Source organism: Streptomyces sp. NRRL S-118 (assembly GCF_000716335.1).
Taxonomy (GTDB): domain Bacteria; phylum Actinomycetota; class Actinomycetes; order Streptomycetales; family Streptomycetaceae; genus Streptomyces.
Window position 1 is genome coordinate 133,388 of the sequence record NZ_KL591010.1, and the last position, 163,717, is coordinate 297,104.

Genomic DNA, 163,717 nt, shown 5'->3' on the forward strand with positions numbered 1-163,717 from the left:
CGTCCAGAAGTGGATCTTCCCGAGACGTTCGTCCAGCATCCGCCCCGTCATCTTGGGCCACCAGAAGTGGAACCCGGAGAACATCGCGAAGACGATCGTGCCGAAGAGCACGTAGTGGAAGTGGCCGACGACGAAGTAGCTGTCGGTGACGTGGAAGTCCATCGGCGGCGAGGCGAGGACCACCCCGGTCAGCCCGCCGAACAGGAAGGTGACGAGGAAGCCGGTGGCCCACAGCATCGGGGTCTCGAAGCTGAGGGAACCCTTCCAGGTGGTGCCGATCCAGTTGAAGAACTTCACCCCCGTCGGCACGGCGATGAGGAAGCTCAGCAGGGAGAAGAAGGGCAGGAGGACCGCCCCGGTGGCGAACATGTGGTGTGCCCACACCACCACCGACAGTCCGGTGATGGCGATGGTGGCGCCGACCAGCCCGATGTAGCCGAAGAGCGGTTTGCGGGAGAAGACCGGCAGCACTTCGGTGACGACCCCGAAGAAGGGCAGCGCCAGGATGTAGACCTCGGGGTGGCCGAAGAACCAGAACAGGTGCTGCCACAGCAGCGCTCCCCCGTTCTCGGGGGCGAAGATGTGCGAGCCGAAGGTCCGGTCCGACTCCAGGCACAGCAGGGCGGCGGCGAGCACCGGGAAGGCCAGCAGCACCAGGACGGAGGTCAGCAGCACGTTCCAGGTGAAGACCGGCATCCGGAACATCGTCATGCCGGGGGCGCGCATCCCGACGATGGTGGTGACGAAGTTGACCGCGCCGAGGATGGTCCCGAAGCCGGACAGCGCCAGCCCCATGATCCACAGGTCCGCGCCGGTCTGCGTGGTGTGCTCCTGCCGGTTCAGCGGCGCGTACGCGGTCCAGCCGAAGTCGGCGGCGCCGTCGCTGGTGAACAGCGAGCCGACGACCATCAGGCCGCCGAAGAGGAACAGCCAGTACGACAGCATGTTGAGCCGCGGGAACGCGACGTCGGGCGAACCGATCTGCAGCGGCATGACGGCGTTGGCGAAGCCGGCGAAGGTGGGGGTGGCGAAGAGCAGCAGCATCACGGTCCCGTGGAGCGTGAACGCCTGGTTGTACTGCTCGTTCGAGATCAGCTGCAGGCCCGGCCGGGCGAGTTCGGCGCGCAGCAGCAGGGCCAGCGCACCGGCGAAGAGGAAGAAGCCGAACGAGGTGACCAGGTAGAGGTGCCCGATCCTCTTGTGGTCCGTCGTGGTCAGCCAGCCCACGAGGGCACGGCCCCGCCGGCGCCAGGAGACCGGTGCCGGGGCGACGGGCTCGGTCGATGTCACCATGGGCCGCAACGCTACGCAGTGGACGGCGGCGCGACCGGGTTTGCGCCCGCCCGGGCGCGTGGATCACTCGTATTGGGCAGCGTCGGGCGGCGTGAGGCGGTGGCGCAGCCGGCGCAGCCCCCGCCGGGCATGGCTCTTGACCGTGCCCAGGGGCAGACCGGTGCGGCGGGCGATCTGGGACTGGCTGAGGTCGTCGTAGAACGCCATGCGCAGGACCACGCGCTGGACCTCCGGGAGAAGGGCCATCTCACGCCCCACGCACACCCGGTCCAGCACGGCCTCCGGCCGCGGCGCGGCGGGCGGCGCCATGGGGCGTTCGCGCTCCATGCGGGCGGCCAGCTCGGCCCGGCGGGTGCGGGCGGCGAGCGCGTCGGCGACCTTGCGGCGGGTGATGCCGACGAGCCAGGCGGAGAGCGGGCCGCGCTCCGGCCGGTAGCCCGCACGGCCGCGCCACGCCGCGAGGAACACCTGCTGGGTGACGTCCTCCGCCTCGGCGACGTCTCCGAGGGCCCGCAGGGCGAGGCCGTGGACGAGGGCACCCCAGCGCGCGTACGCGGCGGTCATGGCGTGCTCGTCGCCGCGGACGAGCCGCGCGGCGAGGTCCTCGTCCGCCGGCGCGCACCCGCGCGCGGGAGTGGCAACGGCTGCTCGATCCGTCATGGTGGCTGCTCCTTGCACCGGTACGGCGGCCGGGCGGCCCGGGTGCGCCGTGGTGGGACCACCGTGCGGACAGGAAGATCACCAGGGCAACTCGCAACGCTTGTGCATCGGATAATCGACATGTGAGCGATTCCGTGGAGCCCGGTATGACGACCGGAGCCGTGGCGCGCCTGCTCGGCGTGTCGCCGGTCACCCTGCGGTCGTGGGACCGGAGGTACGGCATAGGCCCGGCGGAGCGCCGGACCGGCGGGCACCGCCGGTGGCGGCCGGCCGACATCGCGGTGCTGCGGGAGATGTGCCGGCTGACGGCGGCGGGGCTCGCCCCCGCGGAGTCGGCCCGCGCGGCGCGCGCCCGGTTCGGGCCCTCGACCCGTCTGCCGCCGGAAGCCGACGGCGCCCGGTTCGGATCCGCCACCCCTCCCCCGCCCGAAACCGACGGCGCCCGGTTCGGGCTGTCCACCCCTCCCCCGCCCGGAACCGACGGCGCCCGGTTCCGATCCACCGCCCCTCCCCCGCCCGAAGCCGACGGGGTGCCGCCCGCCGCCGGTCCGGTCCGCGCGGCCGCCATCCCCGCGCAGGCGGGCGCCGGGCACACGGCGGCCCGGGCGGGCGGGCGGCAGGGCGGTCCCGGGGGCGGCCTGGCGCTCGGCGAGGTGCGGCGGGAGTGCCGGGGGCTCGCGCGGGCCGCGGTGCGGCTGGACGCGCCGGCGGTGGACGAGCTGCTCGGCACGCTGGTGGCGCGGCACGGCCCGGTCGTCGCCTGGGAGGAGGTGATGGTGCCGGTGCTGCACGCGGTGGGCCGTACGTGGGAGACGTCCGGCGACCGGTACGTGGAGGTGGAGCACCTGCTGTCGTGGCACGTGTCGACGGCCCTGCGCCGGACGGCGGCGTCCGCGGCGCCGTCCGCGGCCGGGGACGTGGCACCGGTGCCCGTGCTGCTCGCCTGCGTACCGGACGAGCAGCACTGCCTCGCCCTGGAGGCGCTCGCCGCGGGGCTGGGCGCGCTGGGGGTGCCGTACCGGATGTTCGGGGCCGCGGTGCCGGTGGAGGCGCTGGGTGCGGCGGTGCGCAGGACGGGGCCTGCCGCAGTGGTGCTGTGGTCGCAGTCGCGTTCGACGGCCAACGCGCCGCTGGCGCGGGACATCGCCGCCACCGGCTGGGGCGTACGCGGGGCCCGCACCGCTCCGGTGGTGCTCACGGCGGGCCCCGGGTGGGCGGGTCCGCGGCCCGCGGGGACGATACGGCCGCTGTCGCTGCGGGAGGCGCTGACGGTGCTGGCCGGTGTCTGCGGGGTCAGTCCAGGGCCCGGGCCCGTCTGAACCGGGCGAGGGCGTCGGCGAGGTCCACGACGGGGCCGGGGTAGTCGATGCGGGCGCGTTCCGCGGCCGGCAGTTTCCACGGCTCGTGCACGGCCGCGCCCGGCACTCCGGCGAGTTCGGGCACCCAGCGGCGTACGTAGGTGCCGTCGGGGTCGTGGCGCCGGCCCTGGGCGACCGGGTTGAGGACCCGGTTGGGGCGCGTGTCCGTGCCCGTGCCGGCCACCCACTGCCAGTTGAGCTGGTTGTTGGGGATGTCGCCGTCGACCAGGAGCTCCAGGAAGTGGCGGGCGCCGATGCGCCAGTCGACGTACAGCGTCTTGGCGAGGAAGCTCGCGGTCACGAGCCGGCCCCGGTTGTGCATCCAGCCCTCGTGGGCCAGTTGCCGCATGGCGGCGTCCACGAGCGGGTAGCCGGTCCGGCCCTGCCGCCATGCCTCGATGTCGGCCGCCGCGGTTCGCTCGGTGCGCCAGTGGTCGTGGCGGGTGCGGTAGTCGAGCACGGCGGCGGCCGGACGGGCGGCGAGCACCTGCCGGTGGAAGTCGCGCCAGCACAGCTGCCGGACGAACGCCTCGGCGCCCGGCCCGCCCGCTGCGCGGGCCCGGTGCACCGCCTCGGTCGCCGAGACGGTGCCGAAGTGCAGGTGCGGCGAGAGCCGGGAGGTGGCGTCGCCGGCGAGGTCGTCCTGGCGTTCGCCGTAGGCGGCGGCGCCGTCGCGCAGCCAGGCCGTGAGCCGCTTGCGCCCCTCCGCCTCGCCACCCGCCGCCAGGCCGGGTGAGGTGCCGCTCACCGCGGCCCGGGCGGGCACCGGCCCGGACGGCACGGTGTCCGGCACCGGCACCCGGCGCGGGGCGGCGAACGGTTCGCGCAGCCGCTCGCCCGTCCAGCGACGGTGGTACGGGGTGAACACCGCGAAGTGGCCGGAGACGGCGGGGGTGAGCCGGCCCGGCGGCACGGCCGTGACCACGCCCTCGTGGACGTACAGCCGCCGGCCGTCCGCCTCCAGCGCCGCGCGGAGGCGGTCCTCCCTGCGGTGGGCGTAACGGGTGTACTCGGCGGCCGTGTGGACCTCGTCGGCACCGGCCTGCGCGGCGACCGCGCAGGTCTGCTCCACCACGTCCCCGGAGCGCACGACCAGCCGCCCGCCCCGCCGGCGCAGGTTCGCGTCGAGATCGCGCAGGCAGTCGGCGAGGAAGGCACGCCGGTTGGGGACGGCGAAGCCCGCCGCCTCGATGGCGGTGTCGAGGACGAACAACGGGACCACCTCCCGGCCGCCGCCGAGGGCGGCCCGCAGCGGCGGGTGGTCGTGGACCCGCAGGTCGGAGGTGAAGAGCACGACGGACACGCTCATGACGCCACTCCCGTGCGGCGCCGGCCCCTGCGGCGCCGGGCGGCGCGCCCGCGGCCGTGCTGCTCGCCCTCGGCGACGCGGGTGATGTTGCGGGCCATGCCGCCGAAGACGGCGGCGTGGAACGGCGACACGCTCCACCAGTAGGCGTGGCCCACCAGGCCGTGCGGATGGAACAGGGCGCGCTGGCGGTAGCGGCTGCGGCCCTCGCCGTCCGTCTCGGCGCGCATCTCCAGCCAGGCGAGGCCCGGCAATCTCATCTCGGCCCGCAGCCGCAGCAGCCGGCCCGGTTCGATCTCCTCGACGCGCCAGAAGTCGAGGGAGTCGCCCACCCTGAGCCGCGCCGCGTCGCGGCGGCCGCGGCGCAGTCCGACGCCCCCGGCGAGCCGGTCGAGCCAGCCGCGGACCGCCCAGGCGAGCGGGAAGGAGTACCAGCCGTTCTCGCCGCCGATGCCCTCGATGACCCGCCACAGGGCCTCCGGCGAGGCGTCGACGGGCCGCTCGCGGAGGTCGGTGTAGAGGCTGCCGCCCGCCCAGTCGGGGTCGGTCGGCAGGGGGTCGCTGGGGGCGCCCGGCACGGAGGCGGAGGACCAGCGGGTGGTCACCTGGGCTTCGCGGACCCGGCGCAGGGCGAGGATGAGTGCCTGGTCGCAGCCCATGGGGTGGCCGGGCGGGTCGGGGACGTACGCGGCGATGTCGTGCTCCCGGCAGACGACCTCGTGGCGCAGCGACTCGGCGAGGGGCCGGGCGATGGCGGGCGGTACGGGGGTGACCAGGCCGACCCAGTGGCTGGAGAGGCTGGGCGTGAGGACGGGCACCGGCAGGATCAGCCGCCGGGGCAGCCCGGCGACGACCGCGTACCGGCGCATCAGGTCGCGGTAGGTGAGCACGTCGGGGCCGCCGATGTCGAAGGTGCGGTGTACGTCGGCGGGCAGGCCGGCGCTGCCGGTGAGGTAGCGCAGGACGTCGCGCACGGCGACGGGCTGGATCCGGGTGCGCACCCAGCTGGGCGTGACCATCACGGGGAGCCGCTCGGTGAGGTAGCGCAGCATCTCGAAGGAGGCGGAGCCCGAGCCGAGCACGACGGCGGCGCGCAGCACCGCGGTGGGCACGCCGGAGCCGAGCAGGATCCGGCCGACCTCGGCGCGGGAGCGCAGGTGCGGGGAGAGCCGGTCCTCGGGTACGCCGGCGGGGGTGAGGCCGCCGAGGTAGACGATGCGCCGGACGCCGGCGTCGTGTGCCGAGCGGCCGAAGATGCGGGCGGCCCGCCGGTCGGTCTCCTCGAAGCCGCGTCCGGCGCCCAGGGCGTGCACCAGGTAGTACGCGACGTTCACACCGCGCATGGCGGCGCGCACCGACTCCTCTTCGGTGACGTCCCCGCGGACCACCTCCACCCGGTCGGCCCAGGGGTGGTCGCGGAGCTTGTCAGGCGAGCGGGCCAGGCAGCGGACGCGGTACCCGGCCGCCAGCAGCTCCGGCACCAGACGGCCGCCGATGTAGCCGGTCGCGCCGGTGACGAGGCACAGCGCGGTGCCGTCGTTCGGTGCGTTCATGGGACTCCCTGCCGGATGGTCGTGCGGTTTCCACGGTCCCCCTTTCCCGTTCCTTCCGCCCGGCGGGCCCGGCCGGATGCGGGAGCGGTCCGGCGGTCGGGGTGCATCCGCCGGCCGGGACGCGGCACAAGTACCCGTACGAGAGACCGTCCCCCGCGAAGGAGTCCGATGCCTGTCACCGGCAAACACCTCAGGTGGCTGCTGCCCGTCGTCCTGATCCTGGTGTGGCTGGCCGTGGGCGGCGGCCTCGGACCGTACGCGGGGAAGCTCGCCGAGGTCTCCACCAACGATCAGGCGGCGTTCCTGCCGCGCAGCGCCGAGTCCACCCGTGTCCTCGACGCCGGGCGCGCCTTCGCGGCGCAGGACTCGGTGCCGGTCGTCGTCGTGTGGACGGTGGCGGGGGGCGGGGCCGCGGCGCGGCAGGGTGCGGCGAGCGAGGCGCTGGCGTCGCTCGCGGGCGCACCCGGCGTGGTGGGCACGCCGTCGCCGGCGCTCCCCTCGCGCGACGGGCAGGCCCTGCAGGGGGTGGTGCAGCTGCGGTCCGGCCTGGGCGACGCGCTGCCCGGGACGCTGGACCGGGTGCGGGGTGCGGCGCAGGAGGTGCCGGGGACGCGGGTGCACCTGGCGGGCCCGGCCGCGACGCAGGCGGACCTGTCCGACGCCTTCGCGGGCATCGACGGCGTGCTGCTCGGCGTGGCGCTGGTCGCGGTGCTGCTGATCCTGCTGCTGGTCTACCGCAGCGTGCTGCTGCCGCTGGTGATCATCGTCGGGGCGGTGTTCGCCCTGGGGCTGGCCTGCGGGGTGGTGTACGCGCTGGCGGAGCGGGACGTCGTCCGGGTGGACGGGCAGGTGCAGGGCATCCTCTTCATCCTGGTGATCGGCGCGGCGACGGACTACGCGCTGCTGCTGACGGCGCGCTTCCGCGAGGAGCTCGCCGAGGGGCGCGACCGGTTCACGGCGGTGCGGGCGGCGGTGCGCCGGTCGGCGGGGCCGGTCACGGCCAGCGCGGCCACGGTGGCGCTGGGGCTGCTGGCGCTGCTGCTGAGCGATCTGACGAACAACCGGGCGCTGGGGCCGGTCGGTGCGATCGGCATCGTGTGCGCGCTGCTGAGCGCGCTGACGTTCCTGCCCGCCGTGCTGGTGCTGCTGGGGCGCGCCGCCTACTGGCCGGCCAAGCCGGGCCGTACCGGGCATCCCGTGTGGTCCCGGCTGGCGGCGCTGGTCGACCGGGCGCCGCGGCGGGTGTGGGCGGTGACGCTGGCGGCGCTGCTGGCGTGCGCGGCGTTCGCGCCGACGCTCACCGCGCGGGGCGTGCCGCTCGACGAGGTGTTCGTCGACGACGCCCCCTCGGTCACGGCGCAGGCCACGCTGGCCGAGCACTTCCCCGGCGGGTCGGGCAACCCGGCCGTCGTCATCGCCCGCGCCGACCGCGCGGAGCGCGTGGTGCGGGCCGCGGAGGACACCGACGGCGTCGCGTCGGCCGCGCCGGTGACGGCGTCGGGGCGTCCGGGCGGCGGGCCGCCGCGGGTCGTGGACGGGCGGGTGCGGATCGACGTGACGCTGGAGGACACCGCCGACAGCACCGCCGCCGAGGAGACCGTCGCCCGGCTGCGCGGGGCGGTGCACGCCGTACCCGGCGCCGACGCCCTGGTGGGCGGCTACACGGCGCAGCGGTACGACACGCAGCGGACCGCCGAGCGGGACCGCACGCTGATCATCCCCGTCGTCCTGGCGATCATCCTGCTGATCCTGGTGGCGCTGCTGCGCTCGCTGCTCGTGCCGGTGCTGCTCATCGTGACGGTGGCGCTCAACTTCCTGGCCACGCTGGGCGTCTCGGCCCTGGTGTTCGAGCGGGCCCTCGGGTTCGGCGGCACGGACGCGTCCGTGCCGCTCTACGGGTTCGTGTTCCTGGTGGCGCTCGGGGTGGACTACAACATCTTCCTGATGTCGCGGGTGCGGGAGGAGGCGCTGCTCCACGGGACCCGGGAGGGCGTGCTGCGCGGGCTGACCGCCACCGGCGGGGTCATCACCTCGGCCGGTGTGGTGCTCGCCGCCACGTTCGCCGCCCTGGCCGTGATCCCGCTGGCCTTCCTGCTCCAGATCGCGTTCATCGTCGCGTTCGGCGTGCTCCTGGACACGCTCGTGGTCCGTTCGCTGCTCGTCCCGGCCCTGGTGCGGGACATCGGGCCCGCCGCGTGGTGGCCCGGGGCCCTCGCCCGGCGCCCTGAGCCGCGGCCGTGACGGATGCCCCGGACGGCAGCGCCCGGGCGGCGCGCCGCCCCGCCCGGTGATCGACTGCGGGGTACGGCTGCCGCGGGGCCGCGTCGCGCGGCAGCCGTGCCGCCCCGCCGGACGGGCCACGGGTGCATCCGCGGGGCACGCCGGCGCGGAAGGGCGAAGGACCGTGCCGTCGATGTGTGAGGGGTTGCCGGATGAGGACCGTACCGGGGCGTACGGATCATGTGGTGGTCGTCGGAGCGGGGCTGGCCGGGCTGTCGGCGGCCCTGCACCTGCTGGGCGCGGGGCGCCACGTCACGGTGGTGGAGCGGCATGCGGTGCCGGGCGGGCGGGCCGGGCTGGAGATCCGCGGCGGCTACCGCATGGACACCGGCCCGACCGTGCTCACCATGCCCGACCTGGTCGAGGAGGCGTTCGCGGCCGTGGGCGCCTCGCTGCGCGACCGGCTGGAGCTGGTGCCCCTGCACCCGGCGTACCGGGCGCGGTTCGCCGACGGCGCGACGCTGGACGTGCACACGGGCGCCGAGGCGATGGCCGCCGAGGTGGAGCGGTTCGCGGGGCCGCGGGAGGCGCTCGGCTACCGGCGGCTGCGCAGCTGGCTGGAGCAGCTGTACCGGGCGCAGATGCGCCGGTTCATCGACGTGAACTTCGACTCGCCGCTGCAGCTGCTCGGGGCGGACCTGGCGCGGCTGGCGGCGCTGGGCGGCTTCGGACGGCTGGAGGGGCGGGTGGGGCGCTTCCTGTCGGACGAGCGGCTGCGGCGGGTGTTCTCCTTCCAGGCCCTGTACGCCGGGGTGCCGCCGGCCCGCGCGCTGGCCGCGTACGCCGTGATCGCGTACATGGACACGGTCGCCGGGGTGTACTTCCCGCGGGGCGGTATGCACGCGCTGCCGCGGGCGATGGCGGAGGCGGCCGCGGGCGCGGGCGCGGAGCTGCGGTACGGGGAGGCCGTGACGCGGCTCGAGCGGGCCGGGGACCGGGTCACCGCCGTCGTCACCGGCCGCGGCCGGGTGCCGTGCGACGCGGTGGTCCTCACGCCCGACCTGCCGGAGGCCTACCGGCTGCTGGGCCGCCGTCCGCGCCGGCCCCTGCGGCTGCGCCACTCGCCCTCGGCGGTCGTCCTCCACCTGGGCACCGACCGCACGTGGCCGGGACTGGGCCACCACACCCTGTCGTTCGGGTCGGCGTGGGCGGGGACGTTCCGGGAGGTCACCCGGACGGGCCGGCTGATGTCGGACCCCTCCCTGCTCATCACGCGGCCCACCGCCACCGATCCGTCGCTGGCGCCGCCCGGCCGGCACCTGCACTACGTCCTCGCGCCCTGCCCCAACACCGACATCGGGCCCGGGCCGCGGGAGTGGCGCACGCTGGGGCCGCGCTACCGCGCCGCGCTCCTGGCCGAGCTGGAGCGGCGCGGCATGCCCGGCCTGGACGGCGCCGTGGAGGAGGAACTGCTGGTCACACCGGCCGACTGGACGGCGTGGGGGCACGCGGCCGGTACGCCGTTCTCGGCGGCCCACACCTTCGCGCAGACCGGCCCGTTCCGGCCGCGGAACCTGGTCCGGGGCAGCGACAACGCGGTGCTCGCCGGATGCGGCACCACGCCGGGCGTGGGCGTGCCGACCGTGCTGCTGTCCGGGAAGCTCGCGGCGGCCCGGATCACCGGCGTGCGGCCGCGGCGGAGGTCGTATGACGGAGCGTGAACTGGACGCGGCGGGGATCACCGACCCCGGGCTGCGCCTCGCCTACACCCGGTCCCGCCGGCTCAACGCGCGGCACGGCAGGACGTACTTCCTGGCCACCCGGCTGCTGCCGCCCGGGCGGCGCCCGGCGGTGCACGCGCTGTACGGATTCGCCCGGCGCGCCGACGACATCGTCGACGACCTGGGCGACACGGCGACCCCCGGTGAACGGGCCGCCGCCCTGCGGACCCTGGAGACGCGGCTGGACGCGGCGCTGGCCGGCGCACCGGTCCGCGAGCCGGTGGTGCGGGCGCTCGCGCACACGGCGTCGGCGTACGGCATCGCGCCGGCGCTGTTCAAGGACTTCCTGGCGTCCATGCGGGCGGACCTGGAGGTCACCGAGTACGCGACCTACGACGAGCTGCGCGCCTACATGCACGGCTCGGCCGCCGTCATCGGGTTGCAGATGCTCCCGGTGCTCGGCACCGTCGTGCCCCGTGAGCAGGCCGCGCCGCACGCCGCCGCGCTCGGCGTGGCGTTCCAGCTGACCAACTTCGTGCGGGACGTCGGCGAGGACCTGGACCGGGGCCGGGTGTACCTCCCGGCCGACCTGCTGGCGGCGCACGGCGCGCACCGGGAGCTGCTGCTGTGGAGCCGCCGCACCGGGCGGCGCGACCGCAGGATCGTCGCGGCGCTGGCGGCCGCCGCCGCGCTGACCCGTGAGGTGTACCGGGAGGCGGCGCCGGGGCTGGTGATGCTGGACCCGGTGTCCCGGCCGTGCATCCGGGCGGCGTTCGTGCTGTACGGGGAGATCCTGGACGCGGTCCGCCGCGACGGCTGGTCCTCGGTGCACCGGCGGGCGGCGGTGTCCCGGCGGCGGCGGGCTGTGGTGGCCACCGGAGGGGTGGCGCGGGTCATGGCCGCCCGGCTCGCGGCGGCCGCGCGGAAGGAGGAGGCGGTATGAGCACGAGGCGGCCCCGTGGGGGCCGGTTCCCGCTGGCGCTGCGCCGGGCGGCCGTCGCCTGGGAGCGGCAGCGTCCGACCTGGCGGGAGGCGCGCCCGGCGCTGATCGCCGGGGCGCTGAAGCGGGCGCAGGCCCGGCCGTCCGGCAACTGGTACGTGCTGGGCGCCGCGCGTGACCTGGCGCCGGACCGGCCGCTGGGGGCGACGGTGGCCGGGGTGGAGGTCGTCGCCTGGCGCGGCGCGGACGGCGGGGTGCGGGCGGGTCCGGGGGCCTGCCCGCACCTGGGTGCCCCGCTGGGGAAGGCCCGGGTGCGGTGCGGCACGCTCGTCTGCCACTGGCACGGGCTGGCCCTGGACGGCGGCCCGTTCGCCGGCTGGGAGCCCTTCCCGGCGTACGACGACGGGGTGCTGGTGTGGGTCCGGCTGGACCGGTGCGGTGGCGAGGAGCCGACGGAGCGGCCGTCGGTGCCGGTGCGCCCGGACCCCGCCCGGTCGGTCGCGGCGGTCTGGTCGGGCGTGGGGCGGTGCGAACCGGAGGACGTCGTCGCCAACCGCCTCGACCCGTGGCACGGCGGGTGGTTCCACCCGTACTCCTTCGTCGATCTGACGGTGCTGGACACGGGCGGGGAGGAGGAGGACCACTTCCTCGTCGACGTGTCCTTCCGGCTCGCCGGAAGGGTGGTGGTGCCGGTCCGGGCGCGGTTCACCGCGCCGGGGCCGAGGACCGTCGTCATGGAGATCGAGGACGGGGAGGGGCGTGGCTCGGTCGTCGAGACGCATGCCACGCCGCTCGGCACCGACGGGGCGGGGCGCCCGCGCACCGCCGTGGTGGAGGCGGTGGTCGCCACCTCGGGCCGGCCGGGCTTCGCGGTGGCGCGGACAGGCGCTCCGCTGGTGCGGCCGCTGATGAGGGCGGCCGCGGGGCGCTTGTGGCGCGATGATCTGGCGTACGCGGAGAGGCGGTGGGAGCTGCGCTCGGCGGGCCGGTTCCCGGGCTGAGCCCGGGCTCGGTCGGGCGGGGCGTCCCGGGGGCGCGTCAGCCGGCCGCCAGGCGGGCGAGGGCCCGCAGGGGCGCCGACCTGCCGCGGTCCGGGACCGTCCACAGGACCTGTCCGCGCACACCCCACCGCTCCAGCAGGGCGTTGGCGGCGAGGAATCCGGTGGTGGCGGCCCGTTCCATCAGCGCCACCGGCAGGTCGGTGCGGACCAGGTCGCCCGCCACCATGACGGCCGGGTCGGGGGTGCGCACGGTGGGGCGGTCCTCGTAGCCGCCCACGGGGAAGTGGGGGCAGTCGGCGCGCCACTCGTGGTGCTCGTCGACGACGAGGACGTCGCGGAGTTCCGGGTACAGGGACCGCAGCCGGGTCAGCAACAGCTCCTGGAAGGAGGGCCGGTGCAGGCCGGCGGCGGTGGCGTAGGCGTGCAGTTCCACGACGCTGCCGCCGGTGCGGGCGGCCCACCGGGCGGCCTCGCCCTCCCACCGGTCGAGCACGCTGACGTTGTCCAGGCCGCCGTAGCCGCTGGTGGCGAGGAAGCCGGGGCGGGTGCGGTCGACGGGGCGGTCGAGCCAGTAGCGGGAGACGAGGAACGGCGGGGCGGTGCGCAGCCGGCGGATCCGGGTGCGCCAGTCGCGGTCGCCCAGCCGGGGCGAGGCGGCGACGAGGCGCCGCAGCCCGGCGGTGTCGAGCGCCAGGACCACGGCGTCGTACCGGTCCGCCGCGCCGCCCGCCGTGACGGTGCAGCCCCCTTCCGGAGCGGGTTCCACGGAGTCGACCGCGCGGCCTTCGAGGAGGGTGGCGCCGTGCCCGGCGAGGTAGTCGCCGAGGGGCTCCCACAGCGCCTGGGGGAACGGCTCGTCCGGCACGTCGAAGAGCAGTCCCTCGCCGGAGCCGAGGAAGTAGATGTGGAACATCAGCGCCAGCTCGGCCGCGGAGAGGGTCCGCGGGTGGACGAAGAAGCTGCGCGAGAACACCTCGAAGGCGAGGTGGCGGGCCGCCTCGGGGAACCGGATCCGGTCCAGCAGTTCGGCGGCGCTCAGCCCGTCGAGCCGCCGGTACACCTCGGGTACGCGGACGTCGAAGAGGGGCAGCGCCGCCCGGGGGTTCATGGCGGCCAGGTCGGCCGCCCGGAAGCAGGGGCTGCGGGCGGCGAACGCGAGGGCGTTCCACGGCGGGGTGCGCGGGATGCGGGCGAAGCCGTCGCGCAGGCCGGAGCTGTGCCACAGGGGGTAGTCGGGCAGCGCGCGGAGCCGGTCCAGCCCGGGGTCGGCGCGGCGCAGCAGGCCGCGCAGGTTGTAGTACTGGCGGAAGAACGCGTGGAAGCCGCGGCTCATGGTCGCCGCGGAGCCGTCGGAGAGGGTCACCGGCCGGCCGGCGAGCCGCCCGCCGAGCTGCTGCTCGCGTTCGTACAGGGTGACGCGTACGCCGCGTTCGGCCAGCGCGGTCGCGGCGGCGAGGCCGGCGATGCCGCCGCCGACGACCGCCGCGCGGGGCGGCTCGCCCGTGACGCGCGGCCGGCCGTCCCGCGGCAGGAGGATCCGGGCGCGGCGGTCCCGGCCCCGCCGGGGTGCGGGCGCCGGGCGGGGCCGGCGTGCGGCGGCCGCCCCGTCGCCCTGGGCGGAGGCCGGCGCGTCGCCGTACGGGCGGGCCGGCGCGTCGTCGTACGGCACGGTCATGGGCGGTTCCCTTCTCGACGGGGGGCGCGGACGGGGCGCCGGGGCAGGGCGGGGAGTTCGGCGGCCGTGCGGAGCATCGGCAGCACCGGGGTGCGCAGCCCGATGCCGAGGTCCTCCAGGAGGCGGGTGTCACCGTCCAGGAAGCGCAGCAGGCGCTCGGTGGGCACGGTGCGGAACAGACCGGTGAAGAAGGACGGACCGTCGACCCGGCCGGTGTCGAGGGCACGGAGCACCACGGCGTCCATCGCGCGGGCCCGGGCCGGGTGCGCCGCGGGAGGCACGGGGACGCGGCCCTCGCGCAGGGCGGCAGCGACGGCCCGGGTCTGGCGCTGCACGCCGGCGAACGTGTATCCGGTGGAGGGCCGGGTCGCGCCGCCGGCCGCTCCGATGCGGAACACCGAGCGCCCGGTGCGGCGCCGGTGGCGCCCGTCGGTCATGGGGATCACCCCCTGTTCGGTACCGGTCACGCCGAACCGCCCCAGGCCGAGCACGTGGTCCGTGTACTGCCGCAGCAGACGGTCGTAGCCGGTGCGGTGGAGGGGCGCCGGGGAGAACTCGGTGTACTCGACCAGCGCGCGGTCCGCGGCGAGCGGCAGGACGTAGCCGAAGGCGAGGCCGCGGCGGGGCTGCGGCACCCGGAAGTCCATGAGCTCCGCGGTCGAGGGGTCGAACACCGGGCCCTCGGTGTGGACGAACCAGCCGCGGAAGTGCTGGAGGAGCGCCGTGCGGGCCGGCGGCGGACGCAGCGGCAGGCGGGAGTCGAAGACCCACCGTGCCCGTACCCGCAGGCGCCGGCCGTCGGGCGTGACGCCGAGCACCTCGGCGCCCGCGGGCCGGTCACGGACGGCGCGCACGGTCGCCTCGACGCAGGTGGCCGCGGGGCCGAGGCGGGCGCGGACGGCCCGTTCGAAGGTGTCCGAGCGCAGCATCTTGTAGTGCAGGGGGCCCGGGCTGACGGTGACGCACCCGCCGTCCGGGGCGCGGACCCGGAGCCGGTCCCAGGAGCGGACCAGCAGGTCGTCCCAGTCGCCGCCGGGTTCCTCCCAGAAGCACCAGGTGCGCTCCGGGGGCCGGAGGGGTCCGGCGGGGGCTTCGATGAGGACGACTCCCCCGCCGGGCGGGCGGCCGCCGGGCCCCGGGGCGCAGAGACGGTGGGCGAGACTGAGCCCCGCCGCGCCCGCTCCGACGACGGCCACCTCGGTGTCGAGCACCAGCCGGCCGTCTCCTCGGGCGTGTGTCCCGGCCACGCGCGCCTCCTCCCGTTCCGGCTCTCCTTCCCCGCCATTCGGCGCCGATACGGCGGTCGGATGCGCGCGGGTGCCGCGCACCACCCGCACCGGTGAAGCGGCGCCCGTGCCCCGTGGTGTCCCGCGGGGCGGCATACCGTGGTGTTCGCATGGCGAAGTAAGCTTCACCGCTGGTCGACGGGACGCCCGACCCGGCGCCCTCGACGTCCTGCCCCGGTTCCACACGCCGCGCCGGAGAGCCGATGCCATCCGCCCCTCACGCCCCTGTCCCGCCAGAGGCCGTGGCGCCCCTCGTGCGGGGCATCGCCGTCCTGCGCCGGCTCACCGAAGCCGACGGCGCGGCCTTGAGCGCCGGGGAACTGGAGCGCGCCACCGGCCTGGCCCGTGCCACCGTCGACCGGGTCACGGCCACGCTCGCCCGCATGGGGTACGTACGACTGGACGGCCGCGACGCCGCCCTGGCCCCGCGCCTGATGGAGCTCGGCAACGCCTACCTCTCCGCGATCCGGCTGCCCGACCTGCTCGGCGCGCACGCGGACGCCCTCGCCGACGCCCTCGACGAGTCGGTGTCGCTCGCGGTGGGCGACCGGGACGGGGTCCGGTTCGTCCACCAGGCCACCCGCCGCCGCGCCATGTCGCTGCGCTTCCGCATCGGCGACCTGCTGCCCGCCGAGCGCACCGCCCCCGGCCCGCTGTTCGCCGCGGGCTGGACGGAGCGGGACTGGGCGCGGTGGCGGGAGCGGCGTGCCGCCGACCCCGAGGGGCGCGGCTTCGCGGCGGTACCGCCACGCGCGGACGACACCGTCTTCGAGGAGCGGGTGGAGGAGGCGCGTACGCGGGGCTGGTCCCTGGACGACCAGTTGATCGAGCCGGGCCTGGTCGCGCTGGCCGTACCGGTGCGCGGCCCGGACGGAGCGGTGGCGTGCGCGCTCGGTGTGGTGAGCCACACCAGCCGGCACGGCGCCTCCTCGCTGCGCGACGCCGCCCTCCCCCGGATGCGGGAGGCGGCGGCGGCCATGGAGCGGGAGCTGCGCGGGGCGCCGGCGCCGCAGGCCGGGCCGCCGCCGGCCGCGCTCGCCGAGTGGACCGGCGCGTCCAAGCAGCAGCTGGGCCGGGGCTTCGTCGAGTCGCTCGCCCGCGGCCTGACCGTGCTCACCGCCTTCGGGGAGGGTCGTGACGCGCTCACGCTCAGCGCCGTGGCCGAGGCGACGGGCCTGGCCCGGGCCACCGCCCGGCGGGCGCTGATCACCCTGGAGCACCTGGGGTACGTGACCTCCCGGGAGCGCCTGTTCCGCCTCACCCCGCGCGTCCTGGACCTCGGCTACCCACCCCTGTCCCGCACGACGCTGTCGGCGATCGCCGCACCGCACCTGGCCGCGCTCGCCACCCGCGTGCACGACTCGGCGTCGCTGGCCGTCCTCGACGGCGACGACATCCGGTACACGGCCCGCGTCGCCACCAGCCGCATCATGAACGTCGACATCACCGTCGGCACCCGCTTCCCGGCGTACGCGACGTCCATGGGACGCGTGATGCTCGCGGGGCTCGAACCCGCGCAGCGGGCCGGGCGGCTGCCCCGTACCGGGCTGCGCGCGCTGACCCCGTACACCGTCACCGAGCCCTCCCGGCTGGCCGCGGTCCTGGAGGAGGTGGCGGAGCGCGGGTACGCGCTCGTCGACGAGGAACTGGAGGAAGGTCTGCGCTCCGTCGCCGTCCCGGTCCGCGACCGCGCCGGGGCGGTGGTCGCGGCGGTGAACGTGGCCATGCACAGCGTGCGGCGCACCGCCGGCGAGTGCGTCGCGGAGGTCCTGCCCGAGCTGCGCGCGACGGCGGACCGCATCGAGGCGGAGCTGCGGGTGGCGGGGCGGTTCGCCCGCGTCCCCGCCGTCTGACGGGTCAGAACACCGACAGTCCGGTCAGGGTGGTGAAGCGGTCCAGGGCCGCCACGCCCGCGACCGAGTTCCCCCGCCGGTCCAGGCCCGGGCTCCACACGCACAGGGTGCACCGGCCGGGCACGACCGCGATGATCCCGCCGCCGACGCCGCTCTTCCCGGGCAGTCCGACGCGGTAGGCGAAGTCCCCGGCCGCGTCGTAGGTGCCGCAGGTCAGCATGACCGCGTTGACGCGCTTGGCCTCGCTGCGGCTGAGGAACGTCGAGCCGTCGGCCCGTGTGCCGTGCCGGGCGAGGAACCCGGCGGCGAGCGCGAGGTCGGCGCAGGACGCCTCGACCGAGCACTGGCGGACGTACTGGTCGAGCAGGCGGGGGACGGGGTTGGTGATGTTGCCGTACGAGGCCATGAAGTGTGCGAGGGCGGCGTTGCGGTCGCCGTGCGCGGTCTCGGACGCGGCGACCCGCTCGTCGAAGGTGAGGTCCGGGTTGCCGCTCTCGGCGCGCAGGAAGTCCAGCAGGCTGCCGGAGGCGTCACCGGTGAGGGCCTGGAGGCGGTCGGTCACGACGAGCGCGCCCGCGTTGATGAACGGATTGCGCGGGATGCCGTTCTCGTACTCCAGCTGTACCAGCGAGTTGAACGGGTTGCCGGACGGCTCCCGGCCGACCCGCTCCCACAGCGCCTCGCCGTCCATGGACAGCACCAGGGCGAGGGTGAAGACCTTGGTGATCGACTGCGCCGAGAAGGGGTGCCGCCAGTCCCCGGCCCCGTACACCGTGCCGTCGGGCTCGGCGACGGCGATGCCGAAGCGGTGCGGGTCGGCCTCGGCGAGGGCGGGGATGTAGTCGGCGGGACGGCCGCGGCCGGGCGTGGCGGCGATCTCGGCGGCGATGCGGTCCAGGACGGACTGGAAGGAGCGTGACACGGCGCCCCACCTTACGGGGCCGCCGTGGGGGCCGTCGTGGGGGCCGGGGCCCTCGCGGCGAGGCGATCCGCGAGGGCCCCGGCGCCGGTCCCCGGTGGTCAGCAGTGCTTCGTCACCGAAGGCGCGGGGGCGATCTTGGTCGATCCGTTGACGGTGAGGTGGACCGAGTTCGCGTAGGTGATGTTGCAGGGAACGGTCACCGTCGGGCCGAAGCAGCCGCGCTGGAAGCCGGGGTTCAGGACGGAGTCCGCGCAGGTGACGTTGGAGCCGAACTGCGAAGAGGTCCACCCGCCGATGTTGACCGCCTTGGGGCCCTGGTTGTTGACCACGAGGACCACCTGCGCGTCACCGAACTGGTTGGCCACGACACAGCCCTGGAACTTCACACCGGGGTACGTGGCGTGCGGGATGGTGTCCTCGCAGCGCCAGTTGGCGTTCGGGCTGATCGCCTGCCAGTTGACGGTCGCGGCGTTCGCCGGCGCGGCGGCTGCCGCCAGGGCGATCATCGCCGCGAGTCCGGCCCCTGCACCTCGAATGATCCGACGCACGTTCATTTCCCCTCCGGAGTGTCGGCACCGCGGCGCGTGCGCCGCGGCATCGAAGGAACGGTCCTGCCGTCCCTGTGGTCGCGTTGCGCTGGTGAATCTAGGCCCGTGGGGAGGACGCGGCTGTGCGTGGCGTGCACGGTTCCTGTGCACCGCGTGCCAGGGCCGCCGCGCGGTGTTCGGTGGGTGCCATGCCGTAGGTCTCGCGGAACGCCCGGCTGAACGCGGTGGCGCTGGAGAAGCCCCAGCGCGCCGCGACCACCTGGACGGGCAGGGCGCTCGACTCCCGGCACGCCAGCTCGGCGTGGGCCCGCTCCAGGCGCCCGCGGCGGATGCGGGCCGCCACGCTCATCGGCTGGTCGCGGAAGAGAGAGTGCAGACCGCGCAGGGAGATGCCGTGCCGGTCGGCGACGACCCCGGGGGTCAGGTCCGGGTCACCGAGGTTGTTGTCGATGAAGCAGGTGATCCGCCGCCGCATCTCCCGCGCGCGGGCCTCGGCCGGCGCCTCGCCCGGGTCGCCGAGCTGCTGCGCCAGGCAGGTGGCGGCCAGGTCGAGGGCGACGGAGCCCATCGCGCGCAGCTCCTCCGGGCGGCAGTGCCGGGCCTGGCCGAGGAGTGTCCTCACGAAGCCGGCGAAGACCGCGGCCGAGCCCCGGTCCGCCCGTATGCCCCGGGCGAGGAGGCGGTCCAGCCGGTCCGGCCGCAGCGGCAGGGCCGGCCGGGGGATCTGCAGCACGACCGCCTCGACCGGGCCGCCGTCCGCGGCCGTCGTCTCGTTCTCCATGGGGCGGGAGGAGTCCGTCAGGACCAGGCCGCCGCCCGAGACCTCCGATTCGCGGCTCCGCTGGGAGACCCTGAACACCCCCCGGGTGATCAGGGCCAGCTGGAACTGCTCGGGATCGCCCCGCCGGACGTGGGCCGGGGTGCGTCGCGACACCACCGGCGAGAAGGCGAAGGCGGACAGGCGCGGGCCGCCGAGGTCCAGGTCCGTGATCCCCGCGCGGAAGTCGGCCGTGTGGCGGGTGCTGAGGGCGACCGGCATCAGACTGCTGGACACCGTCTCGCAGAACCACGCGAACCTCTCCCGGGGCGGCACCCCGGCACCCGGTGCCATCACTCCGTACCCCTCCCCTCCCGCTGTCGGCACGTCAGGGGCTTTCCTCGTCATGGCACTCGCTTCCGTACGCGTGCTCCTCGTCGTGCGTCACCCCGGCGGCAAACGGCACCGCGCCGGGACGACGGCGACCTGACGGCCCGCCGGCGCGGCGGGTGACGGCGCGTGACTCAGCAGCTGTGGGTGTACGAGCGGGACGTCACCGAGGAGCCCCATCCGTCGACACTCCATGTGCTGTGGGCGGTGATGGTGAAGGGCTTGCAGCCCACGTACACGCTCGGGCCCAGGCAGCCCCGCTGGAAACCGGGGTTGAGGGTGCTGGGCCGGCAGTGGTGGGCGTTCTCGTAGTAGATCTGGTTCGACTGGATGAACGAACCGAAGTCGATCGCCCGTCCCGAGTTGTTGGAGATGACCGAGACGGCCTGCGCGTAGCCGCTGGAGCTGGCGATGATGCAGGTCTGGCCGACGACGCCCGCGGGAGCCTTGTGCAGCGGGGTGGTGGTGCCGCAGTGCCAGTTGGCGTTGGGCTTTATCTCCTGCCAGTAGTCGGAGGCGTGGGCGGGCTGGGAACCCATGAGCATCATGGCCGCCAATGCGGCGGTCACCGCTCCCAGGCGGCGGGCACCGCGCCGGGCGGAACGAGCCGTGACAGCGCTTTGCGGGAATGTCCGCATCAAGACCTCCAAGGTCTCACAGAGGGTCGAGGTGCCGGAGAAGCCGGCTTGGGGAAGCCGCCCGTGGGTCGGCGGGCGTCGCCGCGGACGAGGTGACCGGATTCGGTCGGTCGCGATGGATCGCTGAGGGAAGCGGCTCAGCCGTGCCACGAGTCGACGCTGAGGTTGGCCTCTTCGTCACCGTTCATGTACAGCTGGGAGGTTGCCGCGATGTCGCGGGTCCCGGAGAAGGTCTGGTTGAAGCAGCCACGGGTGAAGCCCGGGTTGAGCGTCGAATGCGTGCAGGTGGCGCGCCAGGAACCTTCGTAGATGCCCCCGGTGTTCTCCGTCTGGAGGACACCGCGGATGTCGGCGGCCTTGGTGCCGCTGTTCTGTACGACGAGGACGGCCTGTGCGTCGTTGTTCGCGTTGCGCACGATGCAGATCTTGAACTTGATGTTGAAGGACAGCCGGTGCGACTTGTACGGCGAACAGCTCCAGTTGGAGTTGGTGTCCACCGGCTGCCAGTACGGAGGGGCTGCCGCGGCGGGCCCGGCATTGACCAGGCCGGCACCGATCATGGTCGCGCTCGCTGCGAGCAGGCCCAGCGTCTTCTTCATGTTCTTCTTCTTTCGCGGGTGTGGGTGGGACTCCGGGGAAAGGCGCACAGGCCGGCGGCCGATGCCGAAGGACGCGCATCGAGGGACCGGGGTGCGGCGGGGCGGCACCGCTGGGAGGACGAACCGCGCCGGTGGGCGCGGGATCATCCCGCCACAGGGCACGGTTGCTGATCTGCTCCGTCGTCAGTGCAGGTCAGCGCCGTCTCGCGGCGCCGGGCCGGGACCCACCTTCCTCTACGCCGACGGGCTGAACAACACCGATTCCCGCATGGCACTCATGAGCGGGAATGATCAATCGGGGGGCGCGGTGGAGCTGCGGGACATCGAGATCTCCCGGACCCTCGCGGAGGAGCTGCGCTTCGGCCGGGCAGCGAGGCGGCTGCACCTGTCCGGGCACGTGTCAGCCAGTCGGCCCGCCGGCAGGAGCGCCGCGCCGGGGCGGTGCGCTGTTCGACCGCGGCACCCGCACCGCGCGTCCAGGCCCTCGTCGGCACCGCCCGCGACCTCGGCGCCCGCCGGCTCGCCGACCACGCCTCCAGGAGTGTCCCCTTCGGCGCACTCGGGGACGCTCCCCGGTGAGCCTGCCCCGGGGAGCGTCCCGGGAGAGCGAGCGTGTCCGGTCGAGGACCTCCGCCCGGCCGTCCCTCGATCGCAACGGAACGTTCGCCCTACGACAACTGGGGCAGCACCCGGTCGGGCGTCAGCGGCAGTTCGCGGAAGCGGACGCCCGTGGCGTGGTGGACGGCGTTGCCGATGGCGGCGGCCGTGCCCACGATGCCGATCTCGCCGATGCCCTTGCTGCCCATGGGGTTGAGGTGGGTGTCCTCCTCCTCGATCCAGTGGGCCTCGACGTCCGGGACGTCGGCGTGGGCCGGCACGTGGTAGGAGGCCAGGTCGCGCTCGGCGAAGTCGCCGAAGGCCGGGTCCACGGCGGAGTGCTCGGTCAGCGCCATGCCGAGCCCCATGGTCATGCCGCCGATGAACTGCGACCGGGCGGTGCGCGGGTTGAGGATCCGGCCGGCGGCGTACACCCCGAGCAGGCGCAGCACCCGCACCTCGCCGGTGGCCGTGTCGACCCGCACCTCGGCGAAGTGGGCGCCGAAGGCGTGCCGGGCGAACGCCGGGGTGCTCCCGGCCTCCTCGGTGGTGTCGGCGGAGGCGGACAGTCCGTCGGCGGGCAGCGGGCCCTGGTGGTCCGTCATCCGCCGCGCCAGGCGCGTGCACGCCTCGTGGACGGCCCAGCCCCAGGACGCGGTGCCCGAGGAGCCGCCGGCGAGCGGGGCGCGCGGCCGCCGGGTGGAGCCGATGCCGATGCGTACGGAGCCGAGGGGGACGCCGAGCGCGTCGGCGGCGATCTGGGCGAGCACCGTGCGGGCGCCGGTGCCGATGTCGGTGGCGTTGACGGCGACGGCGCAGCTCCCGTCGGGCAGGGCGGTGGCCGTGGCGGTGGACGGCGAGATCAGCACCGGGTACGTGGCGGCCGCGACCCCGGTACCGGTGAGGACCTGCTCCTTGGGGCCGGGGCGGCGGGCGGCGGGGCGCGGGTCCCGGTCGTGCCAGCCGAAGCGCCGGGCGCCCTCGCGCAGGCACTCGACGAGGTGGCGGCTGGAGAAGGGCAGGCCGCTGTCCGGCTCGGTGGCGGGCTCGTTGCGTATGCGCAGCTCGACCGGGTCCATGCCGAGTGCGCCGGCCAGCTCGTCCATGGCCGACTCCAGCGCGTACATGCCGGACGCCTCGCCGGGTGCGCGCATCCAGGAGGGGCTCGGCACGTCGAGGCGGACGACCCGGTGGTCGGAGAGGGCGTGCGGCGAGGCGTACATGACGCGGCTGGGGATCCCGGCCTGTTCGACGAACTCCTTGATCCGGGACGTCTGGGTGGTGACCTCGTGGGCGACGGCGGTGAGGGTGCCGTCGCGTTCGGCGGCCAGCCGGACGCGCTGGATGGTGGGGGCGCGGTGGCCGACGACGGTCGCCAGGTCCTTGCGGGGCAGTGCCAGCTTCACCGGCCGGCCGGTGTGGCGGGCGGCCATGGCGGCGAGGACGACGTGGGGCCGGGGCGTGCCCTTGGCGCCGAAGCCGCCGCCGACGTGCTCGGAGACCACGGTGACCCGGTCCTCGGGGAGCCGGAACATGTGGGCGAGGACGGAGCGGACCGGGCCGGCGCCCTGGCTGGAGTCGTAGACGGTGAGGTGGTCGGCGCTCCCGGTGCCGTCCCAGCGGGCGTAGGCGGCGTGCGGCTCCATGGGGTGGTTGTGCAGCGGCGGGATCCGGTAGGTGACGTCGACCCCGACCGGGGCGGCGGCGAAGGCCTCGTCGACGTCGCCGCGCGCCCGGCGGGCGGGGAACCCGCCGTTGGCCTCGTCCGGCGTGTAGGCCGCCGGGTGGTCCTCGGTGAGCGTCACGTCGTGCGGTTCGGTCGCGTAGCCGACGCGGACGGCGGCCGCGGTGGCCCGGGCGGCCTCCAGGGTGTCGGCGACGGCGAGGGCGACGTACCAGCCGCGGTGCGGTACGGCGTCGTCCTGGAGGACGGCGAGGACGGGGTCGTCGGGTGCGGCGAGCCGCGGTGCCGTCCAGGGGGTGAGGACGGCGAGGGCGCCGGGGGTGGCGAGGGCGTCCCCGGTGTCGACGGCGGTGACCCGGCCGCGGGCGACAGTGGCGGGGACGGGCCAGGCGTAGGCGCAGTCGGGCGGGGTGTGGGCGAGTTCGGTGGCGTACCGGGCGGTACCGGTGACCTTGTCGCGGCCTTCGAGGCGCTCGGCGGGGGCGCCGAGCGCGGGCGCGGCGGCGGTCGCGGTGGGGCGCATCACGGCTCCAGGTCGGGTCGGCGGTCGGCGGGCGGGGCGGGTGCGGCCCGCCCGGCGAGTTCGGCGAGGACGCGGCGGGCGAGGTTGCGGGCGAGCGGCACCTTGAAGGCGTTGTCCCGCAGGGGCTGTGCCTGGCCGAGCTCCGCGTCGACCGCGCGGGCGATGTTCGCGGGGTTCGGCGGGTGGCCGAGCAGTGCGGTCTCGGCGAGGCGCGCGCGCCAGGGGCGGTGGGCGAGGCCGCCGAAGGCGAGCCCGGCGTGGCGTACCGCCCCGTGGTCGTCCAGGTCGAGGACGGCGGCCACGGAGGCGAGGGCGAAGGCGTACGAGGCGCGGTCGCGGGCCTTCAGGTACGCGGAGGGCAGGCCGGCCGTCGATCCCGGGAGGACGACGGCGGTGATGAGCTCGCCGGGCCGCAGGACGGTGTCCTGCTCGGGGTGGTCGCCCGGCAGCCGGTGGAAGGAGGCGGCCGGGACGGTCCGGTCGCCGTCGGGGCCGTGCAGCTCGACGCCGGCGTCGAGGGCGGCGAGGGCGACGGCCATGTCGGAGGGGTGGGTGGCGATGCAGTGCGCCGAGTGGCCGAGGACGGCGTGGTCGCGGTGGTGGCCCTCGCGGGCGCCGCAACCGGTGCCGGGTTCGCGCTTGTTGCAGGGCTTGGAGGTGTCCTGGAAGTACGGGCACCGGGTGCGCTGGAGCAGGTTGCCGCCGGTGGTGGCGATGTTGCGCAGCTGCCCGGAGGCGCCGGCGAGCAGCGCCTGCGACAGGGCGGGGTGGCGGGCCCGTACCAGCGGGTGGGCGGCCAGGTCGCTGTTGCGCACGGTGGCCCCGATGCGCAGCCCGCCGTCGGAAAGCTCCTCGACGGTGTCGAGCGGGAGCCGGCTGACGTCCACGAGGGTGTCGGGCGCCTCGACCCCGTGTTTCATCAGGTCGACGAGGTTGGTCCCGCCGGCGAGATAGCGGGCGCCGGGGCGGCCGGCGTGGGCGGCGGTCGCCTCGTCGATGCTGGCGGCACGTACGTACGCGTAGGGCTTCACCGGATCACGTCCTCGTCTCACGTCCTGCCTCACTGCGTGCGCGACACGTCCTCGACGGCGGCGACGATGTTCGGGTACGCGCCGCAGCGGCACAGGTTGCCGCTCAGCCGTTCGCGTATCTCGGCCGCCGTGAGCCGCACAGGGCCCTGCGCGGGCGGTGCGGCGGGATCGGTCGCGTACGAGGGGTGCCCGGCCGCGGCCTCGTCGAGGACGCCGACGGCCGAGCAGAGCTGGCCGGGGGTGCAGTAGCCGCACTGGAAGGCGTCCCGGTCCAGGAAGGCGCGCTGGAGCGGGTGCAGCGCGTCGCCGTCATCGGCGTCGCCGGCCAGCCCCTCGACGGTGGTGACGGCGGCGCCGTCCTGGGCGACGGCGAGCAGCAGGCAGCCGTTGGCGCGCCGCCCGTCGACGAGGACGGTGCACGAACCGCACTGGCCGTGGTCGCAGCCCTTCTTGGCGCCGGTCAGGCCGAGGCGCTCGCGCAGGACGTCCAGGAGGGTGGCGCGGTGGTCGACGGCGAGGGTGTGCGGGGTGCCGTTGACCGTGAGCGTGATGCGCGAGTGGGTGGGCGCGGGGGGATGCCCGTGCGCCGCCGCCGGCTGCTCGGCGCCCATCAGAGGGCCTCGTCGCCCTCGTCGGGGACGGTGTGCATGGCGGCCTCCTCGGCGGAGGCCGCGGCGCCTGCGATGCCGACGTCGAAGGCGACGGCGTCCTTCTCGCTGTCCTCGTGGGCGCCTTCGTCGGGCGCGACGAGGCGCCCGGAGCGGTCGCGGCCGACCTGGTCGTCGAAAGGCTCGCCGTCCCCGCCGGGCAGGTCGCCGATGCCGTTGGGGAGGTTGTCGGGATCCTCGGTCTCCAGGGCGGGGTCCGGCATCTCCTCGTCGAGCCGCTGATCGAGGCTCTCGCGCTCGTTCTGCTCGCGGGCCGTGGTGCCGGTGTGGTCGACGGCCAGCGGACGCTCGGGCGGGGACCAGCCCTCGTCGTACGGATCGGCCTCGCGGTCCGACAGGGTGTCCTCGGGGTCGAGGATGCCCGTGTCCTCCCGGTCCTCGGCGACGGGCTGGTAGACCTCGTCACCCATCGAGTTCTCGGTTCCCATGGCGTGGCTCCCGTGTGCGTCTCGTCCGGCCGGTGTGCCGTGCTGTACGCCTGATCGCGTATCCAGCCTGGATCAAGTCACACATCCCGGCATTCCGGACGCCGCTCCCTCGGGCCGGCCCGGGATGTCAGGAGACCTCCGGGTCCCACCCGGTGGAGAAGGTGTCCCAGCGCAGCATCCGGTCGGCCTGCCGGTGCGTGAGGTCGGCGAGCTTTCTGGCCTCGTTCAGCACGTCTCCGTGCTCCTCGACGAGCTGGTCGTATATCGGCGAGCCGGAACCGGCGGGGCGCGTGCTCATCTGGGCGGGTCTCCTCGGAAACGGGGACGGTCGGCGCGCCGGGGCGGCGCCCGGCCCGGGCCGCCTGCCCGGAGAACCGCCGATCATGCGCGGGCGCGGAGTGACCTGTCACGCACTTCGCTGGGTGCGGCGCACGCACTCGGCGACGACGCCCCGCAGGCTCCCGGTGCGGTGCAGCAGCCGCCTCTGGACGCGGGCGCCGTTGCCGTGGCTGAGGAGCTCGGCGATGCCCTTGCGGGCGTACGGGAGGTCGCCGTTCTCCTCCAGCGCGTCCTCGAGGTGCGACAGCAGCGTGTACACGACCCGTTCCGCGGGGACGGGCCGCATGGTCACGGGGTGCAGCAGTTCGCCGTCGAGACCGGAGCGGCTGGCCCGCCAGGAGGCGGCGCGCAGCAGGCCGACGGTGTGCCGGGCGGGAGGTATCCCCTCGCGCCACTCGCGGGCGGCGGTGTCGACCAAGGCGCGGGTGAGGGTGGCGATGAGGACGGTGGTGGACGCCTCCAGGCAGACGTCCGCGGCCCGGACCTCGACGGTCGGGTACCTGCGCGACAGCCGGGCGTCGAAGTACACCATGCCTTCGTCATGCAGCACGCCGGTGCCGATGAGGTCCCCGACCAGCTGGTGGTAGTGGTCGGCGGAGCCGAAGAGCTCGACCGGGCCGGTCGACGGCCACCGGCCCCAGACGCGGTTGCGGTAGCTGCTGTACCCGCTGTCGTGCCCTTGCCAGAAGGGCGAGTTGGCGCTCAGTGCGAGCAGCACGGACAGCCAGGGCCGGATGCGGTCCAGGACGGCCACGCCCTCCTCGTCGGACTCCACCGACACATGGACGTGACAGCCGCAGGTGAGCTGCTCCTGGGCGGTGAGGCCGTAGTGCTCCTGGATCCAGCGGTAGCGCTTGCCCTCGGTGAAGGCGGGGCCGGCGGGCAGCGGCGAGGTCGCGAGCGCCGCGACGGCACCGCCGGCGCCGGCCGCGTGCCGGGCCGCCTCCGCCCGCCAGCGCTCGATCTCGGCGCCCAGCTCCCCCATGCCGGACTGCGGGTGCGTGGCGAACTCCAGCTGCTGCCCCTGGAGCTCCTTCTGGAAGGCGTGTCCGCGGCCTTCGCGGCTTTCCCTGGCGGCGAGGGCCAGCACGGCGGTGGACAGGGCGCAGGGCTCTCCGCTCTGCGGATCCACCAGCAGGAGTTCCTCTTCGACTCCGACAGTGCGCAACGGAAACCACCTTTCCATCGCATCCGGCGGGACCGCGCGGGGCGTCCATCATCCCTGCCGGGGCAGGCGCCGCACCGCCCCCCACCGGGATCTGGCGAGTTCCCGGTCGCATCCGGCTTGAACCCGGATACGCGGCCCGGCGCCCCGGGGCCCGGGTACGTGCCCGACGGGGGAGGGCGGTCAGGCGACGGAGCCGATGCGGCCCGCCGGCGCGTTCGGGCCGTCGTGGTGGATGGGGGTGTGGGCGCCGGTGAGGGAGACGCCGCTGCCGCCGCGCCGGTCGGCGACGATCTCCGCGCCGATCGACAGGGCGGTCTCCTCCGGTGTACGGGCGCCGAGGTCCAGGCCGATCGGGGAGTGCAGGCGGGCGAGCTCGAGCTCGGTGACGCCGACGTCGCGCAGCCGCTTGTTGCGGTCCTCGTGGGTGCGGCGGGAGCCCATCGCGCCGACGTACGCGACGGGAAGCCTCAGGGCCCGTTCGAGCAGCGGTACGTCGAACTTGGCGTCGTGGGTGAGGACGCACAGCACGGTGCGGCCGTCCACCCGGGTGCGCGCGAGGTACTCGTGGGGCCATTCGACGACGACCTCGTCCGCCTCGGGGAACCGGGCGGGGGTCGCGAAGACGGGGCGGGCGTCGCAGACGGTGACGTGGTAGCCGAGGAACTTGCCGACCCGTACCAGCGCGGCGGCGAAGTCGATCGCACCGAAGACGATCATGCGGGGGGCGGGGACGCTGGACTCGACCAGCAGGGTCAGCGGCTGCCCGCAGCGCGAGCCGTCCTCGCCGATGACTGCCGTGCCGGTGCGCCCGGCGTCGAGCAGGGCGCGGGCCTCGGCCGCCGCCGTGCGGTCCAGCGCGGGGTGGCCGCCGAGGCTCCCTTCGTACGCTCCGTCGGGGTGGACCAGGAGGGCGTTGCCGAGCAGGCCGGCGGGGCCCTCGATGATCCTGGCGAGGGCCGCCGCCTCCCCTCCGGCGGCGGCCCGCAGGGCGGCGGGGTAGATCCCGCCGCGGACCGGGGTGACGAGGATGTCGATGATGCCGCCGCAGGTCAGACCGACCGCGAAGGCGTCCTCGTCGCTGTATCCGAAGCGCTCCAGGGCGGGTTCGCCGTCCTGGAGCGCCTGCCGGCACAGGTCGTAGACGGCGCCCTCCACACATCCGCCGGAGACCGAGCCGATCACGGTGCCCTCGCTGTCGACGGCGAGCGCGGCGCCCGGCTGCCGGGGCGCGCTGCCGCCGACCGCCACCACGGTGGCGACGGCGAAGTCGCGTCCCTGCTCGACCCACCGGGTGAGTTCCTCGGCGATGTCCAGCATGTCGGCCTCCTTCGAGAAGCTTCAGGTGTGGAAGGGCCCGCGTCAGTGACCGGTACCCGTGGCGAAGTAGAAGATGAACACCGCCGACAGCACCCACATCAGGACGCTCGGCTCGCGCCACTTGCCCTGTGCGGCCTTGATGGCGCAGAACGCGATGACACCGGCGCCGACACCCGTGGTGATGGTGTACGTGAACGGCATCAGCACGACCGTGAGGAACACCGGGACGGCGACGGACCAGTCGGTCCAGTCCACGTGCCGGGCGTTCTGGAGCATCATCGCGCCGATCACGACCAGGGCGGCGGAGGCGACCTGGCCGGGAACCAGCTGGGTGAGCGGGGTGAAGAACAGGCACGCGGCGAAGAAGAGGCCGGTGACCGAGGCCGCCAGGCCCGTACGGGCACCCTCGCCGACGCCGGTGGCGGACTCGATGAAGACGGTCTGGCCGGACGCGCCGGCGCCGCCGCCGATCACACCGCCCGCGCCGTCGATGAACAGCGCCTTGCTCAGGCCCGGCATGCGGCCCTGGGAGTCGGCGAGCTTGGCCTCCTGGCCGACGGCGATGATGGTCGCCATGGCGTCGAAGAAGCCGGCCAGCACCAGGGTGAAGACGATCATGCTGACGGTGGCGTAGCCGAGCTTCTCCCAGCCGCCGAAGTCGACCTGCCCGAGGAGCGAGAAGTCCGGCATGGAGACCGGGCTGCCGTGCAGGACCGGCGCCTTGCCGCCCCACTCGTCCTCGCCGATGAGTCCGGTCGCGGTGGCGACGACGGAGATCACGGTGCCGACGACGATGCCGAGGAGGATGGCTCCGGGGACCCGGCGGGCCTGCAGCATGAAGATCAGCAGGAGCGTGAAGGCGAACAGCGCGACCGGCCAGCCGGTCAGGGAGCCGCCGACCCCGAGGGTGACGGGTCCGCCGCCCTCGCCCTTGCCGACGAAGCCGGCGTTGACGAAGCCGATCATCGCGATGAAGAGGCCGATGCCCATCGTGATGCCGTGCTTCAGTGCCAGCGGGATGGCGTTCATGATGACCTCGCGGACACCGGTGACCACCAGCAGGCAGATCACCGCGCCGTAGATCACGCACATGCCCATGGCCTGCGGCCAGGTCATTTCCGGGGCGACCTGGGTGGAGATGACGCCCGCGACACTCAGGCCCGCCGCCAGGGCGAGCGGAACCTTGCCGATGAAACCCATCGCCAGAGTGGTGACCGCTGCTGCCAGGGCGGTCGCGGTGATCAGCGCGGGCTGGCTCAGCTTGTCGCCGAGCGAGTCCTCACCGCCGAGCAGCAAGGGGTTGAGCAGGAGGATGTAGGCCATCGCCATGAAGGTGGTGATGCCGCCGCGCACTTCACGCGCGACCGTGGATCCTCTGTGGGTTATGTGAAAGTACCGGTCGAGCCAAGACCGTCCGGCGGGGACGCGGGAACCGGGTCCCGCGTCTTCGGCGACGGTCTTCGGCTCCACTGACGACTGGGTCATGGTGCCTACTCCCAAGGTTCAAAGGGGCACCCGCGTGCACGGGGCACAAGCTGCGGGATTTGGGATGGTGCGTTGGCTGCACGACCCGGGGGACGGCCCGAGGCGAACGGGGTGGTGCGGGTACTTCGGTGAGGCGGTGCGGGGGTCGGGGATGTGGGGGTGCTGCGTGGGGGGAACCGCGAGCGGTGCGGTTGCTCCGGGCGGTGCGGGCGCGGAAGTGTGACGTTCCCGGGAGGCACGCACCGCCCGGAGGGCTTACAGGGTGCCGGTGAGGTGCTCGGGGCGTACCGGCGTCTTGTTCAGCTCCAGGCCCGTCGCGTTCCGGATCGCCGCGAGGACGGCCGGGGTGGAGGACAGGGTCGGGGCCTCCCCGATGCCGCGCAGACCGTAGGGCGCGTGGTCATCGGCGAGCTCGAGCACGTCGACCGGGATGGTCGGGGTGTCGAGGATGGTGGGGATCAGGTAGTCGGTGAAGGAGGGGTTGCGCACCTTCGCCGTCTTGGGGTCGACGATGATCTCCTCCATGACCGCCACGCCCAGGCCCTGGGTGGTGCCACCCTGGATCTGGCCGATGACGGACAGCGGGTTGAGGGCCTTGCCGACGTCCTGGGCGCAGGCCAGTTCGATGACCTTCACCAGTCCGAGCTCGGTGTCGACCTCCACCACCGCGCGGTGCGCGGCGAAGGAGTACTGGACGTGGCCGTTGCCCTGTCCGGTCCGCAGGTCGAACGCCTCCGTCGGGCGGTGGCGCCACTCGGCCTCGATCTCGACGGCCTCGTCCTCCAGGACGTCCACGAGGTCGGCGAGGATCTCGCCGCCGTCGGTGACGACCTTGCCGCCCTCGAGCAGCAGCTCGGCGGTGGCCCAGGCGGGGTGGTACGTGCCGAACTTGCGGCGGCCGAGCTCCAGGACCTTCTCGCGGACGAGCTCGCAGGAGTTCTTCACCGCGCCGCCGGTGACGTACGTCTGGCGGGAGGCGGAGGTGGAGCCGGCCGAGCCGACCTGGGTGTCCGCCGGGTGGATGGTCACCTGGGTGACGCCGAGCTCCGTGCGGGCGATCTGGGCGTGGACGGTGATGCCGCCCTGGCCGACCTCCGCCATCGCGGTGTGGACGGTGGCGACCGCCTCACCGTTGATGACCTCCATGCGCACCTTGGCGGTGGAGTAGTCGTCGAAGCCCTCGGAGAAGCCGACGTTCTTGATGCCGACCGCGTAGCCGACGCCGCGGACGACACCCTCGCCGTGCGTGGTGTTGGACAGGCCGCCGGGCAGCGCGCGGACGTCGGCGCCCTCGGTGGACTCCCACTGGCGCTCCGGCGGCAGCGGGCGGGCCTTGACGCGGCGCAGCAGCTCGGCGACCGGGGCGGGCGAGTCGACCGGCTGGCCGGTCGGCATGAGCGTGCCCCGCTCCATGGCGTTGAGCTGGCGGAACTCCACCGGGTCCATGCCGAGCTTCTTCGCGAGCTTGTCCATCTGCGCCTCGTACGCGAAGCACGCCTGGACCGCGCCGAAGCCGCGCATGGCGCCGCAGGGCGGGTTGTTGGTGTAGAGCGCGACGGCCTCGATGTCGACGTCGTCGACGACGTACGGGCCGACGGCGAGCGAGGAGGCGTTGCCGACGACGGCCGGGGAGGCGGAGGCGTAGGCGCCGCCGTCCAGCACGATCCGGCACTTCATGTGCGTGAGCTTGCCGTCCTTGGTGGCGCCGTGCTCGTACCAGAGCTTCGCCGGGTGGCGGTGGACGTGGCCGAAGAAGGACTCGAACCGGTTGTAGACGATCTTGACCGGCTTGCCGGTGCGCAGCGCCAGCAGGCAGGCGTGGATCTGCATCGACAGGTCCTCGCGGCCGCCGAAGGCGCCGCCGACGCCGGAGAGCGTCATGCGGACCTTCTCCTCGGGCAGGCCGAGGACCGGGGCGATCTGGCGGAGGTCGGAGTGCAGCCACTGGGTGGCGACGTACAGGTCGACGCCGCCGTCCTCGGCGGGCACGGCCAGACCGGACTCGGGGCCGAGGAAGGCCTGGTCCTGCATGCCGAAGACGTACTCGCCGGAGACGATGACGTCGGCCTTCCTGGCGGCCTCGTCGGCGTTGCCGCGGATGATCGGCTGGCGGTGCACGATGTTGGGGTGCGGTACGTGACCGGCGTGGTGGTCGTCCCGGCCCGGGTGCAGCAGCGGCGCGTCGGGGGCGGTCGCGGAGGCCTCGTCGGTGACGACGGGCAGCTCCTTGTACTCGACCTTGATCTTGGCGGCGGCGCGGCGCGCGGTCTCCGGGTGGTCGGCGGCGACCAGGGCGACGGGCTCGCCGTGGTGGCGTACCCGGCCGTTGGCGAGGACCGGGGTGTCCTGGATCTCCAGGCCGTAGTTCTTCACCTCGGTGGGCAGGTCCTCGTAGGTCAGGACGGCGTAGACGCCGGCCTGGGCGAGGGCCTCGGAGGTGTCGATGGAGACGATCTCGGCGTGGGCGACGGTGGAGCGCAGGATCTGGCCCCACAGCATGTCCTCGTGCCACATGTCCGAGGAGTAGGCGAACTCGCCGGTGACCTTGAGGGTGCCGTCGGGGCGGAGCGTGGACTCGCCGATGCCGCCCTTGGTGTGGGATCCCTGGGTGACCTTGGTGGGGGTGCCCGCCGGGGCGGACGTGACCCGGGTGTGCTGAGCCATCAGACTGCCTCTCCCTGACGCGCGGCCGCCAGGCGGACCGCGTCGAGGATCTTCTCGTAACCGGTGCAGCGGCAGAGGTTGCCGGAGAGCGCCTCGCGGATGTCCTCGTCGGTCGGCGACGGGTTGCGCTCGAGCATCTCGTCGGCGGCGACCAGGAGGCCGGGGGTGCAGAAGCCGCACTGCACGGCGCCGGCGTCGATGAACGCCTGCTGGATCGGGGAGAGCTCGGTGCCCTCGCCGGTCTGGGAGTCGGTTCCCTTGGCGGACCAGCCCTGCGCGTCCTGCAACGAGGTGCCGGGCCTGCCGTCGGAGGAGCCGCAGGCGCCGGTGCCGCACGCGCCGCTGTGCTCGGCACGCTGCTTGGCGAAGTCGGCGAGGCCCTCGACGGTGACGACCTCGCGGCCCTCGACCTGGCCGGCGGCGACGAGGCAGGAGCAGACCGGGATGCCGTCCAGGCGGACCGTGCAGGAGCCGCACTCGCCCTGCTCGCAGGCGTTCTTGGAGCCGGGCAGGCCCAGGCGCTCACGCAGGACGTACAGGAGGGACTCGCCCTCCCAGACGTCGTCGGCTTCCTGCGGACGTCCGTTGACCGTGAAATTGACGCGCATGGTTATGCAGCTCCTTCAAGGGTGCGGCCGGTGCCGCGGTACTGCTCCCAGGTCCAGCCGAGCGTGCGGCGGGCCATGATGCCGACCGCGTGACGGCGGTACTTGGCGGTGCCTCGTACGTCGTCGATCGGGTTGCAGGCGCCGGAGGCGAGCTCCGCGAACTGCTTGGCGATCGAGGGAGTGATGATCCTGCCGCTGTCCCAGAAGCCGCCCTCCTCGAGCGCGGCGTTCAGGAAGTCTTCGGCCGCCTTCGCCCGTACGGGGGTCGGGGCGGCGGAACCGATGCCGGTGCGGACGGTCCGGGTCTCCGGGTGGAGGGCCAGGCCGAACGCGCAGACCGCGATGACCATGGCATTACGGGTACCCACCTTGGAGTACTGCTGCGGGCCGTCCGCCTTCTTGATGTGGACGGTCTTGATGAGTTCGTCGGCGGCGAGCGCGTTGCGCTTGACGCCCGTGTAGAACTCGTCGATCGGGATGAAGCGGGAGCCGCGCACCGACTCCACCTCCACCTCCGCACCGGCGGCCAGCAGGGCCGGGTGGGCGTCACCGGCCGGGGAGGCGGTGCCCAGGTTGCCGCCGACGCCGCCCCGGTTGCGGATCTGGGGCGAGGCGACGGTGTGGGACGCCAGCGCCAGGCCCGGCAGCTCCGCCCGCAGGTTCTCCATGATCCGCGTGTACGGCACCGAGGCGCCGAGCCGTACGTTCTCCTCACCGACCTCGAACTCGTCGAGCAGCTCGATGCGGTTGAGGTCGAGCAGGTACTCGGGACGCCGGTGGTCGAAGTTGATCTCGACCATGACGTCGGTGCCACCCGCGATGGGCACGGCCGTAGGGTGCTCGGCCTTGGCGGCGAGCGCCTCCTCCCAGCTTGCGGGGCGAAGGAAGTCCATGAGTGGCTCTCTTCTACGTGATCCGGTGGTACGTGATCCGAGTGATCGACGTGGTCCGTGATCTGCGTGATCGGTCGTTCGCTGGGGCACGGGGAACGGCCGGGCCCACGTTCTCGTCTTCATGTTCACGTGCTGTTAACGCGTTGTGGGCCAAGTACACCCAGCGGTGCTCCACCCGGTGCAGTCACCGAAAACATGAAGGAGTTGGCTGGTCGCCCTCCTCGTCTTGTAGATTCGAACGAAAGGCGAGGATCAGTAACCTCTCCGTTTCCCCCCGGAAACGGTGGCCACAGGTCACCGGCCACAACCAGACACCCACGAGGAAGATCGGCGGCGACGAGATGCGGCTGCGCGCACTGCTGGAAACCGACGCGCTGGGGCTGCGGCTGCTCGGCGGCGAGGACGAGCTCGACCGCACGGTCCGCGGCGTGATGACGACGGACCTACGGGACCCCAGCCGGTACCTGTCCGGCGGCGAACTGGTGCTCACCGGCCTGGCCTGGCGGCGCGACTCGGCCGATTCCGAGCCCTTCGTACGGATCCTCGCCTCGGCCGGGGTCGCGGGTCTGGCGGCCGGTGAGGCGGAGCTGGGGGCCATCCCGGACGACCTGGTCCAGGCGTGTTTGCGCCACCGGCTCCCCTTGTTCGCAGTGAACGAATCCGTTGCGTTTGCAACGATTACGGAGCATGTCGTTCGGCAGGTGTCGGGCGAGCGGGCCGGTGACCTCGCGGCTGTTGTGGATCGGCACAGAAGGCTCATGACCTCCGGCCCCGCGGGCGGCGGTCCCGAGGTCGTCCTGGACCTTCTCGGCTCCGACCTGGACCTCCGCGCCTGGGTGCTCTCGCCGACCGGACGGCAGATCGCCGGCGCGGGCGCGCCGCTGCCCGCCGAGGTCGCCGCCACCCTGGCGGGTGAACACCTCGCCGCGACCCGCACCGGCCGGCGCGGCCCGCACCGTGCGCAGGTGCGCAACACGACGTACTCCCTCTTCCCGATCCGTAACACCGGGCGCGGCGCCGCGCCCGCCGCCCGGGACGTGCGCGAGACCGTCCTGTCGGACTGGCTGCTGGCCGTGGAGGCCGACGCCGGCGACTGGCCGGCCGCCCGCCTCGACCTGCTGCAGGGCGTCACCCAGCTGATCGCCGTCGAGCGCGACCGGCGGGACGCCGCGCGCACGGTGCGGCGGCGGCTCGCCCAGGAGGTCCTGGAGCTGGTCCAGACGGGCGCCGCGCCCGCCGAGATCGCGGCGCGCCTGCGGGTGGCCGCACCGGTGCTGCTGCCCGGGCTGGGGACGGCGCCGCACTGGCAGGTCGTGGTGGCGCGCGTCGACTGGGGCGAGGAGGGCGCCCCCGCGGGCAAGGGCCCGGGCGCCGAGCCCGGGCAGGTCGCCCAGTCACTGCTGGAGGAGATCCTCGTCGACCCGGCGGCCTCCGGCCCCGACTCGGCCGACCGGATCGCGGTCGCCCACACCGGGGACGAGGCGATCGCCCTGGTGCCGCTGCCCGTGGTGCCGGGCGCGGACGGCGACGCCGACGAGGAGGGCGCCGCGCCGCAGGACACCGGCGGACCGGGGCTGCACGCCGACGCGCTGCTCGCCACCGTGCGGGAGCCGCTGTCGGCCGGCCTCGCGGACGACGGGCGGCTGACGCTGGGCGTGAGCGCCGCGGTGCACTCGGCCGAGGGGCTGCGCGGCGCGCTGGAGGAGGCGCGGCACGCCCGGCGCGTGGCGGCGGCGCGGCCGGGCCGGGTGTGCGCGGCGGGGCACCACGAGCTGGCCTCGCACGTCCTGCTGCTGCCGTTCGTGCCGGACGACGTGCGGCGGGCGTTCACCGCCCGGCTGCTGGACCCGCTGCGGGACTACGACCGGCGGCACCGCGCGGAGCTCATCCCCACCCTGGAGGCGTTCCTGGACTCCGACGGCTCGTGGACGCGGTGCGCCACCCGGCTGCACCTGCACGTGAACACGCTGCGCTACCGGGTGGGCCGCATCGAGCAGCTGACGGGGCGTGACCTGTCCCGCCTGGAGGACAAGCTCGACTTCTTCCTCGCCCTCCGCATGTCCTGACGATTTGTCACAACCACCGATCGAAAGCGATACCCGGAACGTGATGTCCGAACAAGGGGACGCCCTGGGAGCCCTGCGCGGCGACTGCGCCAACTGCTTCGGCCTGTGCTGCGTCGCGCTGCCCTTCGCCGCCTCGGCGGACTTCGCCGTCGACAAGCCCGCCGGCACGCCCTGCACGAACCTGGCCGACGACTTCCGCTGCGGCATCCACGCGCGGCTGCGGGACCGGGGCTTCACCGGCTGCACGGTCTACGACTGCTTCGGGGCCGGGCAGAAGGTCTCCCAGGTCACCTTCGGCGGCCGGGACTGGCGCCAGGAGCCGGGCAGCGCGCGGCAGATGTTCGCGGCCTTCCCCGTCGTGCGGGCGCTGCACGAGCTGCTCGCGTACCTGACCGAGGCGCTGACGCTGGAGCCCGCGCGGTCCCTGCACGGGGAGATACGCCGCGTCCTGGCCGAGACCGAGGAGCTGACGTTCCTCTCCCCCGGCGAGCTGGGCGCCCTGGACCTGGACGCCCGCCGCCGGGTCGTCGGCGACCTGCTGCAGCGGGCGGGCGAGCTCGCGCGGGCGGGCATCCCCGGCGCGACGGGCCGGAAGAAGAACCGCCGGGGCGCCGACCTCATGGGGGCCCGTCTCGGCGGCGCCGACCTGCGCGGCGCGTCCCTGCGCGGCGCCTGCCTCATCGCGGCCGACCTGACCGGCGCCGACCTGCGGCGGGCCGACCTGCTCGGCGCGGACCTGCGCGACGCGCAGCTCGCGGGCACCGACCTCACCGGTGCGCTGTTCCTCACGCAGCCGCAGCTCAACGCGGCGCGGGGCGACGCCCGCACGACGGTTCCGGCCCGGTTCACCCGGCCGGCGCACTGGGCGTCCTGACAGGGGTGCCCTGCGCGCCGCCGTCCGCCGTCCGCAGCATCTGGGCCGCCGCCAGCCGGCGGTAGGCGGGGCTGCTCGCCAGCAGCTCCTCGTGGTCCCCGGAGGCGACCGCGCGGCCCTCGTCCAGCACGACGATCCGGTCGGCGTGCTGGACCGTGGAGAGCCGGTGCGCGATCACCAGCAGCGCGCACTCCCGCGCCACGTCGCGCATGACGGTGGTGAGCGCGGCCTCGTTGAGCGCGTCCAGGTGCGACGTGGGTTCGTCGAGCAGCAGCAGCGCCGGCCGGGCCAGCAGGGCGCGGGCCAGCGCGATCCGCTGCCGCTCGCCGCCCGACAGGGTGCCGCCGCGGTCGCCGAGCATTCCGGACAGGCCGCCGGGCAGCCGCCGTACGACGTCCTCCAGGCGGGCCAGTTCGACCACGCGCCGCACCTCGGCGTCGGAGGCGTCGGGAACCGCGTAGGTGATGTTGTCACGCAGGGTGCCATGGACGACATGGGCGTCCTGGTCGACGACGGCGATCCGGGCGCGGCACTCGGCGCGGGTCAGCCCGGTGGCGGGCCGCCCGTCGAACAGCAGCATGCCGGCGTCGGGTTCGTAGAACCGGGCCGTCAGCGCGAAGACGGTGCTCTTGCCCGCGCCGGACCGGCCCACCAGGGCGACCTGCCGGCGGTGCGGGACGGTGAGGGTGACACCGCGCAGCACGGGCCGGTCGGGGTCGTACCCGAACCGGACGTCCCGCAGGGCCAGGACGGGGGCGTGCCGGTCCGGCAGCGGTGACGGCGGCGGTGTGCGCGGTGCCGTCGTGCACCGGGGCGCGACCGCCGACTCGGGCGGTTCCGGTGGTTCCGGTGGTTCCGCGGGCAGGGCCATCGCCTCGGCGATGCGCTGGTGGGCGCCCATACCCCGCTGGATGAGCCCGATCGCCCGGAACACCGACGCGAGCGGCAGCGCCAGGTACGAGGCGTACAGCAGGAACGCGACGAGGTCGCCGAGCGAGTGGGAGCTGGCGTTCACCCGCAGGCCGCCGATGACCAGGACGACGAGGAAGGAGCCCTGGACGGCCAGCTCGACGGCCGGGCTCATCACGGACGCCAGCTTCGCGGTCCGTACGCCGGCGTCGTACGCGGTGTCCACCCGCTCCCCGATGCGCCGCGCCTCGCGCTCCTCGGCCCGGTGCACGCGCACCATCGGCAGGGCGCCGAGCGCCCGTTCCAGGTCCGCGGCGATCGCGCCGACCGCGTTCTGCATGCGCGTCGAGGCGGCGCGGATGCCCCGCAGCAGCGACGCGACGACCGCGGAGGCGAGGGCCACCGTCACCGCGACGAGCAGCAGCAGGAGGGGGTCCAGCCAGAGCATGAGCACGACCGCGCCGGCGGCCACCAGCGCCCCGGTCACCACGTCGACCAGGGCCTGGGACACGACCTCCCGCAGCAGGGTGGTGTCCGCGGTCACCCGGGCGATCAGGTCGCCGCCACGGTGGCGGTCGTACTCGCGCATCTCCAGCCGCAGCAGCCGTGCCACCAGGCTGTGGCGCAACTGCCGGACCACGCCCTCGCCCATCCGCTCCAGGACGAACCGGCCCACCGCGCCGGTCGCCGCCTCCGCCACGAACAGCACCGCCAGGAGCGACAGCGGCACCCAGAAGGCCGGTCCGCCGGCCCCGCCGGCGTCCACGACCAGCCGGGCGACGAGCGGCTGGGCGAGGCCCAGCCCCGAGCCGGCCAGCGTCAGGACCGCGGCGAAAGCCATGGACACCCGGTGCCCGGCGGTGAGCCGGTACAGGGTGACGACCGCGGCCCGGGTGGAGCCCTTCGCACCCGGCCCCGGCGGGCCGGTCACCGGGCCGGCGGCACCGGTGGCGGGCGCGTCCGGGGCGGGCTCCGTCTTCGGGGGCGGCTCCGCCGTCTGGGCACCTGTCGCGGGCGCCGGCGCCCGCTCGCCCCTCCGCCTCCCGCCGGTCACCGGCCCGGCGGGCGGCTCGGGTCCGCCGGCCCCACCACGAGCAGCCGTACGAAGTAGTCATCGGGCATGGGCTCGCCCACGGGGCGCCCTTCCGCCTCGATCCAGGCGTGGGCGTTGAAGGGAGGAACGGCACTCGGACCCGTGCACCACGTGGCCCAGGTGCCCGACAGCCGGCACAGCAGCACGGCGCCCAGGGAACGGGGCAGGCAGCCGCGGGGTCCGGCGCAGCGCAGGCTCACGGCGCACAGGGCGTCGCGGGCGGCTCGGGCCTGCGCGGCGGTGGCGGGCCGGGCGCCGCGCCGCGCCCGCTCCAGGACCGCGCGGATGCGGTGCGGCGGCAGCGCCGACAGCAGGACGGCGGGGCCCAGGACCAGCCGGGCGGCCAGCCGGCGGGTGAAGGGCACACCGGTGGGGATGTCCAGGGCGCTCGGTGTGGTCATGCGGCCAGCCCCGAGGTGCGCAGGTCCGCCACGAGGGCGGCGACGTCCTCCTCGGCCCGGGCCCGGTCGATGTCGTACTCCGCGACCAGCGCGTCGGCCGCGTCCACTTCGTCGCCGCCCGCCATGAGGACGCCGACGATCAGGGTCCCGGCGGGGTTGAGCTCCCAGTACTCCCCGCTGCGCTGGTCCAGGAGGACCGTGCCGTATCCGGTTTCGGCGGTGGAGACGTCGGCGCCGAAGCGCAGTGCCATGGTGAGTTCCCTTCGGTTGCGGGGGCCGCCCGGAGCGCGAGGCCGCGGAGCCACACCTCGCAGGCGATCGTCGAGTAGAGGATGGCGTCGCCGAGCCCGGGCGTGGCCGGCCGCTGGGCGAGGCGGCGCAGCACCTCGCCGTCCACCAGGCCGAGCCGTTCGAGGTGCGAGTCCTCCCACAGGGCCCGCAGGTCGGCGCGGTGCTCGCGCAGTCCGTCGGCCGCGTCCATCGCGGCCGCGGCCTTGTCGGTGCGGCGCAGGCAGGCGTCGGGGACGATCCCGCGCATGGCGGCGGACAGGAGCGGCTTGTACGCCCAGGGGGTGACCCGCTCCTCGGGACGGACCGCGAGGCATGCCTCGATGACCCGGTCGTCGAGGAACGGCGAGGCCATCGGGACGCCCGCCCGGGCCGCCATCCGGTCCCACTGCCGGATGATGCGCGTGCAGGAGCGGATCTGGTCCAGGTCGATGTGCAGGCCGCGGTCCGGGTGGAGCGGCGCCGCCCGGCCGGCGGCCTCGCGCAGGGCCCGCCGCGCCAGGCGGGCCGCCTCGGGCGTCATCCACTCGAAGAGCCGTGGTGGTACGCCCCAGCCGAGACCGGTGGTCACCGAGTCGGGCAGCGGGTCGGACAGCCGACGGCTCGCGTCGCCGAGCCAGGCCGGGTAGGTGCGGGAGTCGGCCAGGGCGCGCAGCGTGCCGCCGAGCGGCCACTGCCACAGCGCCCGGAAGCCGCGCAGCTGACGCAGCGCGAACAGCGGCCGCCGGCGCGCCAGTCGGTGGTAGTAGGCCTCGGAGCACCAGGCCACGTGGTCGCCGCCGATGCCGGTCAGGTGCACCCGGCTGCCCCGCTCGGCCATGGCGGGCAGGTGGTGCAGGACGCGCGCGCGGTCCATGACGCCGATGGTGGGTTCGTCGAGCAGGTCGTCGATGGCGAGCAGGTCGGTGTAGACGAGGGGCGAGGCGTGGGCGTCCCACACCTGGTGCTCGACGTCGGGCAGGAATCCGGCGGCCTGCTTGGCCCAGTGCAGGTCGCTGTCGGCGGGGTCGCGCCCGGGCCAGGTGTTCGCCACCACCCGGGCGGGTGAGCGGTCGGCGAGGAAGCAGATGGTGGTGGAGTCCAGGCCGCCGGACAGGTCGCAGCTGACCACGCCTCCCTGCCCCGTGCGGGCGTCCACGGCGTCGGTGAGGGCCTCCCGGACCCGTGGTGCGCCGGCTGCGAGCGTCCGGGTCGGTCGCGGGGGCGTCCACCAGCGGGAGTGGCGTACGGTGCGTCCGTCCGGGGCGACGACGAGGGCGTCCTGCGGGGATACGGCGGTGACGCCCCGCCACATGGGCTCCTCGCCGAGCGGGTGCGGGACGGGCCAGAGCAGCCGGACGGCGAGCTGTTCCACGTCGGGGTCGCGGCCGAGCGCCGCGGCGAGCACGTCGGCGCGGGTGGCGGCCACCTGCACGTCGTCGATCCGGGCGTGGAAGACCAGCCGCAGGCCGGAGGCGGTCCCCTGTACCCGCAGCCGCCCGTCGAGGGCGGCCATCAGGTGGAAGCTGCCGGGGAGCGTACGGGCCAGGGCATCGAGCTGCGTGATGTCCCGCAGCCGGGCGGCGTGCCGGCGCAGTGCGTCCGCGTCGAGCGGGCAGCAGCCGATGACGGCGAGGGCCGCGGAGCCCGCCCGGGCGGTGACCATCTCGTCGTCATGCCAGTGGCCGACGAGCCAGGGGCGTCCCGAGGGGTGCGGCAGCGTGCGCGTACCGGGGCGGGCGAAGAACCGGGCCACGGCGGCCGCGGCGTCGTGGTCGGGAAAGACCGCGACATGCGCGTCGCCGGGGCCCGGGCCCGCACTTTCGTGCGCTTCAGTCATGAGGCCGAAGGTTCGCCGACGACCGTCAGTTCTTGCTCAGGATGAGACGGTCGTTGCCGTGGAATGCGAGGAGTCCGGTCTTCTTGCGGAACGAACCCCGCCGGATGAGCGTCGGCGCTTCGTAGGCCTTCTTCATGACAGCTCCTTCTGATCGGTTCACCACCCGCCCCGCAATGGCGGGCGGCCTGGCATCGAAGGTAGCCGCAGGTCAGGGCCGCCCCACAAGGGTCATCCGTTTCTCGCATTGTACGAATTATTAAGAAAACCTGGCGCTTTGCGGGGTGGCGCATTCTTCGGCGGAACCAGTCATTCTGCCTACAAAAAGCAGGCACACATGATGGGGAAACGTTTCCACATGCGCCTGTCCGATGGCAGGGAGCAATGCGTCGGGGGAGCGCATTTCTCGGAACAGGGTGGCCGCCCGCGCACGCCATTCTTCCCGCGCGCCCCCGAAACGTACACAGTCACCTCGTGAGCACCCGCGTGAACGCCCCCTCCGTGGCCGCCAGTTCCTCCCACGTCCCGGTCTGCGCGATCCGGCCGTCCTCCAGGACCGCGATCCGGTCCGCCCGGCGCACCGTGGCCGGCCGGTGGGCGATCACCACCGTCGTACGGCCCCGTGACGCGGCCGCCAGCGCCGCCGACAGCTCCGCGTCCCCCGCCGTGTCCAGGTGGGCCGTCGTCTCGTCGAGGACCAGGATCCGCGGATTCGTCAGCAGCGCACGCGCCAGGGCCACCCGGGAGCGCTGGCCGCCCGACAGGGTCGCGCCGCGCTCCCCCACCACGGTGCCGTAGCCGTCCGGCAGCGCCTCGGCGATCCGGTCGACGCCGCAGACGCGGGCGGCGTCGCGCAGTTCCTCGTCGGTCGCATCCGGCCGGGCCAGGCACAGGTTGTCGGCGAGCGTGCCGTGGAAGAGCGGCGCGTCCTGGCCGACGACCGCCACGGTGCGGCGCAGCTCCTCCTCCGCCAGATCGCGCACGTCGACGGGCGTGCCGTACGCCCCGACCAGCTCGACCGCGCCCTGCACCGGGTCCCAGAAGCGGGCCAGCAGGTGCGCGCACGTGGACTTGCCGGACCCCGAGGCGCCCACCAGGGCGAGCGTTTCCCCCGCGCGGACCGTCAGGTCCAGGCCGTCGAGCACCGGCGCGCCGCCGTAGTCGAAGCGCACGCCCCGCATCCGGACGCCCAGGGGCCCGGCCGGCGCGGGGCGGGGCGCGGCGGGGGCGGGCGCACCCGCCCGGGCCCGGATCGCCGCGCCGACGCGGGAGGCGGCCGCGCGCAGTCCACCCGCCTGGCCCAGCGCCGCGGCCGAGTCGGCGACCGGCGCGAGGACGCCGAGCGCCAGGGCCATCGCGGCGGGCGTCCACGCACCGCCGGCCGCAGCCGCGGCCGCGGCGACCGCCACCACCCCCACGACCGCCGCCACCACGAACAGGTCGCGCACCGCGGCCGCGCCCGCCTCCCAGGCGTGCTCCGCCCGTTGCGCCTCGCCCAGCCGGTCGCCGTGCTCCCGCAGCCGGGCGCGGCGCCGCTCCAGCGCTCCGGACGCCAGCAGTTCCCGCAGCCCGTCGACCGTCTCGACCGCCTCGGCCGACAGCTCGGCGGCGGCCCGGCGCGTGCGGGCGCCGCGCACCGCCCGCCCCCGCCCGTCCAGCAGCGGCGCGAGGAGCAGCAGTCCGGCGGCGAGGGCGACCGGGACCGTCAGCCAGGGGTCGACCACCGCGAGGACCGCCGTACCGCCGGCGAGGACGACGGCGGAGGCGAGGAGTTGCGCGACCGCGTGGGCGTAGAAGAACTCCAGGGCCTCCACGTCCGCCAGCGCCGCCGCCGCGAGGTCGCCGCTGCGACGCCCGGCGACGCGGGCGGGCGCGCTGCGGGCCAGCCCGTCGAAGACCCGCACCCGTAGCTCGGCCAGCACCCGGTACGCCAGGTCGTGCGACAGGTCCATCTCCCGCCACGTCGCCAGCGAGCGCAGCAGGACGAGGGCGACGAGCGCCGTGACGGTGGCGGCGCCCGGGGCGGTGCCCGACAGGACCGCGGTGCCCACGGTGTGGGCGGCGAGCGTCACCAGCGCGACCAGCGCGGCCTGGTCGGCGAACGCCGCGCCGAAGGTCCGTACGGTCATGGCCCGGTGAGCGCCGAGCACCGGCAGCAGGGCGCGCAGGGCGCCGCGCTCGGGGCCGGCGGCCGGGTGGCCGGGCGGCGGGGTGTCCGGGCGGGTGGTCGTGGTCACGCTGCCTCCTCGTGGGTGTGCCCGGCGGCGACCAGCCGCGCGTACAGGGCGCTCCGGGCGAGCAGGCCCGTGTGCGTGCCGGCGGCCTCGACCCGGCCGTCGTCCAGGACCACGATCCGGTCGGCTTCCCGTACCGAGGCGAGGCGGTGGGCGACGACGAGGCAGGTGCGGCCGCGGGCGGCTCGGAGCAGTTCGCGGCCGATGCGGGCCTCGCGCCGTTCGTCGACCGCGCTCGTCGCCTCGTCCAGGACGAGGACGGGTGCGTCGGCGAGGAGCGCGCGGGCGAGGGCGAGGCGCTGGCGCTGTCCGCCGGACAGGGTGGCGCCGCGCTCGCCGACCTCGGTGGCGTAGCCGCCCGGCAGCCGCAGGATCTCCTCGTGGATGCCGGCGGCCCGCGCCGCGGCGTACAGCTCCTCGTCGGTCGCCGCGGGGCGGGCGAGCCGGAGGTTGTCGGCGACGGAGGCGTGGAAGAGGTACGTCTCCTGGGACACGACCGCGATGCCGCTCCGCAGCGCGGCGAGGGCGAAGCGGCCGTGGTCCGTGCCGTCGAGGGTGACGCGCCCGCCGTCCGGGTCCCACTGGCGCAGCAGGAGCGCGAGGAGGGTCGACTTGCCGGCGCCGGACGGGCCGACGACGGCGGTCGTACGGCCCGCCGCGGCGGTGAACGTGACCCCGCGCAGGGCGGGCCGGGCGGCGCCCGGATAGGTGAAGCGCACGTCCTCGAAGCGGATCTCCGGGGAGCGGGCCGGCATCGGCGCGGTGCCTTCGTCGCGGACCGCGGGCCGTGCCGTGCGCAGGGCGGCGATGCCGTCAGCGGCCGAGACGCCGAGGTAGCCCGCGTGCCACTCGCGCGACAGGTCCCGGACCGGGCGGAAGCACTCCGACGCCAGCATGAGGAGCAGGTAGGTGCCGGTCGCCGCGGTCCGGCCGGACGCGGCCGAGGCGCATGCGACCAGCGCGGCGGCGACCGTGCCGCCCTGGACGGCGAGGTCCGTGATGCCGGTGTCGACGAGGGACACGCGCAGCTTGGCGACGGTGGCGCGGTGCAGGGCCGCCGAACGCGCCTCCAGGCGGGCACGGGTGCGCGCGACCGCCCCGGCGGCCCGGAGCGCCGGCATGCCCTGGAGCGCCTCCAGGTAGTCGGCCGCGAGTGCCTCGTACGAGCCCCAGTGCTCCTGGCCCCGCCGGGCCAGCAGCGCGTCCCACCAGCGGGGCGCGAGGAGCGCCAGCAGGAGCGCGGGGGCGAGGACGAGGAGGGCGCGGGGCTCGACGAGGGCGACGGCCGCCAGGAGGAGCGGCGGCAGCGCACAGGTGATCAGGAACTGCGGGAGGTAGCGGGAGACGTAGGCGTCCACGCCCTCGACGCCGTCGACCAGCGTGGCACGGACCGCTCCGGCCCGGGTGTCCGCGGAGCGGGCCGGCCCGAGGGCGCCGAGGCGTTCGAGGAGGGCGTCGCGCAGACCGGTCCGGACCCGCGCCCCGGCGCGGACGGCGAGCGCGCGCTGACGCCGGCTCAGTACGGCGCGGACGGCGACGGCCGCGAGGACCCCGGCCAGCAGGGCCGGGAGGCCGGACGTCTCGCCGCGGGCGGTGCGGGCCAGCGCGAGGGCGAGGAGCACGGCCTGGGCGAGGTGCGTGACGGCCACGGCACCGAGCAGCGCGGTGGCCCCGAGGAGGGGGCGGCGCGCGGTCCTGGCGGCGCGCAGCAGCTCCGGGTGGAGCATCATGGCCGGTCGGTCCCTTCTGTGCGGGGGGTGGCGCGGGTACGGAGGCCCAGCGCGAGGGCGTGGACGGGGTGCGGCGGACCGCCGGGTCCGTGCTGCCAGGAGCCGACGGGCCGCGAGGCGAGCCCGAGCCCGGTGGCGACGGCCTGGGCCAGTCCCACCGCGTAGCCGGCGCGCACATGGGCGTGGCGGATCCGGGCGGGCGGTGCGTCGTCGGGGCAGCCGTGCGCGAGCAGCAGGGCCCCCGCGTCCGCGAGCCAGCCCTGCCCGGCGGCCCGGGCGGCGAGCGGCGCGAGGGCGGCGGGGGTGGTCAGCACCTCCCAGGGGAGCGGTGCCGCCCGGCGTGCCGCCGCCAGGACCGTGTGCAGCGCGGCCGGTCGCGGTGTGCCGTGCAGCGGCGGTCCGGCGCTGCGGCGGGAGCGCAGCGCGGCGTCGGTCAGGACGGGTGCCGCGGTCGGGTGCCAGGCGGTGGCGGTCCCGGGCAGGGCGCCGAGGAGCCGCCACGCCTCGACGAGGACGTCCGGCGGTGTGTGGGGCGTGGGGGCCGGCGGCGGCGCCGGGGCGTACACCGACCAGCGTTCCAGCGCGTCGGGCGGACCGGGTGTCAGGCGTACGGCGGCGAGGGCGTGTTCGGGTTCGGCGCCGCGCCAGTCGGCCGGGAGTCCCGCGGCCGCGGCGAGGAGCGCGGGCTCGGCGTCCGGGCACCACTCCGGAGCCCCCGCGAGGGCGAGCGCCGCGGCCGCGTGACCGGTGTCCAGGAGCAGCAGCGGCCAGGCCCGATGGCCGTAGTGCGACACGGTGCGCCGCGCCGTGACGGTCAGGACCGCGACCGCTCCCGGCGGGGCCCCGGCGGGAGCGGTGGCGCGCAGGCGCAGGCGGTGGCGCACGGGGTCGTACGCGTACCGGCCGGGCGGCAGCGTGTGGTCCGGGCCGAGGAGCAGGTGGGCGTTGACCGGGTGGAGCGCGCCCGCGGACGCGGCGGGGCGCAGCCGGACGCCGGCGAGGGACAGCCGCAGGAGCCGGTCCAGGCGCGGCGGGACGGGACGGGGCTCGCCCGGCCACGGGGTGACCTGACGGCCCGCCGGGATGTCGGGGCCGGGCGGCCGGGGGGAGCGGGCGCGGGCGAGCGCGGTGGGGAGCAAGGTCGTCATGGGGTCACATGTGGGGCGGCGGCGCGAGGGTGAAGTCCCCGGGGAGCGCGGGGGCTTCGGTGCGCCACCGCCGGTCGAGGGCGGCCCGGGAGAAGCGGGGGCAGCCGAGGTAGGCGAAGGCCGCCGGCTGGTTGGGGATCAGGCCGGACACGAGCACGCGGGCCACGCGCAGCGGGGTCTCGGCGATGTCCTCGGTGGTGAGGTCGACGGTGATGACGCGGTGGCCGGCCCCGGCGAGGCGGTCGTGGAGCGCGGTGCGGGTGGTGGGCGCGAGGTCGGTGACGGGCACCACGCCCAGTGCGGGGTCGGTGAAGCGGCGGGCCTGGGGGGCCATGCGGGGGTCGAGCCACACCTGGACGTGCGCGCCGAGGTCGCGGACGGCGGCGAAGTCCTCGCCGCAGTCGTCGAGGTAGCGCCGGTCGGGGCGGTGGTCGAGGTAGAGGCCGCGTGCCAGCATCCCGGCCTCGACGGCCTGGAAGACCCAGCCGTCGGCGTCGACGGCTCCCTGGGTGAAGACCCAGGTGTGGACCGCTTCGAGGACCGCCTTGCGGGCGGCCTCGGCCGGGTCGTAGCGGCAGGCGAAGCCGGCGGCGTGGATGCCCCGGTCCGGGTCGTGGACGAGCGCGGCCACACAGGGGGCGAACTCGGAGGGCATCTCGACGATCCACACGCCGAGGGAGGTGCCGGCGAGGTCGTCGAGCAGGCCGGGCACGCTCGCGGGGTCGATGCCGCGGGTGGGTCCGTCGAGGTGCCACCACAGTTCGAGGGCGTCGCGTTCGACGATCTCCAGCAGGGCGCGTTCGACGGCGTCGTCCAGGCCCTGGCCGGTGGCGATGCCCGCGTAGTTGAGGTGGTGGGTGCGCGGGAGGGAACGGTGTTCGCCCTGGCGCCAGTTGAGGTGGGTGAGGGCGACGGGTGCCCAGCACTCCTCGCCGTTCTCCGTGCCGCGTGCCCACAGGGCGGGCGTGTCCGGGGTGAGGGGCCGGTAGGGGAAGCCGGGGCGGGCGTACTGCCAGGGGGCGTAGGCGGGCAGGTCGCCCGGGCCGTACAGGCGCGCGCCCTCGGCGGTGAGTTCGGCCGCGGTGGCGCGGCGCGGCGCGTCCGGGTGCCCGGGCGGCGGCACGCGGTTGCCGCAGTAGCGTTCGACGGCCTCGGCGACGGCGGCGGTCCGGGCGCCGGCCGGGTCGCCGAAGGTGGTGCCGAGGGAGACGCGGTCGGCGGGCCAGGCGCCGAACCGGCGGGCGTCGGAGACGTCGGCGGTCATCGCGGTGTAGCGGGGCGGGGCGCCGGTGGGGTGCGGTACGGGCTCGACGCCGCGTATCAGCCCGCAGACCGGGTCCACGAGGGCTTCGAGGTTCACGTCTGTATCTCCTGTACGGGGTCGAGGGGGTGGACGCCCCGGACGACGGGGAGGCGCAGCGCGCTGCTCCGCATGCGGACGGTGCGGCGGGAGGGCAGCAGCCGTGTGGCGGTCACCGGGTCCTCGCCGGTGTGCGGGTTGCGGGCGTGCGCCGGGAAGTGGTGGCCCGCGACCTCGACGCGCAGCCGCGTCCCGGCGGCCAGGCGCCGGGCGAGGTGTCCGAGCGGGACGGTGAAGGGGCCGGGGTCGGTGCGGCGCACGATGCCGGTGGCGAGCGGATCGGCCCGGCCCGCGGGGTCGAGGGCGACGAGCCGGACGGCCCAGTCGGCGCTGGGCGCGTCGGCGACGGCGTCCAGGCGCGCCTCGGCCGGGCCCAGCAGGTCCAGCGGGCGTGGGAGCGGGGGTGTGACCAGCAGGCAGCGGTCGGGGACGCCGTGCTCGGGGACGTCGAGGCGGTCGGAGCGGACCGGCCGTGCGGGGTCGGCGACGAAGTCGGCGCCGCGCAGCGGGCGGGGGCCGGTGGGCGTGCCGAAGGGGTACGGGGTGAGGACGGGGTCCGGCAGGCGGCACCAGTGGTCGCTGCCGCCGAGGGCGACCGCGGAGGCGCGGCCGGTGAGCCGGCCGGCGAGTGCGGCGCGGGCCCAGCCGGTGTGGAGGGCGCCGAGGTTCAGCCGGTGGGCCGGACGGGCCTCGGGGGCCGGTTCGGCGGTGAGGCGGTGGCCCCAGGGGCCGAGCAGCAGCCGCGCCGGGCCGGGCCAGTGCCGCCAGAGCCGGAGGGTGTCCGCGGCGAACGGGTCGCGGGTGCCGCCCACCGCGAGCAGGGGCACGTCCGCGGCCGGCACGGGCCGGGGGCCGGCGCGCCACAGGGCCGCCCAGGCCGGGGAGTCGAGGATGCCGAGGACGGGGAGCTGGTCCAGTCGCCCGGCCCGGGCGTGCGGGGTGCCGCCGTGCTCCGACCACCATCCGGCGCGGGCCAGCAGGCGCTCCGGTCCGGTGGCTTCGCGGGCGGTCTCGGCGAGCCCGAGGGCGGGTACGGCGGCGATGACCGCGTCGGCGCCGGGTGCCACCAGGGCGCAGTACGCGGCGTAGGAGGCGCCCGAGGCGACGACCGTGCCGTCGCTCCAGGGCTGCTCGCGGATCCAGCGGAGGGTGGTCTCGCCGTCCTTCGCCTCCTGGTCGCCGTAGGGGTCCCAGTCGCCGTCCGAGGCGTGCCGGCCGCGGACGTCCTGGGCGAGCGCGGCGAAGCCCCGGGCCGCCCAGCCGCGCAGCTCGGCGCGGTGGTGGCGGCGGTCGTACGGGGTGCGGACGACGACGGCGGGGTGCGGCCCCGGCGCGGGCGGCAGGCACACGTCGGTCGCCAGGCCGTCGATGCGGACGGTGCCGGTCATCGGCGGGTGTCCAGCGGCGCGACGTCCGGCACCGGCAGCACGGGGTGCTCGGTGACGGTGAGGTCGCGCAGGTCGATGCGGCGCAGCCGGCGCCGTACGGCGGGGGGCGCGCCGGCGGCCCAGGCGAGGAGGTCGCCGGTGAGCAGCGCGGCGGTGAGCGCGGCGGAGGCCTCGGTGTGAGGGGGGCCCTCGTCGGGGGTGGCCGATCCGGCCCAGTAGGCGGCGAGTTCGCGGTGTGCGGGGGTGGCGGCCAGGCGGCGGAGCCGTACGTCCGCGGAGGTGACGTCGCCGGGGGCGCAGGCGAGGGGCTCCAGCCAGGCGTGGGCGCCTTCCCGGTGGCAGCGCAGCCAGGCGGCGCCGTGGGCGGGCAGGGTGTCGGCCCGGTCCCAGATGCCTTCAGGCGCCGGCCGGTCCAGGCACCAGACGACGGCGGTGCGCGCGTCCGGGGTGTCGGGCAGGTCGTGGCGCACGGTGGCTCCCGCGTCGCGGACGCACCGGGTGAGCGGCCCTGTCAGCCCGGCGTCGCCGAGCACGACCACGGTGCGTCCGCCGAGCGGGGCGGGCGCCGGTGTGCGCGTGGTGTAGCCCGCCTCCTCGAAGGCCCGTGCCAGACCGGCGAGTTCCGGGCTCGCCGGTCCCCCGTCGGTGAGGTGCGCGAGGAGCGCGGCCTCGTCCACCGTTCCGGTGTTCACCTGGAGGAACGTTCCGTCGGGCGTGCGGACGGCGAGGCCCCGGTCAGGGACGGTGACGAGGACGACGCCGGGGGTGAGCCGCACGGTGGCCACGAGGTTCCTCCAGGGGGAAGGGGGTGGTGGGGGACGGGGCGGGCCCGCCCGGAAAGGCGATCCGGGCGGGCCCCAGGCACGGGTGGGACGCGGGGCCTACTTGTCCGCGTCGGCCTCGACGGCGTCGTCGAAGGGGTTCTCGACGAGCGCGTTGGAGTGGGTCGCCGACAGGTGGGCCAGCTGACCCTGCTCGGCGATCGGCGTGAACACCTTGTTCTGCTCCATGGATTGAGCCTCCGTTCAGTACGGGTGACCGCGCCGCCGGACCGGCGACGCACCACCGACACTAATGAATATGATTTTCATTTCGCAAGCCCCGTTGTCGACGGGAGAGGGTGATCCGGGTAACACACCGGCCATCCGCCCTGCGGATCGCGCCCCACCCGGCCCGCGACGCCCAGGACGCCGGCGAGGAGTCCGGGCGTGACCACCTCGGCCGGCGGGCCGTCCGCCGCGACCCGGCCGCCCCGCAGCGCCACGATCCGGTCCGCGAACCGCGCCGCGTGCCCCAGGTCGTGCAGCACCATCACGACGGTCAGCCCGCGCTCCTCGCGCAGCCGCACCACGGTCTGCATCACCTCCAGTTGGTGGCGCAGGTCGAGATACGTGGTCGGCTCGTCCAACAGCAGGACGCGGGTGTCCTGGGCGAGCGCCATGGCCAGCCGTACGCGCTGGCGCTCACCGCCCGACAGGGCGTCCACCGGCCGGTCGGCCCACCGCGCCACCCCCACGTCCGCCATCGCCCGGGCGCTCACCGCGTCGTCGCCGTCGCGCAGCATGCCGAGCGGCCCGCGGGCCGCGTAACGCCCCTGACGCACCAGCTGGCGCACCGTCATGCCGGGCACCGCCGGTGCCTGCTGATGCAGCAGGGCCACCCGCCGCGCGGCCGCGCGGCGGCCGAGCCGGCCCAGGTCGTCGCCGTCCAGGAGCACCCGCCCGGAGGTCGGCCGGAGGAGTCCGGCGCACAGCCTCAGCAGGGTGCTCTTGCCGCAGCCGTTGAGGCCCACCAGGGCCACGAGTTCGCCGGGCGCGATGCCCAGGTCGACCCCGGACAGCACCTCCCGGCCCGGATAGCCGAAGCGGACCCCTTCCACCCGTACCGCTCCCGTCGACGTGGTCGCGGTGTCCTGAGCAACGCTCATGCCTACTCCTCGCTCGCCGGGCGGCGGCGCGCCACCATCAGCAGCAGCACCGCCCCCACGCAGGTCGTCAGCGCCCCGGCGGGGACGCTCAGCCGGTCCGTGTCCAGTGCCCGGGCCGCCATGTGCGAGAGCCACTGGGCCGTCGCGTCCGCGCCGCCCACCACCGCCGCCCCGAGCAGCGCGGCCCCGGGCAGCGCGGCCCGCAGGTCCGCTCCGAAGAGCGCGAACGCCAGGTGGGGCACGAGCAGCCCGACGAAGCCGAGCGCGCCGACGGCCGAGACCGCTCCCGCGGTCAGCGCCACGGCGCACACCAGCGCGGCCACGCGCGCCCGGCCGGTGTCCAGCCCGGCCGCCGACGCCTGTTCGTCGCCGCAGCGCAGGAGGGTCAAGGGCGCGGCCAGCGCGCAGGCCGCCAGGGACCAGACGGCCGCCCAGGGCCACAGCAGGTGCCAGTGGTCCCACACGCGGCCCTCGGTGGAGCCGACCAGCCACTGCACGACGCTGCCGAGTTCGCCGGGCGCGACCAGCAGCACCATGGCGGTCAGCCCGGAGAGCACCGCGGAGACGAGCACACCGTGCACGGCCGTCTGCGCCGGGTCGCCCTTCCCGCGCCCCGCGAGCAGCCACAGCAGGCCCGCGCCGGCGAACCCGCCCAGGCACGCGGCGGTCACCACGGCGGCCGGGGACTCCCAGCCCGCGAGACCGAGGCCGCTCGCGGTGACCGCGCCGAGCACGGCACCGGGCGTGACGCCGGTGACCTCGGGCCCGGCGAGCGGGTTGCGCAGCGCCGACTGCAGGACCGTGCCCGCGAGCCCCAGCGAGGCGCCCGCGGCCAGCGCCACCAGGGTGCGCGGCAGCCGCAGCCGCAGGACGACGTGCCGGGTCGTGGCGTCGCCGCCGCCACCCAGCACATCCCAGACGCCGGAGACGGGTACGGCGCGCCCGGCGATCAGGCCGGCGGCCGCGACGAGGAGGAGCAGCAGGAGGAGGGCTGCCGCGCGCCGTGCGTGCGTCACCGGCGGCCCGCCTTCAGCAGGGCGACACCGGCCGGGACGCCCAGCAGCGCCGTCCAGGCGCCGACGGGTGTCTCGACCGGGGCGAGCGCGAGCCGCGCCGGCTGGTCCGCGCAGGCCACGACCAGCGCGCCCCACACCGCCGCCCAGGGCAGCAGCCGCACCGCGTCCGCGCCGGGCCGCAACCGCCGTGCCAGGTGCGGCGCGAGGAAGCCGACCCAGGCGACCGGCCCGCACACGGCGACGACCGGGGCGATGAGCAGCACCGAGATGGCGAGGGCGGCGAGCCGCGCCCGCCGCACCCGTACGCCCAGGGCCTGGGCGTCGTCGTCACCGAGCCGCAGCACACTGAGCACCGGCGCGCACAGGACCAGCGCCGGCACGGCGACGACGAGCCACGGCCCGAGTCCCGTCACGTCGTCCCAGGTGCGGGCGGAGAGGCTGCCGAGCAGGTAGCGGTAGATGAGCTGGAGGTCGAGCTGGTCGGCGAGCACCATCAGTACGAGCAGCGCGGCCTGGAGGGCGGCGGCGACGGCCGCGCCGGTCAGCAGCACGGCGGAGGGGCTGCGCCCGAACCCGGCGGCGAGCAGCGTCAGGACGCCACCGGCCGCCGCGCCGCCGAGGGCGAGCAGCGGCTGCACGGCCAGCGGCACCGACAGAGCGAGCACGAGCGGGGCGGCGACACCGAGCGCGGCGCCACTGGAGACACCGAGCAGTTCGGGGACGGCGAGCGGATTGCGCAGGGCCTCCTGGAGGACCAGGCCCGCGGCGCCCAGGCAGGCGCCGGCGACGAGCGCCAGCACGAGCCGGGGCAGCCGCAGTTCGGTGACGACGACACCGGTGAGGCCGTCCCCGCCGAGCGCGCCGGCGAGCGCGGCGGGCGGCACGTACGGCGTCCCGAGGCACAGGGCGCAACCGGTGACCACCAGCAGGATCAGGGCCGCCGCGACGGCCTGGCGCACGGGCGGGGCCCCGGCGGCGGTCGCGGCGGGGGACACGGAGGCGGTCACTTGAGGGCGGCCGTGGCCTCGTCGAGGACGATGCCGAGCGACCGGGTGCCGCGGCCCTTGGCCCACACCTCGGAGTCGACCTCGTGGACGTCGCCGTTCTTCACGGCCGGGATGCGTGACCACAGCGGGTTCTCGGCGAGCTTGTCGGAGAGCTTGCCGTCCGACGGGCCTCCGAAGGAGAGCGTCTCCACGAACATCACCCCGACGTCGGCGGCGAGGATCTCCTCCATGCTGTACGTGCCTTCGACGCCGCGGCTCTTCCACGGGTAGTGCGCGATCTTCGGGAACAGCCCTGCCGCGACGTCGTTGCCGGGCGTCGCGACACCGAAGTTCTCGTCGCTGCCGAAGATGATCAGCGCGGTCTTCCCGCTCCTGGCCTTCTCGGCCTTCGCGAGTTTCGTGCGGAACGCCTTCTCGGCGGCCTCACCCTGCCGCGTGCGGCCGGTGAGGGCGGCGAGGTCGCGCAGGTAGCCGACGCTGTCCTCCCAGCTGTCGGGCTGGACCGGCCAGAAGACGGTGGCGCCCCTGAGGGCGGGGGCGAGCTTGCCGTGGGTGTCCTCCAGACCGATCACCAGGTCCGGTTCGTACGAGAGGATCGCCTCGGCCTCCGGGGCGAGGAAACCGCCCGGTACGACCGGGATCCTCGCCGCCTTGTCCTTGCCCAGGAAAGCGGGGTGGGCGAGCAGCCGGGAGTTGGTGGCGGCGGGCTCCATGCCGAGTTCGGCGAGCATGTCGTCGCAGAGCGCGACCAGGCAGACGACGCGCCGCGGGGCGGCCTTCGTGGTGACGGTGACGCCCTTGGCGTCGGTGACGGAGCGGGCGGCTCTGATGGGCTCGACCTTCACGTCGGTCCTGGGCCCGGCCTTGCCCTCCTCCTCGGCGGTTCCGGCGGTGGATCCGCAGCCGGCGAGCAGCGTGCCCATGACGGCCGCGGCGACCCAGCGGCGCACGGTTCCCAGCATCCTGCGTGACATAGGGCTCTCGGTTCTCCGTCTCGGTGCCGGGGCGGGGGGTGGGTGTGCGGCGGAGGCGCCCCGGCCGTCCCCGCCCCACAAGAGCCACATGATAATCATTATCAGTAAACCGATCGTCCGCCCACCCCCTCGGGAGAACCGCCGTGCCGCTCGCGCCCCGTCTGCTGGTAGCCGACCAAGTCGCCGGATCGATACGGGTCCTGGACCTGCCCGACGGACGGGTGGTGGGCGTCGTGGAGGACCGGCACCTCGCCGAGCACGCCGGCTTCCTCGCCCTCCCCGACGGCCGGTGGGCCTTGGTCGACGACCTCGCCGGCGAGCTCGTCGTCCTCGATCCGTACGGCCCGGACGCCGGCCGCCCGCTGGTCGCGGCGACGGCCCCGGTGGCCGTACCGGCCGAGCACCTGGCCGCCGACCCGTCGGGGCGGCACCTCGCGGTGACCACGGGCTGCGGCCGCAACGAGGAGCCCTGGTCGGACCTGCTCACGGTGGTGGACCTGGCCGCGGGCCCCCGCTCGGTCCGCGTCCGCACGCGCACCGGCGAGCCGGGCGTGACGGTGCTCGCCGCCGCGAACGCCCGCCCTGCGCCCGGGGCGACGGCCGGGCCGGAGGGCTCCCCTGCTCCCGGGCCCGCCGGCCCCGCCCCCCAGGGGCCGTCGGCGGCGGACGGCCCGCTCGTCGTCCTGCGGCACCGCGAGCCCGGCGCGTTCGCCGCGTACCGGTTCGCCGACCTGCTGGCCGCCGCGCCCGCGTGCCCGCCCGCGACGCCCGCGTACCAGACGGGGCTGCCCGACCACGACGGCCACGGCGACGCCCACGACCCGGTGACCGGGCGGGTGTTCGCCGCCGCGGGCTCCGGGGTGCACCGTGTCCGGCGCGACGGCGACCGGCTCGTGACGGAGGATCCGCTGCCCTGGGCGGGGCCGGGGCGCGGGTACTACCTGCGGCTCGACCCGGTGCGCCGGACGCTGTGGTCCTGCGTGCGCGGGGGGCCCGCCGACCCCGGCCGCTGGCCGGAGTGGTCCAACGACGCCTGGTTCCACGCCCTCGGGACCGGCCGCACCGGCCGCGTCCCGCTCGGCCCCGGCCTGGTGTTCCGGCTCGCGGTCGCCGCGCACCACGTCGCGTACGCGCGCGTGCACCCGGACGGCGACGAACTGGTCCTGCTGGACCCGGAGATGCCGCGGGTCACCGCGCGGCTGCCGCTGCCGCCCATGGACGGCGCGCCGAAGCCCGGCGGCACCCCCTGGGACGGGGTGCAGCGGCGGGCGATCGCCGCGTCACCGGGCGCCTCCCTCGTCGCCGTCACCCGCGGCGGCCACGGCGAGGTTCACCTTTTCGACGGAACCCGGCCGCTCGCCCGCCTCACCGTGCCGACACCCCTCGACGACGGCGGTCACCTTGCCCTGACGGCTCCGGGGGACGGTGCGTGGGCGGATCCGGTGGGCCGCTGACCCCCGGCCGATTGTGAAACATTTCACCTGGGCCCTTGGCCGGGCATGCCCATCCGTGCTGAGATGCGTCCAACTCAACAGCTCGATGGCGCGCTCGGGGAGGGCAATGTGGCGCATACCGCCATGTCTGGTTCCGGAACGACCGCAAGCGACGATCCACTCCAGACCGCGGTATGGCGGCTGCGCTCCCGCGGCTGCTGGACCGACGCGGCCGCCCTCCTCGTACCCGGCGCGCACGACCCGGCCGTGGCGCTCCAGCGCGCGTCCCTGCTGATCGAGCGGTGCCTCTACACGGAGCAGGGCTGGGCCGACGCGGAGGACGCGCTGCGCGCGGCCGAGGCGCTCGCCCAGGAGGACGAGGAGCGCGGCGCGGCCGCCTGCGAACGCGGTTACCTCGCCTACGCGTCGACGCTGCTGGGCGTCCGGGACCGGGCCGACGAGGCGCGCGCGGCGCTCGGCCGCGCCGCCGCGCTCATCGGCCCGGCCGCGCCGGGCCGCCCGTTGCTGGACTTCCGGCGCGGGCTGATCGCCCAGAACCTCGCCGACTCCCCGCAGGCCGCCCGCGCCGCGTACCGCCGCGCCCATGCGGGCGCAGCCGCCCAGGACGACCGGCTGCTGCTGTCCTTCACCTGGCGGCACCTGGCCGGACTGGCCCTGCACGACGGGGACGTGGCGGAGGCGCGGCACGGCTTCGCCGAGTCGCTGCGGCTGCGCGAGGAGCTCGGCTACCTGGTGGGCACGGCGCCGGCGCTGGCGGCCCTCGCGGACGCCGAGCCGGAGCCGGACGCCGCGCGGCTGCGGGAGGAGGCCCGCCGGCTGTTCCGGCTGCTGGGCGGCGTACCGACGTGGCTGGCGGGGCAGTTGGCGGCGCAGCGGGCCGCCTGAGCCCGGGCCGCGGTGGCCCGCTCCGTCACCGGCGGCCCCTCACCCCGGAGCCGGTGTCCGGGGGCTGCCGCCGGAGCGGCCCGCGGCGGCATGGGCAGCCCACGTGCTCGCCGCACCGGCCACGACCGGGTCGCCCGCACCCCGGCGGCCCGGTCGGTCGGCGCCGGGATCTCGCTCGCGCCCCGGCCCGCGGCGCGCGGGCGATGCCGCGGGCCCTGCAGGCGCGAGACGGCGGCGAGCCATGCCGCGGTCCGCCGCTCGCGCCAGCGCGCGCCCGCGGCCGCCCTCATCTCCTTCTGGCTCCGGCCCCGTTGCCGCTCGCACGGAGCGAGAACTCGCCCAGGGACGGCCGCCGGGTAAAGAGTCGGATCCCTTTCACCGGCCCCCCTGGACGCCGGGGACACGGACCACGGAGGGTGGAGGCGTTCCCAACACCCTCCACCACCTGGGGAGAAGCATGTCCACGTCCTTGGTCCCGGCCCACCGGCCCCCGTACTACGCCGTGATCTTCACCTCCCGCCGCACGGCAGCCGACGACGGCTTCGCCGAGACGGCCGCCCGCATGGAACGCCTCGCCGCCGAGCAGCCGGGGTTCCTCGGTTACGAGTCCGTCCGCGGCGCCGACGGGCGGGGCATCACCGTCGCGTACTTCACCGACGGGGCCGCCGTCGCCGCCTGGCGCGAGAACGCCGAGCACGCGGCGGCCCGCGCGTACGGCCGTGAGCACTGGTACGAGGAGTACGTGGTGCACGTGGCCAAGGTGGAGCGTGCGTACGCCTCCGGGCAGGACGGCGGGGGCCACCTCACGGACGCGGATCCCGGGCGAGGCGCCGGCGCGTCCGCTCGGCGGACGTGAGGTACGTGGCGACGAGACCCGGCTCCTCGCGGGCGAGCCCGCGGTAGAGCGCGAGGGCCCGGGCGATGTCCTCCCGGGCCGGTCCGGGCTCCGCCTGTGCCAGGAGCCGGATCGTGGCCCGTGCGTAGAGGGCGAAGGCGAGGTACGGCTTCTGCCCGGCCCGGCGCGCCAGGGTGACGGCTTCCGACCCGGTACGCAGTGCTTCGTCGTACCGCGCGGCCTCGGCGAGGCGCAGTCCGTGGTCGGCCAGCGCCCAGGCCAGCAGGGGCTCGTGGGCGGCCGGGCCGCCCGGGGCCTGCCCGGCCAGGCGGCGGCCGAGGGCGACCGCTTCCGCCGTGGTCTCCAGGGCACCGGGACGGCGTGGCTCGTCCTGCGCCGGGTAGTGGCCCGCGATCGCGAGCGCCCAGGCGAGGGCGGGCAGCTGCGCCGGGTCGGCGGCGGCCAGGACGCGGCCCAGATCCGTTGCCCGGTCGAGGAGTTCCCGTCCCTCATCGGGCTCCCGACGGTCGACGAGGTACGCGCCCAGGGCGTAGAGCGCCCGCTGGAGCACGGGCGCGTGCGCGGGCTCGGTGCGGACCAGGTCCTCGGCCACCTCGACCGCCCGCCTCAGAACGGCACCCGCCGTCTCCAGCCCGGCGCCCTGCCGCAGGACGCCGAGGAGAGGCAGCAGCGCGCCCAGCAGGGCCCGTCCCGCCGGGGCGTCCCGCAGCGGCCCGTCCAGCAGGGCGACGGCCTCGTCCACCAGGGGCAGCGCCTCGGTGCGGCGCTCGGCCGCCACCAGGGCCTCACCCGCCGACCCCAGCAGCAGGACGAACTCGGCGGAGCCGTCCGCCGGACGGGCACCCGGCGGGTCCCGCCGGAGGCGGACGGCTTCCAGCAGGACCTCGGCCGCCTCGTCGTGGCGGCATGCCGCCGACAACTGCCGGCCCAGGTGCCAGAGGGCGGTGGCCAGCCGGACGGCACTGCCGGCGGTGGCCTCCCGGCCGTCGGCGCGGCGGAGGAGGCCGACCTCCTCCGCCGCCGCCTCCACGGCCTGGTCGGGCAGACCGGCGGCGGACAGGGCGAGGCCGAGCAGTCGCAACGCCTGGGCCAGCCGGGGCGCATGCACCACGGCGTCCTCGCCGTCGGCCCGCACCAGGTCCCGGAGCAGGTCCCGCGCCTCCCGCGCGTCCCGTACGGCAACGTCCGGGCGGCCGCCCTCGTACCGGCGCGACGCCCGGTTCGTCAGGGCCATGGCCAGGTCCGCCCGCACCGGCGGGGTGTCGTCGGTTTCCCGGACACGGCGGGCGACGTCCACGGCTTCCTCCGCCGTGGCGGCGGCCTCCTCCGGGAAACCGGCGTCGTTCAGGCGCAGGGCCAGGTTGTTCAGTCCCGAGGCGAGCCCGTGGAGGAAGACCCCGGGCCGCTCGCCGGCCAGGCGCCGGTGGATGCCGACGGACTCGCGGGCGGCGTCCAGGGCCTCCTGCGTCCGCCCCACCGCGTGGAGCTGGTTGGCGTACGTGTGCAGGCTCATGGCCAGGTCCGCCCCGAACACGGCGGGATCGCCCTCGGCCAACGGGCGGTGCAGGCCCACGGCGTCGCGCGCGGCCTCCAGTGCCTCCTCCGGGCGTCCGGCGTTGTCCAGTTGGTTTGCGTAGGTGTTCAGGGACAGCGCCAGCGGGGCGGCGAACACCGCGGGCTCCCGGGCGTGCAGGCGCCGGTGGAGGTCCACGGCCTCGGAGCCGGCCTCGACCGACTCCTGGAACCGTCCCGACTCCCCCAGGTCGATGGCGTAGCCGTTCAGTGCGTGGGCCAGGTCGGGAAGGTAGGCGTCCGGACGGGTGCCTGCCAGACGGCGCCGGATGCCGAGGGCCTCCTGCGCGGCCCGGAGGGCATCGGCGTACCGGCCGGTCCTCCGCAGGCAGTTCGCGTAGGTGCCGAGGCTCCGGGCGTGACCTGGCCGGAACGCGTCCGGCCGCTCCTCCGCCAGCTCCTGGTAGCGCCGTACGGACTCCCGGCTCGATTCCAGCGCCTGCCCGAGCTCGCCGCACTCCTGGTGCCAGATGGCGAGGTTGTTCAGGCCGTCGGCGAGCTCCGCCCGCAGCGCGGGGGCGGCGTCGCTCCGGCTCCCGACGAGTTTGCGCCGGATGCCGACGGCCTCCCGGATGGCCGTCAGGGCCCGCTCGGGGCGGCCGAGTTCGCCCTCGGCGGCGGCGACGGCGTTGAGGGCGTGCGCCAGCTCGGAGCGGTACACCGGGGCGGCGGGTCCGCCGCCGGACCCGGCGACGAGTTCGCGGTAGCGGGAGACGGCCTCGTAGGCGGGGCCCATCGCGTCGGCCCGCCGGCCGACGGAGCCGAGGGCGACCGACAGGTTGTGCAGGGACGCGGCCAGGTGCGGCAGCAGCTCGGGGGCGTCCGGCCGCGCCGCCGGCCGCAGCCTGCGGACGGCCTCCTCCGCCACCTCGTACGCCTCCTGCCGGAGCCCCATGGCGAGGAGCCGGGCGCACAACTTGCGCATGAGCAGGGCGAGTTCCGGCGGACAGCTCCCGTCCCGGTCCGCACGCGCGCGGTGGATGCCGGTCAGCCGCCGGGTGAGGTGCAGCGCCCAGGGCGCGAGGTTGTGGCTGGAGACGGGGAGACGGTCCAGCAGTGCCATGAGGTGCGCGGGATCCGTGCGGGGGTCGTCCGTCATCCGGTACAGCGCCGACACCAGCGGCTCCGGCCGCTCCACCCGGGTGGCGACGTCGACGGCGGCGGGCCCGAGCACCTCCGGGTGCCGGGTGCACAGGGCGGTGAGCTCCGCGTCGAGGCGGCCGTGGTGCGCGGGGTGCCCGGCGGCCCGGGTGTGCAGGGCCAGCAGCCGGGTGGCCTGGGCCCCGGACGCCCCGGCCAGGAGGCGGTCGGCGAGGCGGGGGTCCGCGCGCAGCCGGCTGCCGAGGAAGTACTCGGCCAGGCGGTCCGGTCGCAGGGTGCCCCAGACCTGCGACGGGTTCGGCGGCGGGTACAGGGCGCCGATCCAGTCGCGGACGGCCCAGCGGACGTCCGTGGTCTGGCCGTCCAGGACCGGCACCCGCCCCAGCAGGGCGTCCGCCTCCCCCTCGTCGGCGGCCCCGCACAGGAACGCGGCGGCCAGGACGGCTTCGATGCCCCTGCGCTTCTTCAGCCCCAGGTCGGCCTCGACGGCGATCCAGTGCCGGCGCTCGTAGTCGAGCAGCCGTTCCTCCATGGGGCGGGCGCCGGCGGTGCCGCCGGCCGGCTGGTGGGCGGCGTCCAGCAGGTCGACGAGCGCGGTCATGTGCAGCGTGAGCGCCACCTCCATGTCCGGCGGCCGGGTCCGGTACGCGAAGGAGCGCGCCACGCGCTCGGCCAGGGCGGTCCAGTCGTGGTGGTCCTGCCCGGGCACCTGCGGCAGGGCGCGGGCCAGGCCGTCCACGGCGTCGCGGTACGCCTCGGCGTGGCGGGCGGGGTCGGGCTGGAGCGGGAGCAGCGGCGTGACGGGAGCGTCGTACAGCTCCTCCAGCCCGGTGGCGGCGCGCAGGTCGTGCCACCAGTCGCCGTCGGTGCGGGCCAGCAGCAGCACCTTGAACCGCACGGCCCCGGGGGCGGCGGCCGCCGTCTCCAGGAGGACGGGCAGGTGACCGGTGCGGGTCTCGGCGTTGTCGACCACCACGAGCAGCGGCGCGTCCGTGTACCGGAGGAGCGTCAGCTCGTCGGCCGGGGCGTGCCGGCCGAGCCACAGGACGCTCCAGGGGCCGTCGCCCGGTTCGTCGGCGAGGCGGCCGGTGAGGCGGTGGGCGAGACGGGTCTTGCCCTGGCCGCCGGGCCCGTGCAGCAGCCGGATGCCGGGTCCGGGCGCCGCGCACCACTCCGCCAGCGCTTGCAACTCCGCGGCGCGTCCACGGAAGGGCACCACGGCGCGGTGCGGGTCGAGCAGGGCCGCCGGGGAACCGGGTGCGGAGCGGGTCTTCGCGGCGAGGTCGTCCCACTCCGCCAGCTTCCGCCGCAGCACCGCCCCGGGGTGCTCCGGCGGCAGGTGGGTGACGACGGTGTTGCCGTCGCCGATCTGCGTGGGACCGTGGAAGACACCGCGGATCACGAAGCGGGACCCTGGTGGATCACCATGTGGTTCCCGTCGCCGTTCTGGACCGGCCCGTTGAAGGTGCCCGACACCCGCACACCGGTGTCACGGCGCGGGACCGGCGCGGTTTCCCGCAGCAGTGCCCGCAGTTCGGCGACGGCCTCGGCGCGCGCCGCCGGGGGCAGCTCCTGCAGCAGTGCGGCGAGGCGGCCGCTCCAGTACCCCGCCCGGTGCGCCGCGTCACCGGCGTCCGGGGCACCCGCGCCCGCTCCCGGCTCCGCGGCGGCCGTCAGTCCGGCCTCGGCCGCGTCGAGGTGCTCCAGCTCCGCGCGCTGCCGCTGCTCGCCCACGCGCCTCGACCACCGGGCCGCCCAGGCCCGCATACCGGCCCAGGCGTCGGTTCCGGCCGCCTGCACCAGCGCCGCCCCCGCCGCGGCGGTGAGCGCCATCAACTCCTCCGGCCCCATGAGCATCCCCCTCGTCGCCCGTCGACCGTGCCGGGAGCCGACGGTAGCGCCCCGGCGTGACCGGCGCGCCCCGTACGGACGGATCCGCGAGGATTCCGTACGCGCGGATCCGGTGCGCCGGCCGTCAGCTCCCGGCCGTCACCGTGATGGCGTCCGGGGCCCTGCCCTCGGCGCCCGTGCAGCGCAGGGCGAGGTTCCTGCCCTCCGCGGCGATGCGCTCGAGGGCGTCGGCGAGGCAGGTGCGGAGGGCCTGCTGGCCGTAGAAGTTGGGGTGCAGGGACTCGGCCTGCTCGGCGGCCGGGAGCGGGGTCCGGGAGCGTTCGACGTAGCGGGCCCACTGGGCGTCGCGGGCGTCGGGCAGGTGGACGTGGCCACGGGTGGTGAGTCCGGCCTGCCGGGCGTTCCTGCGGCAGACCTCGTGGCCGGTGTTGATCTGCCGTACGTCGAGGAAGGAGACCTGCTGCGCGGTGGCGGCCTTCCTCAGGGCGTCGGACAGCGCGGGGTACACCTGCGTGTCGAGCCAGGCCAGGTCGCGGTTGTAGAAGGGGCAGCCGAACGTGCCCCAGCGGGTCCAGCTGTTGTCCTCGCCGACCGTCGTGGCCGCGTCCCCGGGCGCCAGGGTGGCGGGGTAGGACTGCAGGACGATCCGCGCGGACGAACCGGCGGCGGCCAGTGCCTTCTTGACCTCGGCGACGGTGTCGGCGGCTTCCTTCTGCGCGTTCCGGACGGCCGTGAGCATGGGCCCGGTGACGGCCGGGTTCACGGAGCAGTACGCGTTGGACTTCCAGGACTCGGCGCACTTGCGCGCGGTCTCCGGGAGGGCGGAGCCGCCGATGGAGATCACGACGTGGCCCACCTCGGTCCGCGGCAGCGCGAGGAGCGCTTCGAGCTGGTCGATCTGGGCCCGCTCGCTCCGGTGGGGCTCGCTCAGCAGGTTCCGGGCCCGCGCGCCGGAGCAGGCGAGGTTGAGCGGGTGGCCGACGCCGCCGTGGGGGCTGGGGGCGCCCTTCGCGCCGTGGATCTCGGCCGTGTCCGAACGGTGGCAGTCCGATGCGCTCGGGGCGTAGACGGAGTCGAGGGGGAGGTTGTCGGCCTGCGTGCGGTCGGTGGCGGCGCGCAGGGCGGCCGGGACGCCGCCCTGCGACCAGTCGCCCTCCGCGTTGCCCTTCCAGCGGGCCGCCTCTCCGGCGATGAAGCCGTCGCCGAGGGACACGGCGTACACGGCGGCGTCCGTGGCGCGTTCCGGTACCGGGGCCAGCGCCGTGAGGGTCAGGACGGACACGGGCAGAACGGCCAGGGCGCGGAACCCGGCGGTGCGGCGGTGCGGCGGCGGAGTCATGGGGGGGCGGCGTCCCTTCGGGCGGGTCGGGTCCACTGGATCCTGACCACCACGGGTGCCCTCCGCGGGGCCCGGGAAGCCGGGTCACCCGCACGAGCGCTCGGGCCGCCTGCGTCCGGCGTAAGCGAGGTGCAGCAGCGTCTCGTCGAGCCCCAGGACGAGCGTGCCGTCGGCGGTCACGGCGACGGCGCGGATCCGGGGCCCGGGGCGGAAGGCCGCGACCTCGCCGGTGTCGGGGCGGTGCAGTTCGGCCAGGCCGTCCGCCCAGGCGACGGCCAGGAGCCGGCCCGTCGCGTGCAGTGCGGTCACCGGGTACGGGCGCCGTGCCACCGGCGTCCGGCCGGGGGTCCGGCCGGGCCGCCAGGCGCGTACGGTGCCGTCGGTTCCGCCGCTGTACGCGGCGTCGGGCGCGGGCGCCGCCAGAGCGGTGACCCGCCCGGTGTGCAGTGCCGCCTGATGCACTCCGCCGAGGCTGAACGCGTGGACGGTGCCCATGCGGTCGCCGGTCAGGACGGTGTCCCCGGCGGCCGCGAGGGCGGTGGCGGGGTGGCGGTCGAGGGTGGCCGCCACGGCGGCCGTCAGCCGGGTGCCGGGGCCGCCCTGCGGGTGCAGGCGCCCTCGTTCGTCGAGGACCAGCCGTGTGCCGTCCGGGAGGCAGGCGAGTGCCGTGGCGCGCTCGGCCGGGCCGGCGGCGACCGGCCGGCGGCCGTCGGGCGTGGTGGTCAGCGCGGTGCACCGCCTGCGGGACGAGCGGACGACGCTCCAGGCCGCCGCGGCGGCCCGCTCCGCGAGCGCCGGGCGCAGCCGGGGGTCGGCGGTCTCGTCGAGTGCGGCGAGGAGGACCAGGGCGCGGTCGGCGGGATCCTGGTCGCGGACGAGGGACTGGCCGGCGCGCAGCCATGCGGCGCGCAGGCCGCCGCGGGGGTCGGGGTCGGTCTCGTACGCCTCGGTGACGTGGAGGGGGTCGGCGGCGCAGACGGCGGCCGGGTCGTCGAGGTCGGCGGGTGCCGCGGCCCGGCGCGCGGGGGGCTCCTCGGTGACGACGTCGACATGGCCGAGGGCCCGCAGGCTCCGGACGAGGTCGTGGTCCGGGGCCAGGGGTATCCGTACCGTGCCGGGCGGGCCGGCCAGCACCGCCGACAGCAGCTCGCCGGGCGTTCCGGCCACCACGCCGAGCCGGTTCGCGGCCTGCCAGACGGCGGCGTACCGGCTCATTCGGCGCTGGTGAAGTGCTCGCGCACCAGGGACTGCACGACCGGCAGGTCCTGGGCGATCAGCGCGTCGAGCAGGGCGCCGTGTTCCGCGGCGTCCGCGATCAGGTCGGCGCGGCGGGTGGGGGGCCGTCCGCTGAGCGGCCACTGGGAGCGGCGGTGCAGGTCGTCGGCGATGGTGACGAGCTGTTCGTTGCCGGCCAGGAGGAGGACCGCTCGGTGGAAGGCGCGGTCGGACTCGGCGTAATGGGCGAGGTCCCCGCGGGCGGCGGCGGTCGCGGTGGCCTCGGCGAGCGGCCGCAGCTCGGTCCAGCGGGCGGCCGGGACGGTACGGGCCAGGCGCAGCATGACCGGCACCTCGATGAGGGCGCGGACCTCGGCGAGCTCGGCGAGCTCGCGGGGGCTGCGCGAGGTGACGCGGAAGCCGCGGTTCGGCACGACCTCGACGGCGCCTTCGAGCGCGAGCTGCTGCATCGCCTCGCGCACGGGCGTGGCGGAGACCCCGAAGCGCGCTCCGAGGGCGGGCGCCGAGTACACCTCGCCGGGGACGAGCTCACCGCCGACGAGGGCGGTGCGCAGGGCGTCCAGGACCTGTCCGCGCACGGAGTGCCGCTGCACGAGCCGCGGGGCGGCGGGCGCGGGGGGCTCGCTGTGGGTGTGTTCGCCCCGCGCCTGTTCGGGGACGGGGACGCGGACGGCGGGATGCGGTGGTGACGGCGCGGCCGCCCCGCTCGCTCTGCCCTGCTCCACTCGGGTCCTCCTGGTGCCTGGTACCGGAGCCCCGCTCGCGGTGGTAGGGGCCCTTGTGCACCATAAACGCACGGAGACCCAGTTCCCATACGCATCAGATCGGGTAAGGTAAGGCTAACCTGCCAACGATCGTGATTCGGTGGTCCTGCATGACCGTCCCCGCCCTGCTCCCCACGCTCGCCTCCCCGGTCGCGGACGCCTACGCGCGCCTCGCCGAGGTCTTCCCCGGGCTGCGGGTGCGCGAGCCGGCGGAGGGCGAGGCGGTGCCGCGCGGCGCGGGCTGGGTCGGCGCGGACGAGCTCGCGGCCGGCGGGCCCGCCGTGGACGCGTTCCTCGCCTGGGACGAGGCACAGGTGCTGCGGGACTACGGGCAGCGGGCCCGCCCCGACGTCGTGGCCAGCTTCGGTCTCCACCGGTACGCGTGGCCCGCCTGCCTGCTGATCACGGTCCCGTGGTTCCTGCACCGGCGGGTGCCCCGGCTGCCGGTCGCGGACGTGGCCTTCCAGCGGACGCTCGGCCGGATGACGGTACGGGTGCGGACGTTCGCGTGCCTGCCCGGCGACCCGGCCGCCGCGCTGCCCGGCGCCCGCGTCGTACCGGACGAGGAGGCGCTGCGCGCCGAGGTGCGGGCGGCCGTCGTAGAGCACCTGGAGCCGGTGCTGGACGGCTTCGGGCCGCGCATGCGGCGCGGCAAGCGCGCCCTGTGGGGCATGGTGACCGACGAGGTCGTCGAGGGACTCTGGTACCTCGGGCACCTGCTCGGCGAGGAGCCGCGCGCGATGGCGGAGCTGGAGCTGCTGTTCCCGGGCACGACGGCGGCCAGGCCGTACGTCGGCACGGCCGGCTTCCGCGAGCTGACCGGGCCGGGCGGCGAGTCGCTGCCCACCCGCGACCGGGCGAGCTGCTGCCTGTTCTACACCCTGCGCCCCGAGGACACCTGCGTCACCTGTCCGCGTACCTGCGACGCCGATCGCGTACGCCGGTTGAGCGCATCCGCGTGACGTCCACGCCACCCGGACGGGTGGCCTGAATCGAACACAACTCAGCGCGTCCCGAAGACAGTTCGAGCAGATCGCACCTATTCGTATGCCCTGCGGGCCCGATGGCGGCCTCTTGCCGCGAAACCCCCGTGAGGCGCGGCGGCCTTCGGCCAATATGGGCGGCCGAACGCCCTACCGCGAGCGATGATGCAAGGGACACCGCATGAGACTGACCGACATATCACTGGACTGGCTGCTTCCGGGCGGCGTGATGCTGGTGGGGATCGTGGCGGCGGTGGCGGTGCTCGCCCGCGGCAGGCGCGCCGGCGAGAAGGCCGCGGCCGACGACTCCTGGGAGCGCAGCGAGGAGCGCCGCCGCCGCAAGGAAGCGGTCTACGGCACCGCCTCCTACCTGCTGCTCTTCTGCTGTGCGGCGGTCGCCGCCGCGCTCTCCTTCCACGGCCTGGTCGGCTTCGGCCGGCAGAATCTGAGCCTGTCCGGCGGCTGGGAATATCTGGTTCCGTTCGGCCTCGACGGCGCCGCCATGTTCTGCTCGGTCCTCGCCGTGCGCGAGGCCAGCCACGGTGACGCGGCCCTCGGTTCCCGCCTGCTGGTGTGGACCTTCGCCGGGGCGGCCGCCTGGTTCAACTGGGTGCACGCCCCCCGCGGCGCCGGGCACGCGGGCGCGCCCCACTTCTTCGCCGGCATGTCGCTGTCGGCGGCCGTGCTGTTCGACCGGGCGCTGAAGCAGACCCGCCGGGCCGCGCTGCGCGAGCAGGGCCTGGTGCCCCGGCCGCTGCCGCAGATCCGGATCGTACGGTGGCTGAGGGCGCCCCGCGAGACGTACGGCGCCTGGTCGCTGATGCTCCTCGAAGGCGTGCGGACGCTGGACGAGGCGGTCGACGAGGTGCGGGAGGACCGGCGCCAGAAGCAGCAGCAGCGGCAGCAGCAGCGCGAGCAGGCCAAGCTGGAGCGGGCACGGCTGAAGGCGTTCAACCGCCAGCACCGGGCCTGGGGGCGCGGCGGCCGACAGGTCGGGGTGCAGGCCATGAACCCCGCCGGCCTGTCCGGTTCCGTGCCGGGGCCGGTCCCCGGGTCCGCCCCGGGATCCGCACCGGCGGCCGTCGGCTCGTCCGTCGCGGAGCCCGCCATACCGGAGACGGGACACCTGCCGCTCCGGCACCGGCCCTCCCTCCAGGCGGTGAAGGGGACTGAGCCCCGCACGGTCGACCTCACCGCGGAGGACGACACCCAGGCGCTGCCGCGGCTCGACTCCCTGGAGGAGAAGCTCAAGAACCTGGAGCAGCAGTTCGGCTGACGCCCGGGCCCCCCGCGCCCCCGGTGCCCCCGCGCCCCGGTCGGGGCGTGCCCGGTCAGGGCGTCAGGCGGACACCTCGAACCAGACCGTCTTGCCCGCCCCGTGGCCCTGGACCCCCCAGGCGTCGGCGAGCGCCTGCACCAGGAACAGCCCCCTGCCGTGCGTACTGTCGTCGTGGACCGGTACGTGCGGCAGGGGCGGCGCTCCGTCGAAGTCCCGCACCTCCACCCGTAACCCGGTCCGCGCGGCGACCGTGGCCGTGACGACCGCGCCGTGGTCGGTGTGTATCAGCGCGTTGGTCACCAACTCGCTCAGCAGGAGCTCCGCCACGTCGGCCGAGTCCGGTCCGCAGCCCGAGTGCCGCAGCACCTCGCGCAGACCGTGCCTCACCTCCCGGACGGCCGTCAGGTCGTCGCCGCGTACGTGCTTGCGCCACCGCGTCGGTCGCGCCGCTGCCTGACGCCCACTCATAGCCCCCACCCGCACGTCGCCGGCCCTTTCCCTCGAACTGGTTCACGGGATGCATGCCCCCGCCCTCCTGCGGTCACGCCTTCCGACGCCCCGTCAGGGGGGCGGTCAGGGGGGCGCACCGTAGTAGTCCCTCAGCGTGCGGGGGGCACCGGGTGCCAGGGGACCGCGGTGCACGGCGACGGCACCCGGTGGAGGACCGCCCCGGACGGGCGCTGGACCAGTTCATCCGCCCCGCGCGGTACGCGGAGCGCGCGCCGCTCCGCCGAGCGCCTGCCATGCGCCCGGTGAGCCGGTTCCGGTCGCCGCGGCGCGCGCGTGTCCGCCGGACGATCAGGGGCGGGGGATGTTGCGGAGGTTGGAGCGGGCCATCTGGAGCATCCGGCCCACTCCCCCGTCCAGCACGATCTTGCTGGCCGAGAGGGCGAACCCCGTCACCATCTCCGCCTTGATCTTCGGCGGGATGGACAGCGCGTTGGGGTCGGTGACCACGTCGACGAGTGCCGGCCCCTGGTGCGCGAACGCCTCCTTGAGCGCGCCCGCCAGGTGCTTGGGCTTCTCCACGCGCACGCCGTACGCGCCGGCGGCCCGGGCGATGGCCGCGAAGTCGGGGTTGTGGTTGTGGGTGCCGTAGGAGGGCAGACCGGCGACCAGCATCTCCAGTTCGACCATGCCGAGGGAGGAGTTGTTGAACAGGACCACCTTCACCGGCAGGTCGTGCTGGATCAGGGTGAGGAAGTCGCCCATCAGCATGGTGAACCCGCCGTCGCCCGACATGGAGACGACCTGGCGCCCGCGGTCGATGAGCTGGGCGCCGATGGCCTGGGGCAGGGCGTTGGCCATGGAACCGTGGCTGAACGACCCGATGATCCGGCGCCGCCCGTTGGGCGTGAGGTAGCGGGCGGCCCACACGTTGCACATGCCCGTGTCGACGGTGAAGACGGCGTCGTCGTCGGCGAGCTCGTCGAGAACGGCGGCGACGTACTCAGGATGGAGGGGGGTGTGCTTCTCCACCTTCCGGGTGTACGCCTTCACCACCCCTTCCAGGGCGTCCGCGTGCTTCTTCAGCATCTTGTCGAGGAACGCCCGGCTCTTCTTGGGGCGCACGCGCGGGACGAGGCAGCGCAGCGTTTCGCGCACGTCGCCCCAGACGGCGAGGTCCAGCTGCGAGCGGCGGCCGAGGTGCTCGGGCCGGACGTCGACCTGGGCGATCCTGACCTTGCCTCCGTCGGGCAGGAAGGCGTTGTACGGGAAGTCCGTGCCGAGCAGGAGGAGCAGGTCGCACTCGTGGGTGGCCTCGTAGGCGGCGCCGTACCCCAGGAGCCCGCTCATGCCGACGTCGTACGGATTGTCGTACTGGATCCACTCCTTGCCGCGCAGCGCGTGCCCGATGGGCGCCTTGATGCGCTCGGCGAACTGCATGACCTCGGGGTGTGCGCCCTTGGTGCCGCTGCCGCAGAACAGGGTCACCTTGTCGGCGTCGTCGATGAGCCGCACGAGGGCGTCGATCTCGGCGTCACCGGGGCGGACGGTGGGCCGGGCGGTGACCAGCGCGTGCTCGGTCGGCTTGTCGGGGGCGGGCTGCGAGGCGAGGTCGCCGGGAAGGGCGACGACGCTGACGCCGCCGCGGCCGACGGCGTGCTGGACGGCCGTCTGGAGGACCCGGGGCATCTGGGCCGGGTTGGAGATCAGCTCGCAGTAGTGGCTGCACTCGCGGAACAGCCGGTCGGGGTGCGTCTCCTGGAAGTAGCCCAGGCCGATCTCGCTGGAGGGGATCTGCGAGGCGAGCGCGAGGACCGGGGCCATGGAGCGGTGCGCGTCGTACAGGCCGTTGATGAGGTGCAGGTTCCCGGGGCCGCAGGAACCGGCGCAGGCGGCGAGCCGGCCGGTGAGCTGCGCCTCGGCACCGGCCGCGAACGCCGCGGCCTCCTCGTGCCGCACCTGCACCCAGTCGATGCCAGGGGTGCGGCGAACGGCGTCGACGACCGGGTTCAGGCTGTCGCCGACGACGCCGTACAGGCGCTGGACGCCGGCGCGGACGAGGATGTCGACGAACTGTTCCGCGACGTTCTGTTTGGCCATGCTCCATCCATCTCACGGCCGGCGGGTTCGCGCCTCCTCACTCCTCCCAGACGGCGACCGCCGTACGGTCGTCGGCGTACCCCTTCACCCTGACCTGGATGTCGGCGAGGAACTGCGCGAGCCCCGGCGGCTCGCCGCCCGCCCAGCGCCCGGCGAGCTCCTTCGCGAGCACGGGCTCGCCGCGCAGCGGCTCGGCGAGCCCGGGGCCGGTGAGCAGGAGCGTGTCACCGGGGCGGGCCACGGAGGCGCGGAAGCGGAACGGCTCGGCGGGCGGCGGTACGGGGGGTTCGATGTACGGTGCCGCGGGAGTGGTGACGCCCAGGTCCATGGTGAGCCGGTCGCCCTCGACCGTCTCCGCCGGGGGTGAGCCGTAGCCGACGACGGCCTCGCCGGAGACGGCGGCCGGCTCGGGCGGCGGCGGCTCGATGTCCTGCCAGGCGCCGTCCCGCAGCCGGAACAGGCCGCCGGCGCCGACACCGAAGAACACGCGGGTGCGGCAGGCCGGGTCGGCGGTCAGCAACAGGCAGCGCAGGCCGGCGCCGTACTCCTCCGGGGTGACGCCGCGTTCGGCGGCGCGGGCCCGCAGCTTGCCGTAGGCCCGGTCGGTGAGGCGGTGCAGTCCCGACTTGAGGTGCCCGCGGCGGCCGGCGCGGATGTCCTCCGAGAGGCGGGCGTGGCTGCGGCCGACGGCGTCGCCGATCCAGCGGCAGGCGTCGGCGGCGGCAAGGTGCGCCTCCTCGGCCGTACGGGCACCGGTCGCGACGGCGACGAGCACGAGCGCGGTGTCGCCACCGCCGAACCGCGCGGTGAGCAGCGCGTCCCGGCGCGGCTCGCCCCGGTAGCGGGCGGAGTCGCCCCGGACCGACGCGGCGCGCAGGGTGTACGTCCCGTACCGGGCGCCGTCGAGAACGGTGTCGGCGACGAGTTCGCCCAGTTTCCCGGCGCGGGCGGGCGGCAGGGCGGTGGGCTCGGGGTCGTAGGTGGGCGGTCCGTCCCCGACGTACGCGGCGCGCGGGCGCGGGACCCCGGGTGACGTGGCGTCAGGGGAGGCGGCGACACCGGCCGTCGCCCCGGGCGGCGTGGCGGGCGGGGGCGGCACGGCCGGACGTGGCCGCGGGGCGGGCGTGGTGGCCGGGGCGCGGGACGGCGGCGGCGGTGCGGGGAAGGTCCGGGGGCCCGGGGAGCCGGCCGGGGGCTGCCAGGGCGCGCGGTCCCGCTGGGTGCTCCCCCACGCCGTGTCCCGCGCGCCGGCCACCGCCCCACCGGGCGCGCGGCCTGACACCGCGTCGGGCGTCGTACCGGTCGCCGCATCATCGGCCGGTCCTCCGGCCGCCGGCCCGTCGGACACCGTGCCGGACGCCGAGTCGAAGCGGTCGTCCAGGGTGTCGCCGCTCGCGGTCGGGGCCGTGTCCGGTGCCCTGTCGTCGTACAGCCTGTCCCACCAGTCGTCCTCGCCGGTGGTGGGCGTCTCCCCCTGTGGGCTCATGCCCTTCATTGTCCACCGCGGGGGGTGCGCGAAAACGGGCATCCGCAAAAGAGGGGGTCCGCCGGGCGGCCCCACCCCCCACGGGAAGGCCGCCCGGCGGACCGGCGTGATCGACGCACGCGTACGCGCGGATCACGGTCCGGGGAAGGAGAGTTGCCGAGGTGAGGGCGCCGGGCGGGTGGTCCGCGCGGTTGCCGGCGCCGGGGCCGGCCGTCGGCCCGCCGGTGGACGGGCGGACCTCGGGGTGGACGGTTCCGCCACGGCATGGGCGCGGCTTCGCTGTGGTGCTGCGGTGGCGACACCTTGGCAGAGTGACGGGCGGTACGGGGATGATGAGCGCGGCGGATGTACGCCGTGGCCGGTTCCCGCCACGGCTGCGGCGACGAGGGGGCTTCAGGGGTGCTGGCGGCGATAGGGCTGGACGAACGGCAGGAGGCGGCTTACCGGGCGCTGGTCGCCCTGGGCGCGGCCGACGTGGCGGACCTCGCCCACCGGCTGGAGGTGCCGGAGGCGGACACCGAACGGGCGCTGCGGCGGCTGGAGTCGCAGGGGCTGGCCGCCCGGTCGTCGTCGCGCGCGGGACGGTGGGTGGCTGCGCCGCCCGCGGTCGCGCTGGGCGCGCTGCTGACGCAGCAGCGGCACGAGCTGGAGCAGGCGGAGCTGGCGGCGGCGGCGCTGGCGCAGCAGTACCGGGCGGAGGCGGCGGAGCCCGCGGTCCACGACCTGGTCGAGGCGGTGACGGGTGCGAGCGCGGTGGCGCACCGGTTCCGGCAGCTCCAGCTGGGCGCGGCACGAGAGGTGTGCGCGCTCGTGACGGGGCGGCCGGTGGCGGTGACCGGTCCGCAGAACGACGCGGAGGAGCGCGCCGCCGGACGGGGGGTGGCGTACCGCGTGGTGGTGGAGCGGGAGGTGCTGGAGCAGCCGGAAGGGATCACCGAGCTGACGGCGGCGCTCGGCCGGGGCGAGCAGGTCCGGGTGGTGGACCGGGTCCCCACGAAACTGCTGGTCGCGGACGGGACGCTGGCGATGGTGGCGCTGGTGGGCGGCCGGGGCGCGGAACCCGCCGCGCTGGTGGCGCACGCGAGCGGGCTGCTGGAGGCGCTGACGGGGCTCTTCGACGCGGTGTGGCGGGAGGCGGTGCCGCTGCGGCTGGGAGCGGGCGGCCGGGTGGCGCAGGGGCCGGCCGCCGGCCCGGACGCCACGGACCTGGAGATCCTCTCGCTGCTCCTGGCCGGGCTGACGGACGCGAGCGTCGCCAAGCAGCTCGACCTGGGTCTGCGGACGGTCCAACGCCGGGTCAAGGGCCTGATGGAGACGGCGGGCGTGACCACCCGCCTGCAACTGGGCTGGCACGCCTACGAACGCGGCTGGGTGTCCCGCACGTAGGGGCCGCCGGCCCTCGTGGGCGGGCGGACGGCCCGACCTGCGGGAAGGGGGCCGGTCCTGCACGCTGGACGCGTGGGTGTGTGGCAGCTGCTGATGGTCGGGCTGGTGATGCTGCTCGGCCTGCTCGGCGTGCTGATCCCCGGGGTGCCCGGGTCGTGGCTGATGTGGGCCGCGGTGGCCTGGTGGGCGCTGCAGGACACCTCCGCCCTCGCGTGGTGGCTGCTGGTCGGCTCGACGGTCCTGCTCCTGGTGACCCAGGGTGTCGTCTGGCACCTGCCCCCGCGCCGGCTGCGCGGAGTGGGCGTCACCCGGCGGATGGTGGTGTACGCGGGGGTGGGCGCGCTGCTCGGGTTCATCCTGGTGCCGGTGGTCGGCGCCGTGCCCGGTTACGTGGGAGGGATCTACCTGTCGGAGCGGCTCCGGCTCGGGGGCCACGGGCCGGCCATGACGTCGACCAGGACGGTCATGCGGGCGATCGGCACGAGCGTGCTCGTGGAGCTGTTCGCCTGTCTGGTGATCGCGGCGGCGTGGCTGGGCGTCGTCTTCGGTGCCTGAGGGCCGGCGCGCGGGGCGGCGGGGCCCGGTGGCGGGAGCCGCAGGCGTCCCCGAACGCCTCAGGCCATGCCCAGGTAGCGGTCCGCGTACGAACGCCAGGGGCGCCATTCGGGGCGGTCGGCGCGCTCGTCGGGGGCCACGTCCGGGTCCCCGAGGGCCCGCATCCGGATCAGGGCGGCGTCCCGGGCGGTGACCCCGGGCAGTGCGCGCAGCGCCCGCTCGGTCCCGTCGCGGTCGGCGCCCGGGTCGAGGCGCACGCTCCCGTCGGCCAGGGCCGCGGCGAGCGACCCCGCCACGGGGTGGCCCAGCAGGTCCCGCGGCCGGGGGAACAGGTGTGTGAGGCCGCCGCACGGGGCTGGCAGCCCCGTTCCGTACAGGGCGACCAGCCGCCGCGCCTCCGCCGGTCCGACGAGCGTCCGTACCGCGTATTCCTCCGGTTCGGCGGCACCCGGCGAGCGCAGCCCCGGGCGGGCCGCCACGAGCGGGGCGAGTCCGGGGTCGGCGCCCAGGCGCTCGGCGACCGCGTACGGGTCGGCGTCCAGGTCGAACAGCCGGCGCAGCCGCTGCACGGCGGTGGTGAGGTCGCGCAGGTCGGTGAGGTGGATCCGGGCCTCCAGCCACGGGCCGGACGACCGCTCGCCGACGGCGGCGACCGCGGAGCCGTGGGGCAGCCGCAGCGTGCGCCGGTAGGTGCGCGCGCCGGGGGCGCCGACGACCTCCTCGATCCGGTCGACCGCTTCGGCCGCGAGCAGGTCGAACACCTCGCGCGCGGCGTACGGCCCCCGGTGGGCTAGCCGCAGCGGGATTCCGCCGGTTCCCCGCGCCGCACGGCCGCGCGACTCGGCGCGCAGCCCGCTCGGCGTCCGGGCGTAGATCTGCCGGATGGTGTCGTTGAACTGCCGCACGCTGGCGAAACCCGACGCGAACGCGATCTCGGTGACGGGCAGCCCGGTGGTCTGGAGCAGCACACGGGCGGTGTGCGCCCGCTGCGCGCGGGCGAGCGCGACGGGTCCGGCGCCCAGCTCGGCGTTGAGCTGGCGCTGCACCTGCCGGGCGCTGTAGCCGAGCCGCCCCGCGAGCCCGGGCACGCCCTCGCGGTCCACCACCCCGTCGCCGATCATGCGCATGGCACGGCCGACGACGTCGGCGCGGACGTTCCAGGCGGCGGACCCGGGCACGGCGTCGGGCCGGCACCGCCGGCAGGCCCGGAAGCCGTGCCGCTGGGCGGCGGCCGCGGTGGGGAAGAACGTGACGTTCTGCCGCTTGGGCGTGACGGCCGGGCAGCTGGGCCGGCAGTAGATGCCGGTGGTGGCCACGGCGAAGAAGAACACGCCGTCGAAGCGCGCGTCGCGGCTGGCCACCGCCTCGTACCTGCTGTCCTCGTCCGTCACGCCCCCAGTGTCACCGGCACGCCCGGACCCGCGCTGGCGGTTTTCGGACACCGCGTCTGCCGACGGGTCCGGAGCGGGCCGGGCGGGCGGGTCAGCGCCGGTGGCCCCGCTTGGCCTCCAGGGCCGCACGGCCCTCGGCGCTCATGCGCTTCCAGTCCTTGAGCATCTCGGCGCGCAGGCGGGCGTCGGTCTTGGCGACGATCCGCTGGTTCTCGCGGAGCAGCTTGCGGTAGCTGGCCAGCCGGCGTTCGGGCAGCGAGCCGTCCTCGACGGCGGCGAGGACCGCGCAGCCGGGCTCCGACGCGTGCGCGCAGTCGTGGAAGCGGCAGCCCTCGGCCAGGTCCTCGATCTCCGAGAAGACCTGGCCGACGCCGGTGCCGGCGTCCCACATGCCGACGCCCCGCAGCCCGGGGGTGTCGATGAGCACGCCGCCGCCCGGGAGGGCCAGCAGGTTCCGGGTCGTGGTGGTGTGCCGGCCCTTGCCGTCCACGTCACGCGTGGCCCGGACCGCCATGACGTCCTCGCCGAGCAGCGCGTTGGCGAGGGTGGACTTGCCCGCGCCGGAGACGCCGAGCAGCACGCTGGTGCCGCCCGCCACGACGGCGGCGAGCACGTCGACGCCCTCTCCGGTGGCGGAGCTGACGGGGAGGACCTGCACGCCCGGCGCCGCGGTCTCGACGTCCCGCACGAGGTAGGACAGGCCGTCCGGGTCGGGCACCAGGTCGGCCTTGGTGAGCACCACGAGGGGCTGGGCGCCGCACTCCCAGGCGAGGGCGAGGAACCGTTCGATCCGCCCGAGGTCCAGCTCGACGGCGAGCGAGACCGCGATGACGGCGTGATCGACGTTGGCCGCGAGGATCTGGCCCTCGGACCGGCTGGAGGAGGTGGAGCGGACGAGCGCGGTGCGGCGCGGCAGGTAGGCGCGGACGTACCGGGGGTTGCCGCCGGTCTCGACGGCGGCCCAGTCGCCGGTGCAGATGACCCGCATCGGGTCGTGCGGCGTCACGAACGCGGTGTCCGCGCGGACGAGGCCGTCCGCGGTGATCACGTCGCACTGGCCGCGGTCGACCCGTGCCACCCGCCCGGGGACGAGGCCCTCGGCGGCGTACGGGGCGAACTCCGCTTCCCACGCCGCGTCCCAGCCGTAGGGGGCGAGGGCGTGCGGTGCGGGAAGGCCGGTGGAGAGGTGAGCGGAAAAGGAAGAGGAGAAGGACGAGGAGGACGAGGAGGACAAGGGGGGAACCCTTCGAAGGCGAGGGTGGCCCCGGCGCCGCGCGCCCGGTCATGGGTGCGCGCGTCGATGGTGAGGTGTCAGCCGGTGGCCACGGGAGTGGGAGTGATGTGCTTCCGGATCAGGGCAGCGCCCAGCGCAGTGACAGCCATCGGTCACACCTCCCAGAGTCGTCCTCCGTGCGCCTGCCGCACGAACTCCCTCACCGTAGGGGACCGCCGTCCCGCTGCGCCAATGTTTTTCCCCGGTCCCCGCGATCACTCCACGGCGACCGCGACCGGCTCCTAGCATGGGAGCGGAGCGGGCAGGGAGAACTGAGGGGGACTCATGTCGCAGCCGGTGCAACTGGAGATGCCGGACGGGCAGGTCGTCTGGGCCACCGTCGCCGAGGAGGACGGGCCGAGCGACTCCGGCATCGGCGAGCGGCTGGTGGAGCGGCTGGAGGGGTTCCACCAATCGCTGCGGGCGGTCGCGGACAATGCGCGCGCCGCCCTGGCGTCGGCCCGTCCGGACGAGGTGAGCATCGAGTTCGGGCTGGAGCTCGCGGCGGGCAAGGACGGCGTCGTGGCGGCGGTGGCCGGCGGAAGCGGCAAGGCGGCGTTCAAGGTGACGCTGAAGTGGAACGGTCCGGCCGCGGTGGCCGCGCCGCCCGCCCTGCCGGGGCCGCCCGCGGTCCCGCCCCAGCCGCCGGCGCCCCCGTCCGCGCCGCCCTCCCCCGCGGGCCGGGACTGAGGGGCGGGACCGCATCGACCCGCATGCACCGGCCCACCCCGATGGCGCTGCTCCAGGAGTTGCTGGAGAGCTGCCGCGTCCGTGTCGAAGGCGTCACCAGAGGCGCGGGGTTCTTCGTCGCGCCCGGTCACGTGGTGTCCTGCGCGCATGTCGCGGGGGCGCGGCCCGGCACGCGGGTGCCCGTCGAGTGGCGGGGCGCCCGGTACGAGGGGATCGTGCGCGCGGCCTCCGCGCCGCCGGCCCGGCCCGGGCGGGGCCTGTGGCCGTACCCGGACCTGGCGGTGGTGGAGGTGCCCGGCGCGCCGGCGGGCCATCCGTGCGTCTGGCTGGACGGGCTGCTGCCCCCCGCGGGCACGCCGCTGACCGCGGCGGGCTTCTCGGACACGTACGAACCGGGCGTGCCCGCCCCGCGCACGGCCGAACTGCGCCGGGGCGGCAGCACGTTCCTGCACGGCGGCCGGATGATGGAGCTGGCCGGGGCGGAGGTGAACGAGGGCCTGTCCGGCGGGCCGGTGCTCAGCCACGCGTCGGGCGGTGTGTGCGGGGTCGTCAAGGCCACCCGTCTCAAGGGCAGCGACATGGGCGGGCTCGCCACACCGGTGAGCGCGCTGCGGCTGCTGGACCCGGAGGTGTACCGGGCCGTGGTGCGGGGGCACGACCGGTTCCACGGCGAGGACGGCCGCTGGCCACTGGCGGCCGACCGCGTCCGCGCGTACGACCCGTGCGCCCCGTACGGCCCCCGTCACGGCCATCCCTACAGCGCCCCGCACGGCCCGGTCCCGGACGGCGGTGCGGCGCTCAGCGGCGACGAGCACCGCCAACTCCTCGCGCTGCTCGCCTCCTTGCCGGTCGTCCCGGAGGGCGGGCACCGTGCCGCGTTCCTCGCGGCGGCCGCGACCGGGGCGGCACCGCAGGAGGACCACCCGCTGCTGGACCACCGGGACGTCTTCACGGACCTGGCCGCCCAGATGCCGCCCGAGGACGGCCGGCTGCCCTACGAGCTGGCCTTCGCCGCCGATCTCGCGGCGCGGGACCAGGGCGGTCACGACGCCGTGCAGCGGCTGCGGGACCGGGTGCTGATCGTGGCCGGGCGGATCGGTCTCGGTGACGAGGCGCAGCGACGGCTGGCCGGCGGGCCGGCCGGCCCGGAGCGGCCGTCGATCATCGGGCGGGTGCGGCACTCCTTGCGGGACCGGCGGCGGTACCACGTGGCGGTGTGGCGCTACCACTCCCGCGCGGACATCGTGCCGGTGGCGGCCGAGTCGGAGGCCCTGCCCCTGGAGGCGGCCCTGGAGCGGCTGGCGGCGATGCTGCCGGAGCAGATCGACATCATGGGCGGGGTCGCCCGCCCGGGCCTGATCGAGCTGATCCTTCCGGAGGAGGCCCTGGACGAGGGCTTCCCGGACTGGCTGCTGTGGCCGGAGTACCCGTGGTTCGCGCTGGGCCGCAAGCAGCACGTGGTGGTGCGTCCGCTGGAGCGGCACGAGGCGCCGGCGCTGCACGCCGCGTGGGAGCGCCGGTGGGAGCACCTGGAGGGCAAGAGCATCGGCGAGGCGCTGGTGTGCGTGTGCGGCCGGGACGGGCAGAACCAGGCGGCGCTGGGCGCGTCGTTCGACGGGGATCCCACGCTGGCCGCTCTGGCTCTGGCCGGTTCGCCGAGGACGGCGCCGGTCTCGGACGCGTACCGGGTCGCCGTCGCCTCCGGTGTCCCGATGATGACCTGGCGGCGGGGTGCGGCGGCCTGCGCGCGCGGGCACGGCGGCCCGTGCGGGGTGCCGGGGCGGCAGTCCTGCCCCGGTGACCGGTTCCTCGCGGAGGCGCGGGAGGCGCTGGCCGGGACGGCACGGGACGAACTGCCGGAGAAGGTGTGCTCGCTGCGCAACGAGGCGGTTGCGGCGGCGGGTGCGGAGGACGACCACATCGGCGGGCGGATCGTGCTGCTCTGGGACGACCCCCGGCGGCGGATCCCCCGAGTGCCCTTGGCCCCGGCCGAGGCCGAGGAAGGACCGACAGGACGTACATGATGAGCGAGTGGCGGATCTACCGAGGCGTGAGCGAACCGCACGACGGCATCGGCCGGTTGCCCGCTCCGCCGCCGTGGCGGGACTTCGGCCGGGACACCGAGCCGACGCCGTTCGACCGCGACGCGGAGGCCGGCGCCGGGCGCCGGCTGCCGCACGCCGCCGCCTACCGGGCGGACGAGCGGACGGTCGACGCGGTCAACACCGCGCTGTACCTGCGCCGTCCGCTGCTGGTCACCGGGGACCCGGGCACCGGCAAGTCGACGCTGGCGCACGCGGTGGCGCGCGAACTGCGGCTGGGCCCGGTGCTGCGCTGGCCCGTGAACAGCAAGACGGGACTGCGCGACGGGCTGTACCGGTACGACTCGCTCGGCCGGCTGGAGGAGGCCGGGGTGGCCCGCGAGACGGGCGACCCGGCGCCGGTCGCGGACCTCGGCAGGTTCGTCCGGCTGGGACCGCTGGGCACGGCGCTGGCACCGTACGCGCTGCCGCGGGTGCTGCTGATCGACGAGATCGACAAGAGCGACATCGATCTGCCGAACGACCTCCTGGACGTGTTCGAGGAGGGCATGTTCGAGATCCCCGAGCTGTCGCGGGTGGCCGACACGCAGCCGGTGGTACGGGTGCGGCCGGCGGACGACGGGGAGCCGGTGACGGTGCACGGCGGCACGGTCCGGTGCCGGACCTTCCCGTTCGTGATCCTGACCAGCAACGGGGAGCGCGAGTTCCCGCCCGCGTTCCTGCGCCGCTGTGTGCGGCTGCACCTGCCGGCCGTCGGCGACGAGCAGCGGCTGCGCGCCATCGTGCGCGCCCACCTGGCGTCGGCGGCGGACGACGCCGACGAGGTCATCGGGCGGTTCCTGGCGCACGCGGCGGCCGGGGAACTGGCCACCGACCAGCTCCTCAACGCCGTGTACCTGGTGAGCCGTACGAGCGGTGAGGGCGCCCCGGAGCTCGACCGGCTGGCCGAGCTGGTGTTCCAGCACCTCGATGTGACGGTGCCGGCCCCGCCCGTACCGCCGGCCGGGGCGTGACCGGCGGTGATCGAGCGGCTCGGCGCCCTGCTCGGCGCCCTGGACACGGACGGCGCCCCACCGCTCCCGCGGGAGGTCGCCGAACTGGTCTGGCTGGCGCGGAACCTGCCGGCTCCGCCCGGCGCGGGGCACGGCTGCGGGGAACCGGACCCGGCCGGGGCGCCGGAAGGGCTCCGGGAGCCGGCGGCGGACCCGGCACGGCCGCTGCCGGAACCACCCGCCGGGGACACCGTGCCCCGCGCCCACGTCCCGGTGGCGGCGGACCCGGGGACGCGGCTGTACCTGCCGCACGCGCAGGCGGCCTCGCCGGCCGCCCCGGTGGCCGCCGTACCGGTGCGGTTCGCCGGACCGGCCGTGCTGCCGCGCTCGCGTGAACTGGCGCGGGCGCTGCGCCCGTTGAAGCGGCGCTTTCCGTCGAGGACCCGCACGGTGCTCGACGAGGACGCCACCGCGGAGCGGGCGGCGGAGCGACGGCACTGGCTGCCGGTGCTGGCCCCTGCGGCGGACCGCTGGTTCGGCGTCACGCTGGTCGTGGACGCGTACGGGGAGGGCGCGGCGTTCTGGGCGCCGCTCGGCCGGGCGCTGGGCGACCTGCTGCGGCGGACGGGCGCGTTCCGTGACGTGCGGACGTACGCCTTGCGACCGGGTGCCGACGGGCGGCCCGGGCTGGCGCCGGCCGCCCTGTCCGCCGCCTCCTCGCTGCGCGCCCCGGCCACGGCCGTGGACCCGACCGGACGGACCGTCACGCTGGTGCTGACGGACGGGGTGGCGCCGCAGTGGCGGTCGCCGGCGCTGCGCGCCGCGCTGCGGGCGTGGGCGGCGGCGGGCCCCACGGCGGTCGTCCAGCCGCTGCCCGAACACCTCTGGGAGCGCACGGCGCTGCCCCCGGTACCGGTCCGCTTCCGCGCCACGCGCAGGGGCGTGCCCGGCGCCCGGCTGGGTCACGTCCCGTACGGCCTCGGGGCGCGGGCGCCGGAGCCGGGCGACGTCGCCGTACCGGTTCTGGGTGCGACGCCCGAGTGGCTGGGTCCGTGGGCGGCGGCGGTGGCGGGGGCCGGCTGCTTCGACGGCGCGGCGGTGCTGCTGCCGGCCGCCGGGGTGCCGGAGCCCGTGGACCCGCGGCCGCCGGGCGCGGCCGGTTTCGAGGACTTCCGCGCGACGGCGCAGCCGCGGGTCTTCCGGCTGGCGGCTTTCCTGGCGGCGGCGCCGCTGAACCTGCCGGTGATGCGGATGGTGCAGTCCACGATGCTCCCGGACAGCCCGCTGTCCGACCTCGCGGAGATCGTCTTCGGCGGCCTGCTGCGCCGGCTGCCCGGCGGTGGCGACGGCCTGGACGCGGCGTACGAGTTCGTCCCGGGCGTCCGGGAGCGGCTGCTGAGCACCCTCCGGCGGGACGAGGCCGACGAGGTGATCGCGGCGGTCTCGGCGTACGCCGACGGGCGGGCGCCCGGCACGGGCCCGCGGTTCACCGCGGCGGTCCCCGCGCCGGCCGGCCCGCTCGCGCTGCCGGCGGCGGCCCGGCACTGGGCGGAGGTGCGGGATCTGGTACGGCGCCGGCAGGGGCGGCCGCAGGGACCCCCGGAGTCCGCGGGGCGGCTGTTCCTGATCACGCTCGGCGCGGAGCGGCCCGTGGGGCGGCACCGCACGGTGAGCGTGCGCAGCGTCGGCGACATGGCCGGCGTGCTCATCGACTCGGGCTACGTCCACGTCCTGCCGCACCTGGCCTTCCGCACCGACGCCGGGGAGGTGCTGCGGGAGATCGACGCATGGGCGGCGGAGGCGCGGCCCGGGCCGGCGGATGTCGTGGTGGTGTACGGCAGCCACACCGACGCGTCCGCCGGACGGTATCTGCTGCTCACGCAGACCGGCCCGGGAGTGGCCCCGGAGCGGCTGCTCGACGTGCTGGCGGGCCGGGGCCTGGGGCATGCGGTGTTCCTGCTGGACGTGGGATCCGGGCCGGAGCCGCCGGACGTGCCGCTGCCGCAGCCCGCGCTGCCGTCCGGCGGGACCCGGCTGTCCGTGGTGGCCGCTGCCACGTGCCCGGGGCCGGGCGGGGGGACCGCCCTGGCCGAAGCCGTGACGCGGGTGCTCGGGGAGACGACGGCCGACGAACGGCAGCCGTTCCTGGACACGGCGGAGGTGCTGGCCGGCATCGCCCGCGCGTACGAGGGCTTCGCCGGGGAGGACGGCGCCGCGCCGCCACGGGCCCGGTGGGCGAGCCACGGCGGTCCGGCCCCCGCCTTCCCCAACCCCCTGCACACGCCCGCGCTGGCCACGCTGGCGTCCTGGCTGCGGAGTGACCGCCACGACGGCCGCATCCGCGTGGTGACCGGCGCTCCCGGATCGGGGAAGAGCGCGGTGCTGCGCCGGCTGGCCCGGTTGTTCACCTCGGCGTACCACCTGCCGGCGTCGAGCGTGTTCCCGCCGTCGCTGCGCCAGATGGTGAGCCGCAAGGAGCCCATCACCCTGCTCATCGACGACCTGGACGAGATCGGGGAGGTCGAGCGCGTCCACGACCTGGTGCAGCCGGTCGCCGCGCTCCCCCACGTCCGGCTCGTCGTGGCCATGCGCCCGGAGGCGCTGCCCCTCCTCGGTCCGCACGTGGAGGTCGTCGACCTCGACGAGGAGGCGTACCGGGCGGCGCCCGAGTCCTTCGTCAGGGCCTTGCTGGACGGGGCCCCGTCCGCGGGCGCGATGAGCGCGTCGGTCGTCGACCGGGCGGGCGGATCGGTCGCCATCGCCCGTGCGCTGGCCGCCGCGGTGAGGGAGGGGCGGCTCTCCCCCGGTGTGCCGGAGGACTACTGGGACGTGGTGGCGGATGCCGCCGCGGACGAGCGGCTCGGCCGTTTCGGGAGCGAGCGCGCCGAGGTGGAGCGTCTGCTGCTGCCGCTCGCCTACGTCGCGCACACGGGGGCTCCCCTGCCGTCGGGCCTGTGGACGGCGCTGGCGGACGCCCTCGCGGGGGGCGGCGGGCGGCGGGACACCGGCTGGGTGCTGGAGGTGGCGGCCGACCTGTTCACGCCGGGCACGTACCAACTCTGCCGCGCCGTGGCGCACCACCTGCGGGTGGGGGACGACCCGGCCTCGGTGCACGGCCTGATCACCGAGGCGCTGCTGGACCTCGTCCCGCGCGCGCCCGGCGGCGGGCGGCGGGACTGGCGGGCGGCGCCCGCCTACGTCCGGGCGCACCTGGCGACGCACGCGGCGGCGGCCGGGGTCATCGACACCCTGGTGGAGGACACCGAGTTCGTCGTCCGGGCGGAGCCGGGCCGGCTGCTGCACGCGCTCGGTGCCGTCACGACGCAGCACGGCCGCCGGCTGGCGGAGGTGTACGAGTCCGCGGCGCCCGTGCTCGGCGCGCTGGGGCCCGTCGAGCGCAGGGGGGTCCTGGCCGTCGAGGCGGCGAGCCGGCGCCACTTCCGCCGGCTCACCGGTTCCTTCGCACGGCCGCTGCCGTGGCATCCGCTGTCGGCGGGTGTGGGGGACGTGCGGGTGGCGGGCGTCTTCTCGACGCCGCTGACGCCGGTGCCTACCTTGTTCGTCGGCTCCGACGACGGAGCGGTCCTGGTGCGGCAGCTGCCGGGGGGCACGCGCGACCACGAACTGACGGGGCATGTGGGGCCGGTGCGCGCCGTGGACTGCGTCGCGGTCGACGGCCGCCCGCACGTGGTCACCGGCGGGGAGGACGGGACGGTCCGGGTCTCGGACCTGACCACCGGCGCGCTGCGTTCGCTGTACCGGGCGTACGAGTCGCCCCGGTCGCCCGTGCGCGCGGTGTCGTGCACGGTGATCGACGGCCGCCCGTGCGCCGTGGTCGCCACCGAGGGAGCGGTCACCGTGGTCGACGTCGCCCGCAACGCGGGGCGTCCCCTGGTGCCGCCCGTGCCGTGGCGCGTCTCCTCACTGGTGTGCACCTCCGTCCACGGTCGTCCCGCCGCCGTGCTGGGCTCGGAGGAGTCCCTCGCCGTGTACTACTTCGCCGGTGCGCCGCGGCGCGTCTGCTCGGGCCCGGTGACCGCCCTGGCCGGTGCGGTCCTCCACGGCCGGCCCGTCGTCCTGCACGGGCACGGCACCGAGGTCGTGTACGGCTGGGACGCGGAAACCGGTGCGCACCGGAAGCTCTTCCGCGGCGACGGCGTCGTCACGGCCGTCGCCACGGCCGTCGTCGACGGCCGGCCCTGCGCCGTGACCGCGGAGCGACCCGGGTCGGTCGTCGTCCGGGACCTGTCGAGCGGTCACCGCACGGCCATCGTCCTGCCTCGGCCCGCTCGCTCGCTGACCGCGGCGGGACGGTTCGTCGCCGTGGCGCTGGGCGACACCGCCGTGTTCATCGAGCTTCGGCCGGTCCGTTGACCTGCACGCCCTCAGCGGTGATCTCCTCGTGCCCGGCCTGCGGGTCCGCCCGCGGCCTGGACCGGCGGGAGGCGCGGGCGCGTACCCGGCCGAGGGCGGGCTCGGTCCAGCGGGCGGTGAGGGTGCCGAGGACGACGAGCATCAGGACGTACGCCGTGGCGAGCGGGCCGATACGGGGTTCGGTGGCGATCGCGAGGCCCGCGATGACGACGGAGAACTCGCCGCGGGCCACGAGCGCGCCGCCGGCCCGCAGGCGCCCGCGCGGGCCGATGCCGGCGCGGCGGGCGGCGTACCAGCCGGTGAAGATTTTGGTCGCGGCGGTGGCGAGGGCGAGGAGCAGCGCGGGCAGCAGCACCGGCGGGATGGCGGCCGGGTCGGTGGACAGGCCGAAGAAGACGAAGAACACCGCGGCGAACAGGTCGCGCAGCGGTGTGAGGAGCTTGCGGGCGCCCTCGGCGACCTCGCCCGACAGGGCGATGCCGACGAGGAACGCGCCGACGGCCGCGGAGACCTGGAGCTCCTGGGCGATGCCCGCGACGAGCACGGTCAGGCCGAGGACGACGAGGAGCAGCATCTCGGGGTCGTCCGAGGAGACCGCGCGGCTGATCAGCCGGCCGTGGCGGAGGGCGGCGTACAGGACGAGACCGACCGTGCCGAGGGCGATGAGCAGGGTGATGCTGCCGCCCGCGAGACCGACGCCGGCGAGCAGGGCGGTGAGCAGCGGGAGGTAGATCGCCATCGCCAGGTCCTCGATGACGAGGACGCCGAGGATGACGGGGGTTTCCCGGTTGCCGAGGCGGCCGAGGTCGGTGAGGACCTTGGCGACGACCCCGGAGGAGGAGATCCAGGTGACGCCGGCGAGGGCGACGGCGGCGACAGGTCCCCAGCCGAGGAGGAGGGCTGCCACGGCCCCGGGGGTGGCGTTGAGGGCGAAGTCGACGGCGCCCGACGGGTATTGCGTCCTGAGGCTGGTGACGAGCTCGCTGGCGCTGTATTCGAGGCCGAGGAGCAGCAGGAGCAGGATGACGCCGATCTGGGCGCCGACGGCGACGAAGTCCTCGCTGGCCCTCAGCGGAAGGAGGCCGCCGTGGCCGAAGGCGACTCCGGCGAGGAGGTAGAGGGGTATCGGGGAGAGGCCGACGCGGCCGGCGAACCGGCCGATGAGTCCGAGACCGAGGATGACCGCTCCGAGTTCGATGAGGAGCGCGGTGGTGTCGTGCATGTCATCCTCCGGCGACGATCGCGGCGAGGACGTCCACGCCGTCGCGGGTGCCCGGGGCGGCGAGGGTGCCCCCTGCGGCGAGCCGGAAGCCGGGGCCTGGCCCGGGGTGGAGCTCGGTGCGGCGCAGCACGGCGACGCCGGACGCGCCGGTGCGGGACGGGGCGAGGGTGTCACCGGGCGGCCGTCCCGCGTGCGGGGACCGGCGGCGGCCGGGTGCGGGCTCGGTGACCGGGTCCCGCCCGTCGGTGCGGATCGCGTCGAGCGGTGCGGGGCCGGCCGGAGGGGCTGGGGAGGTGGCTTCCCCCGGGGTGAGAGGTGCCGGGGCCCGGCAGGTGTCGGGGGCGTCGGCGCGGTGGAGGCCGGGGAGGCGACGGCCGTCGTGGTGGACGGCGGCGTAGAGGTGCCGGCCCGCCCCGGTGGTGAAGTCGTCCTGCGTGCCGACGCCGGGCAGCGGGGTGCGGCGGGTACCCATGGTTCGCCCTCCGGTGCGGCACATACGACCGAAAAAGGATGCTTTTTACCGTAACATCATGCTTCCTTCAGTGCGGCGGCGCCGAAGGAGACGTCGAAGCGGTCGCACCAGATGCTGACGCTGCGGTAGGTGTTCAGGTCGATGCCGTCGGGCAGCCGGTAGTTCTGGTCGCCCTTGTTGCCCTTGAGGTCCCCCAGGCTGACGTACGCGCCGTCGTCGAAGACGTGCCAGCCGGCCTTCCCCTCGCGTACGGGGGCGTCGGAGAGCCAGACCTTCAGGTCGGGGCCGTCGCTCGTTTCCAGGCCCTCCAGCCGCAGGACCCGCGAGCCGTCGTCGAGTTCCAGCACCCGTACGGTGCCGGAGGTGCTGTGCTCATGGCTGATCAGGGTGCCGGTGGCGACCGTCCGCGGGGCGGCCGGCTCGGCGGGCGCCGTGGGGCCGTCCGTGGGACCCGTGGTCGGGGTGACGGCCACCGTCCGGGGCACGGACTCGCTGACCGTCGCGTTCGTCCACAGCTTCCACGGCTGGAACCAGTAGAGACCGAAGCCCAGCGCCACCAGCGCCACGGCCAGGGCACCGATCACCACCGGGCTGCTCATCAGGCGTCGTACGCGGCTCACCGCTGCCTCCTCATGTCCGTTCGCGGGCCGTGATCCCATTCAACGCCGGACACGCGCGGCACGGGCTGCCGCGCCGGTGACGAAAGTCTTACGCCGCCGGGCTCAGGCGCCGGGCGCGGCCGGCAGCACCACCTCGAAGCGGCAGCCGCCCCGGACGTTGCGCACCTCCGCCCGCCCCGCGTGCGCCTCGACGATGCCGCGCACGATGGCCAGGCCCAGCCCGGCGCCGGCCGGCGGGGTACGCGCCGCGCTGCCGCGCCAGCCGGTGTCGAAGACCCGCGGCAGCTCGTCCTCGGGGATCCCGCCGCAGCCGTCGGTCACCGAGAGGACCACCCGGTCGGCGCGGCGCTCGGCGGCGACCGCGACCGTGCCGTCGGCCGGCGTCCGCCGGATCGCGTTGACCAGCAGGTTCGCCAGCACCCGGGTCATCTCGCGGCCGTCCACCTCGACCGGCACGGCGTCGACCCGTTCGCCGACGAGCCGCACCCCGAGTTCCCGGGCGAGCGGGTCGGCGCCCGCGATCGCCTCGCCGACCAGGTCGTACGCGGACATCCGGGCGGGGGTCAGGGCGAGCGTGCCCGCGTGGATGCGGGAGAGGTCGAAGAGGTCGCCCACCATGGTGTCGAGCCGGTCGACCTCCGTGCGGATCTGCCGGAGGTAGCGGGGCGGATCGGGGGCGACGCCGTCCTCCAGCGCCTCGGACATGGCCCGCAGCCCGGCGAGCGGGGTGCGCAGGTCGTGCGACATCCAGGCGACGAGCTCGCGCCGCGACGCCTCCAGGGCGGCCTCGCGCTCCCGGGAGGCGGACAGTTTCGCGCTGGTGGCGGCCAGCTCCCGGCTGAGCTGGGCCAGCTCGGCGGTGGCCGCGCCGCCGGGTGCGGCGAAGGTGCCGTCGTCGCCGAAGGAACGGGCGGCGAGCGCCAGTTCGCGGCTGCGGGCGACGACCCAGCGGCCCAGCACCAGGGCGGTGGCGAGCGAGACGACCGCGGCCATGGCGACGACCGTGGTGACGACGGAGAAGTCGTGCGGCCGGAGGTACATCGCCTTGCAGACGGTGAGGGTGCCCGCCAGCATCGCGGTCACCGTGACGGCCGCGACGACCGTCAGCGAGACCACGAGCGACGTGTGGCGCAGGGCGCGCAGCACCAGGGCGCCGAGGATCCCGGCGGCGGACGCCCCCGCGAAGGCGTACGCCGCGATGAGCAGCAGGTCCCGGTCAGGCATCCGTGCCTCCCGCGTCGAAGCGGTACCCCACGCCCCAGACCGTCCGGATCAGCCGAGGGTCGGCCGGGTCGTCCTCGATCTTCGCCCGCAGCCGCCGCACGTGGACGGTGACGGTCGACAGGTCGCCGAACTCCCAGCCCCACACCTCGCGCAGCAGCGCCTCCCTGCCGAGCGCCCGGCCCGGGTGCCGGAGGAAATGACTGAGCAGGTCGAACTCGCGCTGGGTCAGTGACAGGTCGCGGCCGTCCCTGGTGGCCCGCCGGGCGGCCGGGTCCAGGGCGATGCCCGCGATCCCGGAGGGCGCGGCGGGCACCGGGGCGGTGCTGCGGCGCAGGACGGACTCGACGCGCAGGACCAGCTCGCGCGGGCTGAAGGGCTTGGTGACGTAGTCGTCCGCGCCCACCTCGAGGCCAAGGACGCGGTCCTCCTCGTCGCCGCGCGCCGTGAGCATGATGACCGGCACCGGGCCCCGCTCGCGCAGGGCGCGGCACACCTCCAGGCCGTCCATGCCGGGGAGCATGAGGTCCAGGACCACCAGGTCGGGCCGCTGCGCCGCCGCGCTGCGCAGCGCCTCCGGACCACCGGCCGCGCGGGCGACGGCGAAGCCGGCCCGCTCCAGGTAGCCGGTGACGACTTCGGAGACGGTCGGGTCGTCGTCGACCACAAGGATCTTCCGCATGCCGTCAGTGTGCCGCACGGCCCGGCACCGCCCCGGGCCTGCCCCGGCGGTACCGCGACGGCGGGACCGGCCGGCGTCCGATCCGTACAAGACCGGTCGCGGCGGGGGTGCCTGGCGTGCGGGCATGACCACCGCACCCCGACTCGAAGCCATCGGCCTGGTGGTCTCCGACATGGCCGCCTCGCTCGCCTTCCACCGGCTCCTCGGTCCGGACGTCCCGGCCGGTGCCGAATCAGCCCCGCACGACGAGGCGGTGCTGCCCGGCGGCGTCCGGGTCCTGTGGGACGCCGAGGAGGTGACCGCTCGTTCGATCCCGACTGGACGCGCCCGCGGGGCGGCGACCGGGTCGGGCTCGCGTTCCGCTGCGCGGGCCCGGCCGAGGTCGACGCCACGTACGAGGCGCTGCTCGCCGCCGGGCACCGGAGCCGTCTGAAGCCCTGTACTCGGACTGGGGGCAGCGCTACGCGGTGGTGCTGGATCCCGACGGCTGCGGGGTCTCCCTCTTCGCCGACGCCGTGCAGGCGGTGAGCGTGGTGCCGGCCAGGCTGCGCATCTCCCGCGCGAGGTGCGCCTGGTCGGTGCACCCGGCTTCGGCCGCCGCCCGCGCGTCCGGCGCGCCGGCCCGTACGAGCGCCAGGGCGCGCTGGAGCCGCAGGATGCGCGCGAGGGTCTTCGGCCCGTAGCCGAAGGCCTCCAGCGAGCGCCGGTGCAGCGCGCGGGCGCCCAGCCCCACGGCGGCGGCCGTGACACCGACCGGCTGCCCGGCCTCCAGCCCCGCCACCACGGCACGCAGCAGCGGATCCGGGCCGGCACGGCCGGCGGCGCGGCGCAGGGCCGGCTCCTCCAGCGCGGCCGCCGGGTCGGGAGCCTGCGACACCTGCTCGGCGAGCTGCCGCACCCGGCGGGCGGGCCACAGGGCGTCGAGCTCCACGCGCCGGTCGCGCAGCTCGTGCGCGGGCACCCGAGGAACCCGGGCGCGTCCCCGGGTGCGAAGCACAGCCCCGCGTACCGGGCGCCGGGGCCGTTCGGGAGGTGCGCGCGTGTGTCGGGCCCGGCCACGAGCAGTCGCCCCTCGGTCCACAGCAGGTCCATGCACCCGTCGGGCAGTACCGCGCGCGGGGGGTCCGTCCGCGGCGGCCTCCACGGTCCTGGTCCGGACGACGGCACCGCCGAACCGCGACGACCGCTCCCGGTGGCCGCCTGCGCCGTGCCCGTCCTCCTCGTGCACGCAGCCCAGGCCAGGGCCTGGGAGGCGCAGGAAGGGAACGCCCGGTCAGGCCGGGCGGTCGCGGTCCCTGTCCCGGTCCTTCTCGCGCTCCTTCTCCTTCTCCTTCGGTGTGTGCAGCCGCGCCACGACGTCGTCCGGCGGCAGGAACCGCGACCACCGCTCGGGGAACTCCGAGGGCATGTCCGGGTCCTCGTCGTCCAGTTCCTCCACGGCCGCCTTGGCGCGGGCCACCAGCGCGGCCGCTTCCGCCGCCCGGGCCCGCTCGGTCTCGGCGCGGGCGGCGGCCGTGGTCACCGAGGGCCACACGTGGTCGATCGCGGCGTTCACGGCGGCGCCGACCAGCACCGCGAAGGCGGAGATGCCGATCCACAGCAGGACCGCGATCGGCGCGGACAGCGAGCCGTAGATCGTCGGGCCCTCGACGGTACTGGTCAGGTAGATGCGCAGCAGGAAGCTGCCGAGCACCCACATCCCGAGGGCCACCAGCGCGCCCGGGACGTCCTCGATCCAGGGCGAGCGGACCGGGACGGACACGTGGTACAGCGTGGTGAGGAAGGCGATGGACAGCAGGATGACCACGGGCCAGTACAGGATCGAGACGACCTCGGTGCCCCAGGGGATCAGTTCGACCACCCGGTCGGGGCCGACGACGGCCAGCGGCAGGACCACCGCGCCGATCAGCAGCGCCACGATGTAGAGGAGGAAGGCCAGCAGCCGGGTCGCGACGATGCCCCGGTGGCCGTCGAGGCCGTACATGACCGTGATGGTGTCGATGAAGACGTTCACGGCCCGGGACCCCGACCACAGCGCGATGGCGAACCCGATCGAGATGACGTCCGGGCGGCCGCCCTTGGTGACGTCCTCCAGCAGGGGTTTGGCGATGTCGTTGACGCCCCGGTCGGACAGGACGGTGCCGACGGCCGCGAGGATGTTCTTCTCGATGGAGGCGACGGTGGTGGTGTCGGTCCAGTCGTCGATGTAGCCGAGGAGTCCGAGCAGGCCCAGCATCAGGGGCGGCAGTGACAGGAGGGTGAAGAACGCCGCTTCGGCCGCGAGGCCGAGGATGCGGTACTCGATGCACGAATTGACGGTGTCCTTCAGGAGGAGCCAGGCCATCTTCCGCTTCGAGACGTTGCGGTAAAGGGCCCGGGCCCGGTGAAGTCTGCCCGGTGACCGCGGGTGCCACTGGGGTGTTTCCTTTGCTGCCTGCACCTCCTTACCGTATCCGCATGGCAGCCACCACCCACACAGTGACCAACCAGCCTCCGCCCCTGGTCGGGTACGACGTCTTCGCCGCCGATCATGCGCTGACCGAGGCCGTGGAGCGTCATGTTCCGCTCGAACTCCTCGACGAGGTCCGCGGGGAGCTGTCCAAGCTCGGCACCTCCGCCGGCTCCGCCCAGGCACAGGAATGGGGGTTCCTGGCCAACGAGAACCCGCCGAAGCTGCGCACCCACGACCGGTACGGCCACCGGATCGACCACGTCGACTTCCACCCCGCCTGGCACCGGCTGCTCGGCCACGCCGTGACGAACGGTCTCACCGACGCCTGGGGCCGGCCCAGCGGGCATGTGCGACGCGCCGCCGGGTTCCTGGTGTGGACGCAGACGGAGGCCGGGCACGGCTGCCCGCTGTCCATGACGCACGCCGCGGTGCCCGCGCTGCGCGTGGACCCGCAGCTGGCGGCCGCGTGGGAGCCGAAGCTGACCTCGCAGATCTACGAGGGCGAGGAGCTGCGGCCGGCCGCCGAGAAGAGCGGCGTGCTCTTCGGGATGGGCATGACGGAGAAGCAGGGCGGCAGCGACGTACGGGCCAACACGACGACCGCGGCTCCGCTGGAGGCGGACGGCGAGTACCTCCTGACGGGCCACAAGTGGTTCTGCTCGGCGCCGATGAGCGACGCGTTCCTGGTGCTGGCGCAGGCCCCCGGGGGGCTGACGTGCTTCCTCGTCCCGCGCGTCCTGGAGGACGGCACGCGCAACGTGTTCCGCATCCAGCGGCTGAAGGACAAGCTCGGCAACCGGTCCAACGCGTCGAGCGAGGTCGAGTTCGACGGGACGTGGGCGCGCCGGGTCGGTGAGGAGGGGCGCGGCGTGCGCACCATCATCGAGATGGTGGCGGCGACCCGGCTGGACTGCGTGACCGGGTCGGCGGCGCTGATGCGGCAGGCGGTGGCGCAGGCGGTGCACCACGCCGCGTACCGCAGCGCGTTCGGCGGCGTGCTCATCGACAAGCCGCTCATGCGCAACGTGCTGGCCGACCTGGCACTGGAGTCGGAGGCGGCGACGACGCTGGGAATGCGGCTGGCCGCCGCCTACGACGCGGACACCGAGCAGGAGCGGGCGTTCCTGCGGCTGGCGGTGCCGGCGGCCAAGTACTGGGTCACCAAGCGGTGCACGCCGACGACGGCGGAGGCACTGGAGTGCCTGGGCGGCAACGGCTACGTCGAGGAGTCGGGGATGCCGCGGCTGCTGCGCGAGTCACCGCTGAACTCGATCTGGGAGGGCTCGGGCAACGTCCAGGCGCTGGACGTGCTGCGGGCGCTGCAGCGGGAACCGCAGGCACTGAACGCCTTCCTGGAGGAGGTGGGCACGGCCCGGGGCGCGGACCACCGGCTGGACGCGGCGATCAAGGACCTGCTGGCCGAACTGGCCGACCTCGAGGGCATCGAGGCACGGGCGCGGCGCCTGGTGGAACGCATGGCGCTGGTGCTCCAGGGCTCCCTGCTGGTGCGGTGGGCGCCGCCCGCGGTGGCGGACGCGTTCTGCGCGTCGCGGCTGGGCGGCGACTGGGGTACGGCGTTCGGCACGCTGCCGCACAGCCTGGACCTGGCAGCGGTGGTGGAGCGCGCGCGGGCGGTGGTCTGACCCGGCGCCCGAGGGCGGCAGGCGCGCGCCGGCGGGCCCGCCCGGGGCCCTCGCTCCCGGCGCCTCCCGGAAGGGGGGCGCTGCGCCCCGGCGGGGCTCGCCCGGCGAAGCCGGGGGCCCGGTCCCGAAACAGGCGCGGGCCGTGTGTCCGACGGCCCGCGCCCGGGGAGAGTGGGGTGGTGCTGCGCCGACACGGCACCAACCCATCGCCGTACCGTACGACCGTTGCCGGTGTCCGGTACGCCATCACTTTCGTACAGGCGCGCCGCCGTTCGCGAGAGTTGCAAGGGGTTGCAGCCTCATGGGAAGAATCGGTACGTACCCGTGGCGGTCAGGGGAGGATGGGGTGACACACACCGGCCACCGTGTGCGGGGCGGCGGGGAGGGACAGGTGCGCAGGGCGACCGTCGACATGGCGCGGCTCGCCGCCATGGACGCGCGGGATGCGGCGCTGCTGCTCAAGGGCGTGCGGGAGGCGACCCTGAAGGGCGGCCGTCCGCCGCTGGTGCCGCGCGCCGACATCCGCGAGTCGTGGCAGCGGATGCTGCGCCGGGGGCTGGATCCGGACGGGGATCACCGTGCGCTGCTGCTTCCGCCGGCGGAGCTGGAACGCCGCCGCGGTACGTCGCCGCTGGCGGAGCTGCTGCCGTTGCTGCGGGAGGGGCTGGTGTCGGCATGGGGATCGGGCCCCGACACGGTGCAGCACATCATGGTGGTGGCCGACGCCGAGGGCCGGGTGCTGTGGCGGGAGGGGAGTGCGGCGGTGCTGCGCAAGGCGGACGGGCACGGGTTCGAGCCGGGCGCGGACTGGACGGAGGCGACCGTCGGGACGAACGGGATCGGCACGCCGCTGGTGACGCGGCGGCCGACGCAGGTCCATTCGGCGGAGCACTTCGTTTCGACGCACCACTCGTGGACGTGTGCGGGCGCCCCGATCGTCGATCCGAGGGACGGTCGGCTGCTCGGGGCGGTGGATGTGAGCGGGCCGCTGGCGACGATGCATCCGGCGACGCTGATGCTGGTGAGCTCGGTGGCGCGGCTGGCCGAGGCGGAGTTGCGCAACCGGCATTTCGCGGCGCTGGAGCGGCTGCGTTCGGTGGCGTCGCCGATCCTGTGCCGGGTGGGTGGCCGGGCGCTGGCGGTGGACGCGCACGGCTGGCCGGCGGCGGTCGTGGGCATGCCGCCGGTGGACCGGGTCACGCTCCCCGGGGGCTTCGGCGCGGGCCGGGTGCTGGTGCCGTCGCTGGGCCGGTGCGCCGTGGAGCCTCTGCCGGGCGGCTGGCTGCTGCGGCTGGAGGAGGACGACCGCGAGCTGGCGGCGCCGTCGCCGAGCCGGGTGGTGCTGGACGTCAGCCGGCCGCGCCGCTGGTCGCTGGAGGTGGCGGGCGGGGCGGGCGGCTGGACGCAGGAGCTGAGTCCGCGGCACGCGGAGCTGCTGTACGTACTGGCCCGGCACCGCGACGGCCGCACCGCGGCGGAGCTGGCGTCGGACGTCTTCGGGGACCGTACGCGCACGGTGACGGTGCGGGCGGAGATGTCGCGGGTGCGGCGCACCCTGGGCGGTGTGCTGGCGCACCGCCCGTACCGCTTCCGGGAGGAGGTGGAGGTGGTCGTCCGCCATCCGGACGACCCGGGCGATCTGCTGCCGCATTCGACGGCTCCGGCGGTGGTGGCGGTCCGGGACGCCGGCAGTGGGGTCCCGGGCTGAGGCGCGGTGGCCGCCACCGGCGGAGTGGTGCGTGATGTCGCCGCACCGGTGGGCTCTCGGCCACAGCCCGGCGCGGGATGGTGCGGTCTGCCGCGGGGGCCCGGCGTTCCGGCCGCTCCTCCTCCTCTCCCCCCGCCCGCCCACGGCATTCCGGCCTCGTGCCCCGACGTGCCCGAGGGGCTGACCTACGACCGGGCGCTGTGGCTGCTGGAGACCGGCGAGGAGGACCTCCCGCTCCCGGCCGAGTCCCTGGTCGACCTCACCGAGCTGATCGCACCGGCCCGCCGCATGGGCGAGCCCGTCGCCCGCGTCCGCGACCGGCTCGTGCAGCTCGGCATTCCCGTCACCGACCCCGCGGAAGCGACCCGCGCCGCCCTCCCCCGCGTTCCCCTTCTCCACGCGGGCTGACGCCGCTGGCCGAAACCCGACCCCCCGTGCTTCCCTGGCACCCATGAGCATCGCCGTCACCACCTGGTCCCTCGAACAGACCTCGCCCGACGACCTGCGGCCGGCCGCCGAGCCGTCAGGGGACGTGCGGATCGTGCGGGCCGAGGTGCCGTCCGCGGAATTCAGCCGGTTCCTCTACACGGCGGTGGGCGGCGACATCCGCTGGACGGACCGGCTCGGGCTGTCGTACGCCCAGTGGCAGGAGATCGTCGAGCGGCCCGGCGCCGAGATCTGGGTGGCGTACGAGAAGGGGACGCCGGCCGGGTACGTGGAGCTGGACCCGCAGGACGACGGCACCGTGGAGATCATCTACTTCGGGCTGCTGCCGGCGTTCCGGGGCCGCCGCATCGGCGGGCACCTGCTGTCGTACGGGACCGCCCGCGCCTGGGACCTCGCGGAGCGCTGGCCGGACCGCGTGCCGACGAAGCGGGTGTGGGTGCACACCTGCTCGCTGGACGGCGAACACGCGATGGACAACTATCTGCGGCGGGGCTTCCGCCTCTTCGACACGAAGGTCACCGAGGAGCCCGACACCCCGGCCCCGGGTCCGTGGCCGGGCGCGCACGCCTGACGGGACGGCCGGGCGTCCGATATGAGTGACGCATGACACATCATTCCACCATGCGAGACATCCATGTCCGCATTTTGGACAAAGGTGGACTGGGTCCAAACTCCCATGCCAGGCTTCCGCCATGTCTCGAGCTGGAATTGCCTTGGTGAGTCGGCGGCACGTCGACCTCGGCCGCATGTCCAGCGCGATCTGTCCGGTGAGCTGAGCACCCCGGCACCACCGCGATCCCCGAACTTCCGCACCCACTGCGCACCGCCGCGCCACTCTCTGGTCCCGCGCGCGAGTGTGCAGGTCAGAGCCGCCCTCCTGCAGTCCCGAAGGACGTATCGTCATGGCCTCCACCCCGGAAACGCCCACCTCCGCCACGCCCCGCCGCAAGCCCGGGCGGCACCGTGGCGAGGGTCAGTGGGCGCGCGGCCACTTCACGCCCCTCAACGGCAACGAGCAGTTCAAGAAGGACGACGACGGTCTCAATGTGCGGACACGCATTGAGACGATCTACTCCAAGGCCGGCTTCGACTCGATCGACCCCAACGACCTGCGCGGCCGCATGCGCTGGTGGGGCCTCTACACCCAGCGCAAGCCCGGGATCGACGGCGGCAAGACCGCGATCCTCGAGCCGGAGGAGCTGGACGACGAGTACTTCATGCTGCGCGTCCGCATCGACGGCGGCCGGCTGACCACGCGGCAGCTGCGCGTCATCGGGGAGATCTCGCAGGAGTTCGCACGCGGCACCGCGGACATCACGGACCGGCAGAACATCCAGTACCACTGGATCCGGATCGAGGACGTGCCCGAGGTCTGGAACCGCCTCGAAGAGGTCGGCCTGTCCACGACCGAGGCGTGCGGCGACACCCCGCGCGTCATCCTCGGCTCGCCGGTCGCCGGCATCGCCGAGGACGAGATCATCGACGGCACGCCCGCCGTCGACGAGATCCACCGCCGCATCGTGGGCAACAAGGCGTTCTCCAACCTGCCCCGCAAGTTCAAGTCCGCGATCTCCGGCTCGCCGCTGCTGGACGTGGCGCACGAGATCAACGATGTCGCGTTCGTCGGCGTGAACCACCCCGAGCACGGACCCGGCTTCGACCTGTGGGTCGGCGGCGGCCTGTCCACCAACCCCAAGATCGGCGTGCGGCTGGGCGCCTGGGTCCCGCTCGACGAGGTCCCGGACGTGTACGAGGGCGTCATCTCGATCTTCCGCGACTACGGCTACCGCCGGCTGCGCAACCGCGCCCGCCTGAAGTTCCTGGTCGCCGACTGGGGTGCCGAGCGGTTCCGCCAGGTACTGGAGGACGAGTACCTCCACCGCAAGCTGGTCGACGGCCCGGCGCCGGAGCAGCCGGTGCAGCAGTGGCGCGACCACGTCGGTGTGCACCGGCAGCAGGACGGCCGGTACTACGTCGGCTTCGCGCCGCGTGTCGGCCGTGTCGACGGCGCCACGCTCACCAAGATCGCCGAGGTGGCGGAGGCGCACGGCTCGGGCCGGCTGCGCACCACCGTCGAGCAGAAGATGATCGTCCTCGACGTCGAGGAGCCGCAGGTCGAGTCGCTGGTCGCCGCCCTGGAGGCGCTTGACCTCCAGGTCAGGCCGTCCCCGTTCCGGCGGGGCACGATGGCCTGCACCGGCATCGAGTTCTGCAAGCTGGCCATCGTCGAGACCAAGGCGCGCGGCGCCTCGCTCATCGACGAGCTGGAGCGCCGCATCCCCGACTTCGACCAGCCGATCACCATCAACATCAACGGCTGCCCCAACGCCTGCGCCCGTATCCAGGTGGCGGACATCGGTCTCAAGGGCCAGCTCGTCCTCGACGACGAGGGCAACCAGGTCGAGGGCTACCAGGTGCACCTCGGCGGCGCCCTGGGCCTGGAGCCGGGCTTCGGCCGCAAGGTGCGCGGCCTGAAGGTCACCGCGGCCGAACTGCCCGACTACGTCGAGCGGGTCCTCAAGCGCTTCCAGGCGGAGCGCGAGGAGGGCGAACGCTTCGCCACCTGGGCGGCGCGCGCCTCCGAGGAGGCACTGTCGTGAGCACGAGCGAGCGGCAGCGACGGGAGGAGCCGTGAGCGAGCGTGCGGCGCCCTTCTACTGCCCCTACTGCGGGGACGAGGACCTGCGGCCGAGCGAGACCGGGCACGGCGCCTGGGAATGCGCGGCCTGCAACCGGGCCTTCCAGTTGAAGTTCCTCGGGCTGCTGTCCCGCGGACTTCGGCACGACGACGGTGGAGGGGAAGCGATATGACGGACACCCGTACCAAGGAAGACCTCAGGGCGCTGGCCGAGCGGGCGGGCCGCGACCTGGAGGAGGCGTCGCCCCTGGAGATCCTCGAGTGGGCCGCCGACACCTTCGGCAAGCGCTTCTGCGTCACCTCCTCCATGGAGGACGCGGTCGTCGCCCACCTCGCCTCCCGCGTGTTCCCGGGCGTCGACGTCGTCTTCCTCGACACCGGCTACCACTTCCCGGAGACCATCGGCACCCGTGACGCCGTCGACGCCGTGATGGACGTCAACGTCATCACCCTGACGCCGCGCCGCACCGTGGCGGAGCAGGACGCCGAGTACGGTCCGAAGCTGCACGACCGCGACCCGGACCTGTGCTGCGCGCTGCGCAAGGTCAAGCCCCTCGAGGAGGGCCTGACCGCGTACGACGCGTGGGCGACCGGGCTGCGCCGGGACGAGTCCCCCACCCGGGCGAACACCCCGGTCGTCGGCTGGGACGAGAAGCGGCGGAAGGTCAAGGTCTCGCCGATCGCGCGCTGGACGCAGGAGGACGTGGACGCGTACGTCGCCGAACACGGCGTACTGACGAACCCCCTGCTCATGGACGGGTACGCCTCCGTCGGCTGCGCTCCCTGCACGCGCCGGGTGCTGGAGGGCGAGGACGCCCGCGCCGGCCGCTGGGCGGGCCGCGCCAAGACCGAGTGCGGGCTGCACGGCTGATGACGACCACTCAGGAAACACAGGAGAAGGACGTGACTGGGGCCACCATCTGGCTCACCGGGCTGCCGAGCGCCGGCAAGACCACGATCGCCCACGAGCTCGCGGGCCGGCTGCGCGCCGGCGGGCACCGCGTCGAGGTGCTGGACGGGGACGAGATCCGCGAGTTCCTCTCGGCGGGTCTCGGCTTCAGCCGCGAGGACCGGCACACCAACGTGCAGCGGATCGGCTTCGTGGCCGAACTCCTCGCCTCGCACGGCGTGAAGGTCCTGGTGCCGGTCATCGCCCCGTACGCCGACAGCCGTGAGGCGGTGCGCAAGCGCCACCAGCAGGAGGGCACCGCCTACGTCGAGGTGCACGTGGCCACGCCCGTCGAGGTGTGCTCGGTCCGCGACGTGAAGGGCCTGTACGCCAAGCAGGCGGCGGGCGAGATCAGCGGGCTGACCGGCGTCGACGACCCCTACGAGGAGCCGGAGTCGCCGGACCTGCGCATCGAGTCCCAGAACCAGACCGTGCAGGAGTCCGCGGCAGCGGTCCATGCGCTGCTCACCGAAAGGGGCCTGCTGTGAGCGACGCACGCGCGGCCGCCCGGCCGCAGACGACGATCGCCGCCCCTCCGCGCCGCGCGGGCGGAGAAGCTCACGAAGGGGGCACAGCATGACCACCGTCGCCGACAGCGTCGACGAGTCGACCGACAACCCGTACGCCCTGAGCCACCTCGACGCGCTCGAGTCCGAGGCGGTGCACATCTTCCGCGAGGTGGCGGGAGAGTTCGAGCGGCCGGTGATCCTCTTCTCCGGCGGCAAGGACTCCATCGTCATGCTGCACCTGGCCCTGAAGGCGTTCGCCCCGGCGGCGGTCCCCTTCTCGCTGCTGCACGTGGACACCGGGCACAACTTCCCCGAGGTCCTGGAGTACCGCGACCGCACGGTCGAGAAGCACGGCCTGCGGCTGCACGTGGCGTCCGTGCAGGACTACATCGACCGCGGCGTCCTCAAGGAGCGCCCGGACGGCACCCGCAACCCGCTGCAGACGGTGCCGCTGACCGAGGCGATCCAGGAGCACCGGTTCGACGCGGTCTTCGGCGGCGGGCGGCGCGACGAGGAGAAGGCGCGCGCCAAGGAGCGGGTGTTCTCGCTGCGCGACGAGTTCTCGCAGTGGGACCCGCGCCGGCAGCGCCCGGAGCTGTGGCAGCTCTACAACGGCCGCCACGCGCCCGGCGAGCACGTCCGCGTCTTCCCGCTGTCCAACTGGACCGAGCTCGACGTGTGGCAGTACATCGCCCGCGAGGGGATCGAGCTGCCGGAGATCTACTTCGCGCACGAGCGCGAGGTGTTCCGGCGCAACGGCATGTGGCTGACGGCCGGCGAGTGGGGCGGTCCGAAGGACACCGAGACCGTCGAGAAGCGGCTCGTGCGCTACCGGACCGTGGGCGACATGTCCTGCACCGGTGCGGTGGACTCCGGCGCCACCACGCTGGACGCCGTGATCGCCGAGATCGCCGCCTCCCGGCTCACCGAGCGGGGCGCCACGCGCGCCGACGACAAGCTGTCCGAGGCCGCGATGGAAGACCGCAAGCGCGAAGGGTACTTCTAACCATGACCAGCACCACCGAGCAGCTCAGCGCCACCACGCTGCTGCGCTTCGCGACCGCGGGCTCCGTCGACGACGGCAAGTCCACCCTCGTCGGACGGCTGCTGCACGACTCCAAGTCGGTGCTGGCGGACCAGCTGGAGGCCGTGGAGCACGCCTCCCGGTCCCGCGGCCAGGAAGCCCCCGACCTCGCACTGCTGACCGACGGTCTGCGGGCCGAGCGCGAGCAGGGCATCACCATCGACGTGGCCTACCGCTACTTCGCCACGCCCCGGCGCCGGTTCATCCTGGCCGACACGCCCGGTCATGTGCAGTACACCCGGAACATGGTCACCGGCGCCTCCACCGCCGAGCTGACGGTCGTCCTCGTCGACGCCCGCAACGGCGTGGTCGAGCAGACCCGCCGGCACGCGGCGATCGCGGCCCTGCTGCGGGTGCCGCACGTCGTCCTGGCCGTCAACAAGATGGACCTGGTCGGCTACGAGGAGCCCGTCTTCGCGAAGATCGCCAAGGAGTTCACGGCGTACGCGAGCGAGCTGGGCGTCCCGGAGATCACCGCGATCCCGATCTCGGCGCTCGCCGGTGACAACGTGGTGGAGCCGTCCGCGCACATGGACTGGTACGGCGGCCCGACCGTGCTGGAGCACCTGGAGACCGTGCCGGTCAGCCATGACCTGACGGGCTGCCACGCGCGCTTCCCCGTGCAGTACGTGATCCGTCCGCAGACCGCCGAGCACCCCGACTACCGGGGCTACGCCGGGCAGATCGCGGCCGGGACGTTCCGGGTCGGCGAGCGGGTCACCGTCCTGCCGTCCGGCCGTACGTCCACGATCGCCGGGATCGACCTGCTGGGCGAGCCGGTGGACGTGGCCTGGACGCCGCAGTCGGTGACGCTGCTGCTCGCCGACGACATCGACATCTCGCGCGGCGACCTGATCGTGCCGAGCGGCGACGCGCCCGCCACCACGCAGGACATCGAGGCCACGGTCTGCCACGTCGCCGACCAGCCGCTGGCGGTGGGCCAGCGGGTGCTGCTGAAGCACACCACCCGCACGGTCAAGGCGATCGTCAAGGAGATCCCGTCGAAGCTGACGCTGGACGACCTGTCCCAGCACCCGGCTCCCGGGCAGCTCGTCGCCAACGACATCGGCCGGGTCCGGGTGCGCACCGCCGAGCCGCTGGCGATGGACGCGTACGCCGACTCCCGCCGTACCGGATCCTTCCTGCTCATCGACCCCGCCGACGGCACCACCCTCGCGGCCGGGATGGCCGGCGAGTCCTTCGCCACCGCCCGGGCCGCCGCGCCCGAGGCGGACGACGAGGGCTGGGACTTCTGACATGACGCCGACCGATGTCTACGCGACCTTCGCGAAGGAGGGCGGCCGGGTCGGCAGCGGCGCCCTCGGCGCGGGGACCGGGGGTGTCGCGCGATGTGCCCGATGACGCCGCGCCCGCTCCCGTACCACCCGCACCGACGAAGACACACACATGCCGACGACCCGGCCGCGCCACTGACGACGATCAGGAGGCCGTGAGCTCCGGGCCCGACGAGAGGAACACCCTCCCGTGCCTGCCACTTCCCGCACCACCGCCCTGCGCCGCGGCCTCGCCGCAGCCGCCGCACTCCCCCTGCTGATGGGGGCACTCGCCTCCTGCGGCTACGGATCGAAGGCCACCAAGGACACCACGGTCGAGGCCAAGGGCGAGAAGCTCTCGGCCGACGAGGTGCGGCTGGGGTACTTCCCGAACCTGACCCACGCCACGGCGCTGGTGGGGGACCAGGAGGGCATCTTCCAGAAGGAACTGGGCGGCACCCGGCTGAAGGTGTCGACCTTCAACGCCGGGCCGTCGGAGATCGAGGCGCTGAACGCCGACTCCCTCGACATCGGCTTCATCGGCCCCTCCCCCGCCATCAACGGCTACGTCAAGTCCAAGGGCAGCAACCTGCGGATCGTCGGCGGTGCGGCCTCCGGCGGGGTGAAGCTGGTCGTCAACCCCGACAAGATCAAGTCCCTGGCGGACGTCAAGGGCAAGCGCATCGCCACCCCGCAGCACGGCAACACCCAGGACGTCGCCTTCCTCAACTGGGTCGCCGAGCAGGGCTGGACGGTCGACCCGCACAGCGGCAAGGGCGACGTCTCCGTGGTGCGCACGGAGAACAAGGTCGCCCCCGACGCCTACAAGTCCGGTTCGATCGACGGCGCGTGGGTGCCCGAGCCGACCGCGTCCAAGCTGGTGAGCGAGGGCGCGAAGGTGCTGCTGGACGAGGCGTCGCTGTGGCCCGGGAAGAAGTTCGTGATCACGAACATCATCGTGTCGCAGAAGTTCCTCGAGGCGCACCCGGACGTGGTCGAGGCAGTGCTGCGCGGCTCGGTGCGGACCAACGCCTGGATCAACGCCAACCCCGAAAAGGCGAAGGCGTCCGCCAACGCCAAGCTGAAGGCCCTCACCGGCAAGCCGCTGGGTGACAAGGTGATCGGCCCGGCGTGGCCGTCCATCCGGTTCACCGACGACCCGCTGGCCGCCACGCTGCAGGCGCAGGCGGACCACGCGGTGAAGGCGGGCCTGCTGGAGAAGCCCGACCTCAAGGGCATCTACGACCTGAAGCCGCTCAACAAGGTCCTCAAGGCCGAGGGCCGGCCCGCGGTCGCCGACGCCGGTCTCGGCGTCGAGTAACCGACCCGGCTCCCATCCATCCGCATCGCTCCCAGGAGGTGACGACCATGGCCACCACGTTCGCCAAGGCCGAGGACCGTGCGTCGGTGTCGACGCACGCCGCCCGTCTCGAGCACGTCTCGAAGTCCTTCGCCACCCCGGCCGGGCAGCAGCTCGTCCTCGACGACATCTCGCTCGACGTCGCGCCGGGCGAGTTCGTCACCCTCCTGGGCGCGTCGGGCTGCGGCAAGTCGACGCTGCTCAACCTGGTCGCCGGGCTCGACCGGCCGTCCGCGGGGTCGATCGACACCCCGGGCGGCCGGCCCGCCCTGATGTTCCAGGAGCACGCGCTGTTCCCGTGGCTGACGGCGGGCAAGAACATCGAACTGGCGCTGCGGCTGCGCGGCGTCGCCAAGAACGCGCGGCGCGAGGAGGCGGAGCGGCTCCTGGAGCTGGTCCGGCTCAAGGGCTCGTACGGGAAGCGGGTGCACGAGCTGTCCGGCGGCATGCGGCAGCGCGTGGCGCTGGCCCGGGCTCTCGCCCAGGACAGCGACCTGCTGCTGATGGACGAGCCGTTCGCTGCGCTGGACGCCATCACCCGCGATGTGCTGCACGACGAGCTGACCCGGATCTGGCGGGAGACGCGCCTGTCGGTCCTGTTCGTCACGCACAACGTGCGCGAGGCCGTGCGGCTGGCCGAGCGCGTGGTCCTGCTGTCGTCCCGTCCGGGGCGGATCGCCCGGCAGTGGGAGATCGACATCCCGCAGCCGCGCCGTATCGAGGACGCCGCGGTCGCGGAGCTGTCCGTCGAGATCACCGAAGAACTGCGTGGGGAGATCCGCCGTCATGGCCAGCACTGATACGACGACCACGGCGAAGTCCGACGACCTGGCCGGTCTGGAGGCGGGTCTCGACGCGCTCGACGCCGTGCAGGTGGCGCGCACCCCGGTGCGCGACGTCCTGCTGAAGAAGGTCCTGCCGCCGCTGGTGGCCGTCGCGCTGGTGCTGGTGGTGTGGCAGGTCCTGGTGTGGGCGAAGGTCACCGACGAGTACAAGCTGCCGCCGCCGTCCGCGGTGTGGGACAGCCTGACCACCATGTGGCTGGAGGGCACGCTCCTCGACGTGCTGTGGACGAGCGTGTCGCGGGCGCTGCTCGGCTTCCTGATGGCACTGGCCATCGGTACGCCGCTGGGGCTGCTGGTCGCCCGGGTGAAGGTGGTGCGGGCGGCGATCGGCCCGATCCTGTCCGGGCTGCAGTCGCTGCCGTCGGTCGCCTGGGTGGCGCCCGCGGTGCTCTGGATCGGCCTCAACGACTCGATGATGTACGCGGTGATCCTGCTGGGTGCCGTCCCGTCGATCGCCAACGGCCTGGTGGCCGGGGTCGACCAGGTGCCCCCGCTGTTCCTGCGGGCCGGGCGGACGCTCGGCGCGAGCGGGCTGCGGGGCGCCCGGCACATCGTGATGCCGGCCGCGCTGCCCGGCTATCTGGCCGGTCTGAAGCAGGGCTGGGCGTTCTCGTGGCGGTCGCTGATGGCCGCCGAGATCATCGCCTCGTCGCCGGACCTGGGGCTGGGGCTGGGGCAGTTGCTGGAGAACGGCCGCAACAACATCGACATGCCGGGCATCTTCCTGGCGATCATCCTGATCCTGGTCGTCGGCATCGCCATCGACCTGCTGATCTTCAGCCCCCTTGAGCGGACGGTGCTGCGCCGCCGCGGTCTGCTGGTGAAGGGCTGAGCCGCACCATGAACCGTCCCGCCCTCCCGTCACCCGCCACCGCCCTTTCGGGGAAGCGCTTCGCGCCCGCCCTTCCGTCGCCCGCCACCGCCCTGTCGGGGAAGCGCTTCGCGCCCGTGCTTGTGGTCATCGCCCACGGCAGCCGGGACCCGCGGCACGCCGCGACCGTCCACGCCCTGGTGGGCGCGGCGGCCGCGCTGCGGCCGGGGCTGCGGGTGGAGACGGCGTTCCTGGACTTCAACGTCCCGGCGGTGCCTGCGGTGCTGGAGCGGCTGGCGGCGGAGGGGGTCCGCGACGTGGTCGCCCTCCCCCTGCTCCTGACCCGCGCCTTCCACGCCAAGGCCGACATCCCGGCCGTGCTGCGGGAGGCTCCTCCGTCGCTGCGCATCCGGCAGGCGGACGTGCTGGGACCGTCGCCGCTGCTGCTCGCGGCGGTGGAGCGGCGGTTGTACGAGGCGGGCCTGTCGCCCGCCGACAAGGGCTCGACCGGGGTCGTCCTGGCCTCGGCGGGTTCCACGGACCCGGAGGCGATCGCAGTGATCGCTGAAACGGCGCGGGAGCTGCGGCGCACTGGTTGGTGTGCCGTGCGGCCTGCGTTCGCCTCCGCATCTCTTCCCCGGACCGCCGACGCGGTACGGGCGCTGCGCGCCGACGGGGCCGCCCGCGTGGCGGTCGCGCCGTACGTGATCGCGCCCGGCCGCCTGCCGGACCGGATCGCCGAGGGCGCGGCCGGGGCGGACGTCCTCGCCGGCGTCCTCGGGCCGTCCCCGGAACTGGCGCGGCTGCTGCTTGAGCGGTACGACGGGGCGCGGCCCGGCGAGCGGGTGGCCGCGGCGTAGGGCCCGGTGCGGGCGGGGCGCGCCGGTAGAGTCGGGCCCATGACCACGGACACCTTCGTGCTCGGCGGCGACCTGACGGTACGCCGGCTGGGCTTCGGTACGGCGCAGTTGACCGGGCCCGGCTACTGGGGGCCGCGCGGTGCGCGGGCGGACGCGGTGGCGGTGCTGCGGCGCGCGGTGGAGCGAGGCGTCACGCTCGTCGACACGGCCGACAACTACGGCCCCGACCTCGCCGAGGAGCTGGTGGCCGAGGCGCTGCACCCGTACCCGGAGGGTCTGGTGGTGGCGACCAAGGGCGGGGTGGTGCGCACCAGCGACAGCGCCTGGCACATCGCGGGGCGCCCCGAGCAGTTGCGCGCGATGTGCGAGGCGAGCCTGCGCCGGCTGCGGACCGGGACGATCGACCTCTACCAGCTGCACCGGCTGGACCCCGAGGTCCCGGTGGCGGACCAGCTCGGCACGCTCATGGAGCTGCGACGCGAGGGGAAGATCCGGCACATCGGCCTGGACACGGTGTCCGTGGCCCAGCTGGAGCAGGCGCTGGCGCTGGCGCCGGTGGTCTCGGTGCAGAACCGCTTCAACCTGCTCGACCGGGCGTCGGAGGACGTGCTGAAGGCGTGCGAGGCGCACGGGCTGGCGTTCCTGCCCTGGTTCCCGCTGGCGAACGGGGCGCTGACCGGTTCCGCGGCGGCGGAGCTGGACGCGGTCGCCACGCAGCACGGCGCGACCCGGGGGCAGATCGCGCTGGCATGGCTGCTGCACCGCTCACCGGTGCTGCTGCCCACGCCGGGGACCGGCTCCCTGGCGCATCTGGAGGAGAACCTGGACGCCGCGTCCGTGCAGCTCGACGCGGACGACCTCGCCCGGCTGGAGGAGCTCAGCGGTCCTCGCTGAACGGCGTGCCCTGGTGGACGGCCGCCGCCACGGCGGGGGTGTGGTCAGTCACGGGTCATCTCCACCAGTTTGACGACGGTGTTCCAGTTGCGGGTGGTGCCGACGATGCCCTTGTTCAGGGCCGGGCGGGCGAGCGCCTCGGCGAGCTTGGAGCGGCCCAGCCCGTCGGGCGCGTAGAGGTACAGGGCCCGGTCGCCGAGCCTGAACTCCTCGGGGAGGAAGGCACCCTGGTCGAGCGAGGCGTAGCGCTCGGGGCCGACGGGCTCGGAGAAGAAGGTGACGTGGAGCTGCTTGCCCTCCAGCTCGGCGGCGGGGAAGGGGCAGGCGTCGGCGACGGCGCTCAGGTACGGGCCGCTGCGCACCAGGCAGTCGACACGGAAACCGAAGTGCTTCTCGATGGCCTGCTCCAGCTCGGCGCCGAGCGCCCGCTCGTCCCCGGCCCCGGTGCCGGCCGCGGCGGTGAAGACCGCGTTGCCGCTCTGGAGGTAGGTCTGTGCGTCGCCGTGCCCCAGCTCCGTGAGCAGCGCGCGCAGCTGCGCCATCGGGACCTTCTTGTGGCCGCCCACGTTGATGCCGCGCAGCAGCACGGCGTACCTGTTGGTCATGGTCACACCATAAGGCGGCCGCCGCGCCCCGTGGGGGAGGGCACGGCGGCCGCCGGTCATGAGGCCCGGGCCGCTACTCGACGATCTTCAGCAGCTTGTTGGCCGTGCCCTGGCCCGGGTTGCTGATCCGGTCGGCCGTGGCACCATCGGTCAGCGCCTTGGCGACCTGCTCCGGGGTGGCGTCCTTGTGGCCCGCCAGGTAGACGGCGGCGGCACCGACGACATGGGGCGTCGCCATGGAGGTACCGGAGATGGTCTTGGTGCCCCCGTCGCTGTCGTTCCACGTCGAGGTGATGTCGGACCCCGGCGCGTAGAGGTCCACCGCCGCGCCGAAGTTGGAGAAGTCCGACTGCTGGTCGTCCTTGGTGGACGAGGCCACGGTGATGGCCTCCTGGACGCGTGACGGGGAGCCCTGGCCGGCGTCCTGGGACTCGTTGCCGGCGGCGACGCCGAAGGTGACGCCGGAGGCGATCGCCTTGCGGACGGCCTCGTCCAGGGCCTCGTCGGCGCCGCCACCGAGACTCATGTTGGCGACGGAGGGACCCTGGTGGTTCTTGGTGACCCAGTCGATGCCCGCGACGACCTGCTCGGTGGTGCCGGAGCCGTTGTCGTCGAGGACGCGCACGGCGACGATCCTGGCCTTCTTGGCCACGCCGTGCGCGGCGCCTGCGATGGTGCCGGCGACGTGCGTGCCGTGGCCGTTGCCGTCGGTGGCATCGTTGTCGTTGTCGACGGCGTCGAAGCCGGAGACGGCGCGGCCCTCGAAGTCCTTGTGGGTGACGCGCACGCCGGTGTCGATGACGTACGCGGTGACGCCCTCACCCCCGGAGTCGGGGTAGGTGTACGAGCTGTCGCCGGCCGTGTCGGCCTGGTCCACGCGGTCGAGACCCCAGGACGGAGGGTTCGCCTGGGTGGCGCTGATGGTGAACTTCTTGTTCTGCACGACCTTGGATACGGCCGGGTCGGCGGCGAGGCGCTTGGCCTCCGTCTGCGAAAGCCCGCTCGCCGAGAAGCCGTTGACGGCCGAGGTGTAGCTGCGTTCGAGTTCGCCGCCGTACTGCTCGGCGAGCTCGGCCTTGTCCGCCTTTTCGTCCAGCAGGACGATGTAGCTGCCGGCGACGGCACCTTCGGCGCCCAGGCCGTGAACGGTGCCTTCCGCGGGTGCGGGGGCCGCACCGGCGTGAGCGGGGCTGAGGACGGTCACGGTGGCGACCGCGGCTATGGCTGCTGCGAGCTGAAGTCCGCGGGCGCGCTGGTGAGTTGTCATGAAGAGGGAGCTCCTCGTCATCTTTTTGTGGGGGGATCGGCCTCCGGACGGAAGATCTCCGGGGCCTGGTCCGAAACCCTTGCCGATTGACGCGCCCAGATCAAGACCTTCATACGCCTGTGACTTACTCAACAAGTCTTCGTAATACGAAAACGGCGTCAACCCGCCCAAGCCGGAAGGGCGTTGGATCACCAGGTGGGGCCCGCCTCGAGGAGCCGGGCGCGCACCCGGTCCACGTGGGGGTTGTCCGGGGCGCCGGGCCGCTGGACGAGGTAACCGGTGTTGATGGGCGGGTCGTCCGGCTCGTGGAGGGCGACGAGGGTGCCGTCGGCGAGCTCGTCCTGGCACAGGTAGCGCGGCAGCACGGTGAAGCCGGCCCCGGCGACGACCGCGGCCAGGACGCCGCGCAGGTCGGGCACGGTCACGGCGGCCCGGCGCGTGAGGCGCCCGCCGAAGACGTGGCGCCAGTAGCGGCGCGCGATGGGCAGGTCCTCGGCGTACGTGACCAGTGGCGCGGCGTGCAGCGCGGCGGCGCCTTCGGCCGCCAGGCGGGGGGCGAGGCGCTCGGCCCAGGAGGGTGCCGCCACCAGGACGAACTCCTCGTCCGCCAGCGGCACCGCCACCAGCGTCCGGCCGCGCGGGCGGTGGGTGGAGACGACCAGGTCGTGGCGGCCGGCCCGGAGCTCGTCGAGGAGCGCGTCGGTCAGCCCGGTGGCCACGCGCAGCTGCACCCCGTCGGCGACGAGCGGGGCCAGGGCGGGCAGGGCGCGGGTGCACAGCAGCTCGGCGGGCCCGGCGAGGTGGACGGGAGCGGCGCGGCTCTCGTCGGGGACGCCGGGCCCCGTGGCGGCGGCGAGCGCGTCGAGGGGGGCCGCGACGCGGGCGGCGAGCTCGTCGGCGACCGGGGTCGGGCGCACCCCGCGCGGCAGCCGCTCGAACAGCTCGCGTCCCGTCTGGCGTTCCAGGGTGCGGATCTGGGTGGTCACCGTGGGCTGGGAGAGCCCGAGCAGCTGGGCGGCCGCGGTGAAGGAACCGGAGCGGTGGACGGCGAGGAAAGTGCGCAGCAGATTGAGATCCGGCTGCGCCATGGGGGCAGGGCCATCGGGATTCCTATGGATCACGCGCCGGAGTCTACGGTCTCCCGATGGGACGGGCCGCCGGTCGACCCATGCGATTCCCGATGGCTGCCATTGGCTGTTCCATTGGATCCCTATGGCGGATCGGCCTACCGTCGAGGACGTAACCGCACCACCGACCCGGGCCCGGCGGGGGCCCGCTCCCCCGGAGGAACACCATGTCGAAGATCCTTTTCGTGATGACGGGCGCCACCCACTGGACGCTCACGGACGGCACCGAGCACCCCACCGGCTTCTGGGCCGAGGAGGCCGTCGCCCCGTACGAGGCCTTCAGGGCGGCGGGCCACGAGATCGTGGTCGCCACGCCCGGCGGCGTCGTGCCGCAGGCGGACGCCGGCAGCCTGACGGCCGAGGCCAACGGCGGCCAGGAGAACGCCGACCGGATCGCCGGGGCCCTCGCCGCCATGGACGAACTGCGCAGCCCGATCGCCCTGGAGGACGTCTCCCTCGACGACTACGCGGCCGTCTTCTACCCCGGCGGCCACGGCCCGATGGAGGACCTCGCCGTCGACGCCGGCTCCGGCCGGCTGCTCACCCTCGCCCTGCGCTCCGGCACGCCGCTCGGAGTCGTCTGCCACGGCCCGGCCGCCCTGCTCGCCGCGGTCGCGGAGGACGGCTCGAACGCGTTCGCCGGGTACCGGCTGACGGGCTTCACCAACGCCGAGGAGACCCAGGCCGGGCTCGCCGACAAGGCGCCGTGGCTGCTGCAGGACCGGCTCGTCGCGGCGGGCGCGGACTTCCAGGAGGGCGAGCCGTGGGCCCCGAACGTGGTGGTCGACCGGAACCTGGTCACCGGGCAGAACCCGGCCTCCTCCGCGTCGGTCGCCACCGAACTGCTCGCACTGCTCAAGCAGTCGGCCGTACGAGCCTGAGCTCCGCCTCGATGAGGTCCGCCGCACGCCGGGTACCGCCCTCGGCGGCCATCCGCAGCCGCAGCTCCGCCGACCTCCGGGCGACCTCGGGGTCGGCGGTCAGTTCCAGGACGGCCGTGCGCAGGGCGTCGGCGGTGGCCTCCTCCCTCGGGAGGTGGCGCGCGACGCCGAGCGACGCCAGCATCCCGGCGTTGCCGAACTGGTCGACCGCCTGCGGTACGGCGACCATCGGCGTCCCCGTGGCGAGGCCCTCCTGGCAGCCGCCCGCGCCCGCGTGCGTGATGAAGGCGTCGGCCTTGCGCAGGATCGCCGGCTGGGGCACCCAGTCGTGGACCTCGATGTTCCCGGGCACGTCGCCGAGCTCGGCGGGATCGACGTGCTTGCCGATCTGGAGCACGACGTGCCACCCGGGCAGGTCGCCGAACGCCTCGACGCACTCGCGGTAGAAGCCGGGCTGCTTGGTGAAGGTGGAGCCGAGCGAGACGAGCAGCACCTTCCCGGCGCCGGGCGGACGCCGCCACTCCCCCTGTTCGGCGCGGTCGCCCTGACAGGCGCCGACGAAGGCGTAGACGGACTCGTCCACGCGGTCCGCGTTCGGCTGGAGCGCCTTGGGGATCAGCACGACGGCCTTGCGCGGCCGGGCGATCAGCCGGTCGGGGTGGGTGTCGATGCCGTTCTCCGCGAGCCACGCCTCGAAGCGCGCGTAGTACGCCCTGCCGCGCTCGGATGCCTTGAGGTCCGCGTACATCGGGTCGAGGACCTCTTCCTCGTACCCCTCCCAGGGCACCAGGTTCGGCCAGAGGGATACGGCGGGGACACCCCACCGGTGGGCGAGGACGGGCGCCGGGTAGGCGGTGATGTCGTGCAGGACGAGGTCGGGTTCGTCGCCCTCGAACGCCGCCGCGAGCTGTGGCAGCACCTGGACGGCATCGCTCAGGAACGGCTCGATGTTGTCGATCAGCTCCGTCCCCCACGCATCCGGGTCGTCGTCCGTCGGCAGGGTCGAGGTGTAGATCACCGGTTCCGCGCCGGTGGCGGCGACCTTGTCGGCGAAAGAGGCGGGGATCGCGTAGCTGACGCGGTGCCCGCGGGCGACGAGCTCCCGGATGACGTCGAGGCTCGGGTTCACGTGCCCATGGGCGGCGATGGAGAACATGGCGATATGGGCACGGTCTGCTGTGGTCATGATCCGAGGCTAACGAGACGAGACGTCTCGTGCAATCAATATTCCGTCGAGCGTCAGCGCTGATAGCGGGCGAGCACCAGGTTCCCGTCCTCGACCAGCCGCTCCTCCAGTTCGCCGGCGTCGATGGCACCGCTGTAGTACTCCTGGAACGCCGGTGTGGCGACCTTGTCCTTCCACTCCGGGTAGCCCCGCACGGACTGCGCCGGAGCGGGGCGCAGGTGCCCGGCCAGCGCCACGCCGGTCGCCCAGCCGTGTTCGGTCGTGCGCAGCGACGGATCGGCGAGCGCCCGCTTCCCGGTCGGCAGCATCCAGTCGCCGCGCGCGAGGCGGACCATGTTGCGCGGCTGGAGCAGGAAGTCGAGGAACCGTGCGGCCTCCTTCTTGTACGGGCTGGCCTCGGCGATCGAGAGGGTCTGCGGGCTGACGCCCTGGGCGAGGCCCTCCTCGCCCGCGGGTGCGGGCAGCACCGTCCAGGCGAAGTCCTCGGGTGCCTGCTGCACGATCTGCTGGCGGTACGAGAAGCCGAGCGGGACCATCGCGTACCGGCCGCCGAAGAGACCGGGCAGCGTGTCGGAGCCGCCCATGCCGAGGGTGGAGCGGGACGCGGTGCCGTCGGTGCCGATCTGCTCGCGGACGGTCCGGGGCACCACGGCGTCGCCGTCCGTGAACCGGATGCGGACCTTGCCGTCGTCCCCCTGGTGGAAGAGGCGGCCGCCCGCCGAGAGCCCGAGGTTGAGCGAGACGGAGACGGGCTCCTTCAGCGGCCAGGCGACGGCGTGGGCCCCCTTCCCCATCACGGCCTGCATCCGGCGCGCGGCGTGCCGGAACTCCGGCCACGTCCACGGCTCCTCCGGGGTCGGGATGCGGACCCCGGACTTCTCCAGCACCCTCTTGTCGGCGATGACGACGCGCGGCTCCTGGAGGAACGGCACGCCGTACACGCCCTCCCCGAAGGTGGTGGTCCGCCAGCTGTGCTCGGGGATGTCGGCCTTCAGCCGGGCGGACAGCAGGCCGCGCAGATCGGCGAGGTGGCCCCCGTGGGCGAAGTCGGCGAGGTCGTCGGAGGCGTCATGGATGATGTCGGGCGCCTCGCCGCCCTCGAAGGAGGTGAGGAGCTGGTCGTGGACGCTGTCCCAGCTGCCCTGCACGTACTGCACCCGGATGTCGGGGTGGGCGGCGTTCCACTCCGCGACGAGCTCCTTGTTGGCATCGACGGACTCCTTCTGCCAGGCGAGCGACTGGAAGCGCAGGACGGTCCGGCCGTCCTGCCCCCCGCCCCCGTCGCCGGAGCATCCGGTGCCGGGGAGCAGCAGGGCGAAGGCGGCGGCCACGGCGGCGAAGCGGGCGGCGCGCATCAGGACTTCACCGCCCCGGCGAGCATGCCGCCCGTGATCCACTTCTGGATGAGCGCGAAGACGACCAGCGACGGAAGCGTGGCGAGGAACGCGGCCGCGGCGAGCGGGCCGAGGTCCGCGACGCCCTCCGCGCCCAGGAAATGGGTGAGGACGACCGGCAAGGTCTGCTTCTCCGGGGTCTTGAGCAGGACGAGCGCGAAGAAGAACTCGTTCCATGCGGTGATGAAGGCGAAGAGCGCGGTGGCGGCGATACCGGGCGCGAGCAGCGGCGCGGTGACCGACAGGAGCGTACGGAGCCGGCCCGCGCCGTCGACCGCCGCGGCCTCCTCCAGCTCGGCCGGGACGGCCCGTACGTACCCCATGAGCATCCACAGCGCGAACGGCAGCGACCACACGACGTACACCATGACCAGCCCGGACAGCGTGTTGATCAGATGCAGGTTCTTCAGGACCAGGAACAGCGGGATGATCACCAGGACGAACGGGAACGCCTGGCTGACCACGACCCACGCGCCGGCGGCGGCGGACAGCCTCCCCCGGCGCCGCGCCGTCACATAGGCCATGGGGGTCGCGACGACGACGGCGATCAGCGCCGCGCTCGCCGCCGCCACCAGGCTGTTGGCCGCGGCGCCGAGCAGCGGCTGTTCACCGAAGGCCTGGCGGAAGTTGGCGAGGGTGGGCTCGTCGGGGATCCAGGCGGGGTGCAGGGAGGCGAGCTCCCGGGCGGGCTTGAAGGCGGTGGAGACCAGCCAGAGGAACGGGAAGGCGAGGAAGGCCAGGTACCCGAGGAGGGCCAGGTACTGGCCGGCCCGGGCCGGCCCGCGGGCGCGCGGCCCGGTGCGGACACCGCTCACCGGTCCCCGCCTCCTTTCAGTCGTCCCACCAGGTACAGGGCGAGGAGTACGGAGATCACGGCGACCATCACGCAGCCCATCGCCGCCGCGTAGCCGAACTGGCCGTACCGGAAGGCCTCCTCGTAGGCGAAGAGCATCGGCAGCCGGGTGCGCCCGCCGGGCCCGCCGCTGGTCAGCACGTACACCAGGGCGAAGGCGTTGAAGTTCCAGATGAAGTTGAGCGCCGTGATGGCGAGGGCGACCGGCTTGAGCGCGGGCCAGGTGACGGTACGGAACCGGCGCCACGCGCCCGCGCCGTCCAGTGCCGCGGCCTCGTGCAGTTCCTGCGGGGTGTTCTGGAGCCCGGCCAGCAGCGCCACGGTGGTCTGCGGCATGCCCGCCCAGACGCCGACGACGATCACGGCGGGCAGGGCGGTGGCGAGTCCGGTGAGCCAGGCGTGCCCGCCGCCGAGGCCCAGATCGCGCAGGGTCTCGTTGAGGACGCCGGCGTCGGGGTGGTAGACGAGCCGCCACATGATGCCGACGACCACCTCGGGCATGGCCCAGGGGATGATGGCCAGGGCCCGTACCGGCCAGCGGAGACGGAGGTCCTGGTTCAGCAGCAGCGCCAGGCCCAGCGCCAGGACGAACTGCGGGACGGTGACACCGGCCGCCCAGAGCAGGCCGATGCGGAAGGACTCCCAGAACAGCGTGTCGTGCGCCAGGTCCTGGAAATTGAGCGTGCCGATCCACCGGGTGGACGTGGTGCGCCCCGACTGGGCGTCCGTGAAGGCCAGCGCGATGCCGTACAGCAGCGGGCCGACACTGAGCACCAGGATGGGCAGCAGGGCGGGCAGCACGAGGAACCACGCCCCGTGGTCCACCGGCAGCCGCTCGGGCCGCCGCACCGGCCGGCCCGGGGGCCCGCCGGCCTTCCCGCCGGTCCCCCGCACTGCGGTTGCCGATGTCAAGGAATCGCCCCCTTTGTCAAGGTGAGCCGGCCTGGCGTCATCGTCCTGACGGGTCGTCGGTTCGTCAAGCAGCCGTGCGCGGATGGGAGACTTGGCCGGATGGGCTGACGGACACGTGTGTGCGGAGGGACGCGATGGACGAGGCGCGGGCGCGGGAGGTCCTGGCCGCCGCCGGGGTGGAGCCGGTGCGCTCCGGGGCGGCACTGCTGGCCCTCGGCGAGAACGCGGTCTTCGCCGCCGGCGACCTGGTCGTCAAGGTCGGCCGCGGCGCGGAGCTGCTGGAGCGCGCCGAGCGGGAGGTGGCCGTCGCCGCCTGGCTGGAGGAGTCCGGCATCCCGGCCGTCCGGGCCGCCGAGCCCAAGCCGCGGCTGGTGGACGGCCACCCGGTGACCGTGTGGCACCGGCTGCCCGCTGCCGTGCGCCCGGCCGAGCCGCGGGACCTGGCCCCGCTGCTGCGCCGCGTCCACGCCCTGCCCGAGCCGTCCTTCGCGCTGCCGCGCCGGGACCTGCTGGGCGGTGTGGAGCGCTGGCTGCGCCTCGCGGGCGAGGCGATCGACCCGGCGGACGCGGCGTTCCTGCGGGAACGGCGCGACGGCTTCGCCGCGGCGGCCGCCGCGCTCACCCCGCACCTGACGCCGGGCCCTCTCCACGGCGACGCGCTGCCCCGCAACGTCCACATCGGCCCGGACGGGCCCGTCCTGGTCGACCTGGAGACGTTCTCCTCGGACCTCAGGGAGCACGATCTGGTGGTGCTGGCGCTCTCCCGGGACAGGTACGGACTCGACCCGGCGGCCTACGACGCGTTCACCGCGGCGTACGGGTGGGACGTGCGCGCGTGGGAGGGCTGTGCCGTGCTGCGCGGCGCCCGCGAGACCGCGAGCTGCGCGTGGGTGGCGCAGCACGCCCCCACGAACCCGAAGGCGCTCGCCGAGTTCCGCCGCCGGGTGGCCTCCCTGCGCGACGGCGACCCGGCGGTGCGCTGGTACCCGTTCTGACGTCGTGGAGCTCCCTGCCCGTCCGCCGCAGGAGGACCGAGATGCGCATGGAGACCGGTGACGTCACGCTCGAGGTGCGGGACAGCGGGACCGGCGGTGAGGCTGTCCTGCTGGTGCACGGCTTCCCCGACACCCATGCGCTCCGCGCCCCCAGGTGGCGGCGCTGAACGCCGCCGGGTACCGCACGATCGCCCCGACCTGCGCGGGTTCGGCGGCTCCGGCCGCCCGGTGGACACCGCGGCGTACGCCCCCGACCGCTCCGTGGCCGATCTGCTGGAGCTGCTCGACCGGCTGGGGATCGAGCGCGCTCACCTGGTCGGGCACGACTGGGGATCCGCCGTCGTGCAGGGCCTGGCGAGGACCGCCCCGGAGCGGGCAGCCGGCCTGTCCCTGCTGTCGGCGGGGCACCTGGGCGGCTGCTGTCGGCGGCTGGGAGCAGCGCGAGCGCTCCTGGTACGTGCTGCTGTTCCAGCTCGCGGGGCTCGCCGAGGAGTGGCTGTCCCACGACGACGTCGCGAACCTGCGGGAGATACTGGCGGAGCATCCGGACGCCGAGGAGGTTGTGGAGCGGATGCGGGAACCGGGCGCACTGACCGCCGCACTGGCGGTGTACCGCGCGGGCCTGCCGCCCGAGGCGCTCTGCGGCCCTCCGGTGCCGCTGCCGCCGCTGCCGGGTCCGGTCCTGGGCGTGGGGAGCTCGGGCGACCGGTTGCTCACCGAACAGTCGATGACCGGCACGGAGAAGCACGTCGACGGTCCGTGGCGCTACGAGCGGGTGGAGAACGCCGGGCACTGGCTGCCGCTGGAGGCGCCGGAGCGTGTGAACGGGCTGCTGCTCGACTTCCTCGCCGAGTGCCGGGCGTCGGCACAGGCCGGGGGCCGGTACCGGACGGGACGAGGACCGGGCGAGGGACGGCTCCCGGTGGGCACCCGGGGAGCCTGACGCGGCCTCAGCCGGCTGCCTGGGTCACCGCGGGCGTCAGCTCACGCAGGGGCCAGGCCGGGTCTATGACCGCGTCCGGGGTGCCCTTGCGGCGCAGGAAGCTCTGGAAGTCGGCGGCCCACTGCGCGTACCACCCGATCTGCCGCTCGTGCAGCTCCCCCGCCGTCAGCGCGCCGACCGAGGCGTGCCGCTCGGCTATGGCACGGGCCACCTGGACCGCGGCGAGCGCGTCGGCGGCCGCCTGGTGCGCGCCGTCGAGCACGACGCCGTACTCGCCGCACACCGCCTCCAGGTTCCGCTTGCCCCGCCGGTAGCGGTCGACGGCCCGGTCGATGGTGTACGGGTCGACGACCGGCCCGATCGCCGCGCCGCCCAGCCGCTCGCTCAGGCCCGGCAGCCCGTGGCGCCGCAACTCCGCCGTGAGCAGCGTCAGGTCGAAGGCGGCGTTGTAGGCGACGACCGGCACGCCGCGCTCCCAGTACCCGACGAGGGTGCCGGCGAGCTCGTCGGCGACCTCCCGGGCGGGGCGGCCCTCGGCCGCGGCGCGCTCGCTGCTGATGCCGTGGATCGCCGAGGCCTGCGCGGGGATGAGGATGCCCGGATCGGCCAGCCACTCGCGGCGCACCACCGTCTCCCCGCCCCGTACCTCGATGACCGCGGCCGTCACGATGCGCGCTTCGAGCGGCTCCGTGCCCGTCGTCTCCAGGTCGAAGCCGACCAGCGTCTCCCCGTGCCAGCCCATGCTGAACCTCCTTGTGGTGCGGTGGTGCGCCCCCCGTTCGGTGCACTCCCCCGTTGGCTCTTCACCTTCGCACGCACCACTGACAATCGGTCCCGCACGCCGGGACGGGGCTCACGAGACCGGCCGGGAGTCGGCCCACACCGACTCGAACTCCTCGCGGTACGTCTCGAACAGCCCGTGGTCGGGTTCGGGTCCCGAGGTGACGACCGGCCGTCTGCCGCCGCGCAGCACCAGCACCGGCGCCTCCATCCCGCGGGCCCGGCGCAGATAGCTCTGCACGACGGCAACGCCGTCCGGTCCGTCCCCGTCCACCAGATAGGCGGTGAAGCGGGGGGTCTCGTCGAAGACCTGGATCTCGAAGGCGCCGGGGTCGCGCAGCCGGGAGCGGACGCGTCGCATGTGGAGGATGTTCATCTCCACAGAGCGGCTCAATTCACCCTTTTTGATCCCGAGTTCCCTTTCGCGCCGTTTCACGGCGCTACTGGCTGGATTGAGGAAGAGCAGCCGTATCCGGCAGCCGGACTCGGCGAGCCGCACCAGCCGCCGCCCGGAGAAGTTCTGCACCAGCAGGTTCAGGCCTATGCCGATCGCGTCGAGGCGCCGCGCCCCGCCGAAGAGGTCCTCGGCGGGCAGCTGCCGCTGCAGCCGCACCCGGTCGGGGTGGACGGAGACCACGTCCGCGTACCGGTCCCCGACGAGGTCCTCCACCGCGTCGACCGGCAGCCGGTGCGCGGACGGCACGCCCGCGCCTCCCCCCAGGATCTCCAGCAGACGTGCGGAGGCCCGTTCCGACTGGTCGAGCACGGTACGCGACAGGGCACGGTTGCGGGAGACCACGTTGCGGGTGACCTCCAGCTCGTCCAGGGCCAGCTCCACCTCGCGCCGGTCGTCGAAGTAGGGCTCGAAGCAGGGCCAGTGCTGGACCATCAGCTCGCGCAGCTGGGGCAGGGTGAGGAAGCTGAGCACATTGTCGTCGGCGGGGTCCAGGAGGTAGCCCTTGCGCCGCGACACCTCCCGTACGGCGACGGCCCGCTGCACCCACTCCTGTCCGGCGGGGCCGGCCGCGGCCACCACCCAGTCCTCGCCGTGGACCGGCTCGTAGATGGGCCGCAGCACGGCGGCCACCACGGCCCGCAGCCGCTGTTCGACCAGATTCAGCCAGATGTACGCGCGCCCGGCCCGCTGGGCGCGGGTGCGCACCTCGCTCCAGGCCTCCGCGTCCCAGTCCAGCTCCGCACCGATCTCCATCGGCCGGGCGAGTGAGACCGCGCCGGGCGGGACATCAGCGGGGTCAGTGGAGTCCCCCTCATGACCTGCGTCACCTGGGGGCAGCTCCAGCCCTCCCGAGCTCACCCGCGCACCGCCTTCAGTCCTCCGGACACCCGTCTTCAACGATCAAGGAAGGGTACTCCGGGAGCGGGAGGCGGTGCAGCCGGATGCACAGGCTCCTTCGCCAACCTGCTTGATGCGCCGGGCCGTTCCCGTCACCGGTATGCGGCGGAGTGAGCGGATTCATAATGGCTGCGCCCCTGCGGCGGCTCCGTCCGGCCCCCGGCGCCGCTCCGCGCGGCCCGCCGGCGGGCCCCGGCACCCCGGGCGACGCGCCGGAACGCGAGGTTGACCGGGGCAACCGGGCGGGCGGCGGAGGATGGCCGAGGGTGGCCGGACACGGGCACCTCAGTCCTAGGAGCTCGCGCCACTTTCGTGGAGGATCTGGCTCGAACAACCCCCAGAACCCGGATCAGAAGTGGAAGAGTCTTATCTATGCAGGTCTGGCCGGGACAGGCGTATCCGCTCGGCGCCACGTACGACGGCGCCGGAACCAACTTCGCGGTCTTCTCCGAGGCCGCCGACCGGGTCGAGTTGTGCCTTCTGCACGACGACGGCTCAGAAACCGCGGTGGAACTGCGCGAGACCGACGCGTTCGTACGGCACGCGTACCTGCCCGGCGTGATGCCGGGGCAGCGGTACGGGTTCCGGGTCCACGGGCCGTACGCGCCGGAGCACGGGCAGCGCTGCAACTCCGCGAAACTGCTCCTCGACCCGTACGCGCGGGCGGTCGCCGGCGCCGTCGACTGGGGTGAGGCGGTGTACGGCTACCACTTCGGCAGACCGGACTCCCGCAACGACCTCGACTCGGCGCCGCACATGATGGCCTCCGTCGTGGTCAACCCCTACTTCGACTGGGGCGACGACCGCCCGCCCCGTACGGACTACCACCGGACCGTGATCTACGAGGCCCACGTCAAGGGCCTGACGATGCTCCATCCGGCCCTGCCGGACGAGCTGCGCGGGACGTACGCGGGCCTCGCCCATCCGGCGGTGATCGAGCACCTGACCGAACTGGGGGTGACGGCGCTCGAATTGATGCCGGTCCACCAGTTCGTCAACGACCACCGGCTGGTGGACACGGGCCTGGCGAACTACTGGGGCTACAACACCATCGGCTTCTTCGCCCCCCACAACGCGTACGCGTCCTGGGGAGACCGGGGCCAGCAGGTGCTGGAGTTCAAGTCGGCGGTGCGCGCGCTGCACCAGGCGGGCATCGAGGTCATCCTGGACGTGGTCTACAACCACACCGCCGAGGGCAACCACCTGGGCCCGACACTCTCCTTCCGGGGCCTGGACAACGCCTCGTACTACCGCCTCGCCGACAATCCCCGGTACTACATGGACACCACCGGAACCGGGAACTCGCTGCTCATGCGGTCGCCGCACGTGCTGCAGCTGATCATGGACTCGCTGCGGTACTGGGTGACGGAGATGCACGTCGACGGATTCCGCTTCGACCTGGCGGCGACCCTCGCCCGCCAGTTCCACGAGGTGGACCGGCTGTCGTCCTTCTTCGACCTGGTGCAGCAGGACCCGGTGGTCAGCCAGGTCAAGCTGATCGCGGAGCCGTGGGACGTCGGCGAGGGCGGCTACCAGGTGGGCAACTTCCCGCCCCTGTGGACCGAGTGGAACGGCAAGTACCGGGACACCGTGCGCGACCTGTGGCGGGGCGAGCCGCGCACACTCGCCGAGTTCGCCTCGCGGCTCACCGGCTCCTCGGACCTGTACCAGGACGACGGGCGGCGCCCCCTCGCCTCGGTGAACTTCGTGACCTGCCACGACGGCTTCACGCTGCGCGACCTGGTCTCGTACAACGACAAGCACAACGAGGCGAACGGCGAGGGCAACCGCGACGGCGAGAGCTACAACCGCTCGTGGAACTGCGGCACGGAGGGCGACACCGACGACGAGGGCGTGCGCGAGCTGCGGATGCGGCAGATGCGCAACTTCATCGCCACCCTGATGCTGTCGCAGGGCGTGCCGATGCTGAGCCACGGCGACGAGTTCGGGCGCACCCAGGGCGGCAACAACAACGCGTACTGCCAGGACAACGAGATCGCCTGGGTGCACTGGCCCGACCAGGACGCGGACGAGGCCAGGTCGCTGCTGGAGTTCACCCGTTCGATGGTGTGGCTGCGGCGCGACCACCCGGTCTTCCGGCGGCGCCGCTTCTTCCACGGGCGGCCGGTGGAGGGTACGCACGACGAGCTGTCGGACATCTCCTGGTTCACCCCGGAGGGTGAGGAGATGGGCGTACGGGACTGGCAGGCGGCGCACGCGAAGGCCCTGTCGGTGTTCCTGAACGGGAGCGCGATCTCCGAGCCGGGCCCGCGCGGGGAGCGCATCGCGGACGACTCGTTCCTGCTGATGTTCAACGCCAGCGCCGAGGATCTGGAGTTCGTCGTTCCGGTGAACCACGGGCGCCAGTGGCAGGTGGTGGTCGACACGGCCGTCCCCGAGGGCATCGAGCCCGGACAGGGCGCGAAGGTGGCGGCCGGCGACCGGCTCACGCTGATCGGCCGCAGCCTGACGGTCCTGCGCCGTCCCGGTTAGGCGGGAGGCGGGGCACGGAGGCGGGGCGGGGGCGTGCGCGGACGGGCCGGACGGGCCGCGCACGCCCCCCGCTGCTGTCCCCGGTCCCGCCGAACACCATGCGAACGCGACGTAGCGACAGGCGTAAATCGCATGAAGTGATGACACGGAAGCCGCCCAAGCGGGTACGTACGTTCGCATGACGCCCAACTCGACCTATCGGCTCCAGATCCAGCCGGACTTCCCCTTCCCGGCAGCCGGGGAAGCGGTGCCGTACCTCGCCTCGCTCGGGGTGTCGCACCTCCACCTGTCGCCCGTCCTGGAAGCGGTACCCGGCTCGACGCACGGGTACGACGTCACCGACCACAGCCGGGTGCGGGAGGAGCTGGGCGGCGAGGAGGGGCTGCGGGCCCTCGCGCGCACCGCCCGCGCGCACGGCCTCGGCCTGGTGGTGGACCTGGTCCCCAACCACATGGCCGCCGCGCCGCGCCACAACCGAGCACTGTGGGAGGTACTGCGGGAGGGTCCGGCGTCCCCGTACGCCCGCTGGTTCGACATCGACTGGACGGCGGGCGGCGGCAAGGTACTGCTGCCGGTCCTGGGCGGGCGGATCGGCGACGAGCTGGCCCGGATGCGCGTCGAGGACGGCGCACTGCACTACGGGGAGCAGCGGTTCCCCCTGCGGCCCGGTACGGAGGGCCTGGCGCTGCCGGAGCTGCTGGACGCCCAGTGGTACCGGCTCGGGTGGTGGCGGCTGGCGCGCACGGAGCTCAACTACCGGCGGTTCTTCACCATCTCGGACCTCATCGGGGTGCGGGTGGAGGACCCTGAGGTCTTCGCCGCGACCCACGCCAAGATCCTGGAGCTGGTGCGGGACGGGGTGGTCGAGGGGCTGCGGATCGACCATCCGGACGGCCTCGCGGACCCGGAGGGCTATCTGCGGGAGCTGGCGGAGGCGACCGGCGGGGCGTGCTGGACGGTCGTCGAGAAGATCCTCACCGGTGACGAGCGGCTGCCCGCGTCCTGGCCGGTGGCGGGCACCACGGGGTACGACGCGCTGTACCGCGTCGACGGGCTCTTCGTCGACCCGGCCGGCGCGGCGGAGATGGCGGATCTGTACCGGCGGTACGCGAACCCGGCCGGCGACCGGGGCGGCCACTGGGAGCCCACGGCGCGCCGCGCCGCCTACAAGGTGGTGACGCACGCGCTCGCCGCGGAGGTGGCCTTCCTGACCCGGACGGCCGGCCGGATCTGCGCCGCCGACCCGGCGCTGCGCGACCACGCCCCCTGGGCTCTGCGCGCGGCGGTCCGGGAGCTGCTCATCCGGGTGCCGGTCTACCGGCCGTACGGGACCGGAGCCGAGGACGTGCTGAGCGCGGAGGCGGCCCGCGAGGCCAGGGAGACCTTCACGGTCCCGGAGGAGGCCGACGCGGTGGACGTCGTGCGCGACCTGGCGCTGGGGCGGCTCGGGGACGGGCCGGACCACCGCGCGTTCCGCACCCGGTTCGCGCAGACGTCGTCGGCGCTGCGGGCCAAGTCCGTGGAGGACACGGCCTTCTACCGGTACACGCCCCTGGTATCGGCGAACGAGGTGGGCGGCGAGCCGGGCAGGCCGGCCGTGGGGCCGGACGACTTCCACGCGTACTGCGCCCGCCTCGCCCGCGACTGGCCGGCCACCGGAACGGTGCTGTCCACGCACGACACCAAGCGCAGCGCGGACGTGCGGGCGCGGATCGCGGTGCTGTCCGAGTGCCCGCAGCGGTGGGCGAAGCTCCTCGACGACGTGGCCGGGAGGACGGCGGTGCCCGCCCCGGACGGACAGCTGGCGTGGGTGGGGTGGCAGACGGCTTTCGGCCTCGGGCCGGCCGGTCCGGAACGACTGGGGCAGGCCCTGCTGAAGTCCGTGCGGGAGGCGGGGCTGCACACCGGCTGGACGGAGCCCGACCCGGCCTACGAGCAGGCCGTCGCGGACTTCACGGCCGCGGGTCCCGCCGGGCCGCCGCAGTACACGGTGGACCTGCTGGCGCGTGAACTGGACCCCTGCGTCCGGGCCAACGTACTGGGCGCGGCGCTGGTCCACCTGACCATGCCGGGCGTGCCGGACGTCTACCAGGGCTCCGAGCGGGAGTACCGGGCGCTGGTCGACCCGGACAACCGCGATCCGTTCCGGGAGGGCCCGCCCGACGAGAAGACGGCACTCACGCGGGCGGCGCTGGGGCTGCGGCGCCGTCTCCCGGAGGTGTTCGGCGCGGCGGGGACGTACGAGCCGCTGGTCGCGTCGGGTCCGGCGGCGGGGCACTGCGTGGCGTTCTGCCGCTCCGGGCGGGTGGTCACCGCGGTGACCCGGCTGTCGCTGCGGCTGGCGGAGGGCGGGGGCTGGGCCGGCACGACGCTGCGGCTGCCGCCGGGGCGGTGGTACGACGCCCTGGACACCTCCTCCGGGACGGGGTTCGGCGGGGCCGTGGAGCTGGAGGAGTTGTTCGCCGAGCGGCCGGTGGCGCTGCTGACGCGGGATCAGCAGGCGGAGCCGGGGTCAGCGGGCTGAGCGCGCGGTGAGGCGGAACCCCATCCGCCCGAACGTCACCAGGTCGCCGTCCTGGACGGCGACCGTGCCGGTGACGCGACGGCCGTTGACGGTGGTGCCGTTGGTGGAGCCGAGGTCCCGCAGCACCCACAGGCCGTCCTGGAGCCGCAGTTCGGCGTGCATGCGGGAGACCGTCTCGTGGCTGAGCCGCAGCCCGTTGGCCGGGTCGCGGCCTATGCGCAGTGGAGTGGGGCCGGGCTCGGGCAGCAGCAGCTTCGGCAGCCGCTCCGCCTGCCACGCCCGCCCCAGCCGCGCGGTGAAGCGGGACATCCGCTCGACGGCGCCGAACACCCGATCGACCCACCGGCCGTCGGAGGGCAGGTCGGCGGTGAGCGCGGCCAGTTCGTCGGCACGGCGGGCGGTCAGGACCAGTTCCATGCGCCGCAGGAACGTGTCGTGCGAGAGCATGCCCTGCGCGGCGCCCTCACGGAGCATCCCCAGCGCACGGTCCCGTTCGGCGTCGGTCGGCCGGGCGGGGTACGGCTGGAACTCGAAGGACGACGTCACAGGGGCGATTGTCCGCCCGGGCGGCCCGGGGTGTCCAGACAGGGCTCCGTTGTCGGACCCCGTTGGTACGGTCTTGGAACGTGCGGGGCCGGGGCTCGGTGTCCGGCGCGTGCGGGGGTGCACCGACCGCGACGCGACCGGGGCGTTCGGCCAAGTGTCGTGCTTCCCGTTCTGGATCTTGCCAGGATGGGAGTACCGGGGGACGACGACGAGGGGATCGCCAGTGCTGTTCGACGTATGGGCGCCTGAGGCGGAGGAACGGGTCGAGCTCCATGTGGAAGGTGCCCTGCACCCCATGGCGCGCGATGCGCAGCGGGACGGCTGGTGGACCGTCGAGGCCGAGGCGGGTCCGGGCGCGCGGTACGGGTTCGCGCTGGACGGCGGGCCGGTGCTGCCGGATCCGCGCTCGCGCCGCCAGCCGGACGGCCCCGACGGGCGGAGCGCCGTGGTGGACCTCGGCGCGTACGCGTGGCGGCACCCGTCGCCGTCGCGCGGACTGCGCGGTGCCGTGCTGTACGAGCTGCACGTCGGCACGTACACCCGCGAGGGCACCCTGGACGCGGCGGCCGGGCGGCTGGCCCACCTCGTCGACCTGGGCGTCACCCATGTGGAGCTGATGCCGCTCTGTCCCTTCCCCGGCCGTCACGGCTGGGGGTACGAGGGGGTGTCGCTGTGGGCGGTGCACGAGCCGTACGGGGGGCCGGAGGCGCTGCAGCGCTTCGTCGACACGGCGCACGGCCTCGGCCTCGGCGTGGTGCTGGACGTGGTCCACAACCACCTGGGCCCCTCGGGCAATTACCTGCCGGCCTTCGGCCCCTACTTCACCGACACGCACCACACCCCGTGGGGGGCCGCGGTGAACCTGGACGCGCCCGGCTCGGACGAGGTCCGGGCGTACCTGCTGGGCAGCGCCCTGGGCTGGCTGCGCGACTTCCGGATCGACGGGCTGCGGCTGGACGCGGTGCACGCGCTCGCCGACACGCGGGCGCTGCCGTTCCTGGAGGAGCTGTCGGCCGCCGTGGACGAGCTCGCCGCCGAGCAGGGCCGTGAGCTGTTCCTGATCGCCGAGTCGGACCTGTGCGATCCGCGGACGACCACACCGCGGGAGGAGGGCGGCCTCGGCCTGCACGCCCAGTGGAACGACGACTTCCACCACGCCCTGCACACCGCGCTCACGGGCGAGGCCCAGGGCTACTACGCGGACTTCGCGCGGGCCCCGCTCGCGGCGCTCGCCAAGACGGTCCAGCACGTCTTCTTCCACGACGGCACGTACTCCACCTTCCGGGGCCGTACGCACGGCCGGCCGGTCGACCGCGAGCGGACGCCCGCCCACCGCTTCCTGGGGTACGCGCAGAACCACGACCAGATCGGCAACCGTGCCACCGGCGACCGGCTGTCGGCCTCCTGCTCCCCCGGTCTCCTCGCGTGCGCGGCGGCGGTGGTACTGACCGGGCCGTCCACGCCGATGCTGTTCATGGGCGAGGAGTGGGGCGCGGGCACGCCCTGGCAGTTCTTCACCGACCACACGGACCCGGGGCTCGCCGAGGCCGTACGGCGCGGCCGCCGGCGGGAGTTCGCGGCGCACGGGTGGGCGGAGGAGGACGTCCCCGATCCGCAGGACCCGGCGACGCGAGAGCGGTCCTGCCTGGACTGGTCGGAGCCGGAGCGGGACCCGCACGCGCGGCTGCTGGCCTGGCACCGCGAGCTGATCGCGCTGCGCGCCGCCCAGCCCGATCTGACCGATCCGGACCTGGCGGCGATCCGTGTCTCCTTCGACGAGTCGGCGCGCCTGCTGGCGTACCGGCGGGGCGACCTGCGGGTCGTGGTCAACTTCGCGAAGGAACCGGCGGAGGTGCCGCTGGGCGCTCCGGCGCGGGTGCTGGCGGCGTGGGAGCCGGTCGAGGCCCCGGACGGCGAGGGCGTGCTGCGGCTCCCGCCGGAGTCCTGCGTGGTCCTGACGGACGCCATGGAGCGGTGAGCGCGCGGGGGGTGTCTTCCCGCACGCGGCCGGGCGACCGGCAGGGGAGCGCCTTCCGCCCGGGCGGACCGGCTCCCTATGATGATCGCCGCCGAGGAACGCGGGATGTCCTGTGGACCGTCGACGGCGACACGCACGGGGGAAGCAGGCATGACTGCGCAGGTGAACGACGTGCCGTCCGGCAGACGGACCAGGCGCACCCGGTCGACGACGGTGGCGGCCCTGGTCGCCCTCTGCGCACTCGCCGCCGGATGCTCCTCCGAGGCCGAGGACCTGGGCGTCGTCTGGGACACCCCCGTGGACCGCGAGGCCGAACAGCAGGGCAACGGGGCCTGGCTGTCCGGCGACACGCTGGTCCACAGCCGCTTCGACACGGTGCGCGGGTACGACGCCCGTACCGGAAAGCGGAGTTGGGAGTACGTGCCACCCGGCCGCTCGGCGGTCTGCCACGCCACCGCCGACACCGACAGCTCGGTCGTCATCCTCACCCGGGACGGGGAGGGCGCTCCCGCCTCCGCCAAGAGCGAGCTCTGCACCACCGCCGTCGCGATCGACGGGAAGAACGGCCGTGAGCTCTGGCAGCTCTCCCTTTCCGCAGGCGAGTTCGGTCTCCACGGCCTCGACCCCTCTCCGCTGTCCGCGGGTGGCGGGATCGCCGTGCTCCTGACGAAGGACGAGCTGCACGCCGTGGAGGTACGCAGCGGAAAGCCGCGCTGGAAGGCGGCCGTGCCCCAGGGATGCGTCCCACGCCGGGCCGCGGTGGCCCAGCGCCAGGTCGCAGCTCTCCTCGCCTGCGGCGGCACCGAGCGGTACGAGGGTGACAAGATCCCCGGCGACGCCGAGCTGCACACGGCCGCCTTCGCCCCGGCTTCCGGCGCGCTGCTGTGGTCCGCTCCGCTCGGGGGCCGGAGCACTGTCCCCTGGGACGCCCGCGCGGACTTCGTCTCGGCCGACCCGGTGGTCGTGGCAGCCTCGTCATCGGGCGACTCCGAGTCCGGGGCCTACTTCTCCTTCGGCGGGAACGGCCGCCCGAACCCGCCGATCGACTTCAGCGGTCCCTATGGCGAGATCAAGCTTGCCGGACGACTCACGGCGGCGGTGGACGACCACAGGCTCTACGCCTTGCCCCTCCACCGGGTGCGGAACAGCCGTGTCGACCCCCACCGTCTCACCGCGTTCGACCTGGCCACCGGAGACCCTGTCTGGGGCGGCACCGTGGACGACGACCGCCTCGACGGCGACACCGGCTATCACATCATTCCCCAGGACGGGAAGATCACCGTCCTCACCTCACGCCACGAGACGTCCTTCTCCGGCGACCGCAGCTCCTCGTTCAGCCTGCGGGTCCTCGACGGTGCCACGGGCGAGCAGCGCGAAGTCCGCAGCTTCCCCGAGGACGACGATCCGGTGGACACGTTCTTCGTGTACGAGGGCCGGCTCATCGGCGCCCGCTACGATTCGTACGGGTCACGGAGCAAGCCCTTCACGGCCTACGAACGCCGCTGACCCGTCGACCGCGCGGCCGTCACCGGGCGTCGCTCCTGACAACCGCCTCCAGGTTCCGTCGTCACATGTCACGCCCGCATCGCGGTGCTTGTGCCCCTCGCGGTCGAAGGCTGCGGGCGGCCTCCTCGGCTGCCGCGCCGGGCCCGCTCGCGGACCTGGTCGGCCCGCTCGGTAAGGGGCGGCTGATGCCCTTGCAGCGGAGCCATGCGCGGATCGCTTTCCGCCGCAGCCCTTGGCGCTGACGCCGCTCATGCCGAGTTGAGAGCGTTCCGGGCACGAGCGCGTGTCGGCTCGTTGTGCGGATGAGGATGCTCCAGCAGAGCTTCGACGCCTTCGACGAAGCGGCCGCGACTCTGCTGGGGCTGAACCGCACCGACCTGCGCTGCCTGGACCTGATCCTGGCCAAGGACCCGATGTCGGCCGGAGAACTCACCACCGCGGCACAAGCTCAGCCCAGCCGCGACGACGACCGCCATCGACCGCCTCGAACGAGCGGGCTTCGTCACCCGCAGCCGGGACGCCGCCAACCGGCGGCGGGTCTTGGTCGCCGCCACCGAGGCTGCCCGCGCTGCCGAGCGCAAGGTGTACGGTCCCCTCGGCGAGGCGGGGAAGTCGGCGCTCCAGCACTATGGCGAGGAGCAGCTCGCGGTGATCATCGACTTCCTGGAGACAGCCCGCCGGGTCCAGGAAGAGCAGACGGCGCGCCTGAAGGGGCTGCCGGGCCGTGGATGAACGCGGGCATCGATGGGCTTCAGCATGTCCAACTGGCCGTTGGTGAATTGGCTGCGCAAACCTGGCGAGGGTGTCCAGAGTCAGTTGGTGACGACCGACCTGGACACCCTCGCGACCGCACTCCACGTGCAGATCGACGGCCTGCCGAAAGCAGCACCGCACCTGGCCCCGTGGCGTCCACGGGTTGGCATCACACCCAAGCTCGGCGACGCCGAACTGGTCACCCTCGCGGTGATGCAGGCCCTGCTCGGCTTCGTCTCCGGGGCCCGCTGGCTGCGCCACTGCCACGCGCACCTGCGACACCTGTTCCTGTACCTGCCGCAGCAGAGCGGCCACAGCAAGCGCCTGCGCCGGGCTGCCGGGCCGGGCCGGGCCCGCGCTCGTCCGCGACAGGCCGGGCCAGACCTTGCTCGCCGACCAGAACTACTACGGCCGGGAGTTCCAGCGGCAGTCGGCGGACCTGGGCATCGAGCTGCTGCGGCCCGCAAGGGAGAATCCGAGCGGGCCGGATCGCACCTGTTCAAGCCGCTGCGGCAGTTGATCGAGTCGGTCAATGACACGCTCAAGGGCCAGTTGGACCTGGAACAGCACGGTGGGCGCACGCCCGGCGGCGTCGCCGTCCGCATCCTGCAACGGCTCCTCGCGCTGACTGCCGCCATCCGGCACAACCACACGTCAGGCGCACCGGTCGTCCGATCACTGACCGCCTACGACCACTGACCCTGGACTCCTTCATCTAGTCGACGAGGGCGAGCTCGCGCGGGGTGGTGTTGAAGCGGCGGACGCCGTCCCCGGTGACCGTGACGATGTCCTCGATGCGCACGCCGAAACGGCCCGGGAGGTAGATCCCGGGCTCGACGGAGAAGCACATGCCGGGCACGAGCGGCTGCTCCTCCCCCTCGATCATGTACGGGGGCTCGTGCGTGGTGACGCCGATGCCGTGGCCCGTGCGGTGGATGAAGTACTCGCCGTACCCGGCGTCGGTGATCACCGAACGGGCGGCCCGGTCCACCTCCTGGCAGGTCGCGCCCGGCCGGACCGCGGCGACGCCGGCACGCTGCGCCTCGCGTACGACGTCGTGGACGCGGCGCTCCTCGGCCGTCGGCTCGCCGACGTGGACGGTACGGGTGGTGTCGGAGCCGTACCCGTGCTTCAGGCCGCCGAAATCGAGGACGACCATGTCGCCGTGGGCGATGGTGCGGTCGCCCGCCTCGTGGTGCGGGTTGGCGCCGTTGGGGCCCGAGCCGACGACGGTGAAGTCCACCTGGGAGTGCCCGAAGCCCAGCAGCAGTGCGGCCAGGTCCGCGGCGATGTCGGTCTCCTTGCGCCCGGCGAAGCGCACCCGGAGGATCTCGCGGTACGCGGCGTCGGCGGCCGCGCCGGCCGCCGCCAGGCGCTCCACTTCCCGCGCGTCCTTGACGGCGCGCAGCATGGGCAGGGCCTCGGTGAGCGCGGTGTACGCGCTGTCCGGCAACTGCCGCTGCAGCCCGAGCAGGTGCATCGCCCAGGCGTTGTCGCTCACACCGAAGCGGCCCCGGGCGTCGAGGAGCGGGGCGGTGACGGCGTACGGGTCGGTGCCGTCGGTCCAGTCCCGCAGGGTGAGCGCGGCGGCCCCGGCGGCCCGCGCGGCGTCGGGCGCCTCCAGCGCCGGTACGACGAGCACCGGGTCGCGGCCGGGCGTGAGGACCAGGAGCGTGAGCCGCTCGGTGTCGGCGGGGACGCGGTACCCGGTGAAGTACACCAGGTCGGGCCCGGGCGCGACGAGCAGCCCCGCGAGCCCGGCCTCGCCCGCCGCCTCGGCGGCACGGACCATGCGGGCGCGGTAGTCGTCGGCGGTGAAGGGCGCGGGGGCCACCGCGGGGGTGCCGGACGCCGCCGGTGTGCTGGACATGCGGTGCTGCCTCCTCGGCTCCTCGACCCCGGTCATCCTCCGCGGCGGACGCCAGGCCGCGCAACCGGGACGCGCGAGCCGGCCGGAACCGCGGCGCCGGAACCGGGGCTCCGGTGGGCTCCGACAGGGCGCCGGAATCGCGGAACAGGACGGAGGCCGGGCGGCCGGTGCACGGTCAGGGCATCCGGACGACCAGGTCCGCGCGGTCGCGCCCGGGGGCGACGAGGCGGGCGTTGGGCTCGTCCGACCCGTGCACCCACCGCTCGGCGTGCTCGCGGTCCTTGCCGAAGCGGACGTGACGGTCGATCAGGCGGTGGAGCCGCCGGCGGTCGTCGAGTTCGAGGAACCACACCTCGTCCAGGAGTGGGGCGACGCGTGCCCAGGGGCCCTCGCCGTCGTCGTACAGCAGGTAGTTGCCCTCGGTGATGACGAGCGGGACGTCCGGGGCGACGGGGATGCTGCCGGCGACGGGCTCCTCCAGCGTGCGGTCGAAGGCGGGCGCGTAGACGGTCGTGCCCGGTTCGGGGGTGCGCAGCCGGGTGAGCAGTGCCGTGTACCCGGCGGTGTCGAAGGTGTCGGGCGCGCCCTTGCGGCCGGCGCGGCCGAGGCGGCGCAGTTCGGCCCCGGCGAGGTGGAAGCCGTCCATGGGGACGAGGACGGCGATCCCCCGCAGGTCCTCGACCAGGCGCTCCGCGAGTGTGGACTTGCCCGCTCCGGGGGCGCCGGCGATGCCGAGGATGCGGCGGCCGCCGGGCACGGCGAGGCGGCGGGCGCGGGCGGTGAGCCGGGTGAGCTGCTGCGGGTCCATGGACGGCATTGTTCCCAGGTGCTTGGACGCTCTCTCATCATACGTATAACGTGGCGCTCATGCCCTACATCGCCCTGATCACCCTGGTCGTCCGTGACTACGACGAAGCCATCGCCTTCTACACCGGCGCGCTCGGTTTCGAGCTGGTGGAGGACAGTCCGCGGGAGGACGGCGGCCGCTGGGTCGTCGTCCGGCCGCGCGGCGCGGGCGCCGGTACGGCGCTGCTCCTGGCACGCGCCGCCGACGGGCGGCAGGAGGCGAGCGTGGGGGCCCAGACCGGCGGGCGCGTCGGCTTCTTCCTGCACACCGGGGACTTCGCGGGCGACCACGCCCGGATGAGCGCGGCGGGCGTGCGCTTCCTGGAGGAGCCCCGCCACGAGCCGTACGGGACGGTCGCGGTCTTCGAGGACCTGTACGGCAACCGCTGGGACCTGCTGCAGCCCGCGTGAGGGCTGCGCGGGGCCGGCTCCGGCCGGCCCCTGCCCGGGTCCCCCGGGGCTTTCGCCCGGATCGGGCCACGAGCCCGGCAGGATCCGGAAGGCGGGCCCTAGCCCTGCTCGCCGGCCGGCTCCAGCCGGAGCGAGACGGAGTTGATGCAGTACCGCTGGTCCGTCGGGGTCGGGTAGCCCTCGCCCTCGAAGACATGGCCGAGGTGCGAGCCGCAGCGGGCGCAGCGCACCTCGGTGCGGACCATGCCGTACGACCGGTCCTCGATCAGTTCGACGGCGTCGCTGTCCTTCGGGTCGTAGAAGGACGGCCAGCCGCAGTGCGACGCGAACTTGGTCTCGGAGGTGAACAGTTCGGCACCGCAGGCGCGGCAGGAGTAGACACCCTTGGTCTTGGTGTCGGTGTACTCACCGGTGAAGGCGGGCTCGGTGCCGGCCTCGCGCAGGACGTGGTACTCCTCGGGGGACAGCTCCGCCCGCCACTGCTCGTCCGGCTTCTCGACGTCGTACGGCATGGGGTCTCCTCAGTTCGACAGGCGGGCGAGGATCTCCGGTCCGAGGTCCGTGACGTCACCCGCGCCCATCGTGAGAACGAGATCGCCGGGCCGCGCCATTCCCGCGACGACGCCGGCGACGGCGTCCTTGTCGGAGACCGGGGTGACGTCGGCGCCCGCCGCCCGGGCGGCGTCGATGATCAGGGCGCTGGTGACGCCGGGGATCGGGTCCTCGCGGGCCGGGTAGATGTCCAGCACCACGGAGGAGTCCGCCAGGGCGAGCGCCCGGCCCATCTCGGCGCCGAGCTCCTGGGTGCGGGAGAAGAGGTGCGGCTGGAAGACCACCAGCAGGCGGGCGGAGCCGGCGGCGGAGCGCATCGCCTCGAGGTCGGCGGTCATCTCGGTGGGGTGGTGCGCGTACGAGTCGATGACCTGCACGCCCGCGGCCTCGCCCTTGAGCTGGAGGCGGCGGCCCACCCCGGTGTACGCGGTGAGGGCCCGGGCCAGCGCGGCCGGGTCGATGCCGGTGCGGGCGCCGGCGGCGAGCGCCGCGGCGGCGTTGTGCGCGTAGTGGCGGCCGGGCACGGAGACGGTGAAGGTGTGCTCGGCGCCGTCGAGGACGACGCTCACCTCGCTCGTCATGCCCTTGGGCGTGATCCTGCGGATCCACACGTCGGACGTCTCCGCCTCGCCGACGGTGACCACGTGCAGGTCCGGACGGCCCGAGACGCGGCCCGCGAGCTCCCGGGCGCCCGCGTGCTCGCCGACGACCAGCGTGCCGCCGGGCCGGATCCTGGCGACGAAGGCCTCGAAGGACTCGTAGATCTCGTCCATGGAGGCGTAGTTCGCGTGGTGGTCCAGCTCGACGTTGAGGACGATCGCGACCTCGGGGTCGTACTTCTGGAAGCTGCGGTCGCTCTCGTCGGCCTCGGCGACGAAGAGGTCGCCCTCGCCGTGGCGGGCGTTGGTGCCGGGCCCGGCCAGGTCGCCGCCGATGGCGTACGACGGGTCGAGACCGAGCTCGGTGAGGGCGACGGCGAGCATCGACGTGGTGGTCGTCTTGCCGTGCGTGCCGGCCACGGCGATGGAGCGCAGGCCGGTCATGAGCGCGGCCAGCGCGTCGGAGCGGTGGACCACGGGGACCGACAGCTCGGTGGCGCGGGCCAGCTCGGGGTTGTCCGCGCGGATGGCGCTGGAGACCACGACGCAGGTGGTGTCGTCGGCGAGGTGCGCGGCGGCGTGCCCGATGTGGACGGTGGCGCCGAGGGCGCGCAGGGCGGCGGCGGTCTCCGAGTCGCGCGCGTCACTGCCGGCGACCTTGGCGCCGCGCTGGGCGAGGATCTTCGCGATGCCCGACATACCGGCGCCGCCGATGCCGATGAAGTGCGGCCGTTCCATGGCAGCAGGGATGGCGGGTGCCATGCGTGTGTCTCCCCGGGGTGTGACGTACGTGAGCGGCCCCAGCCTATTCGGTCCCGGCCTCGTCGTTGTGCGCGAAGAGCTTGAGCACCGGTACGCCGACCTTGTGGCGGGCCCGGGAGGCCCAGTCGCGGTGGAAGAACTCCTCCACGTAGTGGGGTGCCGTGAGCACGATGACCTCGTCCGCCCGGGCCTCCTCCACGACGGCCCTCAGCTTGTCCAGCGGGTGGTCCTCGACGACCTGGCCCACGGCCTGGCAGCCGGCGTCGCGCAGGGCCTGCAGGGAGTGCTCCAGGGCAGCCTGGGCGGGCGGTCTCGCCGCCCGGCCCTCCGGCTCCTCGCCTTCGTGGACGGCTTCCTTGATCTCGCCGATGGCGACGTCGTCGATGGCGCGCAGCAGGACGGCGGACTGGTCGCCGCGGGGCTGCATGAGCACGATGAACGAGATCTCCTCGTCCCCGTGGAGAGTGGTGACGAATTCCACGTCGACCCGGGACAGGGGCTTCTCGATCATGAGAACGCTTGTGAACACCTCAAAAGCCCTTCTGCGGAAACCATCCTTCCCCGTGCCCGCACGGGGACTGCGAGATAAGTCTGCCCAGCGGAAGTGAAGCGGAACGACTTATTCCGCTTATTGCCCGGACCGGTCGTGTCCGTGCCCCGGCCGGTCGGGCGGCGCCCGGGTCAGGCCCGCCGGTACCGGGTGAAGAGGAACCCGTCCTCCTCCAGGATCGACGCGAGCGCGTACCGCTCCGGCACCTCGAGGGACGGCCCGCCCGCGATCCGCTGGGCCCCGCCCGCCGTGAGCAGCGGCGAGACCGTCAGGCACAGCTCGTCGAGCACCCCGGCCGCCACCAGCTGCCCGAGCAGCCGCGGTCCGCCCTCGGTCAGCTGGCGGGTCAGCCCGCGCGCGGCCAGCGCCCGCACCGCCCGGGCCGGCTCCACGCCCGGCCCGTCGCCCGCGACGACCACCTCGGCGCCCGCCCGCTCGGCCTCGCGCACCCGCTCCGGCGGCGCGGCGGCTCCCGTGAGCAGCAGCGTCGGCACCAGCGGCTCGGTGAACAGCGGCAGCGAGAAGTCCAGGTCCAGCGAGGCGCTGACGACCGCGATCGCGGGCGCGGGGCCCTGTCCGGCCGCCTGCCGCCGCGCCGCGAAGGCCTCCCGCGCGCGGGCCGGGCGATAGCCCTCCATGCGGACCGTCTCGGCGCCGACGACCACGACGTCGGCCAGCGCCCGCAGGGTGCCGAAGATGCGCATGTCCGTCCCGGACGAGATGGGCTCGGAGCGCCCGTCGTGCTGGGCGGCCCCGTCCAGGGAGGACACCATGTTGGCGCGCAGCCAGGCCCCGGCCGGGGCGGCCGGATCCGCGCCGGGGGACGGCTCCGGGTACGCGTAGGCCTCGGCCAGCTCGTCGAGGGACCACTCGCGGGGCCCGGCTGCCGCGGATGTCTGGTCGGTCACAGGGAACAGGCGTCGCATGCCGTGCAGTCTGACACGGCCCTTACAGTGGGAAACGTGTCCACCACTGCCTCCCGCGCCATGACGACCGAAGCGGTCCCGCTGTCCCTGTGCGCCCGTGAGCCGCACGTCCCCGCCGAGCGGCTGGTCGCCGAGATGGTGCCGCCGCCGCGCTTCGACGCGGTGCGCTTCGACACGTACATCCCCGACCCGAACCAGCCCAGCCAGACCGAGGCGGTCAAGGTGCTGAGCACGTTCGCGTCCGGGCTGGGCGGCGCGCACGCGACCGGCTCCGGCCGGCGCCGCTGGTTCGCGAAGAAGCCGGCCGCCCCGGCCGCGCCGCGCGGGGTGTACCTGGACGGCGGGTACGGCGTGGGCAAGACGCACCTGCTCGCGTCGCTGTGGCACGCCACTCCGGCCGAGCCGGCGCTCAAGGCGTTCGGCACGTTCGTCGAGCTGACCAACCTGGTCGGCGCGCTCGGCTTCCAGCAGACCGTCGCCACGCTGAGCGGCCACCGGCTGCTGTGCATCGACGAGTTCGAGCTGGACGACCCGGGCGACACGGTGCTGGTGTCCACCCTGCTGGGCAAGCTGGTCGACGCGGGCGTCGCCCTGGCGGCCACCTCCAACACGCTGCCGGGCAAGCTCGGCGAGGGCCGGTTCGCCGCCGCGGACTTCCTGCGCGAGATCCAGGGCCTTTCCGCCCATTTCCGCCCGCTGCGCATCGACGGCGAGGACTACCGCCACCGCGGGCTGCCCGAGGCCCCGCCGCCGTACCCCGCCGAGCAGGTGACCAGGGCGGCGCACGCCACGCCGGGCGCGTCGCTGGACGCGTTCCCCGACCTGCTGGAACACCTTGCCCGGGTGCACCCCAGCCGGTACGGCGCCCTGACCGACGGCCTGGCCGCGGTCTGCCTGACCGGTGTGGAGCCGGTGCCCGACCAGTCGACCGCGCTGCGGCTGGTCGTCCTCGCCGACCGGTTGTACGACCGGGAGGTGCCGGTCCTCGCCTCCGGGCTGCCGTTCGACAGGCTCTTCAGTGACGAGATGCTGAACGGCGGGTACCGGAAGAAGTACTTCCGGGCGATCTCACGGCTCACGGCGCTGGCGCGCGACGCCAAGAGGCTGGTCGACCAGTAGGTTGGGGTGCCGTACCCATCCGGGTCGTACACCGTCCGAAGGGAATGCGGCATGGCCACCACGCGTCACGCGCACACCGTCTGGGAAGGCAATCTCACCGAGGGCACGGGCACCGTGTCCCTCGACTCGTCCGGTATCGGCCGCTACCCGGTCTCGTGGCCGGCGCGCGCCGAGGAGCCGAACGGCAAGACGAGCCCGGAGGAGCTCATCGCGGCCGCCCATTCCAGCTGCTTCTCGATGTTCCTCTCCGGCTCCCTGACCAAGGCCGGGAACCCGCCGGCGCGGCTGAACACCCAGGCCGACGTGACCTTCCAGCCCGGCAAGGGCATCACCGGCATCCACATCACCGTGGAGGGCGAGGTGCCGGGTCTGGACGAGGCCGGCTTCGTCAAGGCGGCCGAGGACGCCAAGGCGGGCTGCCCGGTCAGCCAGGCGCTCACGGGCACGGAGATCACCCTCACCGCCCGGCTCGCCTGACCCGTCCCGGATCCCTCGTGGCCCGGCGGCCACATGAGGCGACGTGGCCCGCACCGTCCGCACGGTTCACCTGTCACCACACCGCGTGATACACACGTGCGGGTCACGTCACATCTCCTGTCTCCTGTCCTCCCCATGCCCTTCGGGCCGGGGTTTCCCCAGCAGGAAGCGAGTTGCCTCATGTCCGCGACACGACGTCAGCTCCTGGCCCGTACCGGCGCCTCCGTCGCCGGTATCGCCTTCACCGGGGCACTGTCCGAACTCTTCGCCGGGACCGCCGCCGCACGCGGCCACGCCGGTCACGGCCCCCTGGTGCCCGACCCCGCCGGTCTGCTCGACCTGCCCGAGGGCTTCCGCTACAAGGTCCTCTCCCGGGAGGGGCTGCGGCTCCGGTCCGACGAGGGGGAAGTACCGAGCAACCACGACGGCATGGGCGCCCTCCGCGGGCGGCGCGGCCGCGTCCTCCTCGTCCGGAACCACGAGAACCGCCCCTCCGCCCGCATAGGGGTACCGGCCGTCGAGGGCCTCACCTACGACCCGGCCGGCAAGGGCGGCTGCACGGTTCTCGAACTGGACGGCCGCAACGAGGTCCTGGGCGAGCGGGTCGGCGTCGCCGGAACCGCCGTCAACTGCGCGGGCGGACCGACCCCGTGGAACACCTGGCTCACCTGCGAGGAGACCGAGGACAAGGCCGGCACCAACGGCTACGCCAAGGACCACGGCTTCGTCTTCGAGGTCGACCCCGTCGACCCGCGCCGCACCGGAGCCGTACCGCTGACCGCGATGGGCCGCTTCCAGCACGAGGCGGTCGCCGTCGACCCGCGCACCGGGATCGTGTACGAGACGGAGGACGCCTTCCAGCGGCCGTTCGGGCTCTTCTACCGCTTCCTGCCCGAGAAGCCGCTCGGCGGCACCGGTTCGCTGCGGGCGGGCGGGGCGCTGGAGGCGATGCGGGTGCCGGGCGTGGCGGACCTCTCCGCCGTCCAGGAGACCGGAGCGGTCTTCGAGGGCGTCGAGTGGGTGCCCGTGCCCGACCCGCAGGCCCGGCAGACTCCCATCCGGCTCCAGGACTTCGGGCCGAAGGGCATCACGCACGCCCAGAAGCTGGAGGGCTGCTACTGGAACGGCCGGTCCGTCTTCTTCGTGTCCAGTTTCGCGCGCTCGGCGGAGGGCTCGGCGGCCGACCACTACGGGCAGGTGTGGCGGTACGAGCCGCAGCGGCGCCGGCTGACGCTGATCGTCGTGTTCGGGCCGAGCTCCGACATCCGGCTGCCCGGCGAGTCCCCCGACAACATCTGCCTGGCGCCCGGCGGCAGGCTGATGGTGTGCGAGGACGGCAACGGCGCGCAGCACGTGTACGGACTGACCAAGCGCGGCGAGGTGTACCCGGTGGCGCGCAACGCGCAGAACACCGGCACGGAGGACGAGCCGGAGTGGGGCGAGTTCGCGGGCGTCACCTTCTCCCCGGACGGGGGGACGATGTACGTGAACTGCTACACGCCGGGGACGACCTTCGCGGTGACCGGCCCCTGGCACTGAGGCCCGCTGACTCCGGGCGGCGGGCGGTCACGGCCCGCCTGCCGCCCGGGGCAGGCGCTCGTGCCCGTGCCCGTGCCGGCGCCTGTTCCACGGCACGGCTACGCCGGACGGATGCGCCCGCTCGCCGGCGCAAAATATTCATATAGTTTCACCATGTGATCATTTCTGTACGCCATGCCACGCGGAGACGGGCCGCGCGGCAGCTGTCGCTGCTGACCGTCCTCGCCGCCGCGCTGACCGGCTGCGCCGGCGGCGCCGGGAGCCCCGGCGGCGGCGAGCGCGGCGGTGCCGGCATCGCGCACGCCCCCGGCAAGACCACCGTGTCGCCGCGCCCCGCGCACCCCTCCCCCGCCCGGAAGCCGCCGACGATGGCACCCGGACCCGGTGGTCTCACCCCCGTCTTCACCCGGGGCCCCGCCTCGGGCGGCAAGACCGTCGCCCTCACCTTCGACGCCGACATGACGGCCGACCAGGGACCGCGGGCGGCGGGCGGCGAGCGGTTCGACAACCCGGCCCTGATCGCCACGCTGAAGCGGCTGGAGGTCGACGCGACGATCTTCATGACCGGCCGCTGGGCCGAGGAGTACCCCGACCAGGCGAAGGCCATCGGCAGCGATCCGCGCTTCGAGGTGGCCAACCACTCCTACAGCCACCACGCCTTCACCACGCCCTGCTACGGCCTGCCGGCCCTGGACCGCCCGGCGATGGCGGCCGACGTGCGCCGCGCCTTCGACGCGTTCCGCGCGGCGGGCGTGCGCAATGTCGTGCCCTACTTCCGCTTCCCCGGCGGCTGCTACGACGACGCGGCGCTGCGCGCGCTCGCGCCGGCGAAGGTGACGGCCGTGCAGTGGGACGTCGTCAGCGGCGACGCCTTCGCGACCGACGCCGGCGCCGTCGCCGAGCAGGTCCTCGCGGGCGTGAAACCCGGCTCACTGGTGGTGCTGCACTGCACCCGCAGCGCGGCACCGGTCACCGAGGAGGCCGTCCGCACGATCGTCCCGGAGCTGCGCAGGCGGGGCTACCGCTTCGTCAAGGTCTCCGAGCTGATGAGCGGCCGCGGCGGGCCGGCCCCGGCCCGGTCGGGGCAGCCGTCGGGGCACCCGTCCGCACAGGCGGGGTGAGCGGCCGGGGCAGGCCGGCCCCGCGCCGGAGGGTGTTCCGGCGGTCAGGCCGGATCAGCGGGGCATCTCCCTAGCCGGAGCAGGCGGTGCGCTCCGCCTCCCGCCACTCGCAGACCGGGCACAGCGTGATGCCCTTCGTCGACTCGGGGTACTCGGTCGGCTCCTGGCACAGGACGCAGGCCGCGTACGGCGGGCCTTCGGCGGGCCTGCGCCCGGGTGCGCCGGCCCCGGGCGCCGGTGTCGCGTCGCAGTACGGATCGTCCATGCGTACGAGCCTACTCACTCACGCCGCGCCGTGAGCCGGCAGGCGAGGGCGACCGCCACCGCCGCGACGGCCGCGGCGCACGCGAGCGCGGTCCAGGGGTGGTCGACGCTGCCGGTGCGGGACCCCGTGACCAGCGCGGTGACGGCCTGCCGCGCGGGCGAACCGGTGGTGACCAGGGCCAGCAGCGCGGCCACGGCGATCACGGCGATGGACCACGCCCGGGCGCGCACCAGCGGCCGGGTGCCCAGGGCGCCGACGGCGGTGCCGAGCAGGACGCACACCGCCGCGGTGACGAGTCCGGCGAGGGCGGCGGGCAGCCGGGGCACCAGAACCGCACGGCCGGCGTTCACGGGAGCGCCGAGGGCGGTCACGGCCGCGACTGCCGCGGCTCCCAGCAGGGCCGCGCACACCGTGGCGGCCCCGATCGCGGCCAGGTGGCCCCGCTCCCGGCCGGCCGCCGCGGCCGTGACGTGGCGCGCGGCCGGGGGCTCCTGGTTCAGGCAGACGCGCACCAGCCAGGCGGTCGCCGGCAGCAGGCCCGCGGCCGTCCAGCCGAGGGCGCCGAGGACGGGCTCGCCGGAGCGCACGCCGATGCCGAGGAACACCACGTACAGCAGGACCGGGGGCAGCCAGCGCTGCGAGCGCAGCAGCAGGGCGGTGTGGTAGCGCAGGAGGGCGGTCATCGCGCGGGGCTCCCGGTGTCGGCGGAGGCCGGGGCCACCGCGTGGATGTGCCAGGGCGGGCGGGCCGTCAGCAGCTCCCGCAGCAGCGCGTCGGAGTGCGCGGCGCCCACGGTGAACGTCACGCACGCCACGCCCCCGTCCGTGCTCGCCGTGTGCGCGGGCGCCCCGGGCAGCCCCGCGTCGGGCAGCCGGCCGCCGGACGCCGTGATCCGCACCAGCCGCCCGTCGCCGCCCGGGCCCGTGGAGCCGGTGCGGTCCGCCGGCGGCGCGGCGGCCCGCACGCGCGTCCCGGTCACCGCGTACACCGCGTGGGCCGCGCCCGCGAGGCGGCGGGGGTCGTGGTCGACGAAGACCACCGTCGCGCCCGCCGCGACCCGCTCCCCCACCGCGCGGTCCAGCTCGGCACGGGCCGCCGTGTCGAGGCCGGTCCACGCCTCGTCCAGGACCAGCAGTCCGGGGTCGGCGAGGAGGGCCTGCGCCACGGCGACCTTCTGGCTGCTCCCCTTGGACAGTTCGTGCAGCGGGGTACGGGCGTGCTGCGCGGCGCCGAAGCGGTCCAGCCACTCGGCGGCCCGTGCCGCCGCCACGGCCCGACCCAGTCCCTGGACCCGCCCGAGGTGCACGAGGTAGCCGGCGGCCGTGAACGGCAGGGCGGCCGGGAAGCGTTCGGGGACGTAGGCCGTACGCCGCGGCCGGCCGGTGACGCGGCCCTCGGTCGGGGCGTCGATCCCGGCGATCAGCCGCAGCAGCGTCGACTTGCCGCTGCCGTTGGCGCCTTCGACGCGGACCAGGGTGCGCGGGGGCAGCTCCAGGTCGACACCGCGCAGCGCCCAGGATCCGCCGGGGCCGCCGTAACGGCGGCCCACCCCGTGGAGGTTCAGCTCTGCGCGCCCTTCTGAGCGGTGAGCTCGCTCGGCCGGACGATCACGAATCCCTCGCCCTGGAGCATCAGCTGCACCGCCTCGCCCGAACCGCCGCGGAGCATCGACCCGAGGGACTGCGAGCGGTGCAGCGAGGTGCTGAGGGCGGCGCTCCAGCCGACGACCGCGTCGGTGTCCACGTACACGGGCTGGTGCGTGGTGACGGGGATGACGACGGGGTTGCCCTCGCATATCACGGCGAGCTTGCCGTGCCCGCTGAAGACGCTGTTGAAGAGACCGCCGCCGGCCATGCCGGCCCCCTTCACGGTCGTGATCTCGTACGCGAGCGTCGCGTCGAAGCACAGCACGTTGCGGCCGTTGACGGTGAGCGCGTCCCCCGGCTCCAGGTCGACGATGAAGCAGTTCTGCGCCTCGTGCGCGAACCACGCCTCGCCCTGGCCGCGCACGGCCATCAGCGGCAGACCCTCGCCGGTGACGGCCCGTTTGAGCATGCCGCCCAGGCCCTGCCCCTTGCGCTCGAACCGCAGGTTGCCGCGGAAGGCGATCATCGAGCCCTGACGGGCGTGCATCTCGCCGTTGACCGCGTACTTGACCGACTTGGCGTTCTGCAGCGTCATGCCGGGCACCGTCGCCTGCTGTGCCATGTTCCCGGAGGCGAAAAGATCGCTCTTCATACGGGCATCCTGTCCCGGAACGCCCCCTTCCGCCAAGAAGGGCTTCCGTGCGGGCTGGCAGACTGTCCTGGTGAGCAGCCTTGACGCCCCCCAGTTCGTCCTCCCCCTCGTCGTACGCGTCGAGCGCGCCGAACCCCCGGCCCGTACCGACGCGCTGGAGACCGCCGCGCGCGCCGTGCTGGTGATGCTCACCGACGACCGGTCGACCGGCGACGGGGAGTGGGCGCAGGCCGTGCGCGACTGGCAGGACGCCCGGATCCGCAAGGTGGTGCGGCGTGCGCGCGGCGCGGAGTGGCGGCGGGCCGCGGAGCTGCCCGGCATCACGGTCACCGGTGGCACCGCGGAGGTACGGGTCTTCCCGCCGGTACCGCTGGACGGCTGGCCCAAGGAGCTCGCCAAGCTCCAGGTCTCCGGCACGGAGCTGGAGGACACCGGCGAGGTCCCCGACACCCGGCCCGGGCAGGCCCTGCTGTGGCTCAACCCGGATCTGCACATGTCCACCGGCAAGGAGATGGCGCAGGTCGGGCACGGTGCGCAGCTGCTGTGGTGGGCGATGACGGACGAGGACCGCGCGGCCTGGCGGGAGGCCGGATTCCCGCTCGCCGTGCGCACCGCCCACCCCGACCGGTGGGCCGAACTCACCGCGAGCGGGCTGCCGGTGGTGCGGGACGCGGGCTTCACGGAGATCGCCCCCGGCTCCTGCACGGTCGTCTCCGACTTTCCCGTACAGGTGAACTGAACGTTCCGGTACCGGTATACGTACCTCCCAGTACTGCCATTCTGTTCGGGAGGCACCACCTTGTTGTTGCGACGCATCAACGGCACGGCACTCATCATCGCGGCGCTGGTCGCCACGGTCGGCGCACTGGCGTTCCCGGTCTGGTCGTACGCCGACCGCTCCGGCACCGGCCAGGCCAACCTCAACGCGTCGACGGTGGCCACGCAGTGGGGCCCGCTGTCGGCCACGGACCGCGACTTCCTGGTGAAGGTGCGGCTGGCGGGCCTGTGGGAGCTGCCGGCCGGCCAGCAGGCGATCGAGCGGGCGCCGAGCCAGGCCATCAAGGACGCGGGCGACCACCTCGTGGTCGGCCACACCGACCTGGACCAGCGGGCCCGGGACGTGGCCGCGAAGCTGGGCGTGGAGCTGCCGAACCAGCCGTCGGAGCAGCAGCAGGGCTGGCTGCGGGAGCTGTCCGCGGCGAGCGGCGAGGAGTACGAGCGGAAGTTCGCCAACCTGCTGCGCAACGCGCACGGCAAGGTCTTCGCACTCGTCGCCCAGGTGCGGCACACCACCCGCAACACGCTGATACGCCAGCTGGCGACCGACGCCAACCAGACGGTGCTGGACCACATCACGATGCTGGAGCAGACCGGCAAGGTGGACTTCGACGCCATCGCCAACGAGGCGGCGGGGCAGGCGACCGCCAGCCCGTCCGGCCCGCCGGCGCCCAACGGCAACCTGCCGCCCGCGCCGTCGCCCGCCGTGCCGTCCGGCGACCAGCAGTTCACGTCCCGGCCCTCGACGCAGCCGGGACCGCCGACGGCGATCAACACCAACCGCCCGTGACGTGACCGGCGCGTCCGAACCTCAAATCAACCTCTGAGTCTCCCCCCGGCGGGATTGCCCGGGGTCCGCCGGGGCCATCACCCCTCCACACGACGGAGGAGGGGGACATGGGGGACACGCGGCAACTCGGCATGGGCATCGGCTGGCGTCCGGAGATCGCGGACGCGGTGGAGGGGCTGCCCGGTGTGGACTGGGTGGAGGTGGTCGCGGAGAACCTCTGCGCCGGCCACCTCCCCGACTCCCTGCTGCGGCTGCGCGAGCGGGGCGTCACCGTGGTGCCGCACGGCGTGTCGCTCGGCCTGGGCGGCGCGGACCGGCCGGACGCGGGGCGGCTGGCGGATCTGGCCGCCAAGGCGACGGCGCTCGGCGCGCCGCTGGTCACCGAGCACATCGCCTTCGTACGGGCCGCGGGCCCGGCCGGGGCGCTGGAGGCCGGGCACCTGCTGCCGGTGCAGCGCACCTGGGACGCGCTGGAGGTGCTGTGCGAGAACGTGCGCATCGCGCAGGACGCGCTGCCGGTGCCGCTGGCCCTGGAGAACATAGCGGCGCTGATCTCCTGGCCGGGCGAGGAGCTGACGGAGGGGCAGTTCCTCGCGGAGCTCGTCGAGCGCACCGGGGTGCGGCTGCTGATCGACGTGGCCAACCTGCACACCAACCACGTCAACCGCGGCGAGGACCCGTCGAAGGCGCTGGACGAACTGCCGGTCGAGGCCATCGCGTACGTCCACGTGGCGGGCGGCGTCGAGCGGGACGGCGTCTGGCACGACACCCACGCGCACCCCGTGCCGCGCCCGGTCCTCGACATCCTCGCCGACCTGTCGTCCCGCGTCGCGCCGCCGGGTGTCCTGCTGGAGCGGGACGACGACTTCCCCCCGGCACCGGCCCTGGCCGCGGAGCTGACGGCGATCCGCGACACGCTCAGGCGGTCGGCACCGGTGCGCCTCGGGTCCGTGAGGTCCGCGGGGGCCGCGCCGGTGGCCGTCCCGGCTGGGGCCGCGGCGCCGGCCACGTGCGGGGGGCCGGCCGGCCCGGCCGGCGCGACGACCGCTGTGCGCGCGGAGGCCGCGCCCGCCGCGGCGGGGCCGGGACCGGTCCGCGCCGCGGACGAGGAGGCACGGCAGCGGGTGTGGGTGGCGCAGGCAGCGCTGCTGTCCGCGCTCGTCGCCGGGGCCCCGGTGCCCGAGGGGTTCGACCGCGCGCGGGTACGGGTGCAGAGCCGGGCGCTGGCCGCCAAGCGCGCCGGGGTGGTGGCCAGGATCGCGCCGGAGCTCCCGCGGATCCTCGGGGGCGGGTACCGCGCCGCGTTCCTGGCGTACGCCATGGCCCGGCCCATGCGGGACGGCTACCGGCGCGACGCGCTCGACTTCGCCGAGCACCTACTCGTGGCCGGGGAGCCCGCGGATCCGGGCGCGCGGCGCAGGCTGGCCCGATGGTGGGAGGAGCGCGCCGGGGAACGGCCGCCCGGCCCGGTCGCACGGCTCCTGCACGCCGTCCGCACCGCGCTGCGGGGGGTGAAGCCGTGAACGTCCTCGCCGTCCTGATCGACCTCGGTGTCGTCGTCTCGTCCGTGGTGCTCGTCTGCGGGATCGCCGCCTCCCGGCGCCGCGGCCCGGGCGGGTCCGTCCACGACCGGACGGAGGCCGCCTTCCTGAACGGCGGCCCCGGCCTCGTCGTGGACGCGGCGATCACCGCCCTGCACGCCGACGGGCGCCTCGTCGTCGCCGGTCCCGGGATCGTCGCCGTACCGCGGCCCGTCGGGTACGACCCCGTCGAGCGTGCCGTGATCGCGGAGCACGCCGCCGCCCCCAGCGGCGCCCTGCACCGGCTGCGGCTCGCCGTGATGCGCCACCCCGCCGTGCAGGAGGTCGGCGACGGCCTCGCGGCACGGGGCCTGATCACACCGGCCGGCGCCGGGCGCAGGTGGCGCCGCTGGGGCGTCGCCCAGGGGATCGTGTGCCTGCTGCTGCTCTTCGCCTCGGTACCGCTGACCGTGGTGGAGCTGACGCGGTACGGAGCGGCCGACTGGCCCTTCCCGTTCATCGGCAAGGTCGGCCCGGTCCTGCTGGTCGGCGGGGTCGTCGCCCTCGTGTGCGCGGGCACCGCGGGGGCCCGGCTGACCCGGGCGGGCCGCGACGCGCTCGCGGCGTACCGCTGGTCCCGCACCCGTCCCGACGACCCCGCCGAACTGGTGGCGGTGCACGGGCTGCGGGCGCTGCCCGACCGGGCCCTGTGGGAGCAGCTGACCACCGCGGCCGGGAGGAACCGCGGCGGCACACCGGCGTCCGATGGGGCCGCGCCCGTGGTGTGGTGCGCCGGCGCGGACCCGGGCGGCTCCGGATCCGGCTGCGGCGGCGGCTCCTGCGGGGGCGGGGCGGGCTGCGGAGGCGGCGGCGGTTCCTGCGGCAGCTCCGGCGGAGGGTCGAGCTGCGCGGGCAGCAGCAGCTCCGGTTGCGGGAGCAGCAGCAGCAGCTCCAGCTGCGGCGGCGGATCGAGCTGCGGCAGCAGCTCCTAGAGGGCAAGCGGATCGCCGTCGCCGAGACGGTTCCGAAGGGACAGGACCCGCGTGCCCAGGTGGTGTCCGGGGGGCAACCCCCGCCACCCGTAAGGGTTGTCGGCGGCGACACCGGGTGGAGGTCCTTCCCCGGCACCGCCGCACCGCGAAGGATTCGTGCGTTCTGCGTCCGCACGCCGACGAAGGGACCGCGATGAGAGCCGCCACCCGGTACGGACTGCTCGGAGCCGTCGGCTCCCTGGTGCTGTCCGCGCTCGCCGTCGCGCCCGCCGGGGGCCTCACCCCCGGCTCCGCCGCGTCCTCCGGTGCCGCTCGCGCCGCCGAACGAGCGGCCGCCGCCGGCATCGCCTTCGGGCCCTGCCCGGCGGCCGAGGAGCTGCCCTCCTCCGTCGAATGCGGCACCGTCCGGGTGCCGCTCGACTACGCCCGCCCCGACGGCCGCCGGATCGAACTGACCGTCAGCCGGGCCGCGGCGCTGGGCGAACCGGCCGAACGACAGGGCGCCCTGGTGTTCAACCCCGGCGGTCCCGGCTCCGGTTCCCTGTGGTTCCCCATGGCCGCCGAGCTGCCCGAGTGGCAGCGCCTCGCCCGCGCCTACGACCTGGTGGGGTACGCCCCGCGGGGCGTCGGTCCTTCCGCGCCGCTCAGCTGCCAGGACCCGGCCGACTTCACCAGGGCACCGACACCCGCGCCGGCCGAGCCGTCGGAGTCGTACAAGAAGGAGCGCATCGCCGCGGCGCAGGCGTACGCGCGGGGCTGCGAACGCCACGCGGGTCCCTCGTTGCGCCACTACTCGTCCCTGAACAACGCCCGGGACCTGGAGGTGCTGCGGGCCGCGCTGGGCGAGGAGAAGCTGACCTACCTGGGTGCGTCGTACGGCACCTACCTGGGCGCGCTGTACGCGACGATGTTCCCCTCGCACGTGCGCCGGATGGTCTTCGACTCGGCGGTCGACCCCTCCCCCGACCGGATCTGGTACCGCAACAACCTGGCCCAGTCGCGCGCCTTCGAGCGGCGCTGGCTGGACTTCCGCACCTGGGTGGCCCGGCACGACGCCACCTACCACCTGGGGACGGACGCCGCGGCGGTGCTCGGCGCGTACGAGAAGGCCGCCGCCGAGCTGGCGCACCGTCCGGCGGGCGGGACGGTGGGCCCCGGGCAGTTGCAGGCCGCGTTCCTCCAGGCCGGCTACTACGACGATCTGTGGCCGGCGCGGGCGACGGCGCTCTCGGAGTTCCTGCGGGGCGACCCCGGGCCGCTGGTCCGGCAGGCGGCGCCGCGTGAGGAGGCCGCGAAGGAGGCGGAGAACGGCCACGCCGTCTACACGGCGGTGGAGTGCAACGACGCGCCCTGGCCCACGGACTGGCGGGTCTGGGACCGCGACAACACGGCCCTGGCGAAGGAGGCGCCGTTCGAGACGTGGGCCAACGTGTGGCTGAACCTGCCGTGCGCGTACTGGCCCGCGCCGCGGCAGCGGCCGCTCGACGTGCGCGCGGAGCCGGGTGCGCTGCCCCCGACGCTGATCCTGGCGGCCGAGCGGGACGCCGCCACGCCGTACGAGGGAGCGCTGGAGCTCGAACGGCGGCTGAGCGGCTCGGTGCTGGTCACCGAGCGGGGCGCCGGTACGCACGGGGTCGCGGGCGGGCCCAACGCGTGCGTGAACGGCCATCTGGAGGCGTACCTGCTCCAGGGGAGGACACCGGTGCGGCGCGCGTCGTGCGCGCCGCACCCGGAGCCGGACCCGGTGTCGCTGGAGCGGCGGGCACACCTGCCCGCCGTCTGATCTTCCGGGTCGATCGGGCGGCGGGGCTCAGGCGAGCCCTGCCACCAGGTCCGCGACCGACTTGCGGCGGCCGGTGTAGAAGGGCACCTCTTCCCGTACGTGCATACGGGCCTCGGAGCCGCGCAGGTGGCGCATCAGGTCCACGATGCGGTACAGCTCGTCGGCCTCGAAGGCGAGGATCCACTCGTAGTCGCCGAGCGAGAACGAGGCGACGGTGTTCGCGCGCACGTCCGGGAAGCCGCGGGCCATCTTGCCGTGGTCGGCGAGCATGCGCCGCCGCTCCTCGTCGGGCAGCAGGTACCAGTCGTAGGAGCGGACGAAGGGGTACACCGAGACGTAGTCGCGCGGCGTCTCGTCGGCGAGGAACGCCGGGATGTGCGACCGGTTGAACTCGGCCGGGCGGTGCAGCGCCATGTTGGACCACACCGGCTCCAGCGCGCGGCCCAGCCGGGTGCGGCGGAAGAGGTTGTACGCCTCCTGGAGCGCGTCCGCGGTCTCGGCGTGCCACCAGATCATCAAGTCGGCGTCGGCACGCAGACCGGACACGTCGTAGGTGCCGCGGACGGTGACGTCCTTGGCGGCGAGCTGGTCGAACAGCTCCTGGACCTCGTCGGCGTAGCCGGTCCGGTCCTCGGGCAGCACGTCGCGCAGCTTGAAGACGGACCACAGGGTGTAGCGGATGACCTCGTTGAGGTCCTTCGCCTTCTTACCGGCGTTCGGGATCTTTTCGGGCGCACTCATAGGGCTATTCTCGCTCGTCACTCGGGGTGGCCTGCGCCAGGGTCGGCGTGGCGAGGATCTCGTCCGCCGCGCGGCGGGCGCTCGCGACGCAGGCGGGGATGCCGACGCCGTCGTACGCCGCTCCGCAGACCCGCAGGGCGGGCAGCGCCGCGACGGCGTCGCGGATGCGGGCGACCCGGGCGAGGTGCCCGACGGGGTACTGCGGCAGGCCGCCGATCCAGCGGGTGACCGCGGAGGCGACCGGCCGGGCGGTGAGCCCGGTCGCGGCGGCGAGGTCCCGCAGGGAGACGGAGACGAGGTCGGCGTCGTCCCGTTCCAGGTGCTCCTCCTCGCCGTACCGGCCGACGGAGGTGCGCAGCAGGACGAGGTCGCCCGCGCTCTCGTCGGTCCAGCGCCACTTCTGCGAGGAGAAGGTGGAGGCCTTGATGGTGCGGCCGTCGACGGGCGGGACGAGGAAGCCCGAACCGGCGGGCAGCCCGGCCGTGTCCGTGCGCCGGAACGCGAGGGTGACCAGGGCCATGGAGGCGTACTCGACGGCGGCGAGTTCGGCCGCGGCGGCCGGGGACGCGGCCGAGAGCAGCGCGGCGGCGGACCAGGCCGGGGTGGCGAGGACGACGGCGTCGGCCTCGATGACGCGCCGGCCGGTCCGCACGTGCCAGCCGGCCGGTCCGCGGGTGAGTTCCTGGACGGGCGTGTCGGTGAGGATCTCGCCGCCGTGCGCGGTGACGGCGCCGGCGACGGCGCCGGGCAGGGTGCCGATGCCGCCCTCGATGCCCATGAAGGCGGGGCCCGTCTGCCCGGGGGTGGCCCGCTGGACCGCGCGGACGGCCTCGGTGAGGGTGCCGTGGGCGCGGGCGGCCTCGAACAGCTTCGGTACGGCGGCCCGCATCGAGATCCGGTAGGCGTCGCCCGCGTAGACGCCGCCGAGGAGGGGCTCGACGAGCCGGTCGACGACCTCGCGGCCGAGGCGTTCGGCGACGTACGCGCCGACGGCGACGTCCTCCCCGAGGGCTTCGGGACGGGCGGGCGGCAGGTCGCGCTCGTGGGCGATGCGGGCGAGGCCCTCGGCGGAGAGCAGTCCGGAGAGGGCGGCGGCGTCGCCGGGGACGCCCATGACGTGGCCCTTGGGCATGGGCCGCAGGGCGTCGCGGGTCCACACGGACGCGGTGGTGGTGGCGGGAGGCTGGAGGCGGTCGCCGAGACCGACGGCCCGGGCGAGGTCGACCGCCTCGGGGCGGCGGGCGAGCACCGACTCGGCGCCGAGGTCGACGGGGGCGCCGGCGATCTCGCCCGCGTGGAGCTTGCCGCCGAGGCGGCCGGTGGCCTCCAGCAGGGTCACGCGCCGCCCGGCGGTGGCGAGCCGGTGGGCGGCGGCGAGACCGGCGATGCCGCCGCCGATGACGACGACGTGGCCGCCCCGCGTGCCCTGGAGTGTGTCCGCGTTCATGGCACCACTCTCTCAAATGCCATTTCGAGTCCCGACCGTGACCGGTTCGGAACCGTACGGGGCAACCTTCACCGGGGCCTCGACCGTCGAAGGGGCACCATTGATCGCGCATCCCAGGGGGGACCATGCGTACACGACGACACGCCGTCGCGGCGGTGCTGCTCACCGCCGCGCTGGCGCTGGCGGGCTGCGGCTCGGCGGACGAGGGCGCGGGCGACACGAAGGAGGCGGCCGCCGAGCGGGGCGTCGCCGCCGACCAGCCCGCGAACGGCTCGGCCGCCGCGCCGGAGCCAGGCCGGCCGGGTGAGCGGGGCAAGCCGCAGCAGAAGCCCGCGGGCCCGCAGCAGCACGTCATCCGGACCGCCGAGTTGTCGGTGCGGGTGGCGGACGCGGCGAAGGCGCTGGGCACGGCCCGTACCGCCGCCACGGCCGCCGGCGGGCACGTCGCCGAGGAGACGACCGAGCGGGTCGACGACGACCACGTGACCTCGCGGATCGTGCTGCGCGTGCCGCAGGCCGCGTACGACGCGGTGCTGGCCAGGCTCGCGGGTACGGGGAAGCTGCTGTCGCGGACGGCCGAGTCCAAGGACGTCACCGACCAGGTGGTCGACGTGGAGAGCCGCGTCGCCACGCAGCGGGCCAGCGTCGCGCGGGTGCGGGCGCTGATGGACGAGGCGACGGAGCTCGGCGACGTGGTGACGCTGGAGGGCGAGTTGAGCCGCCGTCAGGCGGACCTGGAGTCGCTGCTGGCGCAGCAGGCGGCGCTGAAGGACCGTACGACCCTGGCCACGATCACCCTGGAGCTGAGCGAGACCGAGGACGAGGAGGGCCGGGAGGACGACGACGGCCCCGGCTTCCTCGACGCACTGTCCGGTGGCTGGAACGCCCTGGTGACGGCGGCGACATGGGCCGGGATCGCCCTGGCGGCGGTGGCGCCGTGGCTGGCCGTGCTGCTGGTGGGGTACGCGGTGTGGCGGTGGCTGCTGCGGCCCAGGCTGCCCCGGCGGACGGGATCGGACACCCCCGCGCCGTAGCGTGTCGGTATGACACGGCAACGATTGGTGATCATCGGCGGCGACGCGGCGGGCATGTCCGCCGCGTCGCAGGCCCGCAGGCTGAAGGGCCCGGACGAGCTGGAGATCGTCGCCTTCGAGCGGGGGAACTTCACGTCGTACTCCGCGTGCGGCATCCCGTACTGGGTCGGCGGCGACGTCGAGGGACCGGACCGGCTCGTCGCGCGCTCTCCCGAGGAGCACCGCGCGCGGGACATCGACGTACGGCTGCGCAGCGAGGTGACCGAGCTCGACCTGGACGGGCAGCGGGTGCGCGTGCGGGACCTGGCATCGGGCGGCACGTCATGGACGGGGTACGACCGGCTGGTGATCGCGACCGGCGCCCGTCCGGTGCGGCCGGCGCTGCCGGGCATCGACGCACCGGGCGTGCACGGGGTGCAGACCCTGGACGACGGGCAGGCGCTGCTGGACACGCTGGGCGCGGTGAACGGGGCGGCGGAGCGGCGCGCCGTGGTCGTGGGCGCCGGGTACATCGGCGTGGAGATGGCGGAGGCCCTGCTCAACCGGGGCTACGAGGTGACGGTGCTGAACCGGGGCGAGCAGCCGATGTCGACGCTGGACCCGGACATGGGGCGGCTGGTGCACGAGGCGATGGACGGCCTCGGCATCACCACGGTCGGCGGCGCCGGGGTGACCAAGATCCTCACGGGCGGCGACGGCCGGGTGCGGGCGGTGGCGACCGAGGACGCCGAGTACCCGGCGGACGTCGTGGTGCTGGGCATGGGCGTGGAGCCCGAGACGGCGCTGGCGCGCGCCGCGGGGCTGCCGGTCGGGGCGTCCGGCGGTCTGCTCACCGATCTGTCGATGCGGGTGCGCGGCCGGGCGGACGTGTGGGCGGGCGGCGACTGCGTGGAGGTCCTGGACCTGGTGTCGGGCCGTGAGCGGCACATCCCGCTGGGCACGCACGCCAACAAGCACGGCCAGGTCATCGGCGCGAACGTGGCCGGCGGGTACGGCACGTTCCCCGGTGTCGTGGGTACGGCGGTGAGCAAGGTGTGCTCGCTGGAGATCGCCCGCACGGGCCTGCGCGAGCGGGACGCGGAGGCGGTGGGGCTGCGGTTCGTGACGGTGACGGTCGAGTCGACGAGCCGCGCCGGCTACTACCCCGGCGCGGCGCCGATGACGGTGAAGATGCTGGCCGAGCGCCGCACGGGCCGGCTCCTCGGTGTGCAGATCGTGGGCCGCGAGGGGGCCGCGAAGCGCGTGGACATCGCGGCGGTCGCCCTCACGGCGGGGCTGACGGTGGAGCAGGTCGCGGCCCTCGACCTGGGCTACGCCCCGCCGTTCTCCCCGGTGTGGGACCCCGTCCAGGTGGCGGCCCGCAAGGCGGTGACGGCGGTGCGGGCCGCCGGCTGACGTCAGCGGGCGGTCTGCGTGTGGACGTACTCGACCAGGCGGGTCAGGGCGTCCGGGTCGGTGGTCGGCAGGACGCCGTGGCCGAGGTTGAAGACGTGGCCCTCCAGGCCGGCCGCGGCGTCCAGCACCTCGCGGGTCTTGGCCTCGACCGCCTCGGGCGTGGAGAACAGGACCGCCGGGTCGAGGTTGCCCTGGAGCGCCTTGCCGGGGCCGACGCGGCGGGCCGCCTCGTCCAGCGGGACGCGCCAGTCGACGCCGACGACGTCCGCGCCGGCCTCGCCCATGAGGCCCAGCAGCTCGCCGGTGCCGACGCCGAAGTGGATGCGCGGCACGCCGTACCCTTCGACGGCCCGGAAGACCTTCGCCGAGGCGGGCATGACCGAGCGGCGGTAGTCGGCGGGGGCCAGCGCGCCCACCCAGGAGTCGAAGAGCTGGACGGCGGAGGCGCCGGCCTCGATCTGGACCTTCAGGAAGGCCGCGGTGATCTCGGCGAGCCGGTCCAGCAGGTCGGCCCACAGCCCGGGGTCGCCGTACATGAGGGCCTTGGTGTGCTCGTGGTTGCGCGACGGGCCGCCCTCGACGAGGTAGCTCGCGAGGGTGAAGGGCGCGCCCGCGAAGCCGATCAGCGGGGTGGCGCCGAGCTCGCCGGTGAGCATGCCGATGGCCTCGGTGACGTACGCGACGTCGTCGGGCGTGAGGTCGCGCAGCCGCGCCAGGTCCTCGCGGCGGCGGATCGGCTCGGCGACGACCGGGCCGACGCCCGGCTTGATGTCGAGGTCGATGCCGATGGCCTTGAGGGGGACGACGATGTCGCTGAAGTAGATCGCGGCGTCGACCTTGTGCCGGCGCACCGGCTGCAGGGTGATCTCGGTGACCAGCTCGGGCAGCATGCACGACTCGAGCATGGGAATGCCCTCGCGGACCTTCAGGTACTCCGGCAGCGAGCGTCCCGCCTGGCGCATGAACCAGACCGGCGTGTGCGGCACGGGTTCGCGCCGGCACGCCTTGAGGAAGGCTGACTCTGCGACGGCGGTGGTCTTCGGCTGCTGGCCCATAAGGCGATGGTTGGCACTCACGCCCAGAATCTTCGCATGCGCGGGCAAGCCGCTCGGCCGGTGCGGGTGTCCCTCCCTGCACGCGGGGCTCCTTCCGCCTACTCTTCCCCGCATGGCTGCGGCTCAGGGACAGTTTTCCGATCACTCCGCTCACTCCGAAGGCACCGAGGGTGTCCCGTCCGCCTTCGCGACGGCGGTCGAGGCCCTGCGCTCGGCGCGGCTGCGGCCGGAGGTCGAGGTGGAACCGACGCGCCCGCCGCAGCGGCTCGCCCCGTACGCGTACGCGCTGGAGGCGGCGGTCGTCGAGGACGACGAGGACCTGGCGGACGGGCGCCTCGTGCTGCTGCACGAACCGGCGGGCCACGACGCCTGGCAGGGCACCTTCCGGCTGGTGACGCTGGTACGGGCGGAGCTGGAGCCGGAGATGGCCGCGGACCCGCTGCTGCCGGAGGTGTGCTGGTCGTGGCTGACCGGCGCGCTGGAGGCGCGGGGGCTGTCGTACGGGGAGGCGAGCGGCACCGTCACCCGTGCGGGGTCTCACTACTTCGGTGGACTCGCGGAGCGCCGCCCGGCGACGCAGATCGAGATCCGTGCGTCGTGGACGCCGCGCGAGGACCGGCGCGGCGTGCCGGACGCGGCGGCGCACCTGGCGGCCTGGTGCGACCTGCTGTGCCAGGTCGCGGGGCTTCCGCCCACGAGCCCCGGACCGCTGGACGCGGGCGCCGGGGTGGTCTCCCTCCCCCAGCGCCGGGGACCGCAGCACCCGTAACCTCACCCGGGGCGCGGCACGCGCCCGGCACGTGCGGCGGCGGGCCGTCCCCCGGGACGTCCGGCGTGCCCGCGGGCGCACGGGCGGGAGGCCCGCACCCCGGGGGCCCGGACGGCACGGGCGGCGCCGGAGCGCGAAGGCGCGGCGGGGCGGCACGAGGGGGCGCTCGTAGGATGATCGATCACCCGTCCGAATTGCCCCAATTGTTACTCACCAAATCGTGATCTTCCCCTAAAGGCGGACGGACGGGCTGCCGAAGAGGTCTGTGACCCTTCAAACACGGTTCGCCCGGCTTCTTCCCCGAGCCGGCTGTGTCCCGCACCTTCCCAGGAGGCCTGGTGTCCGTTCTCCTCGAGCAGCCCGCAAGCCTGGTCGCCTACCGCCCGAACAAGCCGACGGCCATGGTCGTCGTGGCCGACCCGCGCGTCCGCTCCACCGTGACCCGCCACTTGTGGGCCCTCGGAGTGCGTGACGTCATCGAGGCGTCGTCCATCGCGGAGGCCCGCCCCCGCATCGGCAACCCGCGCGACATCTGCGTTGCCGATGTCCACCTGCCCGACGGTTCCGGGCTGACCCTGCTGTCCGAGACCCGCGCCGCCGGCTGGCCCAATGGCCTGGCCCTCTCGGCGGCGGACGACATCGGCGCCGTACGCAACGCCCTCGCCGGTGGCGTCAAGGGCTACGTCGTCACCGGTACCCGCACCAACATCGGCCACCCCACCCGTCCCGGTGCCGCACCCATCGGCGCCGCCGCCCGGCTGCACCGCCGTCCTCCCGGCACCCCGAGCCACCCGGGCGGCTACCGCGAGCTCTCCGGCCGTGAGGTCGAGGTGCTGCGGCTGGTGGCGGAGGGCCAGTCGAACAAGGCCATCGGCGTCTCGATGGGCCTGTCGGCCCTGACCGTCAAGAGCCACCTCGCCCGCATCGCCCGCAAGCTCGGCACCGGCGACCGGGCGGGAATGGTCGCCGTGGCACTTCGTACGGGAATCATCCACTGACCGGTTTGCAGGACATACCCTTGACAGGTGACCGACGCCCAAGAGACCGCAGCAGAGACAGTACTGCGCACCGCCGGGGGCGGCCCTCCGGACGACGGCGTCGCAGACGGCGTCATCGACGGGACGCCGATCCCCTTGCTCGAGCCCCGCGAGGGCGTACCGCCCGTGGTGGCCGACGAGCATGCCCTCGCCGAGGTGATCGCCGCCTTCGCGGCGGGCACCGGACCCGTCGCCGTGGACGCGGAGCGCGCCTCCGGCTACCGCTACGGGCAGCGCGCCTATCTGGTGCAGCTGCGCCGGGAGGGCGCGGGTACGGCGCTGATCGACCCGGTCGGCTGCCCGGACCTGTCCGCGCTCGGCGACGCCCTCGCCGGCGCCGAGTGGATCCTGCACGCCGCCACCCAGGACCTGCCGTGCCTGCGGGAAATAGGCATGGTGCCGACCCGCCTCTTCGACACCGAGCTGGCCGGGCGCCTCGCGGGCTTCCCCCGCGTCGGGCTCGGCGCGATGGTCGAGTCGGTGCTGGGGTACGCCCTGGAGAAGGGGCACTCCGCGGTGGACTGGTCCACCCGCCCGCTGCCCGAGCCCTGGCTCCGGTACGCCGCGCTGGACGTCGAGCTGCTCGTCGACCTGCGTGACGCACTGGAGAAGGACCTGGACCGGCAGGGCAAGCTGGACTGGGCCCACCAGGAGTTCGACGCCATCGCCTCGGCCCCGCCGCCCCCTCCCCGCAAGGACCCCTGGCGCCGTACGTCCGGGATGCACAAGGTGCGCAGGCGCCGCCAGATGGCGGTGGTGCGGGAGCTGTGGACCGCCCGCGACCGGATCGCCCAGCGGCGCGACGTGTCGCCGGGCAAGGTCCTCAGCGACGCCGCGATCGTAGAGGCGGCCCTCGCCCTTCCGGCGAACGTGCACGCGCTGACCGCACTGCCCGGGTTCGGGCACCGCATGGGCCGCCGCCAGCTGGAGCAGTGGCAGGCGGCCGTGGACCGCGCCAAGGCGCTGCCGGACGCCGAGCTGCCCCAGCCGGGGCAGCCGCTGCAGGGTCCGCCGCCGCCGCGCGCATGGGCGGACAAGGACCCGGTCGCCGCGGCCCGGCTCTCGGCGGCCCGGGCGGCGGTCTCGGCCCTCGCCGAGTCGCTGAACCTGCCGCAGGAGAACCTGATCACGCCCGACACCGTGCGGCGGGTGTGCTGGGAGCCGCCGAAGGAGGTCACGCCGGAGACGGTCGCGGGCGCGCTCGCCGGGTTCGGGGCGCGGCCCTGGCAGATCGAGCAGGTCGCACCGGTGCTCGCGGACGCCCTGACCTCGGCGTCCTGACCGGGGTCCGCGGAGCGCCCCGGTTTCCGAACCCCCGGCCCCTCCGGCCGGGGGTTCGGCCGTGCCCGGGGCGGGGACGAGAAGGCCGTGACCGGCTGCGCCGCCCCTTCCGGGGGTGCGCCACGGGTGTGACCTTCAACGCTCCGGGCGGGGGGACTGGGCAGTCTGGTTACCCGTAAGTAGCATGTGGGCAAGCAAGCACGCGCTTAGCCGCGCGTCGCAGCAGTGCAGTGCCATCCCGCACCTGGAGGAGAGCCATCGTGCCTCGTACCGTCAGGGACGTCGTCTTCGTCGACGGCGTCCGCACCCCGTTCGGCAAGGCGGGCCCGAAGGGCATCTACCACGAGACCCGCGCCGACGATCTCGTCGTGAAGGCGATCCGGGAGCTGCTGCGCCGCAACCCGGACCTCGACCCCGCGAAGATCGACGAGGTCGCCATCGCGGCGACCACCCAGATCGGTGACCAGGGTCTGACCCTCGGGCGCACGGCCGGCATCCTGGCGGGCCTGCCGCAGTCGGTGCCCGGCTACTCGATCGACCGCATGTGCGCGGGCGCCCTCACCGCGGTGACCTCGGTCGCCGGCTCCATCGCCTTCGGCGCGTACGACGCCGTCATCGCGGGCGGTGTCGAGCACATGGGCCGCCACCCGATGGGCGAGGGCGTGGACCCGAACCCGCGGTTCGTCAGCGAGAAGCTGGTCGACGAGTCGGCCCTGTTCATGGGCATGACCGCGGAGAACCTGCACGACCGGTACCCGCAGATCACCAAGCTCCGCGCCGACGAGTACGCCGTGCGCTCGCAGGAGAAGGCCGCCAAGGCGTACGCCAACGGCAAGATCCAGGCCGACCTGGTGCCGATCTCGGTGCGCCGCACCAACGCCGAGGCCGGCGAGACCGGCTGGGGCCTGGTCACCGCCGACGAGCCGATGCGCCCGGGCACGACCCTGGAGTCGCTGGCGAACCTGAAGACGCCGTTCCGCGTCCACGGCAACGTCACCGCCGGCAACGCCGCGGGCCTCAACGACGGCGCCACCGCGTCGATCATCGCGTCCGAGGACTTCGCCCGCGAGAACGGCCTGCCGGTCAAGATGCGCCTCGTCTCGTACGCCTTCGCCGGCGTCGAGCCGGAGGTCATGGGCTACGGCCCGATCCCCGCGACCGAGAAGGCCCTGGCCAAGGCCGGTCTCTCGATCGAGGACATCAACCTCTTCGAGATCAACGAGGCCTTCGCCGTCCAGGTGCTGGCCTTCCTCGACCACTACGGCATCGCCGACGACGACGCGCGCGTCAACCAGTACGGCGGCGCCATCGCGTTCGGCCACCCGCTCGCCTCCTCCGGCGTCCGCCTGATGACGCAGCTGGCGCGGCAGTTCGAGGAGCAGCCGGAGGTCCGTTACGGCCTCACCACCATGTGCGTCGGCTTCGGCATGGGCGCCACGGTCATCTGGGAGAACCCCCACTTCGACGGAGGCAGCAAGTGAGCACCACCGCTGAGCTTTTGAAGGGTGCGGCCGAGCTGTTCCCGGACGAGGTCGTCACCAGCGCCCACGTACGGCACTTCGACCTGCCGTTCGGCGCGGGCCGGTTCGCGCTGATCACGCTGGACAACGGCTTCGACCACACCAAGCCGACCACCTTCGGCCCGCAGTCGCTGGCGAACCTCAACACCGCCATCGACCAGGTCGAGAAGGAGGCGGCCGAGGGCACCATCGTCGGTGTCGGCATCACCGGCAAGCCGTTCATCTTCGCCGTCGGCGCCGACCTCAAGGGCGTGGAGCTGCTCAAGCGCCACGAGGACGCGCTGGCCATCGGCAAGGGCGGCCACGACGTCTTCAAGCGCCTGTCCTCGCTGGGCGTGCCGACCTTCGCGTACTACAACGGCGCGGCCATGGGCGGCGGTGTCGAGGTCGGTCTGCACTGCACCTACCGCACCGTGTCGGCGGCCCTGCCGGCGTTCTCGCTGCCCGAGGTCTTCCTGGGCCTGGTCCCCGGCTGGGGCGGCTGCACCATCCTGCCGAACCTGATCGGCGCCGACCGCGCGGTCTCGGTCATCATCGAGAACTCGCTCAACCAGAACAAGCAGCTCAAGGGCAAGCAGGTCTTCGAGCTCGGGATCGCCGACGCGATCTTCGAGGGCGCGGACTTCCTGGAGCAGTCGCTGCTGTGGACGGCCTCCGTCCTCAAGGGCGAGATCGTGGTCGAGCGCGCCGACGTCGACCGCGGCGAGGCCTGGGACCAGGCCGTCGCCCGCGGCCGGTTCATCGCCGACTCCAAGGTGCACGGTGCGGCCCCGGCCGCGTACCGCGCCCTGGACATCATCGAGGCGTCCAAGGACGGCGACCTCCAGAAGGGCTTCGACGCCGAGGACACCGCGCTCGCCGACCTCATCATGGGCGGCGAACTGCGCTCCGGCATCTACGCCTTCAACCTGGTCCAGAAGCGCGCCAAGCGCCCGGCCGGCGCCCCGGACAAGAGCCTGGCCCGCCCGGTCACCAAGGTCGGCGTCGTCGGCGCCGGTCTGATGGCCTCCCAGCTCGCGCTGCTGTTCCTGCGCCGCCTGGAGGTGCCGGTCGTCCTGACCGACATCGACCAGGAGCGCGTCGACAAGGGTGTGGGCTACGTCCACGCCGAGATCGACAAGCTGCTCGGCAAGGGCCGCATCAACCAGGACAAGGCCAACCGTCTCAAGGGCCTGGTCTCCGGTGTGCTGGACAAGGCCGAGGGCTTCGCCGACGCGGACTTCATCATCGAGGCCGTGTTCGAGGAGATGTCGGTCAAGCAGAAGGTGTTCGCGGAGGTCGAGGCGGTCGCCCCAGCGCACGCGATCCTCGCCACCAACACCTCCTCGCTGTCGGTGTCGGAGATGGCCTCCAAGCTCCAGCACCCGGAGCGCGTGGTCGGCTTCCACTTCTTCAACCCGGTCGCGATCCTGCCGCTGCTGGAGATCGTCCGCGGTGAGCAGACCGACGACGCGTCCCTGGCCACGGCCTTCGGTGTCGCGAAGAAGCTGAAGAAGACCGCCGTTCTGACGAAGGACGCCCCGGCGTTCGTCGTGAACCGCATCCTCACCCGCTTCATGGGCGAGATCCAGAACGTCATCGACGAGGGCACCCCGGTCGAGACCGCGGAGAAGGCCATCGAGCCGCTCGGCCTGCCGATGTCGCCGCTGGTGCTGCTGGAGCTGGTCGGCCCGGCGATCGGTCTGCACGTCTCCGAGACCCTGAACCGCGCCTTCCCGGAGCGCTTCAAGGTCTCCCCCAACCTCAAGGCCGTCGTCGAGGCGGGCAAGCGCGGCTTCTACGTCTACGACTCGGGCAAGCCCGAGCTGGACCCCGAGGTCGCGGCACTGCTGAAGCAGGGCGACGTCGTCCTGACGGAGCAGCAGGTGCGGGACCGCGTCCTGGACGCGGTGGCGCAGGAGATCGGTCTCATGCTGGACGAGGGCGTCGTCGCCGAGGCCCAGGACATCGACCTGTGCCTGATCACGGGCGCCGGCTGGCCCTTCCACCTGGGCGGCATCACGCCGTACCTGGACCGCGAGGGCGTCTCGGAGCGCGTCAACGGCAAGCGTTTCCTGCCGCAGGGCGTGGCGAGCGTCCCGGCGTAAGCGCGCACACCGCGGCCTCACTGCCCCGCACCGCCGTCCGGTGGTGCGGGGCAGTCGTCGTCACGGGGGGCGGGTACGGAGAAACGCCGGAGGGGCTGACGCGTGGTCAGCCCCTCCGGCGTTCAGCGGGCCCCGCGGGCCCCGGTGTCAGACGCGGCGCCATGCCTCCAGGGCCAGGCCCGGCTCGGGCTTCTGGCGGGTGATCCGCAGGGCGCCGTCCGTGCCGATGGCGGCGATGACGACGCGGCCCTGCGCGTCGAGGTTCATCGCCGGGGCGCCGAGGACGGGCTCGCCGGTGGTGGACCAGTTGGCGCCGGACTCCTCGGCGCCGGTGGGGCAGGCCGCGACGGAGAGGCGGCCGTCCCGGCCGCGTACGGCGAGGACCGTGCAGTCGTGGCCGTCGATGACCGTGCGCACGGCGGCGGGCGGGCCACCGGCCGGGGTGAGGCCCAGCGCGACCGTGTCGCCACCGGGGCGGTGCACGACCAGCTCGCCGGTCCTGGCATCGGTGCCGTACAGGCTCAGCCGGTCCGGGGCGGTCTCCAGCGGGGTCACCGAGCCGCCGGCCAGGCCCACCGGGTAGGCGTCGGACGGCTCCAGGGCGCCGGCCGGCTCGGTCTGCGCCCAGTGCCGGACGGCACCGGGGCCGACGGCCAGTACGTGGACCCTGCCGGAGGCGCTGGTGAGGGCCGTGAGCGACGTGTGGGAGCCGTCGCCGGCCAGTTCGACCCAGGCGCCCCACCTGCCGTCGCGCTGCTCGGCGCGCACGCTGATGCGGCCGCCCGGGTTGAGCGGGAGCACGTACAGGGAGCCGTTGTGGTCGACGGTGGCGGCGGGCTGTCCCAGGCTGCCGCCGTGCTCGACGTCGGCGAAGGGGCAGCCGAGCGGGTGCCACGGCGTGGTGCGGCGGCCCGACTGGTACTGGGTGGCGTGTGCGAGACCGACGTCGATCAGGCCGTCGTCGCGGACCGCACGGCGCTGCGCGACCAGGTGCACGTAGCCGTTGGGCCCCTGGCCGAGGGCGAAGTGCTGGGCCTCCGGCATCTCGAAGAGCAGCGGCTGCGACCACTCGGGGCCGCCGGGGCGGCGCTCGGTCCAGCACAGCATGCCGCCGTCGGCCGCTGCGTACGCGCCGAGCCGGCCGTCCTTGCCGATGAGCAGCCAGCCGCTGGTCGCGGGGGCGTGAGCGGGGTGTGTGACCGGGGCCGGGAGAAGAGCCGTCGCCTTCTTCTTGGACCTGCGCAGGGGCCGCAATGCCATGCCTTGGGGGGACCCTTCCCTGACCGTGGTTCCGGTGGTGTCCGGACACCTCACGGACTGACCGTAGTTGGACCGACGATAACACTTCCCCCGCAGGTGGGAGGCTGGGCCCATGACCTCTGCACGCAGCGTACTGGTGGTCGTCGACGCGGCCAACGTGGTGGGTTCCGTCCCCGACGGCTGGTGGCGCGACCGCCGTGCCGCCACCGAGCGGCTGCGGGACCGGCTGCTGCCGTTCGCCGACTCCGGCGTGGCCGGCCACGCGGGGCCGGTCGAGATCGTGCTCGTCGTCGAGGGGCGGGCACGGGGCGTGGAGTCGGTGCCCGGGGACGCCGCCGGCGGGGGCGGGGTACGGGTCGTCCCGGCCCCCGGCAGCGGGGACGACCTCGTCGTCGAGCTGGTCCGCGAGGAGCGGGAGACGACCGGCCGGCCGTGCCTGGTGGTCACGGCCGACCGGGAGCTGCGGCGGCGGGTGGAGCAGTACGGCGCCGAGTGCGCCGGGCCGGGCGCGGTGCGCCAGGGGACACCCCCCTAGCCCGGCACGATCCGAAAGGCAGGCCCTAAGTGCCCCGGGTGCCGAGCGATGCCGTGCGGCGGCCCAGACGGCTGTGGGAGCGGCCGTAGAGGAAGTACACGACGAAGCCGGCCGCCATCCAGACGGCGAAGCGGAACCAGGTCTCGCCCGGCAGGTTGAGCATCAGCCACAGCGAGGCGGCCACCGACAGGATCGGGACGACCGGCACCCACGGGGTGCGGAACGCGCGGTGCAGGTCGGGGCGGGTCCGTCGCAGGATGATCACGCCGATCGCGACGACCACGAAGGCGAAGAGGGTGCCGATGTTCACCAGGGTCGCCAGCTCGTCGATGCTGGTGAAGCCGGAGACGAAGGCGATGATCACGCCGAGCAGGATGGTCGGGCGGTACGGGGTGCGGAACTTCGGGTGCGTCACGGAGAAGAACCGGGGCAGCAGCCCGTCGCGGCTCATCGCGAAGAAGACCCGGGTCTGGCCGAGGAGCAGGATGAGGCACACGGTCGTGAGGCCGACCGCCGCCCCGAAGCTGATGACACCGGCGTAGAAGGGGTGCCCGACGGATTTGAACGCGTCGGCGAGCGGGGCGCTGGTCGACAGCTCGGAGTAGTGCTGCATACCGGTCACGACCAGCGCGACCGCCACGTACAGCACGGTGCAGATGAGTAGCGAGCCGAGGATGCCGCGCGGCATGTCGCGCTGCGGCAGCTTGGTCTCCTCGGCGGCGGTGGCGACGACGTCGAAGCCGATGAAGGCGAAGAAGACGACGGACGCGGCGGTGAAGATGCCCATGACGCCGAAGTTGGTCGGCTCGTACCCGAAGATCGTCGAGACCAGTGCGGCGTCCCAGCCGGAGGAGGTCTCCGGGGTCACCTTCTTGGGGATGAACGGCGAGTAGTTGTCGCCCACGACGAAGAACAGACCCGCGATGATCACGATCATGACCACCGTCACCTTGATCGCCACGACGATCGCGGTGATGCGGGCCGACAGCTTCATGCCGATGACCAGGACCGCGGTGAGCACCAGGACGAGGATGAAGGCCAGCAGGTCGAAGGTGCCGCCCTCCACGTCCGGCCCTTGGAGCCAGGCGGGCAGGTGCCAGTCGACGTTGTCCATCAGTGAGCGGACGTAGCCGGACCAGCCGACGGCCACGACGGCCGTGCCGAGGGCGAACTCCAGGACCAGGTCCCAGCCGATGATCCAGGCCGGCAGCTCGCCGAGGGAGGCGTACGCGAAGGTGTACGCCGAGCCGGCCACGGGGACGGTGGAGGCGAACTCCGCGTAGCAGAGGGCGGCCAGGGCGCAGACGATGCCGGCGGCGACGAACGCCAGCGCGGTCGCGGGGCCCGCGTTCTCCTTCGCCACCTTGCCGGTCAGCACGAAGATGCCCGTGCCGATGATGACGCCGACGCCGAAGACCGTCAGGTCCCAGGCGGAGAGTGACTTCTTGAGCGCGTGCTCGGGCTCCTCGGTGTCCTGGATCGACTGTTCGACGCTCTTCGTCCGGAACATTCCCGTATCGCGTGACTGCTGGCCTGTGCTCACCGGCGTACCTCCGTACCCATCGGCCTCTATGGCCATGATCGAGAGAGGTGGGGGGTGGCGCCCGCCCTCAGGCCGCTGTTCACACGAAAGGACCGGCCGGAAACCCCTGGGGTACTCCGACCGGCCCTATGCGGTGCGCCGCGGCGACGCGGCGGCGTCAGTCGCGGGCGGGCTCCATCTCCGCGTCGTAGCGGCCGTCCAGCGTGGCGACCAGACCGGTGACCTGCCGGGCGATGTCGGGAGCGGTCAGGCCGATCTCCGCCATGACCTCCGCGCGCGAGGCGTGGTCCAGGAAGCGCGGCGGGATGCCGAAGTCGCGCAGCGGTACGTCGACGCCCGCGTCGCGCAGCGCCTGGGCGATCGCGGAGCCGACACCGCCGACACGGCCGTTGTCCTCGACGGTGACGACGACGCGGTGCTGCTCGGCGAGCGGTGCCAGCGCCTCGTCGACCGGCTTGACCCACCGCGGGTCCACGACGGTGGTGGAGATGCCCTGCTGGTCGAGCAGTCCGGCGATCTCCAGGCACATGGGCGCCAGGGCGCCTACCGAGACCAGGAGTACGTCGGGCGTGTCGGTGCCGGCCTTGCGCAGGACGTCCATGCCGCCGACGCGGCCCACGGCCTGGACGGCCGGGCCGACCGCGCCCTTGGAGTAGCGGACGACGGTCGGTGCGTC

Annotated in this window: 140 protein-coding genes and 7 pseudogenes; 66 read left to right on the forward strand and 81 right to left on the reverse strand. The window is 74.6% G+C overall.

The genetic code is table 11. From position 1 onward, the window contains the following. Both IH00_RS0118935 and IH00_RS0118940 read right to left on the reverse strand, forming a co-directional pair. A partial coding sequence (locus tag IH00_RS0118935; protein ID WP_031075108.1) for a cytochrome c oxidase subunit I occupies positions 1–1,293 on the reverse strand: 1,293 nt, incomplete at its 3' end. Between the two features lie 63 nt (positions 1,294–1,356). Continuing rightward, entirely contained in the window at positions 1,357–1,953 is a 597-nt protein-coding gene (locus IH00_RS0118940; protein ID WP_039947185.1) for a sigma-70 family RNA polymerase sigma factor, read from the reverse strand. 146 nt (positions 1,954–2,099) lie between these two features. Here IH00_RS0118940 and IH00_RS0118945 point away from each other — a divergent pair, with 146 nt between their 5' ends. After that, on the forward strand, positions 2,100–3,272 hold the full coding sequence (locus tag IH00_RS0118945) for a MerR family transcriptional regulator (protein ID WP_052411487.1): 1,173 nt from the start codon (positions 2,100–2,102) through the stop codon (positions 3,270–3,272). Here IH00_RS0118945 and IH00_RS0118950 read toward each other — a convergent pair. Both IH00_RS0118950 and IH00_RS0118955 read right to left on the reverse strand, forming a co-directional pair. Further along, the gene (locus IH00_RS0118950; protein ID WP_031075119.1) at positions 3,247–4,620 is read right to left on the reverse strand and encodes a cryptochrome/photolyase family protein; all 1,374 of its coding nucleotides are present in this window, start codon (positions 4,618–4,620) and stop codon (positions 3,247–3,249) included. The genes IH00_RS0118945 and IH00_RS0118950 overlap by 26 nt on opposite strands. Continuing rightward, positions 4,617–6,170 carry an SDR family oxidoreductase gene (locus tag IH00_RS0118955; RefSeq protein ID WP_031075123.1) on the reverse strand — a complete coding sequence of 518 codons (1,554 nt, stop codon included), beginning with the start codon at positions 6,168–6,170 and terminating at the stop codon, positions 4,617–4,619. Before IH00_RS0118955 ends, IH00_RS0118950 begins: the two co-directional genes overlap by 4 nt. A 168-nt stretch (positions 6,171–6,338) precedes the next feature. Between IH00_RS0118955 and IH00_RS0118960 the strand changes: the two genes are divergently transcribed. The 4 genes from IH00_RS0118960 to IH00_RS0118975 all read left to right on the forward strand — a co-directional run bounded on the left by IH00_RS0118960 (position 6,339) and on the right by IH00_RS0118975 (position 12,052). Next, on the forward strand, positions 6,339–8,411 hold the full coding sequence (locus IH00_RS0118960; RefSeq protein ID WP_031075125.1) for an MMPL family transporter: 2,073 nt from the start codon (positions 6,339–6,341) through the stop codon (positions 8,409–8,411). A 191-nt stretch (positions 8,412–8,602) separates the two neighbouring features. Further along, positions 8,603–10,111, forward strand: coding sequence for a phytoene desaturase family protein (gene crtI / locus IH00_RS0118965; RefSeq protein ID WP_031075127.1), 1,509 nt, complete (start codon positions 8,603–8,605; stop codon positions 10,109–10,111). After that, complete coding sequence (locus IH00_RS0118970; protein ID WP_039947187.1) at positions 10,098–11,054, forward strand: phytoene/squalene synthase family protein; 957 nt, start codon at positions 10,098–10,100, stop codon at positions 11,052–11,054. Before crtI ends, IH00_RS0118970 begins: the two co-directional genes overlap by 14 nt. Beyond that, positions 11,051–12,052 (forward strand): Rieske (2Fe-2S) protein, encoded by a 1,002-nt coding sequence (locus IH00_RS0118975; protein WP_031075131.1) that lies wholly within the window; start codon positions 11,051–11,053, stop codon positions 12,050–12,052. The genes IH00_RS0118970 and IH00_RS0118975 overlap by 4 nt, the downstream gene beginning before the upstream one ends. Before the next feature lie 37 nt (positions 12,053–12,089). On the opposite strand, the gene IH00_RS0118980 is transcribed toward IH00_RS0118975, so the two are convergent. Then, positions 12,090–13,727 carry an FAD-dependent oxidoreductase gene (locus IH00_RS0118980; RefSeq protein ID WP_078887836.1) on the reverse strand — a complete coding sequence of 546 codons (1,638 nt, stop codon included), beginning with the start codon at positions 13,725–13,727 and terminating at the stop codon, positions 12,090–12,092. After that, on the reverse strand, positions 13,724–14,938 hold the full coding sequence (locus IH00_RS0118985) for a lycopene cyclase family protein (protein ID WP_031075135.1): 1,215 nt from the start codon (positions 14,936–14,938) through the stop codon (positions 13,724–13,726). Before IH00_RS0118985 ends, IH00_RS0118980 begins: the two co-directional genes overlap by 4 nt. A 278-nt stretch (positions 14,939–15,216) precedes the next feature. Between IH00_RS0118985 and IH00_RS0118990 the strand changes: the two genes are divergently transcribed. Then, complete coding sequence (locus IH00_RS0118990; protein ID WP_031075136.1) at positions 15,217–16,866, forward strand: IclR family transcriptional regulator domain-containing protein; 1,650 nt, start codon at positions 15,217–15,219, stop codon at positions 16,864–16,866. A gap of 4 nt (positions 16,867–16,870) precedes the next feature. Here IH00_RS0118990 and IH00_RS0118995 read toward each other — a convergent pair whose 3' ends face one another. The 16 genes from IH00_RS0118995 to IH00_RS0119075 form a co-directional block, all read right to left on the reverse strand. Then, positions 16,871–17,788 (reverse strand): glutaminase, encoded by a 918-nt coding sequence (locus IH00_RS0118995; protein ID WP_031075138.1) that lies wholly within the window; start codon positions 17,786–17,788, stop codon positions 16,871–16,873. Positions 17,789–17,886: 98 nt separating this feature from the next. Further along, the gene (locus IH00_RS37475; protein ID WP_234334889.1) at positions 17,887–18,336 is read right to left on the reverse strand and encodes a hypothetical protein; all 450 of its coding nucleotides are present in this window, start codon (positions 18,334–18,336) and stop codon (positions 17,887–17,889) included. 97 nt (positions 18,337–18,433) lie between these two features. Beyond that, positions 18,434–19,480 (reverse strand): AraC-like ligand-binding domain-containing protein, encoded by a 1,047-nt coding sequence (locus IH00_RS0119005; protein WP_234334890.1) that lies wholly within the window; start codon positions 19,478–19,480, stop codon positions 18,434–18,436. Positions 19,481–19,617: 137 nt separating this feature from the next. Next, on the reverse strand, positions 19,618–20,052 hold the full coding sequence (locus IH00_RS0119010) for a hypothetical protein (RefSeq protein WP_158827862.1): 435 nt from the start codon (positions 20,050–20,052) through the stop codon (positions 19,618–19,620). 206 nt (positions 20,053–20,258) lie between these two features. Then, the gene (locus IH00_RS0119015) at positions 20,259–20,720 is read right to left on the reverse strand and encodes a hypothetical protein (RefSeq protein ID WP_052411489.1); all 462 of its coding nucleotides are present in this window, start codon (positions 20,718–20,720) and stop codon (positions 20,259–20,261) included. A 668-nt stretch (positions 20,721–21,388) separates the two neighbouring features. After that, on the reverse strand, positions 21,389–23,524 hold the full coding sequence (locus IH00_RS0119025) for a xanthine dehydrogenase family protein molybdopterin-binding subunit (RefSeq protein WP_031075150.1): 2,136 nt from the start codon (positions 23,522–23,524) through the stop codon (positions 21,389–21,391). Beyond that, complete coding sequence (locus IH00_RS0119030; protein WP_052411490.1) at positions 23,524–24,555, reverse strand: FAD binding domain-containing protein; 1,032 nt, start codon at positions 24,553–24,555, stop codon at positions 23,524–23,526. The genes IH00_RS0119025 and IH00_RS0119030 overlap by 1 nt, the downstream gene beginning before the upstream one ends. Before the next feature lie 29 nt (positions 24,556–24,584). Next, positions 24,585–25,166 carry a 2Fe-2S iron-sulfur cluster-binding protein gene (locus IH00_RS0119035; RefSeq protein WP_031075153.1) on the reverse strand — a complete coding sequence of 194 codons (582 nt, stop codon included), beginning with the start codon at positions 25,164–25,166 and terminating at the stop codon, positions 24,585–24,587. Further along, a complete protein-coding gene (locus IH00_RS0119040; protein WP_031075155.1) occupies positions 25,166–25,651 on the reverse strand; it encodes a DUF5709 domain-containing protein in 486 nt (161 codons plus the stop codon). The genes IH00_RS0119035 and IH00_RS0119040 overlap by 1 nt, the downstream gene beginning before the upstream one ends. 127 nt (positions 25,652–25,778) lie before the next feature. Beyond that, positions 25,779–25,949, reverse strand: coding sequence for a hypothetical protein (locus IH00_RS43390; protein WP_199819775.1), 171 nt, complete (start codon positions 25,947–25,949; stop codon positions 25,779–25,781). A gap of 108 nt (positions 25,950–26,057) precedes the next feature. After that, positions 26,058–27,158 carry a glutamate--cysteine ligase 2 gene (locus tag IH00_RS0119050; RefSeq protein ID WP_158827864.1) on the reverse strand — a complete coding sequence of 367 codons (1,101 nt, stop codon included), beginning with the start codon at positions 27,156–27,158 and terminating at the stop codon, positions 26,058–26,060. A gap of 180 nt (positions 27,159–27,338) precedes the next feature. Next, a complete protein-coding gene (locus IH00_RS0119055) occupies positions 27,339–28,475 on the reverse strand; it encodes an XdhC family protein (protein ID WP_031075159.1) in 1,137 nt (378 codons plus the stop codon). A 42-nt stretch (positions 28,476–28,517) separates the two neighbouring features. Further along, the gene (locus IH00_RS0119060; protein ID WP_031075161.1) at positions 28,518–29,960 is read right to left on the reverse strand and encodes an NCS2 family permease; all 1,443 of its coding nucleotides are present in this window, start codon (positions 29,958–29,960) and stop codon (positions 28,518–28,520) included. A 255-nt stretch (positions 29,961–30,215) separates the two neighbouring features. Next, positions 30,216–32,624: a xanthine dehydrogenase subunit D gene (pucD, locus tag IH00_RS0119065; protein ID WP_031075163.1), complete on the reverse strand. Its 2,409-nt coding sequence runs from the start codon at positions 32,622–32,624 to the stop codon at positions 30,216–30,218. Further along, complete coding sequence (locus IH00_RS0119070; RefSeq protein WP_031075165.1) at positions 32,624–33,232, reverse strand: (2Fe-2S)-binding protein; 609 nt, start codon at positions 33,230–33,232, stop codon at positions 32,624–32,626. The genes pucD and IH00_RS0119070 overlap by 1 nt, the downstream gene beginning before the upstream one ends. A 2-nt stretch (positions 33,233–33,234) precedes the next feature. Beyond that, positions 33,235–34,125, reverse strand: a complete 891-nt coding sequence (locus IH00_RS0119075; protein WP_031075166.1) for an FAD binding domain-containing protein — start codon at positions 34,123–34,125, stop codon at positions 33,235–33,237. A 341-nt stretch (positions 34,126–34,466) separates the two neighbouring features. On the opposite strand from IH00_RS0119075, the gene IH00_RS0119080 reads away from it, so the two are divergent. Further along, a complete protein-coding gene (locus IH00_RS0119080; protein WP_031075167.1) occupies positions 34,467–36,191 on the forward strand; it encodes a PucR family transcriptional regulator in 1,725 nt (574 codons plus the stop codon). 43 nt (positions 36,192–36,234) lie between these two features. Beyond that, the gene (locus tag IH00_RS0119085) at positions 36,235–37,065 is read left to right on the forward strand and encodes a pentapeptide repeat-containing protein (protein ID WP_031075168.1); all 831 of its coding nucleotides are present in this window, start codon (positions 36,235–36,237) and stop codon (positions 37,063–37,065) included. Here IH00_RS0119085 and IH00_RS0119090 read toward each other — a convergent pair. The 16 genes and pseudogenes from IH00_RS0119090 to IH00_RS0119165 all read right to left on the reverse strand — a co-directional run bounded on the left by IH00_RS0119090 (position 37,037) and on the right by IH00_RS0119165 (position 54,344). Next, entirely contained in the window at positions 37,037–38,905 is a 1,869-nt protein-coding gene (locus IH00_RS0119090) for an ABC transporter ATP-binding protein (protein ID WP_031075169.1), read from the reverse strand. The two genes, IH00_RS0119085 and IH00_RS0119090, sit on opposite strands and share 29 nt — an antisense overlap. A 119-nt stretch (positions 38,906–39,024) precedes the next feature. Then, positions 39,025–39,468, reverse strand: coding sequence for a lasso peptide biosynthesis B2 protein (locus IH00_RS0119095; protein ID WP_031075170.1), 444 nt, complete (start codon positions 39,466–39,468; stop codon positions 39,025–39,027). Continuing rightward, positions 39,465–39,719, reverse strand: coding sequence for a lasso peptide biosynthesis PqqD family chaperone (locus IH00_RS0119100; protein ID WP_031075172.1), 255 nt, complete (start codon positions 39,717–39,719; stop codon positions 39,465–39,467). The genes IH00_RS0119095 and IH00_RS0119100 overlap by 4 nt, the downstream gene beginning before the upstream one ends. 35 nt (positions 39,720–39,754) lie before the next feature. Further along, positions 39,755–41,575, reverse strand: a pseudogene (locus IH00_RS0119105) (lasso peptide isopeptide bond-forming cyclase); the annotation flags it as partial. A 25-nt stretch (positions 41,576–41,600) separates the two neighbouring features. Further along, positions 41,601–41,711 carry a keywimysin-related RiPP gene (locus tag IH00_RS41970; protein ID WP_107064486.1) on the reverse strand — a complete coding sequence of 37 codons (111 nt, stop codon included), beginning with the start codon at positions 41,709–41,711 and terminating at the stop codon, positions 41,601–41,603. Between the two features lie 328 nt (positions 41,712–42,039). Beyond that, the gene (locus IH00_RS0119115) at positions 42,040–43,809 is read right to left on the reverse strand and encodes an ABC transporter ATP-binding protein (RefSeq protein ID WP_031075175.1); all 1,770 of its coding nucleotides are present in this window, start codon (positions 43,807–43,809) and stop codon (positions 42,040–42,042) included. Next, positions 43,806–45,536, reverse strand: coding sequence for an ABC transporter ATP-binding protein/permease (locus tag IH00_RS0119120; RefSeq protein WP_031075176.1), 1,731 nt, complete (start codon positions 45,534–45,536; stop codon positions 43,806–43,808). The genes IH00_RS0119115 and IH00_RS0119120 overlap by 4 nt, the downstream gene beginning before the upstream one ends. Continuing rightward, positions 45,533–46,684, reverse strand: a complete 1,152-nt coding sequence (locus IH00_RS0119125; protein WP_031075177.1) for a nitroreductase family protein — start codon at positions 46,682–46,684, stop codon at positions 45,533–45,535. Before IH00_RS0119125 ends, IH00_RS0119120 begins: the two co-directional genes overlap by 4 nt. 4 nt (positions 46,685–46,688) lie before the next feature. Then, on the reverse strand, positions 46,689–48,044 hold the full coding sequence (locus tag IH00_RS0119130; RefSeq protein ID WP_031075178.1) for a YcaO-like family protein: 1,356 nt from the start codon (positions 48,042–48,044) through the stop codon (positions 46,689–46,691). Beyond that, positions 48,041–49,432 (reverse strand): CocE/NonD family hydrolase, encoded by a 1,392-nt coding sequence (locus IH00_RS0119135; protein WP_031075179.1) that lies wholly within the window; start codon positions 49,430–49,432, stop codon positions 48,041–48,043. Before IH00_RS0119135 ends, IH00_RS0119130 begins: the two co-directional genes overlap by 4 nt. After that, entirely contained in the window at positions 49,429–50,217 is a 789-nt protein-coding gene (locus IH00_RS0119140; protein WP_031075180.1) for a hypothetical protein, read from the reverse strand. The genes IH00_RS0119135 and IH00_RS0119140 overlap by 4 nt, the downstream gene beginning before the upstream one ends. Positions 50,218–50,313: 96 nt before the next feature. Continuing rightward, positions 50,314–50,442 carry a streptamidine family RiPP gene (amiA, locus tag IH00_RS45070; RefSeq protein ID WP_267882580.1) on the reverse strand — a complete coding sequence of 43 codons (129 nt, stop codon included), beginning with the start codon at positions 50,440–50,442 and terminating at the stop codon, positions 50,314–50,316. A 61-nt stretch (positions 50,443–50,503) separates the two neighbouring features. Further along, positions 50,504–51,359, reverse strand: a pseudogene (locus tag IH00_RS0119150) (ABC transporter ATP-binding protein). 2 nt (positions 51,360–51,361) lie between these two features. Next, positions 51,362–52,375 (reverse strand): FecCD family ABC transporter permease, encoded by a 1,014-nt coding sequence (locus IH00_RS0119155; protein WP_031075183.1) that lies wholly within the window; start codon positions 52,373–52,375, stop codon positions 51,362–51,364. Continuing rightward, complete coding sequence (locus IH00_RS0119160; protein WP_420710891.1) at positions 52,372–53,304, reverse strand: FecCD family ABC transporter permease; 933 nt, start codon at positions 53,302–53,304, stop codon at positions 52,372–52,374. The genes IH00_RS0119155 and IH00_RS0119160 overlap by 4 nt, the downstream gene beginning before the upstream one ends. Before the next feature lie 74 nt (positions 53,305–53,378). Next, a complete protein-coding gene (locus IH00_RS0119165) occupies positions 53,379–54,344 on the reverse strand; it encodes an ABC transporter substrate-binding protein (RefSeq protein ID WP_420710889.1) in 966 nt (321 codons plus the stop codon). A gap of 155 nt (positions 54,345–54,499) precedes the next feature. Between IH00_RS0119165 and IH00_RS0119170 the strand changes: the two genes are divergently transcribed. The 3 genes from IH00_RS0119170 (at position 54,500) to IH00_RS0119180 (ending at position 57,551) form a co-directional block, all read left to right on the forward strand. After that, complete coding sequence (locus IH00_RS0119170) at positions 54,500–55,810, forward strand: lactonase family protein (protein ID WP_031075188.1); 1,311 nt, start codon at positions 54,500–54,502, stop codon at positions 55,808–55,810. Positions 55,811–55,933: 123 nt separating this feature from the next. Continuing rightward, positions 55,934–56,695 carry a hypothetical protein gene (locus IH00_RS0119175; protein WP_031075190.1) on the forward strand — a complete coding sequence of 254 codons (762 nt, stop codon included), beginning with the start codon at positions 55,934–55,936 and terminating at the stop codon, positions 56,693–56,695. A gap of 457 nt (positions 56,696–57,152) precedes the next feature. Further along, positions 57,153–57,551: an antibiotic biosynthesis monooxygenase family protein gene (locus IH00_RS0119180; protein ID WP_063835405.1), complete on the forward strand. Its 399-nt coding sequence runs from the start codon at positions 57,153–57,155 to the stop codon at positions 57,549–57,551. Here IH00_RS0119180 and IH00_RS38970 read toward each other — a convergent pair. The 5 genes from IH00_RS38970 to IH00_RS0119205 all read right to left on the reverse strand — a co-directional run bounded on the left by IH00_RS38970 (position 57,499) and on the right by IH00_RS0119205 (position 65,375). Next, positions 57,499–61,626: a tetratricopeptide repeat protein gene (locus tag IH00_RS38970; RefSeq protein ID WP_052411492.1), complete on the reverse strand. Its 4,128-nt coding sequence runs from the start codon at positions 61,624–61,626 to the stop codon at positions 57,499–57,501. The genes IH00_RS0119180 and IH00_RS38970 overlap by 53 nt on opposite strands. Continuing rightward, complete coding sequence (locus IH00_RS41975) at positions 61,623–62,075, reverse strand: hypothetical protein (RefSeq protein ID WP_158827866.1); 453 nt, start codon at positions 62,073–62,075, stop codon at positions 61,623–61,625. The genes IH00_RS38970 and IH00_RS41975 overlap by 4 nt, the downstream gene beginning before the upstream one ends. 124 nt (positions 62,076–62,199) lie before the next feature. Further along, positions 62,200–63,414: an SGNH/GDSL hydrolase family protein gene (locus IH00_RS0119195; RefSeq protein WP_031075198.1), complete on the reverse strand. Its 1,215-nt coding sequence runs from the start codon at positions 63,412–63,414 to the stop codon at positions 62,200–62,202. A gap of 84 nt (positions 63,415–63,498) precedes the next feature. Next, positions 63,499–64,629, reverse strand: coding sequence for a WD40 repeat domain-containing protein (locus tag IH00_RS0119200; RefSeq protein WP_052411494.1), 1,131 nt, complete (start codon positions 64,627–64,629; stop codon positions 63,499–63,501). Beyond that, a complete protein-coding gene (locus IH00_RS0119205; protein WP_031075202.1) occupies positions 64,626–65,375 on the reverse strand; it encodes a GntR family transcriptional regulator in 750 nt (249 codons plus the stop codon). The genes IH00_RS0119200 and IH00_RS0119205 overlap by 4 nt, the downstream gene beginning before the upstream one ends. A gap of 149 nt (positions 65,376–65,524) precedes the next feature. Between IH00_RS0119205 and IH00_RS0119210 the strand changes: the two genes are divergently transcribed. Together IH00_RS0119210 and IH00_RS0119215 are read left to right on the forward strand one after the other, a co-directional pair. Continuing rightward, positions 65,525–66,376, forward strand: coding sequence for a (2Fe-2S)-binding protein (locus tag IH00_RS0119210; protein WP_031075204.1), 852 nt, complete (start codon positions 65,525–65,527; stop codon positions 66,374–66,376). Positions 66,377–66,578: 202 nt separating this feature from the next. Further along, complete coding sequence (locus IH00_RS0119215; RefSeq protein WP_031075206.1) at positions 66,579–67,673, forward strand: DUF2637 domain-containing protein; 1,095 nt, start codon at positions 66,579–66,581, stop codon at positions 67,671–67,673. Between the two features lie 63 nt (positions 67,674–67,736). Here the strand turns inward: IH00_RS0119215 and IH00_RS0119220 are convergent, their stop codons facing one another. From IH00_RS0119220 to IH00_RS0119230, 3 genes are all read right to left on the reverse strand, one after another. Next, on the reverse strand, positions 67,737–68,144 hold the full coding sequence (locus tag IH00_RS0119220) for an ATP-binding protein (RefSeq protein WP_031075208.1): 408 nt from the start codon (positions 68,142–68,144) through the stop codon (positions 67,737–67,739). Between the two features lie 330 nt (positions 68,145–68,474). Further along, on the reverse strand, positions 68,475–70,223 hold the full coding sequence (locus tag IH00_RS0119225) for a pyruvate dehydrogenase (RefSeq protein WP_031075210.1): 1,749 nt from the start codon (positions 70,221–70,223) through the stop codon (positions 68,475–68,477). 37 nt (positions 70,224–70,260) lie between these two features. Then, entirely contained in the window at positions 70,261–71,709 is a 1,449-nt protein-coding gene (locus IH00_RS0119230) for a protein phosphatase 2C domain-containing protein (RefSeq protein WP_031075212.1), read from the reverse strand. Positions 71,710–72,108: 399 nt separating this feature from the next. Here IH00_RS0119230 and IH00_RS0119235 point away from each other — a divergent pair, with 399 nt between their 5' ends. After that, entirely contained in the window at positions 72,109–73,095 is a 987-nt protein-coding gene (locus IH00_RS0119235; RefSeq protein WP_031075215.1) for a helix-turn-helix domain-containing protein, read from the forward strand. 72 nt (positions 73,096–73,167) lie between these two features. Beyond that, positions 73,168–73,650: a DUF456 domain-containing protein gene (locus IH00_RS0119240; RefSeq protein ID WP_031075217.1), complete on the forward strand. Its 483-nt coding sequence runs from the start codon at positions 73,168–73,170 to the stop codon at positions 73,648–73,650. Between the two features lie 59 nt (positions 73,651–73,709). Here the strand turns inward: IH00_RS0119240 and IH00_RS0119245 are convergent, their stop codons facing one another. Together IH00_RS0119245 and rsgA are read right to left on the reverse strand one after the other, a co-directional pair. Next, positions 73,710–75,041, reverse strand: coding sequence for a bifunctional transcriptional activator/DNA repair enzyme AdaA (locus tag IH00_RS0119245; RefSeq protein WP_031075218.1), 1,332 nt, complete (start codon positions 75,039–75,041; stop codon positions 73,710–73,712). A gap of 91 nt (positions 75,042–75,132) precedes the next feature. After that, complete coding sequence (gene rsgA, locus IH00_RS0119250) at positions 75,133–76,275, reverse strand: ribosome small subunit-dependent GTPase A (protein ID WP_031075220.1); 1,143 nt, start codon at positions 76,273–76,275, stop codon at positions 75,133–75,135. Between the two features lie 324 nt (positions 76,276–76,599). Between rsgA and IH00_RS42795 the strand changes: the two genes are divergently transcribed. From IH00_RS42795 to IH00_RS38980, 4 genes are read left to right on the forward strand one after another with little or no spacing between them, the layout of a single operon-like run. Next, complete coding sequence (locus tag IH00_RS42795) at positions 76,600–77,004, forward strand: CU044_2847 family protein (protein ID WP_039947191.1); 405 nt, start codon at positions 76,600–76,602, stop codon at positions 77,002–77,004. Between the two features lie 23 nt (positions 77,005–77,027). Next, a complete protein-coding gene (locus IH00_RS41985; RefSeq protein ID WP_031075222.1) occupies positions 77,028–79,028 on the forward strand; it encodes a VMAP-C domain-containing protein in 2,001 nt (666 codons plus the stop codon). Further along, entirely contained in the window at positions 79,028–80,059 is a 1,032-nt protein-coding gene (locus tag IH00_RS0119265) for an AAA family ATPase (RefSeq protein WP_052411495.1), read from the forward strand. Before IH00_RS41985 ends, IH00_RS0119265 begins: the two co-directional genes overlap by 1 nt. Positions 80,060–80,065: 6 nt before the next feature. After that, entirely contained in the window at positions 80,066–84,412 is a 4,347-nt protein-coding gene (locus tag IH00_RS38980) for an SAV_2336 N-terminal domain-related protein (RefSeq protein ID WP_052411496.1), read from the forward strand. Here the strand turns inward: IH00_RS38980 and IH00_RS0119275 are convergent. The 5 genes from IH00_RS0119275 to IH00_RS0119295 form a co-directional block, all read right to left on the reverse strand. Beyond that, on the reverse strand, positions 84,387–85,634 hold the full coding sequence (locus tag IH00_RS0119275) for a cation:proton antiporter (protein WP_052411497.1): 1,248 nt from the start codon (positions 85,632–85,634) through the stop codon (positions 84,387–84,389). The two genes, IH00_RS38980 and IH00_RS0119275, sit on opposite strands and share 26 nt — an antisense overlap. A gap of 1 nt (position 85,635) precedes the next feature. Then, positions 85,636–86,106 carry a cation:proton antiporter regulatory subunit gene (locus IH00_RS0119280; protein WP_031075227.1) on the reverse strand — a complete coding sequence of 157 codons (471 nt, stop codon included), beginning with the start codon at positions 86,104–86,106 and terminating at the stop codon, positions 85,636–85,638. Between the two features lie 56 nt (positions 86,107–86,162). After that, the gene (locus IH00_RS0119285; protein ID WP_031075228.1) at positions 86,163–86,705 is read right to left on the reverse strand and encodes a DM13 domain-containing protein; all 543 of its coding nucleotides are present in this window, start codon (positions 86,703–86,705) and stop codon (positions 86,163–86,165) included. 123 nt (positions 86,706–86,828) lie between these two features. Beyond that, a complete protein-coding gene (locus IH00_RS0119290; protein WP_031075230.1) occupies positions 86,829–87,950 on the reverse strand; it encodes a sensor histidine kinase in 1,122 nt (373 codons plus the stop codon). After that, positions 87,943–88,629 carry a response regulator transcription factor gene (locus IH00_RS0119295; protein ID WP_039947218.1) on the reverse strand — a complete coding sequence of 229 codons (687 nt, stop codon included), beginning with the start codon at positions 88,627–88,629 and terminating at the stop codon, positions 87,943–87,945. Before IH00_RS0119295 ends, IH00_RS0119290 begins: the two co-directional genes overlap by 8 nt. A 124-nt stretch (positions 88,630–88,753) precedes the next feature. On the opposite strand from IH00_RS0119295, the pseudogene IH00_RS37495 reads away from it, so the two are divergent. After that, positions 88,754–89,144, forward strand: a pseudogene (locus IH00_RS37495) (VOC family protein); the annotation flags it as partial. Here the strand turns inward: IH00_RS37495 and IH00_RS37500 are convergent. After that, the gene (locus IH00_RS37500; RefSeq protein WP_324615790.1) at positions 89,090–89,857 is read right to left on the reverse strand and encodes a helix-turn-helix domain-containing protein; all 768 of its coding nucleotides are present in this window, start codon (positions 89,855–89,857) and stop codon (positions 89,090–89,092) included. The pseudogene IH00_RS37495 and the gene IH00_RS37500 sit on opposite strands and share 55 nt — an antisense overlap. Before the next feature lie 45 nt (positions 89,858–89,902). Next, a complete protein-coding gene (locus tag IH00_RS0119310; RefSeq protein WP_052411498.1) occupies positions 89,903–91,069 on the reverse strand; it encodes a YihY/virulence factor BrkB family protein in 1,167 nt (388 codons plus the stop codon). Between the two features lie 17 nt (positions 91,070–91,086). On the opposite strand from IH00_RS0119310, the gene IH00_RS0119315 reads away from it, so the two are divergent. From IH00_RS0119315 to IH00_RS0119385, 16 genes are all read left to right on the forward strand, one after another. Further along, entirely contained in the window at positions 91,087–92,724 is a 1,638-nt protein-coding gene (locus IH00_RS0119315) for an acyl-CoA dehydrogenase family protein (protein WP_031075237.1), read from the forward strand. A gap of 391 nt (positions 92,725–93,115) precedes the next feature. Continuing rightward, positions 93,116–94,432: a helix-turn-helix domain-containing protein gene (locus tag IH00_RS0119320; RefSeq protein ID WP_107064493.1), complete on the forward strand. Its 1,317-nt coding sequence runs from the start codon at positions 93,116–93,118 to the stop codon at positions 94,430–94,432. A 168-nt stretch (positions 94,433–94,600) separates the two neighbouring features. Continuing rightward, on the forward strand, positions 94,601–94,840 hold the full coding sequence (locus IH00_RS0119325; protein WP_031075240.1) for a hypothetical protein: 240 nt from the start codon (positions 94,601–94,603) through the stop codon (positions 94,838–94,840). A 43-nt stretch (positions 94,841–94,883) separates the two neighbouring features. Beyond that, positions 94,884–95,450 carry a GNAT family N-acetyltransferase gene (locus IH00_RS0119330; RefSeq protein ID WP_031075242.1) on the forward strand — a complete coding sequence of 189 codons (567 nt, stop codon included), beginning with the start codon at positions 94,884–94,886 and terminating at the stop codon, positions 95,448–95,450. A 121-nt stretch (positions 95,451–95,571) separates the two neighbouring features. Next, entirely contained in the window at positions 95,572–95,655 is an 84-nt protein-coding gene (locus IH00_RS45260) for a putative leader peptide (protein ID WP_312846103.1), read from the forward strand. A gap of 126 nt (positions 95,656–95,781) precedes the next feature. After that, positions 95,782–97,479: a nitrite/sulfite reductase gene (locus tag IH00_RS0119335; RefSeq protein WP_031075243.1), complete on the forward strand. Its 1,698-nt coding sequence runs from the start codon at positions 95,782–95,784 to the stop codon at positions 97,477–97,479. A gap of 31 nt (positions 97,480–97,510) precedes the next feature. Further along, a complete protein-coding gene (locus IH00_RS0119340; protein ID WP_031075245.1) occupies positions 97,511–97,690 on the forward strand; it encodes a hypothetical protein in 180 nt (59 codons plus the stop codon). After that, positions 97,687–98,388: a phosphoadenylyl-sulfate reductase gene (locus IH00_RS0119345; protein ID WP_031075246.1), complete on the forward strand. Its 702-nt coding sequence runs from the start codon at positions 97,687–97,689 to the stop codon at positions 98,386–98,388. Before IH00_RS0119340 ends, IH00_RS0119345 begins: the two co-directional genes overlap by 4 nt. Then, entirely contained in the window at positions 98,388–98,954 is a 567-nt protein-coding gene (cysC, locus tag IH00_RS0119350) for an adenylyl-sulfate kinase (RefSeq protein ID WP_031075248.1), read from the forward strand. The genes IH00_RS0119345 and cysC overlap by 1 nt, the downstream gene beginning before the upstream one ends. A gap of 88 nt (positions 98,955–99,042) precedes the next feature. Beyond that, positions 99,043–99,981: a sulfate adenylyltransferase subunit CysD gene (gene cysD, locus IH00_RS0119355; protein ID WP_031075250.1), complete on the forward strand. Its 939-nt coding sequence runs from the start codon at positions 99,043–99,045 to the stop codon at positions 99,979–99,981. A gap of 2 nt (positions 99,982–99,983) precedes the next feature. Continuing rightward, positions 99,984–101,315 carry a sulfate adenylyltransferase subunit 1 gene (locus IH00_RS0119360; protein WP_031075251.1) on the forward strand — a complete coding sequence of 444 codons (1,332 nt, stop codon included), beginning with the start codon at positions 99,984–99,986 and terminating at the stop codon, positions 101,313–101,315. Positions 101,316–101,544: 229 nt separating this feature from the next. Next, positions 101,545–102,654, forward strand: coding sequence for an aliphatic sulfonate ABC transporter substrate-binding protein (locus tag IH00_RS0119365; protein WP_031075252.1), 1,110 nt, complete (start codon positions 101,545–101,547; stop codon positions 102,652–102,654). A gap of 38 nt (positions 102,655–102,692) precedes the next feature. Then, entirely contained in the window at positions 102,693–103,493 is an 801-nt protein-coding gene (locus tag IH00_RS0119370; RefSeq protein WP_078887842.1) for an ABC transporter ATP-binding protein, read from the forward strand. Then, the gene (locus IH00_RS0119375; protein WP_031075256.1) at positions 103,480–104,370 is read left to right on the forward strand and encodes an ABC transporter permease; all 891 of its coding nucleotides are present in this window, start codon (positions 103,480–103,482) and stop codon (positions 104,368–104,370) included. The genes IH00_RS0119370 and IH00_RS0119375 overlap by 14 nt, the downstream gene beginning before the upstream one ends. Positions 104,371–104,378: 8 nt before the next feature. After that, positions 104,379–105,209, forward strand: a complete 831-nt coding sequence (locus tag IH00_RS0119380) for a sirohydrochlorin chelatase (RefSeq protein WP_078887843.1) — start codon at positions 104,379–104,381, stop codon at positions 105,207–105,209. Between the two features lie 39 nt (positions 105,210–105,248). Next, positions 105,249–106,103: an aldo/keto reductase gene (locus IH00_RS0119385; protein WP_031075260.1), complete on the forward strand. Its 855-nt coding sequence runs from the start codon at positions 105,249–105,251 to the stop codon at positions 106,101–106,103. 44 nt (positions 106,104–106,147) lie between these two features. On the opposite strand, the gene IH00_RS0119390 is transcribed toward IH00_RS0119385, so the two are convergent. From IH00_RS0119390 to IH00_RS0119400, 3 genes are all read right to left on the reverse strand, one after another. Further along, positions 106,148–106,708, reverse strand: a complete 561-nt coding sequence (locus IH00_RS0119390; protein WP_031075262.1) for a DUF1697 domain-containing protein — start codon at positions 106,706–106,708, stop codon at positions 106,148–106,150. Between the two features lie 73 nt (positions 106,709–106,781). Beyond that, on the reverse strand, positions 106,782–107,975 hold the full coding sequence (locus IH00_RS0119395; RefSeq protein ID WP_031075264.1) for a S8 family peptidase: 1,194 nt from the start codon (positions 107,973–107,975) through the stop codon (positions 106,782–106,784). 188 nt (positions 107,976–108,163) lie between these two features. Further along, positions 108,164–109,063, reverse strand: a complete 900-nt coding sequence (locus IH00_RS0119400) for a LysR family transcriptional regulator (RefSeq protein ID WP_039947192.1) — start codon at positions 109,061–109,063, stop codon at positions 108,164–108,166. Between the two features lie 206 nt (positions 109,064–109,269). Between IH00_RS0119400 and IH00_RS0119405 the strand changes: the two genes are divergently transcribed. Then, positions 109,270–109,983 (forward strand): type 1 glutamine amidotransferase domain-containing protein, encoded by a 714-nt coding sequence (locus IH00_RS0119405; protein ID WP_031075268.1) that lies wholly within the window; start codon positions 109,270–109,272, stop codon positions 109,981–109,983. Here IH00_RS0119405 and mgt read toward each other — a convergent pair. From mgt to IH00_RS0119425, 4 genes and pseudogenes are all read right to left on the reverse strand, one after another. Beyond that, positions 109,958–111,204: pseudogene (gene mgt, locus IH00_RS0119410) on the reverse strand (macrolide-inactivating glycosyltransferase). The gene IH00_RS0119405 and the pseudogene mgt sit on opposite strands and share 26 nt — an antisense overlap. An 18-nt stretch (positions 111,205–111,222) precedes the next feature. Next, positions 111,223–112,524: an ABC transporter substrate-binding protein gene (locus IH00_RS0119415; RefSeq protein WP_031075271.1), complete on the reverse strand. Its 1,302-nt coding sequence runs from the start codon at positions 112,522–112,524 to the stop codon at positions 111,223–111,225. After that, complete coding sequence (locus IH00_RS0119420) at positions 112,524–113,378, reverse strand: carbohydrate ABC transporter permease (RefSeq protein WP_031075272.1); 855 nt, start codon at positions 113,376–113,378, stop codon at positions 112,524–112,526. The genes IH00_RS0119415 and IH00_RS0119420 overlap by 1 nt, the downstream gene beginning before the upstream one ends. Continuing rightward, complete coding sequence (locus tag IH00_RS0119425) at positions 113,375–114,328, reverse strand: carbohydrate ABC transporter permease (protein WP_031075275.1); 954 nt, start codon at positions 114,326–114,328, stop codon at positions 113,375–113,377. Before IH00_RS0119425 ends, IH00_RS0119420 begins: the two co-directional genes overlap by 4 nt. A 134-nt stretch (positions 114,329–114,462) precedes the next feature. On the opposite strand from IH00_RS0119425, the gene IH00_RS0119430 reads away from it, so the two are divergent. The 4 genes and pseudogenes from IH00_RS0119430 (at position 114,463) to IH00_RS44145 (ending at position 116,266) form a co-directional block, all read left to right on the forward strand. After that, positions 114,463–115,323 carry a phosphotransferase enzyme family protein gene (locus IH00_RS0119430; protein WP_031075277.1) on the forward strand — a complete coding sequence of 287 codons (861 nt, stop codon included), beginning with the start codon at positions 114,463–114,465 and terminating at the stop codon, positions 115,321–115,323. 41 nt (positions 115,324–115,364) lie between these two features. Further along, positions 115,365–115,490: a hypothetical protein gene (locus IH00_RS45075; protein ID WP_267882581.1), complete on the forward strand. Its 126-nt coding sequence runs from the start codon at positions 115,365–115,367 to the stop codon at positions 115,488–115,490. Beyond that, a pseudogene (locus IH00_RS44140) lies at positions 115,459–115,665 on the forward strand (alpha/beta fold hydrolase); the annotation flags it as partial. The gene IH00_RS45075 and the pseudogene IH00_RS44140, both read left to right, overlap by 32 nt. 115 nt (positions 115,666–115,780) lie before the next feature. After that, positions 115,781–116,266 (forward strand): alpha/beta fold hydrolase, encoded by a 486-nt coding sequence (locus IH00_RS44145; protein ID WP_063835407.1) that lies wholly within the window; start codon positions 115,781–115,783, stop codon positions 116,264–116,266. A gap of 7 nt (positions 116,267–116,273) precedes the next feature. Here the strand turns inward: IH00_RS44145 and IH00_RS0119440 are convergent, their stop codons facing one another. Further along, entirely contained in the window at positions 116,274–117,008 is a 735-nt protein-coding gene (locus IH00_RS0119440; RefSeq protein ID WP_031075278.1) for a 3'-5' exonuclease, read from the reverse strand. A 111-nt stretch (positions 117,009–117,119) separates the two neighbouring features. Continuing rightward, a complete protein-coding gene (locus IH00_RS0119445) occupies positions 117,120–118,361 on the reverse strand; it encodes an SAV2148 family HEPN domain-containing protein (RefSeq protein WP_078887844.1) in 1,242 nt (413 codons plus the stop codon). 411 nt (positions 118,362–118,772) lie between these two features. Here IH00_RS0119445 and glgX point away from each other — a divergent pair, with 411 nt between their 5' ends. After that, a complete protein-coding gene (gene glgX / locus IH00_RS0119450) occupies positions 118,773–120,893 on the forward strand; it encodes a glycogen debranching protein GlgX (protein ID WP_031075283.1) in 2,121 nt (706 codons plus the stop codon). 178 nt (positions 120,894–121,071) lie between these two features. Next, positions 121,072–123,417 carry a malto-oligosyltrehalose synthase gene (treY, locus tag IH00_RS0119455; RefSeq protein WP_031075284.1) on the forward strand — a complete coding sequence of 782 codons (2,346 nt, stop codon included), beginning with the start codon at positions 121,072–121,074 and terminating at the stop codon, positions 123,415–123,417. Here treY and IH00_RS0119460 read toward each other — a convergent pair. Further along, the gene (locus IH00_RS0119460) at positions 123,406–123,963 is read right to left on the reverse strand and encodes a DUF1707 and FHA domain-containing protein (RefSeq protein WP_031075286.1); all 558 of its coding nucleotides are present in this window, start codon (positions 123,961–123,963) and stop codon (positions 123,406–123,408) included. The genes treY and IH00_RS0119460 overlap by 12 nt on opposite strands. 223 nt (positions 123,964–124,186) lie before the next feature. On the opposite strand from IH00_RS0119460, the gene treZ reads away from it, so the two are divergent. The 5 genes and pseudogenes from treZ (at position 124,187) to IH00_RS42800 (ending at position 128,899) form a co-directional block, all read left to right on the forward strand. Further along, positions 124,187–125,941, forward strand: a complete 1,755-nt coding sequence (treZ, locus tag IH00_RS0119465) for a malto-oligosyltrehalose trehalohydrolase (protein WP_031075288.1) — start codon at positions 124,187–124,189, stop codon at positions 125,939–125,941. A gap of 150 nt (positions 125,942–126,091) precedes the next feature. Further along, positions 126,092–127,447, forward strand: a complete 1,356-nt coding sequence (locus IH00_RS0119470; protein ID WP_031075290.1) for an outer membrane protein assembly factor BamB family protein — start codon at positions 126,092–126,094, stop codon at positions 127,445–127,447. A 456-nt stretch (positions 127,448–127,903) separates the two neighbouring features. Further along, a pseudogene (locus IH00_RS45455) lies at positions 127,904–127,999 on the forward strand (MarR family transcriptional regulator); the annotation flags it as partial. Positions 128,000–128,029: 30 nt separating this feature from the next. Then, on the forward strand, positions 128,030–128,179 hold the full coding sequence (locus IH00_RS44150) for a hypothetical protein (RefSeq protein WP_234334892.1): 150 nt from the start codon (positions 128,030–128,032) through the stop codon (positions 128,177–128,179). Between the two features lie 87 nt (positions 128,180–128,266). Further along, positions 128,267–128,899: pseudogene (locus IH00_RS42800) on the forward strand (hypothetical protein). A 16-nt stretch (positions 128,900–128,915) separates the two neighbouring features. Here the strand turns inward: IH00_RS42800 and IH00_RS0119485 are convergent. Beyond that, entirely contained in the window at positions 128,916–130,070 is a 1,155-nt protein-coding gene (locus IH00_RS0119485) for an aminopeptidase P family protein (protein ID WP_031075293.1), read from the reverse strand. A gap of 175 nt (positions 130,071–130,245) precedes the next feature. Next, positions 130,246–130,878, reverse strand: coding sequence for a nucleoside/nucleotide kinase family protein (locus IH00_RS0119490; protein WP_031075295.1), 633 nt, complete (start codon positions 130,876–130,878; stop codon positions 130,246–130,248). Positions 130,879–130,937: 59 nt separating this feature from the next. On the opposite strand from IH00_RS0119490, the gene IH00_RS0119495 reads away from it, so the two are divergent. Further along, a complete protein-coding gene (locus IH00_RS0119495) occupies positions 130,938–131,327 on the forward strand; it encodes a VOC family protein (protein WP_031075296.1) in 390 nt (129 codons plus the stop codon). A gap of 98 nt (positions 131,328–131,425) precedes the next feature. Here IH00_RS0119495 and msrB read toward each other — a convergent pair whose 3' ends face one another. From msrB to IH00_RS0119515, 4 genes are all read right to left on the reverse strand, one after another. Next, positions 131,426–131,839, reverse strand: a complete 414-nt coding sequence (gene msrB / locus IH00_RS0119500) for a peptide-methionine (R)-S-oxide reductase MsrB (protein WP_031075297.1) — start codon at positions 131,837–131,839, stop codon at positions 131,426–131,428. Positions 131,840–131,848: 9 nt separating this feature from the next. After that, positions 131,849–133,240 carry a UDP-N-acetylmuramate--L-alanine ligase gene (gene murC / locus IH00_RS0119505; protein ID WP_031075298.1) on the reverse strand — a complete coding sequence of 464 codons (1,392 nt, stop codon included), beginning with the start codon at positions 133,238–133,240 and terminating at the stop codon, positions 131,849–131,851. Positions 133,241–133,283: 43 nt separating this feature from the next. Continuing rightward, positions 133,284–133,769: a hypothetical protein gene (locus IH00_RS0119510; RefSeq protein ID WP_031075299.1), complete on the reverse strand. Its 486-nt coding sequence runs from the start codon at positions 133,767–133,769 to the stop codon at positions 133,284–133,286. A gap of 152 nt (positions 133,770–133,921) precedes the next feature. Beyond that, a complete protein-coding gene (locus tag IH00_RS0119515) occupies positions 133,922–134,716 on the reverse strand; it encodes a pyrimidine reductase family protein (protein ID WP_031075300.1) in 795 nt (264 codons plus the stop codon). Between the two features lie 60 nt (positions 134,717–134,776). Between IH00_RS0119515 and zapE the strand changes: the two genes are divergently transcribed. The 4 genes from zapE to IH00_RS0119535 all read left to right on the forward strand — a co-directional run bounded on the left by zapE (position 134,777) and on the right by IH00_RS0119535 (position 138,972). Continuing rightward, entirely contained in the window at positions 134,777–135,835 is a 1,059-nt protein-coding gene (gene zapE / locus IH00_RS0119520; RefSeq protein WP_031075302.1) for a cell division protein ZapE, read from the forward strand. Positions 135,836–135,886: 51 nt separating this feature from the next. Next, a complete protein-coding gene (locus IH00_RS0119525; protein ID WP_031075304.1) occupies positions 135,887–136,312 on the forward strand; it encodes an OsmC family protein in 426 nt (141 codons plus the stop codon). A 180-nt stretch (positions 136,313–136,492) separates the two neighbouring features. Then, entirely contained in the window at positions 136,493–137,851 is a 1,359-nt protein-coding gene (locus IH00_RS0119530; RefSeq protein WP_031075306.1) for an alkaline phosphatase PhoX, read from the forward strand. Positions 137,852–138,054: 203 nt separating this feature from the next. Beyond that, on the forward strand, positions 138,055–138,972 hold the full coding sequence (locus tag IH00_RS0119535) for a polysaccharide deacetylase family protein (RefSeq protein ID WP_078887852.1): 918 nt from the start codon (positions 138,055–138,057) through the stop codon (positions 138,970–138,972). Between the two features lie 70 nt (positions 138,973–139,042). Here the strand turns inward: IH00_RS0119535 and IH00_RS0119540 are convergent, their stop codons facing one another. Genes IH00_RS0119540 through IH00_RS0119555 form a run of 4 tightly spaced genes read right to left on the reverse strand, consistent with a single transcriptional unit; the run spans position 139,043 to position 141,475 of the window. Then, a complete protein-coding gene (locus tag IH00_RS0119540) occupies positions 139,043–139,237 on the reverse strand; it encodes a hypothetical protein (RefSeq protein ID WP_031075309.1) in 195 nt (64 codons plus the stop codon). Between the two features lie 14 nt (positions 139,238–139,251). Beyond that, a complete protein-coding gene (locus tag IH00_RS0119545) occupies positions 139,252–139,920 on the reverse strand; it encodes a hypothetical protein (RefSeq protein ID WP_031075310.1) in 669 nt (222 codons plus the stop codon). After that, positions 139,917–140,801 carry an ABC transporter ATP-binding protein gene (locus IH00_RS0119550; protein ID WP_078887853.1) on the reverse strand — a complete coding sequence of 295 codons (885 nt, stop codon included), beginning with the start codon at positions 140,799–140,801 and terminating at the stop codon, positions 139,917–139,919. The genes IH00_RS0119545 and IH00_RS0119550 overlap by 4 nt, the downstream gene beginning before the upstream one ends. Next, the gene (locus IH00_RS0119555; RefSeq protein ID WP_031075314.1) at positions 140,798–141,475 is read right to left on the reverse strand and encodes an AIM24 family protein; all 678 of its coding nucleotides are present in this window, start codon (positions 141,473–141,475) and stop codon (positions 140,798–140,800) included. The genes IH00_RS0119550 and IH00_RS0119555 overlap by 4 nt, the downstream gene beginning before the upstream one ends. Between IH00_RS0119555 and IH00_RS0119565 the strand changes: the two genes are divergently transcribed. From IH00_RS0119565 to IH00_RS0119585, 5 genes are all read left to right on the forward strand, one after another. Next, entirely contained in the window at positions 141,417–142,214 is a 798-nt protein-coding gene (locus IH00_RS0119565) for a peptidyl-tRNA hydrolase (protein ID WP_199819777.1), read from the forward strand. The two genes, IH00_RS0119555 and IH00_RS0119565, sit on opposite strands and share 59 nt — an antisense overlap. A gap of 66 nt (positions 142,215–142,280) precedes the next feature. Then, positions 142,281–143,042, forward strand: a complete 762-nt coding sequence (locus tag IH00_RS0119570; protein WP_199819778.1) for a DUF4142 domain-containing protein — start codon at positions 142,281–142,283, stop codon at positions 143,040–143,042. Positions 143,043–143,149: 107 nt separating this feature from the next. Next, complete coding sequence (locus tag IH00_RS0119575) at positions 143,150–144,565, forward strand: MbnB/TglH/ChrH family RiPP precursor modification enzyme (RefSeq protein ID WP_031075317.1); 1,416 nt, start codon at positions 143,150–143,152, stop codon at positions 144,563–144,565. Then, positions 144,562–145,554 (forward strand): TIGR04222 domain-containing membrane protein, encoded by a 993-nt coding sequence (locus IH00_RS0119580; RefSeq protein WP_031075319.1) that lies wholly within the window; start codon positions 144,562–144,564, stop codon positions 145,552–145,554. Before IH00_RS0119575 ends, IH00_RS0119580 begins: the two co-directional genes overlap by 4 nt. A gap of 193 nt (positions 145,555–145,747) precedes the next feature. Continuing rightward, positions 145,748–147,337 (forward strand): alpha/beta hydrolase, encoded by a 1,590-nt coding sequence (locus IH00_RS0119585; protein WP_031075321.1) that lies wholly within the window; start codon positions 145,748–145,750, stop codon positions 147,335–147,337. 27 nt (positions 147,338–147,364) lie between these two features. On the opposite strand, the gene hemQ is transcribed toward IH00_RS0119585, so the two are convergent. Both hemQ and hemG read right to left on the reverse strand, forming a co-directional pair. Next, positions 147,365–148,078 carry a hydrogen peroxide-dependent heme synthase gene (gene hemQ / locus IH00_RS0119590; RefSeq protein WP_031075322.1) on the reverse strand — a complete coding sequence of 238 codons (714 nt, stop codon included), beginning with the start codon at positions 148,076–148,078 and terminating at the stop codon, positions 147,365–147,367. Positions 148,079–148,082: 4 nt separating this feature from the next. Further along, positions 148,083–149,525, reverse strand: coding sequence for a protoporphyrinogen oxidase (hemG, locus tag IH00_RS0119595; protein WP_031075324.1), 1,443 nt, complete (start codon positions 149,523–149,525; stop codon positions 148,083–148,085). Between the two features lie 125 nt (positions 149,526–149,650). Between hemG and IH00_RS0119600 the strand changes: the two genes are divergently transcribed. Together IH00_RS0119600 and IH00_RS0119605 are read left to right on the forward strand one after the other, a co-directional pair. After that, positions 149,651–150,559, forward strand: coding sequence for a DUF4349 domain-containing protein (locus IH00_RS0119600; protein WP_031075326.1), 909 nt, complete (start codon positions 149,651–149,653; stop codon positions 150,557–150,559). A gap of 9 nt (positions 150,560–150,568) precedes the next feature. Then, the gene (locus tag IH00_RS0119605) at positions 150,569–151,954 is read left to right on the forward strand and encodes an FAD-dependent oxidoreductase (protein ID WP_031075327.1); all 1,386 of its coding nucleotides are present in this window, start codon (positions 150,569–150,571) and stop codon (positions 151,952–151,954) included. A gap of 2 nt (positions 151,955–151,956) precedes the next feature. Here the strand turns inward: IH00_RS0119605 and hemE are convergent, their stop codons facing one another. Then, on the reverse strand, positions 151,957–153,030 hold the full coding sequence (gene hemE, locus IH00_RS0119610) for a uroporphyrinogen decarboxylase (RefSeq protein WP_031075328.1): 1,074 nt from the start codon (positions 153,028–153,030) through the stop codon (positions 151,957–151,959). 91 nt (positions 153,031–153,121) lie between these two features. Here hemE and IH00_RS0119615 point away from each other — a divergent pair, with 91 nt between their 5' ends. The 5 genes from IH00_RS0119615 to IH00_RS0119635 all read left to right on the forward strand — a co-directional run bounded on the left by IH00_RS0119615 (position 153,122) and on the right by IH00_RS0119635 (position 159,703). Next, positions 153,122–153,778, forward strand: coding sequence for a DUF3000 domain-containing protein (locus tag IH00_RS0119615; protein WP_031075330.1), 657 nt, complete (start codon positions 153,122–153,124; stop codon positions 153,776–153,778). A gap of 338 nt (positions 153,779–154,116) precedes the next feature. After that, positions 154,117–154,776 (forward strand): helix-turn-helix transcriptional regulator, encoded by a 660-nt coding sequence (locus IH00_RS0119620; RefSeq protein WP_031075331.1) that lies wholly within the window; start codon positions 154,117–154,119, stop codon positions 154,774–154,776. A gap of 27 nt (positions 154,777–154,803) precedes the next feature. Next, on the forward strand, positions 154,804–156,096 hold the full coding sequence (locus IH00_RS0119625) for a ribonuclease D (protein ID WP_031075333.1): 1,293 nt from the start codon (positions 154,804–154,806) through the stop codon (positions 156,094–156,096). A 260-nt stretch (positions 156,097–156,356) separates the two neighbouring features. Beyond that, positions 156,357–157,577 carry a thiolase family protein gene (locus IH00_RS0119630; RefSeq protein WP_031075334.1) on the forward strand — a complete coding sequence of 407 codons (1,221 nt, stop codon included), beginning with the start codon at positions 156,357–156,359 and terminating at the stop codon, positions 157,575–157,577. Beyond that, on the forward strand, positions 157,574–159,703 hold the full coding sequence (locus tag IH00_RS0119635) for a 3-hydroxyacyl-CoA dehydrogenase NAD-binding domain-containing protein (RefSeq protein ID WP_031075336.1): 2,130 nt from the start codon (positions 157,574–157,576) through the stop codon (positions 159,701–159,703). The genes IH00_RS0119630 and IH00_RS0119635 overlap by 4 nt, the downstream gene beginning before the upstream one ends. A 147-nt stretch (positions 159,704–159,850) precedes the next feature. Here IH00_RS0119635 and IH00_RS0119640 read toward each other — a convergent pair whose 3' ends face one another. Further along, positions 159,851–160,963 (reverse strand): PLL family lectin, encoded by a 1,113-nt coding sequence (locus IH00_RS0119640; protein WP_031075338.1) that lies wholly within the window; start codon positions 160,961–160,963, stop codon positions 159,851–159,853. Between the two features lie 112 nt (positions 160,964–161,075). Here IH00_RS0119640 and IH00_RS0119645 point away from each other — a divergent pair, with 112 nt between their 5' ends. Continuing rightward, the gene (locus tag IH00_RS0119645) at positions 161,076–161,498 is read left to right on the forward strand and encodes a PIN domain-containing protein (RefSeq protein WP_031075340.1); all 423 of its coding nucleotides are present in this window, start codon (positions 161,076–161,078) and stop codon (positions 161,496–161,498) included. A 25-nt stretch (positions 161,499–161,523) separates the two neighbouring features. On the opposite strand, the gene IH00_RS0119650 is transcribed toward IH00_RS0119645, so the two are convergent. Then, positions 161,524–163,008 carry an amino acid permease gene (locus IH00_RS0119650; RefSeq protein ID WP_031075343.1) on the reverse strand — a complete coding sequence of 495 codons (1,485 nt, stop codon included), beginning with the start codon at positions 163,006–163,008 and terminating at the stop codon, positions 161,524–161,526. A 190-nt stretch (positions 163,009–163,198) separates the two neighbouring features. Continuing rightward, positions 163,199–163,717: transketolase C-terminal domain-containing protein (locus tag IH00_RS0119655; RefSeq protein ID WP_031075346.1), on the reverse strand; the 519-nt coding region annotated here is incomplete at its 5' end.

Bases quoted from the DNA above. Each gene is read 5' to 3' on its own strand.
- IH00_RS0119280 (WP_031075227.1), bottom strand. From the start codon at position 86,106: ATGGGTACCCGCCGCACCCCGCTGCCCGGCGTCGGCACGCAGGACGAC.
- IH00_RS0119180 (WP_063835405.1), top strand. From the start codon at position 57,153: ATGTCCACGTCCTTGGTCCCGGCCCACCGGCCCCCGTACTACGCCGTG.
- IH00_RS0119525 (WP_031075304.1), top strand. From the start codon at position 135,887: ATGGCCACCACGCGTCACGCGCACACCGTCTGGGAAGGCAATCTCACC.
- IH00_RS0119390 (WP_031075262.1), bottom strand. From the start codon at position 106,708: ATGACCAACAGGTACGCCGTGCTGCTGCGCGGCATCAACGTGGGCGGC.
- IH00_RS0119605 (WP_031075327.1), top strand. From the start codon at position 150,569: ATGACACGGCAACGATTGGTGATCATCGGCGGCGACGCGGCGGGCATG.
- IH00_RS0119380 (WP_078887843.1), top strand. From the start codon at position 104,379: ATGAACCGTCCCGCCCTCCCGTCACCCGCCACCGCCCTTTCGGGGAAG.
- IH00_RS0118940 (WP_039947185.1), bottom strand. From the start codon at position 1,953: ATGACGGATCGAGCAGCCGTTGCCACTCCCGCGCGCGGGTGCGCGCCG.
- treY (WP_031075284.1), top strand. From the start codon at position 121,072: ATGACGCCCAACTCGACCTATCGGCTCCAGATCCAGCCGGACTTCCCC.
- cysD (WP_031075250.1), top strand. From the start codon at position 99,043: ATGACCACCGTCGCCGACAGCGTCGACGAGTCGACCGACAACCCGTAC.
- IH00_RS0119275 (WP_052411497.1), bottom strand. From the start codon at position 85,634: ATGCACGACACCACCGCGCTCCTCATCGAACTCGGAGCGGTCATCCTC.
- IH00_RS0119315 (WP_031075237.1), top strand. From the start codon at position 91,087: ATGGCAGCCACCACCCACACAGTGACCAACCAGCCTCCGCCCCTGGTC.
- IH00_RS0118970 (WP_039947187.1), top strand. From the start codon at position 10,098: ATGACGGAGCGTGAACTGGACGCGGCGGGGATCACCGACCCCGGGCTG.
- IH00_RS0119015 (WP_052411489.1), bottom strand. From the start codon at position 20,720: ATGAAGAAGACGCTGGGCCTGCTCGCAGCGAGCGCGACCATGATCGGT.
- IH00_RS0119600 (WP_031075326.1), top strand. From the start codon at position 149,651: ATGCGTACACGACGACACGCCGTCGCGGCGGTGCTGCTCACCGCCGCG.
- IH00_RS0119165 (WP_420710889.1), bottom strand. From the start codon at position 54,344: ATGCTGGGAACCGTGCGCCGCTGGGTCGCCGCGGCCGTCATGGGCACG.
- IH00_RS43390 (WP_199819775.1), bottom strand. From the start codon at position 25,949: ATGAGCACGCGCCCCGCCGGTTCCGGCTCGCCGATATACGACCAGCTC.
- IH00_RS0119040 (WP_031075155.1), bottom strand. From the start codon at position 25,651: ATGGGAACCGAGAACTCGATGGGTGACGAGGTCTACCAGCCCGTCGCC.
- IH00_RS0119200 (WP_052411494.1), bottom strand. From the start codon at position 64,629: ATGAGCCGGTACGCCGCCGTCTGGCAGGCCGCGAACCGGCTCGGCGTG.
- IH00_RS0119265 (WP_052411495.1), top strand. From the start codon at position 79,028: ATGAGCGAGTGGCGGATCTACCGAGGCGTGAGCGAACCGCACGACGGC.
- IH00_RS0119565 (WP_199819777.1), top strand. From the start codon at position 141,417: ATGCCGGGCACCGTCGCCTGCTGTGCCATGTTCCCGGAGGCGAAAAGA.
- IH00_RS0119440 (WP_031075278.1), bottom strand. From the start codon at position 117,008: ATGGGCTGGCACGGGGAGACGCTGGTCGGCTTCGACCTGGAGACGACG.
- IH00_RS0119285 (WP_031075228.1), bottom strand. From the start codon at position 86,705: ATGAGCAGCCCGGTGGTGATCGGTGCCCTGGCCGTGGCGCTGGTGGCG.
- IH00_RS0119485 (WP_031075293.1), bottom strand. From the start codon at position 130,070: ATGTCCAGCACACCGGCGGCGTCCGGCACCCCCGCGGTGGCCCCCGCG.
- IH00_RS0118980 (WP_078887836.1), bottom strand. From the start codon at position 13,727: ATGACCGTGCCGTACGACGACGCGCCGGCCCGCCCGTACGGCGACGCG.
- IH00_RS0119495 (WP_031075296.1), top strand. From the start codon at position 130,938: ATGCCCTACATCGCCCTGATCACCCTGGTCGTCCGTGACTACGACGAA.
- IH00_RS0119215 (WP_031075206.1), top strand. From the start codon at position 66,579: ATGAGACTGACCGACATATCACTGGACTGGCTGCTTCCGGGCGGCGTG.
- IH00_RS0118955 (WP_031075123.1), bottom strand. From the start codon at position 6,170: ATGAACGCACCGAACGACGGCACCGCGCTGTGCCTCGTCACCGGCGCG.
- msrB (WP_031075297.1), bottom strand. From the start codon at position 131,839: ATGCCGTACGACGTCGAGAAGCCGGACGAGCAGTGGCGGGCGGAGCTG.
- IH00_RS41975 (WP_158827866.1), bottom strand. From the start codon at position 62,075: ATGGGGCCGGAGGAGTTGATGGCGCTCACCGCCGCGGCGGGGGCGGCG.
- IH00_RS0119295 (WP_039947218.1), bottom strand. From the start codon at position 88,629: ATGCGGAAGATCCTTGTGGTCGACGACGACCCGACCGTCTCCGAAGTC.
- IH00_RS0119330 (WP_031075242.1), top strand. From the start codon at position 94,884: ATGAGCATCGCCGTCACCACCTGGTCCCTCGAACAGACCTCGCCCGAC.
- IH00_RS0119530 (WP_031075306.1), top strand. From the start codon at position 136,493: ATGTCCGCGACACGACGTCAGCTCCTGGCCCGTACCGGCGCCTCCGTC.
- IH00_RS0119540 (WP_031075309.1), bottom strand. From the start codon at position 139,237: ATGGACGATCCGTACTGCGACGCGACACCGGCGCCCGGGGCCGGCGCA.
- IH00_RS41985 (WP_031075222.1), top strand. From the start codon at position 77,028: ATGCACCGGCCCACCCCGATGGCGCTGCTCCAGGAGTTGCTGGAGAGC.
- IH00_RS41970 (WP_107064486.1), bottom strand. From the start codon at position 41,711: ATGAAGAAGGCCTACGAAGCGCCGACGCTCATCCGGCGGGGTTCGTTC.
- murC (WP_031075298.1), bottom strand. From the start codon at position 133,240: ATGGCACCCGCCATCCCTGCTGCCATGGAACGGCCGCACTTCATCGGC.
- IH00_RS0119645 (WP_031075340.1), top strand. From the start codon at position 161,076: ATGACCTCTGCACGCAGCGTACTGGTGGTCGTCGACGCGGCCAACGTG.
- IH00_RS0119430 (WP_031075277.1), top strand. From the start codon at position 114,463: ATGGACGAGGCGCGGGCGCGGGAGGTCCTGGCCGCCGCCGGGGTGGAG.
- IH00_RS0119175 (WP_031075190.1), top strand. From the start codon at position 55,934: ATGTCTGGTTCCGGAACGACCGCAAGCGACGATCCACTCCAGACCGCG.
- IH00_RS0119345 (WP_031075246.1), top strand. From the start codon at position 97,687: ATGACGGACACCCGTACCAAGGAAGACCTCAGGGCGCTGGCCGAGCGG.
- IH00_RS0119585 (WP_031075321.1), top strand. From the start codon at position 145,748: ATGAGAGCCGCCACCCGGTACGGACTGCTCGGAGCCGTCGGCTCCCTG.
- IH00_RS0119210 (WP_031075204.1), top strand. From the start codon at position 65,525: ATGACCGTCCCCGCCCTGCTCCCCACGCTCGCCTCCCCGGTCGCGGAC.
- IH00_RS0119120 (WP_031075176.1), bottom strand. From the start codon at position 45,536: ATGATGCTCCACCCGGAGCTGCTGCGCGCCGCCAGGACCGCGCGCCGC.
- IH00_RS0119615 (WP_031075330.1), top strand. From the start codon at position 153,122: ATGGCTGCGGCTCAGGGACAGTTTTCCGATCACTCCGCTCACTCCGAA.
- IH00_RS45075 (WP_267882581.1), top strand. From the start codon at position 115,365: ATGCGCATGGAGACCGGTGACGTCACGCTCGAGGTGCGGGACAGCGGG.
- cysC (WP_031075248.1), top strand. From the start codon at position 98,388: ATGACGACCACTCAGGAAACACAGGAGAAGGACGTGACTGGGGCCACC.
- IH00_RS0118960 (WP_031075125.1), top strand. From the start codon at position 6,339: ATGCCTGTCACCGGCAAACACCTCAGGTGGCTGCTGCCCGTCGTCCTG.
- IH00_RS0119055 (WP_031075159.1), bottom strand. From the start codon at position 28,475: ATGCTGGACATCGCCGAGGAACTCACCCGGTGGGTCGAGCAGGGACGC.
- IH00_RS0119375 (WP_031075256.1), top strand. From the start codon at position 103,480: ATGGCCAGCACTGATACGACGACCACGGCGAAGTCCGACGACCTGGCC.
- IH00_RS0119400 (WP_039947192.1), bottom strand. From the start codon at position 109,063: ATGGCGCAGCCGGATCTCAATCTGCTGCGCACTTTCCTCGCCGTCCAC.
- IH00_RS42795 (WP_039947191.1), top strand. From the start codon at position 76,600: ATGTCGCAGCCGGTGCAACTGGAGATGCCGGACGGGCAGGTCGTCTGG.
- glgX (WP_031075283.1), top strand. From the start codon at position 118,773: ATGCAGGTCTGGCCGGGACAGGCGTATCCGCTCGGCGCCACGTACGAC.
- hemQ (WP_031075322.1), bottom strand. From the start codon at position 148,078: ATGAGTGCGCCCGAAAAGATCCCGAACGCCGGTAAGAAGGCGAAGGAC.
- IH00_RS0119095 (WP_031075170.1), bottom strand. From the start codon at position 39,468: ATGACCACACCGAGCGCCCTGGACATCCCCACCGGTGTGCCCTTCACC.
- IH00_RS0118975 (WP_031075131.1), top strand. From the start codon at position 11,051: ATGAGCACGAGGCGGCCCCGTGGGGGCCGGTTCCCGCTGGCGCTGCGC.
- IH00_RS0119650 (WP_031075343.1), bottom strand. From the start codon at position 163,008: ATGTTCCGGACGAAGAGCGTCGAACAGTCGATCCAGGACACCGAGGAG.
- IH00_RS0118945 (WP_052411487.1), top strand. From the start codon at position 2,100: ATGACGACCGGAGCCGTGGCGCGCCTGCTCGGCGTGTCGCCGGTCACC.
- IH00_RS0119490 (WP_031075295.1), bottom strand. From the start codon at position 130,878: ATGGACCCGCAGCAGCTCACCCGGCTCACCGCCCGCGCCCGCCGCCTC.
- IH00_RS0119545 (WP_031075310.1), bottom strand. From the start codon at position 139,920: ATGACCGCCCTCCTGCGCTACCACACCGCCCTGCTGCTGCGCTCGCAG.
- IH00_RS0119395 (WP_031075264.1), bottom strand. From the start codon at position 107,975: ATGACAACTCACCAGCGCGCCCGCGGACTTCAGCTCGCAGCAGCCATA.
- IH00_RS0119230 (WP_031075212.1), bottom strand. From the start codon at position 71,709: ATGAGCCCACAGGGGGAGACGCCCACCACCGGCGAGGACGACTGGTGG.
- IH00_RS0119135 (WP_031075179.1), bottom strand. From the start codon at position 49,432: ATGACCGGCACCGTCCGCATCGACGGCCTGGCGACCGACGTGTGCCTG.
- IH00_RS0119470 (WP_031075290.1), top strand. From the start codon at position 126,092: ATGACTGCGCAGGTGAACGACGTGCCGTCCGGCAGACGGACCAGGCGC.
- IH00_RS0119070 (WP_031075165.1), bottom strand. From the start codon at position 33,232: ATGCGCGTCAATTTCACGGTCAACGGACGTCCGCAGGAAGCCGACGAC.
- IH00_RS0119640 (WP_031075338.1), bottom strand. From the start codon at position 160,963: ATGGCATTGCGGCCCCTGCGCAGGTCCAAGAAGAAGGCGACGGCTCTT.
- IH00_RS0119385 (WP_031075260.1), top strand. From the start codon at position 105,249: ATGACCACGGACACCTTCGTGCTCGGCGGCGACCTGACGGTACGCCGG.
- IH00_RS0119080 (WP_031075167.1), top strand. From the start codon at position 34,467: ATGCGGCTGCGCGCACTGCTGGAAACCGACGCGCTGGGGCTGCGGCTG.
- IH00_RS0119360 (WP_031075251.1), top strand. From the start codon at position 99,984: ATGACCAGCACCACCGAGCAGCTCAGCGCCACCACGCTGCTGCGCTTC.
- zapE (WP_031075302.1), top strand. From the start codon at position 134,777: ATGACGACCGAAGCGGTCCCGCTGTCCCTGTGCGCCCGTGAGCCGCAC.
- IH00_RS0119125 (WP_031075177.1), bottom strand. From the start codon at position 46,684: ATGACGACCTTGCTCCCCACCGCGCTCGCCCGCGCCCGCTCCCCCCGG.
- IH00_RS0119515 (WP_031075300.1), bottom strand. From the start codon at position 134,716: ATGCGACGCCTGTTCCCTGTGACCGACCAGACATCCGCGGCAGCCGGG.
- hemG (WP_031075324.1), bottom strand. From the start codon at position 149,525: ATGAACGCGGACACACTCCAGGGCACGCGGGGCGGCCACGTCGTCGTC.
- IH00_RS0118950 (WP_031075119.1), bottom strand. From the start codon at position 4,620: ATGAGCGTGTCCGTCGTGCTCTTCACCTCCGACCTGCGGGTCCACGAC.
- IH00_RS45260 (WP_312846103.1), top strand. From the start codon at position 95,572: ATGTCTCGAGCTGGAATTGCCTTGGTGAGTCGGCGGCACGTCGACCTC.
- IH00_RS0119405 (WP_031075268.1), top strand. From the start codon at position 109,270: ATGTCGAAGATCCTTTTCGTGATGACGGGCGCCACCCACTGGACGCTC.
- crtI (WP_031075127.1), top strand. From the start codon at position 8,603: ATGAGGACCGTACCGGGGCGTACGGATCATGTGGTGGTCGTCGGAGCG.
- pucD (WP_031075163.1), bottom strand. From the start codon at position 32,624: ATGGCTCAGCACACCCGGGTCACGTCCGCCCCGGCGGGCACCCCCACC.
- IH00_RS0119060 (WP_031075161.1), bottom strand. From the start codon at position 29,960: ATGACCCAGTCGTCAGTGGAGCCGAAGACCGTCGCCGAAGACGCGGGA.
- IH00_RS0119225 (WP_031075210.1), bottom strand. From the start codon at position 70,223: ATGGCCAAACAGAACGTCGCGGAACAGTTCGTCGACATCCTCGTCCGC.
- IH00_RS0119415 (WP_031075271.1), bottom strand. From the start codon at position 112,524: ATGCGCGCCGCCCGCTTCGCCGCCGTGGCCGCCGCCTTCGCCCTGCTG.
- IH00_RS0119100 (WP_031075172.1), bottom strand. From the start codon at position 39,719: ATGGCACTGCGCTTCGGCGCCGACGTCTCCACCGCCGAAACCGGATAC.
- amiA (WP_267882580.1), bottom strand. From the start codon at position 50,442: ATGGAGCAGAACAAGGTGTTCACGCCGATCGCCGAGCAGGGTCAGCTG.
- IH00_RS0119335 (WP_031075243.1), top strand. From the start codon at position 95,782: ATGGCCTCCACCCCGGAAACGCCCACCTCCGCCACGCCCCGCCGCAAG.
- IH00_RS0119220 (WP_031075208.1), bottom strand. From the start codon at position 68,144: ATGAGTGGGCGTCAGGCAGCGGCGCGACCGACGCGGTGGCGCAAGCAC.
- IH00_RS0119075 (WP_031075166.1), bottom strand. From the start codon at position 34,125: ATGGACTTCCTTCGCCCCGCAAGCTGGGAGGAGGCGCTCGCCGCCAAG.
- IH00_RS0119290 (WP_031075230.1), bottom strand. From the start codon at position 87,950: ATGCCTGACCGGGACCTGCTGCTCATCGCGGCGTACGCCTTCGCGGGG.
- IH00_RS0119085 (WP_031075168.1), top strand. From the start codon at position 36,235: ATGTCCGAACAAGGGGACGCCCTGGGAGCCCTGCGCGGCGACTGCGCC.
- IH00_RS0119195 (WP_031075198.1), bottom strand. From the start codon at position 63,414: ATGACTCCGCCGCCGCACCGCCGCACCGCCGGGTTCCGCGCCCTGGCC.
- IH00_RS0118990 (WP_031075136.1), top strand. From the start codon at position 15,217: ATGCCATCCGCCCCTCACGCCCCTGTCCCGCCAGAGGCCGTGGCGCCC.
- IH00_RS0119035 (WP_031075153.1), bottom strand. From the start codon at position 25,166: ATGGGCGCCGAGCAGCCGGCGGCGGCGCACGGGCATCCCCCCGCGCCC.
- IH00_RS0119025 (WP_031075150.1), bottom strand. From the start codon at position 23,524: ATGCGCCCCACCGCGACCGCCGCCGCGCCCGCGCTCGGCGCCCCCGCC.
- IH00_RS0119555 (WP_031075314.1), bottom strand. From the start codon at position 141,475: ATGAAGAGCGATCTTTTCGCCTCCGGGAACATGGCACAGCAGGCGACG.
- IH00_RS0119575 (WP_031075317.1), top strand. From the start codon at position 143,150: ATGGGGGACACGCGGCAACTCGGCATGGGCATCGGCTGGCGTCCGGAG.